The organism is Streptomyces sp. NPDC041108 (assembly GCF_055592645.1).
This window is the reverse complement of sequence record NZ_JBVIYK010000008.1, coordinates 1-230,686: the sequence shown is the minus strand read 5'-3', so window position 1 is coordinate 230,686 and position 230,686 is coordinate 1. Positions and strand designations below refer to the sequence as shown.

168 protein-coding genes and 14 pseudogenes are annotated in these 230,686 nt (G+C 71.0%); 81 read left to right on the top strand and 101 right to left on the bottom strand.

Features of this window, described 5'->3' with window-relative positions; genetic code table 11:
- The first annotated feature begins 119 nt into the window (after positions 1 to 119).
- Positions 120 to 3,332, top strand: a complete 3,213-nt coding sequence (locus tag ACZ6BB_RS23805; RefSeq protein WP_471617175.1) for a family 78 glycoside hydrolase catalytic domain — start codon at positions 120 to 122, stop codon at positions 3,330 to 3,332.
- 157 nt (positions 3,333 to 3,489) lie between these two features.
- Entirely contained in the window at positions 3,490 to 5,343 is a 1,854-nt protein-coding gene (locus ACZ6BB_RS23800; protein ID WP_471617174.1) for a protein kinase domain-containing protein, read from the top strand.
- Positions 5,344 to 5,379: 36 nt separating this feature from the next.
- On the opposite strand, the gene ACZ6BB_RS23795 is transcribed toward ACZ6BB_RS23800, so the two are convergent.
- From ACZ6BB_RS23795 to ACZ6BB_RS23775, 5 genes are all read right to left on the bottom strand, one after another.
- Positions 5,380 to 6,303 (bottom strand): MurR/RpiR family transcriptional regulator, encoded by a 924-nt coding sequence (locus tag ACZ6BB_RS23795; RefSeq protein ID WP_471617173.1) that lies wholly within the window; start codon positions 6,301 to 6,303, stop codon positions 5,380 to 5,382.
- Positions 6,304 to 6,403: 100 nt separating this feature from the next.
- Positions 6,404 to 7,321, bottom strand: coding sequence for an ABC transporter substrate-binding protein (locus ACZ6BB_RS23790; RefSeq protein WP_471617342.1), 918 nt, complete (start codon positions 7,319 to 7,321; stop codon positions 6,404 to 6,406).
- Between the two features lie 166 nt (positions 7,322 to 7,487).
- Entirely contained in the window at positions 7,488 to 8,177 is a 690-nt protein-coding gene (locus ACZ6BB_RS23785) for an ABC transporter permease (RefSeq protein WP_471617172.1), read from the bottom strand.
- A complete protein-coding gene (locus ACZ6BB_RS23780; RefSeq protein ID WP_013005575.1) occupies positions 8,174 to 8,839 on the bottom strand; it encodes an ABC transporter permease in 666 nt (221 codons plus the stop codon). The genes ACZ6BB_RS23785 and ACZ6BB_RS23780 overlap by 4 nt, the downstream gene beginning before the upstream one ends.
- Positions 8,832 to 10,058, bottom strand: coding sequence for an ABC transporter ATP-binding protein (locus ACZ6BB_RS23775; RefSeq protein WP_471617171.1), 1,227 nt, complete (start codon positions 10,056 to 10,058; stop codon positions 8,832 to 8,834). Before ACZ6BB_RS23775 ends, ACZ6BB_RS23780 begins: the two co-directional genes overlap by 8 nt.
- A gap of 331 nt (positions 10,059 to 10,389) precedes the next feature.
- On the opposite strand from ACZ6BB_RS23775, the gene ACZ6BB_RS23770 reads away from it, so the two are divergent.
- Complete coding sequence (locus tag ACZ6BB_RS23770) at positions 10,390 to 11,295, top strand: amidohydrolase family protein (RefSeq protein WP_471617170.1); 906 nt, start codon at positions 10,390 to 10,392, stop codon at positions 11,293 to 11,295.
- A gap of 14 nt (positions 11,296 to 11,309) precedes the next feature.
- Here ACZ6BB_RS23770 and ACZ6BB_RS23765 read toward each other — a convergent pair whose 3' ends face one another.
- The 3 genes from ACZ6BB_RS23765 to ACZ6BB_RS23755 form a co-directional block, all read right to left on the bottom strand.
- The gene (locus ACZ6BB_RS23765) at positions 11,310 to 12,734 is read right to left on the bottom strand and encodes a cytochrome P450 (RefSeq protein WP_471617169.1); all 1,425 of its coding nucleotides are present in this window, start codon (positions 12,732 to 12,734) and stop codon (positions 11,310 to 11,312) included.
- A gap of 154 nt (positions 12,735 to 12,888) precedes the next feature.
- Positions 12,889 to 13,527, bottom strand: a complete 639-nt coding sequence (locus ACZ6BB_RS23760) for a phosphoribosylanthranilate isomerase (RefSeq protein ID WP_471617341.1) — start codon at positions 13,525 to 13,527, stop codon at positions 12,889 to 12,891.
- A gap of 64 nt (positions 13,528 to 13,591) precedes the next feature.
- Positions 13,592 to 14,845, bottom strand: a complete 1,254-nt coding sequence (locus tag ACZ6BB_RS23755) for a PucR family transcriptional regulator (RefSeq protein ID WP_471617168.1) — start codon at positions 14,843 to 14,845, stop codon at positions 13,592 to 13,594.
- A 328-nt stretch (positions 14,846 to 15,173) separates the two neighbouring features.
- On the opposite strand from ACZ6BB_RS23755, the gene ACZ6BB_RS23750 reads away from it, so the two are divergent.
- On the top strand, positions 15,174 to 16,049 hold the full coding sequence (locus tag ACZ6BB_RS23750) for a DUF4394 domain-containing protein (protein ID WP_471617167.1): 876 nt from the start codon (positions 15,174 to 15,176) through the stop codon (positions 16,047 to 16,049).
- 152 nt (positions 16,050 to 16,201) lie between these two features.
- A pseudogene (locus ACZ6BB_RS23745) lies at positions 16,202 to 17,204 on the top strand (sporulation protein).
- Positions 17,205 to 17,220: 16 nt separating this feature from the next.
- On the opposite strand, the gene ACZ6BB_RS23740 reads toward ACZ6BB_RS23745, so the two are convergent.
- The 3 genes and pseudogenes from ACZ6BB_RS23740 to ACZ6BB_RS23730 all read right to left on the bottom strand — a co-directional run bounded on the left by ACZ6BB_RS23740 (position 17,221) and on the right by ACZ6BB_RS23730 (position 19,529).
- Positions 17,221 to 18,606, bottom strand: a complete 1,386-nt coding sequence (locus ACZ6BB_RS23740; RefSeq protein WP_471617166.1) for an LCP family protein — start codon at positions 18,604 to 18,606, stop codon at positions 17,221 to 17,223.
- A gap of 258 nt (positions 18,607 to 18,864) precedes the next feature.
- Positions 18,865 to 19,146: pseudogene (locus tag ACZ6BB_RS23735) on the bottom strand (M56 family peptidase); the annotation flags it as partial.
- A complete protein-coding gene (locus ACZ6BB_RS23730; RefSeq protein ID WP_471617165.1) occupies positions 19,143 to 19,529 on the bottom strand; it encodes a BlaI/MecI/CopY family transcriptional regulator in 387 nt (128 codons plus the stop codon). The pseudogene ACZ6BB_RS23735 and the gene ACZ6BB_RS23730, both read right to left, overlap by 4 nt.
- Positions 19,530 to 19,727: 198 nt before the next feature.
- On the opposite strand from ACZ6BB_RS23730, the gene ACZ6BB_RS23725 reads away from it, so the two are divergent.
- Both ACZ6BB_RS23725 and ACZ6BB_RS23720 read left to right on the top strand, forming a co-directional pair.
- A complete protein-coding gene (locus tag ACZ6BB_RS23725) occupies positions 19,728 to 20,303 on the top strand; it encodes a TerD family protein (protein ID WP_318812620.1) in 576 nt (191 codons plus the stop codon).
- 10 nt (positions 20,304 to 20,313) lie between these two features.
- On the top strand, positions 20,314 to 20,985 hold the full coding sequence (locus ACZ6BB_RS23720) for a hypothetical protein (protein ID WP_471617164.1): 672 nt from the start codon (positions 20,314 to 20,316) through the stop codon (positions 20,983 to 20,985).
- Here ACZ6BB_RS23720 and ACZ6BB_RS23715 read toward each other — a convergent pair.
- The 3 genes from ACZ6BB_RS23715 to ACZ6BB_RS23705 form a co-directional block, all read right to left on the bottom strand.
- A complete protein-coding gene (locus tag ACZ6BB_RS23715) occupies positions 20,951 to 21,385 on the bottom strand; it encodes a DUF7144 family membrane protein (RefSeq protein WP_471617163.1) in 435 nt (144 codons plus the stop codon). The genes ACZ6BB_RS23720 and ACZ6BB_RS23715 overlap by 35 nt on opposite strands.
- Before the next feature lie 45 nt (positions 21,386 to 21,430).
- On the bottom strand, positions 21,431 to 21,901 hold the full coding sequence (locus tag ACZ6BB_RS23710) for an SHOCT domain-containing protein (RefSeq protein ID WP_471617162.1): 471 nt from the start codon (positions 21,899 to 21,901) through the stop codon (positions 21,431 to 21,433).
- A gap of 256 nt (positions 21,902 to 22,157) precedes the next feature.
- Positions 22,158 to 22,868, bottom strand: coding sequence for an HdeD family acid-resistance protein (locus ACZ6BB_RS23705; RefSeq protein WP_471617161.1), 711 nt, complete (start codon positions 22,866 to 22,868; stop codon positions 22,158 to 22,160).
- A 187-nt stretch (positions 22,869 to 23,055) separates the two neighbouring features.
- Here ACZ6BB_RS23705 and ACZ6BB_RS23700 point away from each other — a divergent pair, with 187 nt between their 5' ends.
- Positions 23,056 to 24,471, top strand: coding sequence for a DUF2252 domain-containing protein (locus tag ACZ6BB_RS23700; RefSeq protein WP_471617160.1), 1,416 nt, complete (start codon positions 23,056 to 23,058; stop codon positions 24,469 to 24,471).
- 17 nt (positions 24,472 to 24,488) lie between these two features.
- On the opposite strand, the gene ACZ6BB_RS23695 is transcribed toward ACZ6BB_RS23700, so the two are convergent.
- The 4 genes and pseudogenes from ACZ6BB_RS23695 to ACZ6BB_RS23680 all read right to left on the bottom strand — a co-directional run bounded on the left by ACZ6BB_RS23695 (position 24,489) and on the right by ACZ6BB_RS23680 (position 27,636).
- Positions 24,489 to 24,686, bottom strand: a complete 198-nt coding sequence (locus ACZ6BB_RS23695; RefSeq protein ID WP_013005558.1) for a hypothetical protein — start codon at positions 24,684 to 24,686, stop codon at positions 24,489 to 24,491.
- Between the two features lie 120 nt (positions 24,687 to 24,806).
- A complete protein-coding gene (locus ACZ6BB_RS23690) occupies positions 24,807 to 25,334 on the bottom strand; it encodes a hypothetical protein (RefSeq protein ID WP_471617159.1) in 528 nt (175 codons plus the stop codon).
- Between the two features lie 16 nt (positions 25,335 to 25,350).
- Positions 25,351 to 26,243 (bottom strand): annotated as a pseudogene (locus ACZ6BB_RS23685) (MFS transporter); the annotation flags it as partial.
- Positions 26,244 to 26,622: 379 nt separating this feature from the next.
- The gene (locus tag ACZ6BB_RS23680; RefSeq protein ID WP_471617158.1) at positions 26,623 to 27,636 is read right to left on the bottom strand and encodes an NADP-dependent oxidoreductase; all 1,014 of its coding nucleotides are present in this window, start codon (positions 27,634 to 27,636) and stop codon (positions 26,623 to 26,625) included.
- Between the two features lie 148 nt (positions 27,637 to 27,784).
- On the opposite strand from ACZ6BB_RS23680, the gene ACZ6BB_RS23675 reads away from it, so the two are divergent.
- A complete protein-coding gene (locus ACZ6BB_RS23675; RefSeq protein ID WP_471617340.1) occupies positions 27,785 to 28,258 on the top strand; it encodes a winged helix-turn-helix transcriptional regulator in 474 nt (157 codons plus the stop codon).
- Between the two features lie 116 nt (positions 28,259 to 28,374).
- Here the strand turns inward: ACZ6BB_RS23675 and ACZ6BB_RS23670 are convergent.
- Positions 28,375 to 29,222 (bottom strand): annotated as a pseudogene (locus ACZ6BB_RS23670) (AMP-binding enzyme); the annotation flags it as partial.
- 171 nt (positions 29,223 to 29,393) lie between these two features.
- On the opposite strand from ACZ6BB_RS23670, the gene ACZ6BB_RS23665 reads away from it, so the two are divergent.
- Positions 29,394 to 30,455 carry a zinc-binding dehydrogenase gene (locus ACZ6BB_RS23665; protein WP_471617157.1) on the top strand — a complete coding sequence of 354 codons (1,062 nt, stop codon included), beginning with the start codon at positions 29,394 to 29,396 and terminating at the stop codon, positions 30,453 to 30,455.
- Here the strand turns inward: ACZ6BB_RS23665 and ACZ6BB_RS23660 are convergent.
- From ACZ6BB_RS23660 to ACZ6BB_RS23645, 4 genes and pseudogenes are all read right to left on the bottom strand, one after another.
- Complete coding sequence (locus ACZ6BB_RS23660) at positions 30,445 to 30,717, bottom strand: hypothetical protein (protein WP_471617156.1); 273 nt, start codon at positions 30,715 to 30,717, stop codon at positions 30,445 to 30,447. The two genes, ACZ6BB_RS23665 and ACZ6BB_RS23660, sit on opposite strands and share 11 nt — an antisense overlap.
- A 275-nt stretch (positions 30,718 to 30,992) precedes the next feature.
- Positions 30,993 to 31,733 carry a Type 1 glutamine amidotransferase-like domain-containing protein gene (locus tag ACZ6BB_RS23655; RefSeq protein WP_471617155.1) on the bottom strand — a complete coding sequence of 247 codons (741 nt, stop codon included), beginning with the start codon at positions 31,731 to 31,733 and terminating at the stop codon, positions 30,993 to 30,995.
- Positions 31,734 to 31,900: 167 nt separating this feature from the next.
- Positions 31,901 to 32,287 (bottom strand): barstar family protein, encoded by a 387-nt coding sequence (locus tag ACZ6BB_RS23650; protein WP_471617339.1) that lies wholly within the window; start codon positions 32,285 to 32,287, stop codon positions 31,901 to 31,903.
- 57 nt (positions 32,288 to 32,344) lie between these two features.
- Positions 32,345 to 32,467, bottom strand: a pseudogene (locus ACZ6BB_RS23645) (maleylacetate reductase); the annotation flags it as partial.
- On the opposite strand from ACZ6BB_RS23645, the pseudogene ACZ6BB_RS23640 reads away from it, so the two are divergent.
- The 3 genes and pseudogenes from ACZ6BB_RS23640 to ACZ6BB_RS23630 all read left to right on the top strand — a co-directional run.
- Positions 32,463 to 32,792: pseudogene (locus ACZ6BB_RS23640) on the top strand (MFS transporter); the annotation flags it as partial. The pseudogenes ACZ6BB_RS23645 and ACZ6BB_RS23640 sit on opposite strands and share 5 nt — an antisense overlap.
- Positions 32,793 to 33,071: 279 nt before the next feature.
- Positions 33,072 to 34,002, top strand: a pseudogene (locus ACZ6BB_RS23635) (ABC transporter ATP-binding protein).
- Positions 34,002 to 34,823, top strand: coding sequence for an ABC transporter permease (locus ACZ6BB_RS23630; RefSeq protein ID WP_471617154.1), 822 nt, complete (start codon positions 34,002 to 34,004; stop codon positions 34,821 to 34,823). Before ACZ6BB_RS23635 ends, ACZ6BB_RS23630 begins: the two are co-directional and overlap by 1 nt.
- A 375-nt stretch (positions 34,824 to 35,198) precedes the next feature.
- Here ACZ6BB_RS23630 and ACZ6BB_RS23625 read toward each other — a convergent pair whose 3' ends face one another.
- Complete coding sequence (locus tag ACZ6BB_RS23625) at positions 35,199 to 35,804, bottom strand: TetR/AcrR family transcriptional regulator (protein WP_471617338.1); 606 nt, start codon at positions 35,802 to 35,804, stop codon at positions 35,199 to 35,201.
- 352 nt (positions 35,805 to 36,156) lie between these two features.
- On the opposite strand from ACZ6BB_RS23625, the gene ACZ6BB_RS23620 reads away from it, so the two are divergent.
- Positions 36,157 to 37,377 (top strand): oxygenase MpaB family protein, encoded by a 1,221-nt coding sequence (locus ACZ6BB_RS23620; protein ID WP_471617153.1) that lies wholly within the window; start codon positions 36,157 to 36,159, stop codon positions 37,375 to 37,377.
- A 134-nt stretch (positions 37,378 to 37,511) separates the two neighbouring features.
- On the top strand, positions 37,512 to 39,020 hold the full coding sequence (locus ACZ6BB_RS23615) for an MFS transporter (protein WP_471617152.1): 1,509 nt from the start codon (positions 37,512 to 37,514) through the stop codon (positions 39,018 to 39,020).
- 542 nt (positions 39,021 to 39,562) lie between these two features.
- On the opposite strand, the gene ACZ6BB_RS23610 is transcribed toward ACZ6BB_RS23615, so the two are convergent.
- The 3 genes from ACZ6BB_RS23610 to ACZ6BB_RS23600 form a co-directional block, all read right to left on the bottom strand.
- Positions 39,563 to 40,693 (bottom strand): glycoside hydrolase family 12 protein, encoded by a 1,131-nt coding sequence (locus ACZ6BB_RS23610; protein WP_471617151.1) that lies wholly within the window; start codon positions 40,691 to 40,693, stop codon positions 39,563 to 39,565.
- A gap of 235 nt (positions 40,694 to 40,928) precedes the next feature.
- Positions 40,929 to 41,951, bottom strand: coding sequence for a LacI family DNA-binding transcriptional regulator (locus tag ACZ6BB_RS23605; protein ID WP_471617150.1), 1,023 nt, complete (start codon positions 41,949 to 41,951; stop codon positions 40,929 to 40,931).
- A gap of 365 nt (positions 41,952 to 42,316) precedes the next feature.
- Entirely contained in the window at positions 42,317 to 45,235 is a 2,919-nt protein-coding gene (locus tag ACZ6BB_RS23600; protein ID WP_471617149.1) for a glycoside hydrolase family 48 protein, read from the bottom strand.
- 989 nt (positions 45,236 to 46,224) lie between these two features.
- Here ACZ6BB_RS23600 and ACZ6BB_RS23595 point away from each other — a divergent pair.
- Positions 46,225 to 48,012 carry a glycoside hydrolase family 6 protein gene (locus ACZ6BB_RS23595; protein ID WP_471617148.1) on the top strand — a complete coding sequence of 596 codons (1,788 nt, stop codon included), beginning with the start codon at positions 46,225 to 46,227 and terminating at the stop codon, positions 48,010 to 48,012.
- A 441-nt stretch (positions 48,013 to 48,453) separates the two neighbouring features.
- Here ACZ6BB_RS23595 and ACZ6BB_RS23590 read toward each other — a convergent pair whose 3' ends face one another.
- Positions 48,454 to 50,523, bottom strand: coding sequence for a SpoIIE family protein phosphatase (locus ACZ6BB_RS23590; RefSeq protein ID WP_471617147.1), 2,070 nt, complete (start codon positions 50,521 to 50,523; stop codon positions 48,454 to 48,456).
- 230 nt (positions 50,524 to 50,753) lie between these two features.
- Entirely contained in the window at positions 50,754 to 53,435 is a 2,682-nt protein-coding gene (locus ACZ6BB_RS23585; protein WP_471617146.1) for a winged helix-turn-helix domain-containing protein, read from the bottom strand.
- 327 nt (positions 53,436 to 53,762) lie between these two features.
- Between ACZ6BB_RS23585 and ACZ6BB_RS23580 the strand changes: the two genes are divergently transcribed.
- The 3 genes from ACZ6BB_RS23580 to ACZ6BB_RS23570 all read left to right on the top strand — a co-directional run bounded on the left by ACZ6BB_RS23580 (position 53,763) and on the right by ACZ6BB_RS23570 (position 56,560).
- A complete protein-coding gene (locus ACZ6BB_RS23580) occupies positions 53,763 to 54,896 on the top strand; it encodes a PP2C family protein-serine/threonine phosphatase (RefSeq protein WP_471617145.1) in 1,134 nt (377 codons plus the stop codon).
- A gap of 70 nt (positions 54,897 to 54,966) precedes the next feature.
- Positions 54,967 to 55,200, top strand: a complete 234-nt coding sequence (locus ACZ6BB_RS23575; protein WP_471617144.1) for a hypothetical protein — start codon at positions 54,967 to 54,969, stop codon at positions 55,198 to 55,200.
- A gap of 205 nt (positions 55,201 to 55,405) precedes the next feature.
- A complete protein-coding gene (locus ACZ6BB_RS23570) occupies positions 55,406 to 56,560 on the top strand; it encodes a macro domain-containing protein (protein WP_471617337.1) in 1,155 nt (384 codons plus the stop codon).
- A gap of 254 nt (positions 56,561 to 56,814) precedes the next feature.
- On the opposite strand, the gene ACZ6BB_RS23565 is transcribed toward ACZ6BB_RS23570, so the two are convergent.
- Together ACZ6BB_RS23565 and ACZ6BB_RS23560 are read right to left on the bottom strand one after the other, a co-directional pair.
- Positions 56,815 to 57,498, bottom strand: a complete 684-nt coding sequence (locus ACZ6BB_RS23565; protein ID WP_471617143.1) for an RES family NAD+ phosphorylase — start codon at positions 57,496 to 57,498, stop codon at positions 56,815 to 56,817.
- Between the two features lies 1 nt (position 57,499).
- Positions 57,500 to 58,210: a DUF3168 domain-containing protein gene (locus tag ACZ6BB_RS23560; RefSeq protein ID WP_471617142.1), complete on the bottom strand. Its 711-nt coding sequence runs from the start codon at positions 58,208 to 58,210 to the stop codon at positions 57,500 to 57,502.
- 165 nt (positions 58,211 to 58,375) lie between these two features.
- On the opposite strand from ACZ6BB_RS23560, the gene ACZ6BB_RS23555 reads away from it, so the two are divergent.
- Complete coding sequence (locus ACZ6BB_RS23555) at positions 58,376 to 63,502, top strand: CHAT domain-containing protein (protein WP_471617141.1); 5,127 nt, start codon at positions 58,376 to 58,378, stop codon at positions 63,500 to 63,502.
- Positions 63,503 to 63,548: 46 nt separating this feature from the next.
- Here the strand turns inward: ACZ6BB_RS23555 and ACZ6BB_RS23550 are convergent, their stop codons facing one another.
- From ACZ6BB_RS23550 to ACZ6BB_RS23520, 7 genes are all read right to left on the bottom strand, one after another.
- Positions 63,549 to 64,136: a hypothetical protein gene (locus ACZ6BB_RS23550; protein ID WP_471617140.1), complete on the bottom strand. Its 588-nt coding sequence runs from the start codon at positions 64,134 to 64,136 to the stop codon at positions 63,549 to 63,551.
- A 28-nt stretch (positions 64,137 to 64,164) separates the two neighbouring features.
- Entirely contained in the window at positions 64,165 to 65,733 is a 1,569-nt protein-coding gene (locus ACZ6BB_RS23545; protein ID WP_471617139.1) for an AAA family ATPase, read from the bottom strand.
- A gap of 21 nt (positions 65,734 to 65,754) precedes the next feature.
- Positions 65,755 to 66,309, bottom strand: coding sequence for a hypothetical protein (locus ACZ6BB_RS23540; RefSeq protein WP_471617138.1), 555 nt, complete (start codon positions 66,307 to 66,309; stop codon positions 65,755 to 65,757).
- Positions 66,306 to 66,638, bottom strand: coding sequence for a hypothetical protein (locus ACZ6BB_RS23535; RefSeq protein ID WP_471617137.1), 333 nt, complete (start codon positions 66,636 to 66,638; stop codon positions 66,306 to 66,308). The genes ACZ6BB_RS23540 and ACZ6BB_RS23535 overlap by 4 nt, the downstream gene beginning before the upstream one ends.
- Positions 66,639 to 66,660: 22 nt before the next feature.
- Positions 66,661 to 68,445, bottom strand: coding sequence for a hypothetical protein (locus tag ACZ6BB_RS23530; protein ID WP_471617136.1), 1,785 nt, complete (start codon positions 68,443 to 68,445; stop codon positions 66,661 to 66,663).
- A gap of 51 nt (positions 68,446 to 68,496) precedes the next feature.
- Positions 68,497 to 68,964 (bottom strand): hypothetical protein, encoded by a 468-nt coding sequence (locus ACZ6BB_RS23525; RefSeq protein WP_471617135.1) that lies wholly within the window; start codon positions 68,962 to 68,964, stop codon positions 68,497 to 68,499.
- Between the two features lie 151 nt (positions 68,965 to 69,115).
- Complete coding sequence (locus ACZ6BB_RS23520) at positions 69,116 to 70,315, bottom strand: FUSC family protein (protein ID WP_471617134.1); 1,200 nt, start codon at positions 70,313 to 70,315, stop codon at positions 69,116 to 69,118.
- A 170-nt stretch (positions 70,316 to 70,485) separates the two neighbouring features.
- On the opposite strand from ACZ6BB_RS23520, the pseudogene ACZ6BB_RS23515 reads away from it, so the two are divergent.
- A pseudogene (locus ACZ6BB_RS23515) lies at positions 70,486 to 70,812 on the top strand (ANTAR domain-containing protein); the annotation flags it as partial.
- 326 nt (positions 70,813 to 71,138) lie between these two features.
- Entirely contained in the window at positions 71,139 to 71,903 is a 765-nt protein-coding gene (locus ACZ6BB_RS23510) for a GAF and ANTAR domain-containing protein (RefSeq protein WP_471617133.1), read from the top strand.
- Positions 71,904 to 71,993: 90 nt separating this feature from the next.
- Here the strand turns inward: ACZ6BB_RS23510 and ACZ6BB_RS23505 are convergent, their stop codons facing one another.
- The gene (locus ACZ6BB_RS23505) at positions 71,994 to 72,341 is read right to left on the bottom strand and encodes a helix-turn-helix transcriptional regulator (protein WP_471617132.1); all 348 of its coding nucleotides are present in this window, start codon (positions 72,339 to 72,341) and stop codon (positions 71,994 to 71,996) included.
- Between the two features lie 135 nt (positions 72,342 to 72,476).
- Between ACZ6BB_RS23505 and ACZ6BB_RS23500 the strand changes: the two genes are divergently transcribed.
- From ACZ6BB_RS23500 to ACZ6BB_RS23490, 3 genes and pseudogenes are all read left to right on the top strand, one after another.
- The gene (locus ACZ6BB_RS23500) at positions 72,477 to 73,310 is read left to right on the top strand and encodes an ANTAR domain-containing protein (RefSeq protein ID WP_471617131.1); all 834 of its coding nucleotides are present in this window, start codon (positions 72,477 to 72,479) and stop codon (positions 73,308 to 73,310) included.
- Between the two features lie 84 nt (positions 73,311 to 73,394).
- Positions 73,395 to 73,536, top strand: a pseudogene (locus ACZ6BB_RS23495) (NAD(P)-dependent dehydrogenase); the annotation flags it as partial.
- Positions 73,537 to 73,691: 155 nt separating this feature from the next.
- Entirely contained in the window at positions 73,692 to 73,862 is a 171-nt protein-coding gene (locus ACZ6BB_RS23490) for a hypothetical protein (RefSeq protein ID WP_471617130.1), read from the top strand.
- A gap of 150 nt (positions 73,863 to 74,012) precedes the next feature.
- On the opposite strand, the gene ACZ6BB_RS23485 is transcribed toward ACZ6BB_RS23490, so the two are convergent.
- A complete protein-coding gene (locus ACZ6BB_RS23485) occupies positions 74,013 to 74,576 on the bottom strand; it encodes a hemerythrin domain-containing protein (RefSeq protein ID WP_471617129.1) in 564 nt (187 codons plus the stop codon).
- Positions 74,577 to 74,928: 352 nt separating this feature from the next.
- Here ACZ6BB_RS23485 and ACZ6BB_RS23480 point away from each other — a divergent pair, with 352 nt between their 5' ends.
- On the top strand, positions 74,929 to 76,623 hold the full coding sequence (locus tag ACZ6BB_RS23480; RefSeq protein WP_471617336.1) for a dolichyl-phosphate-mannose--protein mannosyltransferase: 1,695 nt from the start codon (positions 74,929 to 74,931) through the stop codon (positions 76,621 to 76,623).
- Between the two features lie 55 nt (positions 76,624 to 76,678).
- Here ACZ6BB_RS23480 and ACZ6BB_RS23475 read toward each other — a convergent pair whose 3' ends face one another.
- From ACZ6BB_RS23475 to ACZ6BB_RS23445, 7 genes are all read right to left on the bottom strand, one after another.
- Entirely contained in the window at positions 76,679 to 77,257 is a 579-nt protein-coding gene (locus tag ACZ6BB_RS23475) for a hypothetical protein (protein WP_471617128.1), read from the bottom strand.
- Positions 77,254 to 78,633: a hypothetical protein gene (locus ACZ6BB_RS23470; RefSeq protein WP_471617127.1), complete on the bottom strand. Its 1,380-nt coding sequence runs from the start codon at positions 78,631 to 78,633 to the stop codon at positions 77,254 to 77,256. Before ACZ6BB_RS23470 ends, ACZ6BB_RS23475 begins: the two co-directional genes overlap by 4 nt.
- On the bottom strand, positions 78,630 to 79,463 hold the full coding sequence (locus tag ACZ6BB_RS23465; protein WP_471617126.1) for an ABC transporter ATP-binding protein: 834 nt from the start codon (positions 79,461 to 79,463) through the stop codon (positions 78,630 to 78,632). The genes ACZ6BB_RS23470 and ACZ6BB_RS23465 overlap by 4 nt, the downstream gene beginning before the upstream one ends.
- Positions 79,460 to 80,284 carry a zf-HC2 domain-containing protein gene (locus ACZ6BB_RS23460; protein ID WP_471617125.1) on the bottom strand — a complete coding sequence of 275 codons (825 nt, stop codon included), beginning with the start codon at positions 80,282 to 80,284 and terminating at the stop codon, positions 79,460 to 79,462. The genes ACZ6BB_RS23465 and ACZ6BB_RS23460 overlap by 4 nt, the downstream gene beginning before the upstream one ends.
- A complete protein-coding gene (locus tag ACZ6BB_RS23455; protein WP_059081838.1) occupies positions 80,281 to 80,841 on the bottom strand; it encodes an RNA polymerase sigma factor in 561 nt (186 codons plus the stop codon). Before ACZ6BB_RS23455 ends, ACZ6BB_RS23460 begins: the two co-directional genes overlap by 4 nt.
- An 88-nt stretch (positions 80,842 to 80,929) precedes the next feature.
- Complete coding sequence (locus tag ACZ6BB_RS23450; protein ID WP_471617124.1) at positions 80,930 to 81,547, bottom strand: dihydrofolate reductase family protein; 618 nt, start codon at positions 81,545 to 81,547, stop codon at positions 80,930 to 80,932.
- A 174-nt stretch (positions 81,548 to 81,721) separates the two neighbouring features.
- Entirely contained in the window at positions 81,722 to 82,189 is a 468-nt protein-coding gene (locus ACZ6BB_RS23445; RefSeq protein WP_471617123.1) for a DUF5709 domain-containing protein, read from the bottom strand.
- A gap of 134 nt (positions 82,190 to 82,323) precedes the next feature.
- Between ACZ6BB_RS23445 and ACZ6BB_RS23440 the strand changes: the two genes are divergently transcribed.
- The 3 genes from ACZ6BB_RS23440 to ACZ6BB_RS23430 all read left to right on the top strand — a co-directional run bounded on the left by ACZ6BB_RS23440 (position 82,324) and on the right by ACZ6BB_RS23430 (position 85,735).
- Complete coding sequence (locus ACZ6BB_RS23440; RefSeq protein WP_471617122.1) at positions 82,324 to 83,610, top strand: cytochrome P450; 1,287 nt, start codon at positions 82,324 to 82,326, stop codon at positions 83,608 to 83,610.
- A gap of 91 nt (positions 83,611 to 83,701) precedes the next feature.
- Complete coding sequence (locus ACZ6BB_RS23435; RefSeq protein WP_471617121.1) at positions 83,702 to 84,466, top strand: IclR family transcriptional regulator; 765 nt, start codon at positions 83,702 to 83,704, stop codon at positions 84,464 to 84,466.
- Between the two features lie 141 nt (positions 84,467 to 84,607).
- Complete coding sequence (locus tag ACZ6BB_RS23430) at positions 84,608 to 85,735, top strand: PP2C family protein-serine/threonine phosphatase (protein WP_471617120.1); 1,128 nt, start codon at positions 84,608 to 84,610, stop codon at positions 85,733 to 85,735.
- Between the two features lie 88 nt (positions 85,736 to 85,823).
- On the opposite strand, the gene ACZ6BB_RS23425 is transcribed toward ACZ6BB_RS23430, so the two are convergent.
- The gene (locus tag ACZ6BB_RS23425; protein WP_471617119.1) at positions 85,824 to 89,219 is read right to left on the bottom strand and encodes a hypothetical protein; all 3,396 of its coding nucleotides are present in this window, start codon (positions 89,217 to 89,219) and stop codon (positions 85,824 to 85,826) included.
- A gap of 449 nt (positions 89,220 to 89,668) precedes the next feature.
- Between ACZ6BB_RS23425 and ACZ6BB_RS23420 the strand changes: the two genes are divergently transcribed.
- The 4 genes from ACZ6BB_RS23420 (at position 89,669) to ACZ6BB_RS23405 (ending at position 96,420) form a co-directional block, all read left to right on the top strand.
- The gene (locus tag ACZ6BB_RS23420) at positions 89,669 to 90,877 is read left to right on the top strand and encodes a serine hydrolase domain-containing protein (RefSeq protein WP_471617118.1); all 1,209 of its coding nucleotides are present in this window, start codon (positions 89,669 to 89,671) and stop codon (positions 90,875 to 90,877) included.
- A complete protein-coding gene (locus ACZ6BB_RS23415; RefSeq protein WP_471617117.1) occupies positions 90,874 to 92,478 on the top strand; it encodes an alpha/beta hydrolase in 1,605 nt (534 codons plus the stop codon). The genes ACZ6BB_RS23420 and ACZ6BB_RS23415 overlap by 4 nt, the downstream gene beginning before the upstream one ends.
- Before the next feature lie 113 nt (positions 92,479 to 92,591).
- Positions 92,592 to 94,493: an SMI1/KNR4 family protein gene (locus ACZ6BB_RS23410; protein WP_471617116.1), complete on the top strand. Its 1,902-nt coding sequence runs from the start codon at positions 92,592 to 92,594 to the stop codon at positions 94,491 to 94,493.
- A gap of 157 nt (positions 94,494 to 94,650) precedes the next feature.
- Complete coding sequence (locus ACZ6BB_RS23405) at positions 94,651 to 96,420, top strand: hydroxysqualene dehydroxylase (RefSeq protein WP_471617115.1); 1,770 nt, start codon at positions 94,651 to 94,653, stop codon at positions 96,418 to 96,420.
- A 62-nt stretch (positions 96,421 to 96,482) separates the two neighbouring features.
- On the opposite strand, the pseudogene ACZ6BB_RS23400 reads toward ACZ6BB_RS23405, so the two are convergent.
- Positions 96,483 to 96,686 (bottom strand): annotated as a pseudogene (locus ACZ6BB_RS23400) (response regulator transcription factor); the annotation flags it as partial.
- 300 nt (positions 96,687 to 96,986) lie between these two features.
- On the opposite strand from ACZ6BB_RS23400, the gene ACZ6BB_RS23395 reads away from it, so the two are divergent.
- Positions 96,987 to 97,835 carry an alpha/beta hydrolase family protein gene (locus ACZ6BB_RS23395; protein ID WP_471617114.1) on the top strand — a complete coding sequence of 283 codons (849 nt, stop codon included), beginning with the start codon at positions 96,987 to 96,989 and terminating at the stop codon, positions 97,833 to 97,835.
- Here ACZ6BB_RS23395 and ACZ6BB_RS23390 read toward each other — a convergent pair.
- Complete coding sequence (locus ACZ6BB_RS23390) at positions 97,786 to 98,037, bottom strand: hypothetical protein (RefSeq protein ID WP_471617113.1); 252 nt, start codon at positions 98,035 to 98,037, stop codon at positions 97,786 to 97,788. The genes ACZ6BB_RS23395 and ACZ6BB_RS23390 overlap by 50 nt on opposite strands.
- A gap of 145 nt (positions 98,038 to 98,182) precedes the next feature.
- Between ACZ6BB_RS23390 and ACZ6BB_RS23385 the strand changes: the two genes are divergently transcribed.
- The 6 genes from ACZ6BB_RS23385 to ACZ6BB_RS23360 all read left to right on the top strand — a co-directional run bounded on the left by ACZ6BB_RS23385 (position 98,183) and on the right by ACZ6BB_RS23360 (position 106,223).
- Positions 98,183 to 98,599, top strand: a complete 417-nt coding sequence (locus ACZ6BB_RS23385; protein ID WP_471617112.1) for a transposase domain-containing protein — start codon at positions 98,183 to 98,185, stop codon at positions 98,597 to 98,599.
- Positions 98,600 to 98,940: 341 nt separating this feature from the next.
- Positions 98,941 to 99,345, top strand: a complete 405-nt coding sequence (locus tag ACZ6BB_RS23380) for a hypothetical protein (protein ID WP_471617111.1) — start codon at positions 98,941 to 98,943, stop codon at positions 99,343 to 99,345.
- Positions 99,342 to 101,285 (top strand): GMC family oxidoreductase, encoded by a 1,944-nt coding sequence (locus tag ACZ6BB_RS23375; RefSeq protein WP_471617110.1) that lies wholly within the window; start codon positions 99,342 to 99,344, stop codon positions 101,283 to 101,285. The genes ACZ6BB_RS23380 and ACZ6BB_RS23375 overlap by 4 nt, the downstream gene beginning before the upstream one ends.
- Positions 101,282 to 103,135: a peroxidase family protein gene (locus tag ACZ6BB_RS23370; RefSeq protein ID WP_471617109.1), complete on the top strand. Its 1,854-nt coding sequence runs from the start codon at positions 101,282 to 101,284 to the stop codon at positions 103,133 to 103,135. The genes ACZ6BB_RS23375 and ACZ6BB_RS23370 overlap by 4 nt, the downstream gene beginning before the upstream one ends.
- Before the next feature lies 1 nt (position 103,136).
- The gene (locus ACZ6BB_RS23365; RefSeq protein ID WP_471617108.1) at positions 103,137 to 105,170 is read left to right on the top strand and encodes a trypsin-like serine peptidase; all 2,034 of its coding nucleotides are present in this window, start codon (positions 103,137 to 103,139) and stop codon (positions 105,168 to 105,170) included.
- Positions 105,171 to 105,713: 543 nt separating this feature from the next.
- The gene (locus ACZ6BB_RS23360) at positions 105,714 to 106,223 is read left to right on the top strand and encodes a pentapeptide repeat-containing protein (protein ID WP_471617107.1); all 510 of its coding nucleotides are present in this window, start codon (positions 105,714 to 105,716) and stop codon (positions 106,221 to 106,223) included.
- 624 nt (positions 106,224 to 106,847) lie between these two features.
- On the opposite strand, the pseudogene ACZ6BB_RS23355 reads toward ACZ6BB_RS23360, so the two are convergent.
- Positions 106,848 to 108,742 (bottom strand): annotated as a pseudogene (locus tag ACZ6BB_RS23355) (CASTOR/POLLUX-related putative ion channel).
- Positions 108,743 to 109,026: 284 nt separating this feature from the next.
- Between ACZ6BB_RS23355 and ACZ6BB_RS23350 the strand changes: the two are divergent.
- On the top strand, positions 109,027 to 111,033 hold the full coding sequence (locus ACZ6BB_RS23350; RefSeq protein ID WP_471617106.1) for a flavin monoamine oxidase family protein: 2,007 nt from the start codon (positions 109,027 to 109,029) through the stop codon (positions 111,031 to 111,033).
- A gap of 289 nt (positions 111,034 to 111,322) precedes the next feature.
- Here the strand turns inward: ACZ6BB_RS23350 and ACZ6BB_RS23345 are convergent, their stop codons facing one another.
- Positions 111,323 to 111,745: a secondary thiamine-phosphate synthase enzyme YjbQ gene (locus tag ACZ6BB_RS23345; protein ID WP_471617105.1), complete on the bottom strand. Its 423-nt coding sequence runs from the start codon at positions 111,743 to 111,745 to the stop codon at positions 111,323 to 111,325.
- A gap of 141 nt (positions 111,746 to 111,886) precedes the next feature.
- Between ACZ6BB_RS23345 and ACZ6BB_RS23340 the strand changes: the two genes are divergently transcribed.
- The gene (locus tag ACZ6BB_RS23340) at positions 111,887 to 112,966 is read left to right on the top strand and encodes an NAD(P)-binding domain-containing protein (protein WP_471617104.1); all 1,080 of its coding nucleotides are present in this window, start codon (positions 111,887 to 111,889) and stop codon (positions 112,964 to 112,966) included.
- Between the two features lie 24 nt (positions 112,967 to 112,990).
- Here ACZ6BB_RS23340 and mltG read toward each other — a convergent pair whose 3' ends face one another.
- Positions 112,991 to 113,872, bottom strand: a complete 882-nt coding sequence (gene mltG, locus ACZ6BB_RS23335) for an endolytic transglycosylase MltG (protein ID WP_471617103.1) — start codon at positions 113,870 to 113,872, stop codon at positions 112,991 to 112,993.
- 53 nt (positions 113,873 to 113,925) lie between these two features.
- Positions 113,926 to 115,818, bottom strand: coding sequence for an ABC transporter ATP-binding protein (locus ACZ6BB_RS23330; RefSeq protein WP_471617102.1), 1,893 nt, complete (start codon positions 115,816 to 115,818; stop codon positions 113,926 to 113,928).
- A 113-nt stretch (positions 115,819 to 115,931) separates the two neighbouring features.
- On the opposite strand from ACZ6BB_RS23330, the gene ACZ6BB_RS23325 reads away from it, so the two are divergent.
- On the top strand, positions 115,932 to 116,387 hold the full coding sequence (locus ACZ6BB_RS23325; protein WP_059081802.1) for a MarR family winged helix-turn-helix transcriptional regulator: 456 nt from the start codon (positions 115,932 to 115,934) through the stop codon (positions 116,385 to 116,387).
- 171 nt (positions 116,388 to 116,558) lie between these two features.
- Here ACZ6BB_RS23325 and ACZ6BB_RS23320 read toward each other — a convergent pair whose 3' ends face one another.
- From ACZ6BB_RS23320 to ACZ6BB_RS23310, 3 genes are all read right to left on the bottom strand, one after another.
- Positions 116,559 to 118,028, bottom strand: coding sequence for a cation:dicarboxylate symporter family transporter (locus tag ACZ6BB_RS23320; protein WP_471617101.1), 1,470 nt, complete (start codon positions 118,026 to 118,028; stop codon positions 116,559 to 116,561).
- Positions 118,029 to 118,172: 144 nt separating this feature from the next.
- A complete protein-coding gene (locus ACZ6BB_RS23315) occupies positions 118,173 to 119,783 on the bottom strand; it encodes a peptide-N4-asparagine amidase (RefSeq protein WP_471617100.1) in 1,611 nt (536 codons plus the stop codon).
- Between the two features lie 69 nt (positions 119,784 to 119,852).
- Positions 119,853 to 120,545: a hypothetical protein gene (locus ACZ6BB_RS23310; RefSeq protein ID WP_471617099.1), complete on the bottom strand. Its 693-nt coding sequence runs from the start codon at positions 120,543 to 120,545 to the stop codon at positions 119,853 to 119,855.
- 414 nt (positions 120,546 to 120,959) lie between these two features.
- Between ACZ6BB_RS23310 and ACZ6BB_RS23305 the strand changes: the two genes are divergently transcribed.
- The 3 genes from ACZ6BB_RS23305 (at position 120,960) to ACZ6BB_RS23295 (ending at position 125,452) form a co-directional block, all read left to right on the top strand.
- Positions 120,960 to 122,828, top strand: coding sequence for an ABC transporter transmembrane domain-containing protein (locus ACZ6BB_RS23305; RefSeq protein WP_471617098.1), 1,869 nt, complete (start codon positions 120,960 to 120,962; stop codon positions 122,826 to 122,828).
- Positions 122,825 to 124,606: an ABC transporter ATP-binding protein gene (locus ACZ6BB_RS23300; protein ID WP_471617097.1), complete on the top strand. Its 1,782-nt coding sequence runs from the start codon at positions 122,825 to 122,827 to the stop codon at positions 124,604 to 124,606. The genes ACZ6BB_RS23305 and ACZ6BB_RS23300 overlap by 4 nt, the downstream gene beginning before the upstream one ends.
- Before the next feature lie 375 nt (positions 124,607 to 124,981).
- Positions 124,982 to 125,452, top strand: a complete 471-nt coding sequence (locus ACZ6BB_RS23295; protein WP_471617096.1) for a DUF5709 domain-containing protein — start codon at positions 124,982 to 124,984, stop codon at positions 125,450 to 125,452.
- 38 nt (positions 125,453 to 125,490) lie between these two features.
- Here ACZ6BB_RS23295 and ACZ6BB_RS23290 read toward each other — a convergent pair whose 3' ends face one another.
- Entirely contained in the window at positions 125,491 to 126,285 is a 795-nt protein-coding gene (locus ACZ6BB_RS23290; RefSeq protein ID WP_059081875.1) for a metal-dependent hydrolase, read from the bottom strand.
- A 166-nt stretch (positions 126,286 to 126,451) separates the two neighbouring features.
- Between ACZ6BB_RS23290 and ACZ6BB_RS23285 the strand changes: the two genes are divergently transcribed.
- Together ACZ6BB_RS23285 and ACZ6BB_RS23280 are read left to right on the top strand one after the other, a co-directional pair.
- Complete coding sequence (locus tag ACZ6BB_RS23285; RefSeq protein WP_471617095.1) at positions 126,452 to 128,965, top strand: DEAD/DEAH box helicase; 2,514 nt, start codon at positions 126,452 to 126,454, stop codon at positions 128,963 to 128,965.
- Positions 128,966 to 128,984: 19 nt separating this feature from the next.
- Complete coding sequence (locus ACZ6BB_RS23280; RefSeq protein WP_471617094.1) at positions 128,985 to 129,860, top strand: acyl-CoA thioesterase; 876 nt, start codon at positions 128,985 to 128,987, stop codon at positions 129,858 to 129,860.
- Here the strand turns inward: ACZ6BB_RS23280 and ACZ6BB_RS23275 are convergent.
- From ACZ6BB_RS23275 to ACZ6BB_RS23245, 7 genes are all read right to left on the bottom strand, one after another.
- On the bottom strand, positions 129,747 to 130,892 hold the full coding sequence (locus ACZ6BB_RS23275; RefSeq protein ID WP_471617093.1) for a DUF6397 family protein: 1,146 nt from the start codon (positions 130,890 to 130,892) through the stop codon (positions 129,747 to 129,749). The genes ACZ6BB_RS23280 and ACZ6BB_RS23275 overlap by 114 nt on opposite strands.
- A 129-nt stretch (positions 130,893 to 131,021) precedes the next feature.
- On the bottom strand, positions 131,022 to 131,435 hold the full coding sequence (locus ACZ6BB_RS23270; protein WP_471617092.1) for a roadblock/LC7 domain-containing protein: 414 nt from the start codon (positions 131,433 to 131,435) through the stop codon (positions 131,022 to 131,024).
- A 225-nt stretch (positions 131,436 to 131,660) separates the two neighbouring features.
- On the bottom strand, positions 131,661 to 132,266 hold the full coding sequence (locus ACZ6BB_RS23265; protein ID WP_471617091.1) for a GTP-binding protein: 606 nt from the start codon (positions 132,264 to 132,266) through the stop codon (positions 131,661 to 131,663).
- 188 nt (positions 132,267 to 132,454) lie between these two features.
- Positions 132,455 to 132,868, bottom strand: a complete 414-nt coding sequence (locus ACZ6BB_RS23260; protein ID WP_471617090.1) for a DUF742 domain-containing protein — start codon at positions 132,866 to 132,868, stop codon at positions 132,455 to 132,457.
- 20 nt (positions 132,869 to 132,888) lie between these two features.
- Positions 132,889 to 133,326, bottom strand: coding sequence for a roadblock/LC7 domain-containing protein (locus tag ACZ6BB_RS23255; protein WP_471617089.1), 438 nt, complete (start codon positions 133,324 to 133,326; stop codon positions 132,889 to 132,891).
- Complete coding sequence (locus ACZ6BB_RS23250; RefSeq protein WP_471617088.1) at positions 133,323 to 135,875, bottom strand: sensor histidine kinase; 2,553 nt, start codon at positions 135,873 to 135,875, stop codon at positions 133,323 to 133,325. Before ACZ6BB_RS23250 ends, ACZ6BB_RS23255 begins: the two co-directional genes overlap by 4 nt.
- Before the next feature lie 51 nt (positions 135,876 to 135,926).
- The gene (locus tag ACZ6BB_RS23245) at positions 135,927 to 136,700 is read right to left on the bottom strand and encodes an MHYT domain-containing protein (protein WP_471617087.1); all 774 of its coding nucleotides are present in this window, start codon (positions 136,698 to 136,700) and stop codon (positions 135,927 to 135,929) included.
- A gap of 152 nt (positions 136,701 to 136,852) precedes the next feature.
- On the opposite strand from ACZ6BB_RS23245, the gene ACZ6BB_RS23240 reads away from it, so the two are divergent.
- The 3 genes from ACZ6BB_RS23240 to ACZ6BB_RS23230 all read left to right on the top strand — a co-directional run bounded on the left by ACZ6BB_RS23240 (position 136,853) and on the right by ACZ6BB_RS23230 (position 138,964).
- Positions 136,853 to 137,452, top strand: coding sequence for a class I SAM-dependent methyltransferase (locus ACZ6BB_RS23240; protein ID WP_471617086.1), 600 nt, complete (start codon positions 136,853 to 136,855; stop codon positions 137,450 to 137,452).
- A gap of 221 nt (positions 137,453 to 137,673) precedes the next feature.
- Positions 137,674 to 137,967 (top strand): hypothetical protein, encoded by a 294-nt coding sequence (locus ACZ6BB_RS23235; protein ID WP_471617085.1) that lies wholly within the window; start codon positions 137,674 to 137,676, stop codon positions 137,965 to 137,967.
- Between the two features lie 136 nt (positions 137,968 to 138,103).
- Positions 138,104 to 138,964 (top strand): hypothetical protein, encoded by an 861-nt coding sequence (locus ACZ6BB_RS23230; protein ID WP_471617084.1) that lies wholly within the window; start codon positions 138,104 to 138,106, stop codon positions 138,962 to 138,964.
- A gap of 52 nt (positions 138,965 to 139,016) precedes the next feature.
- On the opposite strand, the gene ACZ6BB_RS23225 is transcribed toward ACZ6BB_RS23230, so the two are convergent.
- The gene (locus ACZ6BB_RS23225; protein ID WP_390807866.1) at positions 139,017 to 139,229 is read right to left on the bottom strand and encodes a hypothetical protein; all 213 of its coding nucleotides are present in this window, start codon (positions 139,227 to 139,229) and stop codon (positions 139,017 to 139,019) included.
- Between the two features lie 221 nt (positions 139,230 to 139,450).
- On the opposite strand from ACZ6BB_RS23225, the gene ACZ6BB_RS23220 reads away from it, so the two are divergent.
- Together ACZ6BB_RS23220 and ACZ6BB_RS23215 are read left to right on the top strand one after the other, a co-directional pair.
- A complete protein-coding gene (locus ACZ6BB_RS23220; RefSeq protein WP_471617083.1) occupies positions 139,451 to 142,312 on the top strand; it encodes a DEAD/DEAH box helicase in 2,862 nt (953 codons plus the stop codon).
- Positions 142,309 to 143,625, top strand: coding sequence for an SWF or SNF family helicase (locus ACZ6BB_RS23215; protein ID WP_471617082.1), 1,317 nt, complete (start codon positions 142,309 to 142,311; stop codon positions 143,623 to 143,625). Before ACZ6BB_RS23220 ends, ACZ6BB_RS23215 begins: the two co-directional genes overlap by 4 nt.
- A gap of 113 nt (positions 143,626 to 143,738) precedes the next feature.
- On the opposite strand, the gene ACZ6BB_RS23210 is transcribed toward ACZ6BB_RS23215, so the two are convergent.
- Complete coding sequence (locus ACZ6BB_RS23210) at positions 143,739 to 143,996, bottom strand: hypothetical protein (RefSeq protein ID WP_471617081.1); 258 nt, start codon at positions 143,994 to 143,996, stop codon at positions 143,739 to 143,741.
- A 487-nt stretch (positions 143,997 to 144,483) separates the two neighbouring features.
- Entirely contained in the window at positions 144,484 to 145,650 is a 1,167-nt protein-coding gene (gene xylA, locus ACZ6BB_RS23205; protein WP_471617080.1) for a xylose isomerase, read from the bottom strand.
- Positions 145,651 to 145,796: 146 nt separating this feature from the next.
- Between xylA and xylB the strand changes: the two genes are divergently transcribed.
- The 5 genes from xylB to exaC all read left to right on the top strand — a co-directional run bounded on the left by xylB (position 145,797) and on the right by exaC (position 152,574).
- Positions 145,797 to 147,242 (top strand): xylulokinase, encoded by a 1,446-nt coding sequence (gene xylB, locus ACZ6BB_RS23200; RefSeq protein ID WP_471617079.1) that lies wholly within the window; start codon positions 145,797 to 145,799, stop codon positions 147,240 to 147,242.
- A 91-nt stretch (positions 147,243 to 147,333) separates the two neighbouring features.
- A complete protein-coding gene (locus ACZ6BB_RS23195) occupies positions 147,334 to 148,542 on the top strand; it encodes an ROK family protein (protein ID WP_471617078.1) in 1,209 nt (402 codons plus the stop codon).
- 220 nt (positions 148,543 to 148,762) lie between these two features.
- Positions 148,763 to 149,362, top strand: a complete 600-nt coding sequence (locus ACZ6BB_RS23190; protein WP_471617077.1) for an N-acetylmuramoyl-L-alanine amidase — start codon at positions 148,763 to 148,765, stop codon at positions 149,360 to 149,362.
- Positions 149,363 to 149,482: 120 nt separating this feature from the next.
- Positions 149,483 to 150,760 carry a GAF domain-containing protein gene (locus tag ACZ6BB_RS23185; RefSeq protein ID WP_471617076.1) on the top strand — a complete coding sequence of 426 codons (1,278 nt, stop codon included), beginning with the start codon at positions 149,483 to 149,485 and terminating at the stop codon, positions 150,758 to 150,760.
- Between the two features lie 290 nt (positions 150,761 to 151,050).
- On the top strand, positions 151,051 to 152,574 hold the full coding sequence (gene exaC / locus ACZ6BB_RS23180; protein ID WP_471617075.1) for an acetaldehyde dehydrogenase ExaC: 1,524 nt from the start codon (positions 151,051 to 151,053) through the stop codon (positions 152,572 to 152,574).
- A gap of 471 nt (positions 152,575 to 153,045) precedes the next feature.
- On the opposite strand, the gene ACZ6BB_RS23175 is transcribed toward exaC, so the two are convergent.
- Both ACZ6BB_RS23175 and ACZ6BB_RS23170 read right to left on the bottom strand, forming a co-directional pair.
- Positions 153,046 to 154,314, bottom strand: coding sequence for an MFS transporter (locus tag ACZ6BB_RS23175; protein WP_471617074.1), 1,269 nt, complete (start codon positions 154,312 to 154,314; stop codon positions 153,046 to 153,048).
- A gap of 1,164 nt (positions 154,315 to 155,478) precedes the next feature.
- Positions 155,479 to 156,312 (bottom strand): class II fructose-bisphosphate aldolase, encoded by an 834-nt coding sequence (locus ACZ6BB_RS23170; RefSeq protein ID WP_471617073.1) that lies wholly within the window; start codon positions 156,310 to 156,312, stop codon positions 155,479 to 155,481.
- 182 nt (positions 156,313 to 156,494) lie between these two features.
- On the opposite strand from ACZ6BB_RS23170, the gene ACZ6BB_RS23165 reads away from it, so the two are divergent.
- A complete protein-coding gene (locus ACZ6BB_RS23165; protein ID WP_471617072.1) occupies positions 156,495 to 157,286 on the top strand; it encodes a DeoR/GlpR family DNA-binding transcription regulator in 792 nt (263 codons plus the stop codon).
- A 187-nt stretch (positions 157,287 to 157,473) separates the two neighbouring features.
- Here the strand turns inward: ACZ6BB_RS23165 and ACZ6BB_RS23160 are convergent, their stop codons facing one another.
- The 3 genes from ACZ6BB_RS23160 to ACZ6BB_RS23150 are packed head-to-tail and all read right to left on the bottom strand — an operon-like array spanning position 157,474 to position 160,571.
- Entirely contained in the window at positions 157,474 to 158,346 is an 873-nt protein-coding gene (locus ACZ6BB_RS23160) for a carbohydrate ABC transporter permease (RefSeq protein WP_471617071.1), read from the bottom strand.
- Positions 158,343 to 159,317 carry a carbohydrate ABC transporter permease gene (locus ACZ6BB_RS23155; RefSeq protein ID WP_471617070.1) on the bottom strand — a complete coding sequence of 325 codons (975 nt, stop codon included), beginning with the start codon at positions 159,315 to 159,317 and terminating at the stop codon, positions 158,343 to 158,345. The genes ACZ6BB_RS23160 and ACZ6BB_RS23155 overlap by 4 nt, the downstream gene beginning before the upstream one ends.
- Before the next feature lie 3 nt (positions 159,318 to 159,320).
- Positions 159,321 to 160,571, bottom strand: coding sequence for an extracellular solute-binding protein (locus tag ACZ6BB_RS23150; protein ID WP_471617069.1), 1,251 nt, complete (start codon positions 160,569 to 160,571; stop codon positions 159,321 to 159,323).
- Between the two features lie 248 nt (positions 160,572 to 160,819).
- On the opposite strand from ACZ6BB_RS23150, the gene ACZ6BB_RS23145 reads away from it, so the two are divergent.
- From ACZ6BB_RS23145 to ACZ6BB_RS23100, 10 genes are all read left to right on the top strand, one after another.
- On the top strand, positions 160,820 to 161,719 hold the full coding sequence (locus ACZ6BB_RS23145) for an SIS domain-containing protein (RefSeq protein ID WP_471617068.1): 900 nt from the start codon (positions 160,820 to 160,822) through the stop codon (positions 161,717 to 161,719).
- A gap of 233 nt (positions 161,720 to 161,952) precedes the next feature.
- On the top strand, positions 161,953 to 164,955 hold the full coding sequence (locus tag ACZ6BB_RS23140; protein WP_471617067.1) for a TIM-barrel domain-containing protein: 3,003 nt from the start codon (positions 161,953 to 161,955) through the stop codon (positions 164,953 to 164,955).
- Between the two features lie 120 nt (positions 164,956 to 165,075).
- Positions 165,076 to 166,932 (top strand): DUF4091 domain-containing protein, encoded by a 1,857-nt coding sequence (locus ACZ6BB_RS23135; protein ID WP_471617066.1) that lies wholly within the window; start codon positions 165,076 to 165,078, stop codon positions 166,930 to 166,932.
- Entirely contained in the window at positions 166,929 to 170,612 is a 3,684-nt protein-coding gene (locus ACZ6BB_RS23130; protein ID WP_471617065.1) for a beta-galactosidase, read from the top strand. Before ACZ6BB_RS23135 ends, ACZ6BB_RS23130 begins: the two co-directional genes overlap by 4 nt.
- 167 nt (positions 170,613 to 170,779) lie before the next feature.
- A complete protein-coding gene (locus ACZ6BB_RS23125; RefSeq protein ID WP_471617064.1) occupies positions 170,780 to 171,841 on the top strand; it encodes an SGNH/GDSL hydrolase family protein in 1,062 nt (353 codons plus the stop codon).
- Positions 171,842 to 171,892: 51 nt separating this feature from the next.
- A complete protein-coding gene (locus ACZ6BB_RS23120) occupies positions 171,893 to 174,007 on the top strand; it encodes a GDSL-type esterase/lipase family protein (RefSeq protein WP_471617063.1) in 2,115 nt (704 codons plus the stop codon).
- An 11-nt stretch (positions 174,008 to 174,018) separates the two neighbouring features.
- Positions 174,019 to 175,470: an alpha-L-fucosidase gene (locus tag ACZ6BB_RS23115; protein ID WP_471617062.1), complete on the top strand. Its 1,452-nt coding sequence runs from the start codon at positions 174,019 to 174,021 to the stop codon at positions 175,468 to 175,470.
- A 95-nt stretch (positions 175,471 to 175,565) separates the two neighbouring features.
- The gene (locus ACZ6BB_RS23110; RefSeq protein WP_471617061.1) at positions 175,566 to 176,465 is read left to right on the top strand and encodes a hypothetical protein; all 900 of its coding nucleotides are present in this window, start codon (positions 175,566 to 175,568) and stop codon (positions 176,463 to 176,465) included.
- Entirely contained in the window at positions 176,462 to 177,367 is a 906-nt protein-coding gene (locus ACZ6BB_RS23105) for a beta-glucosidase (RefSeq protein ID WP_471617060.1), read from the top strand. The genes ACZ6BB_RS23110 and ACZ6BB_RS23105 overlap by 4 nt, the downstream gene beginning before the upstream one ends.
- Before the next feature lie 67 nt (positions 177,368 to 177,434).
- Positions 177,435 to 180,578 (top strand): alpha-N-acetylglucosaminidase, encoded by a 3,144-nt coding sequence (locus ACZ6BB_RS23100; protein ID WP_471617059.1) that lies wholly within the window; start codon positions 177,435 to 177,437, stop codon positions 180,576 to 180,578.
- Between the two features lie 401 nt (positions 180,579 to 180,979).
- Here the strand turns inward: ACZ6BB_RS23100 and ACZ6BB_RS23095 are convergent, their stop codons facing one another.
- From ACZ6BB_RS23095 to ACZ6BB_RS23045, 11 genes and pseudogenes are all read right to left on the bottom strand, one after another.
- Positions 180,980 to 182,299, bottom strand: a complete 1,320-nt coding sequence (locus ACZ6BB_RS23095; RefSeq protein WP_471617058.1) for a ricin-type beta-trefoil lectin domain protein — start codon at positions 182,297 to 182,299, stop codon at positions 180,980 to 180,982.
- Positions 182,296 to 185,217 carry a glycosyl hydrolase family 95 catalytic domain-containing protein gene (locus ACZ6BB_RS23090; RefSeq protein WP_471617057.1) on the bottom strand — a complete coding sequence of 974 codons (2,922 nt, stop codon included), beginning with the start codon at positions 185,215 to 185,217 and terminating at the stop codon, positions 182,296 to 182,298. The genes ACZ6BB_RS23095 and ACZ6BB_RS23090 overlap by 4 nt, the downstream gene beginning before the upstream one ends.
- 291 nt (positions 185,218 to 185,508) lie before the next feature.
- Positions 185,509 to 185,637: pseudogene (locus ACZ6BB_RS23085) on the bottom strand (gfo/Idh/MocA family oxidoreductase); the annotation flags it as partial.
- 78 nt (positions 185,638 to 185,715) lie between these two features.
- Positions 185,716 to 187,197: an RICIN domain-containing protein gene (locus ACZ6BB_RS23080; protein ID WP_471617056.1), complete on the bottom strand. Its 1,482-nt coding sequence runs from the start codon at positions 187,195 to 187,197 to the stop codon at positions 185,716 to 185,718.
- The gene (locus tag ACZ6BB_RS23075; RefSeq protein WP_471617055.1) at positions 187,143 to 187,796 is read right to left on the bottom strand and encodes a non-reducing end alpha-L-arabinofuranosidase family hydrolase; all 654 of its coding nucleotides are present in this window, start codon (positions 187,794 to 187,796) and stop codon (positions 187,143 to 187,145) included. Before ACZ6BB_RS23075 ends, ACZ6BB_RS23080 begins: the two co-directional genes overlap by 55 nt.
- 566 nt (positions 187,797 to 188,362) lie before the next feature.
- Positions 188,363 to 189,265 carry an RNA polymerase sigma factor gene (locus tag ACZ6BB_RS23070; protein ID WP_471617054.1) on the bottom strand — a complete coding sequence of 301 codons (903 nt, stop codon included), beginning with the start codon at positions 189,263 to 189,265 and terminating at the stop codon, positions 188,363 to 188,365.
- A 119-nt stretch (positions 189,266 to 189,384) separates the two neighbouring features.
- On the bottom strand, positions 189,385 to 189,699 hold the full coding sequence (locus tag ACZ6BB_RS23065; protein WP_471617053.1) for an SDR family oxidoreductase: 315 nt from the start codon (positions 189,697 to 189,699) through the stop codon (positions 189,385 to 189,387).
- A complete protein-coding gene (locus tag ACZ6BB_RS23060) occupies positions 189,696 to 190,898 on the bottom strand; it encodes a mandelate racemase/muconate lactonizing enzyme family protein (RefSeq protein ID WP_471617052.1) in 1,203 nt (400 codons plus the stop codon). Before ACZ6BB_RS23060 ends, ACZ6BB_RS23065 begins: the two co-directional genes overlap by 4 nt.
- Positions 190,899 to 190,901: 3 nt before the next feature.
- Positions 190,902 to 191,729 carry a carbohydrate ABC transporter permease gene (locus ACZ6BB_RS23055; RefSeq protein WP_471617051.1) on the bottom strand — a complete coding sequence of 276 codons (828 nt, stop codon included), beginning with the start codon at positions 191,727 to 191,729 and terminating at the stop codon, positions 190,902 to 190,904.
- Positions 191,729 to 192,529 (bottom strand): carbohydrate ABC transporter permease, encoded by an 801-nt coding sequence (locus ACZ6BB_RS23050; RefSeq protein WP_471617335.1) that lies wholly within the window; start codon positions 192,527 to 192,529, stop codon positions 191,729 to 191,731. Before ACZ6BB_RS23050 ends, ACZ6BB_RS23055 begins: the two co-directional genes overlap by 1 nt.
- 184 nt (positions 192,530 to 192,713) lie before the next feature.
- A complete protein-coding gene (locus tag ACZ6BB_RS23045) occupies positions 192,714 to 193,985 on the bottom strand; it encodes an ABC transporter substrate-binding protein (RefSeq protein ID WP_471617050.1) in 1,272 nt (423 codons plus the stop codon).
- 159 nt (positions 193,986 to 194,144) lie between these two features.
- Here ACZ6BB_RS23045 and ACZ6BB_RS23040 point away from each other — a divergent pair, with 159 nt between their 5' ends.
- On the top strand, positions 194,145 to 194,915 hold the full coding sequence (locus tag ACZ6BB_RS23040; RefSeq protein ID WP_471617049.1) for a FadR/GntR family transcriptional regulator: 771 nt from the start codon (positions 194,145 to 194,147) through the stop codon (positions 194,913 to 194,915).
- Positions 194,916 to 195,000: 85 nt separating this feature from the next.
- Entirely contained in the window at positions 195,001 to 195,153 is a 153-nt protein-coding gene (locus ACZ6BB_RS23035; protein ID WP_471617048.1) for a hypothetical protein, read from the top strand.
- Positions 195,154 to 195,361: 208 nt separating this feature from the next.
- Here ACZ6BB_RS23035 and ACZ6BB_RS23030 read toward each other — a convergent pair whose 3' ends face one another.
- The 6 genes from ACZ6BB_RS23030 to ACZ6BB_RS23005 form a co-directional block, all read right to left on the bottom strand.
- Entirely contained in the window at positions 195,362 to 197,665 is a 2,304-nt protein-coding gene (locus ACZ6BB_RS23030; protein WP_471617047.1) for a ricin-type beta-trefoil lectin domain protein, read from the bottom strand.
- 144 nt (positions 197,666 to 197,809) lie between these two features.
- Positions 197,810 to 198,688 (bottom strand): sugar phosphate isomerase/epimerase family protein, encoded by an 879-nt coding sequence (locus ACZ6BB_RS23025; protein WP_471617046.1) that lies wholly within the window; start codon positions 198,686 to 198,688, stop codon positions 197,810 to 197,812.
- 4 nt (positions 198,689 to 198,692) lie between these two features.
- Positions 198,693 to 199,865 (bottom strand): substrate-binding domain-containing protein, encoded by a 1,173-nt coding sequence (locus ACZ6BB_RS23020; protein WP_471617334.1) that lies wholly within the window; start codon positions 199,863 to 199,865, stop codon positions 198,693 to 198,695.
- A gap of 22 nt (positions 199,866 to 199,887) precedes the next feature.
- Positions 199,888 to 200,859 (bottom strand): ABC transporter permease, encoded by a 972-nt coding sequence (locus tag ACZ6BB_RS23015; RefSeq protein WP_471617045.1) that lies wholly within the window; start codon positions 200,857 to 200,859, stop codon positions 199,888 to 199,890.
- Between the two features lies 1 nt (position 200,860).
- Complete coding sequence (locus ACZ6BB_RS23010; protein ID WP_471617044.1) at positions 200,861 to 201,802, bottom strand: ABC transporter permease; 942 nt, start codon at positions 201,800 to 201,802, stop codon at positions 200,861 to 200,863.
- Entirely contained in the window at positions 201,799 to 203,310 is a 1,512-nt protein-coding gene (locus tag ACZ6BB_RS23005) for a sugar ABC transporter ATP-binding protein (RefSeq protein WP_471617043.1), read from the bottom strand. Before ACZ6BB_RS23005 ends, ACZ6BB_RS23010 begins: the two co-directional genes overlap by 4 nt.
- Before the next feature lie 658 nt (positions 203,311 to 203,968).
- Here ACZ6BB_RS23005 and ACZ6BB_RS23000 point away from each other — a divergent pair.
- Complete coding sequence (locus tag ACZ6BB_RS23000; RefSeq protein WP_471617042.1) at positions 203,969 to 207,523, top strand: ThuA domain-containing protein; 3,555 nt, start codon at positions 203,969 to 203,971, stop codon at positions 207,521 to 207,523.
- A 69-nt stretch (positions 207,524 to 207,592) separates the two neighbouring features.
- Complete coding sequence (locus ACZ6BB_RS22995; protein WP_471617041.1) at positions 207,593 to 209,086, top strand: arabinofuranosidase catalytic domain-containing protein; 1,494 nt, start codon at positions 207,593 to 207,595, stop codon at positions 209,084 to 209,086.
- Positions 209,087 to 209,555: 469 nt separating this feature from the next.
- On the opposite strand, the gene ACZ6BB_RS22990 is transcribed toward ACZ6BB_RS22995, so the two are convergent.
- The gene (locus ACZ6BB_RS22990; RefSeq protein ID WP_471617040.1) at positions 209,556 to 211,250 is read right to left on the bottom strand and encodes a ThuA domain-containing protein; all 1,695 of its coding nucleotides are present in this window, start codon (positions 211,248 to 211,250) and stop codon (positions 209,556 to 209,558) included.
- A gap of 29 nt (positions 211,251 to 211,279) precedes the next feature.
- Positions 211,280 to 214,123: a carbohydrate-binding protein gene (locus ACZ6BB_RS22985; RefSeq protein WP_471617039.1), complete on the bottom strand. Its 2,844-nt coding sequence runs from the start codon at positions 214,121 to 214,123 to the stop codon at positions 211,280 to 211,282.
- A gap of 158 nt (positions 214,124 to 214,281) precedes the next feature.
- On the opposite strand from ACZ6BB_RS22985, the gene ACZ6BB_RS22980 reads away from it, so the two are divergent.
- On the top strand, positions 214,282 to 214,944 hold the full coding sequence (locus ACZ6BB_RS22980) for an amidase family protein (RefSeq protein ID WP_471617038.1): 663 nt from the start codon (positions 214,282 to 214,284) through the stop codon (positions 214,942 to 214,944).
- On the opposite strand, the gene ACZ6BB_RS22975 is transcribed toward ACZ6BB_RS22980, so the two are convergent.
- Positions 214,934 to 215,482 (bottom strand): EF-hand domain-containing protein, encoded by a 549-nt coding sequence (locus tag ACZ6BB_RS22975; protein WP_471617037.1) that lies wholly within the window; start codon positions 215,480 to 215,482, stop codon positions 214,934 to 214,936. The two genes, ACZ6BB_RS22980 and ACZ6BB_RS22975, sit on opposite strands and share 11 nt — an antisense overlap.
- Before the next feature lie 136 nt (positions 215,483 to 215,618).
- Positions 215,619 to 217,913, bottom strand: coding sequence for a molybdopterin-dependent oxidoreductase (locus ACZ6BB_RS22970; protein WP_471617036.1), 2,295 nt, complete (start codon positions 217,911 to 217,913; stop codon positions 215,619 to 215,621).
- Positions 217,914 to 218,327: 414 nt separating this feature from the next.
- Here ACZ6BB_RS22970 and ACZ6BB_RS22965 point away from each other — a divergent pair.
- Positions 218,328 to 218,632 (top strand): annotated as a pseudogene (locus ACZ6BB_RS22965) (transposase); the annotation flags it as partial.
- 6 nt (positions 218,633 to 218,638) lie between these two features.
- On the opposite strand, the gene ACZ6BB_RS22960 reads toward ACZ6BB_RS22965, so the two are convergent.
- From ACZ6BB_RS22960 to ACZ6BB_RS22930, 7 genes are all read right to left on the bottom strand, one after another.
- Positions 218,639 to 218,809: a hypothetical protein gene (locus tag ACZ6BB_RS22960; RefSeq protein ID WP_471617035.1), complete on the bottom strand. Its 171-nt coding sequence runs from the start codon at positions 218,807 to 218,809 to the stop codon at positions 218,639 to 218,641.
- 179 nt (positions 218,810 to 218,988) lie between these two features.
- Positions 218,989 to 219,258, bottom strand: a complete 270-nt coding sequence (locus ACZ6BB_RS22955) for a hypothetical protein (RefSeq protein WP_471617034.1) — start codon at positions 219,256 to 219,258, stop codon at positions 218,989 to 218,991.
- A 22-nt stretch (positions 219,259 to 219,280) separates the two neighbouring features.
- A complete protein-coding gene (locus ACZ6BB_RS22950; RefSeq protein ID WP_471617033.1) occupies positions 219,281 to 219,520 on the bottom strand; it encodes a hypothetical protein in 240 nt (79 codons plus the stop codon).
- A 723-nt stretch (positions 219,521 to 220,243) separates the two neighbouring features.
- Positions 220,244 to 221,389 (bottom strand): N-methyl-L-tryptophan oxidase, encoded by a 1,146-nt coding sequence (gene solA / locus ACZ6BB_RS22945; RefSeq protein WP_471617032.1) that lies wholly within the window; start codon positions 221,387 to 221,389, stop codon positions 220,244 to 220,246.
- Positions 221,390 to 221,407: 18 nt separating this feature from the next.
- Positions 221,408 to 222,811, bottom strand: a complete 1,404-nt coding sequence (locus tag ACZ6BB_RS22940) for an NAD(P)/FAD-dependent oxidoreductase (protein WP_471617031.1) — start codon at positions 222,809 to 222,811, stop codon at positions 221,408 to 221,410.
- A 221-nt stretch (positions 222,812 to 223,032) separates the two neighbouring features.
- Entirely contained in the window at positions 223,033 to 223,518 is a 486-nt protein-coding gene (locus ACZ6BB_RS22935) for a RidA family protein (protein WP_471617030.1), read from the bottom strand.
- Positions 223,519 to 223,572: 54 nt separating this feature from the next.
- Positions 223,573 to 224,253, bottom strand: coding sequence for a haloacid dehalogenase type II (locus tag ACZ6BB_RS22930; protein WP_471617029.1), 681 nt, complete (start codon positions 224,251 to 224,253; stop codon positions 223,573 to 223,575).
- Positions 224,254 to 224,541: 288 nt separating this feature from the next.
- On the opposite strand from ACZ6BB_RS22930, the gene ACZ6BB_RS22925 reads away from it, so the two are divergent.
- From ACZ6BB_RS22925 to ACZ6BB_RS22900, 6 genes and pseudogenes are all read left to right on the top strand, one after another.
- Positions 224,542 to 225,195, top strand: coding sequence for a GntR family transcriptional regulator (locus tag ACZ6BB_RS22925; protein ID WP_471617028.1), 654 nt, complete (start codon positions 224,542 to 224,544; stop codon positions 225,193 to 225,195).
- A gap of 583 nt (positions 225,196 to 225,778) precedes the next feature.
- The gene (locus ACZ6BB_RS22920; RefSeq protein ID WP_471617027.1) at positions 225,779 to 226,798 is read left to right on the top strand and encodes a RidA family protein; all 1,020 of its coding nucleotides are present in this window, start codon (positions 225,779 to 225,781) and stop codon (positions 226,796 to 226,798) included.
- A gap of 118 nt (positions 226,799 to 226,916) precedes the next feature.
- Positions 226,917 to 228,023: an alanine racemase gene (locus ACZ6BB_RS22915; protein ID WP_471617026.1), complete on the top strand. Its 1,107-nt coding sequence runs from the start codon at positions 226,917 to 226,919 to the stop codon at positions 228,021 to 228,023.
- Between the two features lie 75 nt (positions 228,024 to 228,098).
- Positions 228,099 to 228,833 carry an SDR family NAD(P)-dependent oxidoreductase gene (locus ACZ6BB_RS22910; RefSeq protein ID WP_471617025.1) on the top strand — a complete coding sequence of 245 codons (735 nt, stop codon included), beginning with the start codon at positions 228,099 to 228,101 and terminating at the stop codon, positions 228,831 to 228,833.
- 297 nt (positions 228,834 to 229,130) lie between these two features.
- Positions 229,131 to 229,322, top strand: a pseudogene (locus ACZ6BB_RS22905) (cupin domain-containing protein); the annotation flags it as partial.
- Between the two features lie 270 nt (positions 229,323 to 229,592).
- A partial coding sequence (locus ACZ6BB_RS22900) for an ABC transporter substrate-binding protein (RefSeq protein ID WP_471617024.1) occupies positions 229,593 to 230,686 on the top strand: 1,094 nt, incomplete at its 3' end.

The following is a 230,686-nucleotide window of genomic DNA, read 5'->3' as shown; positions in this document are numbered from 1 at the left end:
ACTCACTTGCGACCCACTATTGACCGGATTCGGCGCGGAACTCTAACCTCCGGGAAATCATATTGAAACCTTTCATGACGCGACCCTCAGCCCCGGCCCCTCGACCGAAGGTATGCACCATGGCGCAGGACTCCTCACGGCGAAGACTCCTCCGGTTCAGCGGCATCGCGGCGGCCTCGGTCGTCCTGTCCGCGCCCCGGACCTTCGCCGGCTCGGGACCGGTGGGGATGGCCGCGGCCGCTGAGGAGGCCCTCGTGCCCACCGGGATGCTCACGGACCTGCTGCCGCGGGCGCTCGGTACGGACGCCGGACGCGCCCCCCGCTTCAGCTGGCAGGTGCCGGACTTCCGCGAGGGCACCGTGCAGCGCGCCTATCAGCTCCAGGTGGCGACCACCCCGAGCGGCTTCGAGGACGACGACCTGCTGCTGTGGGACTCCGGCAAGCGGGACTCCGCCGACTCCACGGCCGTACCGTACGGCGGACCGGCGCTGAAGCCCCGCACGGCCTACTGGTGGCGGGTCAGGAGCTGGAGCAACAAGCGCTCGGCCTGGTCGGAGCCCGTCCTGCTGGCCACGTCGGTCGAGGACGAGTGGGAGGCGAAGCCGGTCTGGGCGCCCGCCGGACCGGTGATGACCGACGGCACCCTCACGGTCCGCGTGAAGATCACCGCCGTGGCGGCCGGGCTGTGGTTCCGGGCCGCGAACACCTCCGACAACTACATGTGGCAGCTGCGCACGGGCACCACCGGAGTGCTGCGCAAGCACGTCTGCGTGAACGGCACGTACACCGTGCTCGGCGAGGTGCGGCTGCCGTTCGCGGTCACCGCCGGGGAGTGGGTGGACCTCCGCGTCACCATGACGGGCGCCACCTTCATCACCACCGTGAACGGCACCGTCGTGGACACCACCACCGACAGCCGCTACGCCTCGGGCAACGTCGGCCTGCGCAACGGCAGCACCGAGTCGCAGACCTACGACCGCGTCACCTTCACGGCCGCCGACGGCACGGTCCTCCTCGACGACGACTTCGCCTCCGACAAGGGCACCTTCGCCACCGGCACGGTCTCCGGCGGCGTCCTCACCTTCCCCACCGGCGCCTCCTCGCTCTCCTCCTACGGCGCCGACGACACCTGGGCGCTGCTGCGCCACGAGTACGACACGAAGGCCGGCAAGGAGACGGCCGCCGCGATCCTGTACGTCGCGGCCACCTCCCCCGACCCGGCCCGGCAGTACGTCGCGAAGGTGTGGAGCAACGGCACGACGGTCGGCTACGCCTCCGTCCGCTCCGGCACCGGCACCGCCTACCAGGCCTTCGACGTGACCTCCACGCTGCGGGCGGACGGGAAGGCCAACGCGCTGGCCGCGCTGTGCTGGACCACCTCGCAGCAGAAGTTCCTGGCCCAGCTGGAGATCACGTACACGGACGGCAGCCGCTCCACCGTCGCCTCCGGGGACCACTGGAAGGCCCGCCGCCAGGCCGGTCTGCTGCCCTCCAAGGGGAGCGCGGGCAGCAGCTACTTCACCGTTCCGCAGGAGTACTGGGACCTGCGCCGGGAGCCGGTGGGCTGGACGCGTCCCGGATTCGACGACGGCGACTGGCTCAAGCCGGCGGTCCGCACCGCGATCGGCGATCTCGTGCCCGCCCTGATCGAGGCGATCCGCCCGCACGACGTCACCCCGGCCTCCGTCACCGAGGTCGCGGACGGCCGCTGGCTGGTCGACCTCGGCCGCGAGATCGTCGGCGGACTGGCCCTGGAGGTCACCGGCGACGCGGGCGACACCGTCGAGGTGCGGCTCGGCGAGGAGCTGAACCCCGACGGCACGGTCAGGTACCAGCTGCGCGCCACCAACACCTACCGCGAGGTGTGGACCCTGCGCGACGGCGAGCAGCGCTTCGAGCACTGGGGCTACCGCGGCTTCCGCTGGGCCGAGCTGCGCACCTCGCTCGACCTGTCGAAGGCGGTGGTCACCGGTCGTGCCTGGAGGCTCGACTGGGACGACGCGCAGGCCACGTTCCGCAGCTCCGACGCCGACCTGGACCGGGTCTGGGAGCTGTGCCGCTACTCCATCGAGGCCACCCGCGGCGACCTCTACACCGACACACCCACCCGTGAGCGCGGCCCGTACGAGGGCGACGCGCTGATCAACCAGCTCTCCGAGTACGGCGTCCAGCGCTCCTACGCCCTCGCCCGCTGGTCGAACGACTACCTGGTCCGCAAGGGCACCTGGCCCACCGAGTACCGGCTGATGTGCGCGATCTCCGCCTGGGAGGACTATCTCGCCACCGGCGACGACCGGCAGCTCGCCAAGGACTACGACCTGCTGACCGCGAAGAACCTCACCTCGTACCTGGACTCCGCGGGGCTGGTCCGCAAGGCGCCCGGCAACACCAGCCAGGACCTCGGCGACCTGGTCGACTGGCCCGCCGCCAGCCGGGACGGCTATGTGTTCACCAACGTCAACACGGTCGTCAACGCCTTCCAGTACGCGGCCTTCGCCGCCCTTGCCGAGTGCGCGGCGGCCCTCGGCAAGGACACGGAGGCGACCGCCCTGCGCGGCCGGGCCGACACCCTCGCCAAGGCGATGCGCACGACCCTCCTCGACAGCGCGGGCGGGCGCTTCCTCGACGGTGTCGGCACCACCCACAGCGCCCAGCACGCGACCGCCTTCCCGGTGGCCCTGGGTGTCGCGGACGGGCTGGACAGGGCGGTGCTGGCGAGGCTGGGCGACACCCTCGCGGCCGGCGGCATGAAGGTCAGCGTGTACGGGGCGCAGTTCCTGCTGGACGCGCTGTTCCGGCTCGGCCGCTCCGACGCCGCCCTCGCACTGCTCACGTCCGCGGCGACCAACTCGTGGCTGCACATGCTGGACGCGCTGAAGGCGACCATCGTCACCGAGGCGTGGGACCCCGCGCTCAAGTCCAACATGACGCTCTCCCACGCGTGGGCCTCCGCACCCGCCAACGCCGTGGCCCGGCACATCCTCGGCGTGCAGGTCGGCGAGCCCGGCGCGGCGGCCTTCCGGATCCGGCCCCGGACCGGTTCGCTGACGGAGGTGGAGGGCACGGTGCCTTCGCTGCGCGGGCCGGTGTCGGTCCAGGTGCGCCGCTCCGCGGACACGCACACCACCCTGGTGACGCTGCCGCCCAACTCCCAGGCCGTGCTGGAGGTCGAGATCGGGGACGCCTCTCCCCAGGCGTACCGGGTGAAGGCGGCCACGCCACACGGGGAGGGAAGCGCGAAGGTCGAGTCGTTCACCGATCTCACGGGCACGGTGCTGCGGATCGGCCTGATCGGTTCGGGGACGACAGAGGTGCGGCGCAAGTCCTCCTGAACAGGCCCCTGAGCAGACCGCCTCACGGCTTTTTCGTGGGCCGGAAGTGACCGATAACCCGGAACGCGAGCCGCCGCTGAGCTAGCCTCAGCATTCTGGGGGCGAACTGACGTACGTCAAAAGTGATTTCGGGGGTGTTGTGTCAGACCAGCGGCCGGTGCCGCCATCATCCACGGCGGACAGGGCTCCGGCGCTGCGGCAGGCGGGTGCCCTGCCGCTGCGCCCCGGCGACCCGGACCGGATCGGTCCCTATGTGCCGCTCGGACTTCTCGGCAGCGGCGGGATGGGGCGCGTCTATCTGGCGCGCCCCACGGACGGCGGGCCCGACCTGGTCGCGGTGAAGGTGATCAGGCCCGAGTACGCGGAGGACGTCCGGTTCCGCCGCCGCTTCGAGCAGGAGGCGGCGGTGCACAGCCGGATCCGCACGCCCCGCATGCCGCGCCTGGCCGGCACGGGCTTCCGGGACGAGATGCTGTGGATGGCCACGGAGTATCTGCCGGGGCTCGACCTGTCGGCCGCCGTGGACGAGGACGGGCCCCTGACGGCTCCCGCCGTGCGGCGGCTGGTGGCGGAGCTGGGGCAGGCTCTCGCCGACCTCTCCGCCGCGGGGATCGTGCACCGGGACCTCAAGCCGTCCAACGTCCTGCTGTCCGCGCAGGGCGCGCACGTCATCGACTTCGGCATCGCGAAGGCCGCCGACGCCAGCGCGATCACCGGCACCGGCAACCGGGTCGGCACACCGGCCTACATGTCACCGGAGTACCTGCGGACCGGCGAGTGCGACACGGCCTCGGACGTGTTCTCCCTGGCCTGCACGCTGGTGTTCGCGACGATCGGCAGAGCCCCGTTCGGCGACGGCACCGGCGTCGACGTCATGCACCGGGTGGCGTTCGAGGAACCCAATCCGGACGTGCTCGCCGAGATCGCGGACGCCGACCCCGGTCTCGCCGCCCTGCTCGCCGCCTGTCTGGCCAAGGAGCCGGGCCGGCGGCCCACGCCCGGGCAACTGATCGAAGCGGCCGCCTCGGACTCGTGGGGCGCCTGGGGTTCCGAAGCGGTCGCGTACGACTTCCCCGAAGCCGAGGGGGCCGGGGCCACGGCCCGGGACACCGGGGCGGACGGACCGTCCGGGACGTTCGAGTGGCCCGAGCCGCTGGCCGGTCGCGTGCTCGCCCGGCAGCGGGCCTGCGAGACCCTGCGCCGTGTCCCCCTCGACCAGCCCGGTCCCCGGCCGGCGGCGAAGGCGGCGGCCGGGGTTGACGCGTCGCCGGGACCGTCCGCCGACGCATCGGCCCAGCCCTTACCTCCGACGGCGCCCGGCGGCCGGGCCCGCCGCAAGCGGGTGCTGATCGGCGCCGCCGGCCTGACCGCCTGCCTGGCGGCGGCCGGGGTCGTGCTCACCCTGCTGAGCCCCTCCACGACCGAGGCCTCGCCGCGCAAGGGGACGACGGACTCCGCCGACGCCCGGCCCGGCGACTCCGTCTCGTTGCCGGCGTCCAAGTCCGCCGACCGGGCGGGCGCCGCCCCCGACGGCGGATCGGGTGCCTCGGAGGTGTCCGACAAGGAGGAGGGAGCCTCGGGCGACGGCGACACCCCGGGCCCCGGCGCGTCCACGTCCGGCTCCGGAAGCGGGAAGGGCGCCGGAAGCGGCTCCGACGACCCCTCGCCCACCGATCCCTCCGTGCCCGACCCGGAAACCAGCGAGCCCTCCGATCCTTCGCCGACCCCGCCCGACGACCCCACCGAACCCGGAAGCCCGGCCTGGCTCACGGACTGCACGTACTACTACGGCAGCGGAGTCACCCGCCCCGGGGACAGCGGCGACCGCGTCCGGCAGGTGCAGTGCATGCTGTCCAAGCGCGGCTACAGCCTCGGACCCGGCGGTGTGAGCGGCGAGTTCGACGCCGGGACGAAGGCCGCGGTGCAGAGCTTCCAGCGGGCCAGGCAGCTGGTGGTCAAGGACGGCACCGTGCGCCCGCGCGTCTGGAAGGCGCTGCGCTCGACGGACTGAGGGGGCGGGACGGCGGGACGGCCGGTGCCGGGCCGCTCAGTCGACGAACAGACCGCGGGCCGCGGCCCGTACGTCGAACTCCTCCAGCTGGGCCTGGGCCGAGGGGAGGGCGTCGCACATCGCCTCCAGCAGGACCTGGCCCAGCAGCATGGGCGCGGCGACGGTGTCGAAGACCAGACCGGTGCCCACGGCGGCGGGGAGCAGCACGTCGCTGTGGGCGGCGACCGGCGCGAAGGTGCCGTCGGCGACGGTCACCACCGTGAGCCCGGCGGCCCGGGCGTGGGCGAGGGCGTCGAGGAGTTCACGCGGATGGCGGGGCAGCGCAAAGCACAGCAGCGCGCTCGCCCCGGCCTGCCGGGCCGCGTCGACACGGTCCCCGAGCAGGGAGCCGCCCTCGTCGAGCAGCCGGACGTCGGGGTGGACCTTCGCCGCGAAGTAGGCGAAGCCGCGGGCCTGCGCGGCGGAGGCTCGCAGGCCGAGCACCGGCAGCGGCCGGGAGGCGGCCAGCAGACGGCCCACGCGCTCCACGGGTGCGGGGTCGGTCAGCAGGGACGCCAGCTGCCGCAGATTGTCGATCTCGGCCTGTACGGCCCGCTGGTAGGGGTTGGCGGGCCGGTCGTCGGGTCCGTGGCCAAGAGACGCGACCGCCCGCAGGTGGGCGCGCAGGGCCGGATAGCCGTCGAAGCCGAGGACCGCCGCGAAACGGGTCACCGACGGCTGGCTGACACCCGCCAGCCGGGCCAGTTCCACGCTCGACAGGAAGGGCGCGTCGGCCGCCTGCCGGACCAGGAAGTGCGCGACGCGGCGCTGGGTCGGGGTGAGCCGGCGCCCTTCGAAGAGCTGCTGCAGCCGCGCGGCGGCGCCGGCTCCCGCGGGTTCGCCGGTGCCGCCGGGTCCGGCGGTGCCGGACGCCTCGGTGCCGCTCGCGCCGCACCGGTCGCTGTCGGCGGCGTCCGTCATCTGGTCTCCCGGCCGGTGGTGTGCGGTCCCCGGCGCCCCTGCTCGGCGCGTACTGCCGGGCAGGGGCGGGGGCGGTCGGTGGGGGTGTGGCCGCGTACCGTCAGCCGACGAGACCCGCGGAGGTCAGCCAGTCCTTGGCGACGGTGTCGGAGTCCTCCTTGTCGTTGCTGAGCCTCTTCATCATCTCCAGCAGGTCCCCGGTGGTGAGCTTGGCGGAGACGGCGTCGAGCGCGTCCTTGGCCTTGTCGTTCACCGCGTCCTTGTAGACCAGGGGCGTGACGTTCTGCGAGGCGAAGAGGTTCTTCGGGTCCTCCAGGACCACCAGTTTGTCCGCGACGATGGCGGGGTCGGTGGTGTACAGGTTGGCGGCCTGCACCTTGCCGTCCTTGAGCAGCTTCACCAGGGTGGTCTGGGCGCCCGCGTCGAGCGGCTGGAACTTGCCGAACTCGACGCCGTACACCTTCTTCAGGCCCACGCCGCCCTGGACGCGGGTCTTGAACTCCGACCCGGCCCCGAGGGTCATGTCCCCGGCGACCGGCTTGAGGTCGGCGAGGGTCTTGAGCTTGTACTTGGCCGCGGTCTCGGCGGTGACCGTCACCGAGTCCTTGTCCTCGGCCGAGGCGGAGTCGAGGATCTCCACCGACGAGGGGAGCTTCTCCTTCAGCTCGGCGTTGATGTCGTCGGTGCTGGTCGCGGTGCTGTTCTTGTCGACCGCCACCGTCAGCAGGGCGCCGTTGTACTCGGGGAGGACGTCGATGCCGCCCTTGACCACCTGGTCGTAGTAGACCTCGCGGGCGCCGATGTCGAACTTCCGGGTCACCTTCAGGCCCTTGTCCTCCAGGGCCTGTGAGTAGATCTCGGCGAGCAGCTGGTTCTCGGGGAAGTTCGCCGAGCCGACGACGATGGTGTTGCCTCCGCCGCCGCTGCCGCCCGCCAGCGGATCGTCGTCGCTGCCGCCACCGCCGCAGGCGGTCAGCGTGAGCGCGGTGATGAGGCCGAACGCGGCGCCTCGGTACATGCCTCGCATGGGTCTTGTCCTCTCTCGGAGCCCGGAAGCTCGGAAAATCAATAAGGCCGGGATCAGGAATCTGTGTGCGGGGTCGGGGTGCGGGTCAGGATGCGGGGTGCGGGTTCGGCCCGCGGTTCGGGTACGCGCTCGGTCAGGACATCGTGTACGCGCTCGGTCAGGACTTCGACGCCGTGGTCCTCAGGCCCGGCGAGACGACGACGCGTCGCAGCGCGGTGAACACGAGCTGCACGACGAGCGCGAGGGTGACGACGACCGCTGAGCCTCCGATGACCAGCTCGTAGTCGTTGCGGGAGAGTCCGTCGACGATGTAGCGGCCGAGGCCGCCGAGGCCCGGGTAGGCGGCGACGGTCGCGGTGGCCACCACCTGGATCGCGGCGACCCGCAGTCCGAGGAGGATCAGCGGCAGCGCCATCGGCACCTCGACCCGGGTCAGGACCTCCCACTCGGTCATGCCGACCCCGCGCGCGGCGTCACGGGTGGCGGGGTCGACGCCTCGTACCCCCTCGAAGGTGTTGATGAGGATCGGCGGCACCGCGAGCGCGATCAGGGCGACCAGGACGGGTGCGGTGCTGAGCCCGGCGAGCGTGACCACCAGGACGACCAGGCCGAAGGTCGGGATCGCGCGGGCGAGGTTCGCCACCGTGGCCACCGCGAAGGCGCCCCGGCCGGTGTGCCCGACGAGCAGGCCGAACGTCAGCCCGATGACGGCGGCGAGGAGCAAGGACAGTCCGCTGTAGGTGAGATGCTCCAGCAGCCGGCTCGGGATGCCCTCGTCGCCGTGCCACTGGGCCGAGGACGTCAGCCAGTCCCCCACGAGCCGCATCTGGTTCAGGAAGTCTTTCATGCCGACGTCACCTTGTTCCGGGACCACGGGGTGAGCAGCCGCTGCGCCAGGACCAGCAACGCGTCGGTCGCGAGTGCCAGCAGCATGATCAGGACGATCGCGGTGACGATCGGGGTGGGGAAGTCGAGCTGGAGGCCGCGGGTGATGTAGTAGCCGAGGCCGCCCTGCCCGATCAGCTGTCCGACGGCGACGAGGCTGATGGAGGAGACGGCGGCGACGCGTACGCCGGCGATGACGACGGGCACGGCGATCGGCAGCTCGACCTGGACGACCCGGCGTACGGCGCCGAATCCCATCGCGGTGGCCGCGAGCCGTACGGGTTCGGGCACGGAGGCGAGGCCGTCGACGACGTTGGGGACCAGCACGGACAGGGTGTACAGCGTCAGCGGGATCATCACCGTCTGCTCCGTCAGCCCGGTGTACCGGACGAAGATCATGAACAGGGCGAGGGACGGGATCGAGTACAGGATGTTGGCCACGGTCAGCACCGGCGGGTAGAGCCGGCGGAAGCGGTGGCACAGGATGCCGAGCGGCACGGAGATGATCAGCCCGAACAGCACCGGCAGCAGGCCGAGTCTGAGGTGGACGCCGGTGTACTCGGCGAGTTCGGCGGTGTGATCGGCGATCCACCCCCACCGGACCAGGGGTTCGCCGTCACTCATCGGTCACCGCCTCGCGGGTGTCGGCGGGGGCCGCCCCGCCGACGGACGCCGTGGGCGCGGCGGCTCCGGCCGGCCCCTTGGCCGGCGGCGCGGCCGGAGCGGGCTCCGCCGGCGGGGACCCGGCCGCCCGCCCGGCGGTGACCGCGCCGGCGGACAGTTCGTAGGCGTCCGCGACTCCGGCGACCGCGCCGCCGGCGTCGACGGCCACCGCGAGGCGGGCGGGTGACAGGAGGGCCGAGTCGAGTGCGGCGCGGGCCGAGTCGCCGACGAGGCTGAAGGTGTGGCCGAGTGGGGCGAGGGCCGCGTCCGCGAGGGTGCCGGTGGCCGGCAGCGTGTCGGTCGCGGCCCAGCCGAGCGGCCGTCGGGCGTCGTCGACGACGAGCACCCAGGGGACGTCCTTCGTCCGGGCCTCGGTCACGGACGAGGTGACCGGCAGCACCGGGCCGTCGCGCAGGGGCAGTTCGGCCGCGTCGACGAAGGAGAGCCGGCGGATGCCGCGGTCCTGCCCCACGAAGTCGGCCACGAAGTCGTCGGCGGGACGGGCCAGCAGCCGCTCGGGGGTGTCGAACTGGGCCAGCAGGCCGCCGGTGCGGAACACGGCGATGTTGTCACCGAGTCGGATCGCCTCGTCGATGTCATGGGTGACGAACACGATCGTCTTGTGCAGCTCCTTCTGCAGCCGGACGAACTCGGCCTGCAGCTCCGCCCGCACGATCGGGTCGACCGCGCTGAACGGTTCGTCCATCAGCAGCACCGGCGGATCGGCGCCCAGCGCCCTGGCCACCCCGACACGCTGCTGCTGCCCGCCGGAGAGCTGGTTCGGGTAGCGCTTGGCCATCTCGGCGGGCAGACCGACGAGTTCGAGCAGTCCCGCCGCCCGGGCCCGCGCCTTCTTCCGGCCCCACCCCAGCAGCAGCGGAACGGTGGCTATGTTGTCCAGGATGGTGCGGTGCGGGAACAGTCCCGCGTGCTGGATCACATACCCGATGCCCCGGCGCAGCTCCGGCGCGTTGACCTCACGGATGTCCCGGCCGCGCAGGCTCACCGTTCCCGAGGTCGGCTCCACCATACGGTTGATCATGCGGAGGGTGGTGGTCTTGCCGCAGCCGGAAGGACCGACCAGGACCGTGATGCCACCCTCGGCCAGCTCCAGGGACAGGTCGTCCACCGCTGTCGTGCCGTTCGGATATTTTTTGCTCACCGCGTCGAATCTGATCAAGACTGCCCCTTACCCGACTGCATATGGTCATGCAGAGTTGTCGGTGACTGAATGACAGTCAATGGAATTCCGTGAACGGCACGTTACGTTCACACCAAGACCCATCCAAGGTGCCCCGGTTTCGACTGTATGAGAGCTTTGGTCCTCTTGAAGATGAGGCGGTACGGAGGAAGGGAAGACACCGGATGGGGTGCCTGAGGGGGAGGCGGCCGGGCGCGGCCCCGGAGTTCCCGGGGGACACGATCGGGGAAGTTCTTCCCCGCCCGGACGACGTCCGGAGCGGCCCGCGCGCCCCGACCGGGGAAGCGCCGACCTCGGTGGGAGGAGCGGCATGACCAACTGCGACGTGCACCAGCATCTGTGGACCCCCTCGCTGGTGACGGCCCTGCGGTCACGCCGCGAACCGCCGTACCTGGACGGCTGGACCCTGTTCCTGGACGGCGAGCCGCCCTACGCCGTCCCGCCCGCCGACCACGACATCGCCCGACGGACGGAACTCGCCCGCGCCGACGGCCTCGGCCGGACGCTGGTCTCGCTCTCCTCCCCCATCGGCGTGGAGTGGCTGCCCGCGACCGAGGCACGCCCCCTGCTCGACGCCTACCACGAAGGCTCGGCCGTACTCCCCGAACCGTTCGGCGCCTGGGCCGCCGCCTGCGTACGCGACGTCGACGCGAAGGCCACGGCCCAGGACCTCGACCGGGGCTTCGCCGGCCTCCAGCTGCCGGCGAACGCCCTGGGCGACGCGGACGGCTACGCGCGCTGCGCCCCGCTCCTCGACCTCCTCGAAGAACGCGGCCTCCCGCTGTTCGTCCACCCGGGGCCCGCGCCCGGCGGCGCCGAAGGGCCCGGCTGGTGGCCCGCGATGGTCCCCTACGTCCAGCAGATGCACTCCGCCTGGTTCGCCTTCCGCGCCTTCGGCCGCCCCCGCCACCCCCGGCTGCGGGTGTGCTTCGCCCTGCTGGCCGGGCTCGCCCCGCTGCACGGCGAGCGTTTCGACGCGCGGAGCGGCGGGGGCGAGGCGGCGGCGGACCCGGACGTCTTCGTGGAGACGTCCTCCTACGGTCCGACCGCCGTCGAGGCCGTGGTCCGCGCCCTCGGCGTGGACGCCGTCGTCCAGGGCTCCGACCGCCCCTACGCCGGACTCCCGCGGCAGCCCGGCTTCGGCCTGGGCGGGGCGGCGGCGTACGCGATGCGCGTCGCCAATCCGCACCGGCTGCTCACCGGCAAGGCCGGCTGACCGGTGGGCGTCCGTCAGCGGCCGGAGCGGATCAGCCCCGTGAGATAGCGCCACAGCGAGGAACGCTGCCGGGCGGACACGTCCCGCGCCGGCGTGCCCACGGGGGCCTCCGCGTCGGCTCCGGACTCCGCAGGATCCAGCGCCGGCGGCTGCTGGTCCGTCGGCGCCAGTTCGTAGCGCACGGGCAGCGAGCGCAGGCCCCGCATGAAGGGCGAGGAGCGCCAGGGCAGCTGGTCGACGGGGAGCGCGAGGTCCAGGTGGGCGAACCGCTCGAACAGCCGCCCCACACCCACGGCGGCGACCGTCGAGGCCAGTTCGCGTGCCGGGCACTGGCGCGGGCCCGCGCCCCAGGACAGGTGTGCCCGGGTGCTGACCGTGGTGGTGGGTGCGACGTGGTCGGCGAAGAGGGGGTCGGCGTGCGCCGCGGCCGAGGAGACCCAGACCGGGTCGCCCGCGCGGATCGTGTACTCGCCGAGCCGGGAGTCCGCGGCCGCGAACCTCGGCACGAAGTTCACCAGCGGGGGCTTGCGCATGACGACCCGGTTCATGGCCTCCCGGACCATGCCGGCGGACAGGCTCGCCCGCACGCTGTCCTCGCCCGAGAGGACCTCGACGACCGTGTTGGAGATGAGAATTCCGACGTGGTCGGACGTCATGCCCAGCAGCATGAACAGTTCGCGGGCCAGCTGGTCCAGCGAGAGGTCGGGGTGGGCGGCCAGCAGATAGGAGGGGAAGTCCTCGCCCGGCGTCCTCAGCTTCAGCTCCGCCAGTTCCGCCAGCGCGCCCAGCAGCCGGTCCAGGGCGGGCCCCGCGTCGGGGCCCGCGTCCAGGACCCGCCACATGTCCATCAGGGCGTCGTCGCCCTGGGAGCCGGGGAAGCCGAGCAGATGGCTTGCCACCATCAGCGGCAGGGGCCGCGAGAACTGCGCGGACAGGTCCGCCAGTCCCGTACCGCCCGCCTCGCCCATCAGGGTGATCAGCTCGTCGGCGTAGGCCGTCACGGCCGCCTTCAGCCGCTTCGTCTGGGGGTTGCGCGGGTCCTGGAAGGGCTTGAGCGCCTGGTCCCACGCCGTCCGCAGCGACCGGTAGCCGGGGCCGCCCTGGATCAGGACGTGGTTGACCTCCAGGGAGGGCCCGAGCGGCCAGTCGGCGGGCACCCGGCCCTCGGTCCTGGCCCGCCAGTTCTCCAGCCCCTTGGGCCATCCCGCGTCGTCCTGGAGCACCTGGAGCGACTCGCGGTAGCCGAGCACCAGCCAGGCGGGTACGCCCAGCAGGTCGACCGGCGCGACCGCGCCGTGCCGCTGCCGCAGCCGCTCGTACACGAGCGAGGGGCGTGTCTCGTAGTCCCGGGTCAGCAATGGCTGGGGAGACAACTCCTCCAGCCTCGCGCCGCCCAGGTCCACGGACACACCCTCGTCCGACCGGATTTCCCTCACCATGCCGCCCGCCCCTCCGACACTCCCCGTACCGGCCCACCTTCAGCCGGTAGCCGGAACGTGGGGACCCTACCCCAGGGTCACTTCCGGGGGAACGCCGGGCGTCGCCATGCGCGGCCCCGCGTCCGTCACGTACGGGCCGCGGCACGGCAGTCCGTCACCTCCCGGCGCGGGCCGCCTGGACGAACTCCCTGATCAGACCGGGGTCCTTGACGCCCCGGCGCTGTTCCACACCGCTGGAGACATCGACCCCGAACGGGTTGGTCGCGGCGACGGCGTCGCGCACGTTCTCCGGGGTGAGGCCGCCGGCGAGCAGCCACCTCTCCCCGGCCGCCGCCTGCGGCCCGCGCGCCCAGTCCCAGGCGATGCCGGAGCCGGGGACGGGCGCGTCGAGGAGGAGCATGTCCTCGCCGAACTCCCCGCAGCGCGGCACCGAGTCGCGGAACGCGGCGGCGCGGATCAGCGTCCGGCCGCCGGCCGCCAGGGCGTCGTAGTAGGCGCGGTCGTCGGGGCCGTGCAGCTGGATCGCCCGGATGCCCGACTCCTCGGCCAGGGCCCGCACGTCGTCGAGGGGTTCCTGGCGGAAGACGCCGACCCTCAGGACGTGCTCCGGCACGCGCCGGCCCAGCCGGGCGGCGGTGGCGGCGTCGATCCGGCGGGGGCTCTCGGAGAAGACGAAGCCGATGGCGTCGGCGCCCGCCTCGACGGCGGTGTCGACGTCCTGCTCGGTCTTCAGGCCGCAGATCTTGATGAAGAGGGAGTCACTGGAGTTGCTCACGGCGACAGCCTGCCGCATCGGCGGCGGCGCGGGCACCTCGGCCACCCGGTCCGGTGCCCCGGCCCGGAACGGCCCGGCCCCGTCAGTCCCAGGCTCCCGACAGGCGCCGGGCGACGACCGCGCTGAGCGCGCGCACGCCCCGGGTGGAGCCCGGGTCGATGCCGGTGAGTTCCCGCACCCGGCGCAGCCGGTAGTCCAGGGTGCGGGAGTGGACGGTGAGGGCGGCCGCGGTGGAGCCGCGGTGCATGTCGTGGCGGTAGTACGCGTCGAGGGTGGTCAGCAGGTCCGGCCCGGAGTCCAGCCGGCGGGCCAGCGAGCGCAGCCACGCGTCGGCGAACGGCACGTCCGCCACGGCGAGTTCGACGAAGACGTCGGCCAGGGTATGGGGCCGTGACCGGGCGGAGGCGGGCCGCAGCGGGGCCGCCCGGCTGATCCGCCGGGCCCGGTCCAGGGCGTCGGCCGACTCGGCCGTCCGTGCGACGGCGGTGCCGACGGCGCAGGGGCTGCCGAGGGCGAGGGCGAAGTCCCGTACGAGATCCGGCAGACGGTCGGGGACGAGATCGGGGACGGGATCGGGCAGGAGGCCGGGAGCGGGGTACGAGGGCACGTTCTCCGCCGTCGCGCCCGTCGGCAGGGGCACCAGGGCGATCAGTTCGACACTGCCGTCGCCGCTGCCCGGGCCCCACATGACGGGTGTGCGGTGTGCCTTCACCAGGGTGTCGATCTCGTTTTCCAGAAATCGGTCGAGAAGGGGAGGGTCCGGCAGCCGGAACACCGTCACGGCGTGGTATTCGGGCAGTTCCATGTCGACGGCCGCAGCGAGTTCCGCCGCTATCGGGTCCCCGTTCAGCAATGACCGGGCCAGCAGGGACACCTGCTCGGAGTACGGCATTCGGTGGCGCAGCACGCGGACGAATCCCTCGCGGTAGGCGCGGATTCCCCGCTCTCCCTGCGGGGCGAACCAGGTCATCATCCGCATGAGTTCGTCGACACCGGCGCCGCGCTGGGCGTCGGTCGCCTCGTTGATCTCGCGCAGCATGAGCGCGGTGTGCACCCGCAGTACCTGCTGACGTGCGTCGAGCGACATGCCGGCGCTCGCCCGCGACTCTCCCATCGACGCGATCCAACCGAGATCGTCATCCGTCAACTCGCTTAGCTCGGGCGAGAGTTCGACCGTGCGCCGACGCAACCACAGCGCGTGTTCCAGTGTCTCGCCGCGCGCCCGGCGGTCCCTGTCCAGGAACCCGAGTTCCGGGATCTCGCGGGTGTACGTCTCGACCTCCCGGCGGGCGTTGGCCGACGCCCGGCGGGCCAGTTCGGCGAAGAGGCTCCCCATGCAGGCGAGCATGTCATTGCGCGCGAACGGGCCGACAGACGACTTCCGGACGGCATTCATCACTTCGCATAAACAGCGGCAAGTATGTCCGAAGGGGTTTTGTCACCCTGCGCAAAATTCCCGGATCGGGGCGTTCCCGTCCCGCCTTCCGCTTGTGGAGGAGTCGTAATGCGGCCTTAATGAGAACCGCCCACGGGCCCGTGGGGGAACAGCGGGACGGATTTCCGGCGCGACTACGGAAGTCTCCGTCGATCAGTACGGGCACGGGTACGCATTTTCTGAGCCGGGCGCCACGCGACGGCGCTCGCCCGAACGGGAGGGAACCCCGATGACAGCAGGCACGAGAAGGAGAATCACGGCGGCGCTGGCGGTCGTGGTCACGTCGGCGTCGCTCATGCTCGGCGTGCCGGGCACCGCTTCGGCCGCTCCGGCCGCCGTCCCCAGCCTGCGCGCGTTCGGGATCAGCGGCGACGGCACCCTCATGGCCACGTTCACCACGGACCGGCCGGACGTGCTCAACTGGGTGCGGGCCGTCACCGGGCTCAGCGGCGACACGGCCCTGGTCGGCATCGACTTCCGGGTGCAGGACGGTCTGCTGTACGGAGTCGGCAACAAGGGCGGTATCTACACCATCAAGATCCCGACGGGCACCCAGGACGTCGTGGTCACCAAGGTGTCGCAGCTCCAGTACGCGCTGAACGGCTCGCAGTTCGGCGTGGACTTCAACCCGGCCGCCGACCGCCTCCGCGTGATCAGCGACAACGGACAGAACCTGCGCCACAACCTGGGCGACCACTCGACCATCCAGGACGTCAACCTCACCACCCCGCCGGTCGAGGGCACGACCAAGGGGGTCACGGCCGCCGCGTACACGAACAACGACCTCAGCGGGGCGACGGCGACCACGCTGTTCGACATCAACACCACCAGCAACCAGGTCGTCATCCAGTCCCCGGCCAACAACGGCACGCTCGCCCCGACCGGCAGCCTCGGCCTCGACGCCCAGCTCAAGGCCGGCATGGACATCTACAGCACACTGAGCGGCGGCAGGACGGTCGACAACGCCGCCTTCGCCTCCCTCACCCCGAGCGGCGCGAGCTTCCCCTCGCTCTACAGCGTCAACGTGTTCACCGGCGAGGCGACCGTCGTCAAGCAGTTCCCGCTGAACATCACCGACCTGGCCATCAGCCTCACCGGCTCCTGAGCCCCGCACCGCTCCCACCCTCGCCGCGGCCCGGCCATCACCGGACCGCGGCGCGTCCATGTCCCGGACTCTCCTATGCTTCTACACGCCTGTAGAGGGAAATGGCTCTCAACTGCACGCGCACGTACGGAATTTAAGGAGTGAACGCCACGATGGTGTTCAAACGACTGCTTGGTTCGCTCGGCGTGGGCGGCCCCACGGTCGACGCGGTTCTCGACCCCGGGGCGGTCCGCCCGGGCGCCACCCTGACCGGTCGGGTCCATCTCAAGGGCGGTGACGCCGACTTCGAGATCGAGCACCTCACCCTGGAGCTGGTGGCACGGTCGAGGCCTAGCACGAGGAGGGCGAGAGCGAGGGGGTCGTCGCCTTCGACCGGACCACGGTCGGCGGCGGCTTCCGGCTCGCCGCGGGCGAGCTGCGCGAGGTCCCGTTCGCGCTGATCCTGCCGTGGGAGACCCCGATCACGGAGCTGTACGGCCAGGCCCTCGGCGTCGTGCTCGGCGTCCGCACCGAACTGGCCGTCGCCGGCGCGAAGGACAAGGGTTGCCTCGACCAGCTGAGCGTCACCCCGCTGCCCGCCCAGGAGGCGGTCCTCGAAGCGCTCGGGCAGCTCGGTTTCGGCTTCCGGTCCGCCGACCTCGAACTCGGCCGGATCCACGGCACCGGCCAGCAGCTCCCCTTCTATCAGGAGATCGAGCTGACCCCCTCCCCCCGGTACGCCCACCTGGTCGACGAGATCGAGCTGACCTTCCTCGCCGGCCCCGGCGGCATGGACGTCGTCCTGGAGGCCGACCGACGCGGCGGGCGGCACTCCCAGGGGCACGACGCCCTCTCCCGCTTCGCCGTCTCCCACGACGAGGTCGCCCATCAGGACTGGAACGCTCTGGTCGGGGGCTGGATCGAGCAGTGGCCGGGCACCGGACCGCGCCAGGCTCCGACTCCCCCTACGGGTACGCGAGTTCCCGGGGCGGGAAGCACGCGGCGCACCACGGCGACGAGGGTCACCGCTCCGGCCCCGGGATCGGCACGGCCGTCGCCGCCGGCGCGGCCGGGCTCGCCGTCGCAGTCGTCGGGGGGATGGTCGCCGCCGAAGTCGTGGACGAGGTGGGGGACTTCTTCGAGGGCGAGGAGGAGGACGAAGCGGAGGAGGGCTGACCGGTCCACGGACCGGTCAGCGCATCTTCTCCGGATCGAGGTCCGATCCGACGATCAGGGTCACCTCTCCGGCGGCGGCGTCCGCGGACCGGGCGGCCCTGGCGTCGGGCAGCCGTGAGGCGAGGACCTTCGCCTGCTCGGTGAGGCCGTCCGGGTGGGCGACCGTGGTGGTGTCGGTGTTCTCGGGCGCGTTGCCCGTGCCGACGACCGTGAAGCCGGCCTCGCGCAGCTTCTCGGCCACGGCGGCCGCTCGCCCGGAGACCCCGGTGCCGTTGAGGACCCGCACGCGCACGGTCGACGCGTAGATCAGGCCCTTCTTGGCCCGGGCCTGGAACCCCTTCTTGTCGACCTCCTTGTCGTTGGCCAGGGAGGTGAACAGGTCGGCGGCCTGCGGGTACTGCCAGACGACATTGGCCTTGTCGGCGGGAACGTCCGCCTCGCGCGGGTAGTTGGGGACGGTCAGGAAGGTCAGCCGGTCGCTCGGGATGCCCTTCAGCTCGGAGGCGAGGTCGTAGATCGGGTCGATACCGTCGAGTTCCTCGTCCGTGGTCAGGGACTTGGTCGCGGACTGCAGGAAGTCGTAGAGCGCCGTGGGGCTGGTCAGCTTGGACTTGGCCTTCGCGGCCAGCGTCTCCATGAACTCCTGCTGGCGGCCGATGCGTCCGATGTCGGAGCCGTCGCCCACCGCGTAGCGGGTCCGCACATAGCCGAGCGCCTTCTCGCCGCCGACGGTCTGGCAGCCGGCGTCCATGTCGAGGCGGGCGTCCTCGTCGTGGATGGCCTGCTCGGGGCAGACCTCGATGCCGTCCAGGGCGTCCACCATCCCCTTGAAGCCCTGGAAGTCGATGGACATGAAGTTGTCGATGCGCAGGCCCGTGTTGTCCTCGACCGTCTTGATCGAGCAGGCGGCCGCACCGGCCACCTCACCGCCCGAACCGCCGATCGCGAACGCCTCGTTGATCTTCGCCAGATGCGGACCGGACGTGCCGCCGTCGCCCTTCTCGCACGCCGATATCTCGACCCACGAGTCACGCGGGAAGGACACCACGGTCGCCCACTCCCGGTTCGCGGGGAGGTGCAGCACCATCAGCGTGTCCGACTGCATGGTGGTCAGGTCCCTGCCGTACTTCGCGTTGGCCCCGTCCCGGCTGTCCGAGCCGACGACCATGATGTTCTTCGAGCCCGGACTGAGGTTGGCCGGCCGGTCCCCGCCGAGCTTGCCGTCGATGTCGGCGCCCTTGATGTTGTTGTTCAGGTCGTTGTAGACCCAGGCACTGACGCCTCCGGCGCCGAGGACGAGCACCGCGGTGGTGCCCGCGAGCCAGCTCACCGCACGTCCCCGCCGCGTCAGCCGCGTCCCCCCGCCTCCGGCACCCGCGCGCCGCCTTCCCGTACCGCTCACCGGCCTTCCCCCGCCTCGGCCGCACCCGGCCGGTCGACTGCCCCCTGGACGTCCGGGACGTGTGATCACCGAACCCGCAGGACTCTACATGCATGTAGATATACGGACCGGTGGCACACACGTCTCATCACGCCCCCTGGCCCCGAGCGTCACAGAAGCGTCGCAGCGTAGAGAATGAGGGCCATCGTCACGGCCGGGTTCGCCGAGGACATCGCCGAGAGCACCGCCCCGACGGCCGCTCCCCACGCGGCCGGCCCACGGGATGGCCGGCCGCCCGGCGGCCTCGTCGTAGGGGACCGCCGCGCGCACCTCGGGGTCGGACCAGCCGTCGGGCAGCGGATTGCCGGGCAGTGGGGCCGTGCCGACCACCATCAGCAGGGCGAGGCAGACCGTGCTGCACACCGCCGTCACCACGGCCACGCCGGTCAGCGGCGGCATGGCGGTGCGTGGATGCAGCCGCTGCTCGGCCAGCCGCGCGATCGGCCACGCGGTGAGCGGCAGGACCAGCGGCAGAAAGACGAAACCCCCATGCGGCCTCAGTCGTCCCCTTCGGCCCTCGCCCGCCCGAGCAGCTCACGCAGCAGGCGCTCGTCGTCCGGCTCCAGCGAGGTGACGAAGCTGGCCAGCACGGCCTCGCGGTCGCTCTCGCCGTCGAGGACCCTGCGCATCCGGTGCGCGGCCAGGCCCGCCCGGTCGGAGGCCGGGGTCCACACGAACGAACGGCCGGAGCGCTCCCGGGTCACGGCGCCCTTGGCCAGCAGCCGGGTCAGGATCGTGATGACCGTCGTGTAGGCGAGGTCCCCGCCGAGGCGCTCCTGCACCCACCCCGCGCTCTCGGGGGCCCGCGCCTCGCGCAGCGCCGACAGGACGAGCGCCTCCAGCTCGCCCTGCCCCCGCCGCCGGGGACGCTGCTCGTCCGTCACGCCCTGCCTCCTCGCCGCCGGCCGATCGATCCGCGTCACGCTCTCTACAGGATTGTAGAAGGGGGATTGCCGAATACACCTCCACTCTTCTTCTACAGTGCTGTAGATTTCAGAGCCCGGCAGAACGCCGGGACGACACGCAGGCGGCAGGATCCGCGGGGCCCTGCCGGCCTCCGACCTCTCAAGAAGGAGTCCACCGTGGGAGTTTCCCTGTCCAAGGGCGGCAACGTCTCGCTCAGCAAGGCGGCACCGGGACTCACCGCCGTCCTGGTCGGCCTGGGCTGGGACGTGCGCACGACCACCGGCACCGACTACGACCTCGACGCGTCGGCGCTGCTGCTCGACGCCTCCGGGAAGGTGCTCTCCGACCGGCACTTCGTCTTCTACAACAACCTCACCAGCCCGGACGGTTCGGTCGAGCACACCGGCGACAACCTCACCGGAGAGGGCGAGGGCGACGACGAGTCGGTCAAGGTGAACCTCGCGGCCGTACCGGCCGAGGTCGACCGGATCGTCTTCCCGGTCTCGATCCACGACGCCGAGAACCGGGGCCAGAGCTTCGGCCAGGTCCGCAACGCCTTCATCCGCGTGGTCAACCAGGCGGGCGGCACCGAGATCGCCCGCTACGACCTGTCCGAGGACGCCTCCACCGAGACGGCGATGGTCTTCGGCGAGCTGTACCGCAACGGCGCCGAGTGGAAGTTCCGTGCCGTCGGGCAGGGTTACGCCTCCGGGCTGGCCGGGATCGCCGCCGACTTCGGCGTCAACGTCTGAGGAGGACGGGGTGACGGGGCCGTATCCCCCGGCCGGTCTGCGCCCCGAGGACCGGACGGACTTCGAGGCCGTGCTGTGCCGGGCGCTGGACACCCCGGACATCCGGGACGCGCTGCGAGCCGACCCCAGCGGTGTGGCCGAACGGCGGCTGCGGGTCCGGGCGTCGGCGGACGCGGACACGATCGTGGCGGCGGCGCGGGGTGAGTACCGCGCGTACCTCACCGCGCTCGCGTCCGCGGCGGAGGCGGCGAACGGGGCCGGGGCCGAGCCCGGGGCGGGCAGCCGAACCGGGCGTACCGCCCAGCGGACCGCCGACGCCGGGCTGCTGCCGCTGCTGGCGGTGCTCACGCCCTCCCTGGCCGCCTGCTCCGCCGCGGTCGTCCTCGTCCTCGGCTGCCTCCTGCGGCTGCTCGGCGTGCGGGGCACGCTGCCCGGCTCGCTCCTGGCCGCCGGCTGGACACTGGCGCTGTTCGCGGCCACGAGTGCCCTTCTCGCGCTCGCCGCCCTGTTCCGTACGGCGCTGCGCGGCCCCGGCGACCCGGCGGGGCCCGCCCCGACCGAGCAGGCCCGGCTGGTGTGGCAGCAGGCCCTGTTGCGCCGTGGCATGCTGCCCCACCTGCGCCGCTGCCTGAGCGAGGATCCCTCTCTCAGCGAAGCGAGTCCCCCTGGTCGTCCCGCTTGACCACGCACAGGGCCCAGATGATGAACGCCGAGAAGGCGATCATCACGATGGACCAGACGGGGTAGTACGGCAGCGACAGGAAGTTGGCGATGATGATGAGCCCGGCGATGGCGACGCCGGCGACGCGGGCCCACAGGGACGCCTGGAACAGGCCCAGGCTCACGAGGACGGCCACGGCACCGAGGGCGAGGTGGACCCAGCCCCAGCCGGTGAGGTCGAACTCGAAGACGTAGTTGCGGGTCGAGACGAAGACCTCGTCCTCGGCGATGGCCATGATGCCCCGGCAGACGCCGAGGACACCCGCGATCATCAGCATGATGGCCGCGAAGACCGTCAGTCCCTCCGCGAAGGGCCGTGACCGCTTGCTCGCGTGCATGTGTCCGGTGTGTGTGGCGGTCATACCGCTGCCTCCATTCGTGTGGTGCGGTTGCGTGCGGTGCGGCCCTCAGCGCACGGCGGCGGACGGGCCGGTGCCCGCTCCCGCCGAGGCGCCGTGGCCGCTCAGGACCAGTTCCTTCGCGCGGCGGAACTCGTCGTCCGAGATGTCGCCGCGCGAGCGGATCTCGGACAGCCTGGCGAGTTCGTCGACGCTGCTGGGCTGTGCGCCACCGTCCTTGGCCGTCTCCCGGATGTAGGAGTCGAAGGCCGCCTGCTGCGCTCGTGCCTGGGCCACCTCACGGCGGCCCATGTTCTTGCCGCGGGCGATCACGTAGACGAACACGCCCAGGAACGGCAGCAGAATCGTGAAGGCGAGCCAGCCCGCCTTGGCCCAGCCGCTCATGTCGTCGTCGCGGAAGATGTCGACGACGACACGGAAGAGCAGCACGAACCACATGATCCACAGGAACAGCCAGAGCATGGACCAGAAGACGCTCAGCAGCGGGTAGTCGTACGCGAGGTACGTCTGACCACTCATGTCTCTCCTCCGTTCCGGGCGTTCGCCCGGCAGTTTTCCTGCCGTCCAGGCGTGACGCCCACGGCACCGCCCGGTGCCGCTCTCAGCGTGCCCACGCCACGCACCGGCCGGCCTCACCCCGGGCGGGTGAGACCGGCCCTGCCGGGGGCGGTGCCGGGGGTGGGCCGGGGCGCGCGTCCCGCGCGGCCACCGGTGCCGTATCCGCACGTGCGCCCGGGAGCCGCCGGTGATCAGCGGCTCCCGGGCGCATCCCAGGTCACGCAGGGGGCCCGGCGGTCGCGCCGTGCGCACCCGTGAGGCCCGCCCGGTGGAGCGCGGCCCGCCAGGCGAAGGCGACCGCCGCCTCCGCCAGACCGAGCAGGACCAGCCACAGGCCGAGCAGCCGGGTCAGCGCCGTGGCCGATTCGGTCGGCAGGGCGAGCACCACGATCCCCGCGACGATGCCGAGCACCGCGGCACCGAGGACGAACCCGCGGTGGGGCAGGTCCTTGGCGGCGAGGGCGGTGTGGAGCGTGAGGATGCCGCTCGCCAGCCAGACCACCCCGACGATCAGCGAGAGCGCGGCGATCGTCTGCAGCGGGTTGCGCAGGCACAGCACCCCGGCCAGGACGCACAGCAGCGCGAGGAGCAGTCCGGACAGCCGCTCTCCCGGTTCCTCACGGGCGAAGACGTCGACGAAGCGGAACACGCCCATCGCCAGCAGGTACAGCCCGATGAGGACCGCGAGGACGTGCAGGGTCTCGTCCGGCCAGACCAGGACGATGACGCCCGGCACCAGTGTGACCAGTGCCGCGCCGAGGATCCACGTCCAGGACCGGCCGACCCGCCCCAGTGCCTCCGCGGGGTCGCCGGGGGCGCCGGGCGCCGTCGCACGGGGCGGGGCGGCCGATCCGCCCGGCCTGTCGGCGGCTCCGCGGGGCCCGCGGTCCGTCCCCGTACGCGGTGCCGGGTCGGGAGAGTGCGTCATGGCTCCTCCTCGCGGCCGAGCGGGCCGCTTCCGCACCGTCGGCGCGCGGCGGTGTGCGGTGACATCTGGGGCCAGCGTTCCCGCGCCCGCTCCCGGCCGGATCACCCTCGGCGGGTGAAACCGGCACATCGGAGGCACGATGAGGTGGGAAGCACGCCCGGTCGGCGGTTTTCAGGAGGTAGGGGTCATGACCGTATCCAGCCCATCCACAGCGCCGCTGACCGTGGCCGAGAGGGCCGCGTACGGCCGGAACGCACGCAAGCGGGCCTCGCGCTCCTGTCACGGCTGGTTCGAGGCGGACGCGGATTCCGGCCGGACCGACCCCATCGAGGTGATCGAGCGCCAGTCGGCCACCCGGGTCCAGGAGTTGGTGCCGATCCGCTACGGCCGCATGCTCGAATCGCCGTTCCGCTTCTACCGGGGCGCCGCGGCGATCATGGCCTCGGACCTCGGCCCCCTGCCGAACACCGGCCTCACCGTGCAGCTCTGCGGGGACGCCCATCTGCTCAACTTCCGGCTGCTGGCCTCGCCCGAGCGCCATCTCGTCTTCGACATCAACGACTTCGACGAGACCCTGGCCGGACCGTTCGAATGGGATGTGAAACGGCTGGCGGCCAGCTTCGTGATCGCCGCCCGGGCCAACGGCTTCTCGGAGAAGGAGCAGAACCGCGCGGTGCGGACCTGTGTGAAGGCGTACCGGCGGCGGATGCGCGACTTCGCGGGCATGCCCACGCTGGACATCTGGTACGCGCAGGACGACGCCGACCGGCTGCGGGAGCTGATGGCCTCGTCGATGGACAGGCGCAGCAGACGCCGTACCGCCGAGGCGGCCACGAAGGCCCGCACGCGCACCCATCTCCAGGCCTTCGAGAAGCTCACCCGGGTCACGGCCGAGGGACGGCTGATCACCCCCGACCCGCCGCTGATCACCCCGCTGAGGGACCTGCTGGCGGCCCCCTCCGGGGAAGGACAGGAGAAGGAGCTCCAGAACGTCCTGGACCAGTACGTACGCACCCTGTCGTCGGAACGCCGGCATCTGCTGCGGCACTACCGCGTCGTCGACATGGCCCGCAAGGTGGTGGGAGTCGGCAGCGTCGGGACGCGCTGCTGGATCGTCCTCCTGCTCGGCCGGGACGACACCGATCCGCTGCTGCTCCAGGCCAAGGAGGCGCAGCAGTCCGTCCTCTCCGCCCAGCTCGGCGGCGACCGCTGGGACAACCAGGGCCGCCGTGTGGTGTCGGGGCAGCGGCTGATCCAGACGACCAGCGACATCTTCCTGGGCTGGACCCATGTCCTCGGTCTCGACGGACGCGAACGGGACTTCTACGTAAGGCAGTTGCGTGACTGGAAGGGCATCGCCCGGCCGGAGACCTGGGACCCCGGCATGCTGCGGCTCTTCGCACGGCTGTGCGGTGCCAGCCTGGCCCGGGCCCACGCCCGCTCCGGTGACCCCATCGCCATCGCCGCCTACCTGGGCGGCAGCGACCGCTTCGACCGGGCGCTCGCCGAGTTCGCGCAAGGTTACGCCGACCGGAACGAGCGGGACTTCGACGCGCTGAGGGTCGCCGCGCACACGGGCAGGGTCCGTGCGGAGATCCTCTGACGGGCGCCCGTTCCGGCTCACTCCGGCAGCTGGCGCATCTCCAGGACCCGTAGGCCGAGGGACTGGCAGCGGGCCAGCAGACCGTACAGATGCGCCTCGTCGACGACGTGCCCGAACAGGACGGTGTGGCCGGACATCCGCACATGGTCCAGCTCGGGGAAGGCGCCGGTCAGCGCCTTCGACAGATGTCCGTCGACGCGGATCTCGTAGCGCATGAGCGGTGTTCCCCATGGCCGGTGGTGGGCGGGCTGCGCCCCTTCCCTGCGATCGTGCGGCCCGGGGGCCCGGCCGGGCCTCACCCCTGGAAGGTGAGAGTCGGCGGGGCGGACCGGGAGTCAGTGGGTCAGGTAGAGCTTGAACGCGATGATCAGGAGGCCGAGCAGCAGGTTCACCGAGGCCGTGACGGCGACGAGCCCCCATGAGGCGTCGGCCCGGCGGGCGGCCGCCGCGGACCAGCCCACCTGGCCCGCCACGGCCACCGAGATCGCCAGCCACAGGGCGCCCGGCACATCGAGGCCGAGGACGGGACTGAGCGCCACGGCCGCGGCCGGCGGGACGGCCGCGTTGACGATCGGCCACTCCTCACGGCACACCTCCAGCACGACCCGGCGGTCCAGGCCCCGCTGCGCCAGCCGCGCCCCGAACAGCTGGGCGTGCACATGCGCGATCCAGAACACGAGGCCGGTGAGCACCAGCAGGAGGACGATCTCCAGGCGGGGGTAGGACCCCAGGGCGCCGACGCCGATGAGCACGGAGGAGGCGAGCATGGATCCGTAGACCCCGCCGGTGTAGTCGGCACGGGCCCGGCGCGGGGCGCCGCGCTCGCCCCGGGACGTGATGGGTGCGGGTCCGGTCGCGGACATCGTCTCGGCCCCCTTAGAGCGGGATGGTGAGGAACAGTCCGAGGAGGATGAGGTTCTGGCAGAGCAGCGCCGACAGGCCCGAGCCCAGCGCGGGCCTGCGCGGCAGGGGCAGGTGGACGAGGGGGTCGGTGCCGTGGGCGGTCCGCCGGTGCTCCCAGTGCGTGAAGGCGGACAGGACGAGGGCTCCGGCGCCGATGACGAACAGGGTCGGGGCGAAGCCCAGGACGGTGAAGGGCGGGTTGCGGGGCTCCACCCAGCCCCAGGTGCTGCTCTGCAGCACACCGAGCACGCCCAGGGCGAGACCGGTGGCCGACAGGGCGGCGCCGACGCCGTCCATCGCCTGGCGCCGGCCGGTGCGGGGGGCCTCGGTGATCGCCCGGTGGAAGCAGAGCACGGCGACGACGACCACGACCTCACCGGCGAAGACCAGCCGCCAGGTGAGGTACGTCGTCACCCAGCCGCCCAGCAGCGGGCCGACGGCGATGCCCGCGCCGGCCAGTCCGCCGATGGCTCCGTAGGCGACGGCCCGGTCCCGGCCCCGGTAGGACTCGGCGACGAGGGCGGCCATGGACGGCAGCACCATGGCCGTTCCGAGGCCCTCGATGACCGACCAGCCGAGCCCGAGGACCCACAGCGTGGGCGCCACGGCGGTCAGGGCCGAGCCGATGCCGTAGACCACGAGGCCGAGGAAGAAGAGCCGACGGCGGCCGGCGATGTCGCCGAACCTCCCCCCGATGATCATGAAGGCGGCCATGACCAGTGCGTACAGCGTGATCACGCCCTGGATGGCGGTGACCTCGGTGTCGAAGTCCTCGACGAGTTGACTGATGGGGACGTTCATGACGGACGTGTCCAGCACATCAGGAACTGGGCCGTCCCGAGGACGATCAGAGCCCGCCACTGCTGCACGGAATCCACCTCGCCGAGTAGGCCCGGGACGCCGGTGGGCGTCGTCCGAGCAGCGGCCGTCACCGGCCGGCCACCACCCTCCATCCCAGCTCAGAAGCCCTGCCGCTGCCTCACCCGCCACGGGCGAGGCAGCGGCACGCACCGACGAGGACACCGATTCACCGAAGCGGCGAGCCGGTCACGACAGCGGCGGAGTGCACCCGGTCCTCCACCAACGCCGACCGGCGTACCGGCGGTGGTCGGCGATCCCCGTGGTGAACAGGGTGCTCTCGGGGCTCGATCGAGCGCGCCAGGCGCGGTTCGCCGCCCGCACACCCGATGCGCGACGCCGAGCGTATGACGTGGACGGGGGGCGCGCGGAAGTCTGCGGACAGCCCGGTCAGTTGCTGTCGGGCGCCATGGAGACCACGACCTTGCCGGCCCTGGCTCGGCCCCGCTCGACATACGCCATCGCCTCGAGCGTGCGGTCGAACGGGAGGACCGTGTCGATGACCGGGCGGAGCTTCCCGCTGTCGTACAGGGCGCTGAGCTTGCGCAGCTGGGAGCCGCTGGCCTGCATGAAGAAGAACTCGTAGCGCACTCCACGTGCCTCGGCCTGCTTGCGGACCTTGCGGCTGAGGGCGTTCATGAGGAGGCCCAGGGGGAAAGGGGCTCCCAGCTGCTCGGCGAAGTCGGCGTCCGGCGGGCCGGCGACACCGATGGCCAGGCCGCCGGGCTTCAGCACGGTCAGCGACTTCTCCAGGTTCGCCCCTCCCAGGGAGTCCACCACGAGGTCGTAGCCGGACAGCGTCTTCGAGAAGTCTTCCTTGGCGTAGTCGACGACGACGTCGGCGCCGAGGCTCCTGACCAGGATCTCGGAGTCGGCGCCTGCTGTCGTCGCCACCGTGGCACCGAGGTGCTTGGCGAGCTGGATGACCGTCGACCCGAGGCCCCCGGCACCGGCGTGGACGAGCACCTTCTGGCCCTGCCCGACGTGGGCGCGGTCGACGAGGATCTGCCAGGCGGCCAGGGCCACCAGAGGCACCGCGGCCGCCTCCTCGGCGCTGAGCGAGGCCGGCTTGGGCGCGACGTCGTCCTCGTCGATGGCGATGAACTCCGCGAACCCTCCGATCCGCAGGTCGCGCGGACGGGCATAGACCTCGTCGCCGGCCTTGAAGCCGCGTACGGCGGAGCCGACCCGCACCACGACGCCGGCCACGTCGTGGCCCAGCACGAACGGGCGCCTGTACTTCAGGAGGTGCTTGAACTCCCCGTTGCGGACCATCTTGTCCAGCGGGTTGATGCCGGCGGCGCTCACTCGCACCAGGACATCGCGGTCCCGGACCGTGGGCTCGGGCACCAGTGCGGCGCGTAGGCCGTCCTTGCCGTACTTCTCGACGACGAATGCCTTCATGCCGGCCGCCTTACGGGGTGATCTTCTCGGTGGTCGATGCGCGTCCCGCACCTGCTGCGACGCTACGCGCTGAGTATAAATAAGTAAACTCAGAGAACGTTAGACTCACCCCATGGACACGTGGACCGAAGCTGTTGTGGATGCCGGCATGGACCCCCGTCTCGACCGGGACGTGTCGAACTGCTCGATCGCGCGGACCCTCCAGATCGTGGGAGAGAAGTGGACGATCCTGATCCTGCGCGAGGTCTGGTACGGCTCGTCCCGGTTCAGCGACTTCGAACGCGTCCTCGGCTGCCCTCGCAACCTCCTCGCGGCGCGGCTTCGCATGCTCGTGGACGAAGGGATCCTGGCCACCGAGACCTACAAGGAGCCCGGCTCCCGGAGCCGGCCCAAGTACGTGATCACACCCAAGGGCATGGACCTGGTCCCGGCCGTGCTGGGGCTCCTGCAGTGGGGGGACCGATACCGTGCCGACCCGGAGGGGCCCGCCGTGCTGACGAGGCACCGCACGTGCGGCGCGCACGTCGACGTCCAGATCCGCTGCGAACAGGACCATGCCCTGCAGCCGGAAGACATCGAGAGTGTTCCCGGCCCCGCCTTCCGCATGAAGCCCGCCGGGTGAGCCGAGCGCGCTCGCGCAGGGCGTTCCGCTTGGCGGAGCCGAACCGTGGCGACGAGGGCCACGGCTATCGCCACCTGCGGCGAAGCCGCTTCCCGCGCCGCCCGGCACCGCCCCCGGAGGCGTTTGACGGGGACTTCGAGCTTCTTGCCGGTGCGGGTATGCGGGATTCCCGGCACTTCGAGGATCCCGTCGGGGACGTGGCGGGGTGAGGCCCCGGTCCTGATCGCCTCCTTGATCCTCTCGCGGAGCGAGTCGTCCAGGGGCACCCCGGCGGCGAGGACCACGAACAGCGGCATCCAGTAGCCGCCGTCGGGCTGCTCCGCGCCGATGACCAATGTTTCGGTGATCTCCGGGAGGCGTTCGACGACGTCGTGGATGTCGGCGCTGCCCAGGCGTACGCCGTTGCGGTTCAACGTGCTGTCCGAGCGGCCGTGGACGATCACCGCGCCGTGCGAGGTGACTGTGATCCAGTCGCCGTGCCGCCAGACGCCGGGGTGGGCGGAGAAGTAGACGTCGCGGTAGCGGGTGCCGTCGGGGTCGTTCCAGAAGTACAACGGCATGGACGGCATCGGGTGGGTGACGACCTGCTCGCCGACCAGGTCCACGACCGGGAAGCCCTCGGCGTCGAAGGCGGCCAGCGCCACGCCCAGATGGGCGCCGACAACTCCCCGGCCCACACAGGGGTGTTGGGTGCGCTGCCGGCGAAGCCGGAGACGACGTCCGTGCCACTGCTGATGGATGCGAGGAGGACATGCTCGCCGACGTTCTCGCGGACCCAGGGGTAGGCGGAGGCGGGCAGGGCGGAGCCGGTGCAGCCGACGACACGGATGGACGACAGGTCGTGCACCGAGGGGTCGATGCCGTACTCGGCCATGCCCAGGAGGCACTGAGGGCTGGTGCCGAAGACGGTCACCTGGTGGCGCGCGGCAGGCTTCCACAGCACGTCCGGCCGGGCGAGGGGTGCGTGGCCGCGGCCACGCCCTCCTCACGCCGCCGGACCCCGGTACGTAGGCTTCGAATCGCTTGACACTCGACCAAGTCGATCGACATGATGAACTGACATTGTCAGACGACAAAGTCTGGCTCGGATTGCCGCATCCGCGAATCAGCTGCCGAATGAATCGAGGTTCCCGCCATGAGCACCATGCTTGCCGGACGACTCCACCTGGACAGCCGCACGTTCGCGGTCGAGGAGGTTGCGGTGCCGGTGCCGGGCCCGGGAGAGGTCCTGATACAGGTGCGGGCCGCCGGAGTGTGCCTGTCGGACGTCCATCTGATCGACGGGAGCATCAGCCCGTTCTTTCCCGTCGACGCGGTAGCGAACGCCCGCGCGGTGACCCTGGGCCACGAGGTCGCGGGCGTCGTCCACACCCTCGGCCCGGATCTGAAGGGCGTGTGGGAGCCGGGGCAGCGGGTGGTGCTCCAGGCAGGACAGGCATGCGCGGAGTGCGGCGGCTGCCTGCGCCGGATGTCGTGCCACCGGCCACTGACCCGGGGCGTGGACTACGACGGAGGCTGGGCCCAGTACGCCATCGCCCGTGAGGACACCCTGCTCCCCATCCCCGACGCTCTCCCCTTCGATCAGGCCGCGATCATCCCGGACGCCGTCTCCACGCCGTACGCCGCCATCGTCGAGACGGGCGCGGTGCGGCCCGCACAGGCGGTCGGCATCTGGGGCTCCGGCGGTCTGGGCGCGCACGGCATCCGGATCGCCCGTATGGTCGGCGCGGCCCCGATCATCGTCGTCGACCCGCTGCCCACCGCACGCGCACGCGCCCTGGCCTTCGGGGCGGACGTCGCACTGGACCCGACCGCGGCGAACTTCGCCGAGGCCGTGGAGGAGGCCACGGCCGGACGGGGCATCCAGGCCGCGTTCGACTTCGCCGGCGTCCCCGCGGCCCGCGCCCAGGCCACCGCCACGCTGGCCCCCGGTGGCGTCCTGGTGCTGGCCGGGCTCACGCCGGAGCCGATCACCGTCAGCGACAGCCTGAGCCTCTGCTTCCAGGGCAACCAGATCCGCGGCCACTACGGCTCCGGGCCCGAGCACGTGGAACAACTCGTGGGCCTGACCGCCGCCGGACGGATCGACCTGGCCCCGTCCGTCACCGCCCACGTCCCGCTGGCCGAGGCGGCCGACGCCGTCGCCCGTCTGGAGAAGAAGATCGGCGACCCGATCCGGTTCGTACTCACGCCCTGACCGCTGCGACCACCAGCAAGTCCCCCGACTGCGCCTGCCGCTCGGGGGACTCCTGCGCGCCGGAGCGGCGTTGGGCAGTGGGAAGGCTCCCTCGGGCGGCTCGATGGAGATGGCGGGGGTGTCGAGGCGTCCTTTCCCTCGGGGACGCGCCGAAGATGCCGCAGAACTGCGCATGCGGCCAGGCCGCGCCGCCGGTGACGGTGGTGCTGGTGGGGGTGGCCGCCTCGGGGAGGCGGGCGAAGGGGGCGTCGGCGCGTCGCATCCCTCCTTTCACGCGAAGCACGTGGGGCAACGGCTGGCTCGGCGAAGTCGAGGGCCTCCAGGTGAGCCTCGACGCCGCCACCGCCAAACTCAACAGCCTCGGCAGGGCTCGGGCCGACGGTCGGCCACAGCTGGTCGACCTCGGGATGCCCGTCCTCACCGACCACGCACCGTCACCTGCGTCGGGACTACCGGAACACGAGCCTCAAGGCTGATCGCTTCCGCACCAAACGCGGCCGTCGGCCCCGCACCGGGCGGGGCCGCCCTCTCACCACTTCACGCGGTTGAAGTGGGCTGTTGTGCTGCGACGAGCAGGCGACATTGCATGGCCTGCTCGTCGACTCCGCCATCCCTGCCGGGCTCTACCCGATACAAACAGGCCTGAGGCGTACGCGTCACGGAGTCCGTCAGCAGACCGCCCGTGAAGAGGGCGCCGACACCGTCCTCGAGTGCCCAGCCGGCCGGAAGCGCGCGTTTTGCCACGGCTGCCTGATAGGACCATCGCCGGCCGGGCTCACTGTCGTAGTGCGGGCAGACCGAGCCGGACAACAGGCCCAGCCCGTCCGAGAGGTGAGTCAGCGGCCCGAAGGAGTCGGTGTGCGAGCCCTCGGCCCAGCAGTTGGCACCAGCGCTGATGCCGCACAGCAAGGCCCCTCGGTCGAAGGCCTCGCGAAGTAGCCGGTCCACGCCGTGCGCGCGCCAGACCGCCAGCATGTTCGCGGTGTTGCCCCCACCTACGTAGACGACGTCTTGGGAGAGCAGGAAAGTGCGCAGGGCATCGTCATCGAGCTCCCGCCGAAAGAGCTGCAAGACGCTGGGCTCGCAGGAACGTGACTGGTACGCCCCGAAGAACTGCTCGATGTAGGCGGGGGCGTCGCCACTGGCTGTCGGTATGAAACACACCCTGGGGCTGGGAACGGGCACCTGATCGAGCACCCAGTCATCCAGCAGACCATCGTCGTCGGTGGAGAAGCCGCCTCCAAGGAGAGCCAAACGACGTTCCGGAACGACAGACACGAGGGTGCCTCCTCAGATCAGGATTCGGACGCGCATGATGCCCGGAACCGTGCCAAGCCATCGGCCACGTGCGCAATCGAATAGCCCCTCTGGCTGCCCGAGGTCCTATCCACCTGGGGCAGGCCACGGCCACCGCGGACGTCGCACGGCGGTGTCCTCGTGACCCGTCACCCGAGGCGCAGGACGCCAGGAGCGCGATCCTCGAAGATCTTGACCAGCCAGTCAAAGACAGTGGTCCCGCGCTCTTGTCTCGCTGCGGCAAGGTCCACGCTGACCGAAGGGCGGTTCATGGGGTGACAGCGTGACAACCGGATCTCCAACTGGCGAGCTGTCTCCGGATAGCCGAGATGCTCGCGAGACACCTGGTGGTCGCGCCACTCCACCACGTAGTCATCGTCGTCAGGTGCTCCGAAGCCACCGCTGAGGCAGTCGGCGAAGGCGTCGAGGTTCCGGCCGAAGTAGCCCCCGGGACCGTTGATCGCTTCGCCGATGACTCGCCAGAAGTCTTCCAGTGTTCTGATCCGCGTGCCGTCCAGCACATATACCGGTGTCACGGCTCGGAGGATACGTGCAGCTCCGCGCCATGTCCCTCCGATTCTGGCTCCCTGCCCCACTTCGGATCCGGCGTACGTGGTCGGGACACTGATCACGGGGAGTCCCGTTCGCAGGGCGATCGCCTCGCCCGGGCCGGTCGTGGAGCCCCCGCCGATGGCCGCACGGCCGTCCACGCCGGCTTGTGTCGTACTGACCATCGGTGCCGTCATCAACTGTCTCGGCGGCGGCATCATGCTGCCGAGCCTGCTCACCCTCGCCATGTCCAAGCTGCACTACGCCGAGCGTGGCCGCGGTACCGGACTGTGGACGGGGTCCTTCTTCCTCGGCCAGTTCATCTGCCCGCTCGTGGTGCTCGCGCTCACCTCCGTGATGGGCACCATGGCGAACGCCATGGGCGTACTCGCCCTCGCCGGGGCCGTCGCCACCGCCGCCCTCGGCCTCGCCGCCGCCCGGCGTCGCCGGATCGGCGCCGCCGCGGAACCGGTCCAGCAGATGGCGGGCTGACCCGCCGGGGGAAAACGCCGGGCGATCCGCTGGACGCGGCATGCGAAGGGCGGGAAGACCACGTCGACCGGCTCGGTGTGCGGCCGCGGACCCACGCCTACCCGTCGGGCGTGTCATACCTGAGGCGTAGCGGTGATCGGCACCGGGTGGAACCGCGGTACCACTCGGGCGGTCAAGTGTCCCCCGTGGTGCCAGAGTTCGTGCCGGCCGCGCTTCTGACGTCGACGGCACAGGTCGCGACGGTCGCCCGGCCGAGTCCGTGGCGAAGAGACCGAACCCGTGATCGAAGCACGTGAGCTGACCAAACGGTACGGTGACAAGACCGTCGTCGACGCGTTGAGCTTCACCGTCAAACCCGGCGAGGTCACCGGTTTCCTCGGCCCCAACGGCGCCGGCAAGTCCACCACCATGCGCATGGTCGTCGGCCTGGACGCCCCCACCAAGGGCTCGGTCACCGTCAACGGCAAGTCCTACGCGAAGCACACGGCACCGCTGCACGAGATCGGCACCCTGCTGGAGGCCAGGTCCCTCCACCCTGGCCTCCAGCAGGTTCAACCATCTGATGGCGCTCGCGTACACGCACGGCGTTCCGCGCCGCCGGGTCGACGAGGTCATCGAGCTGGCCGGGCTGACCGGCGTGGCCGGCCAACGCGTCGGGGCCTTCTCCCTCGGCATGGGCCAGCGGCTCGGCATCGCGGCGGCCCTGCTCGGCGACCCCGCGATCGTCATGCTCGACGAGCCGGTCAACGGCCTCGACCCCGAGGGCGTGCTGTGGGTGCGCACCCTGCTGCGCTCGCTGGCGGACGACGGCCGGGCCGTGATGCTGTCCTCTCACCTGATGAGCGAGACGGCGATGATCGCCGACCATCTGGTGATCATCGGCCGCGGCCGGCTCCTCGCGGACACCACCGTGGACGACTTCACCCGGGAGGCGAGCGGCGGCGGGGTGAAGGTCGCCACCGTCGACGCCACCGTGTTGCGCTCGTTGCTGGCGGGCCCAGACGTGACGATCTCCTCCTCGTCCGCCGAGGAACTCCTGGTCACCGGACGCGACGCGCGGGAGATCGGGCGGATCGCGGCCGAGCACGGGGTGGCGTTGGACGAACTCACTCCGCAGGCCGTGTCGCTGGAGGCGGCGTTCATGGACCTGACCAGGGACGTCGTCGAGTACCAGAGCCATCCCGTCGAGACCGAGCGAAAGGCAGCCTGATGACCGTCACCGAGCTGTCCCCCACCCGGATCTACCAGGTCACCGGTCCACGGGTGCTGCGCGCGGAGTGGGCCAAGTTCTGGTCGCTGCGCTCCAGTTGGATCACCCTTGTCGTCGCCGTGGTTCTGCTGATCGCCCTCGGCTCGATCGCCTCCGCCACCTACAGCCCCGACACGGTCGGTCAGGACGGGCCGCCCGGACCCGGCTCCGGCGAGCAGGACGCGGTCAGCCTCGCTCTGCTCGGGGTGACCTTCGCGTCGCTGGCCGTCGGTGTGCTCGGCGTCCTGCTGTCGGCCGGCGAGTACACCACCGGCATGATCCGCTCCACCCTCACCGCCGTCCCCCGCCGCCTGCCGGTCCTGTGGTCCAAGGCCGCCGTGATCGGCCCCGTCATCCTGGTCCTGACCACGCTCGGCGCCCTGGCCGCGTTCCAGCTGGGCACCCTGGGCCTGGACGGCGAGAAGATCGCCCTGTCCCTGGGCGACGACGCAGTGCTGCGCAGCCTGGCCGGCGCCGGCCTCCACCTCGCCCTGGTCGCCGTCGCGGGGGTGGCCCTGGGCATGCTCCTGCGCTCCAGCGCCGGGGCGATCGCGGTCCTGGTCGGCGTCCTGCTCATCCTCCCGGGCCTGGCCTCCCTGCTGCCCGACTCCCTCTACGACAACATCAACCCCTACTTCCCCGGCAACGCCGGCTCGGCGATGTACGCCCTGCACCAGTCCTCCGACGCCCTCTCCCCCGGGGCGGGACTCGCCGTCTTCGCCGGGTGGGTGGCCCTCACCCTCGCCGGAGCCGCCTGGCGGCTGGTCAAGAGCGATGCCTGAGCGGCGGTGCGAGACCATGGGGGATCATGAGACGGGCCCCCACGACCATCGCCCGGGGGTCGACGGACGCCTTGCCGCGGTGGGTGGCGAGAGTGGCGGCGCCGTCGGCGACCGGTCCAGGTCGCGCCGGGCGCTCCGACCGCGCGGTGTCCGGCCCAGGAGCGGGTGCGACCAGGCGTCGGCGAGCCCGGGGGACGGCGCGGTGGACGCCGACGCCCTGCGCACCCTCGCCGACACCGGCCGTCAAGCGGGGGGTGCATGGCCCTCTCGGAGAGGCGAACCGGCCCTCGGGTCCTGCTGCAGAGAACGTGGGCCGGTCGGCGCATCGAGCCTGACAGGGCTCCCACGATCCGCCGGACAGGCCGCCGGCCGGACTCACCGGCTCCTTGGCGCACTCGTCGCGAGGAGTCCGTTGACCACGAGCGTCGCCAGGGCCTCCGCTGTGTCCGTGAGCTGCTGCGACGAGACGGGTTCGGGTCGGCCGAGGCGCCGCGCCATAGGGCCCTCCAGCATTCCCGCGACGGGCGGGACGACGGCGAAGAACAGCACGTCCATCGGAATGGGGGCCATGCGCCCGGAGGCGACGAGCCGCTCGATGCTGGGCGTCATGAGCTGCAGGGTCGGAGCGACGTAGCGCTCGTACAGGTGGTCCAGCCGTTCGGTGTCCCGGGACGACTCGTCGACGAAGACGCGTCCGATCAACGGTGTGTCCGCCGCGGCACGATAGAAGCCGGTGATGATCTGGCGCAGCCGCTCGGCGTCGTCGGTCCCGGGATCCACCTGCGGCAGGCGCTCCAGTTGCGGCCCCAGCGCATGGTCCATCACCGCCCGCCAGAAGGCTGCCTTCGACCCGTACCGGTCGTTGATGAAGTTGTGGCTCACGCCCAGACGGCGGGCCAGTTCACGTGCGGAGGCACGGTCGTAGCCCAGCTCCGCGAATGCCTCGAGGCCTCGCTGGAGGATGCTCTCCTCCGCGGGCACCGCGGGGGTACCGGCACCCGGGCGCCCCGGCCGCCTGGCGGACCCGCTTCGTACTCCCACCACTGCCTCCATGACTGCTGCTTCGTGCGTGCGCGGCGTGTTCCACCCAGGTGTTCTTCGCCGGTGGTTCATGGCGCTCTTCCCGGAGAGCCCCTGCCTCGGCTGCCTGCGAGGGGCCCCAGCCCACCTCCGGGCCCACGGGAACAGCTTACTTGACACCCGTCAGATCGACACTAATCTGACGGGTGTCAGAGAGCGTTCGGGGCGGACATCCCCACCCCACCTTCCCGACCGGCTCGGGAAGTGCATGCGCCCGAACGCCCGGTCGCGCCTTCTCGGAAGTGAGAGACACATGACCGCGCACCACACCCCCCACACACCTTCCGAACGAGTGATCGACCTGGAAGCGGTGGACCGCCGGCCCGCCGTGAAGGCCGACCGCATGGCCCCGCTGCTCACGTCCGGAGATCCGCTCGCCGACGCCGTCATCGCCGAACTGGACCTCTACGGCCCCACCGCACGGCATGCTCTCGACGCCGGTCTGAGGAACGGGCTGGCGGGTCTCGACGAGCGGCCCCCGGACGCCGTCGCCGCACTGCTGAAGCAGGTGGAGCCGACCCCCTCCTGGGTCGACCCCCTGACGCTCCACCGCGGCGATGTCGTGAGTCTGTCCGTCCCGCCCATGTGGTTCGGTCTCTGCGCGATCACGGGTGCGCTCGCCCACAGCTACGCCTCCCCGGCCACCGCACGGCTGCTGATGCGAACCGTCGGGCCGACGCCGACCGTTTCGCGCCGGCTCGCGGAGGCCGGGGTGTGGGCGCGGCAGACCATCCGGCCGGGCGGGCTGCTGCGCGGCGGGCCCGGCTACGTGAGCACCGTCGAGGCCCGGCTGCGCCACGCCCGTCTGCGGGCCACAGCCCTCGCCGACCGGGACTCGGGCGTCCCGGGCCTGCCGATCGGCCGGCTCGACATGGCACGCACCTGGCTCGGCTTCACCCTCATCGCCCACCAGACCCTGGCAGCCGCCGGCATCGACATCACGTCCGAGGAGGAGCGCCACCTCTACCGGTACTGGTCGTACGCCGCCCATCTCCTGGGGCTCGACGAGATCCTGTACGAGGCCGTCGCCGACCACGCCGGGGCCCGCCGCCTGCAGCACCTGCTGGACACCATGACTCCCGCACCCGACGACACCTCACGCACTGCTACGGCTGCCGTGATCAACGCCCAGGCCCACGCGACGGCTCATGCGCCGGACGCGGTCCTGTCCGAGGACGAACTGCGCGACCTCATCCACTGCCTGCTCCGGCGTTCCCTCGGGAGCACGGCGGCGGATCGGCTGGGCATCCCCGACGCCCCGGCCGCAACCGACCTGATGCCGCTGATCAGCGCCCTGAACCGCCAGGCCCGGTACTGGCAGACCTTCTCCCCCGCCTCGGCCCGGGCGGCTCGTCGGCAGGCCGCCGAAGAGCCCGGGCCCGGACCCGAGCCGATCGCGGCCGTTCTTCCCCTCGGTGTCGCTGCGAAGCGCCGCGCAGGAGTCCGACGCTCAGGTACGCCGGCGGCTTGCTGACGGCTGCGCGATCACTGACCGCATCACGTGACGAGCTCCGACGAAGCAGCCGTCCGCACCGCACCACCGAACCTTCCTGCCCCTCGACCACCGAACCTTCCTGTCCCTCGACCACTTCGTCTGGAGACCTCGTCATGTCCCCAACCTCCCTCGACGGACCGGGCACGGCCACCGCGTCCCCCCTCCCGTCCAGCCACGCATCACCTCGCCATCGCTGGTGGATCCTCGCCGTCATCGGCGTGGCCCAGCTCATGGTGGTCCTCGACGCGACCATCGTGAACATCGCCCTGCCCTCGGCCCAGAAGGACCTGGGCTTCTCCGACGGCGACCGGCAGTGGGTCGTCACCGCCTACGCCCTTGCCTTCGGCAGCCTGCTGCTGCTCGGCGGCCGCATAGCCGATCTCTTCGGCCGCAAGATCACCTTCCTGATCGGGCTGACCGGCTTCGCCGGGGCCTCCGCCCTCGGCGGCGCCGCCACCGGCTTCGGGATACTGGTCACCGCACGCGCCGGTCAGGGCCTGTTCGGCGCCCTCCTCGCACCGGCCGCGCTGTCCCTGCTGACCACGACGTTCACCGACCCCAGGGAACGCGCCAGGGCCTTCGGTGTCTACGGCGCCATCGCCGGCGCCGGCGGTGCCATCGGCCTGCTGCTGGGTGGTGTGCTCACCGAACACCTCGACTGGCGCTGGACCCTCTACGTCAACCTCGCCTTCGCCGGTGCCGCGTTCATCGGCGGTGCCCTCCTGCTGCGCCGCACCGCCCGCGACAGGACCACCGGCCTCGACCTTCCCGGGGCCCTCCTCGTCGGCGGCGGACTGTTCAGTCTGGTATATGGCTTCGCCAACGCCGAGAGCCACGACTGGAGTTCCCCGCAGACCTGGGCATGGCTGGTCGCCGGAGCCGTCCTGCTCGCCGCGTTCACCTGGTGGCAGACCAAGTCCTCTCACCCCCTGCTGCCCCTGCGCGTCCTGCTCGACCGCAACCGCGGCGCCTCCTTCATCGCCGTACTGATCAGCGGCGCCGGCATGTTCGGTGTGTTCCTCTTCCTCACCTACTACCTCCAGCAGAGCCTCGGCTACTCCCCCATCGAGACCGGGCTGGCCTTCCTGCCCATGATCGGGGCGCTCATGATCACCTCCACCCTGGCCACCAGCGTGCTGCTCCCCCGCATCGGCCCCAAGCCGGTGGTACCGCTCGGCATGGGCCTGGCCGCCGCCGGCATGGCCTGGATGACCGCCCTCGACCTGAACAGCTCCTACGGCACGGACGTCCTTCCGACCCTGGTCGTGGCGGGCCTCGGCCTCGGCCTGGTGATGCCGCCGGCCATGGCTCTGGCCACCGAGGGCGTGGGTGCCGAGCACTCCGGGGTCGCCTCCGCCACCGTCAACGCCATGCAACAAGTAGGCGGTTCGATCGGCACCGCCCTGCTCAACACCCTCGCCACCGGCGCCGCCACCGATTACCTGGCCGGCAAGGATCCCAGGGACCCCGCCGTGCAGGCCCAGGCAGGTCTGGAGGCCTATTCGACCGCCTACGGGTGGTCGGCCGTCTTCTTCACCGTCGGTCTGGTCATCAGCGTCGTTCTCTACCGACGCGGCGTACCGGAGCAGGACCCCGACGCCGTCCCCGTCGTACACATGTGACGTCCGCTCAGGGCCGAACCGACCTTGTGCACCGGGTCGGTTCGGCCTTTCGGCGATCTGGCGCCGCCGGTCCTCCGCCGCCCTTCGCCGTCATGGACCGCGCCGTGGGCCGCTCCGGCCCGGTGGGGCGGATCCGCGGCTCCCACCGTGCTGAGGACCCGGAGCGTTCCACGCCGAGCGAGCCGTATCTCGCGTGCACCGGGGAGGACTTGCTGACGCCCGAAGATCCGGTGGCGATGATCGGCGGACACCCGGTGGGCGACCCGGCCGCCGACGGACCGCCCGGCGGCGACCTCGGCGCGGCGCAGAGGAGCATTCCCGCAGGCGCAGGAGCCAAGGGCGAACGGTTCCACGACCGGCCCACCGCCCGCCTGCCCGCAGTCCGTCCGCGTCCCTGGCCTCGCACGTCGGCGGGTACGGTCGGCAGACACGGATCGCCGACCGTACCCGCCGTCCTCTCAGCTCTCAGCCCGCCCAGCCGTTGACGCCTCCGGGCCCGGTGGTCGGTGTGGACCGGCCGGGACCCGGAGGCCGACCGGGTGTCACCCGATGGCGCAGGCCGTGCCGTTCAGACTGAAGTCGGAGGGCTTGGCGAAAGTGCCGCCCGAGGTGCCCTGGAACCCGAAGGTCGCCTTGCCGCCGGACGCCACCTCTGCGTTGTGGGCCACGTTGCTCGCTGTGACAGCTCCTGACGACCCGGACAGGTCCGCGTTCCATGCATGGGTGATGCGCTGTCCGGAAGGGAGAGTGAACGCGAGCTTCCACCCCCTGATGGGGGAAGAGCCGGTGTTGGTGATGGTGACGTCGGCGGTGAAGCCGCCCTGCCAGGCGTTCGCCGCGTAGGCCACCTTGCAGGCCGAGGGGTCTCCGGGGCCACCCGGGTCACCGGAGGAGCCCGTGTTGACCGTGGAGGAGAACGAGGTCACGGCGAGGCCCGTACCGTTCTGCCAGGGCTCGAAACCCGCCTGGACACTCGTCATGTACCAGTTGTTCTGCGCGAGCCCTCGCGAGACCGCCTGCCGGGCGAAGTCCATGACGTCGAAGGTCCAACCGCTGATCGCCGACGGTGCGACGAAGGACAACACGTCGTTCGAGCCGTTGCTGCCGGACCACACCTGCCACGCGCGCCCGCCCACGGTGGCATTGCCGACGGGAGAACCGATGGGCTGGATGGATCCGACCTTGTTGAACCAGATCATGATCTCGGTCCGGTTCACGCCGTCGGTACGGGGCGTGGGGTCCAGCCAGATGTCGTACGAGGCGTTGTACGCCGCGTCGTTCACATAGCCGTAGGAGATGCTCGTGGGCGCGCTGGAGATGGTACTGAGCTGCGCGGGAAGCTTGGTCCCGGGCGAGCAGTTGGTGTAGTGGCAGCCGTTGTAGACGGACGGGTAGGACTTCGGAGCGCCGTTCGTGGGGACGGATCCGTCCGCCTGGGTGATCCTGAACCCCGAGTCGGTGACGGCGATGCACTGGGTGGCGCTGGTACCCCAGCGGTTGTTCTGCACCACGTAGCGGCCCTGGACGGTCGTGGAGCCGAAGGGCTGGCAGATCATGGTGTCGGCCTGTGCCGCTGACGCGGTGGTCAGCAGCGCGGCCAGCGAGACGAGCGAGGTGAGCAGCGCGCCGAGCAGGCCACGCGCGCTGGGGGCATGGTGCGGTGAAGGACGCATGCGGATCCTCTTCCGAGGGAGGGGGCCAACGGGAGTGCTCCCAGAACCTTGTGAATGGGAGCGCTCCCAAACTGGGTTCGGCAGGGACTGTAGGGATGGTTCCGGTCACTGGCAAGACTGCTGGCATGAACATGTCGAACTGATGCCGAAGGCACAGGCCAGGCAGGTGCGTCGGAGGCGGGACGAAGCCCTTCTGCTCTCGGGAGCACGCCCCGGACGCATGCGCCGGCGAGGGTCAGGTCGACTCGCGTAGCACCAGTTCCGTACGGAGGATGACGTGACGCCAGGCCACCGCGCCCTCCTCCATCTCCTCCAGGAGCAGCCGGATCATGGCCCGCCCGATCTCCTCGATCGGCTGCCGCACGGTGGACAAGCGCGGTTCGGTCCGCTGCGCCAGCGAGAAGTCGTCGAAACCGATCACGGCCACGTCCTCGGGCACCCGACGTCCGGCCGCACGCAGGGCTTCCAGAGCCCCTGCGGCCGTGGTGTCCGACGCGGCGAGGACGCCGTCGATGTCGGGATGCCGATCGATGAGTTCGGCCATGGCACGGCGTCCGCTCTCCGCCGTGAAGTCGCTTTCGGCGACCCGTGTCGGCCCGCCCGCCAGGCCCGCCGACGCCAGGGCCTCTTCGTAGCCGCGCAGTCGGCATCGGGCGGCGTACAGGTCGAGAGGCCCGGTGATGGTCGCGATCACTCTGCGGCCCTGTTTCACGAGGTGGGACACGGCGGTGCGGGCTCCGCCGATGTTGTCGGCGTCGACATAGCTGACGTACTCCTCCCCCGAGCGGCGGCCCAGCAGAACGGTCGGCAACCGGGCTTCCGCGAGCATGTCCGGCAGCGGATCCCCGGCGTGCACGGACATCAGCAGGACTCCGTCCACCCGCCCGCCGCGGGCGTACTCCAGGAAGCGCTGCCGCTCGGCGTCCGAGCGGACCAGGGTCAGCAGCAGCTGGATCCCGGTGTCCGTCAGCGCGTCTCCGAGCGAGCGGACGATCTCCGAGAAGAAGGGCTCGGCGAACTGTCGCCAGTCCGGCTCCGTCATGACCAGAGCGACGGCGTCGGCCCGACGCCCGGCCAGGGAACGAGCGGCGAGATTGGGTACGTAACCCAGCTCCTCGATGGCCTGTTGAACGGCCCGGCGCGTCGAATCCTTCACGCCCGCCGCGTTGTTGATGACGCGGGAGACCGTGCCCCGTCCCACCCGCGCGTGAGCGGCCACCTCCTCCAGCGTCGGTGTCCCCGGGCGTCGCCTGCCCATGACCGCCTCCCCCAAAGAGATCACCGATCTTACCGGCCGGAGAGGGGCGAGCACACGACTTCGCCAGGGGCATGGTCACAGGCGGTCCACCTCTACCCAAGGACTGGGAGCGCTCCCGTTTCGAGAAGAGAGATAAGAGGAGGTCCGCCCTCGCGGTCGACGGCGGAACTCCCCGCAGAGTTCAGCCGAACGGCGTTTGCGTGGGGGAATGCCGTGCCGTTCGGCAGGGGGTCCGGGGTGTCGCACGAGACTCCAGGTGTGGGGGGCGCGCGAGGGCCGGGCGGCCTCCGGTGCGGAAGGGGCCGCCCGGCCGGGTGACCCCGTCGCCCGATGACGGGGTCGCGTACGCGGAACGCCGGCGGGGGCTACTCGAGGAGTTCCGCGTACGAGCCCATGGCCAGGGCTATGTCCGCCTGGGCCCAGAACCGGTGGTAGGTGAAGACGGGCGCGGCGCCGCCCTTGAGGTAGGCCTCGATCTTCGACCAGGCCGGGTCGTTCTTGTAGAAGGACCGGATCGAGGAGAACGTCGAGGCCGAGTCGATGGTCTCGCCGTTCGGCATCCTGCCGGTCCAGCCGCTCGGGACGTGGACGCTGTCGTCGAACCGGCTGTAGTCGCTGCGCGTCTCGGGGACGGCGACACCGAGGCTGTCCCGGTGGTGGTCCCACATACCGTCCAACAGCGCCTTCGCCGTCGACCTTGCCTTCGCGTGACCGGACTTGGCGGCGTAGTACGTGAGTGTCTTGGCGTACGCGGCCGCCACGCCCACGTCATTGGTGTAGTCGGCGACGGTCACGTGAAGTCCGCTGTTGGCACCGGGACTCGACGGGTTCCAGGTGTCGGGCTGGCCCGACCACTGAAGGGTGGAGGGGATCTGGTAGCTGCCGTCCGGGTTGACCGTGGTCTTGGACAGCGCCCACGTGACCCACTTGTCGAGGACCGTCTTCGCGGCGGCGTTCCCCGTCTGCTGGTAGTACTCGGCGACCCGCTCCATGGACCACGCCTGGAAGCCGAACCACTGGTTGGACGGCGGGTCGTGGTACACCGGCTGCTGGTCGTAGTACATGCCGTAGAACGTCGACTTCCCGGCCGGCGGGGTCGCGTAGCGGCCCGCCCAACTGTTCGTCGAGCCGCCGGCGATCGCGCCCTCGTCCGACTGGAGCCAGCGATAGAACTCCATCTGCCGTTGGAGCGACTTGCTCCAGTCGGCCGCGCCGGTCGACGACCTGGGCTTCAGGTCGGCGTGGTTGCTGAGCGCGTAGGCGGCCAGCGGGTTCTGGTAGCCGCTGTGGGCGAAGCTGGACCCGATCCGCCAGGACCAGCCCCCGGTGGTGTCGGTGGAACCGCCCCAGGCGTAGTACCAGGACATCAGGTAGTGAGACGCGTCCTTGCCGGTGCCTGCCGGGCAGGTCGCCGGCCCCACACAGTTGCCGATCTTCTTGAAGTACTTGTCGTACATCGCGTACCGCAGGTAGTCGCCCATCTTGGCCGCCTTGGCGACCGTGCCCGACACTGCCGGTCCCTTGCCCTGCTGCTTCGCCCACAGGTCCGCCCAGTAGGCGGCCTGCACCGCGCGTGCGTCGGCGTCCGGGGCGGTGGTGTACTTCCACTGCTTGGCGTACGACTTGTCCCCGGTGAACAGGTCCAGATAGCCGTTCCTACCGCCGTACTTGAAGGCGTCGCAGGTCGGCTGCGGCACCGTCTCCCACACCGATTCCTGCGGGCCGCGCTGGAAGGTGTTCATATAAGACGGTCCGCTCTCCGTCGGGCCGGCCTCGCACTTGCCGCCCGGGGTGTTGCCGAAGCCGTAGGTGTTGTCGACGTCCTGGATCCAGTGCATGCCGTAGACGTCGTCCGTGCTGTAGGCCGACTTCAGCTCACCGGCGAGGGGGTCCGAGCCGACGGGTACGGACGGGTCGAGCGGCGTCGGATACTGCTGCGGCGTGTCCTCCTCCGGCCCGTAGGTCGCCGGTTTCGAGGCGGAGTAGAACGAGTTGGTCGGCTGGTCGGCGTGGGTGGGGATCATGTACTTCTCCATGATCTCCCAGGCGCCGTTGAACTTGGTCCAGTCGCCGGTGACCTTGCCGTACATGGCCTGCAGCCAGAGGAGGTAGCTGTATGCCTCCGACGTGGTCTCGTGACCGTGGTCCGGCGCCTCGACGATCAGCGTCTCGACGGAGTGGTAGGGGATGCCCTCGGGGGAGAAGTAGCCGTTGGCCGGGTCGGTGATCTTGCCGTAGAGCTCCAGGAACCGGGCGTCGTACGCCTTGGACGCCGCGATCTGGGTGGCCGTCACCGTCGCTCTGCCGTGTCCGGCGGCCGACGACTCGAAGGTCGCCGCCCCCGTGCCCGAGGAGTCCGCCGTGACGGTCACCTTCTGCGCGGTGGTCCAGTTCGACGGGGTGAAGGTAAGTGACGCCCCACCGGTCACGGACAGCCCGGTGTTGCCGCCCGTCCGGGCCGTCGTCACGGTCACGTCGGCCGACGGCCGGGTCGAGAGCTTCACGTCGTACGTCGCCGTCTTGCCCTGCTGGACGGCGAGTTGGGTGGTCGAGGCGACCACGGCAGGACCCGCGGCGACCGTGATGCCCACCGGGGTGGACTCCGCCGACGCACCCCTGCTGTCGTACGCCTTCGCCAGCAGGGAATGACTGCCCACGGTCAAGCTGGAGGCGGAGAGCGTGTAGGGCGCGCTCGTGTCCGTGCCCAACAGCGTGGTGTCGTCGTAGAACTCCACCTTGGCGATCGTCGCGCCGTCCGCGGCCGCGGCGGTCGCCGCGAGCGGTACGGCGTCACCCCGCGAGTAGATCGCGCCCGCGGCCGGGCTGGTCAGCACGGTGATCGGCGGCTGGTGGGCGCCGATGCAACGGGTGCCGTTGATCGCGAAGTCGCTCGGCGCGGCATTGCTGCCGCTGTAGCTGAACTGCGCTCCCGCGGAGACGGCCGCGCCCGGGGCGATGGTGCCGTTGTACGGGGCGTTCTTGACGGTGACCGTCTGACCGGCCTGCGACCAGCTGCCGTTCCACCCGTTCGCGAGCTTCTGGTTGCCGGTGTACCCGTAGGTCAGGGTCCAGCCGTCGATCGCGGCGGTGCCACGGTTGGTGAGGGTGAGGTCGGCGGTGAAGCCGGAACCCCAGTCGTTCGCCTTGTAGTCGACGCTGCACTGCACGGACGCCGCATTCGCGGTGGTCGTGCCGGTGGCGAGCATCGACAGGGGTAGGGCGAACACGGCGGCGACGGCGGTCCAGAACCGCCGTGCGGCTCTGCGTTTGCGTCCGGGATCCATGTGCTGTTCCTCCTTGCGTCACACGACTCGCGGAGAGATGCCAAGGGCCTGAATCCAGTGGGAGCGCTCCCATCGTGGAGACGAAGGCGGGTGCGGTCAAGACGTAGGGGAGTTCAGAGTTCGAACTGGGCCGGCGGGAGCGAAAAGTTTCGCAAGGGCCCTATGAAACCCCGTCAGTTGGCGCTAACTTCCTCCTCACCAGTGGGAGCGGTTCCATCACTCGACGCGTCCGTAGCGGCGCGCCAGGCTGTGAGGACTCGCTCATGCGACACCCCCCGCATTCAGTACTTTTAGTCAGCGACGCTCTCTTGAGCGCCGTCCTACCGGTGTTCTCGGCCCGGAGAGCCACGGCCGCCTGCACGGTGGGACACGTCGTCACCGATCAGTGGGACAGCCCCTTCCAGGGCTTCGAGCCGATCCACGGCCGCGACGCCGACACGCGACCGCGCCCCGCCGACGCACCGGCGCCACCGGACCGCGCAGGCCCAGGACGCGAAGCTCGCGCCGGCGTCCGTCGACGCAGCCGAGATGTCGGTGACCCACGTGCGAAAGCACGGCATGAAGTCCCCGCTCGGACCGTGGAGATGCCGCGGTCGGCAGTCGCGCCCAGCGGTCTGCCGCGCGGGTGCGTACATCAGTTGCCGGAAGCCGGTGCCGGCCCTGCGTCACGCTCGGACCGACCGGGCCTCGGCAGCCGTCCCCCTCACACACCGCCGAGCGGGTGAAGTGCCGTCATGAGCGGGTGCGCCCGGGAGATGGCCCGGCCGCGTCCCCTCAGCGGCTCGCGCGTGCCGTCGTACGACAGCCGTGAGCCGGCCCGGTGCTGCCGGACCGGGAACGCACAACTGTTGCTCCGGTCCGCCCCTGGTCTCCGCCCGCGTCGGAACTGCCACCGCGTGGGCGCCGGTCCGCGCGCCCGTTCGCGCGGCCTCCATCCGCAAGTCCTCGTCCAGAGAATCCAGAGACTCCAGAGAAGGAAGCCCCCACTCATGAGTTACAGCAGGATATCGCTGCTCGCCGCCCTGGCGCTGGTCGCCGCGACGTCGGGGACGGCGCTCCTCGTCGGCCAGGCCGGTGCTGCGACCTCGGCCGTCCCGTGCACCGTCGACTACAAGGTGCAAAGTCAGTGGGACGCCGGCTTCACCGCCGCCGTGACCATCACCAACAACACCGCCGCCAAGTCGAGTTGGTCGGTGAAGTGGTCGTACGGCGGCAATCAGAAGGTCACGAACCTCTGGAACGGGAAGGTCAGCCAGAACGGTGCCGACGTCACCGTCGCCAACGAGAACTACAACGGCAGCCTCCCGAGCGGCGGCTCGGTCAGCTTCGGCTTCAACGGCTCCTACAGCGGCTCCAACGGTGTGCCCGCCACGTTCACCCTCGACGGCGTCACCTGCAATGTGGACGGCGGCACGGGTGGCGGAACCGGCGGGAGTACCGGCGGCGACACGGGTGGTGGGACCGGCGGCAGCACCGGTGGTGGAACCGGCGGCAGCACCGGTGGCGGCGATGGTGGTGACAACGGCCGTGCCGCCAACCCCTACACCGGCGCCAAGGTGTACGTGAACCCCGAGTGGTCGGCCAAGGCCGCCGCCGAACCGGGCGGCAGCCGTATCGCCGATCAGCCCACCGCGGTCTGGCTGGACCGCATCGCGGCCATCAACGGTGTCAAGGGGGGCATGGGCCTGCGCGCCCACCTGGACGAGGCCCTGAAGCAGAAGGGCTCCGGCGATCTCGTCATCCAGATAGTGATCTACGACCTGCCCGGCCGTGACTGCGCCGCCCTCGCCTCCAACGGCGAACTGGGGCCGAACGACCTGGCCACGTACAAGAGCCAGTACATCGACCCGATCACGTCGATCCTGTCCGAGGCCAAGTACGCGGGACTGCGGATCGCCACCGTCATCGAGCCCGACTCGCTGCCCAACCTGGTCACCAACGCCGGCGGCACCCCCACCACCACCGACGCCTGCGTGACCATGAAGGGCAACGGCAACTACGAGAAGGGGGTCAGCTACGCCCTGGACAAGCTGGGTGGCATCCCCAACGTCTACAACTACATCGACGCCGCCCACCACGGCTGGCTCGGCTGGGACAGCAACCTCGCTCCCGCGGTACAGCAGTTCCACAAGGTCGCGACGACGAACGGCGCGAGCGTCGACGACGTGGCCGGTTTCATCGTCAACACCGCGAACTACAGCCCCACCAAGGAGCCGTTCCTCAAGGTCACCGACACGGTGGGCGGTCAGACCGTCCGCCGGTCGAAGTGGGTGGACTGGAACCAGTACGTGGACGAGCAGTCCTTCGCCCAGGCGCTGCGTGACAAGCTCGTCGCGGCCGGTTTCGGCTCCGGACTCGGCATGCTGATCGACACCTCCCGCAATGGCTGGGGCGGCTCCGCCCGGCCCGGTGGTCCCGGAACCCAGACCACCGTGGACGGCTATGTCGACGCCAGCCGCATCGACCGGCGCATCCACGCCGGCAACTGGTGCAACCAGAGCGGTGCGGGCATAGGCGAACGGCCGACCGCGGCGCCGGCCGCAGGCATCGACGCCTATGTGTGGGTCAAGCCGCCGGGGGAATCGGACGGCAACAGCGCTCCCATCCCCAACGACGAGGGCAAGGGCTTCGACCGGATGTGCGACCCGACCTACGGAGGCAACGCCCGCAACGGCAACAACCCTCCGGGCGCGCTGCCGGACTCGCCGCTGGCCGGACAGTGGTTCTCCGCCCAGTTCCAGCAGCTGATGCGCAACGCCTACCCGCCGCTTCCGTAACCTGCCGGCGCGGTGCCGCCCGCCGGGGCCGGTCCGCTCGCCAGGTGCGAGCGGGACGGATCCCGGCGGGCCCGCCCTGATCGACTCCTGACACCGCCGGCCAGTTCATCCGGACCGGCTCACCACCGACGGTGCCATGGACTCACCGCCACGGAGGGGCGGTGAGTCCGTCGGCTCCGGCACCGATGCCGGGCGAACGCCGAAGCCCTGCCGCTGCCTCGCCCCCACGGGCGAGGCAGCGGCGCGCACGCCGGTTCAGGGGCTCTTCACGCTCCTGTCGGGCCAGGGGTGGCGACCACGATCGCTCACCTGCGGGAGCCCCTAGCGTCGAGGGGGGCGTCGGGGTAGTCCCGGATGGGCCGGTAGCCGGTCGGCGGGGCCACGTCGGTGCCTACGGACCACAGAAGAAGTCGGACCGGGTCTGCTTCGACAGCCACCAGTTCAGTGGCCGGTGCGTCGGGCGAGGAGGAGGGCCACGTCGTCGTCCGGTTGGCGGTTCAGGGTGTCGAGCAGGAGGTCGCAGGTCTCTTCCAGGGGGAGGCGGGTGACGTCCAGCAGGCGGAGCAGGGCGTTCAGCCCGGTGTCGATGGGCTCCGTGTGGCTTTCGACGAGACCGTCGGTGAACAGGGCGAGCAGCGCCCCTTCCGGCAGCTCCCGCTGGTCCGCGGTGAACGGCACACCCCCCACTCCGAGGGGTACACCGGCGGCGATGTCCAGGAAGACGGCCTTCCCGCCCGGGTCCACCAGTACCGGCGGGAGGTGGCCGGCGCGGGAGACCTCGCATCGGCCGTGCCGGGGGTCGCAGACGACGTAGAGGCACGTGGCCAGCGTGTCGGAGTCGCCGAGCGAGGCGGCGATGCCGTCGAGGTGGGACAGCAGCTCCGCCGGAGGCAGGTCGAGCCGGGCGAGGGCGCGGGTGGCGGTGCGGAGCTGCCCCATGACCGCCGCGGCGTGCACGCCCTTGCCCATGACGTCGCCGACGACGAGGCCGACCTTGCCGTCCCTGAGCGGCAGCACGTCGAACCAGTCCCCGCCCACCTCGCTGACCGCGGGCAGATAACGGGAGGCCACCTCCATGCCGGCGGGGCGCGGTGGTTCCTGGGGAAGGATGCTGCGCTGCAGCGTGAGCGCGATGGCACGTTCGCGTCCGTACAGCCGGGCGTTGTCGATGCAGATGGCGGCACGTGCGGCCAGTTCGGTGGCGAGGGTGAGGTCCTGGTCGTCGAACGGCCGGTCGTCGACCGTCCGGTACAGGCTGAGCGTGCCCAGCACCTCGCCTCGGGCCACCAGCGGAGCGGCCAGATAGGAGTGGACGCCGGCCCGGCGCAGCCGGTCGGCGGCCGCGTCGTCCCGGGCGATACGCCGCAGCGCCTCGGCGTTCACCTGCCGCAGCAGGATGGGCCGTGCCTCCCGTACGCACTGGGTGATCACCCGTGACGCGGTGTACGACGCCGGCTCGCCGACCGGGTCCGCCGCCTCGGCGGCATCGGTGGCACGGCTTGCCTTCAGGGCCAGTGCCTGCAAGGCCAGGGGGTCGTCCGGCCGTACCGCCCCCGTGGCGCCGTGGCCGACGACGGAGTCGAGCACGTCGACGGCCGCGAGGTCGGCCAGCTGTGGAACGGTGACGTCCGTGAGTTCCTGTGCCGTCCGGCGCAGGTCCAGCGTGGTGCCGATACGAGCGCCGGCATCGGCGATCACCGCCAGACGTTCCCTCGCCTGTGCCACCTCGGCGGCCGCCCGCTGCCGCTCGGAGATGTCGAGGATCGCCATCGCCAGGCCCAGCACGCGCCCGCTCGGGTCCTCCAGCCGGTGGTAGGACTCCGAGTAGGCGTGGTCCTCGCTGTCCGCGGCGGTCCGGCCGATCGTCTGCTGGTCCAGCAGGGGCTCACCGGTATCGAGGACCCGCCGCATCCGCGTCTCGATGGCCTGGACGTCGAGCGTCGGCAGCACCTCGGCGACCCGGCGGCCCAGCACGGCCGCCTCGGGAACGCCGTTGATGCGCTCCAGCGCCGGGTTGACCCGCAACCACCGCAGGTCGGGGTCGAACACCGCGATGCCCACCGGCGACTGGTTGATCAGGATGTGGGAGAGGGCCAGTTCCCGCTCCACGTTCCGTACGGTCTCGACGTCGATGCCGAGGCCCAGGGCGTGGATGTCGCCGCGTGTGTCGCGCAGCTGCATGGTGCGGAACTCCACGCGGCGCGTCCACCCGCTCTTGTGACGCATCGGGAAGACGCCCGCCCAGCGTGCCCCGGTGCGTACGCGCCGGAACAGCTCGCGAGCCCGTGACCGGTTCTCCGGCGCCACCAGCAGCGCGCCCGCGTCGCTGCCCAGTGCTTCGGCCGCGGAGTAGCCGAGCAGCGACTCGGCCTCGGGGCTCCACAGCACGATCCGGCCGTCGCTGCCCAGGACCAGGGCGGCGACCTGCAGCAGATCGAGCAGCCCGCCGGGCGCGGCGGTGACACCGTCCGCCTGCCGGCCGCTCCCGGCCCGGGTCTCTCGCTCAGGCATACCGGACGCTCCTTCCGGCGGCAGCGCAGGAAAGGGTCTGCGCCTGTTCCGCCGGGCCACGTGTCAGTCATACCTCTGCCCGTGAGGCACCGCACGCCATGGTCCGGCGTGGGCGGCATCCGCCGGGTGGAGCGGCGGCAGGTACCACCGGCTGGCCGACGGCCGGGACGTCCGCCGGTCACCGGATCGGCGTGACGGAGGTCTCCAGCGCCCTCAGCGGCGGGGCGGGGTCACAGGAGGTGGAGTTCGCGGGCGCGGCGTACGGCGTCGTTGCGGCGGTTGACGGCCAGTTTCCGGAAGACGCTCTTGAGGTGTGTCTTGACGGTGTTCACCGATACGCACAGGTCGGCGGCGATCTCCTCGGTGGACATCATCCGGTCCAGCCCCCGCAGTACGTCGCGCTCGCGCCCGCTCAGGTCCTCCACGACCGGTGGCCGGTCCTCGGGGCCGGGTGTCCCGGTGTGCGGCGCGGGTCCCGGGGTGAGCCAGCCTGCCGCGAGGCCCTTCAGCGGCGTGGTGTCGAGGACGGGCCGGAGCCATCCGCCGGCCTCGGCGAAGGGGCGGCGCAGCCGCTCGCGCCGGGCCTCGTGGAGGGCCTGCGCGACGAGTCGGCGCACGGCGGCCGCGTCCCCGACCGCGTGCGCGGCCTCCGCGCGGACCAGCAGGGCCCGCACGGTCACCGCGGGGCCCATGCGGCTCTCGGCCGGCACCGCGTCCAGCAGATCGAGCGCGGCGAGGGGCGTGCCCGCGGCCAGCCGGGCCCGTGCCTCTCCCACCGCGCAGACCGGCTGGTGGCCGGGCACGGCGTGCAGCAGCGCGGCGGCCTCCTCCGGCCGGCCCCGGGCGAGCTGGGCGGCGGAGGCGACCAGGGCCGTGTGCCCCCGCGCCCAGGGTGAGGCTACGTCGACGGTCACGGCCGGTTCGGCAGCCGCCAGGGCGCCGCGGGTGTCGCCGCGCGCGAGCAGCAGGCGGGCGGTGGCGATGGCCCGGCCCGCCTCCGTCACCGGGTCCCGCATGGGGGAACGGCCGTCCGCGACCGCGTCGAGATGGGCGCGGGCCAGCCGCAGCTCGTCCCGGTCGACGGCGACGGCGGCCAGGACCAGATGGGCGATGCCGAAGGCGGAGGGCTGCGGCAGGCTGTACCGCTCGGAGAGGGCCAGCGCCGCGTGGGCCCTGCGTTCGGCCCTGCCGGGCCAGCCGTTCAGATAGTCGATGAGGGCCAGCCGGCCGAGGCAGTCCTCGCGCGGCAGTGCCGTCGAGGCGTCCCCGGAGCCGTCGGCGACCAGGGACAGCGCGGCACGCGCCTCCTCGAAGTGCCCGGCCCACAGCCGTGTCGACCCCAGGTGGGCCAGGAGCAGGGCGGTGAGTTCGGGATGCGCGTCCAGCAGGTGGGCCGGCACCTGCTCCCGCAGCCGCTCCGCCGTCCCGGCCACCAGCTCCGCCCGGCCCGGCGAGCCGGTCAGCCGGGCCGCCAGCGCTTCCAGCAGCAGACAGCTCAGCCGGGCCGCCGCCTGGCCGGGCTCGTCCCCCGCCCGGTCCTCGTCCTGCGCCAGGTCACGCTCCGCGTGTCGCAGATGGCTCAGGCCCCGGTCGAGTTCGCACCGGGACAGTTCGCGGGCCGCCCGTACGAGGTGAGCGGCCGGGCTTCGCGCCTCGGGACCCATACGGGAGAACAGCTCGGCCAGGTCGTCGGAGCGCAGCCCCGTGAAGAGCTGACCGAGGGCGAGGTCGTCGACGAGGGCGCCGGCGGTGAACTCCCAGTCGCCCGCGGCGGCCCCGTGCCCGAGCGCCTCGTCGAGCAGTCCCGAGCGACGGAGCCAGTCGGCGGCGCGCCGGTGGAGCGAGGGTTCCAGACCGGGCCGGCGCATCCGCAGATGGGCCCGGAGGATCTCCCCGAAGAGCGGGTGGAGGCGGTACCAGCTGTGCCCGAGGTCCTCGACGAACGCGTTGCCCCGGTGCAGCTCCGCCAGGATCCCGGCGGCGTCGCCGCGTTCCGTCAGCGCGTCCGCGAGTTCGGGGCGGATCCGTTCCAGGACGCTGACCCGCAGGAGGAGATCCTGCGTCTGCGGGGGCTGCCGTTCGAGCACCTCCGCGAGCAGGAAGTCGGCGACGGCGGTGCGCTCGGCCTCGAACCGCTTCAGATACGTCTGCGGGTCCGGGTTCTCCCGGGCGGCCAGCGCGCACAGCCGCAGACCGGCCGCCCACCCCCGGGTGCGCTCCACCAGTGTCTCCGCGACCGGCACGGGCAGCCGCAGGCCGTGCAGGCCCAGCAGGACGGACGCCTCCTCGGGCGTGAATGCCAGCTCGGCGTTCCTGATCTCCGTGAGGTCGCCGGCCGTCCGGTGGCGGTGCAGCGGCAGCAGCGGTTCGGTGCGGGTGACGAGGACCAGGCGCAGGCCGCCCGCCGCGTGGTGGAGCACGAACTCCAGCTGGTCCGCTATCTCCGGGTCGGTCACCCGGTCGAACTCGTCGAGCACCAGGATCACGGGCCGCTCCCGGCCGCCCAGTTCCGCGGCGAGCCGCGTCAGCAGCGTACGGTCGACCCGGCCCGCGTCGGCCGGGCAGCCGATCTCGGGCGGCAGGGGGACGCCGGCGGAGCGGAGCGTCTGCAGGACGTATGCCCAGAACATGCCGGGGCCCGGGTCTCCGGCCTCGGTGGTGAGCCAGGCGACCGGCGGCTCCTGCCGCGCGGCCCAGTCGGCGACCAGCAGGGTCTTGCCGGCGCCTGCGGCACCGTTGACCACGGTCAGCGGTGTGGTCAGGGCCCGGTCGAGGTGGTCGACCAGGCGGGCGCGTCTGAGGAATGTGCCGGGTCGGGCCGGCACGGCGAACCGGGTCCGCAGGAAGGGGTCACCTCGGGGGTCGGCGCACGGCAGGAGGCGCCCCGAACCGCTCTCCCCGGACCCTGCCATGGTTTCCACCACCACCTGGCCGAAAGAACGTGGGCGGCGCTCCACGTCCAGCAACAGCATCCCAGTGTTCCTCCGCGCCCGCGCGCCACGTCGCCCGGGGGCATGTGGGGGCTTGCCGCGCACCACGCCGTACGCCGGCACGGAGCCCGGCACTCCCGCGCGGACGGCCCACTGTGTCCGAGCCGGATCCGGGCCGCGCTCCGTCCGCCGGTCCGCCTGGTCAGGCGGCCCGGCGGGCCCTGCCGGTCCGGATCGGCGGGGCGCCTCCCGCGCGCGACCCGGCCCGGCTTACCGTACGGGGAGATCACGATCTGCCCGGGAGTCCCCATGGCCGGTAGCCGCCGGAAGAGGTCCGCCGAGGCCGTCGATGCCTTCGAGGCCATCGAGCCGCCCCGCAACGCCGAACTGGTCCTCGGCGTGCTGGCCGTGACGGCCCTGGTGGAGGCCCTCGGTGTGCTGTCCCGGTCCGAGGTGTGGCTGCTCGGGCTGCTGGTGTTCCTGCCGGGGACGGCGTCGGCACTGTGCACGGTCCGGCAGACGGCGTTCGTCGCCGCGTGGACCACGCTCGTCGTCACCACCACGGCCGTGGTGCGCAACGTCGACGCGGACCGCTGGCTCGACCGGCTCCTGCTGGTGCTGCTCACCCTCACCCTGGGCGTCGCCTCGGTGTACGCCTGTCACCGGAGGATCAGACGCGAGGCGGAGATGTTCCGGCTGCGCTCCACGGCCGCGGCCATGCAGCGGCACATCCTGCACCCCCTCCCCCTGCTCACCGACGACGTCCTGGTCAACGGCGTGTACGAGCCCCTCCAGGAGGACCGTCTCGTCGGCGGCGACATCTACGACGTCGTCGCCTCGCCCTGGGGGACGCGGGTGCTGATCGGGGACGTCCAGGGCAAGGGCCTGGCCGCCGTGGGCGCCGCGTTCGCCGTCATCGGCACCTTCCGTGAGGCGGCCCACCGCGAGCCCACGCTCACCGCGCTCGCCGACGCCCTGGACGCGGCCGTGGTCCGCCACAACTCCTACGCCGAGAACACCGGCGACGACGAACGCTTCGTCACCGCCCTCGTGATCGGCGTCGACGCGCTCACCGAGGAGGCCCAGGCCGTCAACTGCGGGCACATCCTCCCGCATGTGATGCACGAGGGCACGGTCACCACGGCCGAACTCGACTCCGGTGTCCCGCTCGGGCTGGCCGAGCTGGCGGTCGAACCCACCACCGTGGGCTGGTTCCCGTTCCCGGACGGCGCGACGCTGCTGCTGAGCACCGACGGCCTCACCGAGACCCGCGCCGCCGACGGCACGTTCTACCCGGTCGACGAACGCCTCGCGGAGCACCTCGACCTCTCCCCCACCGACCTGCCCCGGGCCCTGTACGAGGACGCACGGGCGTACGCGGGCAGCGGCGGCCGGCACGACGACGTCGCCGTCCTGACGGTCCGTCGCTCTCCACGCCACTGAACGAGCACCGAAAGGGATTTCCCCAGCACCCCACGGTCGGGCGTGGACGCACACATGCTCGACGGTCACGATGCGCAGGTCGAGCACCCTCGCCGGGCTCGCCACCGCCGAGGAGCGGGTGATCTCCAGCCTGACCCGGCCCAACGGGTCCGGCACCATGTGGGCCCCGGAGTTCCATCTCCTGGACGGGCCGAACGGCAAGCGCCGGTACTTCTACTACACGGCCGGCCGGGAGCCGTTCGACCGCGGCACCCAGCGCGTCCACGTCCTGGAGAGCGCCGGCCCGGACCGGATGGGCCCCTAATTTCAAGGCCGACCTGCTCGACCCGACACAGGACAACACCTGGGAGCTGGACCCCGGCATCCTGCAGCTCGACGGCAAGCTGTACCTGCCGGGCACGTTCTGCAACGGCCTTGACCGCACCATCGGGCGAATAATCGTACCGTTTCCTCCCGATCGTCCCAAACCGCTTGCCGGGTACGGGCCCCCTGCCCATCCTTGAGCGGTGATGGAAGAGCAGGCGCACACCGGACCCGACCTCCCGACGACACTGCACAGGCTCGTCGACGAACTGGGCCGGGTCCGGGCGCTCGGGCTGCTGCGGCTGCACGAGGCACGGCTGGAGACGCTGGCGGCGTGCGCCGCGGACCGGCCGCCCGGTGCCGAGCCGTCCGCACCGGGGGGCCGCGTGGAGCCGGAGGCGGTGGAACGCCTGCTGCACGCCGTACTGATGGGCCTCGACGGGGAGTTGCTGCGCGAGGCCGCCCTGCATTCGTTCGGTCTAGCCCCCGGCACCCGCGACCTGTCGGGCAAGGAGCGCCGGGAGCGGGCGGCCCATGTGTACGGGGTGGGGGCGGAGAGGTTCCGCAAGCACCAGGAGAAGCTGATGCTCCAACAGGTGGCCCGTGCCGTCATGAACTTCGAGGGCCACCGGGCCGCGCCCGTCCCGGACTCCCGGGAGAGCATCCGGGAGAGCCCCGCGGACTGTGACGTCGTTCCCGTCCGCGCGGGACGCCATGTGTTACGGACCGCGTTCTCCCACGGGGACGTCCTGCTCACCCTGCATGTGGCGCCCATCGAGCTGGTGACGGGCGTGGACGTCCTGGTGTCCTCGGAGAACATCTACTTCGAGATGTCGAAGACGTTCCGGCGGACGGTCTCCGGCAGCCTGCGGCGGGCGGGGGCCACGAAGGACGCCGTCGGACGGATCACGGACGACGTGATAGCGCGCCAACTCGCCGACTGGGTACGGAACTTCGGGGTGCCCGGCCTCCCGGTGGCGGCGGGCACGGTCGCCGTGACCTCACCGGGGGCGCTGGCCGCGCAGGGGGTGCGGCGGATCCTGCACGCGGCGGTCGCCACGCCCTCGGCGACGGGCGACGGGTACGAGACCGCGCCCGCGGCCGTCGCGGCGGCCGTCCGGCGCGTCTTCCAGCTGGCGGCTGCCGAGCGGCGTGCGGGCCGCGCCCCCCTGCGGTCCGTCGCTCTCCCTCTGCTCGGGGCGGGCCGGGGCGGCCTCGACGCGCGGACCAGCGCCGAGACCGTCGTCGGAACGCTGGAGCAGGTGCTGCGGGCCGACCCCGACTGGTCGGTGCATCTGGTGACCCGCAATCCGCACAGTGCCCGTGCGGTGATCGACGTGCTGAGCGACCGGCGGCCCTGACTTTCCCGGAGTGTGCGACGGACGGGACGGAAGAGCACGGTATTCGAATTCTCTCGCCCCGTGGAACTCGAATACCGTGCTTTCTTCCTGCCGCATTCCCCCGTGATTTGCCGCGGCCTTTCGAGCAGAAGTATGCACGAGTGGCGTCCGGGATCGGAACCCGTTCCGCCGATCCCCGGGGAGAATCCGGAAAGCTACCGGTTCCCGCCCGGAAAACGCCCGGCCGGAACCCCGCGAGAGCGCGCGGGGCGGTGTCAGGACCCGATTCCCGGCAGCCGGTCCACGGACCCGATCTCGACGTGGTACTCCTCCAGGGTCTCGGCCAGCCAGCGCAGGCCGTCCTCGTCGTCGAGGACCCTCGGGGGCTCCTCGGTCACCGTGAGCAGGTCGCTCTCCGCCGCGGAGCCGAACAGGACCAGGGACTCGTGGGGGCCGTCCAGGCGCGAGCGCCAGACGAAGCCGTCCGCCCAGTCCGCCTCGGCCCGCAGCCAGTGCCCCCAGCGCCGGGTGAACGCGTACTCCGTCGGGTCGGACTCCACGAGCCACCAGTCGCTCTGCTGCACCGCGTTGAGGTGGAGGATGCTGCACAGGGAGACCAGCTCGACGTCGCGGGTGAGCCGGACCTGGGACAGCAGCCTGCCCTCCAGTTCCTTCCTCAGCAGGATCCGGGAGTTGCCGAGGCCGTCGAAGCGCAGGGTGCGGACGAACCTCTCGATGATCGCGGTCTCGGGCCTGGGAGCCGCGTACAGGTACGCGTAGGCATCGTTCGGGGTGCTGTCGAAGCGGCCGCCGCCGAAGTGATGGTCCTGCGGCTCCGGGTTGAAGCGGTCCGCCGCGCGGCGGACCGAGTGCACCCGGTAGAACACCTCGCCCGCCCTGCGCACCGTCCTGCGGGCGTCGGCCGCGCCCTTCTCGGGAAGTTTCGCTCCACGGGCCATGTCAGTAGTCCTCCCCCACCACGCTCGCGGCGGCGAGCAGTTGATCGTCCAGCCCCGCGCCGAGCAGCGTCGCCGGCACGGCGTCCAGCCACGGATTGGGCCCCAGCCACCAGTCGGCCACCCCCCAGGGGTCGGCCGCTGCGCCCAGCATCGCGTTGATGGCGAGCACCAGGGAGCGGGGGTGGCCCTCCCCGTCGAACTGGAACGCGGGCAGCCGCTCGGGCCCCTGGGACGCGCGCAGCCGGATCAGTTCGGGATGCTCGGCCGCGACCCCGAAGATCTCCGTCAGGTCCGTGACCGTCAGGGCGGGCTCGGCCAGCAGCCGGTCACGGGCCGAGGCCCACCGCACCCCGGGGGCCGGCGCGGGCCCGGCGGGAGAAGCGGTGGTGCGGGCGCCTGCGGACGGGCCGCCCGTACCGCCCGTACCGCCCGGCGCGAAGCGTTCCAGCAGGACGTCGTGCGGGGGCCGCCGGGCGAGCGACGAGGAGGTGTACCGCCGGCCCACCGCGCTCCCCTCGTCGTCCGGCAGCGCCGCGCGCAGATGGGCGGCGACGGCGCGCGCGATCCCCCGCGCGCGCTGCTCGCCGCCGCCCTCGGCGACGAGGTCGAGCAGAACGTCGAGCTGTTCCCGGTCGGCCGGGGAGAGCTTTTCCCGGATCGACTGTGGTTCCGACACGAGTGCCGCGATGAGTTGCTGCTCGTAATCATCCATTCGTTCCCCTCCTCCGATCCGGAATCCGGATTACGGCCGTACGCTAGTGAGCTACGATCCCCTTGGCAATTCAGAAGCCGGTACGGGGACATTCCCCGGCGCGGGCGGGGGGTTTTCGTGTACACCGGGAATCAGGGTTTCGATGATCAGTCCGATGAATCCGGGATGCCAGATCGTTTCGCTCGGATCGACGTCGTCGTACAACTCCTCGAAGCCGCCGAGGACGCCCTCGGGCAGGAGGACGGGGGGCACGTCGTGGACCTCGTCGACGAGGTGGAGCGGATGCTGGCGGAGCTGTCCTGCGCCCCCGCCGGGCCGGCCGAACGGCGTCTGCTGCTCGGCATGTCCGCCGACGCGGCCCGGGTCCGCTACGCCCACGGGCAGGCACCCCAGGATCTCGACGACACGATCGCGCGGCTGGACACCGTCCACGCGCTGACCGTCGAGGCGTTCACGTCCCCCGGGCCGGAGGGCCCGCCCGACCACGGTGATCTGGTCCTGGTCCGCCGCGAACTCGCCCTCGACCTCGCGGAGCGCTGGCGCACGGCCGAGGACGGCCCCCGGCGGTCGGCCGACGCCGACCGGGTCGTCGACCTGCTCGGCCCGATCCTCGACGGACCGGACGCGCGGTGTCTGCCGGATCCCGCCCAGTGCCGCGCGGTGCTGGGCCTGGTCCTCTCGGACCGCTGCAGATGCGCCGAACACGACAGCCCCGAACGGCTCGCGGACCGCCGCGCGGCCCTCGGGCATCTGCGGTCGGCGCACGACAGCGACGACCTCGACGCGGACCTGCGCCCCGCCGTGGCCTTCGACCTCGCGTTACTGTCCTATCTCGAACTGGGCGACCGCCACCGGGCGTCCGACCGTCCGGCCGGATCCCCGGACCCCGCACCGGAGTTCACCGCCCTGCTGACCCTCCTGCGGCCCCTGTCGGCCGACCCCGGACCGGCCGGCGCCGACGCGGCCGAGCTGGGCGCGGACGTGTGCGACGCGCTCACGCAGTACGGCACCGGTCGGCGGGGCCTGTCCACGGCCGTGGAGTGGTACCGGACGGCCCTCACCCATCCCTCACTGCCCGAGGAGGCCGCCCACCGGATCGCGACGAACCTGGGGCTCGCCCTCGCGGAGCGCTCCGAACTCAACCGCGCGGCCCCTCGTCCCGACGACCCCGCACCGGCCGTCGACCGCGCCGAGGCGCTGGCCCTGTGGGAGGCGGCACGGACCCGGCTCTCCTGCGCCGCGGACCCCGGCCGTACCGGGGCGGACCCGGAGGCCGCGGCCGAGGCGCGGGCGGACCTGGTGGCCTGTCTGGCGGGGATCGTCGACCTGCTCTGGATCGAGCTGTCGGACGAGCTGCTGGACGAGGACGGCATCGGCCGCCTCACCGTCCGGGCCCGTGAGCTCGCCGCCCTCATCGGCCCGGACGACACCGACCGGGCCGAGCTGGTGCTGAAGACCGCGATCGTCCTGACCCGGCGGGTGATCGACCGCGGCACGCCCAACGCGTACGACCTCAGCAACAACGCCCTCCTCACGGGCGCGGCAGATCCGTCCCTGGCCCTGGACCGTACGGTGCCGCGCATCGTGACGGACCTCCGCGAGGCCATCGACCTCCTGCGCACCGGCACCGGTCTCTACCACCACCAGGACGAACTCCACCTCGGCGCCCAGTGTCTGCTGGGCGTCGCGCTGCTCCTCGACTTCGCCTGCGCGCTGCCCCAGGTCCGGCACGCGTCCCTGCGCGAGGCCCTGCGCGTTCTGCGCGTGGTGCTGGAACGCGCGCCCGCCGACAGCGAGTTCCGCGACGAGAACCTCAACGGGTCGTTCCTCACCGCCATGCTGTACCGCGTCTGGTACACCGACCCGTTCGCCGTTCCCCAGGGCCCGGGCGGTCCGCCCCTCCCGGACGTCAGCGGGTTCCCCACCGTCGAGGACGATCTGCACCTGCTGGCCGGGCTGCTGGACCCCGCCACCCTGGAACGGGAACCGCACTTCGTCTTCGTGTCCGTCATGGTGGACTTCCTGCGGTCACCGGACGGCACGCCCTCCGCGGCCGACTGCCGTACGTGGACGGGCCAGTTGCTGCGGGCCGCCCCGCGGCTTGAACCCGAGGCGTGGGCGCTCAGGGCGACGATGCTGGCGGTCGCCGGCACCCTGGGACTCGTGCTCGTCACACGGGGCGAGGCTACCGGCGCTGAGCGGACCGCCGCCCTGGGGGCGCTGCGGCAGGCCCAGGCCGCGCTGCCGCCCGGCTCCGCGATGCGCCGGCACATCGAGGAGGCGTTGCGGCAGGGCGCGGTGGCCGATTTCCGGGCACTGCTGGGCACCCTCTTCCCAGCCGCCGCGCACCGCCGCCGGCCGGCCGAGCCGCCGGGGCCCCGGCCGCAGGAGCCCGCCCCCGCCGACCCGTTGGACGACGAGGGCACGCTCGCCGCGCCCACCATCGACCCCTCCGCGACGATCCTGCTCGGGGACGGCTCCCCCGACCCGTTCGCCGTACCCCTCGGCCGGGTCGCCGAGATCCTGTCCGGCGGCCCGGAGCCGGCGAGTCCCGTCGAGGCCGCCGCGCGCTCCCTGGCGCACCACCGCCGCTGGCTGCGGGAACGGGACGGGCAGGACCTGACCCGGGCCATCACCCTCGTACGGCACGCCCTTGATGTTCTCGGCGGTGCGGCGCCGGACGGCGCACGGCGGGCGGGCCCCGCCTCCCCGGCCCTCGCCGACCGGTGCGCCGAGTTCCTGGCCCGTCTCCTCCTCGACCGGCATGTGCTGCTCGGCGACCACGCCGATCTCGACGCCGCCGTCCACGAGTACGACCTGCTGCTGGACCGCACTCCGGACCGTCTCACCCGGCCGCCGCTGCACACCGTGCTGGCGCAGGCGGGCGACCCCCGGGTTCCCCCGCACCTGTTCCGCGTCGGGGAACCGGCGGATCGCGCTCCCTTCCGGGCCGAGCTGCTGGCCGCCGCCGGACCGGCATGGCTGCTGCTCGCGCGGTCCCGGCGGCGTCACTCCACGACGCTGGCCGGCAATGCCGTGCGGGCCTGGGAGGAGGCCCGGCGCGCCCTGCCCCCGGACCATCCGAGCGTGCCGGCCGTCCGGGCCGAACTGGCCGCGCACGCCCTGCGGCAGGCACGGGAGGCGGGTGACACGGCGGCCGTCCGGGCCGGCGTCGACGCCCTCGTCGAGGCCGCGGCCGGCTGCCCGGCCGAAAGTCCGCACCGCCCCGCGCTGTGCCTGCGCGCGGCGGCGGCCCTGGCGCGGCCGGGTGACGCCGACGGCGGACCGGACGACGGCGACACCGCCGGGCCGGGCCGGGTTGACGCACTCGGCCAGGGCATCGCTCTGCTGCGGGACGCGGCGGAACGGGGCCCGCACGAGTTCCACGGGTCGCGCGGACGGTGCCTGTACGGGCTGGGCAGTCTCCTGCTGGCCCGGCATCTGGTCACCGGGCGCCCCGAGGACCTGACGGAGTCGGTCACCGTACTGCGGGAGGCGTGGGCGGTGCTCAACGTGAGCCCCGGCGACCCCTTCGCCATCGCGCTCATCCGGACCATCGCCCTCGCTCATCGCGCCTTCGGTCCCGGGGACGACCGTCACCGGCGGCAGTCACGGGAGACGGCCCGGTCCGCGCTGACCGGCTACGGCCGCTCCGTCCTGCTGCAGTCGGGCGCGGACCACGGGCTGGAGGCCGCGCGGGCGATCGCGCCCGACATGCTGCGGCTGGTCCGCTGGAGTCTCGCCGACGGCCTGCCCGAGTCGGCCTTCGAAGCGCTCGAACTCGGCCGCGGGCTGGTGCTCAACGCCGCGACGATGAACGTGACCGTCCCCGATCTGCTCCGGGACGCCGGCCGGCCCGCGCTGGCCGACGAATGGGTACGGGCCGCCGCCGTCGGCGGCGGCCGGCTCGGCGAGGTACCGGACGACCTGCGGGGCCGGGTGCTGGAGGCGCTGGCGGGCAGCGCCGCGGAGAAGCGGCTCCTGTCCGCGCCGGGCCCGGCCCTGCTCGGCCGGACCCTGCGCCGGCTGGGGACCGATGTGCTGGCCTACCTCGTCCCCGGTGAGGACGGGGCGCCCGGCCACGCGGTCCTCGTCACGGCGACCGGGGTGGTCAGCTCCCTGCGGCTGCCGAAGCTGACCTCCGTGTCCACCGGGCCCGTCGGCGCGTACGCCGCCTCCCTGGAGGCGTTCCAGAAGGCGGGCCGGCTGGAGCCGCCGGCGGCGCACCACCCGCTGGTCATGCACGAGCTGCACCGGAAGCGTCTGCTGCGGCTGGAGAAGGAGTGGCGGCAGGCACTGCAGCGGCTGTGCGCGTGGGCGGGCGAGGCCGCGATGGCGCCGCTCCTGGCGACGGCCGAGACCTGGTGGCCGGGCCGGGCCCCACGCGTCGTCCTCGCGCCCGTCGGCCCCCTCGGCATCGTCCCCTGGCACGCGGCGCGCTGCCCGGCGCCCGCTCACGGCGAGGCCGGCGGGCGGGCCGCCAAGGACGGCGGGCACGCCTGCGAGCGGGCCGTCATCTCCTACTGTGCCAGCGCCCGCCAGCTCATCGAGGTGGCCGCCCGCCCCGCCGCCGTCCTGGGCGGGGGCGCCGTGGCCGTCGTCGTGGACCCGGACGGTTCGGCGACGATGCACCGGGAGGCGGCGTTGGTCACGTCCCTCCATCCGGAGGTCACCGTGATCGGCGGCATGGGAGAGGACGGTGGCGCCCCGGGAGGCCCCGGGCGTGGCCGGCAGCCGGCGCCGTTGCCGCCCGAACCCCGGTCGCTGGAACGCTTCCTGCCGGGCCGGGGTTCCGCGCCGACGGCGCTCCTGCACGTCAACTGTCACGCGGACACCGGCCCGACCTCGAACGACTCCGTCCTCAAACTGGACGCCACGCACACGGTGTCGGTGCAGGATCTGCTGACCGGGGCCGCCGGCCGCGATCCGGGGATGCCCGGCGGCACGGTCCTGCTGGCCAACTGCACCAGCGACCTGACCCTGAGCGACCACGACGAGGCGCTCACCCTGGCCACGGCCTTCCTGGGCGTGGGCGCCACGGCGGTCGTCGGTTCCCGCTGGGCCGTCGCCGACGACCCCCGGACCACGCTGCTGGTGCTGCTCGTCCACCACCACATGAAGCGGGGCGTGCCGCCGAGGGACGCCCTGCGCGCGGCCCAGTTGTGGATGCTGGACCCGGGCCGGGTCCTGCCCGCCGAGCTGGCCGAGTGCGCGCCGCTGGCCGCGGACACCGCGCACGGTCCGCTGGACGAGCTGGAGGTCTGGGCGTCGTTCACCCATCACGGCCAGTGAGCCGGCCGCCGTCACCCGACCGGACGTCCCGCGCCCCCGGGGCCCGTCATGGACCGGGGTCGTCGACTCCCAGATCGCGGCGCATGGTGTGCCGCATGTCCGAGAGCAGCGTCCACGCCGACCGCATCTCCGGTTCGAACGCGTCCAGCGTCGTGGCGTCACCGGAGGGGTCGGCGAGGGCCTTCTTCAGCGTGCCGTAACCCCTGTTGAGCTGTCGGCTGACGGTGCCCGCGGCGGCGAGCACGGCCGTCGGCACGATCATCTGGGCCTCGGCGTGGCTCTCCCGGTGGGCACTGCGGCGCTCGTCCAGCTGTTGCAGACACGCGTCGACGCCCGTGCCCTCCTTGAGCGCGTGCCACAGGTTGACCTGGGCGGTCTGGTACTGCCGGGCGGCGGTGTTGAGCGCGATGCAGCAGGCGCGTCGCAGGTCGAGCAGTTCGCGTCCCCGGGCCGCCGACAGCTCGGCCTGGCGCACGCGTTCGGCGTGGGCGCGGTCCTCTCCCTGCTGCCGGGCCAGGGTCTGGAGTTCCAGGCGCTTGGTGCGGTCGGCCCGGCTCTGGGTCAGCAGCGCGGCGCCCAGTGTGCCCACGACTCCGACGGCGGCGACCGCCAGCGCCACCCATGCGTCCCCCACCCCGTGCCCCCTCGGCTGTCCGTGCCGGTCAGGTGTCCCCGAGGACGACCACCCTGCGGGGCGTGCCCGCGCCGGCCGGGGCGGTGGGGGCGGCGGACCGGCCGGCGGGCACGGCACGTTCCCGGCCCCAGGCGCGGATCTCCTCGATCTGCTCGGGGTTGCTGCGGCTGAGGGGTGCGGTGTTGGCGAAGGTGTCCTCGACGAACGCGGGGTTCAGTCGGTCCGCGCCGCCGCCCAGCAGGACCTCGGCGCCGACGTCGTGGAGGGCCGACTCGATGTCGGAGCCGGCGAAGCCCTCGGAGAGTTCCACCAGCCGGTCGAGCTGGTCCGGGTGGGGTTCGGCCTTGACGTAGCGCCGGTAGTAGAGGGCGATGATCTCCCTGCGGTCCTGGTCGTCCGGCAGGTCCACGAAGAACAGTTCGTCGAAGCGCCCCTTGCGCAGCAACTCGGGCGGCAGACTGCGTACGTCGTTGGCGGTGGCGACCACGAAGACGCGGGAGTCCGACTCCTGCAGCCAGAACAGGAACTGCCCGATGATGCGCTGCTGGACGCCGGAGCTGTCGTGGGCGCCGGCCAGTCCCTTCTCGATCTCGTCGATCCACAGGATGCACGGCGCGACCCGGTCGGCGGCGTCGAGCGCCTCCCGCATCCGTCCCTCGGACTCGCCCAGGTAACGGCCGTGAATGCTGGCCATGTCCAGTCGGTAGAGCGGAAGCTGCCACTGCTGGGCGATGGCCTTGGCCGACAGGGACTTGCCGCAGCCGGGGACTCCGACGAGCAGGACACCGCGCGGCGGGCGCAGTTGGGTGCCTCTCAGGTCGGTGTGGATGAGCCGGTGTTTGCGCTCCAGCCAGCCACGCAGACTGGTGAGCCCGCCGACGGAGTAGTCGACGTCCTTGCGGGCGACGCGTTCGAGTCCGGCGAGGTTGTTGAAGATGCGGTCCTTGGAACTGGCGAGGGCCAGCACGTCGTCGGCCTCCACCGATCCCTTCGCGATGAGCGTGGCCAGGAGGTTCACCGCCTCGCCCTCGGTGACTCCCTGGAGGAACTCGGCGGCCCGGCGGGCGTCGTGCTCGGTCCAGGCGATGGCGACCACGCCCCGGTGGTCGCCGAGGAAGCCGCTGATGGTCGCGTACATCTCGTCGGCGTTCGGCAGGTCCAGCTGCAGGCTCATGCCCAGTCGTTGCAGACCGCTCCAGATGGGGTTGTCGGTGATGAGGACGACGCATCCGGAGTGGGCGTCGGCGATCCGGGCGAGTTCGGCGACGTTACGGGTGAAGGGTGTGTCGGATTCCAGCTCCCCGGGGTCGACCAGGACGAGCGTGGCGTGCGGGCGGGCGGCGAACTGGGCGGCGGCGAAGTCCATGGCACCGGTCAGCGACCGGTCCTCCAGGACGGCCGCTCCCGACCGCAGGTCGCGCAGACCGGTGGCCCTGGTGTGGATCCAGAACTGCTGGGAGGTGCGCCTGGGCTGGTTCGCGACCTCTTTGAGCATGCGCAGGGCGCGGGCCTGTTCGATGGTGCGCAGCCCGACGACGGGCACCCGTGCGGTGAGGTAGTTGTCCAGGTCGCGCTTGCTGTCGGAGTAGTTCGACATGGTGGGTTCTCCGTGGTGGCGTCAGTCGGGGGTGACGATGCGACGTCCGCCGGTCGGCTCGTACCAGCCGACGGGGGGCGGTGCGGTCGGCTCGGACAGCACTGCGGTGAGGGGGTTGTCGCGCAGGGTGCGGCGCCGGGTCTCGACGGCGTGGGGGTCCGCGCCCTCCGCGAGCAGTGACTGCACGCCCCGTTCGAGTTCGTCCTGGAGGCGGCGGGTGTGGTCGTCCATGAGGGCGGCCATGCGTTTGCGGAAGTCGGTGGGCAGGCTGGTGTGGGTGATGACGGAGCGGACGGAGCGCAGGACGTCGCGGCCGCGGGTGAGGGCGCGTCCGACGGAGAACTCGTCGGTGGCGTCGTTCACCTCACGGACCATCAGGTCGAGCCCGTGCTGCAGTCGCCGGTCGACGGCGGCGGCGATGCGGGTCAGCAGCCGTTGCCAGGTGTCGGCCGGCAGGCTGTCGGCGGACAGCGGCGGCAGGTGCAGGGGGTCGGTCTGTTCGCCGTCGGCCCAGCGGTCCAGGGTCCGGGCCCAGACCTGGTAGTCGCTCCCGCCTCCCCACCGGGCGCGGTTCACAGGCCCCCCGACGGTCGGCGCACGAGCTGTTCCCCCGGTGGCAGGGGGTCCCAGGCCGGGAGGTCGGTCACGGTCCGCCGCAGCCGCCGGGTGACGGGATCGGACGCCGGCCGGTCCGGCGGGCGCGGCGTGGCCGAGGCCCAGGGCGCGGGCTCGGCGGGCGGTGTGGTGGGGACGGGTCCCGGGGTGCCGTCGGAGTCGCGTTGATCGGGTACGACGGGAGGCTGCTGCGGTCTGGGGGGCGCCGCGAACGGCCGCAGGTGTTCCGGGATCTCGGGCCTGAGCCAGGGGGGAGTCGAGTCCGGGGCGAAGGGGAGATCGTCGCTCATGGTCGTTTCCTCTCTTGCCTGCTCAGTCGCCGGCGCCGACGACGCGGCCCTCGAAGGGGGAGGGGGCGCCGGTGGCGGTGTTCAGGGAGGCGATGAAGGTGCGGGCCTCGGCCTCCACGAAGTCGGCCGCCCAGTACTGCTGTTGCCAGTCCGTGAGTTCGGCGTGGGCGCCCCTGAGCCGCCCGATGGCCTCCGTCATGTGCCGGCTGAGCACTTCACGGGCCTGTTCCTGGGCGGTGCGCGCGGTGTCGGCGCGGTTGTGGAGGACGATGCCCCAGATGCCTCCGACGGCGAGGGCCGCGATGAGCGCGAACCCGACATGGACGCCGAGGAAGATCACGAGGATCGCGGTGACCGCCGCGCCGAGGAGGGCGAGGGAGGACCGGTAGTCGTAGCCGAGGGACTTGACGTACATGTCGACGTAGCCGCTCCAGTGCCGGGTCAGGGACGCCTCCAGGTCCGGCAGGTCGTCGGTGAGCGGCTTGGTCCAGGTGGTGAGCTTGAAGCGCTGGGTGCCCTGGCCGATGCCGTAGGTGTTGCGCAGCGAGATCTCGATCCTGGGCGGCACGGCGGCCCGGTAGTCGCGGCTGAATCCGGCGTGCGCCTGCGCGAACCACTCCTGGCAGGACGCGACGGCGACCCGTTGTGCCGCGGGCGAGGCGCCCACGGCCTCGGGGTCGAGGGCCGCGACCGACTGCACGCTGAGGTAGTTTCGGGTCTCCTCCAGCGCCTCGGAGCGCATGTCCGCTTCCTTGCGCGCGGCCTCCTCGTCCCCGTCGTGGCGCACGATGGCCTGGTTGAGCAGCAGTTCGCGCTGGAGGGGGAGTTCCTCCTCGTCCGAGTTGCGGACCAGGTTGTCGAGGATGTCGTCGACGGTGTCCTCCAGGTTGTGGGCCGGGAGGATCTCGCTCTCCATGAGGGTGCGGAACCGGCTGAGCAGCGCCTCGTGCGCGCGGGCGCGGGCGAGGACGTCGTCGAGCGCCGCCCACTGGGGGCACACCTCGGCCAGTCGCGGGAAGTCGGCGGCGGCCGACGGGGCGCGCATGGAGTCGATCTCCTGCCGCCAGCGTCCCGCCTGGGCCTCGCGTACGGCGTCGTCGTCGAGCAGGCGCTTGCGCCACTCCTCCAGCGTCCTGGCAAGGAGTTGGCGGCCCGGGGGTCCGAAGGCGCCCTGGGAGACGCATTCCAGGATGACCTGGAACTCCCGGCCGAGCACCCGGGGGTCCTGTTCCTCCAGATAGTGCCGCAGCCAGCGCAGGGAGGCGTCCTGGCGTCCCTGCCTGCGCAGGATCAGCGCGAAGAAGAGGGAGGTCTTCGACGTGGAGCGCCGGAACGCCTCCTCGACCGCCCGTGCGCACAGGGCCTCGTCGTCACCGGCCCAGGCCGCCAGCCCGACCAGGGCGGGGGCCAGCCAGTAGCGCGGCGTCTGGATCATCAGCTCCTCGCTGACCTGCCGGACCGTCTCCTCCTGGACGAGGCCGGTGTCGAACGCCTGGAGGATGCCGGTCGCGGTCCGGCGGACCACCTTGTGGTGCCCGTACTTGTGCTCGACCTCGTCGTTGATGCGGACGATCCGGGTCTCCGCGCGCTGGGCGGCGGCGATGCGCTCGGTTCTCCCGACGAACTCCAGGAACTTGTCGTAGAGGACCTCCAGGCGGTCCTTCGTCTGCGCCTGTACGGCCTTGACGTCGCGGACCTCACCGTCCACCTGCTCGATCTGGCCGCCGAGCGAGCGGACGGAGCGCTCCAGCTGGCGCTCCAGGTTGTTGATGTGGCTGAGGATGGGGCCGAGGTTGATCTCGCTCACGCGCGTCTCCGTTCGGTGCCGTGTCGTTCTCGTGCGGCGCGGTCCGCCGGCTCAGGGCCTGACGACACTGCCGTCGGGCAGCACGGGCAGGACCAGCCCGTCCGCGTACACCTCGACGAACGCGTACGCGTCCGAACGGGCCAGCATCCGGGCGGCGTCGAACGGCGGCGGCATCGTGTCGTGTGCCGTGCAGTGGCCCAGGATGCGTCCGTCGAGGCCGAGCCGGTGGTCCACGTAGGGGGAACCGAGCAGGCACGGCGCGACGAAGCCCACGGGGACCGGCGCCCCGCGGCCGGTGTACTGCTCGCACAGCCACGCGGCGATGTCCCGGACCGCGGCGTCGTCCACCGCGGCGTCCAACCGGCGCAGCCGCCCGAGGAGTTCGGGCGTGCGGGCGGCGAACATCTGCCGGGTTCCGAGGGGTCCGGGCGCCGGCGGCGCGGTGATCCGCGCGGCGCCCGGCGCGACGGACGTGCCCGGCGGCACGACGATGCGGCGAGGCCGCTCAACGGATCCCATGGATGCCCCCTGCTGACATGGACCGACCTGCGCCTCTTCGGTGACGCGCTGTATCCGAAGGGTATTGACGCCCCTTCCACAGCGCCCAAGTTGAGCGGTATCAATCGACAATGACCGTTTACTACCCGGATAAGTACCGGATAACGACCGGCTATCGCCCTGGCCTTCGCCCGCTCGCCCGGCCGGTGTCCGGGGGCGGGTCCTGGGCGAGCTGGTCGGCCAGGCGATGGGCCTGGGCCAGCAGCGTTCCGTAGGTCACGAGCGCGTCGGGGTCGTCGGCGACGGCGCCCGGCAGCCGCTGACGGAACTCGTCGAGCGTGCGGTGGAGTTCTCGGGCCGCCTCCCGCAACTCCGCCACGGCGGGCCCGTCGTGATCGCCCGGGGCGAAGCGGGTACGGCCGTACAGCCGGACGGCGTGTGCGGTGCGGCGCAGGAAGTCCGCGTAGGGGCGGGCGAGCACATCGGCCGGCCGGGCCGCCTTGCCGTCGTCCGCGGTCTCCCACACCGTGCGCGTGACGCCCGCGGTGTGGACGGCCACCTGGTCGAGCACGACCAGCGCGTCGGCGTACGCCTCGCCCGGGGCGGCGACGCCGTGCCTGCGACGGCCCCGGGGGTTGACGCGCATGCTCTCCCGGCTCCAGTCGATCGCCGACCGGGCCTGCTCGACCAGGCGGCCCAGGCGCAGCGAGCGTTCGTGCCACTCCCCCGCGTGGTGCCCGTTCCACTCGCCGTCGGCCAGCCCGTCCGCGACGGCGTCCAGGATCTCCCCGGCCTCGCGGGCGGCGTCCCGCAGCGCGGCGGCGGTGTCGCGCAGGTACACGGGCGGCCGCACCAGCGCGTTGACCGCGACGCCGACCAGTGCGCCGAAGACCGCCTCCGCGACGCGGGCCGCCGAGGCGGCGACGGTGACCTGACCGCCGGTCAGCACGAAGAGCGCGCCGGTGGCGGCGTACACGCCCTGACTGCCCAGCCGCTGCCACTGGCCCAGCAGCAGCACGGTCGGCAGGACCAGGGCCATCGTGACCATCGTGGTGTCCAGCACCAGCGCCACCCCCGTGGCCACCACCGTGCCCGCCGCGATCGCCGCGAGTTGCTGCAGCCCGTGCGCGAGCGACCGGTAGACCGTCGACTCCACCAGGACGACCGCCACCCACGGCGCCACGAACGCCATCGGTGCGCCGAGCCACCAGCCCGCCACCGCCCACGCCACCCAGGCGGCCAGCGCCGCCTTCGCGGCCTGCGCCACCAGATCCCGTTCCCGGCCCGGCTCCGTCCAGGCCCGCCGCAGCGTCGTCACGGCGGCCGCGCCGCGCCGCCGTACCTCCCGTACCGTCCTGTCGGTCCACTCCATGCTCCACCAAGTGCCACATCAGCGGCGGGACGCACTCCCCGACCGCGATGTCCCGACCTGCGGACACCGCACGGCGGTCGGGGAGGCGGCGCGGTGCGACGCCGGACGTGGCTCGGACCCGTCCGGGCGGGCAGGCGAAGGCGTGCCCGCACCGCGGCGGCTCGCGACGGGTGGGGTTCCTGCTGTTCACCGAGCACGAGGACCTGGGCGCCCTCAACCTCTGCTCTCGCGACCTCGGTGCGTTCACCGAGGTCAGCGAGCCGGCGGGCCGGCTGCTCGCCTCCCGTGCCACGGTCGCCTTCTCCGGTGCCCGCACCCACGCCCGGATGGAGCGGGCCGTCGCCACTCGCCACCTCATCGGCGAGGCCATGGGCACCCTGAGGGGCCTCCATGCCGGCGGGGACGAGGCCTTCGACGTGCTGCGCCGCTTCTCGCAGGAGAACGACATCACGCTTCGCGAGGTCGCCCGCCTCAGCTGCGAGCGGCGCGCGCTGTGAGGGCGTGCGGAGGGGGACGGCTCCTCCGGCACGTTGTCTGAACCAGAGAAGCCTGACCGGAGCGGCCCCCAGGGGAACGTCGCCGAATCCGGTCTGCCCACCAAGTCCCCCTGCCACGCCTCCCCACACCTGCTCGGTCCGACGGGCCCACCTGGGGAAGGACTCGCTCGGGCGTTTCCCCGGGCGCACGACGGAAACCCAGTGACCATGGCGTCCCCCGCCCGCAGGGCAAGGGACACGGGAGCAGCGGGGCGCGCTTCGCCGTGTCCGGGCTCGGCGCCGATCGGTGGGACCGTTTCCGGTGGCGACCGCAGGAGGTGATGGTCATGGCCGACGACGAACCGCGGGGCGACGGGGACGCCGCTCGGGAGACGGACGGGGAACGTGCCCGTGTCGCCCATGAACTCGTCGCCGCGGTGCGCGGGCTGCCTCCGCCCGAGGTGCCCGCCACGCTCTGCCGCACCTGCGTCACGCTGCTCCCCATGGCCTCGGGGCTGTCCGTCTCGGTCCTGGGGGACGGCTCTCAGCTGGGGGTGGTGCTGTGCGCGAGCGACAGCGTCGCCGCACGGCTGGCGGAGGTGCAGTACACCCTCGGCGAAGGCCCCTGCATGGAGGCCCCCCGCCTGCGCGCACCCGTGTTCGCGACGGACCTGACACGGATGCCGGACACCGGTCGTTGGCCGCTGTTCTCCGTGCAGGCGGCCCGGGCGGGAGCGCGGGCGGCGTTCTCGCTGCCGTTGACCGGCGCCGGGAGCGCCCTGGGCACCCTCGACCTGTACCGGGACACGCCGGGCCGGCCGAGCCGCGGCGAGGTCCGCACCGCCCGGCTGGTCGCCGACGCCGTCACGTTGGCGGTGATCGCACTGGATCACGCCTCTCCCGCCCCCGACGGAGTCGTGACGTGGCTGGCGGGAGCCGAGTCGGATCGGGAAGAGGTGCACCAGGCCACCGGGATGATCATGGTGCGGCTCGGCGTGAGCGCCGAGGAGGCGCTGCTGCGGGTACGGGCACGGGCCTTCACCGAAGGCCGGACATCCGTCGAGATGGCCCAGGCGATCATCGACCGCGCCCTGGACCTCCGCGAGGACTGACAGCCCCGCAGGGCGGCCTGCAGCTCGCGCCGGCCCGGGGTACTCGGTGACGCTCGCTTCGCCGCGTCGGCCGTCCGGGCCGGTGTCCGCTCAGGCGTCCTCCCCGGGACGGCCGTCGCCGAGGGGCCCCGCCCGGTGCGGGTCGACCCGCACTAGCAGCGCCAGCAGGGAGGCCACCGTGAGCCCGGCCTCGGCGGGGTGGCGCAGCTCGGCGCCCGACCGGATCTGGTAGGTGTTGCCGCGCCCCTCACGGGTGTGGGACAGGAAGCCGCTCTCTTCGAGGTCGGCGATGATCTTCTGGACGGCTCGCTCCGTGAGCCTGCACCGGGCGGCGATGTCGCGCACGCGCACGGTGCGATCCTCGGCGATGGCGGCCAGCACCCGTGCGTGGTTCGTGACGAACGTCCATCCCGCGTGCGCTTCCGGTGCTCCTGCCATGACCGTCACCCTACGCCTTTCCATTCACGTTTCCGAATACCTGAATCATAATTCCTGTATCACTTGACGTGCGTCTGTGGGGGAGTGAACCTGGCAGCGGAACAATTCGCGGAAGCGTTCCGAAGGAGAGGGACCATGTGGGAGCCCGCGCACCCCGCAGAGTCGGCAGGCGCCGGGACCATCCGCTGCGCGCCGGCGGCCGGGCCCACCGACGGACGGCGGTCGCCGACGCTCAGCCTGAGCAGCCGCCCCGACGGCGACCGGATCCTCGTCACGGTCCGCGGTGACCTGGAACTCGGCACGGACGACCAGTTGCAGCGCGGTCTGCGTGACGCGCTGGCCCGCTCCGCCGAGGGCATCGACCTGGACCTCGCCGGCGTCGGGTTCTGCGACTGCTCCGGGCTCAACGCCCTGCTCAGCATTCGCCGGGAAGCCCTGGAGCACGCGAAGACCGCCACCATCCGCAGCGTCAGCCGGGCCGCCCAGCGGGTGTTCTCGCTCACCGACACCCTGTCCCTGTTCAGCCCTCCGGGCGCCCCGGAGGACGGGGACGCGGACACGGGCGGCGCGGACACGGGCGGCACGGACACGGGCGGCACGGACACGGGCGGCACGGATCTCCTGGCGGACGGTCTTCGTGGTACGGGTGCCACGGCGTCCCCGGCCGACCGACGGGAGCCTGATCCCAGGGTCGAGGTCGTGCAGCTGCGGCGGGCGCTGGAGACCCGCGACACCATCGACCTGGCCCGCGGCATCCTCATGGCCGCCTTCGCCCTGAGCCCCGAGGAGGCGTGGAACGCCCTGGTCAGGACCTCCCAGAACACCAACACCAAGCTGCACCGGACGGCCCGGCAGCTCGTGGACTCGTGCACGGGCGCCCCCGTCCCCCCGTGCACGCGCGAACGGCTGGCCGCCGCCGTCGCCGAGGTCGTCGCCGAACGCGCCGAGCAGGCCCCCTCCCCGGACTGACCCCGGAGCCCTCCTCGTCACACCCGGCGACGTCGGGTACCCGGACGACGCAGACCTCGCGCACCCCACGTCCGGAGCGCACGGGAGTTCGACAAGCAGGCACCGCCGGGGCGGCCCGGCCCAGCCCGCCGAGATGGCGCCCGCCTATGTGTTCCTCGCCTCCGCGCGGGCGGATCTCATCACGGCGGAGATCCTCAACGCCACCGGCGGGACGCCCCTGCCCTGACACCTCGTCACGGCCTCCCCGGAAGCGGTGACACTGCCGCGAGGAGCGGTCCGGCCGTGCGCGCGGCGGCGCCGTTTACGCACTCGGCCGACGGGAACCCGGTGACGCACGAAGCGAGAAGAAACGATACGGGTTCCGAAAGAAGATGAGGCGTCGTGAGTACGCACACCGTCGAAAAGCTCGTCGTCCGCGAGAGCGGCTGGGCCAAGGCCCGGCGTCGGCGCGGGAAGGGTGTGCGCCTGTGCCTTCCCGCCCTCGTCGACAGGGACGGAGCCCGGGTGACGGAGCCCGGCGCGGATGCGCACATCGTCAGGGGTGACGACTGACGGCCGACCGGGTACGACGAGGGACCGGTACCGGACGGCGAGGGGCCGGGGGAGAACAGTCGGAACTGTTCTCCCCCGGCCCCTCGCCGTACCCGGTGCCGTACCCGGTGCGGCGTTCCCCGTCCCCCGGGTCCCCGGGCGGTACGGGTGTCAGTCGTCCTTCCCCCGGCCGCTCAGCGCGTCGCGCATGCGGTCCACGAGGCCCATGCCGGGGGCGAGCAGCTTGTTGGCCGGAGGCGTGTCGGGGGCCGCCGGGTGGGGCCGGGTCGGCGCCGTCTTCTTGGCCGTGCGGACCTTGTCGCCGAGGCTGTTCAGCGCGTCGGCCGAGCAGGACGCGCGCAGCCGGGGGAAGAGGTTCTCCTCCTCGTCCCGGATGTGCGACCTGATCTCGGTCATCAGCTGGGTGATCAACAGGTCGAAGTCGGGGTCGTCGACCTCGCACCGTTCCAGGGCCTTCAGGGTGCGCTCGGCCTCGGCGTGGTCCTCCAGTTCCCGGTCGGCGATCGCGTCGCCGTCCGGGACGTGCTCCCGGACGGCCGGGTAGAGGTACGCCTCCTCGGCGACCGAGTGACGCACCAGTTCGATGGTGACCTTGTCCGCGTACTCCTTGCGCCGGGGATCCCCGGACGGCAGGGCCTCGATCTTGCCGAACATCTCCTCCACCTCGCCGTGGTCCGTGGTCAGTTCGGCGATGACGTCTCCACCGTGTCCCATGTCCTTCGCTCCTCTCCTGAGTGCAACCCGTGCGCGTCCGTATGCGCATGGGTACCCGTCGGCCCGACAGGTCTTGCGATGCGACGCCGAGTACCCGCGAACGGCCCAGCCACGCGGCGCCGGGCCCCAAACGATCTCGGCGTACGGCAGGAAGTGCGTGTGCGGCGGGAGAAACGCCGCACGCGTCGGGTGACCGGGGCCGTGCGCGATGGCACGGCTGTTCCGGCCCGGTGTCAACGGCCACTCGTTCTGCGCCGGATCGATCCTGCTAGCCTCCGGGCGCGCCCCCGGCCCCGGCCGGAGTACCACCGGCACGGTCCCGCCCGCCCTCTCGAAGGACTACTTCACCGCGATGCTCCACGGCACCCGTTCGACGACGGCGCCCCTCGGCCGGAACGACCGTCTGCTCCTGTTCGGGTACACCGGACGCCCGCGGAGCGACACCCGTGAGCGCCTGGTGCCGCCCTTCCCGGAGCCGGCGACCTGGCCCTGGGAGCGGGTGGGGCTCGGTCCTGAGTCCGCGTACCGCGCCGCGAGGGCGATGGCGTGGCTGGGGCCGCTGCTCGTCGCCCTGCTGGCAGGAACGATTCGCTTCTGGCGTCTCGGCCGGCCGCACGAACTCGCCTTCGACGAGACCTACTACGCCAAGGACGCCTGGTCCCTGCTGCGGCTCGGCTACGAGGGCACCTGGCCGGACCGCAAGGTCGCCGACCCGCAGATCCTGGCCGACCCCCAGGTGATCTCCCTCTCGGACACCGGGAGTTTCGTCGCGCACCCGCCGACGGGCAAGTGGGTCATCGCCGTCGGTGAGGGGATGTTCGGTCTCGACCCGTTCGGCTGGCGCTTCATGACGGCCCTGCTGGGCACGCTGTCGGTCCTGATGCTGTGCCGCGTGGGGCGCCGGCTGTTCCGTTCGACGTTCCTGGGCTGTCTGGCGGGCCTGCTGATGGCGGTGGACGGTCTGCACTACGTGATGAGCCGGACCGCCCTGCTGGACCTGGTCGTCATGTTCTTCGTGCTGGCGGCCTTCGGCTGCCTGCTGATCGACCGGGACCGGGCCCGGGCCCGGCTCGCGGCGGCGCTGCCGGTCGACGAGGACGGGCACGCCGGTCCGGACGCGGAGACCGGCGACCGTGCGGGGACCGGATGGCGGCCGTGGCGGCTCGCGGCCGGTGTCTGTCTGGGGCTGGCCGCCTCGACCAAGTGGAACGGCCTGTACTTCCTGGCCTTCTTCATGGTCCTGACCGTGCTGTGGGACGTCGGCGCCCGCCGTGTCGCGGGGGCCCGCCACCCCTACCGGGCGGTGCTGCGCAAGGATCTCGGCCGGTCGGCGCTGTCCCTCGCCCCGGTCGCGGTGGTGACCTATGTGGTGACGTGGACCGGCTGGTTCCTGTCCGACGGCGGTTACGGACGGCACTGGGCGGACGGCCGCGGCGGCGTGTGGTCGTGGATACCGGCACCGCTGCGCAGTCTGTGGCACTACGAGGCGGCCGTGTACCGGTTCAACGTGAACCTGGACGCGTTCCACAAGTACGAGTCGAATCCCTGGAGTTGGCTGGTCCTCGGCCGCCCCGTGCTGTTCTCGTACCACTCCCCCGAACCCGGTGAGGCGGGCTGCCACGCGCTCACCGGCTGCTCGCAGGCCGTCGTCGCCCTCGGTACGCCGCTGCTGTGGTGGTCGGCGTGCTGCGCGCTGGTGTATCTGCTCTTCCGGTGGGCCCTGCGCCGCGACTGGCGCGCGGGCGCGGTCCTGTGCGCCGTGGGCGCGGGCTATCTGCCGTGGTTCCTGTACCAGGACCGTACGACGTTCTCGTTCTACGCCGTCGTGTTCGTGCCGTACCTGTGTCTGGCCGTGGCGATGACGCTGGGCGCCCTGCTGGGTCCGCCGGGCGCGGGCGCGGAACGCCGCCACCGGGGAGCGGTGGCGGCGGGAACGCTCGTCCTGCTCATCGTGTGGAACTTCATCTACTTCTTCCCCGTCTACACGGGGACCACGATCCCGTATCCCGACTGGCAGACCCGGATGTGGCTCGGCACCTGGATCTGATCGGTCAGAACGGGCGGGCGGGGCCGGCCGTCGTGGCGGCCCCGCCGCCGCACCGCTACCGCCTCGGGCCCGCGAGGGCGTACGCCGCCGTGCCGGTGAGCGCGAGGACCAGGGCCGTCCAGGTGGCCTCCGGAGTGCCGGGCGCGAGGAACATCCAGCTCGCCGCCCGTGCGGGCAGGCCGGTCGGGGGCGGGGCGAGGACGGTGTAGGACAGCCAGGCCATCGGCGGGGTCCAGGCGTAACGCGCCCCGAACAGCACCGCTCCGAGGGCGGCCAGGCCGGTCAGACCGGCGCTGTCGCGGACGACGAACGCGGTGGTGACCCAGGAGTTCCCGCCGATCGTCCGCGCCGTGAGGAGCGCGGCGCCCGCGACCACCCCGATGAGCAGGACGTGTGCCGCCCGGCGGCGCCGCCAGGGGATCGCGGCCGTGCGGTCCAGCGCGAGATCCTGCCCGCCGAGCCCGATGGAGGCGACCACCACCCCGGTGACGAGGACGAACACGGACACCTTCGGATCGCCCGGCCCTCCGCCGCCGTCCCGGGCGAAGGTCCACACCAGCGCCGTGCCGATCACCAGCGCGGCGAGAGAGACCGGCACCTGCCGGGAGCGGGCGTACAGCGTCAGCCATCTCACCGGGACCCACCGCCGTCCAGTACGTCGAGCGGGTCGCCCTTGCAGGACACGGCGGCGGAGTGCGCCGCCTTGACCCGTGCGACCTGTTCCGACCACGGCAGCGCCTTGAGTTCCCGCAGCACCGGGCCGGCCTCCCGCAGCTGTTTGCTCGGCTCGTGCATGGCTCCGTCGAACGGCTTCAGTTCACCGAGGACCCAGCCGGCCGCGACGCTCTGGGCCGCGATCTCGCCGAGCGTGCCACTCTCGTTGGCGCTGCGGGCGAAGCAGACCGGCAGCATGCCCTGACCGAGCAGGGCCCGGGTCATCGCCTCCCCCTTCGCCTCCGCGAACACGCTGTCGTCGAAGTCGACCAGCACGGCCGTGCGGGACCGCTCCGGCGGGTCGAAGAGCGCCCGGGGAGCGGTGCTCTCCCGTACGGACGTCGGTGCCTGGCCGCCGAGGGCGTCCCGCAGCAGCCTGAGCGCCTTCTTCCCGGGCTTCGCGAGGTCGGCGAGGCGCTCCTGGTGCGCCCTCCCCACGCACACCCGGCCGTCGCACACGGGGGCCGCGGCCGCCTGGTCGACGACGTACGCCCGGCGCGCGTCCGCGGGAAAGAGCAGCAGGGCGATCACCGCACCCGCCAGGACGGGTGTCAGGGCGAGCAGGCGGGTGCGCCGGTTCGCGGCGAGCAGCAGCGCGAAGCCGGTAGCCGCCATGCCGAGCAGCCAGACGGTCTGGCCCACGTGGACGGGGGCGGAGAGGGTGAGGAAGACGTCGCGCACGTCCTCCACCGCCGGCGACAGCAGCGTGGCCCGGCCGGGCGGCGCGGCGCCCGGCGTCATCGTGTCCATCGAGATCCGCAGGAGGTTGAGGAACACGAACGCGGCCACGGCCAGGGCGGGCGGGGCCAGCGGGGAGGGCAGGCTGCGTCCGATCCCCATGCCGAGGAGGAGCCCCGCGACGAGGGAGAGTCCGGCGACGAGCGAGATCGGCAGCCAGCCGAGATGTTGGTACGAGGTGTCTCCGGCCACCTGTACCGCGCCCTGGAGGACGATCACCGTGAAGGCCGAGACCAGCGTGATCGCCGTCGCGGCCGCGGTCGTCGCCGCCCGGTGCCGGGCGGGGCGTGGCGTGCTGGTCAGCAACTCCGTCATCTTCGAACGGTGGTCGCGCAACCCCTGGAGGGCCCCGAGCGCCAGCGCGAGCGGCCACAGCAGGAACAGCAGGGAGCGGGTCCACAGGGCCATGGACGTCCACTGGGCCGTCCACATGGCCGTGCCCTTCCACCAGGGGCCGCTCAGCAGGTACAGGAACGCCAGGGAGACGATCAGGGTCACGGCTCCGGCCCAGGGGGCGACGGAACGTCTCAACTCGGTTCGCAGGACACGGGTGTTCACCAGGAGCCCCTTTCCTGCCGGGGGTCGAGCAGGAGCGCCGAGTAGCCACGCTCCAGCGGGCTGTCGCCCACGTGGTCGGGTCCGCCCGCCGCGGCCAGTTCGTCCGGGGTGCCCTGGAAGACCAGCCGGCCCTCGGCGAAGAGGACCACGTCGGTGCAGGCGGCGGCGACGTCCTCCACCAGATGGGTCGAGACGACCACACAGGTGTCCGTGCCCAGCTCCTGCAACAGCTGGCGGAACCTCAGCCGTTGGGCCGGGTCCAGGCCGGCCGTCGGTTCGTCGAGGAGCAGGATCACCGGGTCGTTGACGATGGCCTGGGCGATCCCGACGCGCCGCACCATGCCGCCCGAAAGGGCCTTCATCCGGTCGTCGGCGCGGTCCGCGAGGCCCACCCGTTCGACCGCCCGTTGCACCGCCGCGGGGATGTCCGCCTTGGGGACCTCCTTCAGCCAGGCCATGTACTCGACGAACTCGCGCACCGTGAAGCGCCTGTAGTAGCCGAACTCCTGCGGCAGGTAGCCGATGCGGCGGCGCAGGGCCCGGTGTTCGCCGAGGCCGCCCGCGGACTCGCCGAGCAGTTCGAGGGTTCCCTCGGCGGGGCGCAGCACGGTGGCCAGCGCCCGGATGAGGGTGGTCTTGCCGGCCCCGTTGGGTCCGAGCAGGCCGTGCACTCCGGTGCCGAGCGACAGGTCGAGCCCGTCGACGGCCATGCGTTTCCTGCCGGCCCGCACCTTCAGTCCCGTGGCCCGGATCTCCCAGGCGTAGGACGTCGGTGCGAGGTCGGCCGCGCTCACCGCGGACATCACGTGGTGTTCCTTCCGGTCGTTCATCGATGGGCTCCCAGCACGGTGTACGCGCCCCTGCGGGCGATGACGACACCGATGCCGAGGGTGAGGATCAGCCCCCACACGGGCAGACCGTCGGTCTGCAGGGCGACGGGGGTACGGCTGGTGGCCACGGCCGGTGCCACGACCACGGCGGCCCACACCGCGACCAGCGCGACGGCGGCCCGGGTCACCCCGACGACTCCGCCGAGCGCCAGGGCCGCCGAGGTGAACGCCAGGGAGGGCAGCAGCCATTGAGCGGCCGTCACACCCGTGGCCCATCCGCTCGCCAGCAGCGCGGGGATGACGACGGCGAGCACGGACGCGGTGCGCCGCAGTACCAGCGGGAGTCCGGCCCTGGGCGCGGAGGCGGTCAGCTCGTACGCCGGGTCCAGACCCCGCGACCACGAGGCCGCGACGCCCAGCACGGGCAGGACGGGGGCCAGCAGCAGCACCAGCGACACCTGGCCGGGTCCGGATCCGGTGTCGACGACGTCGAGCAGCAGCGCGAGCAGCGTCACGCTCGTGATCATGGCCAGCCACGGCACGGTCGTGGGCGTCAGCCATCTCGACAGCCGCGCCCGCCGGCGACGGTGGCGGGGCATGGTGGCGGTGGTGGCCAGCCGGGGTTCGAGGCCGGACCAGACGGTGCCGACCATGGCCGTCACCTCGGGCGCGGTCGCCGTCACGGCGGCCGAGAGCCGGTCACGGCACTCCCGGCACCGCTCCAGATGGGCCTCAAGGGCCCATACGTCGTCGGCACCGAGGCCGGTGTCGCCGCGCGCGTAACCGTCGATGATCCGTGTCGAGGCGTGTTCCACGCTCATGCCAGGGCCCTCCGCATCTCGGTCCGGGCCCGGCGGGCGCGGGTCTTGACCGTGCCCTCGGGCACGCCGAGCAGGACCGAGGTCTCCCGGACGGACAGTCCGTCGAGCACCATGGCCTGCAGTACCTGTCTGAGTTCGGGCGCGAGGCGCCGCAGAGCGTCCCCGACGTCACCGCCGACGGTCGCGGCGAGCGCCTCCTCCTCGGCGGCGGGAGCCAGGGGCTGCCCGGCGGCCGCCGGCGGCGGTTCGGCGTGGTGGGCCCGGCGGCGGAACGCGTCGACGAGACGGCGCGCCGCGATGGTCCACAGCCAGCCGACGGCGCTCCCGCCGACCGCGGCCCCGGCGAACGCGCCCGCCGCGCGCCACACCGCCAGATACGTCTCCTGCATGACCTCGGCGACGATCTGCTCGTCGGCGCAGCGGCGCCGCAACCGCACCGCGAGCCATGGCGCGGTGCGCCGGTACAGCTCCTCGAACGCCGCGCGGTCACCCCTGGCCACCAGCCGGACGAGGCGCTCCTCGTCCGGCTCCTCCGGTGCCTTCCTGACTGATCTCACACCCCCTAGACGCGGGGCCCGGGCCACGGGTTTTCGATCGGACGTGATCCACGTCACGTCCTGGCGTCGGCCGGTGGCGGTGGGGTGATCACCTCACGAAGCGGTACTTCAGGTGGGTGGCGAGGGGGGTCCCGACCACTCCGACCGGTTCGAGGTCCCGCCGCCGCGCGCCCAGGTCCTCGAAGAGCCGCAGCCCCGCGCCGAGGAGCACGGGCACGACGTGCAGGTGCAGTTCGTCGACCAGCCCCGCCCGGAGGTACTGCCGCACCGTGCTCGCCCCGCCCGCGATGTCGACGTTCCGTTCCCCGGCCGCGGCCCTCGCCCGTTCGAGGGCGCCGTGGATGCCGTCGGTGACGAAGGTGAAAGTGGTCCCGCCCTCCTTCACCAGGGTCGGGCGGGGCCGGTGGGTGAGCACGAAGACGGGGGTGCGGAACGGCGGGTTCTCGCCCCAGAACCTCTCGCCCGTGTCGTACATCGTGCGCCCCATGACCACGGCTCCGGTGGCGTCGAACCACTCGCGCATCAGCTCGGAGTCGCGGTTCTCCCGGCCGCCGGTCATGCCCTGGCGCTCGCGCCAGCTCGCCAGCTCGTGGATCCACGCGAAGAGCGGCTCGGCACCGTCGCCCGCGGGGTTGTCGGGGGTGACGTCGGTGCCGGCGACGTATCCGTCGAGAGAGAGGGCCATGTCCACGGTCACGGTCGTCATGAGGGGTGCTCCTGAGGTCGTCGGGCGGCTGCCTGCACCCTCACGTCGACCGGGAACCGTCGTATTCGACACGGCCGCCGCACATGCTCGGTGTTCTTCCGGCCTACCTGCCCGCGTGGCCCGCCCGGCCTACCCGCTCGCGAGGCCCGCCCGGCCGGTCTCCCGGTCTCCCGGTCAGGGCAGCCGGTCGTCCGGGACGACATGCATCGCCGCCTCCTCCGCGCCGGCCGCGCCGCCGTCGATGCCCTCGTCCTCCGCGACGAGTTCCTTGGTGGTGTCCGTCCGCACGCCCTCGTCGGGAGCGACCAGGCGGCCGGCGCGGTCCGCACCGGCCTCCGGGTCCACCGGTTCGCCCTCGCCGCCCGGCAGGTCGCCGATCCCGTCGCCGGGCGGCACCTCCACGTCGGGGACCTCCTGCCGCAGCCGGTCGTCCAGGGACTCCCCCTCGTGCTGCTCGGCCGCCGTGGTGCCGCTGCGAGTGACGCCCAGAGGCTTCTCGGGCGGTGAGTACCCCTCGTCCAGGATGTCGTCGTAGGTGCGCTCGTCGAGCGCGTCCTGGAGGTCCAGCGGCGAGGCGTCCTCCTGCTCCTCGTTGCCGCCGGTGGGCTGGTAGGCGTCGTCCGCCATGTTCTCGTCGGTCATGATCGCCTCCGGGGACGTCGGCTGGTTGCTGTCGTCTGCGGAGTACCGGGTTCCCCCGGTGTGACACCTGCGGGTCTGACCGGCGCGCCGCGTCGCCGCGTTACCGGCGGGGCCGGGCGGGCACTCGGGTGGGCATGATGCACAGTCGCCGCACCCCGCTCGTCGACAGTTCGCTCGCGTTGCTGGTCAGGGGATACACCTGGCTGCCCGACCGGCGGCGCCGCACCGCCGGGCCGCTGGTCCGGGCCCGGCTGACGGGCCGGCCCGCCGTGGCGCTGCGGGGCCCGGAGGCCGTGCGCTTCTTCTCCGACGAACGGCATGTGGAACGGGGTTCGGCGCTGCCCGGCCCGGTGCTCGGCACGCTCTTCGGCCACGGCGCCGTGCACACGCTGGACGGGCCACCCCATCGCGTGCGCAAGGAGCTGTTCCTCTCCCTGCTCACCGGTCCGAACGCCGTCGCCGGCCTGGTGGACCATGTCACCAGGGCCTGGGACACGGCCGAGGAGTCCTGGCCGCACCGGCCCTCGGTCGTCCTGTTCGACGAGGCGAGCCGGGTGCTCACCCTGGGCGTCTGCCGGTGGGCCGGGATCCCCCCGCACGACCGCGACGCCGACGGCCGGGCCACGGCCGAGGACCTGGTCGCCATGGTCGACGGCTTCGCCTCGCCGGGGCCCCGGCACTGGCGGGCCCGCCGCGCCCGCATGCGCGGTGAGGCGTGGCTGGCCCGTCTGGTGTCGGACGTCCGCGAGGGTGCCGCCACCGCGCCCGCCGGGTCGCCGCTGGACGTCGTGGTCCGGCACGAGGACGCCGACGGCCTGCCCCTGGACCCGCGCACCGCCGCCGTCGAACTGCTGAACGTCCTCCGCCCCACCGTCGCCGTGAGCTGGTTCGTCGCCTACGCCGGGCACGCGCTGCACCTCAGGCCCGACGTACGGGAACGGCTGGCCGAGGGCGACCCCGAGTACGCGGTGGCGTTCGCCCACGAGCTGCGGCGCTTCTACCCCTTCGCCCCGTTCGTCGGCGGGCGGGCCGTCACCGATCTGGAGTGGAGGGGCGAGCCGATCCCGGCGGGCGCCCTGGTCCTGCTCGACCTGTACGGGCAGAACCACGACCCCGGTCTGTGGGACCTCCCCTACACCTTCGAACCCCAGCGGTTCCTGGAGCGCCCGCCCGGCCGCGACGACCTCGTGCCGCAGGGTGGCGGCGACCGCGCGAGCGGTCATCGCTGCCCCGGCGAGGACGTCACCGTCGCGCTGCTGCGGGCCCTCGGGCCGCGGCTGGCCCGGCTGGAGTACGACGTGCCGCCTCAGGATCTGCGGATCCCGCTGACGCGGATGCCGGCGCGGGTGCGCAGCGGGTTCGTCATGGAGTCCGTCCGCGTACCGGAGGGGGTCCGGGCGGCGGGGCGGGCGGCGGGATGACGGCCCGGGTCGACGGCCGCGCGCACGGAGCAGGGCGCGTCCGCGCCGGGCGGCGCTTGCCCGGTCCGCGCGACCGGCGCACGCTGGTCCTATGGCTGTGCACGACGGTCCCGGCCCCACGCTCATCACGTCCGTCCAGCGCGCCTTCCGCCTGCTGGAGGCGGTGAGCGCGCACGAGAACGGCGCGCCGGCGAAGCAGTTGGCCCGCGAGACCGGGCTGCCCCTGGCCACCGCCTACCACCTGCTGCGGACCCTGGTCCACGACGGCTACCTGCGCAAACTGGCAGACGGCGGATTCGTCCTGGGCGACAAGGTGCAGGCGCTGCACACCACCGGGCGGGGCCAGGCGCTGCTCAGCCGGGTCCGTCCGACGCTCGCCGCCTTGCGGGACGAGCTGGCCGGCGCCGCCTACCTCACCTTCTACGAGGACGGTGAGATCCGGGTCGCCGAGATCGTGGACAGCCCCCGGGCACCCCGGGTCGATCTCTGGGTGGGCTTCGAGGACGCCGGGCACGCCACGGCGCTCGGCAAGTCCGTACTGCGCGAGCTGGACGCCGACGCCCGCCGGGAGTACCTCTCCCGGCACCACCTGGCCGATCTCACCCCGCGGACCATCACCGACGCCCCGGAGCTGCTCCGGCGGCTGGACTCCTCCCCCGTGGCCCCGGCCGTCACGGACCTGGAGGAGTACGCCCTCGGCACGGTCTGCATCGCGGTGCCCGTCTACAGCGGGGACACGCTCGGCTCGCTCGGTGTGTCGCTGCGCGCGGACCGGCTCTCCCGGCTGCCGGAGGTCCGGGCGCGGCTTCTCCCGATCGCGAGCCGTGTGACCAGGAGCCTGTCGCTCACTATCTGAAATTCAGGTCCTTGTGGCGCCCGCACAGATCCCCTTTCCTGTTTAAAACGGACAATTCAGGAGCCGAGAGCTCCGCGCACAGGAGAGGATCGCGGGCGATACATGAGTCACACCCGAGAGCTTGGCGGCGACCACGGGCCGATGCCGAACCCCCCGTCCCGGACGTTCGCGTCCGGGACGGGCAGGGCGGCCCGCCAGCGGGTCGTCACACAGCTGGCCTCCGGTACACCCGCACTGCCCGTGCTGATCGTCTCCGTGATCGTCTTCGTCGGCCTCGTCGGCGGCCCCGGGCTGACCTGGCTGCCACTGCTCGCCGCGGGGCCCGCCCTTGCCGCCACCACCAGCGGGCCGCGGGGCGTGCTCTGCGTCGGTCTCCTCGCCGGGGTGCTGGGCACGATGCTCGGCGTGCGGGACGGCGCGCCGGGCCGCGAGCTGGCCGCCGTCCTGTCCGCGCTGGTCGCCGTCTCCCTGGCCAGCGCCCTGGCCGGCGCCCTGCGCGGACGGCGCGAGCGCGTGCTGGCGGCCGTCCGCTCGGTCGCCGAGGCCGCCCAGCACGCACTGCTCCAGCCCGTACCCTCGACCGTCGGCCCGTTCGAGGTGGCCGTCCGCTACAGCGCCGCGGCGGCCGAGGCCCGTATCGGCGGAGACCTGTACGCCCTCATACCCACCCCGTACGGGGTACGGCTGATCGTCGGCGACGTGCGCGGCAAGGGGCTGCCCGCCGTCGGGATCGCCGCCCTGGTGCTCGGCGTCTTCCGCGAGGCGGCGTACGAGGAGCCCGACCTCCTCGCCGTCGTCGACCGGATCGAGCGGAGCCTGGCGCGCAACCTCCGCAGCGACGACTTCGTGACCGCCGTCGTCGCCGGGCACCCCCGGCCGGGCCGCCTGGAGCTGGTCAACTGCGGGCACGCGCCTCCGCTGCTGGTGCGCGGCTCGGAGGTCGTACCGGTGGAGCCCGACCGCCCGGCCCCGCCCCTGGGGCTGCGCGCGCTCACGGGCGAGACGCCCGGTCTGCGGATCCTGCCCTTCGGCGAGGAGGATCAGCTGCTGCTCTACACGGACGGTGTCACGGAGGCCCGCGACCGCGACCGCGCGTTCTATCCGCTCGCGGAGCGACTGGCCCACCATGTGTCCGACGAACCGGCGCACACTCTCTCGGCGCTCCACGACGAGCTGCTCGCCCACGTGGGGGGCCGGCTCCATGACGACGCGGCACTGCTCCTGCTCCGCAAGCCGGCCGCGGCGCACGGGGCGGGTGCGGCCGGCTAGCCCGCCAGGGCCGAGATGCCGGCCGTCCGGGCCCGTACCCTGCGGCCCTCCGGCATCGTGTGAGCCGCCCGTTCCCCGACGCGGACGGTCATTCCCTCTCCGTCGTGGTCGTGTACGCCTCGTGGCGTACGTCGGCGTGCGGGTGCCGGCGCAGCAGCCGCAGCAGCGCGCGCCACTCCTCGGGCCACCCGAGAGCACCGCCGGTCGCCCGTACGAGACCGATCGCCAGCAGGCCCTTCACCGCGCCCCCGTCGTGGGCGAACCGGTCGGCGGCGGCCAGCAGGGCCTCGGCTCCGCGCGGATGCGCGTGATGCTGCGAGAACGTCCGCAGGCGGCCGGCCGTGTGGACCACGGTGCTCACCCCCGAGCCCTCCAGGGCCGCCGCCAGGTCCCGCAGCCGTTCCAGCAGCGCGGCCGGCTCCAGGGCGTGATCGGCCAACTGGGCGAGCAGATGGGCGCGTTCGGTTACGAGCAGGGGTTCCGGCGCGAGCTGTTCCGCGACCGCCTCCAGCAGCTCGGGCCGTACTCCCTCGACGTAGGCGAACGACGTCAGGCTCCGCAGTCGCTGCAGGGCCGGCAGGTCCCGGTCCGTCAGCGCGTCGGCGCCGCCCTGCGCCGTGTGCAGTGCGGCCAGCAGCGCGGCCACCGTGTCGTGCAGGACGCTGCCCGGCGCGGCACCGCCCACGGGGTGCGGCAGCTCGGAGACGGCCAGCTCACGCAGCACCCCTTCCGCGGACCGCCAGTGCGTCCGGTCCGCGAGGTCACGGACGATCCCGGAGACGCGCACGGCCAGTTCGGGAGCGTGGCGGCACCACACCCCCATGGCGCGCAGCACGGCGTAGCCGTCCCCGAAGCCCTCGCTCCGCGCGAGGGCCGTGCCGTAGGCACCGAGGATCACGGTGGCGTACGCGCGGCGGTGCATCTCGGCCAGCTCCCAGGGGCTCACGGCCAGAAGGGCTTCGGGTACGGCCTTGGTGTCGTCGTCGGCGGCCTCGTCGAGCAGTCGCCATGCCTCCGGCTCACCGAGCAGTGGAGGCAGGGCGCGGACGACGGCGGCCCGTACGTCCGGGTGCCGGTCGGGGGCGTGAAAGGTGCTCGCCAGCAGGGAAACCGCCTGCCGGGGCGGCAGGAAACGGGCGGCGAGGCGTACGGCCTCCTTGCGGGCGGTGACCTTCGCGGGGCGCTCACCGGTGAGCAACGGGCCGAGAGCGAGGGCGAGTTCGCGGGGCGTGGTGAAGCGGGCGGCGCGTGCCGCCGCGTACACGGCGACCCTGGCCCGGTCGTCTCCCGCGTGCTCCAGCAGTGTCGCCAGGGTGTCCTGGGGGCGGTCGGTCCGGGGCAGCGCACCGAGCGCGGCCTCGGCGACGATCACCTCCGGGTCGTCGGTGTGCGCGAGCGCCAGGGCCCGCCCGAACTCGGGGACCGGGGCCCCGGCCCGGATCAGGGCGGCCCGCTCGTCGAGCGGGAGCGAGTCGTCCGCGACCGCCCGGCCGGCCTGCCGGACCGCCGCCTGCTGCTGGCGGGGCAGCCAGCGGTCGCTGTCGTCGAGGTCCGGCAGGGGGCACCGGGCCCCGTCCGGCAGGAAGCGGCCGTACGGCGGGGACGCGTCGAGGAGGGTGTCCAGCAGATCGGTGCGTTGCCGGGTCAGCACCCGCCGTACGGGCGGGAGCACGACCGACGACGGTTCCAGGGCGACGATCCTGGCGACCCGTTCGTCGCGGGTCTCCGGTGCGGCCAGCCACAGCTCGGCGGCCGCCCGGAAGGTGTCGTCGTCGCCGCGCTCCAGAGCCGCGGCCAGGCATTCCTGCAGTTCGGGCAGTCGCCGGGCGCGTGGTCCCAGTGCGGCGGCCAGGGCCAGCAGCAGCCGGAAGTCGGCCCGCCCCGCCCCGGCGTCGAGCCAGGGGCGCAGGGCCTCGAACACCTGCCGCTCCTGGCCGCGCCTCAGGACGCGATGGAGCGGGCCGAGGTCGGGGACGCCGACGCGGCGCGTGAGGCGTTCCAGGATGCGCAGGGCGCAGTGCCGCAGCTCCGCCTCGTCGTCGGTGACGTGCTCGACGAACAGGCGTACGGCGAGTGTGCGCAGTGCCGTCAGCGTGTCCGCCGAGGCGTCCCGCGCCTCCAGGGCGTCGGCGGCGATCGCGTCCAGCAGCGGGACGTGATCGGGCCCGAAGACTCGCGGATGCGCCTCGGCGAGCGCGCCGAGCGCGGCGGCTCGGACCGGGTCCCGGTCGTTGCGCAGGCGGCGTCCGGCGAGGGTCAGCAGGTCGGCGATCGCCTCCCGGCCCCCGTCGAGGGCGGCGCAGGTCACGAACAGCGGCCAGGCCATGGCCCGGTCGTCCGCGTCGGGGCGCCCGACGGCGGAGAGCAGCTCGGCGCGCGCCTCGTCGAAGGGGCCGTGCGCGAGGGTGTCCAGGTCCTCCCACCAGTAGTCGGTGCCGTCGGACTCGGCGAGGGCGCGCCGGACCTCCGCCCAGCGGCGCTCACGGGGCAGCAGATCGAGGGCGCCGAGGGCCACGTCCCAGTTCCGCACCCCGACGGAGACCGCGTCCACGAACGCGGCACGCCGGCCGGGTGCCATGGCCTTCATCAGCGCGGCGAAGTGGACGCCGCGGAAGAGCCAGTGGCGGCCCAGCGCGATCAGCGACGCGGGCTCGGCCCGCACCAGCCGGCGCAGCACCCCGGGCGGCGGCAGCGGCTCGTGGCGCTGCGTCCGCCGGCCGGGGGAGGCGATCCAGGCGATCACGCGTTCGGCGTCGGCGGCGACCAGGGGGCCGAGCCCCTTGACGAGCGCGGGCGGCGAACTGCTGGGGCCGTGCCGCTCCATCAGGGTGAGCACCCGCTCGGGGCGCCGCGGCGCGAGGGCCGCGACCATGGTGGCGTGCAGGCGCCACCAGTCGTCCCGCCGCTGCCCGCCGACCCGGTCGGCCAGGGCCAGCTCGGCGTGGTCCAGCACGGGGTCGGGGTGCCGGGCGGCGAGCCGAGTCCAACGGTCGACGGCGTGAGCCAGGGCGGGCAGCTCCCGTGCCACGAACGGGGTGGAGCAGGCCGGCAGCAGCCGCGCGGCCTCGGCGTCACCCCATTCCGCGCGCACGCGCGGCACCAGCCGTTCGGCGAGCGCGCTGCGGCCTCCGGCGGCGAGCAGCCGGGCCAGCCGCTGCCGCAGCACGGCCGGTGCGTCGTCGTAGGCCGCCTCCACCGCCCGGTCCGGGACGGGCAGCTCGCGCACGGCGCGCCGGGCGTACCCGGCGACCACCGGGTCCGGGTCGGCAAGCCGGGCCGCGAGGAACTCCGCGTCCCGTCCGACGAGGGCCGCCAGCGCCGCGAGCCGCCGCTCGTAGGGTCCGCGTCCGTCCAGTTCGGCCAGGAGCGGGGCGAGCGTCCCGTCGTCCGCGAGCCGGCGTGCGGTCCGCGCCGTCAGGGTCAGCCGGGCGGGGAACGGCAAGGGTTCGAGGGCGGCGAGCAGCTCCTCGGCGGCGGTCGGCATGCGCCGATTGTGCCGGGCAAGATCCGTTCACGCGATCGAATAAGTACTCATCGCACCAGCGTTGATCGCGGGAGTGCCGACGAACGGGGGCCCCGGCATCCGGCCCGTCCCCGGCGGTGCTGTCGATCGCGCGCGGCAGGGCCGACCCCCAAATGGCGCACGTCCGGCGGTGGTTCACCCCTCGGACTCCTACAAGTCGGGTCCCTGACTTCGTGATCGGTTCCTGGTCCAGCAGCCGCCCTCCCCTCCTTCCTCCTTCCTCCTCCCTCCTCCCTCCTCCCTCCTCCCTCCTCCAGCTCAGGCTCAGGCCTAACCGTTCGCCCGTACCAGCAGTCGGCCCGGCCCGTCCATGAGGTCCGCTCCCGGCTTTCCGGTCGGGCCGGCGTCACCTCACACGCACCTGCCTGCCGGAGTGATCACCGGCCGGACGGTCCCTACCGTGAGGTGGCATGCTCACCTTCCCGACCACTTCCCGGACCGGCAGGCGCCTCGGTCTCGCGGCGCTGACGACGGCCGTCGTCCTGGCCACCGGCCCGACGGCGACCGCACAATCGACCGCGCCACGCCCCGCCGTGGACTGCGGCACACACGACCGGACCAGCCGATTACTGCGCGACCTCACCGACCACCACGGCATCACCGGTGCCGCGGTCCTGGTGACCGACCCCACCGCGAGCCGTCCCTGTGGGCGTCGGGCCGCGACCGCCGGCACAGCGGACCGGCGCACCGGACGCCCGATGAACACCGCCGACCGGCTGCGCGTCGGCAGCGTGACCAAGACGTTCACCGCGGCGCTCGTCCTGCGACTCGCAGCCGAGCACCGTCTCTCGCTGGACGCCCCCGTCGACCGCTATCTGCCCGGCCTGATCGACGGGGGCGGCCGCGACCGCCGGCCGGTCACCGTACGACAACTCCTGCGGCACACCAGCGGACTGCCCGACTACCTCGACGCTCCCGAATGGGAGCATCCCGAGCGGCAGCGGTTCCGGCACTTCGAGCCCCGCGACCTCGTCGAGCGCGCACTCGAACTGCCGCGGCCGCAGGGCACCTGGCACTACGCCACCACCAACTACCTCGTCCTCGGCATGATCGTCCGCGAGGTCACCGGCCGCACCCCCGAGGCGGAGATCACCCGCCGCATCATCAGGCCCCTCGGGCTGCGCGACACCTACTGGCCGGGCGACGAGGCACGCGTCCGAGGAGCGCACTCCCGCAGCTATGTCACCGACGAAGGCGGCCGGCGCGTCGACGGCACCGCCTGGAACATGACCTTCGGCGGGGTCGGCGGCGCCCTGGTCTCCTCGCCGGGCGACCTGACCCGGTTCGCCACCGCCCTGTTCGACGGGCGTCTGCTGCCCGCCGCCCAACTCGCGGAGATGCGGCGGACGGTGGAGGTCGACACCGACCGTCTCTGGCCCGGCGCCCGCTACGGGCTGGGCCTGATCTCGACACCACTGTCCTGCGGCGGGACGTGGTGGGGACACGCGGGGACGGTGCCCGGCGGCCATCGGGCCCTGGTCGCCGTCGGTCCCGGCGGGCGGAGCGTCGCCGTCGCCCTGAACGAGATTCCCGCCACGCTCCCGGCCGAGTCCACGTTCCTGGACCTCGTCGACGCCTCCCTCTGCGAGGGCATGCCTTCCGAAAGGACCACCGCATGACCGCCCCTTCCTCCCCCACCGCCACGAACACGGCCGCCACGAACACGGCGCGCCCGCGCCGAGGGGTGTCCCGCTTCGCGGCAGGGGCCGCTCTGTGCCTGACCGGCGCCCTCGCCGTCCCCGCGGCACCCGCCGCGGCGGAACCCGCCGGCGCGAGCGCCGCTCCCCTGGCCCGCTACCACGACCAGCACCTCGACTGGAAGGGCTGTGTGCTGGGACCCGACGACGAGACGGGCAGGGAACTCCAGCGGGCGGGCGCCCGGTGCGCCGACGTCACCGTCCCCCTGAACTACGAGGAGCCGGACGGCCGTACGATCACCGTCGCGATCTCCCGGATCCGGGCCACCGACACGGCCCATCGCGTGGGCGCCCTGCTGCTCAACGGCGGCGGCCCCGGCGGGCAGACCATCGGCGACCCACCGTGGATACGCTCCACGATGAAGGGGGTCGGTGAACGCTACGACGTGGTGGGCGTCGATCCGCGTTTCGTCGGCCGCAGCACTCCGCTGGACTGCCACTGGCCCACCGGCTCCTTCATCCGCGGCGCGGGGACGGACCGCGCGGGCTTCGACCGCGCGGTGGGGTTCGCAAAGGAACTCGCCGACCGTTGCGCGAGGACCCGGGGAGACGTCCTGCCGCACGTCACCACCCGGAACACCGCGCGCGACATGGACATCGTCCGCGCGGCGCTCGACGAGCGCAGGATCTCCTACCTCGGCTACTCGTACGGCACCTACCTCGGCCAGGTGTACGCCACGATGTTCCCCGGGCGCACCGACCGCGTCGTCCTGGACGGCCTCGTCGACCCCGGCCGCTACCACCCGCGACTGCTGCGCGGCACGGAGTCGGCCAACAGGCACGCCCTCGAAGGCTGGGCCGCCTGGGCGGCGGCCCGCGACACCGCCTACGGCCTGGGCCGGACCAGGAGCGCGGTGCTGGCGACCGTGGACCGGATCCTGACCGCGTCCGGCCACACGCCCCTGGCGATCGGCGGCCATCGGGTGGACGAGCACCTGGTACCCGTCATCGCCCTCTCCGGCCTCTCGCAGGACAACGACGCCGCCTACGCCGATCTCGCGCGGGCCGTGGACGACATGCGCGGCGCCGTCGGCGGCCGTACGGTCACCCCCTCGCCCTGGCTGGCAGAGACCCTCGACTTCCTGCTGACCGGATCGGGCTCCGCCTACGGCAGCGTCCAGACGGCGATCCTGTGTGGGGACGTGTCCGCGCCGCGTTCCCCCGAGACGTACTGGCGCGACGTCCGGCGGGCCCGTGAGCAGGACCCGTTGTTCGGTCCCGTCACCAGCAACATCGGCCCGTGCGCGTTCTGGGCCCCGCCGCGCGAGCGCCCGACCACGATCCGCCGCGACCTGCCGGCGCTCCTCGTCAACGCGACCGGAGACCCGCGCACCATCCACCGGAACGCGCGGACGGTGCGTCACATGTGGCCCTCCTCCCGCCTGCTCACCCTGCGCGGCGCGGACCAGCACGCCGTGTACGGCGTGTTCGGCAACTCCTGTGTCGACACCACCGTCAACACCTACCTGGCCACCGGGCGCCTGCCCGACACGGACGTCACCTGCGCCCGGTCGACCGACTGACAGAGCCGTCCGGCGCCGCGCCCCGGGACCCCTCGGGGCGCGCGCCCCGGGCCATTCGCCTGCGGCGCTCAGGCGGCCGGGCACTGTCAGTGGCGGGTGGCAGCATCAAAGACATGACGGACACCACGGCATTCGACTGGCGGCCCTTCCTGCTGAGGTGGAGCGAGGAGTGGGCGGACGCCACGCCGGGCGACGAGACACGGGGCGAGGACGACATGGCCGCGCGGCAGGCGCGGTGGCTGGGATTCCCACCCGCGTCGCAGGAGCGGATCGCGGCGATGGAGGAGCGCCTCGGCCGCCGGATGCCGCCGTCGTACCGGGAGTTCCTCCAGGTGAGCGACGGGTGGCGGCACGCGGGCGGGTTCCTGTGGCTGCTGGCGGGGACCGCGGACGCGCGCTGGCACGACGACGAGTCGGGACTCGCGGAGATGTTCGAGGAAGACCTCGACGACGACGCCGGGCCCGAGGAACGACAGGAGGTGGACATCTGGCGGCGCGGGCTGCAACTCGACGTCGAGTCCGATTCCCTCTACGTCCTCATGGATCCCGAGGACGTGGACGAGAACGGTGAGTGGCCCGTGTACACATGGGCGAGCTGGCGGGCCGAGGCACCCGAGCGGCACGCCGACTTCCGCGCGTTCATGCGGGCCATGCACCGCGAGTTCCACAGCCTGCGGGCACACCGCGACGACCGGAACGACGGGGATCGGGTGTTCGCCAACGACACGACCGCCGAGCTGGACGCCCTGGTGGACGAGGCCCGCAGCGAGGCGTTGCGCGGCGGCTGGGAGCGGGCCGGGGAGGCGCTGGACCGGGCCCAGGACTACGGCAGACCGAGGGCCGCCGGGCTGGGCGACCAGATACGCCGCCTGCTCGGACAGACCACGGTGTATTTCGACGGCCTGGTGACGGACCCCGGGTACGCCACCGAGCTGCTGCCACCGCTCGTCGCCGAGTACGCGGAGCACACGTACCGGGACGACTCCACGTTGACGTTCCATCTGCGGGGCGCGAGCGAGGACCTGGTGTCCCTGGCCTACGCGACGCTGGCCGCGGTACGCGAGGGAACGTACCGGTACGCGCCGGCCGGCCCGTTCGGGGAAGCGGTCGGGCGGGCGCGGGAGCTGGCGCGGTGGGGGGACACCGACGGCGCCTGGCGGACGCTGATGCAGGCGCTGCCCCTGTGGGAACCACTGGGGCCGGACCACCTGGCGCCGCTGGGGTGGGTGGCCGATCCCGTGCTCGGGCCGCTGCTGACCCCGGAGCGAGGTCGCGAGCTGCTGTCGACCCCCCGGGGCGGGCACACGGGCGGGGCGCCGAGCCCGACAGCCACCGCACTCGATCCGGGCGACCTGACGTGGCTCGCGGAGCCCGACCCGGGCAACAACCGTACGTCGTACCGGTTCGTCCTGGTGGAAGGGGTGGAGCCGGAGGAACTGCCCGGGCGCCTCGCGGACGGGCACCGTGCGGCGCTGAACGACCCCATGACCCTCTGGGAGGCGCACAGTTGGTCATTGGAGGGCCGGAGGGAGTTCTCGTCCTACGACGACCGGCCGCTCATGGCGGTGGGCCGGGCCGGTGACGGCTGGAGTTTCGCCTTCGACGGCGACGCCGACCACTTCGACCGAGAGCGGTTCGTCTCCCCGGCGGCCGCCGCCGGTGAGGGCACCCGTGCGGTGGTGGTGTGGAGCGGCCTGAGGTGCTGGCACGGTGAACCGTTCTTCCATCTCTCGGTGGCGCGAGACGGCGCCGAGCAGTACGCCTTCACGTACACGCACGGAGAGGTCCGGTCGAGCGGGACCATACCCCGGGCGCTGGACCCCGGTCTGTTCTTCGGCGACGGGGCGAACCCCGCCGAGGCGGAGCGGCGGCTCCTGGAAGCCCTGAGCCGGGAGTTCGGTGTCCGCCTTCCCCGTCACGCCATCGTGCACGGGCGGCTGCACACGTTCGTCACGCGCTCCTGGAGGCGGCCGCCGAGGGACGGTGAGACGTTCATGGTGATCCGTGTGGGCTGAGAGGGCCCGCCCGGCGGGTCGGCCGCACCGGCGGCGGGTGTGAGCCACGTGATGCCGCATCAAGCCAAAGTGACCCCAGCCACGTCGGTCGTCTTCCGGGATCGGTGTGTCGCTCATATCCTCGTGCGCCGATGCTTACCGACGGTAAGGGGTAGCGATGGGCGGCACCACGCGCAGAGGGTTCCTGGGCACGGCGGCGGCCGCCGGCGGCGGGATCGGCCTCGGCCTCGGCATCCCGGGGCGGGCCACGGCCCAGGACGGCTCCGCCGCACGGACCGTGGCCGTACTGGGCGGGGGCGTCGCCGGGCTCACCGCCGCGCACGAACTCGCCGAACGGGGCTTCCAGGTCACGGTCTACGAACGCAAGGCGCTCGGCGGCAAAGCCCGCAGCATGGACGTGCCCGACAGCGGCAAGGGCGGCCGCGCACCCTTGCCCGGGGAACACGGGTTCCGTTTCATCCCCGGGATCTACCACAACCTGCCCGACACCATGCGGCGCATCCCCTTCCCCGGCAACACCCACGGCGTCCACGACAACCTCGTCGCCCCCAAGGAGATGCTGTTCGCCCGGTCCGGCGGCCGAGAGGACATCCGGATCCCCCTCCCCTGGCCCGGCACGACCCCGGCCGAACTCACGCCCGACGAGATCCGCCGTGTCCTCACCTCGTTCCTGGACACCGCCCTCCACCTGCCCCTCCACGAGGCCCTCTACTTCGCCAACCGCCTGCTGGTCTTCCTCACCAGCTGCGACGAACGCCGCGACAACACCTGGGAGCGGACGCCCTGGTGGGAGTTCGTGCGGGCCGAACGCATGTCGTACGACTACCAGCGGATCCTCGCCGTCGGCATCACCCGGAACATCGTGGCCACCAAGGCGGAGGAGGCCAGCACCCGCACGGTCGGCACGCTGCTGGAGGCCTTCGCGTTCAACCTCCTCGGGCGGGGCGCGGACGGCCCCCTGGACCGGATCCTCGACGCGCCCACCAACGAGGCGTGGATCGACCCCTGGGCGACGTATCTGCGGTCGCTCGGTGTCGAGTTCCGCATCGGCTGGACCGTACAGGACCTGACCATGGACGCGGGCCGGGTGGCCGGCGTCGTCGTACAGGACCCCGGCGGCGTCCGCCGGACCGTCACCGCCGACCACTACATCTCGGCCATGCCGGTGGAGCACGCCCGCCGCACCTGGAACGCCGCCGCGCGTGCCGCCGACCCCCAACTGGCCGCGTGCGACCGGCTGGAGACGGACTGGATGACCGGCATCCAGTTCTATCTGACGGAACGCACGCCGATCCTGCACGGCCACCTCGACCTCATCGACTCCCCCTGGTCACTGACCGCGATCGCACAGGCCCAGCACTGGCCGGGCCACGACTTCCCCTCGGACTTCGGCGACGGCACGGTCGCGGACTGTCTGTCCGTGGACGTCTCCGAATGGGACCGGCCGGGCATCCTGTACGGGAAGACGGCCAAGCAGTGCACGCGCGCCGAGGTCGCCCGCGAGGTGTGGGCCCAGCTGAAGGCGGCGCTCAACGACAGCGGCCGTACGGTCCTGAAGGACTCCGTGCTGCACTCCTGGTTCCTGGACCCCGCCGTGGACGGACTCGGCACCCCGTCCCCGGTCAACGAGGAACAGCTGCTCATCCACCCGGTGGGGACCTTCCACCTCCGCCCGCGGTCCGCCACGAGGATCCCCAATCTCTTCCTGTCCGGCGACTACGTGTCCGTGCCCATCGACCTGGCCACCATGGAGGGCGCCAACACCTCGGCCCGCCAGGCCGTCAACGCCCTGCTGGACAGCGTCGGTTCGGCCGTCGAACGGTGCACGGTCACCCCCCTGTACCGGGCACCGGAGTTCGAGCCGCTCAAACGCCACGACCGCACCCGGTACCTCCTCCGGCTGCCGAACCTCTTCGACGTCGGCTGACGCCCGCACCCCCGCCGCCCATTCCTCGCCCGCAGGCGTCGCGGGCCAGGGCGGCGAGGGGTTCAGGGCAGCGCGCCGGCGGCCGGCGAGGGGGTGTCGTCCCCGCTGGGGCCGACCAGGCCGGTGCGGTAGGCGACGATGACGGCTTGGACGCGGTCGCGGAGTCCGAGTCTGGCGAGAACGCGGGCGACATGGGTTTTGACGGTGGCCTCCGACAGGCGCAGGTGGTCGGCGAGTTCGGCGTTGTTCAGCCCCCGGGCCAGCAGTCGGCCTCCGCCGCGGACGCGTCCACCGCGGCTGGTCCCGCGCGATCGCCGGTGGTGGCGAGTGGCACGCCGCATCTGCCCGAACCCACCGGCCTGCACCCGGTCGGCCGCACCTCCCTGCATCTGAGGGACGCCTCCCGCCCCGACCCGTGGGTCCCGGGCGTGAACACGAGGGAACTCATGATCTCCCTGTGGTATCCGGCGCGGCCCTCGGACGGGCCACGGGCCCCAGTACATGACGCCGACGGAGTCGAAGCTGCTTCTCGAGGACGGCGGCATCACCGTGTGCCGCCCGACGTGTTGAGCACGACGCGAACCAACGCGATCGCCGACGCCGAACCGGCAGGACGCCGACAGCGTCTGCCCCTGATCGTGCTCTCGCCCGGCTTCACCAAACCCCGCGCCACGCTCTCCTCGCTGGCCGAGGAGAGCGTGGCGAGCCAGGGCTACGTGGTGGCAGGCGTCGATCACACGTACGAGAACGTCGCGACCGCCTTCCCCGACGGGCGAGTTGCCACCTGCGCCGCCTGTGAGGTCGACCATGACCAGGCGTTCTGGGAAAGGCAGGTGACGGGCCGGGCAGCCGATGTCTCCTTCGTGCTCGACGAACCGACCGGGCCACGGCCGAAGTGGAAAGGCGCCCGGCTGATCGACCCGCACCGGATCGCGATGGCGGGCCACTCCGTCGGAGGCGCGAGCACCACCGCCGCCATGGTCGCCGCCCCCCGGATACGCGCCGGGATCGACATCGACGGCACCACCCAGGTCCCGATCCCCGACAGCGGCCTGGCGCGGCCGCTCCTGTTCCTGGGCAGGCAGTCCACGTACACACCGGGAGGCGGAGGCCCGGTCGGCACCTGGGAGCGCGACTGGGAAAACCTGACCGGGTGGAAGCGATGGCTCGTGGTCACCGGAGCGGAGCACGCCTCCTTCACGGACGTCGGACTCCTCGCGGAACAACTCGGCCTCGACATCGGCGCCGCCCTCCCCGCCGCCCGCGCCTCACAGAGGCCGACGGGTCTCGACCTGCTGCGGATCAGCCCGAATCACATTCCCGCCACCGCTTCACGCGCTCCTCGTGATCACACAAAAGCGATCTTCACTCGCGAGCGGGTAGATCGGAAACGCTCAGCACAAGCGCCGCGGTGAGGATCTGCGGCGGCTTCGTCGACATCAGCTGCTGCTGGTCGAGCAGTGCGAGACGCTTTCGAAGCCGTACATCGAGCTCGGCAGCCTTACGGTGGAGGCTCGCGGAGGACTCCTTGGGCTTCTCGCCTCTCCGTTCCTTCTCGGAGGCCGCCGCAGCATCGAGGAGCAGCCGCTCGCTCTCCGAGGTCAGGCGCTTGGTCACCAGTTCCCGGGTCTTGACCAACTCCGCCAGGCGACGGGGCTGGACCTCGGCCAGGTACGCGGGATGCCGGCGAATTAGGTGGTTGTGTCTCGTTGTCGTTCGTGGGGCGAGGGTGGGGCAGGCCAGGACGCCTGCGGGTGAGCGGTTGTCGGACCGGATCGCCGTCGGGGTGCTGACGCAGGCGTTTCCGCCTCATCTGGTGGATGAGGTGATTGCCGGGACCGGCCGTGCTGAGCAGCGCAGCCGTCTGCTGCTGGCGCGGGTGGTGGTCTACTTCGTCGTCCTCCCAGGTAGCCACCGCGCGGAACTGCTTCCACGTGTTGACGCACCACTCGACTGCGTTGCGGCGGCGATACTGGATCTTCCCGACGGCCGGGGGCCGGCCGCCGGAGCGTCCGCGGTGCTTGCGGTGTGCCCGTTGGTCGTCAAGCTGCGCGATGGTGGCTTTGATGCCAAGCCGTCGCAGGCAGGCGCGGTTGTCGCGGCTGGAGTAGGCCTTGTCGCCGCGCACCCGGTCCGGCCGGCTGCGCGGACGGCCCGGGCCGCGGCGCCGGATGCGTAAGCCGTCCAACACGGGTGCGAACATCGGGATGTCGCCCCCTGGCCGGGCGAGGTCAGCCAGTGCAGCGGGCGGGCCCGGTCGCCGGGGGCCCGCCCGTCCAGCCCCGTGCGGACACCGCGGTGAACCGGTCGGGCAAGCGGCGCAAGCGTCACCAGCCGAAGCCCCGCCTCCGGAGCCGTCAGGGCACGCATAGGCGTCGGAGACACCGGTGAGGCCCCCGGGCTCGAGGTGCAGGGGAGCAGCGGTTCCCATAATGTGCTGATTGGAGTGTTTTGAGGGAGTTCCTCTCCCTCGTCGGGGGGTCGGCGGTAGTTCCCGTCACCGCACCGTCAGGAGACATGATGGCCACCCGGAAAGCCGCGCCTCGCGCTGTCTCGGTCTACGCACTCGCCGGAATCCGGCTCTTCAACGGGGCCGCCGGACTGCTCGCACCCGCCCTGCTCATCAGGCGCCTCGACCCCGATCGTGATCCGCCCAGTCCGGCGGCCGTGTACGCCTTCCGGCTCTTCGGGATCCGTACGATCCTGCTCGGCCTCGATCTGCTGACCAACCGCGACGAGCGGTTGCGGGAGGACCTGCGCGACGGGGTCCTGATCCACGGCAGTGACACCGCGACGGCGGCCACGCTGGGCCTGAGCGGCCGGCTTCCCCCGCGTACCGCGGCGCTGACCACGCTCATCTCGGCCGCCAACACGGTCCTGGCCGCCACCTCGCTCGCGGGCTCGGTGAAGGGGAAAGGGAAGTGACGGAAGGGCCCGGTGCCGTCTCCCCGGCCGAGACGGGTTTCGACTACGTCGTCGTCGGCGCCGGGGCGGGAGGCGGACCGCTGGCGGCCAACCTCGCCGCCGCGGGCATGCGCACCCTGCTGCTCGACGCGGGTGGCGCCCCGGAGAACGACAACTACCTGGTGCCCGCCTTCCACGCGGACGCCTCCGAGGACCCCGTCCAGTGCTGGAACTACTTCGTACGGCACTACGCCGACGAGCGGCAGCAACAGCGCGACAGCAAACTCGTCCCGGACCGGGGCATCCTCTACCCACGTGCCGGGACGGTCGGCGGCTGCACCGCGCACCACGCGCTGATCACCGTCTATCCGTACAACCGCGACTGGGACGCGATCGCGGAGGAGACCGGCGACACGACGTGGCACAGCACGGCCATGCGCCGGTACTTCGAGCGGCTGGAACGGTGCACCTACCGGCCGAGGCCCAAGGAGCCGCCCGCCAACCCGCTGCTGGCCGCGTTGCTGGCCAGACTGCTGAAAGTCCTGCCCTTCACGGGCGCCCGGTACCGCAACGACGCACGCCACGGATTCGACGGCTGGCTGCCGACCGCCCTCGCCGACCCCGAACTGGCCCTCCAGGACAAGCAGTTACTGAAGGTCGTCCTCTCGGCCGCGGAGGACGCGCTGGCCGACCTCCTCGACCGGCCGCTGTCCCCGCTGGAGGGGTTCGGCTCCTTCGTCGACCCCAATGACTGGCGGGCGCAGACGCGTGCCCTGCAGGGGCTGTGGCAGATCCCCCTCTCCACGTCGAACGGCCGACGCAGCGCCGTTCGCGAGCGGGTCCAGGCCGTACAGCGAAGCCATCCGGGCAACCTGGTGGTCCGTACGAACGCGCTGGCGGCCCGGGTCGTGCTGGACGGGAACGGAACCGCGGCCGGCGTCGACTATCTGGACGGGGAGCACGTCTACCGAGCCGACCCCACGAGCCGGCCGGACACCGGACCACCGGTCCTGCGCAGGGTTCTCGCCTCCCGTGAGGTGATCCTGGCCGCAGGCGCCTTCAACACGCCCCAACTGCTGATGCTTTCGGGCATCGGGCCACGTGAGGAACTGCAACGGCACGGCCTCCCCGTACGGGTCGACCTCCAGGGCGTGGGCGCGAATCTGCAGGACCGGTACGAGGTCGGCGTGGTCAGCCGGATGGACCGCGAGTTCCCGGCCCTCAAGGACTGCGACTTCCACGCGCCGCAGGCCGGGACCGAACCGGACCTCTGCTACCGGGCCTGGCGGCGCGGCGAGGGTCTGTACACGACCAACGGCGCCGTCGTCGGTGTCACCCGCAAGTCCCGTCCGGAGCTGGACGCCCCCGACCTGTTCATCTTCGGCGGCCCCTTCGACTTCCGGGGCTACTACCCCGGTTACTCGCTCGACCTGACACGCCATCGGGACCGGTTCACCTGGGCGATCCTCAAGAGCCGCACCCACAACACCGGGGGCCGGGTGCGGCTGCGCTCCACCGACCCCCGTGACACCCCGCTGGTGAACTTCCACTACTTCGGCGAGGGCACGGACAAGGACGCCGTGGATCTCGAAGCCATGACCGATGCCGTCGAGTTCGTGCGCGGGATGAACCGCAGGGCCGGCTCCGTGATCCGCGAGGAGTTGTGGCCCGGCGGGGAGATCGCCGGCCGCGACGACGTCCGCCGTTTCGTGCGGGACGAGGCCTGGGGCCACCACGCGTCCTGCACGTGCCGGATGGGACGCACGGACGACCCCTCGGCCGTCGTCGACAGCGCGTTCCGGGTGCGCGGAGTGGACCGCCTGCGGATCGTCGACGCCTCGGTCTTCCCCCGCATTCCCGGATTCTTCGTCGCCACCCCCGTCTACATGATCAGCGAGAAGGCGAGCGACGTGATCCTCGCCACCGCCCAAGGAGCAACCACCCAAGGAGTACCGCGATGAGCAAGCAACGACGCGCCGCACGACGTTCCGCGGCCGGATACCGTACATCACTGTTCTGGCGGATCGTCACCGCCGGCGCCGAAGCGGTGGACCGGCGCATCGGCTGGGACAAGCTGCCCGTCATACCGGGCCTGCTGACGCTCCTCGGACTGCGTGTCAAACTCCGGCAGAAGAACCTCCACGACACCGGCCAACTGCCCTCGGTCAACCTGCCCGATCCCGCGCCCCCCTCCGAGACCCACAAGGTCAACCGGACAGCCGACGGCAGCCACAACGACCTCGACGAGCCGCGCATGGGCATGGCGGGCACCCGCTTCGGCCGGAACATCCCGCTGGACCGGATCGCTCCGGCCACGCCCGAGGACGTACTGTCCGCGCCGAGCCCGCGCGAGGTCAGCCGCGCCCTGCTCACCCGCGACGAGCTCACCCCCGCCGAATCGGTCAACTCGCTGGTCGCCGCCTGGCTTCAGTTCATGGTCCGCGACTGGTTCAGCCACGGGACCAGCCCCACGGAACAGCCCTGGGAAGTACCCCTCATGGACGACGACCCGTGGCCGGAACACCCCATGCGGATCATGCGGACACCGGACGACCCGACCCGCGACCCGCAGGCACCCGCCGGCACGCCCGACACCCGCGTCAACGTGTCCTCCCACTGGTGGGACGCCTCGCAGATCTACGGGACGAACGAGACCGAGCAGCGCCTGATGCGCACCGGTGAGCTGGGCAAGCTGCACCTGTGGGACGACGAGCAGTCCCCGATCCCCTCGGACCCCTCCCGGGACCCCTCGCACATCCCCGGCTTCTGGCTGGGCCTGGCCATGATGCACGACCTGTTCGCCCGTGAGCACAACGCGATCTGCGACCACCTGCACGGCGCGTACCCGTCCTGGAACGACGAGGAACTCTTCCAGCGCGCCCGGCTCGTCAACGCCGCGCTCCTCGCCAAGATCCACACCGTGGAGTGGACACCGGCCGTGATCAGCCACCCCACCACCGTCAAGGCACTGCGCGCCAACTGGTGGGGCGTCGCGGGCGAGCGCGTCCACAACCTCTTCGGCCGGATCAGCGACAGCGAGGTCGTCAGCGGCATCCCCGGCGGCGAAACGGACCACTACGGCGTCCCGTACTCCCTCACCGAGGAGTTCGTGGCCGTCTACCGCATGCACCCGCTCATCCGCGACGAGTGGCCTCTGCGCTCCGCCGTCGACGACACGAGCCTGCGCCACTGCACCCTCCGCGACATCTCGGGCCCCGGGGCGCTGAAGGTCCTGGAGACCACCGAGATGGCCGACCTGCTCTACAGCTTCGGCACGCTCCACCCCGGACTGGTCACCCTGCACAACTTCCCCAAGTTCCTCCAGGAGTTCGAGCGCCCCGACGGGCAACTTCAGGACCTCGCCGCCACCGACATCCTGCGCTCCCGTGAGCTGGGCGTCCCCCGCTACAACGAGTTCCGGCGGCTGCTGCGGCTGAAGCCCGCGGCGAACTTCCTGGAGCTGACGGAGAACCGGGCGTGGGCCGAGCAGATCCAGTGGCTCTACGACGGCGACATCGAGAAGGTCGACCTCATGGTCGGGCTGTACGCGGAGAAGCTGCCGGCCGGATTCGCCTTCAGCGACACGGCGTTCCGCATCTTCATCCTGATGGCCTCACGCCGACTGAACAGCGACCGCTTCTTCACCGAGTACTACACCCCCGAGGTGTACTCCAAGGCCGGCATGGCCTGGATCGACGACAACTCCATGATCACGGTGCTGCTGCGTCACCACCCTGAGCTGCGTACGGCTCTCACCGGGCTGACGAACGCCTTCGTGCCGTGGAACACAGCCGGAAGGACGGCGACCTGACATGGCAGCGACGGACAGGTCCCAGGGCGAACGGGAGCACCAGATCGCGTCCGCCGCCGCCCGGTACGGAGAGACCGGCGACGAGCGGCGGGCCGTCGAGCGGCGGCAGGACGCCGGGGACGCCTTCCCGGATTCGGAGGAGGCACTCGCGGCGCGCGCGGCCCGACTGCTCGACCGGCAGGCGGTGCCCGCCGCCATGGCGGTAGAGGCGGTCCGGTCCGAACCCCTGGAGGCGACCGCCGCGTACGAACGCATCCTCGGGGTGTCCAGAGACCTGCAGGCCTGGAGCTTCCTGCCGCGCGGCGCCCGGGCGGCACGCACCGTCGCCCGGATCTCGGTGCGGGAGAACGGACGTGAGCTGCCCATCGGCACCGGCTTCCTGGTGTCGCCGAACCTGCTGCTGACCAACCATCACGTGCTCCCCGACGCCGATGCCGCCCGGCAGTGCTTCGTGGAGTTCGACGCCCAGGTCACCGTCGACAACACACCCCAGCCACCGACCCGGCTGGAGCTCGACCCGGACGGGTTCTTCACGGCGGACCAACGCCTCGACTTCGCCCTGGTGCGGGTCGCCCCCGGCCTGGACCCGCGGCCCGTGGGCGAGACGTTCGGGTGGAACCGGCTCAGCACCCAGAAGGGAAAGCTGGTGATCGGTGAGCCGGTCAACGTCGTCGGCCATCCGATGGGGCGCCTGAAGGAGATCGCCGTACGCGACAACATGCTCCAAGTGCGCCTCGACGACTTCCTCCATTACAAGACGGACACCGAGCCGGGCAATTCGGGCTCTCCCGTCTTCAACGACCAGTGGGAAGTCGTCGCGCTCCACCACAGCGGTGTGCCCAGGACCGACGAACAGGGCCGCGTCCTGCGCCGTGACGGACAGGTCTGGCAGCCCGGTGACGGCGACGACGCCATCGACTGGGTGTCCAACGAGGGCGTCCGCATCAGCTCCATCCTGAAACACCTCGCCGCCCTGCCCCTCTCCTCCCGGCAACAGGCGCTGCTGGCCGAGATGGGCCCGGAGTCGGGGCTGGGCCTCGCGGAGGCCGCCGAAGGTCCGGTGACGGCCGCGGCTCCCGCCGTCACGGCGTCGCCCGCGGCCGTCGAGAAGGCCACCGCGCGTGCGGGCCTACGCGCCCGGGACGGCGCGTTCGGCGGCGGACGGCATCTGGTCTTCCTTCACGGTCGCTCCCAGGAAGGCAAGGATCCCGAGAAGCTGCGCCGCGAATGGGCGGCCGGACTCAACCAGGGCCTCGCCCGCGCCGGACTCCCTCCGGTCGACCCGGCGGACATCTGGTTCCCCTACTACGGCGACCGGCTGGTGCAGGCTCTGACCGCGCACGAGGCCGTCCCCCATCTCACCGAGGCGCCGGCCGCCAGGGCGGCGGAGGCGGTCGCACCCACCACCCCCACCGCCCGCGCGGTGTACGAGGAGATCATCGGCGAGGCGGCCACGAGGTGGGACATGCCGCACGAGAGCCAGCTGGCCACCGAACGGATCGGCCTGGGTGACGTGGCCGGGTCCCTGCAGAAGCGGCTGAGCTGGCTGGCCGCCCGGAGCGACCTCGACGCCTGGGCCATCGGCCTGGTCTTCCGTGACGTGGCCGCGTACCTCGACGACCGGCGCATCCGGGACGAGGTCCTGGACTGCGTACTCGAGACGATGCCGGACGCGGGGGAAGTGGTGCTCGTCAGTCACAGCCTCGGCACCGTCGTCGGCCTGGATCTCACCACCCGACTGCCCCACGGGGTGAACCTCGTCCATCTGACCACGGCGGGCAGTCCCCTCGGCCTGGACAGCGTGTACAGCAAGCTGCTCGTCGGCGGGCCGAAACGTCCGGACATCGTGGCGGACTGGCTCAACGTCTGGTGCCCGACCGACGCGGTGGCCATCGGATGCCCGCTGAGCGACGACTGGGCGGACGGACTCTCCGACCTCGCCGTCGTCAACGCCCGCGACCGCGCGCACAGCATCGTCGAGTACCTCGCCCATCCCGAGGCCGCCCGGTCGATCGGCAGCCACCTCGGCGGCTGAGCCTGCCGTTCCGTCACCGATGCCGACCGGTGTCCTCGGTGAGCACGTTGGCTCTCATTCGGCTGGAACGAGCCGCCGGGCTTGAACAAGTGGATGAGCGAGCCGTCTGCCGCCGCACGACTCCGCCGGATCGCACGTCGACGGGCCGCCGGGGATCATCGACGGCAACGGAGCCGCCCGATCGGGCCGGGCCGCGTCCACGCTGCCGGGACTGGCTGCACTGGTCGCCCTGCTGTTCACGTGGATGTCGGTTGGGCAGACCAGCAAAGATCTACAGATCTCCGAGCAGGGGCAGATCACCACCCGAGGAATCTACGCCCTGCAACGCATCATGCAGGACTCCTCACGAGATCGGCGCACTGTCGTCTCGGTGCTGTCCTGTCCGCGTTCGTACGCCAGCACGCTCCTGTTCCGGCAAGTGGCATCAAGCCGTCAGAGGAGTACCGACCCCCTGCTGACCCAGCGGCCGTAGTTGCCGTGCTGGGCAACCGGCCCGCCGGCCGGGAGGTGACCCAGGACGGGAAGCCGCTGTAGCGAGTTGATTTGAGCAGCGTCGATCTGCGCGGCCTGGAGCGCGAAATGGGCCTGTCAGAAGACGGCATGCCCAGAGGCAGCAACTTCCGCTTCGCGAACCTCACCGGCGCGGACCTCGGCGGAGCGAACGTTGACAACGCGCACCTGAGCAGGGCCGAAGAAACCAGCGAAACCAGCGAGGCCGACTCGAGCGCCAACTTGACCCGCGCGTCTCTGATCGGCGGGAACCTGATCACCGCAGACCTGCGCGGCGTGGTCCTGACCGACGCGGACCTGGCCGGTGCCGACCTCAGCGGTCGGGCCATTCCCGGACCAAGTCGCCGCCAGCCACCAACAACGGTCATGATTCCGCAGGTCAGAGAGACGCGTCATGTGTACCACCAGACGAAGAACCTGATGACAGACCTCCCCCAGTATTCAATGGGTGCGCCAAGCCCAAGGAGACAGTTCCCCAGCACCGCTCCCTGCCCCATTCGGTGCGGCCGGATTCTGCCCCTACAGTCCCACCAGGGCACCTAACCGAGGAAGCTCAACCGGACCTGACGGTTCGGGTTGTCCCGGTTGGTGTCCACGAAACTCCGTTAGGACAACCTGACCCTAGCCGACCGGTCCTCACGGTGAAGCGCGCCCAGAGGTGGTACCGGTGACGGCACTGTCTGCCCGGGCGTGCCGGCCGGTGGCGGCCGAGGACACGAGCGGGCCTGATATCGGGGGCGTCAACTGGTCGCGGTGGACGGCACCACCTTCGACGTGCCGGACACCGAGGCCAATCCCCCTTCTTCGGCCGCGCTGGAATCAGCAGCGGACGGGCGAAGAGTGCCTGTCCGCAAGTGAGGGTGTCAGCGCCGGCCAAGTGCGGCACCCACGCTGTCTTCGCGGCCGAGGCGGACCGCTTGGCGTCCAGGGACCAGAACCGTCGCGCGGCCCCGGCCCAGGTTCGCGCGATCGAGTACACGCCAGGCAGCGACACGGTGTACCGGCTGATAACCACCATCCTGGCTCCGAAGGCCTGCCCCTCCCGCGTCGTCGGCCGTACTGTATGCCTCGCGATGGGGGATCGACAGCACACTGGATGAGAATCGATCCTGGCCGCCCATCGGGTGGCGGCATCGCCGCCGTCATGCCGTGAGAGGCGAGGCTGCGTCAGTCCCGCGCGATCACGACCACCTCGTCGCGATCGGTCCAGCACCGTCGCTCGTTCTTGTCCGGGTTGATGCGCACTCCATGGTCGGGATCAGCTGTGGCCCGGTCGTGGCGGCGGTAGCCGATGGCACACTCGCCCCGCTGCTGCGCCGCTGCGACGACCGTGGCGAAGGACGCCTCACAGCCGGGCAGGACGTACGACGCCGCCGGTCGCAGGTGGACCTGACTGCCGGTGGGGGAGAACAACTCCTCGAACACGGCGGCCAGGTGCCGGTTCTGGGAGATCTGGGCCATCAACAGGCCGATGAGTTTCCCACTGATGATCACGTCGGCTCCGGGTGGCTGACGGGCGCAAGCGTCCGGTTGCGGTCGTCGGTCATCTCGGTGACCACCGGCAGTTCCCGTCCGGTCTCCTGTTCCAGTAGTTGCAGAACGAGGAGCGTGACGAGGGTCCGGTTGTCGGCCTCTTCGGGCTGCTGTCCCGCAACGGGGTCCGGGCCGAGCACGACGACGCTGTCGTACGAGTCGATCTCCAGGCACCGAAGTGTCTCCGGCCGGGTGACGTCTCCAGGCCGGAACGTGATGGTCAGCCGGGGTGCGAAGTCTGTACCGGCGTCCCGTACCTGCTCGGCCGTCACCTCCGCCCGGTCCGCCACCACGGCGACGACCGAGCCGTGCGCGGCGTACCGGCCCAACTGGTCGACAATGAGCGAGGCCCGCCGGTTCCAGCCGAGAATCAGAAGCCGTTCGGGCCGGACGCCCGCCGGCTGCCAGGGCGTCATCACCGACTCGTCGACCAGCCCGGAGCAGTCGCTGAGCCGTGCGGTGTCGTCGTCCCGCGTGATGACGATCAGCCGGTCTCCGGGGCCGATCAGGGTCTGCGGCGGCGGGTTGAGCAAGGGCCTGCCGTCGCGCAGCAGGCCGACCACGCTGGAGGTGGCGTAGGCCAGCACCGTGTCACCGAAGGGGCGGCTGGTCAGGGCGGGGTCGAGGGTGAGGTAGAACTCGTCTCCGGCGAAGTCCAGGAGGTCTCGGTACACCAGGGAGAGTCCGGGACGGCGGGCGGACTGGACGATCAGCCGGGCGGTGATCGCGTCGCTCTCCAGGACGATGCCGCGCGTTCCCGCGGCGAGGGTGGCCGCCAGCCCGTACCGGTCGTCTCTGATGGCGGCGACGACGGGCGGGCCGTCCCCCTCGCCGAGTGCGGACCGCAGCGACAGCAGCGTCTTGACCACTTCCGGGTCCCCCGACGGATCGTCGTGGGGCAGCACCAGCACAGCGCTGGCCGCGCCGGGGTTGGTCAGGGCGAGCAGGGCGGGGTCGGTGGGGGGACCGCTACGGCAGATCAGCCGGGTACGGCCGGTGGTCCCTACCTTGCTCCTGAGGGCCTCCTCCATGGTGGTCTTGTTCCGGTCCGCCAGCACGGCCACCGCGCCGTGCCGCTGGTTGGCGTTGGCGGCCACCAGTTCGCTCACCACCGTGAACACCTGCTCGGACCAGCCCAGCACCACCGAGTGCCCCTGCTCGACGACGGTGGAGCGGCCCCGTCGCAGTGCGGTGAGCCGTTCAGTGAGTCCGGTGGTGATCAGACCGACGAGAGTGGAGACGTACACCAGGGCGACCAGGGCGAGCAGTACCGACAACAGCACACGCAGGAGCGGGCCTGTCGCCCCGCCGAGCCGCAGTGTCTCACCGGTGAGACGCCAGATCTCTGCCAACCGCTCCGAGCGGGACGCGGGCACATGTGGGTCCGTCCACACCAGCACGGCGCTCGCCGGGAGGACGACCATGAGGCAGCCGAAGGCCAGCCAGCCGACGAGCGCGGAGGTGCCGCGGGCCAAGGTGGTGTCGAACCAGTACCGTGCCCTGCCCGTGAGTTCGGCCCTTCGTCCCATGCCTGCCCCCTGTTCCGCCGAGTTCCGGCAGCGGCAGCCACGCCGCTCCGGTTTGCCCCGCTGCTCCCCCACCGACCGGTCACGGCCACACGGAAGTGTGCCGACGAGGCGGCCGTGACACGCCAATCACCGGCTGTCTTTCATCCCTTCGGGGACGTCGCAGAGAGCGCCGGTCCGCGGACGTCGGAACTGGGCGTCAGCGCCATGACGTTGACATCCCTCGTTCGGGGCAATGCTCCGGCGCAGGTGGGCGAGTCAGGTCGGCCGACCGGTACAAGTGCGTCATGACTGAAGATCACAGAGCCGTCGTGGCAGGTTCAGGCCTGTCCAGGCGCAGCTTCACGACGGCAGCTGGGACGGCTGCGGCGGCCACGGCTCTGGCCGGTGGCGGGCCTGCCGCGGCGATGCCCGTACAGGCCGTCCCGGCCGCACCGGCGCCCACCCGGGGCGCGGAGTTCGACAGGTGCCTGGCTGTGGCCCGGGCCCTGCTGGTCGTGGACGACCACGACCGCCCCTTGGTTCCACGCTACGAGCGGGTACTCAAGGACGGACTGCCCGCCCAGCGGACGGCCACACCCAAGAAGGTCCTCGTCGTCGGGGCCGGCCCGGCCGGTCTGGTGACGGCGCTGCTGCTGAAGCGGGCCGGCCACGACGTGACCGTTCTCGAGGCGAACGGCAACCGGGCGGGCGGGCGCATCAAGACCTTCCGCAGCGGTGGCCACGAACGGGCGGCTCAGCCCTTCGCCGACCCCCGCCAGTACGCCGAGGCCGGTGCCATGCGCCTGCCCTCCAGCCACCCGCTGGTGATGGGTCTGATCGACCAACTGGACCTGAAGAAGCGGCGTTTCCACTATGTTGACGTCGACGGTGACGGTCGGCCCGCCAACCGCACGTGGATTTACGTCAACGGCATCCGGATGCGGCGTGTGGACTACGCCCGCGCGCCCCGCCGCATCAACCGGTCGTTCGGCGTGCCGCGCGCCCGCTGGGACACCCCCGCCGGAACCATCCTTCGGTCGGTGCTGGATCCGGTGCGCGACGAGTTCAGCACCGTGGACGCCGGTGGCAAGCGAGTCGACAAGCCGCTGCCGGAACGGGTGCGGGGCTGGGCCAGGGTCATCCAGCGATTCGGCGACTGGTCGATGTTCCGCTTCCTGACCGAGCACGCCGGGCTGGACGAGCGCACGGTCGACCTGATCGGCACCCTGGAGAACCTCACGTCCCGCCTGCCCCTGTCGTTCATCCACAGCTTCATCGGCTCCTCCCTCATCAGCCCCGACACCGCCTTCTGGGAGCTGGAGGGCGGCACGGCGGTGCTGCCGGACGCGCTGCTTGCGCAGGTGCGCGACACGGTCCGGTTCGACCGCCGGGTCACCCGCGTCGAGTACCACGATCCTGACCGTCCTTCCTCCGACACCCCGCACGTCGGCCGCAAGGGCCCTCACGTGTGGGTGGACACGGTCTCCGAGGGGCGCGACGGCCCGGTGGTGCGCGAGCAGTTCACCGCGGACGCGGCCGTGGTCACCGTGCCCTTCTCCGGTCTACGGCACGTACAGATCAGCCCCCTGATGTCGTACCGCAAGCGCCGGGCTGTCGCGGAACTGCACTATGACAGCGCCACGAAGGTGCTCCTGGAGTTCAGCCGCCGTTGGTGGGAGTTCACGGAGGCCGACTGGAAACGCGAGCTGGGCCGGATCGACCCGAAGCTGTACGACGCCTACCGCACCGGCCGCACACCCGCCGACGGCAGCCTGCTCGGCGCCCATCCCTCCGTGCCGGACGGCCACATCACTGCGGGCCAACGCACCCACTACGCCGCCAACCGTGCCGTCTCCCGCGACCAGCCCCAGGCCGCACACGTCGTGGGCGGCGGCTCGGTGTCGGACATCGCCAACCGGTTCATGTACCACCCCTCCCACCCGGTGCCCGGCAGCTCCGGCGGAGTGGTGCTGGCCTCCTACAGCTGGGCGGACGACGCACTGCGCTGGGACTCCCTGGACGACGAGGCCCGCTACCCCCACGCCCTGTGCGGACTGCAGCAGGTCTACGGCCAGCGCGTAGAGGTCTTCTACACCGGCGCCGGACGCACCCAGAGTTGGCTGCGCGACCCCTACGCCTACGGAGAGGCGTCCGTACTGCTGCCCGGCCAGCACACCGAGTTGCTGCCCTCCATTCCCGTTCCCGAGGGCCCGATGCACTTCGCGGGTGACCACACCTCCCTCAAGCCGGCCTGGATCGAGGGCGCCCTGGAGTCGGCGGTCCGTGCCGCACTGGAGGTCCACACCTCGTGAGCTGATCGACGGCCCGCCCAAGGGCTCGCGGAGAAGCGATCTGTGTTCCCGCGCCCGGGTTCGTTCACGCGGTGGCGGGACCCTTGCCGCGACTCATGATCAGTCAGCCCGCTGTCCTTCGACTTGGGCGGCGGGCGTTCAGCTGGACACCGGGCAACCCACCGCCTTGGGCCAGTTCTGCTCGTTGGCCGGTCAGTGACAAGACCACGAGCTGGTAGTTCGTTCTACAGCCCCCCTCCTTGCCCCATTCGGTGCGGCCGGACTTTGCCCCTACAGTCCCCCAGGACATCTAACCGAGGAAGCTCAGCCGGACCTGACGGTCGGGGTTGTCCCTGTTGGTGTCCACCAGGCACACCGACTGCCAAGTCCCCAGTTCCAGCCTCCCGTCGACGACCGGCAGGGTGGCGTGGGGTGGGACGAAGGCGGGGAGGACATGGTCGCGGCCGTGGCCGGGGCTGCCGTGGCGGTGCTGCCAGCGGTCGTCGGCGGGGAGGAGTGTGCGGAGGGCGGCGAGGAGGTCGTCGTCGCTGCCGGCACCCGTCTCGATGACGGCGATGCCGGCCGTGGCGTGCGGGACGAAGACGTTGAGCAGACCGTCCCGCCCGGCCGCCGCCTCGCGGAGGAACGCCTCGCAGTCGCGGGTCAGGTCGACGACCCGCTCACGGGATCCGGAGGCGATGTTCAGAATGCGGGTGGTGAAGGCATCGGACATGCCTCCATCCTCGCGCACCCCGTGGGCGCGGCGCGGGAGCGGCCGGTCCGACCCTGAGCCTGATGTGCCCGGTGCACCTGATGTGCCTGATCACACCTTCACGCGGGGAAGATCCGCGCCCCCGCCACTGTTCGTAGAAACGTGAACAACACGCGCGAGGTCGAGGTAGCCGTCATCGGCGCCGGCCAGGCAGGTCTGGCCGGCGCCTACCACCTGCGCAGGACCGGCTTCGAGCCGGAGCGCGACTTCGTGGTGCTGGACCACTCCCCCGGGCCGGGCGGCGCCTGGCAGTTCCGCTGGCCTTCGCTGACGTACGGCAAGGTGCACGGGATGCACGCGCTGCCCGGCATGGAGCTGACGGGAGCCGACCCGGCGCGACCGTCCGCCGAGGTCGTCAGCGCGTACTTCGACTCGTACGAGCAGACCTTCGGCCTGCGGGTACGGCGCCCCGTGGACGTGCGCGCGGTGCGGGAGGGCGAGGGCGGTCGGCTGCTGGTGGAGACCTCGGACGGTACGTGGTCGACGCGGGTGCTGATCAACGCGACGGGCACCTGGGACCGGCCGTTCTGGCCGCGCTACCCCGGCCAGGAGACCTTCCGGGGGCGGCAGTTGCACACCGCCCAGTACCCGGGGCCCGAGGAGTTCGCGGGGCTGCGGGTGGTCGTGGTGGGCGGGGGCGCGTCCGGCACGCAGCACCTGCTGGAGATCGCCCCGTACGCCGCCGCGACGACCTGGGTGACGCGGCGCGCGCCCGTGTTCCGCGAGGGACCGTTCGACGAGGGCGCGGGACGGGCGGCGGTGGCCATGGTGGAGGAACGGGTGCGGCAGGGGCTGCCGCCCAAGAGCGTGGTGTCGGTGACGGGTCTGCCGCTCAACGACGCCGTACGGCGGGGCCTCGCGGACGGCGTCCTGGACCGGCTGCCGATGTTCGACCGGATCACGCCCGACGGCGTGGAGTGGGACGACGGCCGCCGTGTGGACGCCGACGTCGTTCTCTGGGCGACCGGCTTCCGCGCCGCCGTCGACCATCTGGCGCCGCTGCGGCTGCGCGAGCCGGGCGGCGGCATCCGCGTCGACGGCACCCGCGCGATCGCCGACCCTCGCGTCCACCTGGTCGGTTACGGCCCGTCGGCGAGCACGATCGGCGCCAACCGTGCGGGACGGGCGGCGGTACGGGACATCAGGCGGCTGCTGGCGGGCGAGCCTGCCGCCGCCCTCTGACGCCCCGAGCCGGCGCGGCGGGATTCAGCCGGCCGCCTGCGAGGGGGGCGGGGTGCTCGCCGCGACGGACGGCGACGGCTTCCTCCGGTTCTGGTTGAACTCGGCGACATTGCGCAGGTGTTCCTGGTAGTTCGCGGTGAAGCGGGTGTCGCCCGGTTTGACCGTGACGAAGTACAGCCAGTCGCCCGACGCCGGGTTGACCGCCGCGCGCATCGCCGCCACGCCCGGGTTGGCGATCGGCGTGGGCGGCAGGCCCATGCGCCGGTAGGAGTTGTACGGGCTGTCGATCTTCGTGTCGTTCACGCTGGTGTCCAGCGTGGAGCGGTTCAGCGCGTAGTTGATGGTGGAGTCCATCTGCAGCGGCATCCCGCGCTCCAGCCGGTTGAAGACGACGCGGGCCACCCGGCCCATGTCGTCCTCGGTGGCCGCCTCGGCCTGGATGATGCTCGCGATCGTGACCGCCTGGTAGACGTTCATCGCGTTGCGCTGGGCCCCGGCCGTGACCTGGCCGCCGTTGAACCTCTTGTTGGCGGTCTCGACCATGGTCGCCAGCAGGGACTCGGGAGTCGCCTTCTCCCGCACGGGGTAGGTCGCCGGGAAGAGGTAGCCCTCCGGGTTGCCCTCGGCGTCGGCCGGCAGCGTCAGCTTGGCCTTGGACAGGGACTTCTTGGCCGATCCCGCGGGCAGGGCGAGGGCCTTGTCGATGGCTTCGTAGACCTGACCGGAGCGCCAGCCCTCCGGGATCACCAGTGACGCCGGGCGCTCGGCCGCGCCGCCACCGCTCTCCACGCTCAGCAGCGGCACCGCCACGGCGGTGGCCGCCACGACGGCCCCGGCCGCGATGAGGGCGGCCTGGCCCCGACGCGTCAGTCGAATCGTGCTCCGTGGCGGAGTGTTCATCTGCATGCGGGCACGGTAACCCGCATATCACCTCAAATCCGACATAACGCCGCATATCTTCATCTTGTCGGCTCCAGTTTCGGCACCTCGACCACCTCACGCCCGGGCGTCAGCCGCGCGTCCCGTCGGACGAGGGCCGCGTACCGCCCGCCCCGCTCCATCAGCTCTTCGTGCGTACCGCGCTCCACCGCGCGGCCGGCGTCCAGGACGACGATCTGGTCGGCGTCCCGGACCGTGGAGAGGCGGTGGGCGATGGTGACGGTGGTGCGGTCGGCCGAGAGCGCGTCGATGGCCTGCTGCACGGCATGCTCGGTGCGGGTGTCGAGGGCGCTCGTCGCCTCGTCGAGGATGAGGACCGGCGGGTCGCGCAGGATGGTGCGGGCGATGGCGAGGCGCTGCTTCTCACCGCCGGAGAAGCGGTGTCCGCGTTCACCGACGACCGTGTCGTAGCCGTCGGGCAGTGCCGCGATGTGGTCGTGGATCTGGGCCGCCCGCGCCGCCGCGTGCAGTTCCTCGTCGGTGGCGTCCGGCTTGGCGAAGCGCAGGTTGTCGGCGACCGAGGCGTGGAAGAGGTACGTCTCCTGGGAGACGACGCCGATGCCACGGGCCAGCGTGTCGAAGTCCAGGTCCCGCACGTCGACCCCGTCGAGGGTGACCCGGCCGCCCGTGACGTCGTACAGCCTGGGCACCAGAGCGCCGAGCGTGGACTTGCCGGCGCCGGTCGGCCCCACGACGGCGAGGCTGCCGCCGGCCGGGACGGTGAGGTCGATGCCGTCGAGGATCGGACGTCGGCGGGCTTCGCCGCCGCGCTCGCCGCCCTCGCCATGGCCATGGCGGTCACCGTGGTCGGTGTCGTAGCGGAACTCGACGTTCTCGAAGCGGACCTCTCCCTTGACCCGGTCGAGGTGGACGGGGTCCTCGGGCTCGGTGATGTCGATGGGCAGGTCGAGGTACTCGAAGATGCGCTGGAAGAGGGCGAGCGAGGCCTGGATCTGGACGCCGGTGGACAGCAGGCTCACGGTCGGCCGGAACAGGTTCTGCTGGAGCGAGACGAAGGCCACGAGCGTACCGACCGACACGGACGGGCCGCCCAGCTGCAGGGCGACACCGGCACTCCAGTAGATGACGGCGGGCATCGCGGACATGACGACGGTGATGACGGCCATCCGCCAGCGCCCGGCCATGTTGGACCTGACCTCCAGGTCGACGAGCCCCTCGGACTCCTCGGCGAAGGACCTGGTGAGCGAGTCGGCGCGGCCCATCGTGCGTCCGAGCAGGATGCCGCTGACGGACAGCGACTCGGTGACCGTCGCGGCCATGGCGGCCATCTGGTTCTGGCGCTGGGTGGTGATCTTCTTGCGTTCGTTGCCGACCCGGCGGCTTATCCACACGAACAGCGGCAGCAGGAGCAGGGTGACCACGGTGAGCCGCCAGTCCAGGGCGACCATCGCGACGACGGTGGCGACCACGCTGGTGGTGTTGGAGACCAGGGACGTCGCGGTGGAGGTGACGGTCGCCTGCATGCCGCCGATGTCGTTGGCGATACGGGACTGGACCTCGCCGGTCCGGGTCCGGGTGAAGAAGGCGAGCGACATGCGCTGCAGCCGGCCGTAGACGGCGGTGCGCAGATCGTGCATGACGCGCTGGCCGACGGTCGTGGAGATCAGGGTCTGCAGGACGCCGAAGATGCTGGTGAGGACCGCGCTCAGGATCATGCCCAGCGCGAGCAGGCTCAGCAGACCGGTGCGGCCCTCGGGGATCGCGGTGTCGAGTATCTCCTTGAGGAGAAAGGGTGTGGCGACCGACGCGAGCGAGGCGGCCCCGACGAGCAGGCCGACGATCGCGAGCCGGCCGCGGTAGGGGCGGAAGAGTTTCAGGATGCGGCGTACCTGTCGTGGCTGTTCCGGCGCGGGGCCGGACGGCACCCAGGTGGGTTCGTGTTCGGGACGCATGGGCTCCTACGGGAGGTGAGGACGGAGGGACGAGTGAGCTGTGGACCGGCTCACGGAGCCTAGCTCATTGTTACCTATACTCACAATGAACATGGTCCTGATATTGTTCCCGTATGACCACCCCCGACGCCGACGGGCCGCTCGCCGAGCAGTTGCTGCGGCTCACCCGCCGCGTGCACCGCATCCAGAAGCGCCACCTCCAGCAGAGCGGGTTGGAGATCACCCCGGCGCAGTCCCGGCTGCTGCGCACGCTGGCGCACTACGACACGCCACCGCGCATGGCCGATCTGGCCGAGCGGCTGGAGGTCGTACCCCGGGCCGTGACGACGCTGGTCGACGCGCTGGAGGAGAGCGGCCGGGTGCGCCGGGTACCGGATCCCACCAACCGTCGGGTGATCCGGATAGAGGTCACGGACGAGGGCCGCAAGGTGCTGCGGGAGCTGCACCACGCTCGGCGGTCGGCGGCGGAGGAGATCCTCGCACCGCTGTCCGACGATCAGCGGGGAGTGCTCGGCGGGCTGCTCGACACACTGATCGACGGGGCACCGGTGGCGGAGCGGCGCTGCTGAGTCGCGGGCGCGCGGAGCGTGACTCGCGGGCGCGCAAAGGTGACTCGCGGGCGCGCGCAAAGGCCCGGCGCGGAGTGCCGCGCCGGGCCTGTCGTATGCGCGAGGTGTCCGCGCGGGTCGTAGGGGCGGGTGGCTGGGGCGGGTGGTACGCGCGGGTCGCAGGACGGGCGGTCAGCTCACCTCGGGTGCGGGCTCCCTCGCCTCGGTCTTGGAGAGCGCGGGTGCCCCTGTCCTCGCGGGGGCCTCGGCACCCTCGGTGGGGGCAGCGGCAGGGGGCACGGCGGCAGCAGGCAGGGGCCGGGCCGGCGCGTTCGCGTCCGTGGTGGGCTCGTCGTCCTCCTCCACGAACCGGAGTTCCCCGTCGAGCATCTTCTTCGCACGGTCGGTGTCCAGCGCCCCCTCCCACTTCGACACCGCGAAGACGGCGACGCAGTTGCCGAGGAGGTTGGTGACGACACGCATCGAGTCCATGATGCGGTCGACACCGAGCAGGAGCGCGACGGCTCCGGCGGGGATGGCGCCGAGCGAGGACGCCGTGGCCGACAGGGCGAGGAAGGCCGAACCGGGGATGCCGGCCATGCCCTTGCTGGTCAGCATCAGCACCAGGATGACGGTGATCTGCTGGCTCAGGCTGAGGTCCACGCCCACGGCCTGCGCGATGAACAGCGTGCCGATGGAGAGATAGATGGACGCGCCGTCGAGGTTGAAGGAGTACCCGGTGGGCAGCACCAGACCCACGGCGTCGTCGCGGGCGCCGGCCTGCCGCAGCTTCTGCATCATGCGCGGCATGACGCTCTCGCTGGAGGCGGTGCCCAGCGCCAGCAGCATCTCCGCCCGGGTGTAGCGGACGAACTTCCACAGGCTCAGCCCGGTCATCAGCTTCAGCGCGACGCCCAGCAGCACGAGGAAGACGAGCGCGACGGCGTAGCAGAGGACGATCAGCTTGGCGTAGGTCTTCATCACACCGAGGCCGTACTCGCCGACCAGGTGGACCATCGCGCCGAACACGGCGAGCGGGGCCAGCTTCATGACGAAGCCGACGATCGCGAAGATGACCTCCTGGGCCTGCTCGACGGCGGGCAGGATCTTGGGCACCTTGGTGTGGCCGAGGTGCAACAGCGCGGCGCCGACGAGGCAGGCGAGCACGAGCACCTGGAGCAGCGAGTTCTCGGCGAACGCGCCGATCGCGCTCTGCGGCAGCGCGTTCAGGATGAACTCGCCCGTCGTCGGCAGGTCACCGCCGGCGGTCTTCGCGTCGACCGCCGAGGCGTCGAGCTTCGAGGGGTCGACGTTCATGCCCGAACCGGGGCCGACGACGTTGGCGGCGATCAGGCCGATGAGCAGCGCGGCCGTCGAGGCCACCTCGAACCAGATCAGGGCCTTGAGCCCGATCCGTCCGAAGGCCCTGAGATTGCCGGCCTTGGCGATGCCGACGACGACCACGCAGAACACCAGCGGCGAGATGACGGTCTTGATCAGGCGGATGAAACCGTCGCCGAGCGGCTGGAAGGTCGTGGCCGTGTCCGGCCACAGCCTTCCGACGACGATTCCGAGCACAAGCGCCACTCCGACTTGTGCGAAGAGCGAGGTACGCAGCATGCGTGCGACGCGACGCGGCAGGGACGGTACGGACTGCGGCACGGGCACTCCTCCGAAGGGACTTTCTGGCATGCGGAAAAGTACTTCCGCGTTGATCACTATCGGGGAGTCACCGCTCACGAGGAAGACCGCCGTGTTTCGTCGCGGTAAATCATCGAACAGACGTCACATCGCACGCATTCGGCGTCAACAGCCCATCCGGTCCTCCGTCAGCACTCCCTGTACGGAGACCAGCGACCGGTCGTAGCAGCCGTCCGATCCGTACCTCCGGTAGCGCTCACCGGTCGTGCCGACCGCGTGCCGCTGGTCGCGCGGCACGTTCGCCGTGTACGTGGCGTCGCCCGTGTAGGTGTCGTCGAGCCGGGACCACGCCGTGCGCCGCCCACCCCACAGCTCGGTGGTCCTCGCCCGGTCGCCGAGCGTGAGCACGGTCCGCAGCCGGTCACCCGCGCCGAGCGTCGTCGTTCCGTCCATCGTGTACGACCGCTGGACACGGGTCGTCCGGGCCCGCCCGGGCCCGTCGACGGTGACCGTCTCGTCGTCGCTCCACCGCGCGTCGAGCGCGTCGGGGTTCTCACCGTCGGACCAGGTGTGCGTGGAGGTGTTGGCGAGACTGCGCCGCACGGTCGTCGTCACCCGGCCGTGCGAGGTGTCCACGTACCCGGCGACGGTCAGCCGGTGGCCACCCCTGGTGTCGACGCGGTGCTCCGCGCCGGGCGTGTACGTGGACGAGCCGGTGAGGCCGCCCGCCTCCGCCTTCGTCAGGGCGCCGGTGACGTGCTCGCTCCTCTCGTCCTGCCAGACGAGGACGTTGACCGGGGTGCTCCAGCCGGTCCGCCCCTCGGGCACCCCGACGACGGAGACCTCGATCCGGTGCGGGCGGCCGTCGTTGAGCAGGCCCGCGAAGGGGGTGAGGTCGTAGCGCAGGGGCTGGACGTCGAAGGCCCGGGGCCCGGGGACGACGTACCAGAGGAAGGGGTTGGACCAGCCACCCGTCCACACGTTCGGGAAGGGGGCGGCGATTCCGGCCAGTTGCCCGTCCACCGCGATCCGCACCTCGCGGTAGGGCCCCTCGTCCGCCGTGCAGGAGTACGGTGCCCCTGCGGGCACCGTCAGATACCAGTACTCCTCGCAGCCGCCCCCCGACCCGGTCGCGTAGACCTCGGCGACGACGCGCTCGCTGTTGCGCGGGGTGGTGAGGGCGTGGTCGTCCCCGAGGGTGAGGACGCGGTCGGGGATCGTCGCCGCCGTCCTCGCGTCGGGCCGGCCCGTGTAGAAGGTCAGCGTGGCCCTGACGTCGAGGATGCCGGTGTAGGTGTCGTCGACGACGTTGCCGATGAGCATCTCCACGGGCTGCGTGGTGCGCAGGGTCTCGGCGTAGCGCGTGACGTCCTTCTGCACGGACCACTCGATGCCGTCGGGCGAGGGCTGCGGCGTGGACGTCCGGAGGACCTCAACGCCGCCGATGCGCAGATGGCCGAGACGGTCGAACTGACGGCCCTTCACCTTGCCGTCCAGCCGCAGGACGACCTTGCTCCACCTCTTCCCGCAGGCCCCGGGTGGTGCGTAGGTCCCCCGGTACGGGGTGAAGTCCTTGAACCGGGCTTCGGCGACCGTCACCTCGCACGACCTGCCGTGCGCGGGCTCGGTGACGGGCGGGGCGGCGGTGACGGGGTCGTGCCAGTCCGTGCCGAACTCGGCGGGCACGTCGGCGGACCGGGCCGTCCCGGCCCCGAGGAGGGTGCCCACCAGGAGGGTCGCTCCGGTGAACATGGACATGAAGATCCGGCTTCTCATGGCCGGAGTTCTACGGCGCGTGGATGTGCCGCCACAACGCGATCTCCGGCCACAAGCGTGCGCCGTGTCTCAGGCCTTCAGCGCCGCCCTGTCCCCCATGACGATCACCGGGTGCCGGGCCGGATCGAGCGTGCGCAACAGGTACTCCATCCCCGACTTGGACAGGCTGACGCAGGCCGAGGTACCGCTGCCGTGGTCCATGTGCAGCCAGATGCTGCCGCCCTTCGACTGACCCTCGGGACGGGTCGGGTCGATCGGCGAGGTGCCCCTGACGCGGTTGTAGTCGATGGCGATCACATAGTCGAAATCGTGCCAGTGCGACTTGGCCCAGTAGTGCGGTGCCTGGAACGACGCCGACCGGCTGTACGGGAGCTTCGCGCCCGGGTCGGCGAGGACGCCGCCCGCGTCGCTGAGCGTGAACACACCGACGGGGCTGCGCTTGTCGCCCTCCCGGTGGTCGCCGGTCCAGCCCTTCTTGCCGTTGTGGCCCTCCCAGCTGCGGGTCTTCTTCCAGACGGAGCCGCTCTTCGTGTACAGCACGACCGTCGCGTCGGCGTCGTCCTCGCCCTTTCCGTACACCGCCACGACCTGACGGGACTCGGCGGGGATCTGCTTCTGGAGACGGTCGCCGACGTCCGGGATCCGGGTCGGGTCCACGGTCCGCGTCTCGGAGCGGTCGGTCCCGCCGGACTTCTCGGCGCCGGTGTCCGACGTCGTCGCGCCGTTCGTGCCGTCCGAACCGCCGCATGCCGTCAGGGACATCACCAGCGCACCACAGACCACCACCGTGCACCGGACGCGACTCGCACCCCTCGTCACACGCGTGTTGCGCGCTCGGTGCGCGTCCGCGCCGCGCGCTCGGTACTCGTCCGCGTCACTCGTCTCGCCGGTTCGTCCCCGCATCGTCCCGCCTATTCGCATGCCGTCCATCGTCGCACCGCTCACCGGACGGAGGTGTCCGCCGGCCCGCGAGCCGGGCCTCACCCGGGTGGTCCAGGCCGAAACTTTGCCCGGGACCGGAAAACCGTTTGCTTCCGACCGTGCCGCGACGCGAACCTTTCACGGCCGGTCGTCGCACTCACGGCCCCTTCAACGGCGGGTCGTCGGGTTCAACGACCCCTTTCTCCCCACTTCGCCTCCCCCTCCCCCCACCCTGACACGAGCCTCTGGGACGTCATGCAGATTCAAGACCTTCCGTATGCAGATCCGGGCGTACCGGACGCACGCTCGGGTCCACGATTTTTGTGGTGGCTCGGCCGCAATCAGCTCGGCGGACAGTTCAAGGCGCTGGCATGGGGGTTGCTGCACTTCACCTCCGTGGCCGCCCTGCCCTTCTGCGTCGGCCTCGCCATCCAGGCCGTGGTCGACCGCTCCGGCGCCCGGCTCGCCCTCGCGGGCGTGGTGCTGGTGCTGTGCGGATTCACCATCGCGCTGGGCGACACCTTCCTGCACCGCTCCGCCGTCACCAACTGGATCACCGCGGCCGCGCGCGTCCAGCAGTTGCTGGCCCGCAAGACGGCCCGGCTCGGCTCGGCGCTGACACGGCGGGTGGCCGCCGGTGAGATCGTCGCCGTCTCGACCGGTGACGTCGAGAGGATCGGCTGGTTCGTCGAGGCCGTCTCCCGGTTCACGGCCGCGGCCCTCACCGTGGTGCTCGTCTGCGTCGGCCTGGTTGTCTACCAGCCCGCGCTCGGCGTCGTCGTAGCCGTCGGCGTCCCCGTCCTCGCTCTGTCCGTGCTGCCGTTGCTGCCCCGCGCGACCCGGCGGGCCGACTTCCAGCGCGAAAAAGCGGGCCGTGCCACCGAACTGGCCTCCGACACCGTGGCGGGCCTGCGCGTCCTGCGCGGCATCGGAGGCGAGGACCTCTTCCTCGACCGCTACCGCCGGGCCTCCCAGGAGGTCCGCCACGCCGCCGTACGCAGCGCCCGGATGTGGGCCCTCATCTCCGGCCTGCAGGTGCTGCTGCCGGGGCTGCTGATGATCGCCGTCGTCTGGCACGGCGTGGGCCTCGCCCGCGAGGGCCGGATCACGATCGGCGAACTGGTCACCGTCTACAGCGCGGTCATGCTCCTCGCGTATCCGCTGCGGCACTTCGAGGAGATCGCGATGGCGTACTCCTTCTCCCGTCCGTCCGCCAAGAGGGCCGCCGGAGTGCTGTCGCTGGAACGGGCCACGGACACCGAAGGGGCCCGCGAGGCCGCCGTCCCCACCGGTGACCTGCACGACCCGGCGACCGGTCTGCTCGCACCCGCCGGGTGTCTCACCGCGGTGGTGTGCGGCGACCCGGACGCGGCCGGCCGCCTGGCGGAACGGCTGGGCGGCCATGGCAGCGAGGAAGGCCCCTCCGTGCTGCTCGACGGCGTACCGCTCGACGAACTGCCCCTCGACTCCGCGCGCACCGCCGTCCTCGTCCAGGACAAGGACCCGGTGCTGCTCTCCGGAACGCTGCGCGAACTCCTCGACGTCCCCGCCTCGGGCGAGATCAGCGCCCCGGAGGCGCTGGCCGCCGCCCAGTGCGGTGACGTGCTGGAGGCGCTGATCCAGGGGTCGCTCGACGCCGCGGACCCGATGGACGCGCGGATCACCGAGCGTGGCCGGTCCCTGTCCGGCGGCCAGCGCCAACGCCTCGCACTGGCCAGGTCCCTGATCACGGACCCGGGTGTGCTGGTCCTGGACGAACCGACCTCCGCCGTCGACTCGCACACCGAGGCCCGGGTCGCCGACGGCATCCGCTCGCTGCGGGCAGGGAGCACGACGGTCGTGTTCACCTCCTCGCCCCTCCTCCTCGATCTCGCCGAACGCGTCGTCCTCGTGCACGAGGGCAAGGTCACGGCGGTCGGACTCCACCGCGACCTCGTGCGCGACGACTCCCGGTACCGGGCCGTCGTCACCCGCGAGACCGACGAGGAGACCTCCTCGGCCGGCAGGGCGGAGGAGAAGACCGTGCGGGCCGCCGGAGCCGCCTTCGCGGGCCGGCCGCCGGACCGCAGGACCGCCCTCAGCGATGTGCTGGACGAACTGGAAGAAATCGAGGAGACCGCATGATCGGTGTGGCGCCCCCGGCCTACGACCCGGCCGCCCCGACGACGGCGAGCACCCTTCCCGTCGGCGCCCCCGCGACCGTACGGGCCTACGTGGCCGAACTGTTCCGCCGGCACCGTCGGGCCTTCGTCGTGCTCATCACCGTCAACACGATCGCCGTGGTCGCCTCGATGGCGGGCCCCTATCTGCTCGGCGCCCTCGTCGAACGTGTCTCCGACGGGGCCCGCGAGCTCCATCTGGAACTCACGACGACGGTCTTCGTCGTCGCCCTCCTCGTCCAGGCCGTCTTCGTACGGGAGGTACGACTGCGCGGCGCCATGCTCGGTGAGCGGATACTGGCCGACCTCCGCGAGGACTTCCTCGTCCGGTCGGTCGGACTGCCCCCTGGCGTCCTGGAACGCGCCGGCACGGGCGACCTGCTCTCCCGCATCACCACCGACATCGACCGGCTCGCCAACGCCATGCGCGAGGCCGTGCCCCAGCTGGCGATCGGCGTCGTGTGGGTGGCCCTCCTTCTCGGCGGGCTCGCCGTGACCGCGCCCCCGCTGGCGCTGACCGTACTGCTGGCCCTGCCGCTGCTGGTGCTCGGCTGCCGCTGGTACTTCAGGCGTGCCCCCTCCGCCTACCGGTCGGAGTCCGCCGGGTACGCCGCAGTCGCCGCCGTGCTCGCGGAGACCGTGGACGCCGGCCGCACGGTCGAGGCCCACCGCCTCGGCACGCGCCGTATCGAGCTGTCGAACCAGCGCATCCGGGAATGGACCGCCTGGGAGCGGTACACCCTGTGGCTGCGCTCGGTGCTCTTCCCCGTCATCAATGTCACGCACACCACCGTCCTCGGCTCGGTGCTGATCGTCGGCGGGGTGTTCGTCCTGCAGGGCTGGATCGGACTCGGCCAGCTGACCACCGGCGCGCTCATCGCCCAGATGCTCGTCGACCCCCTCAACCTGATCCTCCGCTGGTACGACGAGCTGCAGGTCGCCGAGGTGTCGCTGGCCCGTCTGGTCGGCGTGCGGGACATCGAGCCGGACGCGGGTGACCCGGCCGTGGCCCCCGACGGACGCCATGTCCACGCCGACCAGGTGCGCTTCGGGTACCGCGAGGGCGTCGACGTGCTGCGCAAGGTGTCCCTGGAGGTCGCTCCGGGCACCCGGCTCGCTCTCGTCGGTCCGTCCGGCGCGGGCAAGTCGACCCTGGGCAGGCTCCTCGCCGGGATCTACGCCCCCCGCGACGGCCGCGTCACCCTGGGCGGCGCCGAGCTGTCCCGGATGCCCGCCGAGGACGTCCGCTCCCATGTGGCGCTGGTCAACCAGGAGCACCATGTGTTCGTCGGCTCGCTGCGCGACAACCTGCTCCTCGCCCGCACGGGCGCACAGGACGCCGAGCTGTGGGCGGCGCTGGACGCGGTCGACGCCGACGCCTGGGCGCGGGCTCTGGAGGAGGGGCTGGACACCGAGGTCGGCTCCGGCGGGTTCGCGCTCACCCCCGCGCAGGCCCAGCAGATCGCGCTGGCCCGCCTGGTCCTCGCCGACCCGCACACGCTGGTCCTGGACGAGGCGACCTCGCTCCTCGACCCGCGCGCGGCACGCCATCTGGAACGCTCCCTGGCCCGTGTCCTCGACGGCCGCACCGTCGTCGCCATCGCCCACCGCCTGCACACCGCCCATGACGCCGACGTCATCGCCGTCGTCGAGAACGGGCGCGTGAGCGAACTGGGCAGCCACGACCAGCTGGTCGAGGCGGACGGCGCGTACGCCGCCCTGTGGAGGTCGTGGCACGGCTGACGATCGCACGCGCGGGCCGGGCACGGCTGACGGCCGCACGGCCGTGCCCGGCACGGGTGCGGTGGCCCGCGGCGGGGAGGTGCCTCCGGCCCGGCCCCGGACCAGGGGCGGCCGCGGGGCCGCTTGGACCCGGCGACACCCCCGCCGGGCCCGCAAGGCAGGCAGCGTGTACGGGCGGCGGCCCACTGGTCCGGCGGCCGCGGGCCCGCTGCCGTTGCGCTTTGCCGAACGCGAGTGGAAGGCTGGTGGTGGGCACTGATTCGGGGGACGCCCGTGAACCGCCCGGTTCACGGGGTCCGGGCCGTCGCCCAGCGGTCCGGGCGCCCACCGTCGCCGAACGGTGGCACCGGGCCCGTCCCACCACTGGAGGTACCCGTGGACAGAGTCGGCGGCTGGGGAGACGACGTCTACCAGCCAGACGGATCCGAGGTCCAGGACGACGCGGGGCTGCTGGACGCCGAGGACACCCTGCTCGCCGACGGTGTGCCCGACCCGCTCGACCGGGGCTGGTCCCCGCCGGAGCGGCCGTGGGCGGTGGAGCACACCGGTGTGACGGCGGCGGAGCGGCTGCGCGGCGAGACCCTGGAGCAGCGCCTCGCCGAGGAGCTCCCGGACATCGCCTACCCCGACGGGGACGGTATCGGCGACTCCCAGGACACCGACGGCGAGCCCCTGGACAACGAGGTGGGTGCCTTGCGCTCCGGTCGCCTCGTCGCTCCCGACGAGGGCGCGCACGAGGACGAGGAGAGCGGGCTGATCGCCAGCGACGTCGGCATCGACGGGGCCGCCGCCTCCGCCGAGGAGGCGGCGATGCACATCGTGGACGAGGACTCCCAGTCCGGCTGACCCGGCTCCCGAAGGTTCGGCCGGGGGCGGCCGGCGCCTCAGATGACGTTCAGCGCCGCCGCCGCGCCCACGCCTCCGAGCACCATGAAGACCGGCATCAGCACCCGCAGCTCCACCCAGCTGCCGGCCCGGAACCGCATGGCCTTCGGCGGCCCCAGGGGGTACCAGCGCTTGCGCCCGATCGGTATGGGCCACAGGACCGGGCAGCCCGACACGGTCAGCGAGTCCCCGATGTCGTGCACCAGCGCGCCGAGCACGATCGGCAGCCCCAGCCAGAGATACTCCTGGCCCGGCTGAGTGAACAGCCAGTCCGCCCCGTTGCCCGGTTTGTCCAGGACGCCCGCGATGATCCAGGCGCTGGTGGCGGCCAGCAGCCACACCAGCACATCGCTGCTCGAACCCCGCGCCGCCCGCCACAGCAGACCTTCGATGGCCAGCACCATGTGCACGAACAGGATGGCCAGTACCGCCCAGCGTCCCCCCGTGATGGCGAGGCCGGATGCGCCCGCTCCGAGCAGCACGGCCCACAGCCAGGTGTGCGTGAGTGTGCGATGCCCGCCCGAGCGTCGCGGGTCGCCCTGCTTCTTCGTCGCCTTGTAGACGGCGTAGGAGAGCTTGTCGACGATCTCGCACACCCACCGGGACAGTGGTCCGAAGGAGCGGGAGATCGTGGCCGCCTTGTGGTCCAGGTCCGGGGCGAGCGCGGCACCCGCGCAGATCAGCGCACCTGCCAGGAGAACCGGCCAGGGCATGGTGTGCCCGGTGGCGGCCGCCGCGGCCCCTACGCCGAGCCAGGCCGCGGCTCCCGACAGTGAGTGTGCTGGTCCCATCATGGCCGTGCCCCGTCCCATTCCGTTCGTGCCGCTGTCCAGGCGCGTTGTGCCGCTGTCCAGTTGTCCAGGTGCGCTGACGTTCCGTCGGCGCCACAGCGTAGCGTTCGCGATCTTCGGTCCGGCATCCGATTCCCCCATCCGCCGTCCGGGCAGGCAAGATGGGGTCGTGACCCTCATCGATCAGCTGCCGCGGACCGCCGACCCCGACGCCCTCTACGAAGCCTTCGAGGCGTGGGCCCAGGAACGCGGTCTCACCCTCTACCCGCATCAGGAGGAGGCGCTCATCGAGGTGGTCTCCGGCGCCAACGTGATCGTGTCGACGCCCACCGGCTCGGGCAAGAGCATGATCGCGGCGGGCGCGCACTTCGCGGCCCTCGCCCGGAACGAGGTCACCTTCTACACGGCCCCGATCAAGGCACTCGTCTCGGAGAAGTTCTTCGAGCTGTGCAAGATCTTCGGCACCGAGAACGTCGGCATGCTCACCGGCGACGCCTCCGTGAACGCCGACGCCCCCGTCATCTGCTGTACCGCGGAGGTGCTGGCGTCCATCGCCCTGCGCGACGGCAAGCACGCCGACGTCGGCCAGGTCGTGATGGACGAGTTCCACTTCTACGCGGAGGCCGATCGCGGCTGGGCGTGGCAGATCCCGATCCTGGAGCTGCCGCAGGCCCAGTTCATCCTGATGTCGGCGACGCTCGGCGACGTCTCGATGTTCGAGAAGGACCTGACCCGGCGCACCGGCCGCCCCACCTCGGTGGTCCGCTCGGCGACCCGTCCGGTGCCCCTCTCCTACGAGTACGTCCTGACACCATTGACGGAGACGCTCACGGAGCTGCTCGCCACGAGGCAGGCTCCCGTCTACATCGTGCACTTCACCCAGGCCCAGGCCGTGGAGCGCGCCCAGGCGCTGATGAGCATCAACATGTGCACGCGCGAGGAGAAGGACCGGATCGCCGAGCTCATCGGCAACTTCCGCTTCACCACCAAGTTCGGCCGCAACCTCTCCCGTTACGTGCGGCACGGTATCGGTGTGCATCACGCCGGCATGCTGCCCAAGTACCGGCGGCTGGTGGAGAAGCTGGCCCAGGCCGGTCTGCTGAAGGTCATCTGCGGGACGGACACGCTGGGCGTCGGTGTCAACGTGCCCATTCGCACCGTGCTGTTCACCGCGCTCACCAAGTACGACGGCAACCGGGTGCGGACGCTTCGGGCCCGGGAGTTCCACCAGATCGCGGGCCGTGCCGGGCGGGCCGGCTTCGACACGGCGGGCTACGTGGTGGGGCAGGCACCCGAGCACGTCATCGAGAACGAGAAGGCTCTCGCCAAGGCCGGCGACGACCCGAAGAAGCGCCGCAAGGTGGTCCGCAAGAAGGCTCCCGAGGGGTTCGTCGCCTGGTCGGACAGCACCTTCGAGAAGCTGATCGTCTCGGACCCGGAACCGCTCACCTCCCGCTTCCGCGTCACCCACACGATGCTGCTGTCGGTGATCGCCCGGCCGGGCAACGCCTTCGACGCGATGCGTCATCTGCTGGAGGACAACCACGAGCCGCGCAAGCAGCAGCTGCGGCACATCCGCCGGGCGATCGCGATCTACCGCTCGCTCCTGGACGGAGGCATCGTCGAGAAGCTCGACGAGCCGGACGCCGAGGGCCGCATCGTCCGGCTGACGGTCGATCTCCAGCAGGACTTCGCGCTCAACCAGCCGCTGTCCACCTTCGCGCTGGCCGCGTTCGAGCTGCTGGACCCGGAGTCCCCGTCGTACGCCCTCGACATGGTCTCCGTCGTGGAGTCGACGCTGGACGATCCGCGGCAGATCCTGGCCGCCCAGCAGAACAAGGCACGCGGTGAGGCCGTGGCCGCGATGAAGGCGGACGGGGTCGAGTACGAGGAGCGCATGGAGCGGCTCCAGGACATCAGCTACCCCAAGCCGTTGGAGGAACTGCTCTTCCACGCGTACAACACCTACCGCAAGAGCCACCCCTGGGTGGGCGACCATCCGCTGTCGCCCAAGTCGGTGATCCGGGACATGTACGAACGTGCCATGTCCTTTACGGAGTTGGTGTCCCACTACGAGCTGGCCCGCACCGAGGGCATCGTGCTGCGCTACCTCGCCGGCGCCTACAAGGCCCTCGACCACACCGTCCCCGACGATCTGAAGTCGGACGACCTGGAGGATCTGATCGCCTGGCTCGGTGAGATGGTGCGCCAGGTCGACTCCAGCCTCCTCGACGAGTGGGAGAAGCTCGCCAACCCCGAGGAGATGACGGCCGAGGAGGCCCAGGAGAAGGCCGACCAGGTCAAGCCGGTCACCGCCAACGCGCGCGCCTTCCGTGTCCTCGTCCGCAACGCCCTGTTCCGCCGTGTCGAACTCGCCGCCCTCGACCAGGTGGGCGAACTGGGTGAGATGGACGCCGAGTCCGGCTGGGACGCCGAGCGGTGGGGGGAGGCGATGGACAGGTACTGGGACGAGTACGAGGAGCTCGGCACGGGCCCCGACGCCCGTGGCCCCCGGCTGTTGATGATCGAGGAGGAGCCGCAGAACGGGCTGTGGCGCGTCCGGCAGACCTTCGCCGACCCGAACGGCGATCATGACTGGGGCATCAGCGCGGAGATCGACCTCGCGGCCTCCGACGCCGAGGGACGCGCGGTCGTCAAGGTCACCGACGTCGGTCAGCTGTGAGCACAGGAGAGGCCAGTACATGACGACCAACCCCGCCGAGCGGCTTGTCGACCTGCTCGACCTGGAGCAGATCGAGGTCAACATCTTTCGCGGGCGCAGCCCGCAGGAGTCCCTGCAGAGGGTCTTCGGCGGCCAGGTCGCCGGCCAGGCGCTGGTGGCCGCCGGCCGCACCACCGAGGGCGACCGCCCGGTGCATTCGCTGCACGCGTACTTCCTTCGTCCGGGCCGGCCGGGGGTGCCGATCGTGTACCAGGTCGAGCGGGTCCGCGACGGGCGGTCGTTCACCACGCGCCGGGTCACCGCCGTGCAGCAGGGCCGCACGATCTTCAATCTGACCGCCTCCTTCCACAAGCCTGAAGAGGGGAGCTTCGAGCACCAGTTGCCGCCCGCCCGGAAGGTGCCGGACCCCGAGTCGCTGCCGACGGTGTCGCAGGAGATCACCGAGCATCTGGGCGCGCTGCCGGAGCAGTTGGAACGCATGGCCCGGCGTCAGCCCTTCGACATCCGCTATGTCGACCGGCTGCGCTGGACCCCCGAAGAGGTCGAGAACGCCGAACCGCGCAGCGCGGTGTGGATGCGGGCCGTGGGACCGCTGGGGGACGACCCGCTCGTGCACACCTGCGCACTGACCTACGCCAGCGACATGACGCTCCTGGACGCCGTCCGGATCCCGGTCGAGCCCCTGTGGGGGCCCCGCGGCTTCGACATGGCGTCGCTGGACCACGCCATGTGGTTCCACCGGCCGTTCCGCGCGGACGAGTGGTTCCTGTACGACCAGGAGTCACCGATCGCGGTGGGCGGCCGGGGGCTGGCCCGCGGCCGCATCTACGACCTGGAGGGTCGCCTGCTGGTGTCGGTCGTCCAGGAAGGGTTGTTCCGCAAGCTCGGCGGCTGACCGGCCGGCCGACGGGCGGGGCCCGCGGCGGAGCCGGCCCAGCAGGCCGCGCAGTCCCTCGGGTGCCGTGCCCGCCGTCGGCCGCGGAACTCCAGGACGCCGCCCGGCCCTGGCCCGGCTCCGCCCCGGTGTTCCGCGCCGGGCGGTGGTGGGCGCGGGCACCTTCCGACGTGACCGCGGCGCGAGGCGGTGGGCGCGGGCCTCGGCGAGGGCCTGCAGGAGGTCGGTGCGCAGCCACGCGATCTCATCGGGATCGTCCGCCGTCATGATCCCCGCGATGATCCGCGCGGCGGGCGAGTCGGGAGGGGACTGGTCGGCCCGGAAGGGCCGGTGGTGGTTCAGTTCGGCGCGTTCGTAGGGGTCCTGGACGATCTGCGCGACCTGGATCGGATCGAGCAGGGAGGCCGGGGCCGCGGCGCGCCTCCAGGGGTCGTCGGACTGCCGCAGCAGAAATCCGAGTTGGCGCCCTCGCCAGTTCCGGGGGCGCAGGTCCAGTCCCGCTCCCAGCTGCCCCCTCGCGTCCTGCGGCATGCGGCCCGTCAGCCATCGGGCGTTCTTCTCGTCGGCCGCGAACTGCCGCAGTTCGGCCGCCAGATAGAGCCAGACCACGGTTCGGTAGCGGTTCAGGGAGAACGTGACCGGCGTGACCAGCCCCAGTCGCGCGAGGCGGGTGAAACGCGAGACGGGCACGCCCAGGATCCGGGCCGCCGGGAGGGAACTCACGGCGTCGACGCGTTCCCGCAACGTTTCCGGGAAGCCCTTGTCGGCTCGGAGCCGGTCGATCTCCGCCCGTGCGATCCGGCGGGCTCCGCCTTCGTCGTCGACGACCGTGCGGAGGCATCCCAGGTGTACGGCGAGATCGAGTTCGCTTCGCTTCAGGCCCAGTTCGCGTGCGGCACGGCTGAATGCGAGGGTGCGGCCGCTCGCCCACGCCGGCGAAGGTGCCGGGGTCTGTGCCGGGGCCGTGCCCGGTGAATTGGACGTGGCGGTCGTGCTGTGCGTGGTGGATCGGGTGACGGTGTCGCCGGACATGCTGGTTCTCCCCGTGTGGTGCGGTGCTCGCGCCGGTCTCGCGCTCGCCTCGGGAAAAACCGTAGCCCGTTCGCCGAAAGTCGTGTTCGGCCTGTGGATAACTCGGCCCGCATCGACGAGAACAGCAGGTCAGCGGTCCATCGCAGCAGAGCGTTCGGGCTGGCGGGTGTCCACGCGGAGGTGTTCGCCGACGCGGTTCACCAGCAGCGTCATCTCGTAGCCGATCAGGCCGATGTCGGCATCCGCGGCGCTGAGCACACAGAGGCAGCTGCCCGGTCCGGCCGCGGTGACGAAGAGCACCGCGTCGTCGAACTCGATCATGGTCTGCCGGACGTCGCCGGCGCCGAAGTGGCGCCCCGAGCCCTTGGCAAGGCTCTGCAGTCCCGAGGAGACCGCGGCCAGGTGCTCGGAGTCCTCACGCCGCAGACCGGTGCTGGCAGCAGTGACGAGTCCGTCGTTGGACAGCACCAAGGCGTGCCGTATGGGTTCGACGCGCTCGGTCAGGTCGTCCAGCAGCCAACCGAGTCCCGCGTTCCGCACCATCGTCCCTACTCCCCGTGTCGTCGCTCCCCCCTGGCAAGGAGGATCCGACGATTCAGCCTTCCCCACCGCCGCCGCCGGAGCAAGCAGGACGGGGACATGGCAAGGAAGATGACCGACAAGGCATGCCGGGACTTCCTGGCGACCAGCGAGAACGGGCGCTTCCCCACCCCAAACAGCGGCGTCAAGGGCCGGAAACCGGCCAGGGCGGGGCGCGTTGCCGCCGATTCAGCCCACGGAGTCGAGCAGCCGGGCGGTGTGCATCCGACCGGCGTATTCGACGAGCCGTATCAGTACTTCCTTGCCGGAGTCGCGGTCCCGGGCGTCGCAGAGGACGACGGGGGTTCCTTCGTCGAGATCGAGGGCGTGCGAGACGGCGGGGACGTCGTACGCGCGGGATCCCGAGAAGCAGTTGACGGCGACCACGAACGGGATGTGGCGGTGCTCGAAGTAGTCGACGGCCGGAAAACAGTCCTGGAGCCGCCTCGTGTCCGCGAGGACGACGGCACCCAGCGCCCCTTGCGCCAGCTCGTCCCAGAGGAACCAGAACCGGTCCTGGCCCGGTGTGCCGAACAGGTAGAGCGAGAGCCCGGACCTGATGGTGATGCGCCCGAAGTCCATGGCGACGGTGGTGGTGACCTTCTGGTCCACCCCGTCGGTGTCGTCCACCGACCGGCCCGCCTCGCTCAGGAGCTCCTCCGTGCGCAATGGTCTGATCTCGCTGACCGAGCCGACCAGGGTGGTCTTGCCCACGCCGAATCCACCGGCGACGAGGATCTTCAGTGCCAGGGCGCCCGTGTCGCCCTCTGTCTCATCGGAGTGCTCGGAGACCATCGATCACTTCTCTCGGGAGTGTCGGCCGTGGTCGACATCGGTAGGGCTGTGAGGAGTCAGCATCATGGCAACTGCCACCCGTCCGTGTGGCGTTGGACCGGTTTTTCATTCCACCGACCGCTTCGTGCGTGTTCGGTGCCTGGTTCGTGGCGCAAGTCGGCGCGGGTGCGACGCATGTGTCTGTTCGTCTACAGAGCCCTGAGCCCCTCGATCACCTCGCGCAGGATCCGCTCGTCCGGCAGCCGCGCGGGAGGAACGGGACGGTTGACGGTGACCCGGCCCAGCTCCAGGAGGTCGCCGAGGAGGACCCGCACGACGCCGACGGGCAGGTCGGTGCCCGCGGCGAGTTCGGCGACGGACTGTTTCTCCGTACGGCACAGCTCGACGAGCGCGCGGTGCTCGGGGCCGAGCAGGGCGTCGTCGGTGCCGGGTGCCTCCGCACAGAGCGTGACCAGTGCGATCAGGTCGAAACGGGTCCCGCCCGGGCCGGACTTGGTGCGGCCGCCCGTCACCGCGTAGGGCCGGACGAGCGGCCCGGCGTCACTGTCGTACCACCGGCTGTCCGACGGCTCCTGCGCGGCGCCTGTGCTGCCCTCGGTCATGAGCAGGGCCCGTTCCTGGTTCATCCGGCCGCGGGCGGGCGCGCGCCGGCGCGGGTGGGTGTGCGGAGGTGCTCTCCGACGCGTTTCACCAGCCGGGCCATCTCGTACGCCACCAGACCGATGTCGGCCGTGACCGCGGTGAGGACGGCGAGACAGGATCCGTCGCCTGCGGCTGCCACGAAGAGGAAGCCGTCGTCCATCTCCACCATGGTCTGGCGTACGCCGCCGGCGCCGAAGTGGCGGCCCGTGCCCTTGGCGAGGCTGTGGAAGCCGGAGGCGACGGCGGCGAGGTGTTCGGCGTCCTCACGCCTGAGGTCGCCGGAGGCGCCGACGGCGAGGCCGTCGTCGGACAGGACCACGGCGTGCCGCACCTCGTGCACGCGCAGTACCAAGTCGTCCAGCAGCCAGTCGAGTTCACCGGACCGCTGGGTGGCCCTGGCTCTCGGGTCCTGAATCATGCGGGGTCTCCTTCGCTGCTGTCGCTGCCCGTCACGGGCCCTTGGGTGACGCCACGGCCGGGCGTCCTGCCGCCGCCTCTCACCCAACCGTCGCGGTAGGCCGTCATGCGGTCCCTGACGAGTTCCGGAGTGCGGGCGTCGTCGGGCGGGGAAGTCGCAGTCCGCGCGGGCTGCCCGGAGCGCTGTTCGCGGAGCTGGGGTGCGAGATGCGCCTGGCGTACCCGGCGCGGCAGTTCGCCGGTCTCGTCCGGTTCCGGCGCGTGGCGTGGGGGCCGCAGGGCGGTGACGCCGGGCGGCGGCTCGGGCGGGCCGTCCGCCGGGAAGGGTCCGGCGGAGGCGGTGGGCGCCATGAGGGCGCGCCGGTCCGCGGCCGGTTCGACGGGGTCCTGGTGGGGGGCCGCCGCGACGCGCGCGTACTCACGTTGCTCGGCCCGTGGCTGTGCCTCGGCAACGGCGTGGGGGGAACGTTCCGGCGCCCCGCTGTGGAGCAGGGTGGTGGGGAGGAGGACCACTGCGGTGGTGCCGCCGTAGGGCGAGGTCCGCAGGTGGACCTTGATGTCGTGGCGGGCGGAGAGACGGCTCACCACGAAGAGTCCGAGCCGGTCGCTGTCGAACAGGTCCAGGGCTTCGGACTGCTCGATACGGCGATTGGCCTCGACGAGGGTCTCCTTGCCCATGCCGAGACCCCGGTCCTCGATCTCGACGGCGTATCCGTTGCCGACCGGTTCGCCGGTGATCCGCACACGCGTGTGGGGCGGTGAGAACTGGGCGGCGTTCTCCACGAGTTCCGCCAGGAGATGGGTGAGGTCGGCCACGCCGGTGCCGGCGATCTTCGCTTCGGGGAGTTGCCTTACCTCCACGCGCGCGTAGTCCTCGATCTCGGAGACGGCGGCACGGACCACGTTGGTCAGGGAGACGGGCAGGCGCCAGGCCCGCCCGGGGGCGGCTCCGGAGAGGATGATCAGACTTTCCGCGTGGCGTCGCATGCGGGTGGTGAGGTGGTCGAGGCGGAAGAGGTCGCTGAGTTCGTCGGGGTCGTCGGAACGGCGCTCCATGCTGTCGAGCAGGCTCAGTTGACGGTGGACGAGGATCTGGCTGCGCCGGGCGAGGTTGACGAAGACACCGGAGATGCCGCCGGCGAGTTCGGCGCGCTCGACAGCGGCGTGCAGGGCCGCTCGGTGCACCGTGCCGAGGGCTTCGGCGACCTGACCGGTCTCGTCCTCCGCGGGCGGTCCGGGCGGGGCCTCGGTGTCGACGTCGATGTCCTCCCCGGCGCGCAGTCTGCGCATGGCGTACGGCAGTTTCCGGCGGGCGATCTCCAAGGCGTCATTGCGCAGCCTCACCAGTTCGACGACCAGGCCCCGTCCGATGCGCACGGAGATGACGAGGGAGGCGGCGACGGCGGCGAGGCCGAGGAGCACCGCGGCCCCCGCCGGTGTGAGCAGGGCGCGGGTGAACGGGCCGGAGGAGTCGGCGGCGGCTCGTCCGGCGTCGGACTGGATCCCATGCATGTCGTCCCGCACGCGCGCGTGGGCGGCCTTCCAGGCGGCCTCGGGGGCGGCGTGGAGCGCCCGGGCTCCGGGCCCGCCGGCGAGCACCGCGTCCTCGGCGGCACGCAGATCGGCGTAGGCGCGTTCACCGGCGAGTTCCTGCCAGGCGGCTCGTTCGGGGCCGCGCAGGTCGGCACCGGCGGCCTCGGTCAGGGTACGGCGGGTGTCGACGGCGCCGGTGAACAGGCGCAGCCGCTCACGGTCGAGGGTTCCCGCCAGGCGAGCGCCGGCCAGGAGCGTGTCCTCCTGGGCCAGGGCCTCGCCCGCGCGGGAGAACTCCAGCAGTACGCGTGCGTCGGAGCCGAGTTCGGCGTCCTGGATGCCGGTGAGCGCGCCGCCCACGCCGAATGCGGTGGCGATGGTCGTGGTGTAGCGCTCGTACGTCTCGGTCCAGCCGGTACGGCGGTCGAGCAGCGAGGTGCGCAGCGCGCTCAGCCGGTCGGCACGGGTCACGAACCCGGCGAGTCGTTCGGCCACTCCTGCCGGCAGGTCCGCGCCGTCGGCGACGGTGTGCCGGTCTCCCAGACGCAGTGCGTCGACCTTCCGGCCGGTGCGCAGCGCCGTCGTGCGCAGTTCGCTCTCCCGCCGGGTGGAGGGCCTGATCGCGTAGCGCACGGCTGCCACGCGCTCGGCCTGGAGCGCCGCGACGGCGTCGGCGACGGGGCCTCGTACGGAGGCGTCGACGCGCTGCGCCTGCCGGATGCCGGCGATGTCCTGGGCGGTGGTGACGGTGGCGTACGCCCACAGGGCGAGCAGGGAGACGACGGGCACCATGAGCAGGCAGACGATCTTGGCCCGGACGGTGCGGGGGCGTATGTGCCATCCTCCGCCGCGTGCGGGCGGCCCGGTCGTCGGGGCGCCGGTCTCGTCGGGGTCGAAGCGCCCGCCGGGGTCGGGACGCTCGTCGGCGGGAGGTCCGGCATGGGCGCGGCGGCCTCGTACGGCGGGCCGGGGCGGCGTCTCGCTGCCGGCTGTCGGGGTCCTGCGGGGTGTACGCATGGCCTCCTCCATCGGGGTGGTTCGGGGCGGGTCTCGAAAGCCGCCGCGCGGCTAGAGGGCGGCGTTCTCGACCGGTTGCTGGGCCGACGCGGACGCCTCGCGCTCCCCGGCCGTCGGTGACAGCGCGACGAACGCCGAGGTGAGGAAGAGGTAGGACCCGAGGCCGACGGCGAGGGGGAAGATGAACTGCATCGCCGTGGCCCCGGGCAGGGCCGTCCCGGACGGAGTGACCTCCACCCGCACCGCCCACATCGCGGTGTAGTGCATGCTGCTCACCGCCGCCCCCATGACGAGGGACGCGACGGTGACCGCGAGGGGCGACTCGATGTTGAGCGCGGCCCAGAGCGCGGCGGTCGCGGCCACCACGGCGATCACGACGGAGAGTGCGACGAGTGGCGGGTCGTAGGTCACGTCGCCGTGCAGCCGGACGGCTGCCATGCCCAGGTAGTGCATGCTGGCGACGCCCAGGCCGGTGGTGAGCCCGCCCAGCAGGAGGGCCCGGCCCCGGTCCCGGCTGTAGCCGATCGCGAAGACTCCGCCGCAGACCACCGTCATCGCGACGAGCAGGCTGAGGATGGTCAGTGGCACGTCGTAGCGGATCTCGGTGCCGCCGACCCCGAAGCCGAGCATCGCCACGAAGTGCATGGTCCAGATGCCGGTGCCGATCGCGGACGCCGCCGTGACGAGCCAGTTGCGACGGGACCTGCCGGTGGTGGCGAGCGCGCGGACCGTGCAGCGCAGGCCGAGCGCGGCGCCGATGGAAGCCATGACGTACGAGAGTGCGGGGGTCAGCCAGCCGAAGGTGGCGTGGTCCAGGTGTCCCATGGCTCCGGGACGCTAGTGGGGGCACGGGAGCACAAAGGGGGCGCATTTCGAAAGGTGTTGGAATGTGGCGCATATATGCACTGCAACGATCGCCTGCCGCCCGAACGTGCGCGTCACCTTCCGTGGCGTTCGGGTGGGGGATCATGCGGAACATGAGTGACGACCACACACATGTCCAGGAGTTCTTCACAGCACGGGCGGCGCACTGGGACACCCGCTTCCCCGACGACGGACCCGCCTACGCGGCCGCGGTCGCCGACCTCGGCCTGCGCGCGGGCGACCGGGTGCTGGACGCGGGGTGCGGCACGGGACGCGCGCTGACGCCGTTGCGCGCCGCCGTCGGGCCTGCCGGAGTGGTGCTCGGGGCGGACCTGACGCCCGCCATGCTGGAGGCCGCCGCACGGGCCGGGCGGGACCGCGACGGGCAGTTGCTGCTGGCCGACGTGGCCGGGCTGCCGCTGCGCACCGAGTCGCTGGACGCGGTGTTCGCCGCCGGTCTCGTCGCGCACCTGCCCAGCCCGGCCGAGAACCTGCGGGAGCTGGCGAGGGTGGTCCGGCCGGGCGGCACACTGGCGCTCTTCCACCCCATCGGCCGGGCGGCGCTCGCGGCGCGCCAGGGGCGACGGATCACTCCGGAGGACCTGCGCGCCGAGGGGAACCTGCGACCGCTGCTGGCCGCGGCGGGCTGGCGCATGACGTCGTACGCCGACGAGGACACCCGTTTCCTCGCGCTCGCCACCCGCGACGGCTGAGCCACGGCTCGGGCCGCAGAAGTCCGGAGGGACAGGGAGGCTCCGAGAGGGGCCGGGAGAGTGCGTGAGGGGCCGGGAGAGTGCGTGAGGGCCGGAGGGCCAGCGTCCTGAATACGCCGCTTGCACGCGCTCCAGCCCGTCCTCCCTCTTCTGCGACGCCGACTCCGTCTCTACGTTGTTGAGGACGGCTGTGAACCCGACGCGGGGGGTATGTAGTCCGTATGTTCGAGAGCGTTCGCAAGTCCATCGGCAGATTCTTCGACTCGCGCACCGAGAACACCGCACGGGAGGCGAAACGCACACACAACCTGTTCGAGGCGGCCGCCGTCTACATCTCCGCGTGCGCCGACGACGACCAGGATCAGGTCGACGAGGCCGTGACCTGGGTGTCGCCCGAAGCGCTGTCGTTCGGGGTCAGCGAGTTGGCGTGCCGGGCGGTCATCGCGCTCGCGAGGGAGCGGGACGAGTCTCCCCAGACGGTCGCGCGCTCACTTCTGGGGCTGCCCGCCGCCTGAACGGGTGAGGTCTCGGTCGATTCCGCCCTGCCCACCCGGACACCTGCGGCTCCGTACCGGGTTCGTGCTCGTGACAAGGGCCCGCCGGGCGCATTAGGGTGCGCCGACGGACGAGCGAGAGCAATGGGAGGCCGGCATGGCCGGGACGGACGACGACGCCGTCACCGCCGGGGACGACGACGCACTGTATGTGCTGACGGCGGTACTGCTCACGCCCGCGAACTTCCCCAGCGTGCTGGGCGACGACTATCCGGAGGCCTGCGCGGCCCTCGGCCTGGCGCCGCTCGCCGACGGGTACGGGATCGTCCTGGGCCAGGACGGCGAAGGTGCCCGGTGGACGGTGGCGGTGGACGATGTGTCGCTGGTCGCCGTGGCCATCGCGTCGTGGGACTGCGGCATGGAGTACGACCTGTCGCCCGACGAGCACTCGGTCGTGGCCGCGCTGCCGGGCTGGCCCCTGGCGGTGGCGGTGGCGGCCCCGGGCGTGCCCGCCCCGCACGACCCCGACCCGGAGGTCTCGGATCTGCCGCCGCTGAGCCCGCCGGACACCGGTACCTGGGGTCCCGCCCAGCGACGCCTGGGAGCCGACGAGATCGCTCTGCAGTGGTCCACATGGCGGGAGCAGATCGACGACACCGCGTTCGCCGGGCAGGACGGCACGTCCCCGGCGGCGCCGGACGGCGTGGACCCGGGGGCGGCGACCGACGCCGCCAAGAACCCGGACATCCCTCGCACGGGCATCCGCCGCGTCCTCGCGGAGGCACGCGCGTACGTGGAGTCGCCGCCGCCCCTCGGGCGCGTCCGCTCCTCCTTCGCGCCCGGCGATGCCCGCACGCTCCGGGCCGACGGTCCCGGCTGGTCGATGGTGGCCAGGACCGACGACATCGCCTTCGTCCTGCTGGACGAGGAGCCCGGCGAGGTCCTGCCGGTGGGCCGGGGACCGGAACTGCCCGGCCTCCTGGAGTCCCTCGACAAGATCGCTGTACGCCCGAACTGATCCCCGGAGTTCCGCCGGCCCGCGCGCCACCGCGCACCGGGCCGGCGGTGCCTCAGCGGCCGATTTCCTTGCGGCCGACCCGACGCAGCCTGCGCCGCTGCGAGGGGTCCAGCGCGAGGTACGCGGCCGTGGGAATCCCCAGGACTATCAGGAGATTCGCCCAGAAGGGGAAGGGCAGAAGGATCAGCAGGACGATCCCGATTGCCGCACCCCCCGCGACGATCTTCGTACTCTTCGACATCTGCGTCGCCTCCTTCGCGGCCACTGCCGCTCTCTGTCCTGAAAACGGGAGCGGAGGCCCCGCGGTTCCGGACCACGACCCTGACACGTCCCTGAGTCGAACCCCCGTACAACCCTGAGATGCCCCCAGCGTCGCACGGGAAAAGTGACCCACGTCACTCCCTCACGGGGCGGTCTGGAGCTTGGGACGATGTATCCTCGGCGATTCTGGCTGCAGTAGTCAAATTTGAGGAGTCCAGTATCCCTGTGCCGACGAACCTCGTGGCAACCCCCTCCGCGATCTCCGGCCCGGCCCACTGTCACGCCGTCTTCGTGGCGGCGGACCCTGCCCGCACCGGCCGGGTGGTCTTCTGGCGGCCGGACGGCTCGGCGCCGCCCCCGCTGTCACACGGCTCCCCCGGCGAGCTGACCGTCGTGCTGCCCGGCGACGACGGCGCCGAACAGGTCACAGTGCCCGCCGTGTCGCTGCCGGTGCGCGCCGCACTCCCGTTGCTGACACGCGCGCGTGCCGCGGCGGAATGCGACCGGGCGACGGCGTTCTGGGGCGCGGCCTGCCTGCTGGCGCTCCAGTTCGCCGCACGCGGACTGCTGTTGCCCGGTGTCACGGAGAGCGGCCATGACGCCTGGCGGGCGGGCCCCCTGCGGGCTGAGGATCTGGACCGGGTGAGGGAACTTGCCGCCGCCATGCCCCCGGAGGCACACGCGGTGCCTGTCGGCGACGGCGAGCCGCTGCGGCTGCCCGATCCGGAGCGGCTGCTGCGCGCCTTCCTCGACGCCGTCGTGGACACGCTCCCCCGCTCCCCCGCGGCGGCCATCGTGGCGGGCGGCCCCGCCTTCACCGCACGGGAGCCCCGGTCCGTCCCCGAGCAACGTGCCTGGGCCGCGGAAGTCGCCGCCGGACACGACGCGGGCGTCCGCGTCTCGCTGCGCATCGAGGTCTCCGGCCTCACCTCGCCCGAGAACGGCGATCACGGCGATGCCGCACCGGCGTTCCACGCCGTCCCGCAGGTGCACAGCATGAGCGACCCGGCGCTCGTCGCCGACGCCTCCGCCGTCTGGGCCGCCGCCGGGCCCTTCGGGCCGCGCGCGCGGACGGACGCCCTGCTGGCGCTGCGCCGCGCGGCCCGCGCCTGGGCACCGCTCGCGCCACTGCTGGCGGCAGCCGTGCCGGACGCGGTGGAACTCGCCGACGAGGAGGTCATCGAGTTGCTCGGCGAGGGCGCCCGGCTGCTGGCGGCGGCCGGTGTCGACGTGCACTGGCCGACGCAGTTGACGCGCGACCTGACCGCCCGGGCGGTCATCGGCCCACCGGACGAGGGGCGGGACTCCGCACGGGCCGCGTCGGCCGCACCGGCGCACCTGTCCTCCGACGCGCTCCTCGCCTTCGACTGGTGGTTCGCCCTCGGCGACCAGCGGCTCACCCGGCAGGAGCTGGACCTGCTGGCGGAGGCGAACCGGCCCATGGTGCGGCTGCGCGACCAGTGGGTTCTGGTGGACCCCGAGGAGATCCGCCGCGCGCGTGCCCAGCGGGACCGCAAGATGTCGCCCCTCGACGCGCTCGGCGCGGCTCTGACGGGCTCCACGGAGGTCGACGGCCGGATGGTCGAGGTGCGGCCCACGGGGTGGCTGGCGACGCTCAGGGAACGGCTGTCGGACCCCGAGGGACACGAGCCGGTCGGGCAGCCGTCCGGTCTGGCGGCCACCCTCCGGGACTATCAGCTGCGCGGCCTCGACTGGCTGGCCCGGACGACCTCCCTGGGCCTCGGTGCCTGTCTCGCCGACGACATGGGCCTCGGCAAGACGATCACGCTGATCGCCCTGCATCTGCACCGGCAGGCGGACGCCGCTTCGGCGGGACCCACCCTCGTGGTCTGTCCGGCCTCGCTGATGGGCAACTGGCAGCGCGAGATCGAGAAGTTCGCACCCGGTGTGCCGGTGCGCCGCTTCCATGGGTCCGCGCGCCGTCTGGACGGGCTCGGCGACGGGGAGTTCGTCCTCACCACGTACGGAACGATGCGGCTCGACGCACCGCACCTCGCCGGCGTGCCCTGGGGCATGGTCGTGGCGGACGAGGCCCAGCACGTGAAGAACCCCGGCTCGGCCACGGCGAAGGAACTGCGCACGATCGGGGCACGCGCGCGCGTGGCGCTCTCCGGCACGCCGGTGGAGAACAACCTGTCCGAACTGTGGGCGATCCTCGACTGGACCACTCCGGGCCTCCTCGGCACGCTCGGCGCCTTCCGCTCCCGGTACGCGGATGCCGTGGAGGGCGGCCGGGATCCCGTCGCCGCCGAGCGGCTCACCCGTCTCGTACGACCGTTCCTGCTGCGCCGCCGCAAGTCGGACCCCGGCATCGCGCCGGAACTCCCGCCGAAGACCGAGACGGATCTGGCCGTGTCCCTCACCAGGGAACAGGCGGGGCTCTACGAGGCGTTGGTCCGCGAGACCATGGCGGAGATCGCCCACGCCGACGGCATGGCACGGCGCGGACTGATCATGAAGCTGCTGACCGGGCTGAAGCAGATCTGCAACCATCCCGCCCAGTACCTCAAGGAGGAACGGCCGCGCGTCCCGGGCAGATCCGGGAAGACGGAGCTGCTGGACGAACTTCTGGACACCATCCTCTGCGAGGGGTCCGGAGTCCTGGTCTTCACGCAGTACGTGCGCATGGCGCGTCTTCTGGAACGCCATCTGGCGGCCCGCGGCGTGCCCACGTTGTTCCTGCACGGCGGGACACCGGTCACCGAGCGCGAATCGATGGTCGAACGGTTCCAGGCGGGCGAAGTACCGGTCTTCCTGCTGTCGTTGAAGGCCGCGGGCACGGGTCTGAACCTGACCCGCGCCGAACATGTCGTGCACTACGACCGCTGGTGGAATCCGGCCGTCGAGGCGCAGGCCACGGACCGGGCGTACCGCATCGGGCAGACCCGTCCGGTGCAGGTGCACCGGCTGATCACGGAGGGGACCGTCGAGGACCGCATCGCGGACATGCTGCTGAGCAAGCAGGAGCTGGCCGACGCGGTGCTGGGCGGCGGCGACGCGGCGCTCACCGAGTTGTCCGACGCCGAACTGGCAGACCTGGTGGAGCTTCGAGGGGACGCACGATGACGCAACGCCTGGGACACGAGTACGAGCGCACCTTCACGTTGCCCTCCCCCGCGTCCGGACGGGCTCTCGCGCGGACGTGGTGGGGCCGGGCCTGGCTGAAGGCGCTCGAGGACGGCGCCCTGGACGGGGAGCAGCTGAAGGCGGGGCGCAGGCTCGCGCGCGCGGGGGCCGTGGGCGCGGTGTCGGTGCGCCCCGGGCGGGTCACCGCCGTCGTCCAGGACCTCGACGGCACCGCTCACCGTGCCGACGTGCTGCTGCAGGAGCTGTCCGGCGAGCAATGGGACCGCTTCGCGGGCATGGCGGTGGAGCGGGCCGGACATGTCGCGGCCCTGCTCGACCGCGAGATGCCGTCGCACCTGGTCGAGGACGCCGCGACCGCCGGAGTCGAACTGCTGCCCGGGCTCGGTGATCTGGAGGCTGAGTGCGCCTGCGGGGCCTGGGACCACTGCGGTCACACCGCGGCCCTCTGCTACCAGGTGGCCCGGCTGCTGGACCAGGACCCGTTCGTCCTGCTGCTGATGCGGGGGCGCGCCGAGCGCACTCTCCTGGACGAGCTGCAGGTGCGCGGCGTCGGCCCGGTGGCGGACGGGCAGGTGGCGGACGGGCTGGTGGCCGCGGATGGGCTTCGGGGAGACCACCGGGACGGGCTGGACGCCGTCGAGGCGTTCGCGGCGGGTGCGATCCTTCCGCCGTTGCCGGAGCCGCCGGTGCTGCCGGTCGGGCCGGGTCTGCCGGCCTCGCTGGACACAGAGGTCCCGCCCGCGCCCGGAGTGGACCCGGCCGCGCTGGAGTTCCTGGCGGCGCAGACGGCTCGTCAGGCCCACAGGATGCTGGCCGAGGCTCTCCGGCCCGGTCACGAGCGGCAGCCCCCGGAGGACGAGTCGACCGTCCGTCAGGACGTGGTGCGGCTGGCCTCCGGCGATCCGGGACCGGGCATCACCGCGCGGCTCGGCCGGGGTTCCGGGCGGGGCCGGGAAGGGCTGGAAGTCGCGGTGCGTGCCTGGCGGTACGGCGGCGCGGCCGGACTCGCCGTCCTGGACGAGGAATGGCACGTACCGGCGGAATCGCTCGTACGCGCGCGTGCCGCTCTGGCGGCGGCCTGGGACGAGGACGAGCGGCCCGCGCTGCGGTCCGCGCACAACCGCTGGACCGTGGTCGGCGGCTCGGCCCAGCTACGGCTGGGCCGGGACGGCCGCTGGTGGCCTTACGGCATGGAGCGGGGGCGGTGGGTGCCCGCGGGACCGGCGTCGCACGATCCCGCGACGGCGCTGGCAGCCGTACGGACATCGGCCGGTGCCGGGACCGACGCCTGAGGGTCCCGGGGCGGGTCGAGCGGCCCGGACGTCGTCCGCGCGCGTGCCTCGCTGTCGGCGCGCGTGTGCCCGCGGTGGCTCTCGGTCCGGTCTCGCGGCGCGGCGGTTCCCTCTCATTCGATGTCGCCGACCGGGTCGGGAAGGAGCGAGCCGAGGTCGTCGGGAAGCTCGCTGGGCAGGTCGCTCGGGAAGCCCGAGGGAAGGGTCGGGAGGGCGCTGGGGAGCCGGGACGGAAGGCTCAGAGACGGAGTCGGGGTGGGCGAAGGGCCCGTACGACCGACGGTTCCGCCCTGCTCCCGATCGTCCGGTGACCCCTCGCCACCGGAGACCGCGAGAACCGCGGCGACGATCGCGCCAAGGGAGATGATCACGGCCGCCACGACGAAGGCGACGGTGCGTCGGCGAACAGAAGGAGGTCCGCCGGGCGGATCGGATGGCTGCCGGCCCCCGCCCTGACTCGGGGGCCGGCTGCCGCCACCCTGCCCCCATGGAGGCAGGGCACCACCCTGCGAAGGGGGCCCGAAGGCCCCGGGCGGTGGTGTGTGTCCCCCGGCCGGATCGCTCGGCGGCGGTCCGAAGTCCCCTGTCGGTGGCCCGGCACCGTGGGACGGGGGTGTGCCCTCCGGCGGCTGCGGTGGTGTCGGCGGCATGCCCATACCGACCAGAGTCGCCGTCGGACGGCCAAGCGGCGACCCCTCCAGAGGAGTTGCTATCGACTCATGCCATGAAGCGCATGGTTCCGGAGAATTCCGTGCGGGAAGCGACCGAACAGGGCGTGAAACGACACCGCTGCGGATGCCGGCCGGAGCAGCGGGAGGCCGCTGCCGCGTCGGCGGACAGGACCTCCCGCGCGCGTGATCAGCCGCGGGCACCCAGCAGGTGGTCCATGGCCAGCTGGTCGAGCTGCTCGAAGGCCATGCCGCGGGCGGCGGCGGCCTCGGCGTCGAACTCCTCGAAGGCCGTGCGGTCCGCGAGCAGGGCCTGCAGGCCGTCGGCGGCCGTGGACTGGGCCAGCTGGTCCAGGCGCGCGGCGCGCAGGGCCTCCTGGACCGCCGGATCCGCACGGAAGGCGGCCGCACGCTCCTTGAGGATCAGGTAGTTGCGCATGCAGCCCGCGGCCGACGCCCACACGCCGTCGAAGTCCTCCGTACGCGGCGGCTTGAAGTCGAAGTGCTTGGGGCCCGCGTATCCGGCGGTCTCCAGAAGGTCGACCAGCCAGAAGGCGGAGCGCAGGTCACCCGCGCCGAAGCGGAGGTCCTGGTCGTACTTGATGCCGGACTGACCATTGAGGTCGATGTGGAAGAGCTTGCCCGCCCAGAGCGCCTGGGCGATGCCGTGCGGGAAGTTCAGGCCGGCCATCTGCTCGTGGCCGACCTCGGGGTTCACGCCGTACAGCTCCGGGCGCTCCAGGCGCTCGATGAAGGCCAGGGCGTGGCCGACCGTGGGGAGCAGGATGTCGCCGCGCGGCTCGTTCGGCTTGGGCTCGATCGCGAACTTCAGGTCGTAGCCCTGGGAGGTCACGTACTCGCCGAGAAGGTCGAAGGCTTCCTTCATGCGGTCGAGCGCGTCCCGCACGTCCTTGGCGGCGCCGGACTCGGCGCCCTCACGGCCGCCCCAGGCGACATAGATCTTGGCACCCAGCTCGACCGCCAGGTCGATGTTGCGGATGGTCTTGCGCAGCGCGTACCGGCGCACGTCGCGGTCGTTGGCGGTGAACGCGCCGTCCTTGAAGACGGGGTGCGTGAAGAGGTTGGTGGTCGCCATCGGCACCGTCATGCCGGTGGTGTCCAGGGCCGCGCGGAAGCGCTTGACGTGCTCCTCGCGCTCGCTGTCCGAGGACCCGAAGGGGATCAGGTCGTCGTCGTGGAAGGTCACTCCGTAGGCGCCGAGGTCGGCCAGGCGCTGCACCGTCTCGACCGGGTCGAGGGCACGCCGGGTGGCGTCGCCGAACGGGTCCCTTCCCTGCCAGCCGACGGTCCACAGGCCGAAGGTGAACCTGTCGTCGGGGGTGGGCTGGTAGTTCATGCCGCGGCTCCTTGCGCTCCGACTATTTCGTCATGGCGATTTACAAATTAGTATGCGGACGCGTCTCCGGGAAGGCAAGATGTCGCCCGGCAGAGGCGTCGGCCGCGTCAGCGGCCCATCACGAGCCGTGTGAGAGGGAGAGCCCGATGTCAGCAGCCGAGGGTCCGCTCGTCGTCGGTGTGGACTCGTCCACGCAGTCCACCAAGGCCCTGGTCGTCGACGCGTCGACGGGACGCGTGGTGGCGAGCGGGCAGGCGCCGCACACCGTGTCCTTGGGCGCGGGCCGGGAGAGCGACCCCCGCCAGTGGTGGGACGCCCTGCACGAGGCGCTGCACCAGTGCGGGGAGGCGGCGCGGGAGGCGGCGGCGGTGTCCGTCGGCGGTCAGCAGCACGGCCTCGTCACCCTCGACGCCCGGGGCGAGCCGGTCCGGCCGGCTCTCCTGTGGAACGACGTGCGCTCGGCGCCGCAGGCCGCCCGCCTGGTGGAGGAACTGGGCGGCGCTAAGGCATGGGCGGAACGCGCCGGAAGCGTTCCGGGACCGTCCTTCACCGTCACGAAGTGGGCCTGGCTGGCCGAGAACGAACCCGAGGCGGTCCGCGCGACCGCCGCCGTGCGCCTGCCGCACGACTACCTCACCGAGCGCCTCACGGGCCAGGGCACGACCGACCGCGGCGACGCCTCCGGTACCGGATGGTGGGCGTCGGCGACCGAGGCGTACGACACGGAGGTCCTCGACCGCGTGGGTCTGGACCCGGCGCTGCTGCCCCGGGTGGTCAGGCCCGGCGAGGTCGCCGGGACCGTGCGGGACACGCACGATCTGCCGTTCGCCAAGGGCACCCTCGTCGCCGCCGGCACGGGCGACAACGCGGCCGCCGCGCTGGGGCTCGGGCTGCGCCCCGGCACCCCGGTGCTGAGCCTCGGCACCTCCGGCACGGTGTACGCCGTCTCCCGGCACCGCCCCGCGGACCCGACCGGCACGGTGGCGGGCTTCGCCGACGCGCACGGCGACTGGCTGCCCCTGGCCTGCACCCTGAACTGCACCCAGGCCGTCGACCGGATCGCCGCCCTGCTGCACCTGGACCGCGAGGCCGTGGAGCCCGGCACGACCGCCACTCTCCTGCCCTACCTGGACGGCGAACGCACCCCGGCCCTGCCGCACGCCTCGGGACTGCTGCACGGACTGCGTCACGACACGACCGGCGGACAGCTGCTGCAGGCCGCGTACGACGGAGCCGTCCACTCGCTGCTCGGCGCCCTCGACCTGGTCCTCGACGCCGACGCGGACACCTCCGTGCCGCTGCTGCTCATCGGCGGCGGCGCACGGGGGACGGCCTGGCAGCAGACCGTGCGTCGTCTGTCGGGGCGTGCCGTGCAGGTCCCCGAGGCCCGGGAACTGGTCGCCCTGGGCGCCGCAGCGCAGGCGGCCGGGCTGCTCACCGGCGAGGACCCGGCGGCGGTCGCCCGCCGCTGGGACACGGCAAGGGGGCCGGTGCTGGAGGCCGTGGAGCGGGACGAGGAGACGCTCGCCAGGATCTCCGGGGTACTGTCCGACGCGGCGCCGCTGCTGGAGCGGGGGACGGGCGGCCGCTGAGCGGAACGGGCGTGTCCGACGTGGGAAAATACGATTCCGTCATGATCTGCAGAACACCCACCAGGACGCACCGACGGGAGCCGGGGGAGGCATGACCGCACCACTGCACGACACCCACGCGGGCGGCTCCGGGCGCCGCTCGCCCGACAACCAGCAGGGCATGCGCCGCCGCAACCTCGCCCGGGTCCTGCATTCCGTCAACGCCGAAGGACCGCTGTCCCGCGCCGCCGTCGCCTCCCGCATCGGTCTGACCCGGGCCGCCGTGTCCACCCTCGTGGACGAGCTGATCCGCTCGGGACTCCTGGAGGAACTGGGCCCGGAGCGCCCCGGCCGGGTCGGGCGGCCCGGCTCGGCACTCGCCCTCAGTGGACGCGGGCCCGCCGGGATCGGCGCGGAGATCGGGGTCGACCACCTCGCGGTCTGCGCCGTGGACCTGCGCGGGGAGGTACGGGCCCGGGCGGTACGCCAGGGCACCAACCGTGGCCGGTCGCCCGAGCCGGTCGTCGACGATCTCACCCGGCTGGTCCGCCAGGTCGTCGCCGAGGCGGAGAGCGAGGGCCTGTGGCCTGCGGGGCTCGCGGTCGCCGTGCCCGGGCTGGTGGCGAGCGACGCCCGGACGGTGGTCCGCGCCCCCAACCTCGACTGGCACGACACGGACCTGGGCGCCCTGCTGCCCAGCGATCTGCCGGTGACCGTGGACAACGAGGCGAACTTCGGCGGCCTCGCGGAACTCTGGCTCGGCGACGGCACCCCGCCGGACTTCCTGCACGTCTCCGCGGAGATCGGCATCGGCGGCGCGGTCGTCGTGGACGGCCGGCTGCTCCGCGGCACACGCGGTTTCGCGGGCGAGCTGGGTCATGTTCCCGTACGCCCGGAGGGCCCCGACTGCGCGTGCGGCGGACGCGGCTGTCTGGAGCAGTACGCCGGTGAGGAGGCCGTACTGCGTGCGGCGGGCCTGGAACCGGCGGAGCGCCGTGTGGAGTTCCTCGCGGAACGGGCCGCGGCCGGTGACAAGGATGTGCACCGGGCACTGCGCGGCGCCGGTACGGCACTCGGCATCGCACTGACCGGCGCGGTCAATCTCCTGGACCCCGAGACCGTGGTGCTCGGCGGCGCCCTGGCGGCGCTCGCGCCCTGGCTTCTGCCCTCACTGGAACGGGAGTTGGCACGCCGGACAGCCGGTCCGGCATGTGCCGTGACCGTGTCCCGGCTGGGCTCCGACGGACCTCTGCTGGGTGCGGCCCACTCGGTGGTGCGGGCCGTGCTGGACGATCCGGCGACGGTCGGGGTACGACCGTGACGTGCGCTGACACCAGCGGCTCATGGGCATGAGCAGGCACGTCACCCTTCCGGGTGGCGCAGTTGTCCACAATCGGCTGTCCGTCCACCGTTCTCCACCCGCCCGGACGCCCCGACCCGCCATCGCCATACGGTGATTCACGTGAGGCGCAGCCGTCCGGCCCGCGGACGCGTCTTCCCCTGCGATGTCCGAGCGGAATCCCACCCCGAAAGGCGGACCGATGGAGCGAGTCGTGCCATTGCCGAGCAGACGCCGGCTCCTGCGGGGCACTGCCCTCGCCGCGATCCCCTACGTCCTGCTCCCCAGCCCACGGGCCGACGCCCAGCCGCCGCCCGTCGACCGCACACCGGCCCTGTGGGAACCGGCGAGCACGGCCAACTACACCGCGGCCGACCGCCCGGCCGGCCAACCGGTCGACCTCGTGATCATCCACGTGACCCAGACGACGTACAAGAACACCCTGCCCGTCTTCTGGAACCCGGCGAAGCAGGTCTCCGCGCACTATCTGCTCCGCTCGGGCGACGGGCGGGTCACCCAGTGCGTCCGTGAGCGCGACATCGCCTGGCACGCGGGCGACTGGGCGTACAACGCCCGCAGCATAGGCATCGAGCACGAGGGCTGGGTGGACCGGCCCGAGTGGTTCACCGGTGCCATGTACGAGCAGTCGGCGAAGCTCACCTCGGCGATCTGTGACACCTACGGCATACCGAAGGACCGCGCCCACATCATCGGTCACCACGAGGTACCGGGCACCGACCACACCGATCCGGGGCCGCACTGGGACTGGGACCGCTACATACGCCTGGTCGACTCCGCCTGACACCGCCAGAACCGCGGCGGACCTCGGAGTCCGGCCCAGCGGCGAGGTCGCGTGGCTTGTCGGGCGTGCGTTCGGCGGTGACGATGGTCCCGGCGGTGTGTGCTCTCCGGGGAGGCCGAGTTGAGCGATCCATGGGTGGCCCTGGAGCAGGGTGCCGACCCCGTCGAGCGGGTGCGGGTGCTGCGCCGTGCGCATGAGGCGTTCACACAGCAGGGCACGGTGGCACGGCCGGTGCGTGCGGTGGTCGCGGATTCCTGGCGTCGGTCGGCGAGAGCGGGGGTCGGGCCGGAAGGCACCGCACGGGTGGAACTGACGGACGGCGACCTCGGTTCCTACCGCGCGGAGCATCCGCTGGCCCGGGTCATGCCGTTGATCCGGGAGCTGCTGGGCACGTTCGCGTCGGACGGCGAGCATCTGCTGGCCGTGTGCGACGCGCAGGGCAGGCTGCTGTGGGTGGAGGGGGATGCCGCGACCAGACGGCGGGCGGACCGGATGAACTTCGTGCCGGGCGCGCGCTGGGCGGAGTCCGTGGTCGGGACGAACGCGCCGGGTACCGCGGTCGCCCTGGACCGACCGATGCAGGTGTTCGCGGCCGAGCACTTCATACGGCGGGTGCAGCCGTGGACGTGTGCGGCGGCCCCGGTGCACGATCCGCGCACCGGGCGGGTGCTCGGCGCGGTCGACATCACCGGTGGGGACGGCCTCGCCCATCCGCACAGCCTCGGCTTCGTCCAGGCGGTGGCGAGGGCAGCCGAGTCCCAGCTCGCTCTGCTCGCCCCGCCCGGAGTGGCGGCCGACGCGATCGAACTGTCCGCTCTGGGGCGCGACGAGGCCCAACTCGTCGTCGGCGGCAGGAAGATCAGACTCAGCCGCCGGCACAGCGAGATCCTGGTACTGCTCGCGCGGCACCCGGAGGGACTGTCCGGGGACGAGTTGCTCTGTGCGCTGTACGAGGACGAGTCGGTGACGCCGGTGACACTGCGGGCCGAACTGGCACGGCTGCGGCGCCTGCTCGGGCCGGGCCTGCTGGGGTCACGGCCGTACCGGATCACGGTTCCGGTCGAGTCCGACGTGGCCGTCGTGGAACGGAGGCTGGAGACGGGTGCGGTGACGGCCGCCATCTCGGCGTACGGGGGCCCGGTGCTGCCGGGTTCGCAGGCCCCGGCCGTCGTACGGCTGCGGCACCGACTCGCCGACGGGCTGCGCACCGCGCTGATAGCCCGCCGCGATCCCGACCTGCTGGCGGACTGGGCGCACGCTCCGTGGGGTGAGGACGACCTGGAGGTGTGGCGGGCGCTGGCTGTCGTACGACCGACCCCGGCGGTGCGGTCCCGCCTGCGCGAGCTGGAGTCGGAGCTGTCGGCACCACCGAGGTGGGGGGATCTTCGACGTCCCTGAGGATGCGCTCGGGGCGTGGATGGGATGGGAGGGGCGAGGTGACGGCTGACGGCTGACGGCTGACGGCTGACGGCTGACGGCCGGGCATCCCGGTTCGGGGGGCGCACAGTCACAGGCGGGGCGCGGGGCGGGGCGGGGCGGGGCGGGGCGGGGCGGGGCGGGGCGGGGCGGGGCGGGGCGGGGCGGGGCGGGGCGGGGCGGGGGCGCAACGTCGTTGCAACATTCCGGTTTCTAGCCTCCTCACGAGAGCCGCCCAACGGCGGGTGGCGCTTCTCGGGAGGCAGGTATTCATGACCCGTTTCGCAGCGCCCGGTACGGACGGCGCGGTCGTCTCCTTCGAGGCGCGTTACGACCATTTCATCGGGGGTGAGTACGTCCCGCCGGCGCGCGGGCAGTACTTCGAGAACCCGAGTCCGGTGAACGGGCTGCCGTTCACGGAGATCGCGCGGGGTACGAGTGAGGACGTGGAGCGCGCGCTGGACGCGGCGCACGCGGCCGCGCCCGGCTGGGGCCGGTCGTCCGTGACGGAGCGTTCGGACGTGCTGCGGAAGATCGCCGACCGGATGGAGGCGAACCTGGAGCTGCTGGCGGTCGCGGAGAGCTGGGAGAACGGCAAGCCGGTGCGGGAGACGCTGGCCGCCGACATACCTCTCGCGATCGACCACTTCCGGTATTTCGCGGGGGCGATCCGCGCGCAGGAGGGTTCTCTCGCGGAGCTCGACGACGACACGGTGGCGTACCACTTCCATGAGCCGCTGGGTGTGGTGGCCCAGATCATCCCGTGGAACTTCCCCATTCTGATGGCGACCTGGAAGCTGGCTCCCGCGCTGGCGGCGGGCAACGCGGTCGTGCTGAAGCCGGCCGAGCAGACGCCGGCGTCCATTCATGTCTGGCTGAGCGTGGTGGCGGATCTGCTGCCGCCAGGTGTGCTGAACATCGTCAACGGGTTCGGGGTCGAGGCGGGCAAGCCGCTGGCGTCGAGTCCCCGGGTGGCGAAGGTGGCGTTCACGGGCGAGACGACCACCGGGCGGCTGATCATGCAGTACGCCTCGGAGAACATCACGCCGGTGACGCTCGAACTCGGGGGCAAGTCGCCGAACATCTTCTTCGACGACGTGTGGTCGGCGAACGACGACTTCCGTGACAAGGCCCTCGAAGGCTTCACGATGTTCGCGCTCAACCAGGGCGAGGTGTGCACCTGTCCGTCGCGGGCGCTGGTGCAGCGCGGCAACTACGCCGAGTTCATGGAGGCGGCCGTCGCCCGCACGGAGCAGATCGTGACGGGGCATCCGCTGGACACCGACACCATGATCGGGGCCCAGGCGTCCAACGACCAGCTGGAGAAGATCCTCTCCTATCTGGACATCGGCCGGCAGGAGGGCGCGAAGATCCTGACCGGTGGTGAACGCATCGAGCACGACGGTGAGTTGAAGGGCGGTTACTACGTCCAGCCGACGCTCTTCGAGGGCCACAACCGTATGCGGATCTTCCAGGAGGAGATCTTCGGCCCGGTCGTCTCCGTCACCCCGTTCGACGACTTCGACGACGCCATCAAGATCGCGAACGACACGCTGTACGGGCTGGGGGCGGGTGTCTGGACGCGGGACACCAACACGGCCTACCGCGCGGGCCGTTCCATCCAGGCGGGCCGTGTCTGGACCAACTGCTATCACGCGTATCCGGCCCACGCCGCCTTCGGTGGCTACAAGGGTTCGGGTATCGGCCGCGAGACCCACAAGATGATGCTGGACCACTACCAGCAGACGAAGAACATTCTTTGTTCTTACAGCCCTCAGAAGCTTGGCTTCTTCTAGGCCCTCAAGTGGGTGGTCTGGAGGCACTGTTGTTCTCCGGACCACCCAGCACGACAAGCACGCTCAGCAACAAGTTCGACGCCTTTCGCTACCACACGGCCCTCAAGTGACGCCATCCCGGTCCAGCCGCGGACCAGATGGCGGATCTCTAAGTTTGATCTTCAAGGCCTCAACCGAGCATGCTCAGTGAGTGATTCGGCTCGTTTCACGATCTTGCCGAGGCGATACCTGGCCGCGGGCCGTTTGCTCTTGGATCCTGGCGGCCTTCCCGGGCCAGGCGGAACGCCGGTCAGTGCTTGAGAATCCGGCCCTCCTTCGCGCGGCAGCGCGGTGGCGCGGGTGGGAGGGCGGCGCGTCACCCGGTCCGAGCGCAGACGTCGGAGAACCTCTCCAGGCGGTGAACGCCAGCACCTCGCCCCGGGCGGCAACGCCCCCACCATTGGGCAGGTGCGTTGCTCGAGATGGTCCGTTTCAGGATGCCTTTTGGTCGGCGGGCTTCTCGATCTCGGTGGTCACGCGTGCCCCTCGGAAGAGCACCGGGAACCACAGGAGGCATGCCAGCAGGGGGGCCGCGGCGTAGGCTGCCATGCCCACACTGGAGCCCAACCCGTCCATGAGCGCGCCGAGGACGAGGTAGCCGATGCCGATGAGCGCCGACTCCACGAATGCGATCATCGACAGCAGGCTCGCCCGGTGGCGCGACGGCACGGCTTCGTTGAACACGTTGTCCACGATCACGGCGGTGATCTCGGGAATTCCCCCCAGGACCAGGAACGCGGCGATGGTGACCCAGACAAGGCCGAGGCCGCTCAGGCCCAGCGCCGCTGCGAGCGTCAGGAGAGACACCGGGACGATGAACCGATACCCGATGCGCCGGTCCGCGCGGTCCGACAGCAGGGGAGTGAGCCCGCCGACGAAGAATCCCGCCGATATGACCACGCTGACCAATGCCGTGCCCGCTCCCTGATCGGAGAGGGTCTTCTGCGTGAAAATGATGTACGGCGTCAAAGTCGCATGCATCAGTCCGGACACCACGACAAGCGTCACGAGCGCCGGCGTGGCGACCCGAAGCATCGCCCGCCATGCTGTGGCGTCACCGTGCTCCTCGGCTCCGCCCTGCTCGTCCACCGCGTCCATGCCGCGAATCTCGGGCACCCGTGCCATCAGCACCACCACGGCCAGGACAAGGCACGCCGCCGAACCGGCGTAGACGACTCCCCAGGAAATCTGCTGCATTTGGCCGCCGAGTACGATGGCGACTCCCGAGGTGACCGTCGCGAGCATGGTGAACCGGGACTTGATCTTGACGTAGCCGGCCGTTGCACCACCACGCACGAGCAGGTCGTACAGCAGGGCGGTGTCCGATCCGGATACACAGGCCATGCCCACACCCTGGCCGATGAACAGCGTCAGGAACACCCAGTAGTTGGAAGACGTCACCTGACCGAGCAGGCATCCAGCTATCAGCACCTGGCCGATCACGATGCTGGCACGCCTGCCGATTCGGTCGGCGATGACTCCGGTCGGCAACTCCGCAAGTCCGCTGACCAGATAGAGCAGTGTCTGCAGTAGGGCCACTTGCCCGGCGGAGAAGCCTCGCTGATACAGGAAGAGGACGAATACGCCGCGCTGGAACAGCGAGTTGGCGAGCACGGCGTATACGTAGAACGGGCGCGCGACGCTTCGTGCTGCATCGTCGACTGCAGCCGACCCGCCAAGGGCCTCCGTGGTGCCGGTCATGCTGCGGTCTCCCCCTGGTGACTCCGGTGATCCTTGATGTTGGGCCTCCGCCGTCGACCGGAACTTCCAGTCCGTACTTCGCGCAGGACATTGGGCCGGCCCTCCGGGAACCGTTGCCGACGCCGCGGCCATCCTCGGTGGAGGTGCCAAGTGCTGGAACCGGTAGCGTGCACCTGGAAACGGTTGCGCACGTCCTGGAGCCGGCCTGGGCGCGCGCTCAGGGAAATCCCGGATCTCGTCACTTGGTTCCCGGGAGCACGGCCATGGGCGGCGACCGCGCCTGTGAGGGTACCGGAGCCTGGTCGGCTCGCACGCGAGTTCTGTGACCGCCTGGAATCAGGGCTTCCGCCGTCCTGAAGCGAGCGAAGCGCTCGGAGCGTCGTTGCGATCTGGCTTCGTCTCTGACCTGAGCTTGATCTTTAACCTCAGGTCGTCGAACGAGTCTCTACGCGGGCAGTCCTCAAAGAGGTCGCCTTCGATCATCACGGTGATAATGCCGGGCAGACTCGAGGGCTCACCCATATCCGGGTCATCCGCCGACTGGGCGGCCGGGACCTTCAGCGCGTAGGGCAGATCGCCCCGAGCTGGGAACCGGTCTCGCGGACGTGCGGGGGAACCTTGAGGTTTCACGGCTTGGTCCTCCCTGTGGTCGGACGGGTGCAGAGCACGAACACGGTGAGATGCGGAAGTTGACGGTGGCTCAGACGTGCCCGCTCACCGCGACGGGTTCAGCGCACTGCCGGAACTGCACTTGTATCCGGGGCAGGACCGTGCAGCCCGGGAGGCGCACCGTGGCTCGGACGGCTGCCTCCTTACGTTCTGCGGGGCGGACGAGGACGCTCTGACAAGTTCGCCTCCTCCCCGCACCTGCGGGGCGGGCTCCCCTATACGTCAAGAAGTCCGGGACGGACAGGTTGTCCTCACCCGTGGAGATGGTCTCGCTGTCATCGTCGGTTCCGACGACAGCCTCGTGTGCTCCCCGTACCGTTGGATGGCCCCGAGGGGTTCTTCGCGTAGTTCACGCCGACCGCGCGCTCCCCGCGGACGCAGGGGTGCTCCCTGGTACGGCAACCCGATCCCTCTCCCCCGTCGCCGATCTTCCCGCCGAGGCAGTTCGCCCGGCTCCCCCGACGCGGGCCGGAGAGCAAGGCTCCTGACGGGCCTTCACCCGAGTACGCGCAGCACCTGGGCCACCGTCTCCGTCGTGCGGGCGCGGGCGGCCGAGAGCCAGGGTCGTGGGTCAACGGCCCGAGGGCCGTCGGCGAAGGCGTCGCGGACGGCTCCGGTGAAGGCGATGTTCAGTGCCGTACCGATGTTGATTTTGGTCATGCCGGCGGCGATCGCGCGGCGCAACTCGCCCTCGGGCACACCAGTGGAGCCATGCAGGACGAGGGGAACGGGAACGGACTCCCTGAGGCGGGCGATCAGGCCGTGGTCGAGCCGTGCTGTGCGGGTGGTCATGGCGTGCGAGCTGCCGACGGCGACGGCGAGGGCATCGACGCCCGTCTCGGTCACGTACTCGCGTGCCTGCCGGGGGTCGGTGCGGGCGCCGGGTGCGTGGACGCCGTCCTTGCCGCCGACTTCGCCGAGTTCGGCCTCCAGCCACAGCCCGTGGGCGTGGGCCCACTCGGCGGCGGCGCGGGTGGCGGCCAGGTTGCGGTCGTGCGGATGCGCCGAGGCGTCGTACATCACGGACCCGAAGCCGTCGTCCGCGGCGCGGCGCAACAGTGCCTCGTCGGTGACGTGGTCCAGGTGCAGGGCGACCGGGACGACGGCCGCCTCGGCCACCGCCGCGGTGGCGCGGGCGATCGGCGCGAGGGCACCCCCGTGGTACCGCACCGCGTTCTCGCTGATCTGGCAGATGACCGGGGCGCCCACGGCCTCGGCTCCGGCAACGATCGCCTCGGCGTGCTCCAGGGTGATCACGTTGAACGCACCGACGGCGCGTCCCTCTGAGTGCGCCGCCCGGACGAGGTCGGCGGCGGGGGTCAGGGGCATGGCACGGGTGGCCTTTCCGGACGACGGCTCCCGGCACGACAGTGACGGGAATCGTGAAAGAGGATGCGGGAAATTGCTGCTTTGTAAGCGATACAGCACTGAAATACGCGGTGCCTGCCAGAACGGGCTGCCCTGTCCGTGGTTTCATGGGCACCCGACACCACCGACAGGGAGCGACGGAGATGGCGACACCGCAGGTCAGGTGGAGCGCGCTGCTGGAGATGCTGACGCGCGACGGACGTATCGAAGTCGAGGCGGCCGCGGCCGAACTCGCGGTGTCCGCCGCCACGATCCGGCGCGATCTCGACGAACTGGCTCGCCAGCAGATGGTCACCCGCACCCACGGTGGCGCCGTGATCAACGCGATCGCGTACGACCTGCCGCTGCGTTACAAGGCGGCACGCCATGCCCCCGAGAAGGAGCGGATAGCGCACGCTGCGGCCGGCCTGGTCAAGGCCGGGGCGGTGGTGGGACTCAACGGCGGCACCACGACCACCGAGGTCGCACGGGCACTGGCGACCAGGAGCGACCTGGGCTCCGAGGGCGTCGCCGAGCCGTCGCTGACGGTCGTCACCAATGCCCTGAACATTGCCAACGAGCTGGTCGTACGCCGTCATGTGAAGCTCGTCGTCACCGGCGGAGTGGCGCGCCCGGCCTCGTACGAACTGATCGGGCCGCTGGCCACCGAACTGCTCGCCGAGATCACGCTGGATCACGTCTTCATCGGAGTCGACGCGATCGACGTCGTGCACGGTGCGACGGCCCATCACGAGGGTGAGGCCAGCATCAACCGAGCGCTGGCGCGGCGCGCCCAGCAGGTTGTCGTGGTCGCCGACTCCTCCAAGCTGGGCAAGCGGGCGTTCGCGCGGATCTGCCCGTTGGAGGACGTCCATGTGCTGGTCACCGACAAGGACGCTCCCGCCGGGCTGATCGAGCCGTTCGCCGCCGCAGGAGTGGAAATCGTCCGCGCCTGAACCGTCCCGCACCGTGACGGTGTTACCGGCGTCCGTGACCGGGCGTCCGCCGGACCGTACGTCGTGGCCGACCGCATCCGACAGACCGGGCCTGCCGGATGCCGGCTCGCGCGACGGAACGTTCTGCCGGCCGAGGTCGGCAGCGTGGGCGGCGGTAGCGGTGGCGTCGTCGGCCGGTCTCATCGCTTCACGCCTTGACACCGCCGGCCGTCAGGCCGCTGATCAGATGGCGTTCCACGAAGACGAACAGCACCACGACCGGGACGATGGCGATCAGCGAGGAGGCGAAGAGGTACTGCCACTGCTCCTGGTACGCGGTGACGAATCCGGGGATGGCCTTGGTCAGCGTCGTGCGGTCCCCCGAGGACGTGATGGTGAGGGCGACGACGTACTCGTTCCACGCGGCGATGAAGGTGTACACCACCGCCGTCACCACGCCGGGCATGGCCAGCGGCAGGGTGATCCGGGTCAGCGCCCCCAGCCGGCCGACCCCGTCCAGGTACGCCGCCTCCTCCAACTCCCTGGGGACGCTCGCGAAGTAGGCGTTGAGAATCCAGACGCAGAACGGCAGATTGAACGCCGCGTTGACGAGGATCAGCGCCTCGCCGGTGTCGGTCAGGTCGAGGCTGACCATCTCCCGGTAGATGCCGACCAGCAGCGCGGTGGGCGCGAACATCTGGGTGACCAGGACCAGCAGCAGGAACGCGCCGCGGCCTCTGAAGCGGTGCCGCGCGGTGTAGTACGCGGCCGGCAGTCCGACGACCAGCGCGAGCAGCGTGGACATCCCGGCCACGTACAGCGAGAAGCCCAGCGAGCCGGCGACCGGCGGATCGTCGAGCGACATGACGTCGGTGAAGTTGGACCACCGCCATTCGGACGGCAGGTACGAGGGCGGGGAGTGCATGAGTTCCGGCGTCGGTTTCAGCGCCGTCAGCAGCATCTGAAGGTACGGGGAGAGGAACACCAGGACGAGAACCCCTCCGGCCCCGGCGAGCAGCGCGGTGCGTATCGTGCGTGCGGCGTGGGGTCCGGTCCCTACATATGTGGCGCGCGGTCTCATCGGATCTCCTCCCGCCACCGCACGACCCGGAGATACGCCAGCACCACGACGAGGATCAGTGCGAAGTTCACGACGGCCATCGCGGCGGACTCGCCGACGGCCTGGTTGTCGAAGGCGAGCTTGTACATGAAGGTCGTCGTCGTGTCGGTGGCGAAGCCGGGGCCGCCGCGCGTCATCGACCAGATGATCGGGAACGAGTTGAACACGTTGATGATGTTGATGATCGCGGCCACCATCAGCGAGGGCCGCAGCAGCGGCAGGGTGACCAGGAGGTACGTCCTCACCGGGCCGGCGCCGTCCATCCGGGCCGCCTCGTAGACCTCCGCGGGGACGGTCTGGAGTCCGGAGAGTATGACGAACGCGGTGAACGGCAGGGAGACGAACACCGCCACGGCCATCATCGCCGCGAATCCCAGGACGGGGTCGGCCAGCCAGTTCACCGGCTCGTCGAGGAGACCCACGTCCATCAGGACGCGGTTGACGACGCCGTAGAAGTTGTTGAGCATCCAGCGCCAGATGAGCGCGGTCATCAGTACGGACGCCGCCCAGGGGACGATGAGCGCCCAGCGGACCAGCCGTTGCCCGGGGAAGCGTGCGTTGAGCAACTGGGCGATGCCCAGGGACAGTAAGAGGGTGACCGCGACGACGCCGACGACCCAGACCAGTGTGCGCAGCAGGACGCCCGGCAGTTCCTCCTCGCCGAACAGGTCGGCGTAGTTGTCGAGGCCCGCGGAGCCGAGGGACAGTCCTGTGGAGCTGATGCGGGTCAGGGAGGTGCGGACCATTTCGACGACGGGCCAGACCACCATGGCCAGGATGAGGACGACGGCGGGGCCGAGCCACAGCAGTGGTTCGAGGGACCGGAGGCCGCGCCGCCGTTTCCGGCCGGGGCCACCGGGCGGCACCGCCCCCTCCGGGGCCTGCTCCCGTCGGTCCCCCAAGGCGCGTACGGAGATGTCGTGGACGGCCATGCGTCAGCCGGCCTTCTGCGCGGTCTTCTGGATCTTCTCCAGGACCTCCTGGGGATCGCCGTCGGCCACGGCGGTGCCTATCTGCTGTTTCACGGCGCCGTCGACGGCCGCCCAGCCCGGGTTGTCGGCCGGGGCGAACTTGGCGCCTGACAGCGCGTCGACGAACGGCTTGTAGTAGTCGGCGTCCGAACTGAGCGCGTCACCGGCCGACTTGGTCACCGAGAGGAAGCCCTCGGTGGACAGGAATCTGGAGGCGTTCTCCTTCTGGTAGAAGAAGTCCAGGAACTTGTTGACCGCCTCCCGGTTCTTGCCTCCGTCCTTCTTGAACGCCACCAGGTAGTCCTGCACGCCCAGTGTGTTGTGGGTGGTGCCGTCCTTGCTGGGCAGCGGCGCGACACCGTAGTCGAGGTCCTTGTCGACGGGGTCGATGAAGCCCTTGCGCATGAAGACGGCGCCGTTGAGCATGCCGATCCGGCCTTGCGCGAACTGGTTGAAGACGTCCTTGCGGTTGGTGGCCTCCGGGTTGGGCTGGGTCAGCCCTTGCCTGGTCAGCTTCCTGAGGTAGGTCAGGGTCTCCACGTTCGCCGGCTGGTCGACGGCCCACTTCCCGGAGTCGTCGACCCAGCCGCCGCCGTTGTTCATCGACCAGATGCCGAACTCGCCCTGGGCCTCCTCCGGTCCGAGCGGCAGTCCCAGGGGGATCGCCCCGGTCTTCTTGATCTTCCTGGCGACGGCCTCGACCTCGGCCCAGCTCTTCGGCGGCGCCGTGACACCCGCCTTCTCGAAGATCTCCTTGTTGTAGAAGAACAACCGCGCGCTGGAGATGAACGGCAGGCCGTACTGGACCCCTTCGTACGTGGCCTGATCGGCGAAGAGGGGCAGGAAGTCGTCGAGCACCTTCGCCGACACCGCCTCGTCCGCCTTGTAGATCAGGTCGTCGCGGGCGAAGTCCGAGAACTTGTTGTAGTTGAGGACGTCCGGCTGCTGCTTGGTCTGGATGTACGTCTTGACCTTGGAGTCCATCTGCTCCCAGTCGACGACTTCCAGGTTGACCTTGTAGCCGGGGTTGCGGGCCTCGAAGTCGTCGATCAGGTTCTCCCAGAAGGGCTGGGTGTCGTCGTCGTACTTCGCGGCCACGAAGGTGATCGTCCGGCCGTCCGAGTCGTCGGTGCCGGAGGAACTCCCCTTGCCGCATCCGGTGAGCGCCAAGGCCAGAGTCAGGCCTGCGGCCGTGCCTACGAGGTGCCGGTTCACGCGGGTACCACCCTCTCTTCGTACAGCGTGGAGTTGCGGTGATGCGGCCTATTGCTTGTTTATGCTCGAATCTTGCTAAGATCAAGCACTAAACGTCATCATGCTCAATCAACCACGCATGGTGTCAAGGGCGCGCCGGATCACGACTCGGCCACACCCGGGGCGGATCCCTCGGGTGCCCGCACCGACGAGAGGGCGGCGCTTCACCGCGCGACCCACGCCATGTGTGTCCGAGACGGGAGTCCCGCATGAGCCAGACAGAGACCGAGATCGCCACACAGCCGGAGTGCTGGCGCCGCGCCATCGCGCTCGCGCGTCGGCCGGACGCCGCCGGCGTCGCGGAGCTGCCCGGACCGGGCGAGCGTGTGGCCGTCGTCGGCTGCGGCACTTCGTGGTTCATGGCCCAGGCGTACGCGGTACTCCGCGAGTCCGGTGGCCACGGCGAGACCGATGCCTTCCCGGCGTCCGAGATGCCGGTCGGCCGACGCTACGACCGCGTGGTCGCACTGACCCGGTCGGGCACCACCACGGAGGTATTGGCGGTGCTCCGCCGGCTGCGGGGGGTGACGCCCACCGTCGCGGTCACCGCCGATCCGGCGACCCCCGTCATGGAACTCGCCGACGCGGCCTGCGTCCTGGAGTTCGCCGACGAGACGTCGGTCGTGCAGACCCGGTTCGCCACCTCTGAGCTGGTGTTCCTGCGGGCTCTGCTCGGCGAGGACCTGAGCCGTCTGCCCGCGCAGGGGGAGGCGGCCTTCGCCGAGCCGCTGACCGACGACCTCCTCGGCGCCGAGCAGTTCACGTTCCTCGGCAGGGGCTGGGCCCACGGGGTCGCGCAGGAGGCGGCGCTGAAGATGCGCGAGGCGGCGGGCGCCTGGACGGAGGCCTACCCGGTGATGGAATACCGGCACGGGCCGATCAGCATCACCGGCCCGGGGAGGGTGGCCTGGTGGTTCGGCGACCTGTCCGGCGTTCCCGAGGGGCTGCCGGACGAGATCGCCCGTACCGGCGGCCGGCTGGTGGCCTTCGGCCGCGACCCGGTGGCGGACCTCGTCGTGGTGCAGCGGCTCGCCGCGGCCCTCGGCGCGGCGCGCGGCCTCGACCCGGACAGCCCGCGCCATCTCACCCGATCGGTGATTCTCACCTGAAGCCGTTCACACCGAATTAACAGCCCCTCGAAGCCGGTTCGCTGCCCCGCGGCTCGTGCCGTGGGGCAGCGGGCCTGCCTGTCACCAGCCGCAACATCGGCCAGCGAGGCCACACAGGATTCAAGGGCCGCATCGTTGACAGGTGAGTTTTTCTGCAAGAACATGTTCGGAAAACCACAAGATCTTGCATAGCTGATCAGACACGTCTTGCTCCTGTCCGCTGGAGGACACCAGTGCGTGCACAGCCCCGCAGACTCGGCGCATCACTTGCCGCCGCTCTGGCCCTGACTCTCGCCTCGCCCGCCACGGAACCCTTCGCCCAGCCGGCGCGGGCCGATTCGGCTCCCCGGCCGGAAGTGACCGAATCGGCGGACGCCCTCACCCTGTCCGTACCGGCCACCAGGAAGAGCCCCGGCTACACCGTCGACGTATCCACCGACGGTGATCTCACCCTCAGCACCGACCGCTCCGGCACTGCCGTCCTGGCCACCGCGGGCGGCGACACGGGTGCCTTACGGTTCCGCTCCGCCGGCGCATGGCAGCACGCCACCGACGTCACCGGCTGGAGCTGGAAGGACGGCGTCCTGACCCTGACCGCCGACACCACGCTGGACGGGGCCACCGTCGAGGCACGCCTCACCCCGGCCGCCGACCGCTACCAACTCGACTGGAGCGTCGAGGGAACCGAGCCGGACCGGCTGGGACTCGCCTACGACCTGACCTCCGCCGGCCACTGGTACGGGCACGGCGAGGCCGAGACCCCGCAGGGCGGCCCCGGCACCGACCAGCCCTGGCCGCTGGACAGCGGCGAGGTCGAGCACCCGACCTTCTCTCCCGCCTCGTACAACATGATCGACCCGTTCTGGTACACCTCCAGCTCGGCCGGGCTCCGCGTCGACACCGGGCATGTCATGGACGTGGCAATCAATGAGGGCAAGGACGGACTGGGCCGCTTCGACGTGCGGTCCGCCGACCCCTACAAAGCCACCGTCTTCGTCGAGTCGACACCGCTGGAGGTCTACCGCGACTACGTCGGCATCGTCGGGAAACCGGCGAAGAGCGACGCCACGTACGAGCAGTACGCCAAGCCGGTCTGGAACTCCTGGGCGCAGTTCTACACCAACATCGACCAGGAGAAACTCCTGGACTACGCCACCGACTTGAAGGACGACGGGCTCGAAGGGCACGCCCTCCAGCTCGACGACAAGTGGGAGTCGAACTACGGCAATCTCACCTTCGACGCCAAGGCCTACCCCGACCCGAAGGCCATGTCGAAGAAGATCCACGACCTCGGCTTCGACTTCGGGCTCTGGACGACCCTGTGGATCAACCTCGACTCCGACAACTACGGGTTCGCCGTCGACAAGGGGTACTTGCTCAAGGACGCCGCCGACACCGCCAAGCCGTGCACGGTGACATGGTGGAACGGCACCGCGGGCATCATCGACCTCGCCAACCCGGAAGCCAGGGCCTGGTACACCGGCCGCATCAAGACCCTGATGAGCGACTACGACATCGACGGTCTGAAGTTCGACACCCGCTTCTTCGACGAGAAGTGCGCCCCGCGCGACGGGTACAAGCCGACCGACTACCAGCGGCTCGGCACCGAACTCGCCGACGAGTTCGACCTGCAGGGCGTCGGCATCCGCGTGCACTGGGACTCCACGGCCCACGAGGCCGGGTTCGTCACCCGGCAGGTCGACAAGGGCACCGGCTGGGACTCGGTCCGCGCCTCGGTCACCCAGAACCTCGCGATCTCCACGATCGGCTATCCCTTCGTCGCCACCGACATGATCGGCGGCTCCGGCGGCCAACCCGCGCCCGAGAAGGACGTGTTGATCCGCTCGGCTCAGGTGGCTTCGCTGATGCCGGTGATGTACTCCTCCACATCACCCGTCGACACCATCGACGTGACGACCGGCCAGAGGGTCGACTACGACCAGGAGACCATCGACCTCTACCGGGCGGCGATCGAACGCCACGAACGTCTCGCGCCCTACATCTGGGACCAGGTCCAGCAGACGCTGAAGACCGGTGACCCGATCGTGCGGCCGCTGTTCTTCGACTTCCCGAAGGACAAGGCGAGTTACACCGTCTCCGACGAGTGGATGCTCGGCCCCGCCGTCCTCGCCGCGCCGCAGGTCGCCGACAGGGCGACGCGGACCGTACACCTGCCGCCGGGCGTCTGGTACGACGTCAACCAGGGGACGGTGATCCGCGGTCCGAAGGACCTGAAGGGCTACGGCGCTCCCCTGGGCGTCACCCCCGCCTTCGTCAACCTCAAGGCGAAGGGCGCGGACAAGGCCCTGCGTGCCCTGCGGAGCGACGACGCTCCCGCCGCCTCCGTGCTGCTCGCCCCCGACGCGCCGGAGACCGGCTCCGGCGAGGCCTTCGAGATGACCACGACGGCCACCAACTGGGGCTCGCGGTCACTGAAGCGGGTCACGGCCACGCTGGAGGTGCCCGACGGCTGGCGTGCCGAGGCCACCACTGCCGCGACCGCGAGGTCACTCGCCGCCGGCGCCACGCTCACCACCCGGTGGACCGTCACCCCGCCCGCCGACGCCCGCTGGGGCAGCCACAGCCTCACCGGAACGGTGACCTACGACGGCAGTAGGAAGGTCTCCGACCGCCTCCCGGTGAAGGTGAAGCCGAAGCCGGGCACGGTGTCCGCGCCGTACCGCACCGCCGATACCACCGATGACGCCCAGTTCGCCCAGGCCGGTGACCAGTTCGCCATCTGGGCGGGCGGCCAGGACCTGTCGGGCTGGAAGGACGAGAAGGCCGCCGTCTACGAGAGCGGGGTGTTCGGTGACAAGGCCACCGTGCGGGCGCGGATCGTCTCGCAGGACTCCGTCAGCCCCCTCGGCAAAGCCGGCATCGCCGTCGCCAACGACCTGTCCGCGCCGGAGAAGGGCGGCTATGCCGTGCTCGTCATGACGGACAAGTACGGCCTGGAGTTCCTGACCGACAGCGACGGCGACGGAAAGCTCGACACCTGGGCGGGCGGCGGCCAGAGCTACCATCCGGCCCACCTCAGGCTGGTGCGCGACGGCACGACCTACACCGCGTACGCGAGCAAGGACGGCACCACCTGGTCGACGGTCGGCTCGGCCACGGTCACCTCGGCCTCCGGCACCGGGGACGCGGGGGTGGTCGCCTCCGCCGTCAATCTCAACTACCCCGGCGAACGGGTCCAGGCCGTCTTCGACGGCTTCTCGGTCACAGCGTCCTGACGCTCCCGGCCATCGCCGCCCGGAAGCACCCGACAGCTTCAGAAGCGTCCCGCCGGCTTCGGTGACGCCCCGACAGCTTCGGCAGCACCCGACGACCCTTTTGACGATAGGGGTTCACCCATGCCACGGCCAGCACGCGCGCCCTCTCTCATCGCCGCCTTCCTCGCCGGCGCCCTCGTCGCGACCACCAGCACCGTCATCGCGGCCGGCGACGACGACTCCGGGGGACCCACCACCACCTGGCTGACCGTGAAGGTCGCCGACGCCATGGGCACCAGGGACACCATCACCTGGGTGCCCACGGGAGCCTTCGCGAGCTCGGCCGAGGTGCGCGTCCCGCGCTATCCGATGACCGCCATCGAAGGCAAGGACACCAAGGAGCTGGCCCTGAACGCCGTACGCGGCGAGCAGGTCTCCGCACAGCTCGCCATCGCCTCCGGCAAGGACCTCGACGACGTCAAGGCGAAGGTCGGCGACCTGACCGGGCCGGGCGGCGCGATACTCGACGGCGCCCGTACCCAGGTGCGGTTCGTGAAGTACGTCCCCGTGCAGCGCTCCAAGAGCGAGGTCGACTGGTCGGCCACCATCGACCAGGTCAGCTCCCCCAGGGAGGTCTCCGGCGACCGCAACCCGGACGTCGTCGGCGACCCCCTGGAGGAACGCGGCTCGGTCGACGTGCCCGCGTACGCCGCCCAGCCGCTCTGGTTCACCTTCCGCATCCCGAAGGACGCCAGGCCGGGCACGTACAAGGGCACGGTCGTCGTCGACGTCGACGACGACACGCAGGCCACGTACCCGCTCACCATCGACGTCGCGGACGCCACCGTGACTGCCCCCGCCGACTACCGCTTCTTCCTCGACGTGTGGGCGCAGCCGGAGACCATCGCACAGGGCCACAAGGTCAGGCTGTGGTCGAAGGAGCACTGGAAGCTCATCGAGGCGTACAACCGTGATCTGGCGTCGCGCGGACAGAAGGTCATCAACACGACGATCGTCGACAACCCCTGGCACCACCAGTGGTCCCTCGGCACCCGTCAGTCGCAGACCGCGACCCCGTACTCCAGCATGGTCGGCTGGACCTGGAACGGGACCAGGTTCGCCTTCGACTTCGGCCGCTGGGACACGTACGTCGAGACCGCCAGGAAGGCCGGGCTCGGCCCCGGCATCGGCGCCTTCTCGATGCTGGCGTTCCAGGACCAGGAACACCTCACCTACACCGACACCCGCACCGGGAAGACCGTCTACGAGAACGTCGAGCTGGGCGGGGACCGCTGGCGGGAGGCGTGGGGCGCGTTTCTGCCCGCCTTCGAGGCCCATCTGCGGAAGAAGGACTGGCTGGAGGAGACCTGGCTGTCCTTCGACGAGCGGCCGATCAGCACCATGACGGTGGTCAGGGACTTCGTCCACGAGGTGGCGCCCGTCTTCGACGACCGTATCTCCGTCGCCGGGTCGATCAGCACGGAGGGCGTCGCGTCGAACCTGTCCGTGGACTGGGGCGGCATCGACGCGATGACGAAGGAGAAGGTGGCTGAGCGGCGGGCGGCCGGCAAGACGACCACGTTCTACGTGTACGGCTCTCCGGCTCACCCCAACACGCTGTCGTACTCCCCCGCCGTCGAGTCGCGGATGCTGCCGTGGATCTCCGCGCAGCGCGACCTCGACGGGTTCCTGCGCTGGTCGTACAACAGCTGGACCAGCGACCCCTTCACCAAGCCCGTGCACATCTTCACCCAGGGCGACGAGTACCTGGTCTACCCGGGGAGGAACGGGCCGATGTCCAGCATCCGGTGGGAGCAACTCAAGGAGGGCATCGAGGACTTCGAGCTCATCGCCCAGCTCCGCGCGAAGGACGGCGGTGACGGCGCCGCTCTCACCGAGGCCCTCGCCAAGGCCACCCGGGATCTGGACGGCCGTACGAAGAACGTGACCGACATCGAGACCGCGCGGGCGGCCGTGGTGAAGGGGCTGACGTCATGAGAGGGCGCGTGAGGTCCCTGCTGCTCGCCGCGGTGCTGGCTGTCATGCCCCTGACCGCTCCGGCCGCCACAGCGGCCGTGCCTCCGCCCCGTACGGTGCCCGTGGCGGAGCCCGTGGCGGGGAAACAGCACACGGTCACCTACGACCAGTACGCCGTGCGCGTCGACGACAAACCCCTGTACATCTGGGGCGCCGAGTTCCACTACTTCCGGCTGCCCAGCGCCGACGCCTGGCGTGACGTACTGCAGAAGATCAAGGCGGGCGGATTCAACGCGGTCTCGCTCTACTTCGACTGGGGCTACCACTCCGCCAAGCCGGGCAGTTACGACTTCACCGGCATCCGTGACGTGGAGCGGCTGCTCGACGAGGCCGAGCGCGCGGGACTGTACGTCATCGCACGGCCCGGCCCGTACATCAACGCCGAGGTCTCCGGCGGCGGCATGCCCGCCTGGCGCAAGACGCAGCCGGGTGTGAACCGCACCTCCGAGCCCGAGTACACGGAGGCGGCCCGGGAGTGGATGAGCCGGATCAACCCGATCATCGCGCGGCACCAACTCACGCGTGGCACCGGCAATGTGATCCTCTATCAGGTCGAGAACGAGTACCAGGGCGGCCGTGAGGACGCCGACTACATGCAGACGCTCATCGACTGGGCGAAGCAGGACGGCATCGACGTGCCGACCTTCGTCAACGACGGCGGCGCCAACCAGAACTGGGTGAGCGGCAAGGGCGCCCCCGACATCTACGGGTTCGACGCCTACCCGCAGGGCTTCGACTGCAAGGACCCCGATGCCTGGAAGAACCTGCCGGACTATTCCTACGTCAACGAGTGGAAGCCCGAGTCGCCGCTGATCATCCCGGAGGCCCAGGGCGGCGCCTTCGACCCGTGGGGCGGCACCGGCTACCAGGACTGCGCGAAGCTCACCGGCACCGACTTCACGCGGGTGTTCTCCAAGATGAACATCGCCGCCGGGGTCAGCGGTCAGTCCTTCTACATGACGTACGGCGGCACCAACTGGGGCTGGCTCGCCGACCCGAACGCGGTCTACACGTCGTACGACTACGGGGCACCGATCAACGAGTCCCGTCAACTCACCGAGAAGTACCAGGAGTTCAAACGCCTCGGCTACTTCGTGAACTCGGTCGGCTCGCTGGCGCGGACCGACAAGGCCGAGGCGCCCGCACCGTCCGACGAGGCGCTGCGCATCGACCGGCGCGTCAACCCCGACGACGGCACCCAGTTCTTCACCGTCCGCCACGCCGACACCCGGGTGAAGGACAGGGACGAGACGACGCTGTCCCTGTCGGGTGCCGACGGTGACTATCCGCGCGTGCCGCGGCAGGGCACGATCACCGTCGACGGCCGGGACGCCAAACTCCTCGTCGCCGGCTACGACCTGGGCGACCAGCGGCTCGTCTACTCCACTTCGGAGATCATGACGCACGCCACGATCGGCGACCGTGAGGTGGCCCTGCTGTACGGGCGTGCGGGCGAGACCGGCGAGACCGTGCTGCGGTACGCGAAGCGGCCCGAGGTGAAGGTGCTCGACGGCGACGTCACCACCACCTGGGACGCCGAGCGCGGCGATCTGCGGCTGAACTACACCCACAAGGGCCTGGCCCGGGTGCTGGTGAACGGCCTCGAACTGCTGATCGCCGACGACGCCGAGACCGCCCACTGGTGGCGGCAGGACACTGCCGACGGCCCGGTTCTGGTACGCGGCCCGTCCTTGGTCCGTACGGCCGAGATCGCGGACGGCACCCTCAAGCTGACCGGTGACTCCACCAGGGCGGCGAAGACCGAGGTCATCGCCGACGCAAGGAAGGTGACCTGGAACGGCCGCAAGGTCACCGTCACCGAGGCGCCGCGCACGGTCCGGCTGCCCGAGCTGACGACGTGGAAGTACAAGGAGGAAGCCCCGGAGACCGCCCCGGACTTCGACGACTCCACCTGGACCACGGCCGCCCGCCTCACCGCCCACCACGCCGAACTCAAGGGCTCGCTGCCGGTGCTGGCGATGGACGAGTACGGCTACCACCACGGCAACGTCTGGTACCGGGGCCGGTTCAGGACCACCGGTGCGGCGACCGCGCTCGCGCTGAACGCCAACACCGGCCCGACCGGCCAGTACTCGGTCTGGCTCAACGGCCGCTACCTGGGCAGTTCCGGCGACGGCGCGCACACCTTCGACATCCCGGCTGGCACGCTAAAGGACAGCGGCGACAGCAGGGACAGCGGCGACAACGTGCTCGCCGTCCTGGCCGAGAACGCGGGCCACAACGAGGAATGGGGCCACGACTACTCCAAGGAACCGCGCGGACTCCTCGGCGCCGAGGTGATCGGCGGGGCCTCCACCGTCACCTGGAAGATCCAGGGCAGCCGCGGCGGCGAGAACCCGGTCGACACCGCACGCGGCCCCTACAACAACGGCGGGCTGTACGGGGAAAGGGCCGGCTGGTCGCTGCCCGGCTACCCGGACGGCGACTGGAAGCGCACCACCCTGTCCGCCCGGTCCGGGGCCACGGAACCCGGTGTGCGGTGGTACCGCACCCGCGCGAGGCTCGATCTGCCGAAGGGCCAGGACAACGCGATCGCGCTGGACCTGGCGGAGCCCCAGGGCGGCAGCACGGCCTACCGCGCCCAGATCTTCGTCAACGGCTGGCTGATCGGCCGCTACCTGCCCGACACCGGACCCCAGACACGTTTCGTCATCCCCAAGGGCCTCCTGCGCGAGCAGGGCGACAACACCATCGCCCTGGCGGTGTGGTCCACCGGGAAGGCGGCGGGCCCCGGTTCGGCGAAGCTCGTCGACCTCGGCGCGACGGCCGGCGGGATCAAGGTGAACACGGTGTCCGCGCCCTCGTACGACGCCAAGACCTATGCCATGCCGGACGCCAGGGCCCGTGTCAGCGTGGACGCCGAGCCGTTCCTGAGCACCGCGGTCGCCACCAAGGTCCCCGTCACGCTCGCCGTGCCGAAGGACGCCCCCACCGCCCGCGACGTCGAGCTGTCCCTGACCGTCCCGGACGGCTGGACCGCGACCACCGACGGCGCCACCGGCTTCGACCGGGTCCGGCCCGGCACGTCGGTGACCGCGGTCTACACCGTGACCCCACCCGCCGACCCGGTTCACTACGCCGTGCTGTCCGCGACCGCCGGACTCGAACAGACTGGTCGGCCGAAGAGCGTCACCGGCGAACGGGCCGTGCAGGTGCCGCCGCCGGGACTCTCCGAGGACGCGTACGTCAGCGACCTGACCCTGGTCAAGGCGGTCAACGGCTGGGGCCCCGTAGAGAAGGACGCGTCCAACGGCGAGGCCGCGACGGGTGACGGACGGACCATCACGATCGACGGCACCACCTACGACAAGGGCCTCGGCGTCCACGCGAACAGCCGGGTCAGGGTCTATCTCGGCGGCGGCTGCACCGGGTTCACCGCCGTCATCGGGCTGGACGACGAGGTCGGTGACGGCGGCAGCGTCTCCTTCCAGGTGGTCGCCGACGGCCGCATGCTCGCCGACAGCCCGGTGGTGTCCGGCTCCGACGCCGGCACCGCCATCGACGTCGACGTCTCCGGCGCCCGCTGGCTCGACCTCGAGGTCGACGGGGACGGCGATGTCTCCAGCGATCACGCCGACTGGGCGGACGCCAAGCTGACCTGTACGGGCGTTGGCGCCTGATGCCCGCCGGGAGGGGGCTCGTGGCGCTGGTGCTGGCGCTCGTCGCCGTTGTGGCGGGACCGGTGGTACCCGCCGGAGCCGGTCAGCAGGCACGTGCACAGGCAGGTCGAGGCGGCTGGACCGGAACATGGGCGACAGCTCCGAGCGAGCACTTCGAGGTATCGGGCATGTCCGAGGTGACGGTACGGATGCCGGTGCACACCAGCGTCGGCGGCTCCCGGGTACGGATTCGGCTGACCAACGCCTACGCCACCGAGCCGGTGACGATCGGGCACGCGACCGTGGGGCTGCGCGACGGTGGCTCCGCCGTGGCGCGCCCGTACGACCTGCGGTTCGGCGGGAAGCGCGCGGTCACCGTCCCAGCGGGTGGCCAGGCTGTCAGCGATCCGGTTGAACTCGCCGTGCCGGCCCTGGCCGATCTCGTGGTCAGCCTCCATCTGCCCGGCCAGGTCACGCACATCACCGATCACTGGTGGGCGCAGCAGACCGTGTACTGGACGGACTACGGCGCGGGCGACCATACGGCCGACACCGCCGGTGACGCCTTCACCTGGACCACCACCAGCTGGCCCTTCCTCAGCGGCGTCGATGTGACCGCGCCGAGGGCCCGGTCGGTGGTGGCGCTCGGCGACTCGATCACCGACGGGTCCTTCTCGACGCCCGACACCAACCAGCGCTGGCCCGACCTGCTGTCCGCCCGCCTCAACGCCTGCCGGCCCGGCGCCGGCGTGCTCAACGCGGGCATCACCAGCAACCGGATCACCGCCGGGACCGCGACCAACCCTTCGGCCCTGGACCGCCTCGAACGGGACGTGCTCTCCCAGCCGGGGGCCAGGACCCTGATCCTCTTCGAGGGCATCAACGATCTCGGCGGGGCGAGTGCCGCGCAGATCATCGCCGGGATGACGGAGATCGCCGACCGGGCGCACCGGCGCGGGATGCGGGTCGTCGCCGCCACGATCACGCCGTACAAGGACTTCACCTGGGGCGGCTGGAGCGAGGAGACGGAGGCCCGGCGGCAGCAGGTCAACGCGTTCGTCCGGGACTCCGGCGGTGTCTTCGACGGCTACGCGGACTTCGACCAGGCGGTACGGGACCCGGCGGACCCGCGGCGGCTCGGCGCGGCGTTCGACTCCGGTGACCATCTGCATCCCAACGACGCCGGGATGAAGGCCTTCGCCGACTCCATCGACCTGACCGCGCTCGGCCTCGGCCGCGGCTGTTCCTGAGGAGGACCCGTGTTCGGACATCTCTGTGGACATCTGCGTGGACGCCGAAGATTGGCGGCCCTGACCGCGGCCGTGGCGGCCACCTTGGCCGCCCTGCTTCCGGGAGCGCCGGCCGCCGCCGAGACCGAACACCGGCAGTGGACGGGGACTTGGGCGACGGCGCAGCACGCCTCGTACGACCCCGGCACCTCGGAGGTGACCGTTCGGATACCGGTGCGGGTGAGCGCGGGCGGGTCGAGCGTGCGCATCCGGCTGACCAACGACTTCACCGCCGAGCCGCTGACGATCGGGCACGCGACCGTGGGGCGCGGTGACGGCGGCTCCGCCGTCACGAAACCGTACGAGGTGCGGTTCGGCGGCAAGGACGAGGTGACGATCGCCGCAGGGGAGCAGGCGGTGAGCGATGCCGTCCGGGTCCGCATGCCGGCCCGCGGCGACCTGGTCGTCAGCCTGTACTTCCCCGGCCGGCTCACTCACATCAGCCAGCACTGGATGGGCCTCCAGACTGTCTACTGGACGGCCGACGGCGGCGGCGACCACACCTCGGACGCCGACGGGGACGCCTTCACCAGGACCGACTCCGCCTTCCCGTTCCTGACCGGCGTCGACGTACAGGGCGGTGACGCGGCGGGCGCCGTGGTGGCCCTCGGTGACTCCATCACCGACGGGGCGTCCTCCACGGCCAACGCCAACCGGCGCTGGCCCGACTACCTGGCGGCCCGGCTGTCCGGCTGCTCCACCACCGCCGGAGTGCTGAACGAGGGCATCAGCGGCAACCGGATCACGGCCGGGACGGACGGCAACCCGTCGGCGCTGGACCGGCTGGAGCGCGATGTGCTGTCGCAGCCCCATGCCCGGACGGTGATCCTGTTCGAAGGCGTCAACGACCTCAGCTGGGGCGGTGCCACCGGCGACCAGGTGATCGACGGCATGAAGGAGATCGCCCGGCGCGTGCACGCCCGCGGTCTGCGGTTGATCGGCGCGACCGTCGTCCCCTACCGGGGCTGGGGCGACTGGTGGACCGAGGCCAAGGAGGCCGACCGGCAGAAGGTCAACGCGTTCGTCCGCGACTCCGGCGGGGTCTTCGACGGGTACGCCGACTTCGACCGGGCGGTGCGCGACCCGGACGATCCCACCCGCTACGCCGCCGCGTTCGACTCCGGTGACCATCTGCATCCCAACGACACCGGGATGAAGGCGTTCGCCGACGCCATCGACCTCCCCGGCCTGCGCGTGGCGCGCGACTGCCCCTCGACCCGTGTCCGCCTCACCCCCTACCGGCCGAGTCTGGGGGCCGGCGGCCAGGGTACGAAGATCACGGCGACCCTGACCAACGACGGTCGCTCGCCGGCCACCGACGTCCGTACCCGGCTGGATCTCCCGGCCGGCTGGTCGGCCGAACCGGCGGGCGGCGCACGCATCCGCACCCTCGCCCCCGGTGAAAGCGCCACCACCACCTGGACCGTCACCCCCGCGTCCGACGCCGAGTGGGGCACCCGTCCGCTCGGGGTCCGCAGCTCCTACCGCCAGGGCGGCCGACCTCGGTTCGACACCGACGAGGTGGACGCCACGGTCACCCCCGTCCCCTCCGGAGTGAAGGCGCCGTACCTGACGACGGCCACCACCGACGAAGCCCAGTACGCACAGAACGGCGACCAGTTCGCCATCTGGGCCGGCGGCCAGGACCTGTCCGGCTGGAAGGACGAGAAGGCGGCCATCTATCTGCCGGGGGCCGCGTCCGCCACGGGCTCCGTGACGGCCCGCGTCGTCGGACAAACCGGCAGCGGGCCCTCCGCCAAGGCCGGGATCGCCGTCGCCAACGACCTGACCGCGCCGGAGAAGGGCGGCTACGCCGTGCTGACCATGTCCGCGCGGTACGGCCTGGAGTTCCTGACCGACAGCGACGGCGACGGCCGCCTGGACACCTGGGCCGGCGGCGGCTCCTCCTACCACCCCGCCTGGCTGAGGCTCGTCCGCGACGGCGCCACGTACACGGCCTACGCCAGTGCCGACGGCACGGCCTGGCAGCAGATCGCCGCCGCCACCGTGCCGTCCGCGAGCGGCGACGGGGACGGGGACGTGGGGATGGTCGCCAGTGCCGTCAACCTCAACTACCCCGGCCAGATCACCACCGCTGTGTTCGATTCCTTCTCCGCCACCCAGTGAGAGGTACTGAAATGGCAGTCAGTCGCAGGCACTTCATGACCACGGCGGCGGCCGTCGGTGGCACCGTGCTCCTCGCCCCGCCCGGGACCGCCCAGGCCCTCACCGGCACGGCGCTGACCGGCAACGGCACCGGCATTCCCGACTACCAGCCCACCAAGGCGTCCCTGGACACCCACCCGGTGCCGCGCTGGTACAAGGACGCCAAGTTCGGCATCTTCGTCCACTGGGGCGTCTACTCGGTGCCCGCCGGCTCCGGGCCGCGCATAGCCTCCGAGTGGTACCTCTGGTACCAGAGCTACAAGGACACCGCGGAATGGCGGTACCACCGCGACACCTACGGCCAGGACTTCGTCTACGACGACTTCATCCCGCAGTTCAAGGCCGAGAAGTACGATCCCGACGCCTGGGTGAGGCTGTTCGAGCAGGCGGGCGCCGAGTACTTCGCGCTGACCAGCAAGCACCACGACGGATTCGCCCTGTATCCGAGCAAGGTGACGGACCGTCATTCCGTCGCGTACGGCCCGAAGCGTGACCTCGTCGGCGAGTTGATGACCGCGGCCCGCAGGCGCGGCACCGTGCGGCCCGGCCTGTACTACTCGCTCGGCGAGTACTTCAACCCGGCGATGGGCCGGCCGATGCGCAACTTCTACACCGACGAGGAAATCCCGATGACCGGCTACAAGCCGGTCCAGGACTACGTCGGCGACTACGAGCTCAAGCAGCTCTACGAGATCATCGACCGCTACGACCCTGAACTGCTGTGGGCGGACGGACAGTGGTTCCGGCCCACCGGCAACCCGCCGTGGCGCAGCGAGGAACCGCTGGCCCACTACTACAACCAGGCCAAGAACCGTAAGCACCCCAAGGGTGTGGTGATCAACGACCGGTTCGACAGCCACCTCGACTTCGCGACGTACGAGCAGCGCACCAACCCCACGATGGACCCGCAGAAGTGGGAGTGCTGCATGACCATGGGCTACTCCTGGGGTTACAACAAGCACGAGCCGGACGAGGACTACAAGACCTCCGAGTTCCTGATCCGACTGCTCGCCGACGTGGTCAGCAAGAACGGCAACCTGCTGCTCAACATCGGCCCCAAGCCGGACGGCACGATCCCCGGCATCATGCAGGAGCGGCTGCGGGACATCGGTGCCTGGCTCAAGGTCAACGGCCCCGCGATCTACGGGTCGACGCCCTGGGTGCGGGCGGAGGAGGAGGGAAGCCCGCTCGGTATCCGCTACACCGTCTCCCCGGGCAAGTTCAACATCATCGTGCTGGGTGCGCCCAGCGGCACCCTGTCGGTGCCCGGAGACATCCCCGTCAGCGCCACTTCACGGATCCGGCTGCTCGGCAGGAGCGGCGCTCTGCGGTGGACCCGCCGTGACGGGAAGATCCACATCGCCGTCCCGTCGTCCCTTCCCAGCGGCATCGCCAACGTCTTCACCGTCGACTGGGACCGGTGAGCCGCGTGGGAACCCGCAACGGAAACCATGCCGAGACCCGTACCGGAACCCGTACCGGAACCCGTACCGGAACCCGGTTCGACACCCTGGGGCCCATGCTCACCGTCACCACGGAGCCGGCCGAGCCCGCCGCCGGCGACACGGTGACCGCAACGGCGGTCCTCACCAACGACTGTCCCTTCCCGCTCAGCAACACCGTGCTCCATCTGATCGATCCCGGCGCCACCACGGCGGCGAGGACCATCCCGCTCGGCGACCTGCGGCGCGGCGCGCGGATCACCCGGCGCTGGGAGACGGCGATGCCGGCCGATGTGGCCGGGGAGGTGGCGTTCACCGCGCACGCGGTCTTCGACGTCGACGGGCGCAGCGCCGACTGCGCCCGGTCCTCGAAGACGTTCACGGTGCCCTACGAGCCCAATGAGGTGCGGGCCCCTTTCCGGACGTTTGCCACCGCCGACGACGCCAGGTTCGGCCAGTACGGCAGTCAGTTGGTGATCTGGGCGGGCGGCCGCGACCTGTCCGGCGGCACCGACGAGAAAGGGGTCATCCATCTCCCCGGCTCCGCCGCCGAGTCGAGTGTGGTGCAGGTCAAGGCGGTCAGCCTCACCGGCAGCGACAACCCCTCCGCGAAGTACGGCATCGCCGTCGCCAATGATCTGACCGCGCCCGAGAAGGGCGGTTACGCCGTGCTGACCATGTCGCTGCGGTTCGGCCTGGAGTTCATGACCGACAGCGACGGCGACGGAAAGCTCGACACCTGGGCCGGCGGCGGAGGTTCGGCTCATCCGTCCTGGCTGCGGCTGGTCCGCTCCGGCACCACGTACACGGCGTACAGCACCACCAACCTGCTGTCCTGGACCGAGGTCGCGAGGGTGACCGTGCCCTCGGCGAGCGGGGCCCTGGACGCCGGGGTGGTCGCCGGCGCGGTCAACACCAACTATCCCGGTACGACCGTCCGCGCGGTCTTCGACCGTTTCACCGTGGAGGAAGCATGAGTCCCCACCGCCCCGATGAGGACTTCCTCACGCCGCCCGTCTCGATCGCCCTGGAGCCGGCCGCCCCCGAGCCCGGTCAGGCGGTGGCGCTCACGGCCCAGCTCACCAACACCACGCGGATCGCGCTGCGCGGCACGGTGTTGTACCTCTCCGTGAACGGCACCGACAGCCAGGCGTCCACCCTCGGCAAGGTGGCGCCCGGCAGGTCGGTGACCCGTACCTGGAAGACCCGGCTTCCCGACGACGCCGAGGGTGTGGTCCCGTTCATCGCGCACGCGCTGTTCGACGTGCACGGGGACGGGTCCGACTGCACCCGCGCGACCTCGGTGCTGAGACTGCCGTACCGGTCGCCGGCCGGTGCCTTCGACAACACCGGCATCTCCTTGGACAACGCCACCACCACGGCCGACATCGACGGCTCGCGCTCCAGCCTCTCCGCCGAGGCGCTCGCGTCGGCCGGACTGACCCCGGGGGCCTCGGTCACCTACGGCGGGATCGCCTTCACCTGGCCGGACACCGAGCCGGGAACTCCCGGGAGCAAGGACAACGTGGTGTCCTCCGGCCAGACCGTACGGCTGTCCGGCACGGGCGGGCGGCTGGCCTTCCTCGGCACCAGCACCTGGGGTGCGGGCAAGGGCCCCGGGAAAGTCGTGTACGCGGACGGCACGGAGCAGGACTTCTCCGTCGACGTCCCCGACTGGTACGGGGCGCACCCCTCCGCCGCGGTGGTGCTGCCGTACCGCAACACTCCTTCGGGCCGGGACGACAACCCCGTCAGCCTCTTCACCTTCGGCGTCGATCTGCAGGACAGGGAAGTGCGCTCCGTCGTCCTGCCGAAGGTCAGCGACGGCCTGATGAGCGGCGTCCCCGCCCTGCACATCTTCGCGATGACCGTCGCCTGATCCGAGCCGCGGTGCCGGCAGGCCGCCCCGCGCCTCGGAGGATCCGGAAAGTCTTGAGAGGACGTTCATGACAGGCAATCAACCCCTCAGCCGCAGACGTCTGCTGACGGGAGCCGCCGCGTTCGGCGGTGTGGTGCTGCTGTCCGCGCCACAGGGCGCCCACGCGGCCCCGGGGGCCGCGGGCAGGGCCGGGAAGCCGTTCGACACGACCCCCGCGTCGGTCGCGCTGCGGCGGCTGCTGCCCGATCACCACCGGCAGGTCACGCTGCGCGCACTGGCCGCCGGCGGTGCCGACCGGTTCCGGGTCACCGGCCGGGCCGGGGCGATCACCGTGGAGGGCACCAGCCCGGCGGTGCTGCTCACCGGCCTCAACACGTATCTCGCTCGGGTGGCGAAGGCCGACATCTCCTGGAACGGCGAACAGCTCGACCTCCCCAGGCTGTTGCCCGCCCCCGGCGGGGAGATCGCCGGATCGGCGAATGTTCCGCACCGGTTCGCCCTCAACGACACCAACGACGGCTACACCGGCCCCTACCGAGACTGGGACGCCTGGGAACGGGAACTGGACGTCCTCGCCCTGCACGGCATCAACGAGGTCCTCGTCTACACCGGCGGTGACGCCGTCTACTACGACACCTTCCGTCACTTCGGTTACTCCGACGCGGAGTTGCGGGCGTGGATACCGGCGCCGGCCCATCAGCCGTGGTGGCTGCTGCAGAACATGTCGGGCTTCGGCGGCCCGGTGTCCCGGCGGCTCATCGAGAAGCGCGCCGACCTCGCCGCGAGGATCACCGACCGCGTCCGGGAACTGGGCATGACCCCGGTGCTGCCCGGCTACTTCGGCACCGTGCCCGACGAGTTCGTGGCGAAGAACGGCGGTGACGCGGCGGTCGTGCCCCAGGGCACCTGGGGCGCCTTCAAACGACCCGACTGGCTCGATCCGCGGACCACGGCGTTCGAAGAGGTCGCCGCCGCTTTCTACCGCGCCCAGTCGCAGCGCTTCGGCGACAGCACGATGTACAAGATGGATCTGCTGCACGAAGGCGGCAACCCGGGTGACGTGCCCGTGGGGCAGGCCGCGAAGGCCGTGGAGACGGCGCTGCGCAAGGCGCACCCCCGCGCCGTCTGGGCGATCCTCGGCTGGCAGAGCAACCCGGGCAAGGAGATCCTCGACGCCGTCGACAAGCGCGGGATGTTCGTCGTCGACGGCCTGTCGGACCGCTACACCACGGTCACCGACCGGGAGAGCGACTGGGGCGGCACCCCGTACGCGTTCGGCAGCATCTGGAACTTCGGCGGCCACACCCCGATGGGAGCCAACGCCCCCGACTGGGTGGCGCAGTACCCGAAGTGGCGGGACAAGGCGAACAGCGCCCTGGCCGGCATCGCCGCGATGCCGGAGGCTGCCGACAACAACCACGCCGCGCTGGCCCTGCTCACCGACCTGGCCTGGACACCCGGCACCATCGACCTCGACGGCTGGTTCGCCTCGTACGCCGTGTCCCGTTACGGTGCCGAGGACCCGCACGCGCTCGCGGCCTGGAAGATCATCGGTGACACGGCGTACGGCATGACCCGCGCCGACAGCTGGAGCGAGGCACCCGACGGACTGTTCGGGGCCCGCCCGAGCCTGGGTGCGAACAAGGCCGCGGCCTGGGGACCGGAGGCAGACCGTTACGACACCACCGCCTTCGACCTGGCACTGAGCGAACTGCTCCAGGTGGCACCCACGCTGCGCGACACCTCGGCCTACCGCTACGACCTGGCCGATGTGGCCCGGCAGGTGCTGTCCAACCGGAGCCGGATGCTGCTGCCGCAGATCAAGGCCGCCTACGACACGGCCGACCGCGCCCGCTTCGACGAGCTCACCGGCGTCTGGCTGGACTGGATGAAGCTCATGGACAAGGTGCTGGCCACCAGCGAGCAGCACCTGCTCGGCAGGTGGCTGGCCGATGCCCGCTCCTGGGGCGGCACGCGGGCCGAGAAGGACCAACTGGAGTACGACGCGCGGTCGATCATCACCACCTGGGGCGGCCGGGCCAGCAGCGAGGAGGGGTTGCACGACTACGCCAACCGGGAGTGGTCCGGGCTGGTCGGCGGCCTCTATCTGACCCGCTGGAAGCTGTACTTCGAAGAACTCTCCCGCGCCTTGAAGGAGCACCGCCCGCCGGAGACGGTCGACTGGTTCGCGCTGGAGGACGACTGGGCGCACCGGCACGACCGTTACCCGACGAAGACCAGCGGCGACGTCCACAGGCTGGCGCGGCGGGTCCACGACACCCTGGCCGCCGACCCGCACCAGGTGACGCTGACCGCGTCCTCTCCCAAGGGTGCGGTGGCGGAGGGCAGTCCGGTCACGGTCACGGTGGCGTTCACCAACCGCAACGGGTTCGCCCCGGCCACCGAAGTGGCCCTGTCCGTCGCGGCGCCCGAGGGGATGACCGCCCGGCCGGTGGGGGCGGTGACCTCCGCCTCGGTCGCGCCGGGCGAGACGTTCTCGGCGGCCTTCGAGATCACCCTCACCGGCTCCGCCGCCGATCTGGTGACCCGCGTTCCGGCCACCGCCTCGTACCGCAGCGGCGCCTCGGCCGGCTCGGCGGGTTCGGCCAGGGGGTCGGCCACGGCGTCGGTGCGGCTGATGGCCGGCACGGGGGTGCGCGATCCCTACCGGACCGCGAGCTTCAACGACGCCGTCTTCGGCCAGTCAGGTGCCACGCTGGCCATCGAGGGCGCGGGGGCCGACCTGTGGGGTGGTACCAACCAGTTCGGCTCCGTCCACCGCGCAGGCGCGTTCGGGGCCGCCTCCACCGCCACGGTGAAGGTCGTCTCGCAGGACAGCACCGGCGGCTGGGCCCGCGCGGGGCTGATCGTGCGCAACGACCTGTCCGCCGACGGCTCGTCCGGATACGTCAACCTGGCCGTGACACCGTCCAACGGATGCGTGCTGTCCTGGGATTCCGGCCAGGACGGGACGTTCGACTCGATCAGGCTGGCCGGCTCCTTCGCCGCTCCGGTGTTCCTGCGCCTGACCCGCTCCGGCTCCGCCTACACGGGCGAGGCCAGCACCGACGGCACGACCTGGACCACCGTCGGCACGGCCACGCCGGGCGGCGCCGCCGACACCCAGGACGTGGGGGTCTTCATGACGGCGGCGAACGGCTGGACCACCACCCGTGGGATCGCGGAGTTCCGGGACTTCGCGGTCTCCTGACCCCCGGCCCCCGCCCGGCTCGGGCTCGGGGCGCGGTCGCGCGGCCTCGGGCTCACGTCCCGGATCGCGATACGTGTCAAGATCCGGACCATACCCGGGCCAGCTGCCCGCTCGTGGTCTCGATAGGAGCTGTCTTCGCTGGTCAGCAGCCTGCCAGACGTGTACCACCAGCAGACGAAGAACCTCCTCGTCTCGTACTCGCCGAAGAAGCCGGGCTTCTTCTAGAGGCACGAAAAAGGCGCCTGACCTGGGCTTTTTCCCGGCAGGCGCCTTTCTCTCGGTCGGCTCAGAGCAAGGACCGACTTACGTCATAACTCGTAGGTCCGCTTGGCCGGCTTGGAGGCGAGTCCTGTACGGGTCGGGTCGTACTTCCGTCCCTGCGGCCGCCTTCACACCACTGCTCACGCTCGGGCCCAGCGTTGGTTGACGCCGGTGTGGCAGCTCCACACGATCACCGCAGCGCCGTTGGCGGTGCTGCCGCCGTTGACGTCCAGACAGAGTCCGGTCTGGACGTTGCTGACGGTTCCGTCGGTGTTCACATTCCATTGCTGGTTCGCGCCGCCGGTGCAGTCCCAGATCCGTGCTCGGGCGCCGGAGGCGGCGTCGCTCGGCACGTCCAGGCATCTCCCCATCACCCGCAGGGTCTGTCCGGTCTGGGTGAGCTGCTGGTTGGAGCCGGTGTGGCAGTCCCAGATGATCATCTGGGCGCCGTTGGACGAGCTGGCACCGTTGACGTCCAGGCATCGGTCGGCGGACTGGCTCCGCAGCCGGAATGTGGCCGGGTTCGGGGGATTCGGGTTCGGGTCGGCACCCGTGAAGAACCTCCAGACCTCTTCCTTGACCCAGCTCCTGGCACCGCTCTCACAGCCGGCGCACCCGTCCACGGGGCCTTGTTGGTGACCCCCGTCGAACGCGGCCCAGACGACCGGATACCCCTCTCGGCAGCCCGAGTAGGCGGTGGTGATGTGGGTGCGGCTGCCCGGCGCGGGCTCCCGGGGGTTCTGGGCAGTACAGCCGTTGTTCCTGACGAACCTGTCGCGCATCCCGCGACCGGCGCCGATGTTGTCATTGATGCCGTGGATTCCCATGTACGCGAAGGGCTGGGTGCCCCCGCTGCACCCGCTGATCCCCCCAGGTGCGGCTATCGCGGCGACCGCACGGAAAACGTTCGGCCTGGCACATGCGAGTGCGTAGCTCATGGCTCCGCCGTAGCTGAATCCGAGGGCGAAGCGCTGCGTGGTGTCGACACAGAGGTCGTTGTCGATACGCCTGATCATGTCGTCGACGAAGGTCACGTCCTCTCCGCCGGAGTTGCCCCAGCCGTTGTTGATGCCCTGCGGAGCGACGAAGATCGCGCTGTTGTTCGCCAGTCGCCGGAGTCCGTAGTGGGCATAGACATCGCCGTCGCTTCCGCCGCCGGCGACTTGCCCGGCGGTGCCACCCAACCAGTGGAATCCGAAGACCAATCGATGTTGACGGGTGTTGTCGTAGTTTTCCGGGATGCTCAGGATGAAGGAGCGATTCTTACCGCCGCTTTGAATCGTGTGCGTACCGTTCGTCAGCGTGGGGGCCCGTCCGCATCCGGCAGTCCCCGCGAGTGTGGCCCCGGCGGTGGGCGACATGTCGGCCGCAGCGCTGACTCCTGCCACGCCGGCCATGGCGAGAGCGAGCAATGCCGCGACCACGGCTCGCCCGAAGAACAATCTGCGGATCGACATCATGCGACTCCCTCGCTGCTCGGTGACATGGCTCTCCCTGGTCGGTCGGACCGCGCTTCGCCCTGGGGCTGGACACGGTGGAGTTGGAATCGCTGGTTGGCGCGATCAGTTGCTGCCCACTGGGAGATGCGGGCTCCGTCGGCGGTGGATGCCTCCCACACGTCCAGGGCTAGGCCGCTCTGCCGGTTGACCAGACTGATCACGCCACCGCCGTGGTCGACTGTTCGCCACTGCTGGCCGGCGGTGTCGGTATCCGGCTGCTGGGTGATGTCGGCGCCGCTGCTGCTACTGGCGACCTGCAGGAACAGACCACTGTGCCCGACCCGGATCTTGTGGTGCCCTCCGTCGGAGGGCAGGAACTCGAAGTGCTGGTTGGGACCGGCGGTGATCTGCCACTGGATCAGTCGCGCACCGGCGGCCGTGGACGCACCGTTGATGTCGGCAGCCTTGCCGCTGTGCTCGACAACCAGCCGATAGGCCACGCCGGCCTCCACCGGCCCCGACCTGAGTGCGGACGCGCGGTAGGTGTTGCCGGCCCGTCCGGCGAACTCGATGAGATCGGCTTCGAGCCGCTTCGGCTGGACCGGCTCGCCGCTCGAATCGTCCCGCAGCGTGAAATCGCCGGCGAAGATCCGACTGCGCACCCGGACGGCACCGGTTCGGTCGGGTGTGACGGCGAACTCGATCCGGCCGCTGCTCCATTCGGCGCCGACGGTGTATCCCCCGCGGCCGCGCAGTCCGCTCACGCGTCCGGTGGGCCAGGCGGCCGGCAGCGCCGGCAGCACGTGCAGTTCGCCGTTGTGGCTCTGCAGCAGCATCTCCGCGATGCCCGAGGTGGCGCCGAAGTTGCCGTCGATCTGGAAGGGCGGGTGCAGGTCGAACATGTTGGGCGCGAGCCGGTCCGTCCGCACCAGGTCCCGGATCAGCTTGTGGGCCCTGGCGCCGTCCTCCATCCGTGCCCAGAAGTTGATCTTCCACGCGAGCGACCATCCCGTCCCGTCGTCACCACGCAGCTCCAGCGTCCGCCGCGCGGCCTCGTACAACTGGGGTGTCCCGCGCTTGGTGATCTGGTTGCTCGGATGCAGACCGTACAAGTGGGAGACGTGCCGGTGAGTCCGCTCGGTCTCCACCCAGTCGGCCAGCCACTCCTGGACGTTGCCCCTGGAGCCGACCCGCATCGGCGCCAGCCGGTCCCGGGCCGCCACTGCCTGAGCGCGGAAGGTGGCGTCCACGCCGAGGATTTCGCCGGCGCGGGCGACACTGTTGAAAAGGTCGCGCAGGATCTGGTTGTCCATGGTGGGCCCCGCGCAGACGGTGGCGTTCGTATGGTGAGCGAGCTCCGGAGAGTTCGACGGGTTGGTGACCAGGTATCCGAGCGTCGGGTGGGCGACCAGGGTGTCGAGGAAGAACTGGGCGGCGCCCTTCAGGGCCGGATAGTTCGAGCGGAGGAAGCCGATGTCACCGGTGAACAGGTAGTGGTCCCAGATCAGGGTGGCCAGCCATGCGCCACCCGTCTGCCACATCCCCCACCGCGCTTCGTCGACGACCGAGGCGCCCCGCCACGCGTCGGTGTTGTGATGCGTCACCCAGCCGCCGGCGCCGTACTGCGCCTGGGCCACCCGGGCGCCGGTCACGGTCAGGTCGTTGATCATGTCGAAGACCGGGAGGAAGCATTCGGACAGGTTCGTGGTGTCGGCGGGCCAGTAGTTCATCGGCAGGTTGGCGTTGATGGTGAACTTCGAGTCCCAGGACGGAGCCATCTGGTCGTTCCAGATGCCCTGCAGGTTCGCCGGCTGGGTGCCCGGCCGCGAGGACGAGATGAGCAGATACCGGCCGTACTGGAACAGCAGGGCGGAAAACTGCGGGTCGTTCACTTGCGCGTGCTGTGCGATCCGTACGTCGGTCGGCTGGTCGGCCGCCGTCGTACGTCCCAGATCGACCGACACCCGGTTGAACAACGCCTGGTAGTCGGCGAGATGCCGGTTGCGCAGTTCGCCGATGCCGACGTCGCGGGCAGCGTTGAGTCGGCCCCGCGCGATCCCCTGGTAGTCGCCCTCGACGTTCCGGAAGTTGACATAGCTGGAGCCGATCGACACCAGCACCGTCACGCTGGTGGCGCCGGAGACCCGTAGCGTGCCGCCCGAGCTGCTGACCGTGCCGCCCGTCACGGCGGCGTGGGCCAGGGCGAGGAACCGGACCCGCCCGGCGATTCCCTCCATGGCGGCGGAGATGCCGTCGAGGGCGATCGTGGCCCCGTCCGGGCTGGACACCGTGGTCCGTTGTGGACTGTCGAATGTGGCGTTGAAGGCGATGGAGTTGGCCCGGTCGGCCGTCAGCCGGACCACGATCACCCGGTCAGGTGCGCTGGCGAACACCTCACGCTGGTACCGCACGCCGTTCAGTACGTAGGTCGTGAGGGCCGTGGCGGTCGTGAGGTCGAGCGTCCGCTTGTACTGCGACACACCGTTGGCGCTGCCGAAGGAGAGCAGGAGGTTTCCGACCGGCTGGTAGGCCAGCTGTCCGGCCGGGCTGCCCAGCATCGTCTGATTGATCAGGTCCTGCGCCGGCCCCCACTGATCCGCGAAGACCCGCCGCCGGATCTCCGCGATGTTGGCCGCGCCGCGGGTGTTCGCGGAGTCGTACGGACCGCCGGCCCAGACGGTGTCCTCGTTGAGCTGCAGCCGTTCGGTGTCGACGTTGCCGAACACCATCGCGCCGAGGCGTCCGTTGCCGATCGGCAGTGCCCGCAGCCAGTCCGCGCCGGCCGGCTTGTCGTACCACAGGGCGAGGTCGTCGGCGGCCAGAGCCTCCGGCGGCGCGGCCGAGCCGCCCTTGGCCATGGCCGTCCATCCACCCGGCACGATCCCTGCTCCAGCCGCCGCCCCGGCGGCGAGAAACCGTCTGCGTGTCACCTCGGACATGTCGTTCTCCCTTCACGGACTGGAGCAGGACGCGGGCCCAGCGCCGGGGGCCGGGGCGCCGGTGGACGGGGTGAAGTCGACGTAGGGCAGCCGGCCCGGAAGGGATGGCGTCCGGAGTCGGCGGCATCAGGTCACCACCGGTCCCACGCCGGTCCGGGCGGGCAGGGCTGGAGACGAGGCCGGTCGGCCTCACGGCCTCGCATCCCCCGCAGACACGCAAGGCCGTGCGGTCGCGCCGATCTCTGCCTGTGTCCGCGACCCGCCGACGCCCGGACGATCACTGCTCGACCGCGGCCCTGTGGCCTCGTGGAACTCCCGCTCGTCGAGGCGCTCCAGGTCGAAGGCGACCCCGCCGGGCGACCCGTTGTTCTCCACGCGGAGCGCGTTCTTGCGCCCGGTGGCGAACGTCGTCGCCTCGTGGATCGAAACGACCCTTGACCTGTCGGCAGACCGCCGGCGTGGCGTCGTTGTCGCCATCGGCTCGGCCGCGGCCGGCGGTCACCGTCCACCGTGTCCGCCGAGCCGGGCGTCGCGTCGCGCGTCAGTGTTCTGGATCTGCCATCTCTGGTTGTCGCCGCCCCAGCACGTCCACAGCTGCCCCTTGAAGGTGGCGGTGTTCACGTCGAGGCAGAGGCCGGAGCGAACGCTGCGGACGGTGCCGTCGGCGCCCACCGTCCAACGCTGGTTGTCGCCGCCGGTACACGCCCACGTGCCGACCACAGTGCCGTTCGTCGTGCCGCTGTTGTACACGTCCAGGCACTTCTGGCCCCCAAGCGCGGTGATCTGTCCGCCGACCGTCAAGGTCCACTGTCGGCCGACCGTGTTGGCGCAGGTGTCCACCTGGACCTGGACGTTCGCCGTGGTCCCGCCGGGGATGTCCAGGCAGCGCCCGGTGCCTACGTTGCGCAGCAGGCTGGTCGGGGCCGGGACGTCGCCGTCCAAGCCCCAGCCGTATCTGAGGCGCTCGCGGCCGCTGGCGCTGGGCGTGCTGAGCGTGAGGTCGGTACCGGTTCCGTGCAGCTTCTGCATGGCATACCAGTCGTCGCCCTGGCCGGCGCGTATCTTCCCGCCCAGTCCGGGCCAGTAGATGGAGCCGATCCGCAGTTCCCGGAGCACCGTGGTGGTGGCCCGGAAGTAGCGCACGAAGTTGTCGGTGCTCCCGGCGTCGCGGTAATTGAGCCCGGTGTCCATAGGCGCGCCGAACTCGTCGACGACAGTGCGGTCGGCGCAGGAGCCGATCGCGTTCCGCAGGTACGCCACCCACTGGTCGTAGGTCTTCGCGCCGCTGAAGAACGTGTAGTGGTGCAGCGACAGGAACGTCCCGTCAAGGCGGCGGTCGGCGCACATCGATTTGATGTCAGTGTTCAGGCCGGCGCCGCTGACGAAGATGCGGTTCCGCGGGATCGCCGGGCGGCTGCTGATCCAGTTGCTCACCACGTTCGCCCACTCGCCGGCGCTGTGTCCCCCCGGCTCGTTCATCGGTTCGAAGTAGACGAGGCTGTTGGTGCCGTACCGGGCAACCACGGTGTTCCACATGGAGTCGAAGGCGCTCGGGTTGATGATGCGACCGCCGCGGGCGGCCACCCCGTCGTCCCAGTAGGAGAGGACGACCTTGAATCCCTTCGCGGTGGCTGCGTCTATCGCGCCCGTGTACGCGCTCCACCAGTTCGTCCCGACGGTGTAGGTGTTGATCGGGAGCCGAACGGTGTTGGCGCCGAGGTTGTTCTCGAAGCCTGTGTAGATGGCGTTGGCTTTCGCCACGACCGTCTGGTAGCTGTCGGAGCCGCTCAATCCGTGCAGGACCAGCGGTCCTTCGTGGAAGTTGTCACCGAGCCGGGCCCAGTTGACGCCCCGGAACTGGACGGTGTCGGCGGCGGCCGGCGAGGCGCTCTGGTGCTCGACGACCGCGAGCGCGCTGAGAGCGGTCAGGATGCAGGCGAGCGCCCGGGCGAGGTAACGCCGGTGACGGGTGCGGGGCATGGTCGTGCCTTCCCGGTTGGCGGTGTGCTCACGTCTGCGCTGTGCAGGATCTGTTGACGTCGGCCGCCTGCCGGCAGCCGGCCGAGCCGGCGCGGAGCTTGCCCTCTCCGCGCCGGCCCCCTCCCAGATCGCTCGCGCAGCGAGCATGTCAGCGTCATGCCGCTGCCGTGGCGCCTGGAAAGCCTCGCTCCCCGGCTTCGCCCGGATCTCAGGTCAGCAGGTGGAGTTGGTCCGGGTGAGGAGCCCCTCCGCCACGGCGGGGAGATGCGGTCGCCGCCCACGGTGGGGTCCATGCCCTGGTACAGGAACTGCGACGGGCACGGGTTCGACGGCACGGTCCGGGCGTCATCGGCCCGGATCAGCGCCCCGTGCCCGAAGTCCCGGGTCCACGCCGGGCCCGAGAACGTCACGTCGGCGGAGCGGGCGAACGGGCTCGGCTCCGTCGCCCGGTGGGGCGTCCACGAGCCGTCGAGGCTGCCCGAGGTGAACGACCGGCACCAGCGGCGACTTCTCGTTCTCGGCGACGACGCTGTTGAACTCGCGGTCGAGAACCGGCATGTAGGTGCTGTCGGAGAACTTGTCCGTTCCGGCCGCGGCACCGAGGAAGCGGCCCTTCTCCGCCGCCTAGACGCCCCATGTGGACGCCGTGTCGGCGGTGCCCGGGAGCAGCGGCACCGTGCCGGCCTGGACCAACTCGGCTGACAGGGCTGACAGCAGGGAGCAGGATCGCCCGGGCCCGGGGCCGCGGCGGCAGATCAGCCGAGTGCACGAATTCGTTCATCACCGGCACCTTTCGAAGTCGGAGATACCTCACTGCGTGGCGCCAGAAATCCGTAGATCGCTTTGGGATTCCGCTTTCGCAGGTCATGAATGGGGAACTTCGTGCGTCGACGCCTAGAAGATTGACAGATTGTCATGGTCCATTCAAGAGGGGCGGGTCGATATATATGTGGGCCTGAGCCGTCGTGCAACCAACCGAAGAAGCGGGACTATTCACGGCCACCCCTCATAACCTTTTCAGGCGGCGAATTGGAGTGACGGACGCGTGTGAATCGCGGCAGTTTTCGTTATCGACGGCCGGCTCGGACAGTCGCAGTCGACGTAGTGCCGAAATACACGGCACCGTCACCGAACGCGAAGACTTGGGTGTCTACTCGAGCGGCACTCAGGCGAGTTGGCCGAGCAACCCGGCTTTGACGTCGGCAACCGGCCCGGAGCCGATCTCGGCCGACTCGGCTCCCATCACGACGGCATTCTCGGTCGCCCTGGCGAGCGCAGGTTCGTCGAGCACGGTGGCCGACCGCGCCGGCGGGACGGGGAGCTGCGCCAAGGCGACGATCAGCCGCTCAAGGGGTACCAGTTCGTCGGCGGCCCGGCCGCAGTCCGCACAGGATCGGGTGTGCCGGGTGATGCGCTTACGCCACAGCGTGCTCGGTACGCCGTCCCAGCCCCCCAGCGCGGCGGTCAGCTCTGGGCACCGGGGGCTGGCTTCCAGCGCGGCGACGAGTGACCGGCTCAGCTCCAGCTGGTTGCGCATCCGCTGGACGCGCACACCCGCGTGAGCCACGCTCGTTCCCAGCGCCGCCGCGAGCTCCGCCCTCGCCAGCCGGCCGGCGGTCTCCAGCCACCACAGCGACAGCAGCGCCCGGGCGTCCGGGTCGAGCCATCGACTGGCGCGTACGGTCTTTCGGCGGTGACCGGACAGCTCGACGTGGATCAGGGCCAGGTTCTCGGCGTCGGTGTCCGGCGGGGCGGTCGTCTCGTCGAGGGGGGCCGTCCGTTCGGCGTCCGCCTGCCGCCGGTGCAGATGGGTGCTGATCTGTCGTGTCGCGATCGTGGCCAGCCAGGGCCGGAAGCACTCCGGGGCGCGCAACGTGCGCAGCTCGGGAAGTGCCCGCAGCATCGTCTCCTGCACCACGTCGTCGACGTCCGCGAGTTCACCCAGCGCCCTGCGCACGATCGCGTACACCAGCGGCAGGTACGTCGCGGCCAGGTCGTCGAGGGCTCGTGGATCGCCGGCCTGTGCGGCGACGACCAGTCTGGTCTCGTCGGCTCGGCCGGCTCGCATCACGAGCCCGTACACGTTGCTTCGGGCAAGGCCGCCCCAGGTGCCGTGCACGTCGCCACCCTCGGTTTCGCACGCACGATCGGCTCGGGCGCGGCCGGCTGGTAATGCGTGGCAGCCCGTCATCGTCCCGGCCGTCCGCCGTCGACGGGAAGAACGATGCCGTCGACATGGTCCGACGCCGAGGAGGCGGGGAACACCGTGGCCCCGGCGAGATCGTAGGCGTCTCTCCGGCGACCGGCCGGGATCCGGCCGAGGATCGCCTGGTCGTGCTGGGGTGCCGCGCGTAACGCCTCGGTGGTGTCGGTGGCGATGCAGCCCGGTGCGATGGCGTTGACGTCGACGCCACGCCCGCCCCGCTCCTCCAGGGCCGGCGCCTCGGCGACCCCGCTCTCGATCTCGAGGGGGCGGGCCCCGCGGTAGACAACCGCTTTCATCGATCCTCCATCCTCATGGTGTCGAACGTCCCTTCCGCGGTGGATCTGCAGGGTTCAGGAGTGACCGCGAGCAGCCGCAGGCCGGCCTGCTCCGGCCGTATGTGCGGTCCGTCGGGTGCGTGCGCCGTTCGCTGACGGGCCGCGGTCATCACCGTTTCGTCGATCCGGATGCCCAGGCCCGGCGTGTCGCCGAGCACGAAGGCGCCGTCCTCGACGTGCAGGTCCATCGCGACGCCGATCGGCGGCTGCAGGCCCTGCAGTTCGCTGACGAGGTGGTTGGGCACCGACGTCGCGGCGTGCAGCAGCGCGACAGGCGTGTTGCCGATCGGGCTGACCGGCAGATCGTAGGCGTGCGCCAGCGCGGCGACGCGCAGGAAATGGGTGACCCCCCAGACCGCGGCCGTCTGGACGATGTCGACGCCTCCCGCCGCGATCAGCGGGCGGAACTGCTCGAGGCCGGTGAGGTTCTCCCCACTGGCGACCGCCGACCGAACGCCACGGCTGACAGCGGCCAGGCCGTCGGCGTCCCAGCGCCGGACCGGCTCCTCGATCCAGGTCAGGTCGAGTGTGCGTTCCAGTTCACCGACGTGGCGTACCGCCTGCTTGCGGCTCCAGGACTCGTTCGCATCCAGCATGAGCCCTGGCCGGGTCCCGTGCGCGGCCTCGGTCAGTACCTCGCGTACGAGGGACAGCCGGTGCCGGTCACGCTCGATGTCCAGGCCGCCCTTGAGCTTCGCCGCCCTCAGCCCGCGTTCGGCATAGACCTGGTAGGTGGCGACGAGTTCGTCGTCGGTGAGGCCGATGTCAAGGCCGGAGGCGTAGGCGTGGACCATGCGGTCGTTGCCGCCGAGCAACCGCCACAGCGGCTCACCCACGGCCTGTGCCTTGATGTCCCACAACGCCGTGTCGAACGCGCCGATCGTGCCGAACACCACGCCGGCATGCCCGGCTTTGAAGGTGTGCCGCAGCATGCGGTCGTAGAGGGCAGTCACCGCGCGCGGGTCCTGGCCGTCGATGGCGGCGAAAATCGCCTCGGCTTCCACGTGCGGTCCCAGACCGACTCCGGTGATCCCCTCATCGGTCTCGACGATGACGACCGGCACGGGCACGACGCCGTCGTCGTGAACGCCGTTGGCGTCACCGACAGGCCGACCCCATTGCTGTGCCGTCGTCAGGGTTCTGTACCCGGTGATGCGCATGCCTCAGCCCTTCGTCGCGCCGGCCGTCACGCCCTCGGCGATCTGGCGCTGCAGGAACAGGTAGGTCACCAACACGGGTAGCCCGGCGATCAGGACACCGGCTGCGAAGGTGGGGATGTCGGCGGAGTACTGGCCGCGCAGTGCGGTGATGCCCACCATCAGGGTGCGATGGTCGGCCGACGGCATCATCAGCAGCGAGATGAGCACGTCGTTCCAGCAGAACAGCACGTCGAGGATGCCCACCGACAGCAGTGCCGGAGCACCCATCGGCAGCATGATGCGCCGGTAGACGCCGTACAGGGTGTTTCCGTCGATCCGTGCGGCGTCGACGAGTTCGGTGGGCACCGCCCGGTAGTAGCTCGTCATCAAGAAGACGGTGAACGGCAGGAACTGCGCGACGTAGGCGAGGATCAGCCCCGGATAGGTGTCGATGAGACCGCCGCCGGCCATGATCCTGGCCAGCGGCACCATGATCACCTGGAACGGGATGAACAGTGCCGCGAGACAGACCAGAGCCAGCGCGGACGAGCCACGGAACCGCACCTGGGCCAGCGCGAACCCGGCCATGGACCCGATGAGCAGGAGCAGCGCCACGGCGCAGGCCACCACGATCACGGAGTTGAGGAAGTACCGCCCCATGCCGACGCTGTTCCACGCGGTGCCGAGGTTGTCCCAGTGGAGAGTGCCTGCCAGGGAGAACCGGTCGAGGATGTACTCCCGGCGGGTCTTCATCGCGACGTTGGCGGTGAACAGCAGCGGGTAGATCGTCGCCAGGGCGAGGAGCACCATCGGCACGACGACCAGCCATCTGCTCGGCCCCGGGCGAGACATCAGTCCTCCCTCCCCGCCCGGCGCAGCAGGCCGACCTGCAGCAGGCCCACGACCAGCATGATGAGGAAGAGGACTGTGGATGCGGCCGACGCGAGCGCCGGGCGGCTCATCTGCCCCTGCTGGACCCAGATGTAGTACTCCGGCAGGTAGGTCGCCCCTTCCGGGCCACCACTGGTCATGACGTAGAGCAGCCCGAACATCGAGGTCAGCATCCCGATCATCGTGGTGACGACGACGAACTGGATGGTGCGGGACAGACCCGGGATGATGACGTGCCAGATCATCCGCGCGAGCGAGGCGCCGTCGACCCGGGCGGCGTCCAGAAGTGCGGGGTCCAGGGTCGCGAACCCGGCCAGGAAAACCACCAGCGCCATCCCCGACGTCGCCCAGATGTGCACGCCGACGACGGCGAAGACGGCTACGTCGGGATCACCGAGCCAGTCGACCGGGCCGATCCCCAGGCCGCCGAGCACGGCGTTCAGCGGACCGTCGAAGGCCAGGAGCAGGTTGAAGATCGAGCCGACGATCACCGGTGAGAGCACGGCCGGGAAGAAGTAGACGCTCCGGAACAACCGGTGTCCCGGCACCCGCAGGTGGATGAAGGTAGCGAGCAGTCCCGGGATCGCGACCGCGACCGGCAGCAGCAGCACCAGCAGTCCGACGTTGCGCAGTGCGGTGCGGAACAGCGGGTCGTCGATGAGCTCCGCGTAGTTGTCGAGCCCCACCGGGGCACCGTTGCTTTCGCCGTCACCGGTGAAGGAGAAGTTGACGCCCAGTCCCAGTGGCCAGAGCCGGAGCACCACGATGATCAGGACAGCGGGAGCGACCAGGACGTAGGGGGCGAGGCGTTCGGCGCGCCGGCCGCTGCGGACTCGCGCAGATTTCGACGCGGGGCCGCGGCCACCTACCGCCTCGCCTGCTCGCGCCCCGTCGGTCCGCCCTGCTCGAGCAGCGCGGACCGACGACCCGTCGGATGACATGGCCTCAGCCCGCCTGGTCGGACGCCGCCAACTGCTCGACCGCCTCGTCGACCGTGACCGATCCGCTCAGCAGTTGCTGAGACAGCCGCCCCATCAGGTCTACGGTTCTGGACGGCAGGGCCACGTGCAGGGCGGGCTTGCCACCGTCGATCTCGGACACGATGGTGGCCACGGCCGGTCCACCGCTCGAGACGTCCACGGTACGGTCGGCCGCGATGGCGCCCGCGTCGACGTAGAACGACTTCAGTGCGTCGGTCGAGGTCAGGGAGCGCACCAGGTCGGCGGCGACCTCGGGGTCCTTGGTCCACTTCGCGACGGCGTAGCCGATGCCGCCGTCGTAGGGAAGACTCGGCGTGGCGCCGGCCGTGACGACCGGCGACTTCATGACGCCGACATTGTCGGCGTCGAGGAATTCGGCGAAGTCCTTCCAGTGCCCGATGTCCGACATCAACCCGATGACGTGGGCGGCCTTGTCGGACTGGAACACCGCGAACGCGTCGTTGAACATCGCCGTCGAGTTCGCCCCGTCGTTGTTCAGGCCTTTGTCGTTGGCCTCTTTCCAGAGCGAGAAGACCCGCTTGACCGCCGGCGAGGACCAGTCTCGTTTGCCGGCGATCCAGTCGTCGTACTCCGTGGGCGACAGGACGCCCGAGCCGAGCCCGGACAGGAAGAACTGTATACCGATGCCCTCCTTGTTGCCCTGCGCGAAGCACCTGGCACCGGTCGCCTTGGTGATGGTCCGGCAGTCGGCGACGAACTCGTCCCAGCTGGTGGCCGGCTGCTCCGGGTCCAGCCCTGCCTTCCGGTAGAGCGACTTGTTGTAGTAGATCGGGTGGCCCTGCAAGGTCACCGGAGCGGCGTAGGTCTTGCCGTCCTTGGTGAAGGCCTCCCACCCGGCCAGCCGCTTCCTGTCAGCACGGACGTACTCGTCCAACGGCAGAAGGGAGTCCGCGCGGTCACGGATCTGCCCGCCGCCGTTGAAGAGCATGACGTCCGGCCCCTTGCCGGCTTGGACGGCGGCCCCGAGCAGGGTGTAGTACTGCTCGAACGGCTGCGCGACGAACTCGACCGTCACGCCGGGATGCCGCTGGGCGAAGTCGGCCTTGGCCTTCTCGACGTACGAGGAAGCCGTGGCGTCGCCGGACTTCCAGTCCCAGACGACGAGCTTGCCCTTCGAACCACCGGACGCCGAATCCGGGTCGGAGGCGCTTCCGCAGCCGGCTAAGACCACGAGGCCGGCAACCAGGGTCGCCGACCACGGTGTTCGCTGCTTCATTGCTGCCCCACTCTCCTGAGGTGGCCGGCTGCCCGGCAATTGAGGTTGAGGAGGAACGCAACTCGTATGACGTATGTAACCCGTATGACGTATGACGTCAACAGGGATGCCGTACAGTGAGCGAACATCCTTGGTACGGCACGGGTCCCGGGGGGTGTCATGACGGCAGTACCGCAGTCATCCGCAGAGGCTTCCGAGGCCCCCGCCTGGAGTCGGCGCCCGGCGAATCTAGCCGCCGCGGTCACGGCTGAGCTGGTGGAGCGGATCGTCCGTGGAGTCCATCCGTCCGGTTCGCCTCTCCCCCCCGAGCCCGTGCTCTGCGAGACCTTCTCGGTCAGCCGCACCGTGGTCCGCGAGGCGGTGAAGGTACTTCAGGAGAAGGGGCTGGTGCAGGTCCGCCAGGGCGCCGGCACGATGGTCACCCCGCCGGCGATGTGGAACATGCTTGACGAGCTGGTCCTCGGCGCGACCATCGCCGAGGACGAGAGCCTGGCCATCCTCGATCACCTCGTCGCGACCCGCCGCGCGCTGGAGTCCGATATGGCCAACGTCGCCGCCCGCCTGGCGGACGCCGAGGTGGTCGACCAGCTACGCGGTCTGGTGGAGCGGATGGACGAGCTCGTCGACGACCCCGCGTCGTACCAGGAAGAGGACCGGGCGTTCCACGACACCGTCATGCAGGCGTCGGGAAACCGCATCGGCCGTGCCGTGGTCCGTTCGCTGGAGCGCCAGGTCATCAACTCTGCCCGCTACATGGGCCGAACCGGCCGCGCCTTCTGCGTCGCGTCCAACCACGGCCATCGGCGCATCTACGAGCGGATCGCAGCGGGCGACCCCAAGGGCGCGGCCGAGGCGATGTTCACCCACATCACCGAGGCGTGGGTGGTGCGCCGCAGCGGGCCGGACGAGCCGACTCGGCTGCGGCGTTAGAGGCGCAAGCCGGTGGGCGAAGGTTCGGCTGTCCGTTCCGGCCGCTCTGTGGCCCCAACCGGCCACGTAGGAGTGGTTGAGGGCGTTGGCCGAAGAGGTGGTCCATCGCCTGCACGGCACCGTCGCGGTGGCGGACGTCCCCGGTCACGCCGAACGCCGTCGCGATCGCGTCGTCGACGACGACGCTGCCGGCACTGCCGGCGACTTCGGCTGTCCGGGCCTTGGCACACCCCTCTGAACGACCGGAAGGAGCCAGAGCCACCGGCAGTGCGTCCAGGTGCTCGCGACGAGGGAGAGGGGTCGGCAGAGGCCGGCGGTGGCGTGCCGCATTCAGCACGTGTCCACAGATCCGCGGATCCACCGAGGCGCGGTGGGGCCCGCACCCACGCGGGCCCCACCGCCGGCATCCGCTCCTGTCCCGAAGGAGCGGACAGAGGTTGCTTCCGCTAACGCAGTGCCCACTGCTGGTTGGTGCCGCCGTGGCAGGACCAGAGGGTGATCCTGGTGCCGTTGGCGGTGCCGCCGGCGTTGGCGTCGAGGCACAGTCCGGACTGGACACCGGTGATGGTGCCGTTGGGGTTGACGTTCCACTGTTGGTTGTTCTGGCCGTTGCAGTCCCAGATGATGACCTGGGTGCCGTTGGTGGTGCCGCTTCCGCTGGCGTCGAGGCATTTGTTGCCGTGGACGGTCAGTTGTCTGCCGGCGGTGTGGGTCCAGGTCTGGCCGGCCGCGCCGGTGCAGTCCCAGAGCTGGGTCTGGGTGCCGTTGGTGGTACCGGCGCCGGGGACGGTCAGGCAGCGGCCCGACTGCGCGCCCACGATCTCCCGAGCCGTCGTCGGCGGCGGGGTGGTGTCCTTCGGTCCGGCGGACGCCATCACGTCCTGGGCACCGGAAGGCCAGTTGCCATTGCTGACCGTGACATTGCCGGACACCACGTTGCCGCGGTCCCCGTTGGTCACGTTCGTACTGCCGTTGGTCGACCAGTTGTTGGTGACGGTCCAGTTCCCCATGTTCTCGCCACCCCAGTAGTTGGCTGTCGCCCACGTACCGGTGTTCGAGAAGACGTTGTTGTCGGCCTTGTAGTACTTCGAGCCCTCGTCGAAGTACAGCCCGAAGTGTCCGTTGGTCCGCAGGCAGTGGTTCCGGCTGATCAGCGCGCTCGGGTTCCATCCGAGCGTGTAGATGCAGCCACCGTCGTTCATCTGCTGCATGACATCGTGGATGTAGTTGCCGACGAGCCGGTTGTTGGACGCGGTGGTCGGCGTCGTGTAGCGCGGCTGGTAGTTGTACAGGCCGCGGTTGGCATAGTGGTTGCTGCCGCCCGCGTCGTTGGCACCCCAGCCGAACCCGATCGACATGCCGGAGTACGGCATGTTGTAGACCTCGTTCTGGGCGACGGTGCTGTTGGTGACGTACGTGGTCAGGACGGAGACGATGCCCCGGTGGTCCGCCCCGAGGTCGTGGATGCGGTTGTTGCTGATCGTGATGTCCCGGTTGACCATGCGCTGGTCGCTCGGGTGGTGGGCGTCGGCGCGCACGCCGCCCACGAGGATGCCACCGGCTGAGCTCCGGGCAATCTCCGACCGGGTCACCGTGATGTTGCCGGCGCCCAGGCCGACGCCGCTGGTGTGCGCGCCCGCGTCGTTGCCGATACCGATGGCCGTCTGCCCCAGGTTGACGAACCGGGAGTCGCTGAAGGTGACGGTGTTGGCGGCGGAGACCTGCACGGCGGCCGGCATCTGCCGCCAGTGCGGCCGGGCGGCCTCGAACTGCGTGCAGCCGTTGTGGCAGGAGTCGAAGCTCGGCCAGCTCCAGTCGCCGGCCATGTACGCGCCGGTCTGCTGGTCCGCGTAGCCCTGGTTGCTGCTGGGGCCCAGCCAGCTCGTCCCGGTGAAGGTGATCCCGCTGAACGTGAGGTGGTGCGCCGGCTCGCCGTACGTGCCGCCGACGTTCACCAGCGACTGCAGCCTTGGCAGTTCCACGCTGACGGAGCTCATGTTCTGCCCGGCCAGGGGGATGTAGTACAAAGTTCCGGCCGTGGGGTTGAGGTACCACTCTCCGGGCGAGTCCATGAACTCGTACGCGTTGGACAGGTAGAACGGTCCGGCCCGGTGTGGCCGCATGAGGGTGTCGTAGCCGAAGTTGTTGTTGTTCCACGCCGGCTGCTGCATCGTGATGAAGTTCCCGCTGATGCTCTGCACCGGCGAGTACCGGTCGGTGAAGGAGTTGACGCTCTCCACTTCGATCCGGCTCTGGTCGGCCAGGTTGTTCAGATAGCTCAGCGCGCCGCCCGAGAACCTCATTCCGGCGCTGGAGGCGGTGAAATCGGCCCTGTTCACCTGTGTGCGTGCCCGGGTGGCGACGGCGCCGTCGACATAGAGCTGCCGGGCGTCGAGACCGGCGGGCACGTCGGCCTTCCAGATGTTCTTGGCTGTGTCGGCCACCGACCAGCCGGTGACCGCCCGGGCACCGGTGATCACCGGACGCGCCGACGGGGCGGCCCGCCACACGACCGTGTGGCCGCCCGAGCCGGAGTCCTCCGCTGTCAGCCGCAAGGGCTGGGCCAGCCGGTACACACCGTCTGCCAACTGCACCACGATGTCGTCCGACATGGCGTCGTTGAGCGATCGCACCGCCGCCTGCGCGGCTGTCAACGAGCACGGCTGCGCGCTGGAACAGTCAGTGCCGGTGCCGGACGGCGAGACGTACACAGTGTGTGCAGCTGCGGATGCGGGCGCGGGGACCGCCATCACCGCGGTCGCGGCTAAACCGACTGTGGCGGCTACGGCGAGAAGCCGCCCTCGTATCGTGCGGGCTGTGAACACGTTTTCTCCTTATGGCGGTTCCCGATGCATACGGCGTATGACGTCTTTCGGAGACCAAAGCCACCCCCATCACCCGGTCGAGGGGGCGTTCTCCAGTCCGCGGAGGACGGTTCGGAGGTAGGACAGCCCGTCACGGGCGAGGGTGTCCTGCGTCGGGGCGAGCGGCCGCCAGATCGAGGCGGCGGTGGCGATGGCCTCGTTCTGCGCGGTGAACGACTCGATGCACAACGCGCCGCCGTAGCCGGTCGTGGCCAGGCCGGCGAGGAAGCGTGGCCAGTCGAAGTGGTCGGCGCCCGGTGTGCCGCGGTCGGTGCCGCTGACCTGGACGTGCTTGATGTGCGGACCAGCCGTGACGAGTGCCTCGTAGGGGTCGGCCTCCTCGATGTTCATGTGATACGTGTCGATCATGAGACCGACGTTCGCGGGCAGGCCGTCGATCAGCTCCACCGCCTGCTCGACCGTGTTGACGACGCTGGTCTCATAGCGGTTGAGGGCCTCCACGCCGATGCTCACGCCCCGCTCCCCCGCGTAATCGGCCACCGGCCGCAGGGCGCGGCGGACGTCCGCGTAGCAGGCCGCGCGCTCCACCGCTGACATGCGCCAGGTCCGCCCCACCGCGGCGTAGACCGGGCCGCCGACGCAGGGCGCGCCGACGGCCACCGCACTGTCCACACACGTCTTCAGGTACGCCACGGTGGAGGCGACGGCCTCCGGTGGGGCGTTCACGAGGTCACGTCCGGGCGAGGTGACCGCACAGACGCCGGCCGCGCGCAGACCGTACGCCGCCAGCAGGTCCCGGGTGCGGGCCGGGCCCCAGTCGCCGGGCTGCTCGATCGGCAGCTCGACCGCGTCGAAACCGAACGCGGCGATTCGCGGCGCCAGTTCGGCCAGGGCCTCGTCGTCGACCGGCGAGGCCCAGACCCAGGGGTTGACACCGATGGTGTACACCGCGCTACTTCCAGCGCTTCGGGTAGCCGGGCAGGTCGGTGCAGCCGCACATCGCGTAGTGCAGTGGCGGCATGGCGGGGTCGACGTACTCGTCCAGGTTGTCCTGGGTGATGGTCGGCTGTGGCAGCTTCCACGGGTTCGGCACCTGCTCGCCGTCGAGGATCTTCAGCGCGGCGATGATCGGGGTGCGCCACTGGTAGGTCGGGTAGGTCGGGGCGATCGCCGTGAGCTTCTTGTCCTTCCACAGCTTCAGGAAGTCGAGCTGGTCCTCGCCGTTGATCGGCGGCACGGGCTTGCCGGCGTCCTCGAACGCCTCCACCGCCGCGCCCGCGACCGCACCGGCGTCCATCCAGACGCCGTCGATCGTGCCGTACCGCTGGATGTAGTCGTTGACGATCTTCTTCGTCCTGGCCGGGTCGCCGTCGGTGAACTCGACGCCGACGACGTCGACGCCCGCCTTGTCGAAGGCGACCTTCGCCGCGGACCAACGGGTCTCCAGCACGTCGACGCCGGGCAGGATGCGCAGGGCGAGCACCTTGCCACCCCGCTTCATCTCCCGGGTGACGAACTCCGCCGCGACGTGGCCGAATCCGTAGCCGCCGATCGGGTTGATGAACGTCACCGGGCAGGTCGTGTCGACGCCGCGGTCGAAGACGATGACCGGCAGGCCCTTCCGGCAGGCGGCCTCGACGGCCGGGGTGAGCGTCGCGGTGGTGTTCGGCGAGACGATGAGGGCGTGGCAGCCCTTGCCGAGCAGGTCGTTGATGTCGGCGATCTGTTTCTGGTCCTTGCCTTCGGCATCGACGTGGACGAACTCGGAGATCCGGCCGCGGTACGTGTCGACCTCGGCCTGCATGGTCTTGAAACCGACCTGGCGCCAGGGGTTGTTCAGCCCCGCGTTGGAGAAGCAGATCTTGTACGGTCCGGGCTTCTTGAACTTCGTGGTCTTCACCATCGCCGGGTTGAGCGCCTGCTCCCAGGGTTTGCCGGCCGGCCCGGTGGGCGCGGCGTCCAGGAGCGCGAGCTGCTTTTCGTAGTCGGCCTTCACGAAGAACTTCGACTGCTTCCCGGTGCCCGACCCGGTGCCCGCGGAGGGCGAACCCGATGCGCCGGTGGTGGGATCGTCGGTGGCGCAGCCGGCCAGCACCAGTAAGGCGCTCACGGCCAGCACCGTCATGGAATGCCTCACTGAAGCCCCTTTATCTGGACGGGAGACGGAAGGACGCCGCCGCCACGGCGAACAGAATGATCGCGCCCTGGACGGTCGGTTCGAGGGCGCCGGAGACGCCGTAGAAGTTCATGAGCGTGAAGAGCGTCTCGAGGGTCAGCGCGCCCAGCATCGCGCCGACGACCGAACCGCGGCCCCCGCCCAGAGCGACACCGCCGAGGACCGCCGCCGTGATCGCGCCGAACTCGAGGCCGGCACCGGCCTGGAACGACACTCCGCTGTACCCGCCGATCAGGATCGCCGCGAGGGTGGCGGCGAGTGCGCTGAGGACGAACGCCATGGTCCTGGCGCGCCACACGCGCACGCCGCTCAGCTCGGCGGTCCGCGGGTTGCCGCCGACGGCGACCAGGGTGCGGCCGAAGTCCGAACGCGTCAGCACCAGCGCCACAGCGGCCGCCGCCAGCAGGACGACCAGGGCGTACGGTATCCGTCCCAGCGCGGGCACGTCCTCGAACGCCGACCGGCCGAGCCGGCGGAACTCCTCGGAGAGGCCGCCCTTCGGGGCACCGTCGGACCACAGGTACACGGCACCGACGAGGATCAGGAACATCCCGAGGGTCGTGATGAACGACGGCACGCCCAGCCGCGTGGTGACGAGGCCGTTGACGAGACCGACGGCGATGCCGAACGCGAGCAGCAGCAGGACGACCGGCCAGGCGGCCGACGGATCGTTGTCGATCAGCCGGGCGGCGATGACCACCTGCGCGGTGACCAGCGAGCCGACGGACAGGTCCAACTCGCCGGAGACGATCACGAAGTACTGGCCGGCGGCGAGCAGGACGATCGGCGCGGAGCGGCCGAGGAACGACATCAGCGACGGCGGCGAGAAGAAGTCCGGTTGGCGAGCGCTCAGCAGCACCAGCAGGACCGCAAGGATCACGATGATCGGTGCGAGACCGCCGGAGCGGAACTCGAGGAGCCGCAGTGGGCGCGCGATCCGCATGCTAGGACGCCTTTCGCATCGCCCGGCGGGCATAGACGGCGACCGCCGCGATGATGATCACGCCTCGGATCACCTGCTTGAAGAACGCGTCGACCTCGAGCTGGTTGAAGATGGCGTCGATGCTCGCGAGCAGCAGTACGCCGCCGACCGTGCCGGCAACGCTGCCGCGCCCGCCGGCCAGGGCGGTGCCGCCGAGCACCACCGCGGCGATCGACTCCAGGTCGTACAGTCCCTCGGTGCCTACTCTCGGTGCGCCGGCGCCGAGCCGGCCGGCGAGGTAGACCCCGGCGAGACCGGCGCAGAGGGCGCACAGCACATGGGCGGTGACGAGGACCCGGCTGCCCCGCACACCGGAGAGCCGGGCGACCTCCGGGTCACCGCCCACGGCGATCAGGTGGTGGCCGAAGCGGGTGCGCGCCAGCGCGAACCAGGCCGTGGCGGCGACGGCGAGCAGCAGCAGGAACGACACCGGCACCGGGCCGATGCGCTGGTACCCCAGGCCCTGCACCAGGGCGGGTGCGGTCTTCCCGGCCGGGCCGTCGTATCCGTTGTCGAGGAATCCCTTCAGCAACAGTCCGACGCCGACGGTCGCGATGAACGGGTTGACCCGCGCAGTGGTGACGAGCAGGCCGTTGACCAGGCCGATCGCCGGCAGCAGCGCGTCGTCGTCACCGGCCATGGTCTCGGCAGCGACGAGGGTGCTCAGACTGACCACGTACGCCACGGACAGGTCCAGCGAGCCCCCGACGACGACCAGCGTCTGGCCGACCGCGACGAGGCCCAGACCGGCGGCGACGTGCAGCAGGCTCACCGTCGTCGGCAGGCTGAACAGCCGGCCGCCGTCGGCCGTGACGATGAGCCAACCGATCGTCAGGGTGAGGACCAGGGCGACGAACACGCCGGGCGGGGTCCGCCGGGCAGGCGGGGACAGCGCGCCGCTCATCCGGCCGCCTTCCGCGCGGTGCCGACCGCCAGGGCGACGACATCCTCTTCTGTCGCGCCGGCGGGCAGCTCGCCGGCGATCCGGCCGTCGCGCATGACGATGATCCGGTCGCTCATGCCGAGCAGCTCCGGCAGCTCGGACGAGACCATCAGCACGGCGGCGCCGTCGCGGGCCAGCCGGCGGACGAGATCGTGGATCGCCGACTTGGCGCCCACGTCGATGCCCCGGGTCGGCTCGTCGAAGAGCAGGATCCTCGGGGCGAGCGCGAGCCACCTCGCCAACACGACCTTCTGCTGGTTGCCCCCGGACAGGAAACGGATCTCCTGGTCCTCCCCCGCGGCGCGAAGCTCGACGGCCGCGAGCAGTTCCCGGACCCGCGCCGTCCGGGCACCGCGGCCGACCCGCGCCGGACGGACGGCGCGGCCGGCCAACAGCGCGTTGTCGAGCACCGACTGCTCGGCGACGATCCCCTCGCCCTTGCGGTCCTCGGAGACGTAGGCGATACCGGCCCGCGCCGCGGCGCGGGGCGAGCGCAGCCGGACCGGCGCTCCGTCGACGGTCACCTGGCCGGTGCTGAACGGTGCGGCGCCGAACAGTGCGCGCGCCAACGCCGACCGGCCGGAGCCCTGCAGGCCGCCGACGCCGAGCACCTCGCCGGCACGCAGCCGTAGGCCGATGCCGCGCAGCTTCCGGTTGCCTCCGCCCCGGACGGTCAGCCGCACCGGGCCCAGCTCCTGCGGCTTCGCCGGTTCGGGGTAGTAGTTCGACAGCTCGCGGCCGACCATGTGGCGCACCAGCTGATCGGCGCTGGTGTCCGCGGTGTCCAAGGTGGCCACCGCCCTGCCGTCCTTGAGCACGGTGATCCGGCCGGACAGGTCGAAGACCTCCTTGAGTCGGTGCGAGACGTACAGCACGCCCATCCCGTGTTCCTGCAGCCGCCGTACGAGCGCGTAGAGCTGGTCGACCTCGTGGTCGGCGAGAGCCGCGGTGGGCTCGTCCATGATGAGCAGCCGCGCGTCGAGGGCGAGCGCCTTGACGATCTCGACCACCTGTTGTTGTGCCACGCCGAGTCGCCCCACGCGCGTGTCCGGCGGTAACGAGCCCTCCCCGATCGAGGCGAGGAGCCCCGCGGTGTGGCTGAGCATCGCCCTGCGGTCGACGAGCCCGCGGCGCAGGGGCTCGCGGCCCAGGCAGACGTTCTCCGCGACGGTGCGCTCGGGCAGGAGAGTCAGCTCCTGGTGGACGATGCCGATACCGGCCTGCTGGGCCTCGCGCGGGCTGCGGAACGTCCGCGGTGCGCCGGCGAACTCGACCGTTCCCTCGTCGGGCTGGTGGACACCGGACACCACCTTCATGAGCGTGGACTTGCCGGCGCCGTTCTCGCCGACGACCGCGTGCACCTCGCCCGGCCGGACCTGGAGGTCGACGCCGTCGAGCACCCGCACGCCGAGGAACGACTTGCCGATGCCTCGCAGAGCGAGCAGCGGCGACGGCGGCAGGCCAGACATCGTGGGACCCTCTACATTCGCGTCGTCAGCAGGATTGAGTCACCGAGAGCTGAATCGTCCGGGTACGGCCGGCATGGAATGGCCCCCGTCCGCCAGCTGTCGTCGAATAACATCGAACTTTCGCCGGATTCGATGGCGACATCGCGGGCCCCGAGGGTAAATGCCTCGATGAGCGCCTGGCAATACCACCGGACATCACAGCAGGGCGTTCGCCGTTCGAACCGCTCAATATGGACCGGCGATCGGTCGACAGCGATTGATACACCAAAATCTGTTATCAAATCGGCCCGTCCGCAGTCGCGCGCCGAACCGCGACGACTGATGCGCAAAATGTGTTATGGAATCGCCCCGACGACAGTCGCGCACCGAACCACGATGATTGATGCGCAAAATGTGTTATTGAATCGGCTGCCCCCGAACCATATTGACTGTTGCGAAACACCGCTGCATGCTGGCCCGCAGACCACGGGAGACGGTCGCATCAGGTGTGACGGCCCCTCTCTTCCGTAGGGACTTGACTGCCCGTCACGGCGGACGGGATGACGAGCTGACGGCACACGTGCGCCTCCGACGCGCTCAGGCACTCCGGCGCGTCGGAGGCGCGGCCGGTGCGTGCCCGTGGTCATGCCATCGTTGCTCCGCCGAAAGAGGAGACGGCATGCGTCGCATCACATTCATCTTCGGGGCGATCGCGAGCGTGCTCCTGTCGCTCCTCATCGCCCAACCGGCGTCAGCGGCGCCGACCTTCCGCGCCCTGGTCTTCACGAAGACGGTCGGCTACCGGCACGATTCGGTCCCCGCCGGCCTCGCGATGTTCCGGGAGCAGGCCGCGGCCAACAACTTCGAGTTGGTCCATAGTGAGGACTCGAGCGTTTTCACCCCGGCGAACCTCGCCACCTTCGACGTGCTCATCATGTTCCAGACCTCGGGAATGGTGTGGACCACGGCGGCCCAACGTCAGGCGGTGGAGGGCTACCTCGCCAGCGGCAAGGGCATCGTCGCGATCCACAACGCCACGGACATGGGCATCGACAATGAGTACCCGTGGTGGGACCAGACCATCAACGGCGGCGCGCACATGCCGGAGCACTCCCCCGGCGTGCTGGCCGGCACCGCCATCGTCGCGGACAAGAAGCACCCGTCGACGGCCGGCCTGCCGGACCGTTGGAACCGCAGCGAGGAGTGGTACAACTTCGACCGCAATCCCCGCGGCGACGTCCATGTCCTGGTCACCGCGGACGAGCGCACGTACAACCCGGGCTCCCGCGCCATGGGCCCGGACCACCCCATCTCCTGGTGCCGCAACACCGGCGGCGGCCGCGTGTGGGCCACCGCCATGGGGCACACCAGCGCGGCCTACGGCGAGACCCATTTCCGCAACCACGTCCTCGGGGGCGTCAAGTGGGCGGCCGGCAACGAGCCCGGCGACTGCGGCGGCACCGTGTGGAGCAACTTCGAGAAGCGCACCCTCGACGACAACACCGCGGACCCGATGGCCCTCGCGGTCGCCCCGGACGGGCGGGTGCTCTACGTCCAGCGGGGCGGGCAGCTGAAGATCTTCAAACCGACCACCAACAGGACCGTGACAGCCGCCACGCTCAGCGTCTACACCGGCGGCGAGGACGGACTCACCGGACTGGCGCTCGACCCCGACTTCGCCGACAACGGTTACGTGTACCTGTATCACTCCCCGGCCGGAGTCCCGAACGACATCAACCGGGTCTCCCGGTTCACGCTCACCGGCGACACCCTGAACATGTCGAGCCAGGTGACGATCATCGACATCCCCGCGACCCGGGACCGCACGTTCGCCGAGCCCGGGCACACGGGCGGCTACATCGAGTTCGGCCCCGACAGGAACCTCTACATCGGTACCGGGGACGACGTCCCACCGAACCTCGACTCCAACTGGCAGGGCTACGCCCCGCTGGACTGGCGGCAGGGCAAGGCCAACCTCGACGCCGCCCGCACCGCCGGCAACACCAACGACCTGCGGGGCAAGCTCCTGCGCATCCGGCCGTCGGCGGACGGCGGCTACACCGTCCCGGCCGGCAACCTCTACCCGCAGGGCACGGCGCAGACCCGGCCGGAGATCTACGCGATGGGCTTCCGCAACCCGTTCCGCTTCTCGATCGACCCGGACAACGGGTGGGTCTACCTGGCCGACTACGGCCCGGACCGGAACCCGCCCACCACCAACCGCGGCCCCGAAGGGCTCGTCGAACTCAATGTCATCAAGGCCCCGGGCAACTACGGCTGGCCGTTCTGCCACGGTGACAACCAGGCCTACGCGCCCTACAACCCGAGCACCGGCGTCGTCGGTGCCAAGTTCAACTGCAACGCGCCGGTCAACAACTCGCCGAACAACACCGGCCTGACCAGCCTCAAGCCGATCGTCGCGCCGAACATGTGGTACGGCTACGGCGTCTCACCGAACTTCCCCGAACTCGGCTCCGGCGGCTCGGGGCCGATGGGCGGACCGGTCTACCGCTACAACGCCGCGAACCCGTCCGAGACGAAGTTCCCGCCGTACTACGACGGGGTCCACTTCTTCTACGAGTGGTCGCGCCACACCGTCAAGGAGGTCCACTTCGACTCCGCGACCGCGGTCACCCGGACCAACTCCTTCATGCCCGCCGCCAAGTTCCTCAAGCCGATGGACATGGAGTTCGGGCCCGACGGCTCGCTGTACCTGCTCGAATGGGGCAACAACTTCTCCGGTGGCAACAACGACTCGGGTCTCTACCGCATCGACTACAACCACGGCGGACGGTCGCCCATCGCCAAAGCCACCGGAACGCCCACCAACGGGGACGCGCCGCTGAACGTGCAGTTCAGCAGCGCCGGGTCCACGGACCCGGATCCCGGCAGCACGCTCAACCACCACTGGACGTTCGGCGACGGCACCACGTCCACGGCGGCCAACCCGTCACACACCTACACCGCCAACGGCAACTACACCGCCCAGCTCAAGGTCACCGACAACACCGGAAAGACAGCCTTCGCCAACGTGCCGATCACCGTGGGCAACACCGCACCGACCGTCACCCTCACCCTTCCGTCCAACGGAGGCATGCTGGACTTCGGCGACCGCGTCCCGTACAAGGTGTCCGTCTCGGACCCCGGCGGCGCGCCCATCGACTGCGCCAAGGTGTTCGTCAACCCCGCCCTCGGCCACGACGACCACCAGCACGAGACCACGGACCATCCGGGGTGCTCGGGCACCATCGACACGACGCTGCTGGGCGGGCACCCCGACGGCGCCAACCTGTACTACGTCCTCAACGCCCGCTACACGGACAACGGCGGCCCCGGCGGTGCGGCCCCGCTCACCGGCTACGCCCAGGCGATCCTCCAGCCCAAGCACAAGCAGGCCGAGTTCTACACGGACCAGTCGGGTGTGCAGGTCGTCGAGCAGGCCGGCGCGGAGAGCGGCAAGCGGGTCGGCAACATCTCCGACGGCGACTGGATCGCGTTCAAACCGATGAGCCTGTCGGGCGTCACGAGCGTGCGCTACCGCCTGTCGTCGCCGAGCGGCGGCGGATCGATCGAACTGCGCGCCGACTCCCCGACCGGCACACTCCTGGCCACGACACCGGTGCCCAGCACCGGCGGCTGGAACACCTACCAGTCCACGTCGGCGGTGAACACAGCCGATCTCTCCGGCTCGCACCCGCTCTACCTGGTGTTCAAGGGCACCTCGAACAACTGGTTCGACCTCGACTCGCTCACCTTCGGCGGCAACGGGGTCGGCGAACCGGGCAGCGGCGGCGGCGGTGGCGTCGCCGGTCGGACCTGGACGGTCGCGGCGCAGCACAGCGGCAAGTTCATGGACGTCAACGGCGCCTCGACCGCTGACGGCGCCCAGGTCGTCCAGTGGCCGGCCACCGGCGCCGGCAACCAGAAGTGGCAGGCCGTCGACGCCGGTGGCGGCGCCGTCTATCTGAAGGCGGCGCACAGTGACAAGTGCCTCGCCGTCACGGGCGGGTCCACCACCCAGGGCGCGTTCCTGCAGCAGGCCGCCTGCAACAACGGCGACCCGCAGAAGTTCCTCGTCACCCCGTCGACCACGGCGGGCGTGTACACGATGAAGAGCGTCCCCAGTGGACTGTGCGTCGATGTCAACGGCGGCTCGACGGCCGACGGCGCACGACTCCTGCAATGGAGCTGCCACAGCGGCACCAACCAGCAGTGGCGGTTCACCGCCGTATAGCCCCTCCGGTGGATGCCCGGCGCGGTTGCGCGCCGGGCATCCCTTCCTACGACCAGGTGAGGAACCGCCATGGTGTTTCGCATACCTCGGCCCCGCCGGTACGGACGTCTGTCCGCGCTGGGCACCGCCCTGGTGCTTGTCGGCGTCGGCGCCACCGCGGTGGCGGCACCGATCGAGCCCGGACAGAGCGCCCCCCTCGTGGGCGCGCAGTCGGGCCGCTGCCTGACCGTCCCCGGCGCCGGTACCACCAACGGCACCCAGACCCAGCTCTGGGACTGCACCGGCGCGGCCGGCCAGACCTGGACCCACACCGCCGGCAAACAACTGACCGTCCACGGCAACAAATGCCTCGACGCCAGCGGAAGCGGCACCACCAACGGCACCCAGGTCATCATCTGGGACTGCAACGGCCAGAACAACCAACAGTGGAACGTCAACCCCAACGGCACCATCACCGGTGTCCAGTCCGGACTGTGCCTCGACGCCAACGCCGGCGGCACCGCCAACGGCACCAGGATCACCCTCTGGTCCTGCCACGGCGGCACCAACCAGCAGTGGACCTCGCCGCCCACTCCGCCGGACCCGCCGGTGCCGGGCGGCTCGGGCACGTGCGACATCTACGCCACGGGCGGCACCCCCTGCATCGCCGCCCACAGCACCGTACGAGCGCTCTACAGCACCTACAACGGCAACCTCTACCAGGTCCGGCGCTCGTCCGACAGCACGACCCGGAACATCGGCGTCCGGAGCGCGGGGGGCGCCGCCGACGCGGCGACGCAGGATGCGTTCTGCGCGGGGACCGCCTGTGTCGTCACCGTCGTCTACGACCAGTCCGGCCGCGGGAACGACCTGTGGTACCAGGGCTCGAGTGTGGTGCCCGGCTCCCCCCAGAGCCGCCCGGCGAACGCGACGTCGGAGTCGCTGGCGGTCGGCGGCAGCAAGGCCTACTCGCTCTACATCAACCCCGGCAACAGCTACTGGCGGGACGGCCACCTGACCGGCGTGCCGACCGGCAGCGCCCCCGAAGGCATGTACATGGTGACCAGCGGCACCCATGTCAACGGCGGCTGCTGCTTCGACTACGGCAACAGTGAGACGACCCGAGCGGCCGACGCGGCCGGGGCGATGGACGCGATCAATTTCAGCACCCAGTGCTGGTTCGGCGGGTGCTCCGGCACCGGCCCATGGGTCCAGGCGGACCTCGAATGGGGGCTCTACTCCGGTGGCAGCCAAGCCTGGAACACGAACCAGCGGGCCTTCACCAGCAAGTTCGTGACGGCGATGCTGAAGAACAACGGGACGAGCCGTTTCGCGCTCAAGGGTGGCAACGGCCAGACCGGAAACCTGACCACGTTGTGGGACGGCGCGCTTCCGCCCGGCTACAGCCCCATGAAGAAGCAGGGCGCCATCATCCTCGGCAGCGGTGGTGACTGCTGCAAGCCCAACGGCGGCGCGAACCTCAGCGCCGGCACCTTCTACGAGGGCGCGATGGTGTCCGGATACCCGTCCGACGCGACCGAGAACGCGGTACAGGCCAACATCGTCGCCGCCGGCTACCGCTGAGTCGCCACCTCCATGAGGGCGATCCCGAACGACAGCTCGATCGCTCGGGCGGACAGGTGAGCGGGGGCACCGGCGGCACCCAGCCGGTCGCGTACATCGGACCGCACGGCTTGCGGGACCCGGTGCTCCCGATCTCCACGGGACGTCCGCCGCGTGACAGGTTCGTGCGGAACAACGGCCGCACTCCCCCGGAACCCGCCGAGCCGTGGCGCAGACTCCTCGCGGCTGCCGGACCAGCTGGGGACGGTGCGGCCACCGGCTTGCTTTCGTGTCGGCGGTGCGGCGGGGGCGGTCCTTCAGGAGTGGGCGCACGCGCGTGCGCCGGGCGTCCCGGCCCGCTCGGGAGCACGTACTCGGCCACGCCCGCACCAAAGCGCGGCACAGCCTGACGTCAGCCACACCCGGCCTGGGACCACGGAAGGGCCACCGCACAGTGAGTGCGGTGGCCCTTCCAGCGTGCCGCGTCGGCTCAGGGCAGGGTCCATTTCTGGTTGGCTCCGCCGTGGCAGGTCCACAGGGTCACGAGGGTGCCGTCCGACGAGTTGGCGCCCGACACGTCCAGGCACTTGCCCGCCTGCGGGTTGCGCAGCGACCCGTCCGGGTACGCCTGCCAGTTCTGGTTGGCGCCCCCGTTGCAGGACCACAACTGGACTCTCGCCCCGTTACCGGTGACATCCAGGCACTTGCCCAACGCCTTGACCGTCGACCCCGGCGTCACCGTCCACTGCTGCCTCGCCGAGCCCGTGCACGACGAGATCTGCACCGCCGTCCCGTCCGCCGAGCCGCCGTCACGGACATCCAGACACTTACCCGCGAGCCCCGTGATCGGACCCGCACCGGGTGTGGGCCCGCCGCCCAGCTCCTTGATCCGGACGTTGCGGAACGAAACGTCGTCCCCCGTGCCGTGGTTCTGGATGCCGACGTGGCCGGCGAGTGAGCGGGCGGGGTCGGTGTTGGTGAAGTCATTGACCTTCACTCCGTTGAGCCAGACCTGGAGCCGCTCGCCCTCCACCAGCACCTCGAAGGTGTTCCACTCGCCCGGTGGGTTGAGTGCCGCGTCCCGGGCAGCCGTGTCCGGGGCTTTGACGGCGTAGATCGAGCCAGTCGTGCGGTCGGGCGCGTCGGTGGCGTCGATCTGGACCTCGTAGCCGTTGTTCAGTGCCGACGACGGGTCGCTCGACGGGGGGAAGCCCACGAGCACGCCGGAGTTGTCGTCGCCGGGCATCTTCCAGTCCAGCTTCAGCGAGTAGTTGGTGAACTGCCGGGCGCTGTACCAGAGCATGCCCAGGCCGCCGTACGAGGCGAGGGTGGCGTCCGAGTTGGTGAAGCCGCCCGGGCCGGCCTGCGACCAGCCGGTGGTCGAGCCGTTGTAGAGGGCCGTGTAGCCGTTCTCGGGCCGGCAGTCGGCCTTGGTCCGGCCTGCCGCGTACCGGATGCCGCCGAGCAGGTGCGCCCGGAACGCCGGCTCCGCGTACGACGCCTGGCTGTGCCCGCCGCCGGTGTAGAAGGACCGGCCCCCCGAGTAGGTCTTGCACCAGGTGTGCGGGTGGTCGGCGCCCATCGTGCCGCCCGAGTACGACGACTCGTCCAGTGTGGTGAGCACGCGTGCGGTGGCGCGGGGGTTGGTGCGGAAGTTGTACCACTCGTCGGTGCGGGTCCATGTCTGCGGCAGGTGGGCGGTCGCCGCGTGCGCCCGCCCCTCCACCTTGACGTTGGCCTGCTGGACAGCGGGGTGGGAGGCGAAGTAGGCGCCGACCAGATCGCCGTAGAACGGCCAGTCGTACTCCGTGTCCGCGGCCGAGTGGACGCCGACGAAACCGCCGCCTGCGCCGATGTACGACTGGAACGCCGACTGCTGGGTGCCGTTCAGGACGTCGCCGGTGGTGTTGAGGAAGACCACCGCCTCGTAACGGCTCAGGTTGTCGGTGGTGAAGTGGTTGCCGTCCTCCGTGGCCGTCACCGTGAAATTGTTCGCGGCGCCGAGGTCGCGGATGGCCTGGGTCCCCGCCGCGATCGAGTCGTGCCGGAAACCGGCCGTTCTGGAGAACACGAGGACGTCGTAGGACGTGTCCGCGGCAGCGGCGGGGTGGGGCTGCCCGAGGAGGGCCAGGGCGGCGAGTGTCGCGGCCGCCCCGGCAAGCAGGGTTCGGGGTGTTCTGCGCATGTCCGTCGCTCTCTTCTGGGTGACAGGGATCAGGGCAGGGTCCATTTCTGGTTGGCTCCGCCGTGGCAGGTCCACAGGGTCACGAGGGTGCCGTCCGACGAGTTGGCGCCCGACACGTCCAGGCACTTGCCCGCCTGCGGGTTGCGCAGCGACCCGTCCGGGTTCGCCTGCCAGTTCTGGTTGGCGCCCCCGTTGCAGGACCACAGCTGGACCTTCGCCCCGTCCGCAGTGCCGTTACCACTGACATCCAGGCACTTGCCCAACGCCTTGACCGTCGACCCCGGCGTCACCGTCCACTGCTGCCTCGCCGAGCCCGTGCACGACGAGATCTGCACCGCCGTCCCGTCCGCCGAGCTGCCGTCACGGACATCCAGACACTTGCCCCCGAGCCCCACGACAGGGCCCGCGCCGGGGGTCGGCCCGCCGCCGGGATCGAAGGTGAACGCGTCGACGTCGAAGAGGAATCCGGAGCCGCCGGCGAAGGTCAGGTAGAGCGTGGTGGTGCCGGCCGGTGCACCGGAGATCGAGCCGTTGACGGTGGTGAAGTTCGTCCACGAGCCGGTGACCGGGACGGTGGCGGAGCCGAGGACGGTGCCGGTCGGCGAGCCGGCCCGAACCTGCAACGTGCCGCCCGCGCCGGCTGACGACACCCGGGCACTGAACGTCGTGGCGTTGCTCAGCTTGTACGGCTCGAACGCGATCCAGTCGCCGTTCTCGATGTCGCCGACGGACTTGCCGCCCTCGGCGGTCGACTTGTCCAGGGTGGCGATGCCGGACGATGTCTTGTAGTGCTCGGCCTGCCGGTGCTTCGGCTGCAGGATGTGCTGGGTGTGCGTGGTGAGCCCGGCCTTGTCGGTGTACTCGGCGTCGAAGACCCCGAAGATGTTCGCCGCGTCGTCGTGCTCACCGTCGACCGGGATGGTGATCGTGCCGGAACAACCGGTCTTCGAGGTGACCGGGTGGCCGTGGCTGTCGTGACCGACGATGTACGTCAGCTTGACCTTGGTGCAGTCGACCGTGCCGTCCTCCGGATCCGTCACGGTGATACTGAACGGCACGGTGTCGCCGAAGGCGAAGATCTCCCCCGCGGCGGGACTGTTGAGGGTCACGGTCGGCGTGGTGTTGCCGACGGTGATCCGCACGTCGGCGGTGCCGGTGGCACCCTGCGGGTCGCGCACGGTCAGCGTGGCCGTGTAGTCGCCATTCGTGGTGTACGTCTTCGTCGGGTTGGCAGCGGTGGAGCTGGTGCCGTCACCGAAGCTCCACGCATAGGTCAGTGCCCCACCGTCGGGGTCGGACGAGCCGGCCGAGGAGAATGTCACCGTCAACGGGGCCGCACCGGAGGTCCGGTTGGCGCCGGCCATCGCCGTGGGCGCCCTGTTGCCGCCGCCGACGTGGTCGAAACGGTAGAGGGCGGAGTATTGGTCGCCCTGGTACAGCCCGGCGCCGTAGTCCAGCACGTAGTAGGAGCCGTCCGGGCCGAACGCCGAGTCGATCACCTGCTTGCCGTTCCAGGGGAAGCTGTCGATGGTCCCCGGGGAGCCGTCGGCGTTGAGATGGATCGGCTTGATCCAGCCGCGGCCGAACTCCGTGGCGAAGAACTGCCCGTCGAACGACTGGGGGAACTTCGTGGGCGAGTTGAGGTCGGGGTCGTACCGGTACACCGGGCCCGCCATCGGCGACTCCGAGCCGCCGCCGAACGCCGGCGGGCTGCCGGCGTCGCCGCCGTAGCGGATCCAGGCGGCCTTGGCGGGCGGCAGCGTGCTCAGGCCGGTGTTGCGGAACGAGTTGTTCGTCGCCCCGCCCGAGCAGTTGTACTTCGCGCCCGCCGTGTTGGTGGCGAAGTCCCACTCGGCGAACGTCTCGGCGTTCGTGTTCGTGCCGTTGCAGTACGGCCAGCCGTAGAAACCCGGGCCCGTCACGCGGTTGAACTCGACCTGGCCCTGCGGCCCGCGCGCCGAGGTGGCCCCGGCGTCGGGGCCGTAGTCGCCGACGTAGACGATGCCGGTGGCCTTGTCCACGCTCATCCGGAACGGGTTGCGCAGCCCCATCGCGTAGATCTCCGGCCGGGTCCTGGCCGTGCCGGGCGGGAACATGTTGCCTGCCGGGATCGAGTACGACCCGTTCTCGTTCACCTTGATTCGTAAGATCTTGCCGCGCAGGTCGTTGGTGTTGGCGGCGGTGCGCTGCGCGTCGAACGCCGGGTTGCGGTTGGACCGCTCGTCGATGGGGGAATATCCCGCGGACTCGAACGGGTTGGTGTCGTCGCCGGTGGACAGGTACAGGTTGCCCGCCGCGTCGAAGTCGATGTCTCCGCCGGCGTGGCAGCAGATACCCCGGTCGGCCGCCACGTCGAGGATGTCCACCTTGCTGGACTGGTTGAGCGTGAAGTCGGCGTTGAGCGTGAACCGGGAAAGCCGGTTGACGCCCTGCCACGCCGACCAGTTGCCGCCGGTGGTCGGTGCGTCGCCTCCTGGTGTGGACAGCGGCGGGGCGTAGTAGAGGTAGATGTGCCGGTTGGTGGCGAAACCCGGGTCGATGCCGATGCCCTGCAGGCCGTCCTCGTCGTGCACGTATACGGGGATGTTGCCGATCACCTTGGTGGTGCCGTTGACATCCGTGCGGCGCACGGTCCCGTTGCGAGCGGTATGCAGCACCGACCGGTCGGCGAGTACGGCCAGCGACATCGGCTCACCGACCTCCGCGACCCCGCGGGCCAGTTGGACCTGCTGGAAGTCGGCGGCGTTGATCGGGTGTGCCGAGGCCGGGGTCGCACTGGACAAGGTCGCGACGAGAGTGGCCGCGACCAGGAGCAGAGCCGAACCGATGGCCGGCCAACGCGCGGCTGCAACCCTCCTGATTATCATGAACATGACAATGCACTCCCCTTCCTGAACAGATGGCTGCCAGGCTTGGGGCGCGCGCTGCCGCGCCGATGCCGTAGCGGGATGTCGCCGCTTCAGCCTGCTGGGTGTGCTTCAGCAGGCCACTACGCCGAGCGGGGGCAACGGCTCGGATACAGGAGAGGTCGATGGCTACCGCGCTGTCGGGTCACATCGACGACCGTGATGGTTCGCCGACAAGGCTAGAGACTTCAGCCCCATGTGTCCACACCTCCCTCCGGACCAGCCGGGCTTTTGGGCCTGTTGTGGAGAGAGCTTCGCTCTGCGCTGATCAGCGATGCGCTACCGCTGCCGCTGCCGCTGCACCACCAACAGACCAAGAACATTCATTGTTCTTACAGCCTCAGAAACGTGGCTTCTTCCAGAGCCTGACGGCGGGTTGCCCGAAGGCATCGCGCTCCAGGCAACCCGGCACGGAAGTGGTGACAGTCACCGCCGACACCGCCCGGGAGCAGGCCTTGAAAGCCGAGCAGCACTTCGCCTCCGGTGAGGAGCTGCCTCCGCTGTACGGGGTCCCCATCACCGTGAAGGACCTCACCGACACGGCCGGTGCAGTGTGCCCCCTCCCATCCCAATTTCTCCCGCAGCCGTCGGCTGCAACACCGAAGTGCTGGATGTGCTCGCGCAGCATGCGGACGAGTACCGGAGGTTTGGGGGCACGGGGCATGTGGCCATGGTTCCGCGCCGTTTCAGCGAGTGGATTTCGTGCACGGCACGCTATCTGGCCTGGTCAGAAGCATCGTCGGGAGTGTGGTGGGCTGATGGCGTGTCAGGGGACTGTCAGGCGGTGACCTTGCCGAAGATGTGGTTGGCGGGAGCGTCGGGGTCGTTGCCGTAGAAGAACTCTTCGAGTGCCTGATGGAACTCGTCACGGTCCAGTCCGCCGGAACCATCGAGGTCCAGAGCGGCGAAAACGGCGGCGCAGTCCTCGCCGGGGACGGCGGCGACCGAGTCGAACATCTGCTGGAACTCGGCCTGGTCGATCTTGCCGTCTCCGTTGAGGTCGACGAGGTCGAAGAAGCAGTTGGTGACCGGCGCAATCTGCTGCGGGTAGAGCGCACGGTCGGTCAGGACGCTCTTGAAGCCTTCGGTCATCTCTCGCACGTCGACCTTCCCGTCACCGTCCTGATCCATCGGGGCGATGACGTTCGACCAGAACTGGTCCATCCCCTCGGTGAGCCGGCGGACGGTCTCGGCATCAGGGGTCTCGCGGGCGCTGATGTAACGCTCGCTCATCTTGCGGACGTCGTGCTGGGTGATGAACCCGTCGCCGTCGACATCGGCGCCCCTGAACCACTGGCCGTACTTGAGATCTTGAAGTGCAGTCATGACTGCGCACCGTATTCACGCAGTTACGGCGGACGCAATCGTCCACGGGGAGGCCGGGCGCCCGGTCGGACCTGCCGGCCCGGCACCCGACGACGGTGAACACGGCAAACTCGCCCGTCGTCGCGTTGGCTTCGTTTCAGTGTTCGAGGTGTGGCGGTGTGAACGCGAGGACCTCCTCGACCGGCCCGTCGTAGACCTCGACGTCGACAAGAGCACTGTGCGCACTGGGTCCCTGGGACAGACGCGAGCACCCGCGGTCCCCGGTGAGGGTGTTCGGGTTGCCGTGGCGGTCCAGGGTTCCGCTCCGGCCCGGCTGGGCCGGATCCCACCACGCTCCGGTGGACAGCTGGATGACGCCGGGCATAACGGCGTCCGACAGGATGGCGCCCGCCAGGCAGCTGCCTCGGTCGTTGAAGACGCGCACGATCATGCCGTTCTCGATACCGCGTGATGCCGCGTCTCGCGGGTTGATCGTTACGGGCTCGCGGCCGTGGATCTTTGACTTGAGGCTGTGGCCACCGTTGTCGTACTGGCTGTGCAGGCGTGAGGCAGGCTGATTCGAGATCAGGTGCAGCGGGAAGCGGTCCGCCAGGTCGGCGCGAAGCCACTCCACGGGTTCGAACCATGTCGGATGTCCGGCGCAGTCGTCGTAGCCGAACGAGTCGATCTCCTCGGAGAAGATCTCGATCCGGCCCGACGGCGTCGTCAGGGGGAAGCGCTGCGGATCGGAGCGCAGTGCTTCGAAGCTGCCAGGAAACGGCCCGCTGAGTGCCGGCAGTTCGACACCGGAGGCGCGTTGCCAGAAGTCGTCGAAGTCTGGCAGGGCCGCGTCGTCACCGAGGTTCGCCCGTGTCTGGACGTAGAGGTGCCGGACCCATTCGATCTCGGAACGCGCCTGGGTGAACTTGCGCTCATAGCCGAGCCGGGCAGCCAAAGCAGCGAAGATCTGGTGGTCGGTGCGTGCCTCGCCCGCCGGCTCGCGGACCTTCGGCATCGCGACGAGGTGAGGGTCGGAGAACCCCGCAGCGAAGTCGTCACGCTCCAGGCTGGTCGCGACGGGAAGCACGATGTCGGCGAACTTCGCCGTGGTGTTCCACCAGGCTTCATGGACCACCACCGTGTCCGGGCGCTGCCAGGCTCGGGCGAGGCGGTGGAGGTCCTGGTGGTGGTGGAAGGGGTTTCCCCCGCACCAGTAGATCAGGCGCAGGTCCGGCAGGGTCAGGCGCTGACCGTCGTAGTCGATGGTGGCGCCCGGTTCCAGCAGGGTGTCGGCGATCCGGGCGACCGGAATGAAGTCCGCAACAGGATTCGCCACCCGCGGCATCGACGCCACAGACGGGCGGCCCGGGGCAACACCGGTCGCATCCATCGTTGCGTAGCCCGCGCCCCAGCCGCAGCCGGGCCGGCCGAGCGAACCCGCCATGGCAGCCAGGACGACCGACATCCAGATCGGCTGCTCACCGTGGTCCGCCCGCTGTACGGCGTAGTTGACCATGATGAGCGAACGCTGTGTGGAAAGGCGGCGGGCGAGATCGTGGATCGTTTCGCGGCTGATGCCTGTGATCCTCGCGGCCCAGTCGGCGTCCTTGACGACGCCGTCCTCGTCGCCGGTCAGGTAGGAGGCGAAGCGGTCGAACCCCTCGCAGCAGCGGGTGAGGAAGTCCTCGTCGTACCAGTCGTTGACCAGCATCGTGTGCGCGAGGCCGAGCATCAGGGCGGTGTCGGTGTTGGGGACGACCGGCAGCCACTCGGCGTCGAGGAAGTCGGCGGTGTCACTGCGGATCGGGCTGACGTTCACGAACCGCACCCCGGCCTCACGGCACTTCCGCTGCAGGTCCCGCGTCTGGTGCCGGGCCAGCCCGCCAGGGTTGATCTGGCTGTTCTTCAGAGCCAGTCCCCCGAACGCCACCACGAGCTCACAGCTCTCGGCGATCTCGTCCCACATCGGCATCCGGGACTGGTAGCTCCACGGAGCCCCGCCGATCACATGCGGAAGGATGACCTCAAGAGCGGCGGTGCTGTACGTGTTGCGCGAGTCGGTGTAGCCCCCGCCCAGCGCCAGGAACCGCTGGAGCTGACCCTGCGCTTGGTGGAACCCACCCGCGCTGGCCCAGCCGTACGAGCCGCCGAACACGGCGCTGTCCCCGTGCTGTGCGCGCACTCGGCGCAGTTCCTCGCTCACCAACGTGAGCGCGTCGTCCCAGCTGACCTCCACGAAGGCGTCCGCACCTCTGGCCGTTTCTTCGGCGCGCGGCGAGCCATCGAGCCACCCTTTGCGCACCGCGGGACGCAGCACACGCGCACTGTCCTCAGCAGCCGTCACCATGCCCGGGCCGATCGGCGACGGCGCGGGGTCATCACCCCGGGGCTCAATGCGCACCAGCCGACCCGAATCGACGACGGCTACGAAACTGCCCCAGTGCGTCGCCACGGGCACTCGTCTTTCCACCGTGCATCAACCTCATCCCTGAAGCTTCTCCGGCTCTCGAACAACGGCCGCTACACCACAGGGTTCCGCGTCAGTCAGCGGTCCGCAGGACACAGGCTCCCCCTGGCCGATGCCGCCCAACCCTGACGGTGCGCACCGCCCAGGACCACCGTCTGAATCCGCCGCCTGTCACCCCGCACGAACCCCCCACCCTGCGTGCGGCCGTGGCACTCACCGCGCTGCCGCCTCCTCTCGCCCCCGTCGCCGAGTCGCGCCTGGACCGACTGATCAATTCCAGCCACCAGGTCATCGTGAGCGGCACCAGCTACCGGCCCAGCAAACGACCGAAAGGGCCCATCGACCGGCCGAACCCAAGAACAAGTAGCCCTGCCGGGTGGAGGTTACGTCCAGGGAAGCGACCGAACGGCGTTCGCCGGCGTCCTGTACGTGCTGCGGACCGGCGTCGCCTGGCGTGATGTCCCCCGCGGAGACGGTGGGCTGCTCCGGCGTGACGGCCTGACCCCGGCTGCGGGACTGGACCGAGGCCGGCGTCTGGCCCCGCCTGCATGCCGCCTTGCTCGGCGCGTTGCGCCGCGCCGACTTGCTGGACCTGGACGACAGCGCCGTGGACGGCTAGCACCTCCGGGCTCTCAAAGGGGGATCACGTCGGTCCCTCCCCCGTCGACCGGGCCCGTCCCGGCTCCAAGCACCACCTGATCGTCTGACCGTCACGGGCCCCGCTCGCCGTCACGCTCACCGGTGGCAACAGACTTACGCAGCCGGAAGTTCAGCTTCTGCAGCCGGCCCTCAGCGCGCAGCACAGCCACCGCATCCTTCGGTGCGGCCTGCTGCTCGGCTTCGTTCAACGGATCGCACACCGCCGCGATGTGGTTGATCAATGCCTCTGCAAGGACCGCTCCGGACCGGCGAGCCTGTTCCTCGGCGACCGGCGCGGGGCACTGGCATGGCAGCGCCCGCCTCCGCCCGGTGAGGGCCAGGCGTGTGCATGACGGGACGCGTCGGAGCGGGTCAGTCCTCAGCCGAAGACCTGGTGGGGTACGGCGAGCAACGGCTGGAATTACACGGCGATGTGCTCCCACGTCACCTTGGAGGCGCGCCGCAGCATCCATTGGTAGAACTCGTAACCGTTGTCGATGTCGACGAAGTCCTCGACGTGCTCCACACCTTCTTGCCTCCACGTCACCCGGTAGATCGTCTTCTGCGCCGGGTACTGGGCAGCCTCCTCCTCGGCCTCGACTGCGGCGACTTGCGGCCGTGCGTTTACGGCCAGCTTCACGACGGCGCCTACTGCGGCCAATCCCACGGCCCACACCAACTTGCTACGCATCCGTTCCCCCCTTGTGTTCGGTTCAGCGGCGACGGTATCGGGTGTCGTCGCCAGCCGGGTCGTCGGCCTCGGCGTGGACCCACGTCGTGCTGGAGGCATCGAGCGGCAGCGGCTTGTAGCTCGATCGCGGTGTCCGGGCCGTCCCGCAGATCCGCCCACCGATCGGCGAGTCGAGACCTGACGCTCCGACGGCCACAGTGGTCACGCCCGTGATGCCGTCGCGGCAAAGCGGTAAGTTCATCTCGTGGATGACCGTGGTCACGTGTGGACACCGGCCAACGACACTCGCCTTGACCGAAATCGCGTGCCCCGTTCTCGCATCCCGCCGCCACTTCCATACCCGAAAAGCGATGGTCGTACAACTTTCAAGGATCTGCCGCCTCAGCATTCCCCTTGTGATCACACGTTGGCAAGGCGTAGTCACTGATGGATATGCCGACAGCTCATGTCTACTGAAAGGGAATTCGGCGGCTGCTGTCATGCCGGCTCGACGGCGCCGAGGACGGATTTTGTTGACCCTTGCGCGGAATGTAGAGAGGTGGCCCAATTGCCGGCACAGGACCTCAGTCCGCCGGGCGGCCCGGCGGACGGCCGGCGCGCGATCACCGCCGGCCATGGTTCGGCGTAGCCCGAACAGAGCCTCCGGCGCGGGCATTTGGGCCGCGACCTGCCGATTCCGCCAGCTTGATCGGCTACGCCACTCGACGGGGCGCCATCGCCGCAAGCCGGCCACCTGCTGGGTGACCGGCTCTGAGCCGCCCTCAGCCCTACCTCGCGAATGGGGCGTGCGCGGGGCGGTCGGCGCGTCGAACGCCGGTTTCCGAACGAGCGCCGGCGCCTCTGGCACTCGGATCAGCCGGTCTGTGCCGGCGTCCTCCCGCTCCGCCGAGACCGGCCCGTCGCAGCCGATCACGTGAAGGACGGAACGTTCGGCAGATGACAGACCGCCGCGAGCTGCTGCGCCGGGAGAGCGGAAGCGGGCGGGCTACTTGGCCTTGAAGCGGTCCGGCCGCACGAAGTCCAGGCCGTCGACGGTATGTTTGCCCAGCGCCTCGTGTGCGGCGATATGGCCATATCCGGTGGCCATTTTGAAGCCCTTTCCGGAGAATCCGGTGGCGCAGTAGATGCTGCTGTTCTCGTCCAGCCAGCCGAGGAGGGGGTGCCGGTCCTCGGTGAAGAGGTCGGGGAAGGCGTCGGAGCGCACGATGGTGGGGGTCAGGCCGGGGAAGAATTCGGTGACGATATCGGTGACTTTCGCGATTTCTTCCCGGGTGAGTTCTCTGGGGACGGTGTCCGGGTCGGGGGTTTCCCTTCCACGCCCGTCCAGCGGCCCGTCCACCGATGCCTTGACCGTCACGCCGTCGACGGCGGGTGCGCCGTACAGGGAGCGATCGCCGTAGAGCCGGCTGAAGACGGGGAAGTTCTCCGGCGAGAACTGTGTGCCGTCCTGGGCGATGAACCAGGTCAGGACGATCCGATGGGTTTCCGTGACGGCCTTGAGGTGGTCGGGCATGAGCCGTCGGGACCAGCCGCCCGAGGCGACGATGACCTTCTCGAACGTCCAGGTCCTGTCGCCCGAGGTGACGACCACGCCGTGTTCGGTTTCGGTGATGCTGTCCACGGGCGTGTTCTGCAGGACGGTGGCGCCGCCTGCCCGGGCCGCCGCGACGGCGGCGCTGACGGCGCGGTCGGTGCGCAGAACGCCGGCGTGGGGGTCGTAGATGGCGCAGTCGTCGGGGCGGAGGTTGTGCTGGGGGTAGCGGTCCGCCATCTCCTCCCGGCCGAGGATGCGGTGCTCGGCTCCGGTGATGCGTGTTGCCTGGAGGAGGTTGTTGATGAAGGTGCCGTTCGCCGTCCCGATGGACAGGCCTCCGGTAGTCGTGAGGATCTCCTGCCCGGTTTCCGCTTCGAGCTCGGCCCACAGGCTGCGGGAACGTTCGATGATGGGGTAATAGTCGGGTTTCCCGTAGTAGACCATGCGGAACAGGCGGGTGTCCCCGCCCACGGCACTGCGGCCGTGGGCGGGGGTGGCGGCCTCGAAGCCCACTACCGAGTCGGAGAGCCGGGATGCCTGCCACAGGGCCATGCTTCCGATGCTGCCCAAACCGATGACTGCGAGTTTGGCGTCCATATGAGCATTTCCATTCGTTTACTCGTGGAGTCCGGCGAGTCGGCTGCCGAATCTGGCCAGGAGGGAGGTCTTGCTGGAACCCCTGCGCTCTTCCCACTGGTCAGCGATACCGAAGAGCCGGTACATGGCGTGAACGCCCAGCCAGCGGATGGGCTCCGGTTCCCACTTCGGTGCCCGGTAGCCGACCCAGGGAAGGGTGGTCCGCTCGGTTTCCTTCTCGAAGGCGAGCTCCACGAGAGTCCTGCCGCCGACGTAGGCAGACGTGACACCGTGTCCCGCGTAGCCGGTGGACGAGCCGATCCCGGATGCCGGATCCCAGTGCACGCCGCCGTTCCAGTCACGCGTGACGCCCAGGACTCCCGACCAGGCGTGGTCCACCTCGAAGGGAACGCCCGGGAAGAAGGAACTGAGCTTGTGCGAGATCAGGTCGATGGTGGACTGGGCGGTCGCACCGGCTCCCCCCGTGCCGGACCCGAACCGGTAGGGAACACCGCGGCCCCCCATGGCGATACGTCCGTCCGCTGTCCGTTGGGCGTAGATGAAGGTGTGCGCGGAGTCGTTGAGGCACTGCGGCCCGTCCCAGCCGATCTTCTGCCATGCCTCCTCCGACAGGGGCTTGGTCACGATCATCGAGGAATTGACAGGGATCAGGGTCCGGCTGCCCAGCAGTTGTCCCGAATAGCCTTCGGTGCAGATGAACGTCCTGGCCGCGGTGACGCGTCCGTCGGCCAGGCTGAGGGTCCTGCCCTCGACACTGTCCACTCGGCTGCCCTCATAGATCCTGACCCCCATGGAGGTCAGCGTGTCGGCGAGGCCGTAGACGAGTTTCGCGGGGTGGAGCCGCGCGCAGTGCCTGTAGAAGAGCCCGCCGTGAACGGTGGAGATGTTGATCCGGGACCTGAACTCGTCCCGGTCGAGCAGGTGGACTTCGTCGTCGGTCAGCCCGTACTTCAGCTCGGCATCACGCCTCGTGACAAGCCGGCCCAGCCCCGCCCGGGTGTGGGCCGCCACGAGCGCGCCACCCTTGTGCTGATCGGCATCGATGCCCTCGGCCTGGAGGATGTCCAGGACGGAGTCGACACCGGCGACGAATTCCTGCTGCAGTGCCCGGCTGGCTCCCAGCCCGCCTCCGGCGCGGGCGAAGGTGGCACGGTTTCCTGGAGGCATGGCCGAGAGCCAGCCACCGTTGCGTCCTGATGCGCCGTAGCCCACCTGTTCGGCCTCGAAGACGGCGACCGAGAGCGACGGTTCGAACTTCTTGGCGAAGTACGCCGCCCACAGGCCGGTGTAACCGCCGCCGACAATGGCCACGTCCACGGAGTCCTGGCCGGTGAAACGGGGGAACGACGGCCTCTTGTCGGCCAGTTGGGCCATCCAGAAGCCAAGCTCTCCGTTTCGCGGTGGTGCCGCAAGGGCGTTCATGGTGCGTCCTTCTTCTGTGTCTGGGACCGGGGGGCGGGGCTGGAAGGCGGCGTAGCCGCCGTCGACGGGGAGGGTTGCCCCGTCGAGGTGGGGGACTCCGACGACGCGGGGGGGGGCGCGTCACCGATCTCCTCGGGGGTGGCGGCGCGTCGGACAGGGATTCGCCCCCCACCCCGCGCCCGTGGAGGCCGGTTCACCGCCCCACCACTGTTGCGCCTGCTCTACACCGCGGTGCAGACCATCTGGATCTCGACCGGACTGTTGAGCGGCAGTCCGGCGACACCGATCGCGGTGCGGGCGTGCCGGCCGTTGTCGCCCAGTACCTCGATGAGGAGTTCACTGGCCGCGTTGGCGACCTGCGACTGCTCACCGAAGTCCGGCGTGCTTGCCACGAAGACCAGCATCTGCACGATCCGGACCCGCTCCAGATCCCCCACCGCCTGCACAGCGGCGGCAAGGCAGTTGAGCACGGCATGGCGGGCGAGTGAGCGCGCCGTCTCCAGCTCCACGTCCCGGCCGACAACGCCCTGCCCCACCAGCTCGCCGTCCTTGAAGGGGAGTTGGCCGGAGAGATGGATGATGGAGCCCACCGTCCGGTGAGGCACGAGGTACGTGGTGCCGGCGAGGACGGGTAGCTTCAGTCCCAGGGCCTGAAGCCTTTCTGAAGCCGAGTCACCCTTGACGGTTTGAGGCAGGGGCTGAGTCATGCCGCCACCGTCTCGGTGTGGATCATTTCCTCAGTTCTCCGTTCAGGCTCACCGTCAGGGACGCGGGAGGCCGAAGAGGACCGGGAGGTCGGCGATGTCGGTGATCCGCTCGTAGCCGAGCCAGTGCTCGTCGTGCTCCCAGCCGCGGTCCATGTACACCTTGTTCTTGATGCCCATGATCGCCGCGGAGCGCAGGTCATACATCGGGCTCGCGGAGACGTGCACCAGCTCGTCGGGTGTCACGCCGAGCTTGTCGAACATGTAGTCGAACGCGCCGAGTCGCGGCTTGTAGATGCCCATCTCCTCGGCGCTGATGACGACCTCGAACGGGGCCTTCAGGTTCTCCGCGAGGCGCTTGGCGTGCGCGGTGTCGCTGTTCGTGATGATGACCAACGGGACCGCCTCGGCCAAGCGGTTCAGCGCCTCGGTGACCCCGGGGTACGGGCCCCAGGTGGGGACGGTCTCGTACACCGCCCGCGCGTCTTCCTCGCGGTACTCGAGACCGACCTTGCGCGAGGCGCGTTCCATGGAGCGGGCGACGACCTGGTGGAACGGCTGGTAGGCGCCCGTGCACTCGTCGATCCGGTACGCCTTGCAGATCCGCAGGAACTCATCGGCGACCTCGGCCGGCAGCCGGTCACCCAGAACCTCGCGCATCGTGTCGTTGATGCTGAACTTGATCAGCGTTCCGTTCATGTCGAACGTCACGAACTTGGGCTTGACGTCGAATCCCACTGGTCCTCCTAGCGTCTCCGTGGAGCACGGGCCATTTGGTCGATTGTCGACCATCTAGTTGTTGGATTGTCGACTGCAGAGCTGGCGACTGTCAACAGTGTCTGAGGAGCGTCCTGGCCGACCCGGGCGTCAACCACCTGCCGGCCCAGGCAGTTTCCGTGCCGGGGAAGCGACTTGAGGCGTAGAGGCAAAATCCGGCAGAGGTATAGTCGACAAACGACCAAGTGGTCGACAAGCACCGAGGGAGGGCGACGGGTGGACCACAGATTCGAGTGGCAGGAGCAGCGGATGACGACGCCGGACGGCGTCTACCGCACACTGCGTGCGGCCATCCTCGATGGGACCGTACCTCCCGGTGGCCAGCTGCGTGAGGCGCACATCGCCTCGGATCTCGGGATCAGCCGGGCCCCGCTGCGCGAGGCCCTGACCAAGCTGGAGGAGGAAGGGCTCGTCGTGAAGTTCCCCTACCGGGGGGCGTTCGTCGCAGAGGTGAGCCCACGCGAGGTCGCCGAGATCGACTCGGTCCGGCTGCATGTCGAACCCTACGCCGCCGAGCTCTCGGCCGAAGCCCTGCGCGGTCGTGAACGGCCGCAGCTGCTGCAAACCGTCGAGGATCTCCGTCGGGCGATGGAGAAGAACGACATCCCGGCCAGCATCGACGCGCACCTGCGCTTCCACCGGCTCTTCTACGATCTCTCGGGGCACGGCATCCTGCAGGGTCTCTGGAACGGCTGGGAGACCAGGCTGCGCCTCTACCTCAGTGTCGATCACCGTACTTACAGTGACAACCCGCAGCAACTGGTCGTCGAGCACGAGAGGTTGGCCGCGGTTGCCCTGGAAGGGGACGCCGACGCGTTCCGTCAGGAACTGGCTGCCCATTTCCCCATGGGGCTGCGAGCCCAGGCGAGAGACGCGGGAGAGCCGACACACCGGCACGTATGAGGCCATGCCGCCTGTGCGCGGTGTCCGGGCCCGGTCCTCACCGTGACATTGCAGCCCCCTGCCGAAAGCCGGTAGCAGGCTCGCACCGCCGACGCACCGTCAACGCGATCTTGTAGCGGATCTCGCATGTAGACGCCTGCCCGCCAGCGCGGTGGGACGGGGCGACGGGTCGGGGCGACAGGTCGGTGGACGGGGTGTTCACGGCCGCGGGGCAGCTGCGCGAAGTCCTGGGCCCCTCCCCCATGTGCCAGGATCGGCCGGACTCCGTCCGGAGCAGTGTCCCCGCATCCTCTGAAGGAGTCTCGCGCCACCGTGACCAGGCCGGTACGCCGATGCCACCGAGTTCGTCGAGGATGCGCGAGTGCGGCCCGGCCGGGCCGCACTCGCGCACCTTCGACCCCTGGGCGAAACCGCGGATGCGCGGTCGGCGAGGTCGGCCTCACCCGGAGGCGACTGTCTCCTGGACCGCAGGGCGAGTCCGTGAAGGCGCCCCCTGCGAGGCGCATGCGTTGCCGGTGGTCGGCGCGATCCCTGAAGTCCCGGCGGGGCGTCGGCAAAGCTCGGTGGACCGTAGGGGGCGGCCTTGACGGCGCTCGGCCGACCGTCACTCGACGCCGTCGTCGAACTCGTCACCACGGGCTTGCGGCCAGGCGCTGCGGGCCTTGCCGGGACAACCGCGCGGCAGGTCGAGCTGCCCCCGTGGCGTGAGGATGCCGTCGGGCGTGAGGTCGACCATCCGTGCCCCTCGCTCTGGAATCCGCCGCCGTCAGCGACCGTCCTGTGGACCGGCGTGCCGCGCACGCTGGCCCATGCCGAACCGGATGAGACCGGCGAGCGCGCTCGTGGTGACGACCGTCGCTACCGGAAGCAGCGGATGGGCCGCACACGATGCGCTCAGCTTGCACTCGACGCCGAGGCGCGTATTGACAGTGTCCGACGGGCAGCCATATGGTCGACAAACGACAATGTGGCGGTGGATTTAAGCCACCATGCGGCGCTTTGTCGCCACAGTCGTTCGAGAGGAGGACTGAGTGCAGATGATCAGAATTCACAAGATGCGGTTTCGCGTAGCGAACTGCGAGGGTTTGTGCCCTGCGCCGTCCGAGGCGGTGGCACGATGAGCGGGCGCGTGGCCTCGGTAGCGCACACCGGCTCGGCTTCCGATCGGCTCCAGGCCCTGGGGCTGGCCCTTCCCGAGCTCCGCGAGAACCCGTACTACGTGCACCATCGGAATGTGGATTCCAGCATCTACATTTCAGGCCAACTTCCTTACAAGGACGGTTGGTTGCTGGGGCAGGGCGTTGTCGGCCGGGACGTGGAGCTGGAGACGGCGCGCTCACTCGCCCGCCATGCCGTGCTCAACTGCCTTGCCGCCGCTGTGCAGGCGGTGGGGGATCTGGAGCGGGTCCGGATCGTGCAGATGCTGGTCTTCGTGGCAAGCACGCCGGACTTCGGTGAGCAGTCGCAGGTCGCCAACGCGGCCAGTGAACTCCTCATCGAGGTACTGGGCGACAACGGCCGGCACGCCCGCACCGCGATCGGTGTCGCCGGACTGCCGCTCAACAGTCCGGTCGAGATCCAGATGGTCTGCACCGCGGTGTAGAGCAGGCGCAACAGTGGTGGGGCGCGAGCACTCGCGATGCCGCGACCGCGCGTCGGTATCCCGGGGCTCGGCATCGGCGGCCCCGGTCATTCCCCGTCAGAACCACAAGGAGGGCAGCGTGAACCGGCTGCAACGAGCACTCGACGCTCTGGTCGAGCGGATCGACACCCCCGCGCCGATCGTGCTGGTCGACGTCATGCAGGGCAACATCGACCGCATCCAGGGCTTCGCCGACCAGCGCGACCTCAAGGTCAGGCCGCACGTCAAGACGCACAAGTGCGTGGAGATCGGGCGACGCCAGATCGAGGCCGGCGCGGTCGGGATCACCGCGGGAAACGTCGGTGAGGCCGAGGTCTTCGCCGCGGCCGGCTTCGACGACATCTTCCTCGCCTACCCGGTCTGGGCCGCCGGAACGAAACGAGCCCGGATCCGTCGGCTCGCCGAGTCCGTCCGGCTGCGGGTAGGCGTCGACAACGTCGCGGCGATCGAGGCCCTCGCCGACGCGATGGGAGACGAACCGGAGCGGCTGCAGGTCGTGATCGAGGTCGACTGTGGAGCCCGTCGCTCCGGGGCGCCGCCCGAGGCCGCGGGTGATCTCGCGCTCGCCGCCCGCAAGCGCGGTCCGGTGCCTGTGGGCGTCTTCACGTATCCCGGTCACGGTGGCGCAGGTCGGGACGTTCGTCAGCGCGCCGCGCAGGATCAGGAGGCCGCGCTCACCACCGCCGTACGCAGCCTCGCCGGTGTCGGGGTCACCCCTGAGGTGGTCAGCGCCGGCTCCACGCCCACCCTGGAGTTCTCCACCAGCAGTGTGATCACCGAGATCCGTCCCGGCGAGTACGTCTTCGGTGATCTGAACAACGCCCGGCTGGGCTCCTGCGAGGAAGACCAGATCGCGCTGTTCGTCGCCGGCACCGTGGTCAGCGACTGGGTCCCCGGCCAGGTCATCCTCGATGTGGGCACCAAGGCCCTCAGTCGTGAAGGCAGCCCGGAGATCGGCTACGGCGGCATCGCCGGCACGAAGGCGGTCCTGGGCAAGCTCAACGAGTACCACGGATTCCTCCCGCTGCCGGACGGCGAGTTCCGCCCCAGCGTCGGCACCGTCGTACCGGTCGTGCCGAACCACGTGTGTCCGGTCGTCCTCGGCTTCGAGGAACTGATCGTCACCGACAGCACGGGCACCTCGCTGGAGCGCTGGCCGGTCGACGCCCGCGGATTCCTCAACTGACCGGCACGGGACAAGACCCTCGTCCTGCCCGCCCCCCTCCCCCGACCGACCTCCCCCGAGATAGGAGTGCCCGACATGAGACTCAAGAACGTCACGGCCCTGGTGACAGGCGCCAGCAGTGGCATAGGGCAGGCGGTGAGTTCCCACTTCCGCCGTGAGGGCGGGCGGCTGTTGCTCACCGGCCGCAGGGAACGGCTCGACAGCACTCAGCCCGACGACCTGTACGTTCCCGGAGACCTCAACGACGAGGCGTTCGTCGAGCACCTGGCCAAGCAGGCAGCGGAGTCCTTCGGCACCGTCGACGTCGTCGTCCTCAACCACGGCCTGCAGGCCGCCGGTCCGCTCACCGAGGTGGCCTGCGACGACGCGAGGAACGTGCTGGAGAGCAACCTGCTCAGCGCGTTCCTGGTGATGAAGCACTTCGCGCCGCTGATGCCCGAGACCGGTGGCTCGTTCGTCTGCGTCAGTTCACGGCTGGGCATGGTCGGCATGGCCGGGCAGGTCCTGTATTCCGCCGCGAAGGGGGGCCTCATCATGCTCGCCAAGGGCGCCGCGATCGAGTGGGCCCCGCGCAACATCCGCGTCAACGTCGTCGCTCCTGGCCTGACCGCCACCCCGGTCATCGAAGCGGCGTTCCAGCGCAGGCCCGACCCCGAGGCCTACCGCCGCGAGCGCGAGAACACGATCCCGCTCCAGCGCCTCGCCACCCCTGAAGAGGTCGCCGACGCGGTGCTCTTCTTCGCATCGTCGGAGTCGTCGTACGTGACCGGATCGGTCCTGACCGTCGACGGCGGGTACACCGCCTCCTGAGCCGTGCCGGGTATCTGCCCCGGCACGGGGCTGAACGACCCGGTTCTCCGTCTCGCCTTCTCTCCCCCCCGGTGCCCCACAGGGGCCCGTGCCAGTGGCCGCGGCTGCCGACTTCTCACGCGCAAGACGAACAACATGTCGCTCCTGAAGGCCATCGGCACCCATCCCTCCTTCACACCGCGCGAGTCCGGCCCACTCCCGGAACGCCTGATCTCCGGCAACCCCGCCTTCAGGACCTGGGCACAGGGCGTCACTCGTGCGGAAACGATCCATACGGGTGCCTGAGAAGCCACGCCCGGCCAGATGCGCACGATCAAGGGCGAGACCTTCGAGTCCTGGCACATCCTCTCGGGCATCGTCGACTCACATCCGATTGGCGGCGAGCCGGTGGTCTACGAGACCGGCGACAGCTTCGTCATGAAGCCGGGCTACGTCGGCGTCTGGAAGACCATCGAACCCGTACGCAAGATCTACGTGACCATGCTGTGACGCCGACCCCGCGCGTCCCGATCATCTTCGAGACTTCTCCCGAAGCCACCTGCTGAGCGATGTCGCCGAGGTCGACGCACCGCTCGGCCCGTCCCTCAGCGGCAGTCCCCCTCTGCCTTCGCTCTCACGAGTGCCCGCATGCCGCAGCTCTGATGAGGACCGACATCACCCCCGCTGGCCACCGCCTGCCACGGCTCCAGCCTCCCCGCACCCGCGAGGTAAAGCCCCGCACAACTGGTTCCACCGCGTCCCCCTATGAGGAGTATTGCCATGAGTGATGCCCAGATCGGTCGTAGAGCGCTCCTGCGTGGAGCAGGCGGCCTCGCCGCCCTCACTGCACTTCCTTCCCTCGCCGCCTGCGGTACCGGCTCCAGCCGGACGGCCGGCGGCAGCGGCGGCAAGGGTTCCAAGACGGTGGTCGTCCGTGACAGCGGCGGTTCCTACGGAGCGGCCCTGCAGAAGGCGATCTACACGCCGTTCACGCAGGAGACCGGGATCCAGGTGAAGGTGCTGAACCTGGACGACGCTCCGCTGCTGGCGCAGATCAAGCAGGGCCGGCCGCAGTGCGACCTGATCAACAACTCGATGATGTCGCACTCCAAGTACGTGAAGCAGGATGCGCTGGAGGCGCTGGACCTGGACCGGGTCAAGAGCGTGAAGAGCGCGAAGATCCCCGACAACCAGATCACCGACCATGCCGTCGGCAGCAGCTTCTACGGTCAGTGCATCGCGTACCGCACGGATGCCTTCGGCGGTAAGACGCCGGAGTCGTGGGCGGACTTCTGGGACACGAAGACGTTCAAGGGTGCCCGGGCGATGGTTCACCCGGACGGTGACCTCCCGGAGTTGGAGTTCGCGCTGCTGGCCGACGGCGTGCCGATGGACAAGCTGTATCCGCTGGATGTGGAGCGGGCGTTCAAGGTGCTGACCCGGTTGCGGGGTGACATCAAGAAGTTCTGGGACAGTGGCCCGCTGCCTGGTGTGCTGCTGAGCCGCCAGGAGGTGACGATGTCGACCGTCTGGGACGGCCGGATCGCCGACCTGCAGAAGCAGGGCGTCCCGGTGGAGAGGCAGCTCAACGGGATGCGCCGCCAGTTCTCGGGTTACGCGATCGCCAAGGGTGCGGCCAACGCGGACAACGCCTACCAACTGATGGACTTCTCCCTGAGCGCCGACAGCCAGGCCAACCTGGCCAAGGCATTCCCCTCGAACCCGGCTTCTCCGTTGGCCTACGCAGAGCTGACCGAGGACGAGCGCAACGCGCTGGCTGGTGCGCCGAAGTATTACGACAAGGGTTTCGACGCTGACATCGACTGGTGGCTGAAGAACGAGGCTGCCGTCACCAAGCGCTGGCTGGAGTGGGC

Coding starts and splice junctions, on each gene's coding strand:
- ACZ6BB_RS23580 (WP_471617145.1), top strand. CDS start 53,763: ATGGCCGGTAGCCGCCGGAAGAGGTCCGCCGAGGCCGTCGATGCCTTC.
- ACZ6BB_RS23215 (WP_471617082.1), top strand. CDS start 142,309: ATGACGCAACGCCTGGGACACGAGTACGAGCGCACCTTCACGTTGCCC.
- ACZ6BB_RS23480 (WP_471617336.1), top strand. CDS start 74,929: ATGCTCCACGGCACCCGTTCGACGACGGCGCCCCTCGGCCGGAACGAC.
- ACZ6BB_RS23280 (WP_471617094.1), top strand. CDS start 128,985: ATGACGACCAACCCCGCCGAGCGGCTTGTCGACCTGCTCGACCTGGAG.
- ACZ6BB_RS23055 (WP_471617051.1), bottom strand. CDS start 191,729: ATGTCTCGCCCGGGGCCGAGCAGATGGCTGGTCGTCGTGCCGATGGTG.
- ACZ6BB_RS23020 (WP_471617334.1), bottom strand. CDS start 199,865: ATGACGGTGCTGGCCGTGAGCGCCTTACTGGTGCTGGCCGGCTGCGCC.
- ACZ6BB_RS23705 (WP_471617161.1), bottom strand. CDS start 22,868: ATGACGCACTCTCCCGACCCGGCACCGCGTACGGGGACGGACCGCGGG.
- ACZ6BB_RS23260 (WP_471617090.1), bottom strand. CDS start 132,868: ATGACCGAGGGCAGCACAGGCGCCGCGCAGGAGCCGTCGGACAGCCGG.
- ACZ6BB_RS23440 (WP_471617122.1), top strand. CDS start 82,324: ATGATGCACAGTCGCCGCACCCCGCTCGTCGACAGTTCGCTCGCGTTG.
- ACZ6BB_RS23130 (WP_471617065.1), top strand. CDS start 166,929: ATGAGAGGGCGCGTGAGGTCCCTGCTGCTCGCCGCGGTGCTGGCTGTC.
- ACZ6BB_RS23100 (WP_471617059.1), top strand. CDS start 177,435: ATGACAGGCAATCAACCCCTCAGCCGCAGACGTCTGCTGACGGGAGCC.
- ACZ6BB_RS23560 (WP_471617142.1), bottom strand. CDS start 58,210: ATGGATGATTACGAGCAGCAACTCATCGCGGCACTCGTGTCGGAACCA.
- ACZ6BB_RS23805 (WP_471617175.1), top strand. CDS start 120: ATGGCGCAGGACTCCTCACGGCGAAGACTCCTCCGGTTCAGCGGCATC.
- ACZ6BB_RS23700 (WP_471617160.1), top strand. CDS start 23,056: ATGACCGTATCCAGCCCATCCACAGCGCCGCTGACCGTGGCCGAGAGG.
- ACZ6BB_RS23090 (WP_471617057.1), bottom strand. CDS start 185,217: ATGTCCGAGGTGACACGCAGACGGTTTCTCGCCGCCGGGGCGGCGGCT.
- ACZ6BB_RS23410 (WP_471617116.1), top strand. CDS start 92,592: ATGACGGACACCACGGCATTCGACTGGCGGCCCTTCCTGCTGAGGTGG.
- ACZ6BB_RS23250 (WP_471617088.1), bottom strand. CDS start 135,875: ATGCGTACACCCCGCAGGACCCCGACAGCCGGCAGCGAGACGCCGCCC.
- ACZ6BB_RS22935 (WP_471617030.1), bottom strand. CDS start 223,518: ATGACTCAGCCCCTGCCTCAAACCGTCAAGGGTGACTCGGCTTCAGAA.
- ACZ6BB_RS23300 (WP_471617097.1), top strand. CDS start 122,825: ATGATCGGTGTGGCGCCCCCGGCCTACGACCCGGCCGCCCCGACGACG.
- ACZ6BB_RS23500 (WP_471617131.1), top strand. CDS start 72,477: ATGTGGGAGCCCGCGCACCCCGCAGAGTCGGCAGGCGCCGGGACCATC.
- ACZ6BB_RS23405 (WP_471617115.1), top strand. CDS start 94,651: ATGGGCGGCACCACGCGCAGAGGGTTCCTGGGCACGGCGGCGGCCGCC.
- ACZ6BB_RS23350 (WP_471617106.1), top strand. CDS start 109,027: ATGACTGAAGATCACAGAGCCGTCGTGGCAGGTTCAGGCCTGTCCAGG.
- solA (WP_471617032.1), bottom strand. CDS start 221,389: ATGGACGCCAAACTCGCAGTCATCGGTTTGGGCAGCATCGGAAGCATG.
- ACZ6BB_RS23255 (WP_471617089.1), bottom strand. CDS start 133,326: ATGATTCAGGACCCGAGAGCCAGGGCCACCCAGCGGTCCGGTGAACTC.
- ACZ6BB_RS23770 (WP_471617170.1), top strand. CDS start 10,390: ATGACCAACTGCGACGTGCACCAGCATCTGTGGACCCCCTCGCTGGTG.
- ACZ6BB_RS23555 (WP_471617141.1), top strand. CDS start 58,376: ATGCCAGATCGTTTCGCTCGGATCGACGTCGTCGTACAACTCCTCGAA.
- ACZ6BB_RS23525 (WP_471617135.1), bottom strand. CDS start 68,964: ATGGGATCCGTTGAGCGGCCTCGCCGCATCGTCGTGCCGCCGGGCACG.
- ACZ6BB_RS23760 (WP_471617341.1), bottom strand. CDS start 13,527: ATGCGGCAGGCTGTCGCCGTGAGCAACTCCAGTGACTCCCTCTTCATC.
- ACZ6BB_RS23630 (WP_471617154.1), top strand. CDS start 34,002: ATGACCGTCACCGAGCTGTCCCCCACCCGGATCTACCAGGTCACCGGT.
- ACZ6BB_RS23445 (WP_471617123.1), bottom strand. CDS start 82,189: ATGACCGACGAGAACATGGCGGACGACGCCTACCAGCCCACCGGCGGC.
- ACZ6BB_RS23015 (WP_471617045.1), bottom strand. CDS start 200,859: ATGCGGATCGCGCGCCCACTGCGGCTCCTCGAGTTCCGCTCCGGCGGT.
- ACZ6BB_RS23290 (WP_059081875.1), bottom strand. CDS start 126,285: ATGATGGGACCAGCACACTCACTGTCGGGAGCCGCGGCCTGGCTCGGC.
- ACZ6BB_RS23270 (WP_471617092.1), bottom strand. CDS start 131,435: ATGGTGCGGAACGCGGGACTCGGTTGGCTGCTGGACGACCTGACCGAG.
- ACZ6BB_RS23620 (WP_471617153.1), top strand. CDS start 36,157: ATGACCGCGCACCACACCCCCCACACACCTTCCGAACGAGTGATCGAC.
- ACZ6BB_RS23600 (WP_471617149.1), bottom strand. CDS start 45,235: ATGGATCCCGGACGCAAACGCAGAGCCGCACGGCGGTTCTGGACCGCC.
- ACZ6BB_RS23755 (WP_471617168.1), bottom strand. CDS start 14,845: ATGGGGAGCCTCTTCGCCGAACTGGCCCGCCGGGCGTCGGCCAACGCC.
- ACZ6BB_RS23785 (WP_471617172.1), bottom strand. CDS start 8,177: ATGAAAGACTTCCTGAACCAGATGCGGCTCGTGGGGGACTGGCTGACG.
- ACZ6BB_RS23565 (WP_471617143.1), bottom strand. CDS start 57,498: ATGGCCCGTGGAGCGAAACTTCCCGAGAAGGGCGCGGCCGACGCCCGC.
- ACZ6BB_RS23045 (WP_471617050.1), bottom strand. CDS start 193,985: ATGAAGCAGCGAACACCGTGGTCGGCGACCCTGGTTGCCGGCCTCGTG.
- ACZ6BB_RS23690 (WP_471617159.1), bottom strand. CDS start 25,334: ATGTCCGCGACCGGACCCGCACCCATCACGTCCCGGGGCGAGCGCGGC.
- ACZ6BB_RS23190 (WP_471617077.1), top strand. CDS start 148,763: ATGGAGCGAGTCGTGCCATTGCCGAGCAGACGCCGGCTCCTGCGGGGC.
- ACZ6BB_RS23595 (WP_471617148.1), top strand. CDS start 46,225: ATGAGTTACAGCAGGATATCGCTGCTCGCCGCCCTGGCGCTGGTCGCC.
- ACZ6BB_RS23695 (WP_013005558.1), bottom strand. CDS start 24,686: ATGCGCTACGAGATCCGCGTCGACGGACATCTGTCGAAGGCGCTGACC.
- ACZ6BB_RS23065 (WP_471617053.1), bottom strand. CDS start 189,699: ATGAAAGCGGTTGTCTACCGCGGGGCCCGCCCCCTCGAGATCGAGAGC.
- ACZ6BB_RS23095 (WP_471617058.1), bottom strand. CDS start 182,299: ATGATGTCGATCCGCAGATTGTTCTTCGGGCGAGCCGTGGTCGCGGCA.
- ACZ6BB_RS23080 (WP_471617056.1), bottom strand. CDS start 187,197: ATGCCCCGCACCCGTCACCGGCGTTACCTCGCCCGGGCGCTCGCCTGC.
- ACZ6BB_RS23105 (WP_471617060.1), top strand. CDS start 176,462: ATGAGTCCCCACCGCCCCGATGAGGACTTCCTCACGCCGCCCGTCTCG.
- ACZ6BB_RS22940 (WP_471617031.1), bottom strand. CDS start 222,811: ATGAACGCCCTTGCGGCACCACCGCGAAACGGAGAGCTTGGCTTCTGG.
- ACZ6BB_RS23175 (WP_471617074.1), bottom strand. CDS start 154,314: ATGACCGGCACCACGGAGGCCCTTGGCGGGTCGGCTGCAGTCGACGAT.
- ACZ6BB_RS23265 (WP_471617091.1), bottom strand. CDS start 132,266: ATGGTCTCCGAGCACTCCGATGAGACAGAGGGCGACACGGGCGCCCTG.
- ACZ6BB_RS23160 (WP_471617071.1), bottom strand. CDS start 158,346: ATGAGACCGCGCGCCACATATGTAGGGACCGGACCCCACGCCGCACGC.
- ACZ6BB_RS22985 (WP_471617039.1), bottom strand. CDS start 214,123: ATGTTCATGATAATCAGGAGGGTTGCAGCCGCGCGTTGGCCGGCCATC.
- ACZ6BB_RS23325 (WP_059081802.1), top strand. CDS start 115,932: ATGACCACCCCCGACGCCGACGGGCCGCTCGCCGAGCAGTTGCTGCGG.
- ACZ6BB_RS22975 (WP_471617037.1), bottom strand. CDS start 215,482: ATGACTGCACTTCAAGATCTCAAGTACGGCCAGTGGTTCAGGGGCGCC.
- ACZ6BB_RS23435 (WP_471617121.1), top strand. CDS start 83,702: ATGGCTGTGCACGACGGTCCCGGCCCCACGCTCATCACGTCCGTCCAG.
- ACZ6BB_RS22990 (WP_471617040.1), bottom strand. CDS start 211,250: ATGCGCAGAACACCCCGAACCCTGCTTGCCGGGGCGGCCGCGACACTC.
- ACZ6BB_RS23465 (WP_471617126.1), bottom strand. CDS start 79,463: ATGAACGACCGGAAGGAACACCACGTGATGTCCGCGGTGAGCGCGGCC.
- ACZ6BB_RS23535 (WP_471617137.1), bottom strand. CDS start 66,638: ATGAGCGACGATCTCCCCTTCGCCCCGGACTCGACTCCCCCCTGGCTC.
- ACZ6BB_RS23415 (WP_471617117.1), top strand. CDS start 90,874: ATGACCGCCCCTTCCTCCCCCACCGCCACGAACACGGCCGCCACGAAC.
- ACZ6BB_RS23135 (WP_471617066.1), top strand. CDS start 165,076: ATGCCACGGCCAGCACGCGCGCCCTCTCTCATCGCCGCCTTCCTCGCC.
- ACZ6BB_RS23370 (WP_471617109.1), top strand. CDS start 101,282: ATGAGCAAGCAACGACGCGCCGCACGACGTTCCGCGGCCGGATACCGT.
- ACZ6BB_RS23235 (WP_471617085.1), top strand. CDS start 137,674: ATGTTCGAGAGCGTTCGCAAGTCCATCGGCAGATTCTTCGACTCGCGC.
- ACZ6BB_RS23605 (WP_471617150.1), bottom strand. CDS start 41,951: ATGGGCAGGCGACGCCCGGGGACACCGACGCTGGAGGAGGTGGCCGCT.
- ACZ6BB_RS22955 (WP_471617034.1), bottom strand. CDS start 219,258: ATGCGTAGCAAGTTGGTGTGGGCCGTGGGATTGGCCGCAGTAGGCGCC.
- ACZ6BB_RS23305 (WP_471617098.1), top strand. CDS start 120,960: ATGCAGATTCAAGACCTTCCGTATGCAGATCCGGGCGTACCGGACGCA.
- ACZ6BB_RS23010 (WP_471617044.1), bottom strand. CDS start 201,802: ATGAGCGGCGCGCTGTCCCCGCCTGCCCGGCGGACCCCGCCCGGCGTG.
- ACZ6BB_RS23510 (WP_471617133.1), top strand. CDS start 71,139: ATGGCCGACGACGAACCGCGGGGCGACGGGGACGCCGCTCGGGAGACG.
- ACZ6BB_RS23040 (WP_471617049.1), top strand. CDS start 194,145: ATGACGGCAGTACCGCAGTCATCCGCAGAGGCTTCCGAGGCCCCCGCC.
- ACZ6BB_RS23575 (WP_471617144.1), top strand. CDS start 54,967: ATGCGCAGGTCGAGCACCCTCGCCGGGCTCGCCACCGCCGAGGAGCGG.
- ACZ6BB_RS23170 (WP_471617073.1), bottom strand. CDS start 156,312: ATGCCCCTGACCCCCGCCGCCGACCTCGTCCGGGCGGCGCACTCAGAG.
- ACZ6BB_RS23110 (WP_471617061.1), top strand. CDS start 175,566: ATGCTCACCGTCACCACGGAGCCGGCCGAGCCCGCCGCCGGCGACACG.
- ACZ6BB_RS23425 (WP_471617119.1), bottom strand. CDS start 89,219: ATGCCGACCGCCGCCGAGGAGCTGCTCGCCGCCCTCGAACCCTTGCCG.
- ACZ6BB_RS23545 (WP_471617139.1), bottom strand. CDS start 65,733: ATGTCGAACTACTCCGACAGCAAGCGCGACCTGGACAACTACCTCACC.
- ACZ6BB_RS23790 (WP_471617342.1), bottom strand. CDS start 7,321: ATGTACCGAGGCGCCGCGTTCGGCCTCATCACCGCGCTCACGCTGACC.
- ACZ6BB_RS23780 (WP_013005575.1), bottom strand. CDS start 8,839: ATGAGTGACGGCGAACCCCTGGTCCGGTGGGGGTGGATCGCCGATCAC.
- ACZ6BB_RS23450 (WP_471617124.1), bottom strand. CDS start 81,547: ATGACGACCGTGACCGTGGACATGGCCCTCTCTCTCGACGGATACGTC.
- ACZ6BB_RS23070 (WP_471617054.1), bottom strand. CDS start 189,265: ATGCGAGCCGGCCGAGCCGACGAGACCAGACTGGTCGTCGCCGCACAG.
- ACZ6BB_RS23615 (WP_471617152.1), top strand. CDS start 37,512: ATGTCCCCAACCTCCCTCGACGGACCGGGCACGGCCACCGCGTCCCCC.
- ACZ6BB_RS23230 (WP_471617084.1), top strand. CDS start 138,104: ATGGCCGGGACGGACGACGACGCCGTCACCGCCGGGGACGACGACGCA.
- ACZ6BB_RS23005 (WP_471617043.1), bottom strand. CDS start 203,310: ATGTCTGGCCTGCCGCCGTCGCCGCTGCTCGCTCTGCGAGGCATCGGC.
- ACZ6BB_RS23155 (WP_471617070.1), bottom strand. CDS start 159,317: ATGGCCGTCCACGACATCTCCGTACGCGCCTTGGGGGACCGACGGGAG.
- ACZ6BB_RS23345 (WP_471617105.1), bottom strand. CDS start 111,745: ATGTCCGATGCCTTCACCACCCGCATTCTGAACATCGCCTCCGGATCC.
- ACZ6BB_RS23310 (WP_471617099.1), bottom strand. CDS start 120,545: ATGTCCCTGACGGCATGCGGCGGTTCGGACGGCACGAACGGCGCGACG.
- ACZ6BB_RS23060 (WP_471617052.1), bottom strand. CDS start 190,898: ATGCGCATCACCGGGTACAGAACCCTGACGACGGCACAGCAATGGGGT.
- ACZ6BB_RS23505 (WP_471617132.1), bottom strand. CDS start 72,341: ATGGCAGGAGCACCGGAAGCGCACGCGGGATGGACGTTCGTCACGAAC.
- ACZ6BB_RS22910 (WP_471617025.1), top strand. CDS start 228,099: ATGAGACTCAAGAACGTCACGGCCCTGGTGACAGGCGCCAGCAGTGGC.
- ACZ6BB_RS23485 (WP_471617129.1), bottom strand. CDS start 74,576: ATGGGACACGGTGGAGACGTCATCGCCGAACTGACCACGGACCACGGC.
- ACZ6BB_RS23430 (WP_471617120.1), top strand. CDS start 84,608: ATGCCGAACCCCCCGTCCCGGACGTTCGCGTCCGGGACGGGCAGGGCG.
- ACZ6BB_RS23675 (WP_471617340.1), top strand. CDS start 27,785: ATGGACCCCCGTCTCGACCGGGACGTGTCGAACTGCTCGATCGCGCGG.
- ACZ6BB_RS22980 (WP_471617038.1), top strand. CDS start 214,282: ATGGCTACCGCGCTGTCGGGTCACATCGACGACCGTGATGGTTCGCCG.
- ACZ6BB_RS23240 (WP_471617086.1), top strand. CDS start 136,853: ATGAGTGACGACCACACACATGTCCAGGAGTTCTTCACAGCACGGGCG.
- ACZ6BB_RS23520 (WP_471617134.1), bottom strand. CDS start 70,315: ATGGAGTGGACCGACAGGACGGTACGGGAGGTACGGCGGCGCGGCGCG.
- ACZ6BB_RS23000 (WP_471617042.1), top strand. CDS start 203,969: ATGCGTCGCATCACATTCATCTTCGGGGCGATCGCGAGCGTGCTCCTG.
- ACZ6BB_RS23245 (WP_471617087.1), bottom strand. CDS start 136,700: ATGGGACACCTGGACCACGCCACCTTCGGCTGGCTGACCCCCGCACTC.
- ACZ6BB_RS23365 (WP_471617108.1), top strand. CDS start 103,137: ATGGCAGCGACGGACAGGTCCCAGGGCGAACGGGAGCACCAGATCGCG.
- ACZ6BB_RS23570 (WP_471617337.1), top strand. CDS start 55,406: ATGGAAGAGCAGGCGCACACCGGACCCGACCTCCCGACGACACTGCAC.
- ACZ6BB_RS23680 (WP_471617158.1), bottom strand. CDS start 27,636: ATGAAGGCATTCGTCGTCGAGAAGTACGGCAAGGACGGCCTACGCGCC.
- ACZ6BB_RS23765 (WP_471617169.1), bottom strand. CDS start 12,734: ATGGTGAGGGAAATCCGGTCGGACGAGGGTGTGTCCGTGGACCTGGGC.
- ACZ6BB_RS23380 (WP_471617111.1), top strand. CDS start 98,941: ATGGCCACCCGGAAAGCCGCGCCTCGCGCTGTCTCGGTCTACGCACTC.
- ACZ6BB_RS23030 (WP_471617047.1), bottom strand. CDS start 197,665: ATGGCGGTCCCCGCGCCCGCATCCGCAGCTGCACACACTGTGTACGTC.
- ACZ6BB_RS23315 (WP_471617100.1), bottom strand. CDS start 119,783: ATGAGAAGCCGGATCTTCATGTCCATGTTCACCGGAGCGACCCTCCTG.
- ACZ6BB_RS23710 (WP_471617162.1), bottom strand. CDS start 21,901: ATGAGTGGTCAGACGTACCTCGCGTACGACTACCCGCTGCTGAGCGTC.
- ACZ6BB_RS23665 (WP_471617157.1), top strand. CDS start 29,394: ATGAGCACCATGCTTGCCGGACGACTCCACCTGGACAGCCGCACGTTC.
- xylA (WP_471617080.1), bottom strand. CDS start 145,650: ATGAACTACCAGCCCACCCCCGACGACAGGTTCACCTTCGGCCTGTGG.
- ACZ6BB_RS23275 (WP_471617093.1), bottom strand. CDS start 130,892: ATGTCCGGCGACACCGTCACCCGATCCACCACGCACAGCACGACCGCC.
- ACZ6BB_RS23795 (WP_471617173.1), bottom strand. CDS start 6,303: ATGACGGACGCCGCCGACAGCGACCGGTGCGGCGCGAGCGGCACCGAG.
- mltG (WP_471617103.1), bottom strand. CDS start 113,872: ATGCAGATGAACACTCCGCCACGGAGCACGATTCGACTGACGCGTCGG.
- ACZ6BB_RS22995 (WP_471617041.1), top strand. CDS start 207,593: ATGGTGTTTCGCATACCTCGGCCCCGCCGGTACGGACGTCTGTCCGCG.
- ACZ6BB_RS23585 (WP_471617146.1), bottom strand. CDS start 53,435: ATGGCAGGGTCCGGGGAGAGCGGTTCGGGGCGCCTCCTGCCGTGCGCC.
- ACZ6BB_RS23660 (WP_471617156.1), bottom strand. CDS start 30,717: ATGCGACGCGCCGACGCCCCCTTCGCCCGCCTCCCCGAGGCGGCCACC.
- ACZ6BB_RS23715 (WP_471617163.1), bottom strand. CDS start 21,385: ATGACCGCCACACACACCGGACACATGCACGCGAGCAAGCGGTCACGG.
- ACZ6BB_RS23165 (WP_471617072.1), top strand. CDS start 156,495: ATGGCGACACCGCAGGTCAGGTGGAGCGCGCTGCTGGAGATGCTGACG.
- ACZ6BB_RS23145 (WP_471617068.1), top strand. CDS start 160,820: ATGAGCCAGACAGAGACCGAGATCGCCACACAGCCGGAGTGCTGGCGC.
- exaC (WP_471617075.1), top strand. CDS start 151,051: ATGACCCGTTTCGCAGCGCCCGGTACGGACGGCGCGGTCGTCTCCTTC.
- ACZ6BB_RS23330 (WP_471617102.1), bottom strand. CDS start 115,818: ATGCGTCCCGAACACGAACCCACCTGGGTGCCGTCCGGCCCCGCGCCG.
- xylB (WP_471617079.1), top strand. CDS start 145,797: ATGTCAGCAGCCGAGGGTCCGCTCGTCGTCGGTGTGGACTCGTCCACG.
- ACZ6BB_RS23420 (WP_471617118.1), top strand. CDS start 89,669: ATGCTCACCTTCCCGACCACTTCCCGGACCGGCAGGCGCCTCGGTCTC.
- ACZ6BB_RS23590 (WP_471617147.1), bottom strand. CDS start 50,523: ATGCCTGAGCGAGAGACCCGGGCCGGGAGCGGCCGGCAGGCGGACGGT.
- ACZ6BB_RS22925 (WP_471617028.1), top strand. CDS start 224,542: ATGACGACGCCGGACGGCGTCTACCGCACACTGCGTGCGGCCATCCTC.
- ACZ6BB_RS23460 (WP_471617125.1), bottom strand. CDS start 80,284: ATGAGCGTGGAACACGCCTCGACACGGATCATCGACGGTTACGCGCGC.
- ACZ6BB_RS23195 (WP_471617078.1), top strand. CDS start 147,334: ATGACCGCACCACTGCACGACACCCACGCGGGCGGCTCCGGGCGCCGC.
- ACZ6BB_RS23125 (WP_471617064.1), top strand. CDS start 170,780: ATGTCCGAGGTGACGGTACGGATGCCGGTGCACACCAGCGTCGGCGGC.
- ACZ6BB_RS23750 (WP_471617167.1), top strand. CDS start 15,174: ATGACAGCAGGCACGAGAAGGAGAATCACGGCGGCGCTGGCGGTCGTG.
- ACZ6BB_RS23610 (WP_471617151.1), bottom strand. CDS start 40,693: ATGCGTCCTTCACCGCACCATGCCCCCAGCGCGCGTGGCCTGCTCGGC.
- ACZ6BB_RS23115 (WP_471617062.1), top strand. CDS start 174,019: ATGGCAGTCAGTCGCAGGCACTTCATGACCACGGCGGCGGCCGTCGGT.